Annotated in this window: 170 protein-coding genes and 4 pseudogenes (2 of these 174 running past the window's edge); 89 read left to right on the top strand and 85 right to left on the bottom strand. The window is 71.4% G+C overall.

Annotated features, from left to right (window positions below; translation table 11 throughout):
- From WMF27_RS04500 to WMF27_RS04475, 6 genes are all read left to right on the top strand, one after another.
- Nucleotides 1–969, top strand: the 3' portion of a protein-coding gene (locus WMF27_RS04500) for an SDR family oxidoreductase (RefSeq protein ID WP_437761489.1). The gene continues 174 nt to the left of window position 1, outside the view; 969 of the gene's 1143 nt are visible here — the last part of the coding sequence; the start codon falls outside the window, past its left edge; it ends in the stop codon at nucleotides 967–969.
- Entirely contained in the window at nucleotides 966–2390 is a 1425-nt protein-coding gene (locus WMF27_RS04495) for a GDSL-type esterase/lipase family protein (RefSeq protein WP_437761490.1), read from the top strand. The genes WMF27_RS04500 and WMF27_RS04495 overlap by 4 nt, the downstream gene beginning before the upstream one ends.
- Before the next feature lie 132 nt (nucleotides 2391–2522).
- Nucleotides 2523–3989, top strand: coding sequence for a protein kinase domain-containing protein (locus WMF27_RS04490; RefSeq protein ID WP_437761491.1), 1467 nt, complete (start codon nucleotides 2523–2525; stop codon nucleotides 3987–3989).
- The gene (locus WMF27_RS04485) at nucleotides 3989–4639 is read left to right on the top strand and encodes a tetratricopeptide repeat protein (protein ID WP_437943866.1); all 651 of its coding nucleotides are present in this window, start codon (nucleotides 3989–3991) and stop codon (nucleotides 4637–4639) included. The genes WMF27_RS04490 and WMF27_RS04485 overlap by 1 nt, the downstream gene beginning before the upstream one ends.
- A 373-nt stretch (nucleotides 4640–5012) precedes the next feature.
- The gene (locus WMF27_RS04480; RefSeq protein WP_437761493.1) at nucleotides 5013–9239 is read left to right on the top strand and encodes a protein kinase domain-containing protein; all 4227 of its coding nucleotides are present in this window, start codon (nucleotides 5013–5015) and stop codon (nucleotides 9237–9239) included.
- A gap of 5 nt (nucleotides 9240–9244) precedes the next feature.
- Nucleotides 9245–10291, top strand: coding sequence for a tetratricopeptide repeat protein (locus WMF27_RS04475; RefSeq protein WP_437761494.1), 1047 nt, complete (start codon nucleotides 9245–9247; stop codon nucleotides 10289–10291).
- Between the two features lie 127 nt (nucleotides 10292–10418).
- Here WMF27_RS04475 and rpsS read toward each other — a convergent pair whose 3' ends face one another.
- From rpsS to rpsL, 9 genes are all read right to left on the bottom strand, one after another.
- Nucleotides 10419–10718, bottom strand: a complete 300-nt coding sequence (rpsS, locus tag WMF27_RS04470) for a 30S ribosomal protein S19 (RefSeq protein WP_437761495.1) — start codon at nucleotides 10716–10718, stop codon at nucleotides 10419–10421.
- A 2-nt stretch (nucleotides 10719–10720) separates the two neighbouring features.
- On the bottom strand, nucleotides 10721–11551 hold the full coding sequence (rplB, locus tag WMF27_RS04465; RefSeq protein WP_437761496.1) for a 50S ribosomal protein L2: 831 nt from the start codon (nucleotides 11549–11551) through the stop codon (nucleotides 10721–10723).
- 2 nt (nucleotides 11552–11553) lie between these two features.
- On the bottom strand, nucleotides 11554–11850 hold the full coding sequence (locus WMF27_RS04460; RefSeq protein ID WP_012233478.1) for a 50S ribosomal protein L23: 297 nt from the start codon (nucleotides 11848–11850) through the stop codon (nucleotides 11554–11556).
- A gap of 15 nt (nucleotides 11851–11865) precedes the next feature.
- Complete coding sequence (rplD, locus tag WMF27_RS04455; protein WP_012233477.1) at nucleotides 11866–12489, bottom strand: 50S ribosomal protein L4; 624 nt, start codon at nucleotides 12487–12489, stop codon at nucleotides 11866–11868.
- A gap of 13 nt (nucleotides 12490–12502) precedes the next feature.
- Nucleotides 12503–12814 carry a 30S ribosomal protein S10 gene (rpsJ, locus tag WMF27_RS04450; protein ID WP_012233476.1) on the bottom strand — a complete coding sequence of 104 codons (312 nt, stop codon included), beginning with the start codon at nucleotides 12812–12814 and terminating at the stop codon, nucleotides 12503–12505.
- Nucleotides 12815–12824: 10 nt separating this feature from the next.
- Complete coding sequence (gene tuf, locus WMF27_RS04445) at nucleotides 12825–14015, bottom strand: elongation factor Tu (protein ID WP_012233037.1); 1191 nt, start codon at nucleotides 14013–14015, stop codon at nucleotides 12825–12827.
- A gap of 9 nt (nucleotides 14016–14024) precedes the next feature.
- Complete coding sequence (fusA, locus tag WMF27_RS04440; RefSeq protein ID WP_437761497.1) at nucleotides 14025–16139, bottom strand: elongation factor G; 2115 nt, start codon at nucleotides 16137–16139, stop codon at nucleotides 14025–14027.
- Nucleotides 16140–16444: 305 nt separating this feature from the next.
- On the bottom strand, nucleotides 16445–16915 hold the full coding sequence (gene rpsG / locus WMF27_RS04435; RefSeq protein ID WP_012233474.1) for a 30S ribosomal protein S7: 471 nt from the start codon (nucleotides 16913–16915) through the stop codon (nucleotides 16445–16447).
- Nucleotides 16916–16952: 37 nt separating this feature from the next.
- Nucleotides 16953–17351 carry a 30S ribosomal protein S12 gene (gene rpsL, locus WMF27_RS04430; RefSeq protein ID WP_012233473.1) on the bottom strand — a complete coding sequence of 133 codons (399 nt, stop codon included), beginning with the start codon at nucleotides 17349–17351 and terminating at the stop codon, nucleotides 16953–16955.
- Between the two features lie 1405 nt (nucleotides 17352–18756).
- On the opposite strand from rpsL, the gene WMF27_RS04425 reads away from it, so the two are divergent.
- The gene (locus WMF27_RS04425; protein WP_437761498.1) at nucleotides 18757–19485 is read left to right on the top strand and encodes a hypothetical protein; all 729 of its coding nucleotides are present in this window, start codon (nucleotides 18757–18759) and stop codon (nucleotides 19483–19485) included.
- Nucleotides 19486–19564: 79 nt separating this feature from the next.
- On the opposite strand, the gene ppk1 is transcribed toward WMF27_RS04425, so the two are convergent.
- Nucleotides 19565–21778 carry a polyphosphate kinase 1 gene (gene ppk1 / locus WMF27_RS04420; protein WP_437761499.1) on the bottom strand — a complete coding sequence of 738 codons (2214 nt, stop codon included), beginning with the start codon at nucleotides 21776–21778 and terminating at the stop codon, nucleotides 19565–19567.
- A gap of 193 nt (nucleotides 21779–21971) precedes the next feature.
- Between ppk1 and panC the strand changes: the two genes are divergently transcribed.
- Together panC and tmk are read left to right on the top strand one after the other, a co-directional pair.
- On the top strand, nucleotides 21972–22862 hold the full coding sequence (gene panC, locus WMF27_RS04415; protein WP_437761500.1) for a pantoate--beta-alanine ligase: 891 nt from the start codon (nucleotides 21972–21974) through the stop codon (nucleotides 22860–22862).
- On the top strand, nucleotides 22863–23561 hold the full coding sequence (tmk, locus tag WMF27_RS04410; protein WP_437761501.1) for a dTMP kinase: 699 nt from the start codon (nucleotides 22863–22865) through the stop codon (nucleotides 23559–23561). It begins immediately after the preceding gene.
- An 82-nt stretch (nucleotides 23562–23643) separates the two neighbouring features.
- On the opposite strand, the gene WMF27_RS04405 is transcribed toward tmk, so the two are convergent.
- The gene (locus tag WMF27_RS04405; protein WP_437943865.1) at nucleotides 23644–25200 is read right to left on the bottom strand and encodes a hypothetical protein; all 1557 of its coding nucleotides are present in this window, start codon (nucleotides 25198–25200) and stop codon (nucleotides 23644–23646) included.
- Nucleotides 25201–25611: 411 nt separating this feature from the next.
- On the opposite strand from WMF27_RS04405, the gene WMF27_RS04400 reads away from it, so the two are divergent.
- Nucleotides 25612–26745: a vWA domain-containing protein gene (locus WMF27_RS04400; RefSeq protein ID WP_437943864.1), complete on the top strand. Its 1134-nt coding sequence runs from the start codon at nucleotides 25612–25614 to the stop codon at nucleotides 26743–26745.
- A gap of 27 nt (nucleotides 26746–26772) precedes the next feature.
- Here the strand turns inward: WMF27_RS04400 and WMF27_RS04395 are convergent, their stop codons facing one another.
- On the bottom strand, nucleotides 26773–27945 hold the full coding sequence (locus WMF27_RS04395; RefSeq protein WP_437943863.1) for a tetratricopeptide repeat protein: 1173 nt from the start codon (nucleotides 27943–27945) through the stop codon (nucleotides 26773–26775).
- Between the two features lie 338 nt (nucleotides 27946–28283).
- On the opposite strand from WMF27_RS04395, the gene WMF27_RS04390 reads away from it, so the two are divergent.
- A complete protein-coding gene (locus tag WMF27_RS04390) occupies nucleotides 28284–28505 on the top strand; it encodes a DUF465 domain-containing protein (RefSeq protein ID WP_437761505.1) in 222 nt (73 codons plus the stop codon).
- Between the two features lie 267 nt (nucleotides 28506–28772).
- Here WMF27_RS04390 and WMF27_RS04385 read toward each other — a convergent pair whose 3' ends face one another.
- Together WMF27_RS04385 and WMF27_RS04380 are read right to left on the bottom strand one after the other, a co-directional pair.
- Complete coding sequence (locus WMF27_RS04385; RefSeq protein WP_437943862.1) at nucleotides 28773–29282, bottom strand: hypothetical protein; 510 nt, start codon at nucleotides 29280–29282, stop codon at nucleotides 28773–28775.
- A gap of 135 nt (nucleotides 29283–29417) precedes the next feature.
- Nucleotides 29418–30608: a serine/threonine-protein kinase gene (locus tag WMF27_RS04380; protein ID WP_437943861.1), complete on the bottom strand. Its 1191-nt coding sequence runs from the start codon at nucleotides 30606–30608 to the stop codon at nucleotides 29418–29420.
- Nucleotides 30609–31132: 524 nt separating this feature from the next.
- Between WMF27_RS04380 and WMF27_RS04375 the strand changes: the two genes are divergently transcribed.
- Both WMF27_RS04375 and WMF27_RS04370 read left to right on the top strand, forming a co-directional pair.
- Complete coding sequence (locus WMF27_RS04375) at nucleotides 31133–32083, top strand: hypothetical protein (RefSeq protein WP_437943860.1); 951 nt, start codon at nucleotides 31133–31135, stop codon at nucleotides 32081–32083.
- 26 nt (nucleotides 32084–32109) lie between these two features.
- A complete protein-coding gene (locus WMF27_RS04370) occupies nucleotides 32110–33126 on the top strand; it encodes a PEGA domain-containing protein (protein ID WP_437761508.1) in 1017 nt (338 codons plus the stop codon).
- A 323-nt stretch (nucleotides 33127–33449) separates the two neighbouring features.
- Here the strand turns inward: WMF27_RS04370 and WMF27_RS04365 are convergent, their stop codons facing one another.
- Entirely contained in the window at nucleotides 33450–33974 is a 525-nt protein-coding gene (locus WMF27_RS04365; RefSeq protein WP_437943859.1) for a GxxExxY protein, read from the bottom strand.
- Between the two features lie 339 nt (nucleotides 33975–34313).
- Here WMF27_RS04365 and WMF27_RS04360 point away from each other — a divergent pair, with 339 nt between their 5' ends.
- Nucleotides 34314–34589, top strand: a complete 276-nt coding sequence (locus WMF27_RS04360) for a hypothetical protein (protein WP_437761510.1) — start codon at nucleotides 34314–34316, stop codon at nucleotides 34587–34589.
- Between the two features lie 13 nt (nucleotides 34590–34602).
- On the opposite strand, the gene WMF27_RS04355 is transcribed toward WMF27_RS04360, so the two are convergent.
- Genes WMF27_RS04355 through WMF27_RS04345 form a run of 3 tightly spaced genes read right to left on the bottom strand, consistent with a single transcriptional unit; the run spans nucleotide 34603 to nucleotide 51070 of the window.
- On the bottom strand, nucleotides 34603–42435 hold the full coding sequence (locus tag WMF27_RS04355; RefSeq protein WP_437943858.1) for a beta-ketoacyl synthase N-terminal-like domain-containing protein: 7833 nt from the start codon (nucleotides 42433–42435) through the stop codon (nucleotides 34603–34605).
- An 11-nt stretch (nucleotides 42436–42446) separates the two neighbouring features.
- Nucleotides 42447–49394, bottom strand: coding sequence for an SDR family NAD(P)-dependent oxidoreductase (locus tag WMF27_RS04350; RefSeq protein ID WP_437943857.1), 6948 nt, complete (start codon nucleotides 49392–49394; stop codon nucleotides 42447–42449).
- 26 nt (nucleotides 49395–49420) lie between these two features.
- The gene (locus WMF27_RS04345; protein ID WP_437943856.1) at nucleotides 49421–51070 is read right to left on the bottom strand and encodes a PfaD family polyunsaturated fatty acid/polyketide biosynthesis protein; all 1650 of its coding nucleotides are present in this window, start codon (nucleotides 51068–51070) and stop codon (nucleotides 49421–49423) included.
- 480 nt (nucleotides 51071–51550) lie between these two features.
- Between WMF27_RS04345 and WMF27_RS04340 the strand changes: the two genes are divergently transcribed.
- A complete protein-coding gene (locus WMF27_RS04340) occupies nucleotides 51551–54130 on the top strand; it encodes an ATP-binding protein (protein WP_437943855.1) in 2580 nt (859 codons plus the stop codon).
- Nucleotides 54131–54161: 31 nt separating this feature from the next.
- Here WMF27_RS04340 and WMF27_RS04335 read toward each other — a convergent pair whose 3' ends face one another.
- On the bottom strand, nucleotides 54162–54911 hold the full coding sequence (locus WMF27_RS04335; RefSeq protein ID WP_437943854.1) for a hypothetical protein: 750 nt from the start codon (nucleotides 54909–54911) through the stop codon (nucleotides 54162–54164).
- A 304-nt stretch (nucleotides 54912–55215) separates the two neighbouring features.
- Here WMF27_RS04335 and WMF27_RS04330 point away from each other — a divergent pair, with 304 nt between their 5' ends.
- Nucleotides 55216–56403, top strand: coding sequence for a hypothetical protein (locus tag WMF27_RS04330; protein ID WP_437943853.1), 1188 nt, complete (start codon nucleotides 55216–55218; stop codon nucleotides 56401–56403).
- Nucleotides 56404–56710: 307 nt separating this feature from the next.
- On the opposite strand, the gene WMF27_RS04325 is transcribed toward WMF27_RS04330, so the two are convergent.
- On the bottom strand, nucleotides 56711–57520 hold the full coding sequence (locus WMF27_RS04325) for a transglutaminase-like domain-containing protein (RefSeq protein ID WP_437943852.1): 810 nt from the start codon (nucleotides 57518–57520) through the stop codon (nucleotides 56711–56713).
- A gap of 558 nt (nucleotides 57521–58078) precedes the next feature.
- Here WMF27_RS04325 and WMF27_RS04320 point away from each other — a divergent pair.
- The 6 genes and pseudogenes from WMF27_RS04320 to WMF27_RS04295 all read left to right on the top strand — a co-directional run.
- The gene (locus WMF27_RS04320; RefSeq protein WP_437943851.1) at nucleotides 58079–58852 is read left to right on the top strand and encodes an acyl-CoA desaturase; all 774 of its coding nucleotides are present in this window, start codon (nucleotides 58079–58081) and stop codon (nucleotides 58850–58852) included.
- A gap of 276 nt (nucleotides 58853–59128) precedes the next feature.
- Nucleotides 59129–59293 carry a hypothetical protein gene (locus WMF27_RS04315; protein ID WP_437943850.1) on the top strand — a complete coding sequence of 55 codons (165 nt, stop codon included), beginning with the start codon at nucleotides 59129–59131 and terminating at the stop codon, nucleotides 59291–59293.
- A gap of 97 nt (nucleotides 59294–59390) precedes the next feature.
- Nucleotides 59391–59747, top strand: a complete 357-nt coding sequence (locus WMF27_RS04310; protein ID WP_437943849.1) for a hypothetical protein — start codon at nucleotides 59391–59393, stop codon at nucleotides 59745–59747.
- Between the two features lie 427 nt (nucleotides 59748–60174).
- Complete coding sequence (locus WMF27_RS04305) at nucleotides 60175–60600, top strand: hypothetical protein (RefSeq protein ID WP_437943848.1); 426 nt, start codon at nucleotides 60175–60177, stop codon at nucleotides 60598–60600.
- 243 nt (nucleotides 60601–60843) lie between these two features.
- Nucleotides 60844–61578, top strand: a complete 735-nt coding sequence (locus tag WMF27_RS04300) for a hypothetical protein (RefSeq protein ID WP_437943847.1) — start codon at nucleotides 60844–60846, stop codon at nucleotides 61576–61578.
- Nucleotides 61579–61707: 129 nt separating this feature from the next.
- Nucleotides 61708–62550, top strand: a pseudogene (locus WMF27_RS04295) (carotenoid oxygenase family protein); the annotation flags it as partial.
- A gap of 434 nt (nucleotides 62551–62984) precedes the next feature.
- Here WMF27_RS04295 and WMF27_RS04290 read toward each other — a convergent pair.
- The 5 genes from WMF27_RS04290 to WMF27_RS04270 all read right to left on the bottom strand — a co-directional run bounded on the left by WMF27_RS04290 (nucleotide 62985) and on the right by WMF27_RS04270 (nucleotide 68789).
- Nucleotides 62985–63425 (bottom strand): hypothetical protein, encoded by a 441-nt coding sequence (locus WMF27_RS04290; RefSeq protein ID WP_437761523.1) that lies wholly within the window; start codon nucleotides 63423–63425, stop codon nucleotides 62985–62987.
- A gap of 348 nt (nucleotides 63426–63773) precedes the next feature.
- A complete protein-coding gene (locus WMF27_RS04285) occupies nucleotides 63774–64151 on the bottom strand; it encodes a response regulator (protein ID WP_437761524.1) in 378 nt (125 codons plus the stop codon).
- Nucleotides 64152–64187: 36 nt separating this feature from the next.
- Nucleotides 64188–64724 (bottom strand): chemotaxis protein CheX, encoded by a 537-nt coding sequence (locus tag WMF27_RS04280; RefSeq protein ID WP_437943846.1) that lies wholly within the window; start codon nucleotides 64722–64724, stop codon nucleotides 64188–64190.
- A gap of 48 nt (nucleotides 64725–64772) precedes the next feature.
- Nucleotides 64773–67559, bottom strand: coding sequence for a nitrate- and nitrite sensing domain-containing protein (locus tag WMF27_RS04275; RefSeq protein ID WP_437943845.1), 2787 nt, complete (start codon nucleotides 67557–67559; stop codon nucleotides 64773–64775).
- A gap of 720 nt (nucleotides 67560–68279) precedes the next feature.
- Complete coding sequence (locus WMF27_RS04270; RefSeq protein ID WP_437761527.1) at nucleotides 68280–68789, bottom strand: chemotaxis protein CheX; 510 nt, start codon at nucleotides 68787–68789, stop codon at nucleotides 68280–68282.
- Between the two features lie 478 nt (nucleotides 68790–69267).
- On the opposite strand from WMF27_RS04270, the gene WMF27_RS04265 reads away from it, so the two are divergent.
- The gene (locus tag WMF27_RS04265; protein WP_437761528.1) at nucleotides 69268–71439 is read left to right on the top strand and encodes an alkaline phosphatase D family protein; all 2172 of its coding nucleotides are present in this window, start codon (nucleotides 69268–69270) and stop codon (nucleotides 71437–71439) included.
- Between the two features lie 25 nt (nucleotides 71440–71464).
- Here WMF27_RS04265 and WMF27_RS04260 read toward each other — a convergent pair whose 3' ends face one another.
- The 3 genes from WMF27_RS04260 to WMF27_RS04250 all read right to left on the bottom strand — a co-directional run bounded on the left by WMF27_RS04260 (nucleotide 71465) and on the right by WMF27_RS04250 (nucleotide 76355).
- Complete coding sequence (locus WMF27_RS04260) at nucleotides 71465–72856, bottom strand: multicopper oxidase family protein (protein ID WP_437761529.1); 1392 nt, start codon at nucleotides 72854–72856, stop codon at nucleotides 71465–71467.
- A 191-nt stretch (nucleotides 72857–73047) separates the two neighbouring features.
- Nucleotides 73048–74568 carry a right-handed parallel beta-helix repeat-containing protein gene (locus tag WMF27_RS04255; RefSeq protein ID WP_437761530.1) on the bottom strand — a complete coding sequence of 507 codons (1521 nt, stop codon included), beginning with the start codon at nucleotides 74566–74568 and terminating at the stop codon, nucleotides 73048–73050.
- A gap of 143 nt (nucleotides 74569–74711) precedes the next feature.
- A complete protein-coding gene (locus WMF27_RS04250) occupies nucleotides 74712–76355 on the bottom strand; it encodes a GMC oxidoreductase (RefSeq protein ID WP_437761531.1) in 1644 nt (547 codons plus the stop codon).
- 57 nt (nucleotides 76356–76412) lie between these two features.
- Here WMF27_RS04250 and WMF27_RS04245 point away from each other — a divergent pair, with 57 nt between their 5' ends.
- Nucleotides 76413–76604, top strand: a complete 192-nt coding sequence (locus WMF27_RS04245) for a hypothetical protein (RefSeq protein WP_437943844.1) — start codon at nucleotides 76413–76415, stop codon at nucleotides 76602–76604.
- Between the two features lie 59 nt (nucleotides 76605–76663).
- Here WMF27_RS04245 and WMF27_RS04240 read toward each other — a convergent pair whose 3' ends face one another.
- The 4 genes from WMF27_RS04240 to trmB form a co-directional block, all read right to left on the bottom strand.
- Complete coding sequence (locus tag WMF27_RS04240) at nucleotides 76664–79654, bottom strand: DNRLRE domain-containing protein (protein WP_437761533.1); 2991 nt, start codon at nucleotides 79652–79654, stop codon at nucleotides 76664–76666.
- 1070 nt (nucleotides 79655–80724) lie between these two features.
- Nucleotides 80725–81528 carry an MXAN_6577-like cysteine-rich protein gene (locus WMF27_RS04235; RefSeq protein WP_437943843.1) on the bottom strand — a complete coding sequence of 268 codons (804 nt, stop codon included), beginning with the start codon at nucleotides 81526–81528 and terminating at the stop codon, nucleotides 80725–80727.
- Between the two features lie 485 nt (nucleotides 81529–82013).
- A complete protein-coding gene (locus WMF27_RS04230; RefSeq protein WP_437943842.1) occupies nucleotides 82014–82271 on the bottom strand; it encodes a hypothetical protein in 258 nt (85 codons plus the stop codon).
- Nucleotides 82272–82307: 36 nt separating this feature from the next.
- Complete coding sequence (gene trmB, locus WMF27_RS04225) at nucleotides 82308–82988, bottom strand: tRNA (guanine(46)-N(7))-methyltransferase TrmB (RefSeq protein WP_437943841.1); 681 nt, start codon at nucleotides 82986–82988, stop codon at nucleotides 82308–82310.
- A gap of 111 nt (nucleotides 82989–83099) precedes the next feature.
- Between trmB and WMF27_RS04220 the strand changes: the two genes are divergently transcribed.
- The 7 genes from WMF27_RS04220 to WMF27_RS04190 all read left to right on the top strand — a co-directional run bounded on the left by WMF27_RS04220 (nucleotide 83100) and on the right by WMF27_RS04190 (nucleotide 93762).
- Nucleotides 83100–85313: a hypothetical protein gene (locus WMF27_RS04220; RefSeq protein WP_437943840.1), complete on the top strand. Its 2214-nt coding sequence runs from the start codon at nucleotides 83100–83102 to the stop codon at nucleotides 85311–85313.
- A 390-nt stretch (nucleotides 85314–85703) separates the two neighbouring features.
- Nucleotides 85704–88043: a TonB-dependent receptor gene (locus tag WMF27_RS04215; protein ID WP_437943839.1), complete on the top strand. Its 2340-nt coding sequence runs from the start codon at nucleotides 85704–85706 to the stop codon at nucleotides 88041–88043.
- Nucleotides 88044–88228: 185 nt separating this feature from the next.
- A complete protein-coding gene (locus WMF27_RS04210) occupies nucleotides 88229–88729 on the top strand; it encodes a chemotaxis protein CheW (protein WP_437761539.1) in 501 nt (166 codons plus the stop codon).
- Nucleotides 88726–89238, top strand: coding sequence for a response regulator (locus WMF27_RS04205; RefSeq protein ID WP_437761540.1), 513 nt, complete (start codon nucleotides 88726–88728; stop codon nucleotides 89236–89238). Before WMF27_RS04210 ends, WMF27_RS04205 begins: the two co-directional genes overlap by 4 nt.
- 75 nt (nucleotides 89239–89313) lie before the next feature.
- Nucleotides 89314–89895 carry a YfiR family protein gene (locus WMF27_RS04200; RefSeq protein ID WP_437761541.1) on the top strand — a complete coding sequence of 194 codons (582 nt, stop codon included), beginning with the start codon at nucleotides 89314–89316 and terminating at the stop codon, nucleotides 89893–89895.
- Between the two features lie 137 nt (nucleotides 89896–90032).
- Complete coding sequence (locus WMF27_RS04195) at nucleotides 90033–91598, top strand: methyl-accepting chemotaxis protein (protein WP_437761542.1); 1566 nt, start codon at nucleotides 90033–90035, stop codon at nucleotides 91596–91598.
- Nucleotides 91582–93762, top strand: coding sequence for a hybrid sensor histidine kinase/response regulator (locus tag WMF27_RS04190; RefSeq protein WP_437761543.1), 2181 nt, complete (start codon nucleotides 91582–91584; stop codon nucleotides 93760–93762). The genes WMF27_RS04195 and WMF27_RS04190 overlap by 17 nt, the downstream gene beginning before the upstream one ends.
- A gap of 30 nt (nucleotides 93763–93792) precedes the next feature.
- On the opposite strand, the gene WMF27_RS04185 is transcribed toward WMF27_RS04190, so the two are convergent.
- Entirely contained in the window at nucleotides 93793–94584 is a 792-nt protein-coding gene (locus WMF27_RS04185) for an OmpA/MotB family protein (RefSeq protein WP_437761544.1), read from the bottom strand.
- A 188-nt stretch (nucleotides 94585–94772) separates the two neighbouring features.
- Between WMF27_RS04185 and WMF27_RS04180 the strand changes: the two genes are divergently transcribed.
- Entirely contained in the window at nucleotides 94773–95573 is an 801-nt protein-coding gene (locus tag WMF27_RS04180) for a DUF4339 domain-containing protein (RefSeq protein WP_437761545.1), read from the top strand.
- 609 nt (nucleotides 95574–96182) lie between these two features.
- The gene (locus tag WMF27_RS04175) at nucleotides 96183–97637 is read left to right on the top strand and encodes a glucose/sorbosone family PQQ-dependent dehydrogenase (protein ID WP_437761546.1); all 1455 of its coding nucleotides are present in this window, start codon (nucleotides 96183–96185) and stop codon (nucleotides 97635–97637) included.
- Between the two features lie 57 nt (nucleotides 97638–97694).
- Here the strand turns inward: WMF27_RS04175 and hcp are convergent, their stop codons facing one another.
- Nucleotides 97695–98996, bottom strand: a complete 1302-nt coding sequence (gene hcp, locus WMF27_RS04170) for a hydroxylamine reductase (protein ID WP_437769902.1) — start codon at nucleotides 98994–98996, stop codon at nucleotides 97695–97697.
- A gap of 331 nt (nucleotides 98997–99327) precedes the next feature.
- On the opposite strand from hcp, the gene WMF27_RS04165 reads away from it, so the two are divergent.
- The gene (locus tag WMF27_RS04165) at nucleotides 99328–101139 is read left to right on the top strand and encodes a CotH kinase family protein (RefSeq protein WP_437761547.1); all 1812 of its coding nucleotides are present in this window, start codon (nucleotides 99328–99330) and stop codon (nucleotides 101137–101139) included.
- 58 nt (nucleotides 101140–101197) lie between these two features.
- Here WMF27_RS04165 and WMF27_RS04160 read toward each other — a convergent pair whose 3' ends face one another.
- Nucleotides 101198–101620 (bottom strand): DoxX family protein, encoded by a 423-nt coding sequence (locus tag WMF27_RS04160; protein WP_437761548.1) that lies wholly within the window; start codon nucleotides 101618–101620, stop codon nucleotides 101198–101200.
- 97 nt (nucleotides 101621–101717) lie between these two features.
- A complete protein-coding gene (locus WMF27_RS04155) occupies nucleotides 101718–102620 on the bottom strand; it encodes a LysR family transcriptional regulator (RefSeq protein ID WP_437761549.1) in 903 nt (300 codons plus the stop codon).
- A gap of 415 nt (nucleotides 102621–103035) precedes the next feature.
- Between WMF27_RS04155 and WMF27_RS04150 the strand changes: the two genes are divergently transcribed.
- The 6 genes and pseudogenes from WMF27_RS04150 to WMF27_RS04125 all read left to right on the top strand — a co-directional run bounded on the left by WMF27_RS04150 (nucleotide 103036) and on the right by WMF27_RS04125 (nucleotide 107496).
- Nucleotides 103036–104406 carry a glycoside hydrolase family 15 protein gene (locus tag WMF27_RS04150; RefSeq protein WP_437761550.1) on the top strand — a complete coding sequence of 457 codons (1371 nt, stop codon included), beginning with the start codon at nucleotides 103036–103038 and terminating at the stop codon, nucleotides 104404–104406.
- Nucleotides 104407–104628: 222 nt separating this feature from the next.
- Nucleotides 104629–104934, top strand: a complete 306-nt coding sequence (locus WMF27_RS04145; protein WP_437761551.1) for an ArsR/SmtB family transcription factor — start codon at nucleotides 104629–104631, stop codon at nucleotides 104932–104934.
- Nucleotides 104935–104977: 43 nt separating this feature from the next.
- Nucleotides 104978–105469, top strand: a complete 492-nt coding sequence (locus WMF27_RS04140; RefSeq protein ID WP_437761552.1) for an ArsI/CadI family heavy metal resistance metalloenzyme — start codon at nucleotides 104978–104980, stop codon at nucleotides 105467–105469.
- Nucleotides 105456–105554 (top strand): annotated as a pseudogene (locus WMF27_RS04135) (aquaporin family protein); the annotation flags it as partial. The gene WMF27_RS04140 and the pseudogene WMF27_RS04135, both read left to right, overlap by 14 nt.
- A gap of 290 nt (nucleotides 105555–105844) precedes the next feature.
- A complete protein-coding gene (gene arsN2, locus WMF27_RS04130; RefSeq protein WP_437761553.1) occupies nucleotides 105845–106285 on the top strand; it encodes an arsenic resistance N-acetyltransferase ArsN2 in 441 nt (146 codons plus the stop codon).
- A gap of 215 nt (nucleotides 106286–106500) precedes the next feature.
- Entirely contained in the window at nucleotides 106501–107496 is a 996-nt protein-coding gene (locus tag WMF27_RS04125; RefSeq protein WP_437761554.1) for an STAS domain-containing protein, read from the top strand.
- Between the two features lie 12 nt (nucleotides 107497–107508).
- On the opposite strand, the gene WMF27_RS04120 is transcribed toward WMF27_RS04125, so the two are convergent.
- Nucleotides 107509–109758 carry a prolyl oligopeptidase family serine peptidase gene (locus WMF27_RS04120; RefSeq protein WP_437761555.1) on the bottom strand — a complete coding sequence of 750 codons (2250 nt, stop codon included), beginning with the start codon at nucleotides 109756–109758 and terminating at the stop codon, nucleotides 107509–107511.
- Nucleotides 109759–110140: 382 nt separating this feature from the next.
- Between WMF27_RS04120 and WMF27_RS04115 the strand changes: the two genes are divergently transcribed.
- A complete protein-coding gene (locus tag WMF27_RS04115; protein ID WP_437761556.1) occupies nucleotides 110141–110407 on the top strand; it encodes a hypothetical protein in 267 nt (88 codons plus the stop codon).
- 251 nt (nucleotides 110408–110658) lie between these two features.
- Here WMF27_RS04115 and WMF27_RS04110 read toward each other — a convergent pair whose 3' ends face one another.
- Nucleotides 110659–111294, bottom strand: a complete 636-nt coding sequence (locus WMF27_RS04110) for an HD domain-containing protein (RefSeq protein WP_437761557.1) — start codon at nucleotides 111292–111294, stop codon at nucleotides 110659–110661.
- Between the two features lie 311 nt (nucleotides 111295–111605).
- Here WMF27_RS04110 and WMF27_RS04105 point away from each other — a divergent pair, with 311 nt between their 5' ends.
- Both WMF27_RS04105 and WMF27_RS04100 read left to right on the top strand, forming a co-directional pair.
- Nucleotides 111606–112049, top strand: a complete 444-nt coding sequence (locus WMF27_RS04105; protein WP_437761558.1) for a helix-turn-helix transcriptional regulator — start codon at nucleotides 111606–111608, stop codon at nucleotides 112047–112049.
- A 53-nt stretch (nucleotides 112050–112102) separates the two neighbouring features.
- Nucleotides 112103–112489, top strand: coding sequence for a VOC family protein (locus WMF27_RS04100; protein WP_437761559.1), 387 nt, complete (start codon nucleotides 112103–112105; stop codon nucleotides 112487–112489).
- A 77-nt stretch (nucleotides 112490–112566) separates the two neighbouring features.
- Here WMF27_RS04100 and WMF27_RS04095 read toward each other — a convergent pair whose 3' ends face one another.
- From WMF27_RS04095 to WMF27_RS04085, 3 genes are all read right to left on the bottom strand, one after another.
- Nucleotides 112567–113694, bottom strand: a complete 1128-nt coding sequence (locus WMF27_RS04095; RefSeq protein WP_437761560.1) for a hypothetical protein — start codon at nucleotides 113692–113694, stop codon at nucleotides 112567–112569.
- Nucleotides 113695–113784: 90 nt separating this feature from the next.
- Nucleotides 113785–114624 carry a hypothetical protein gene (locus WMF27_RS04090; RefSeq protein WP_437761561.1) on the bottom strand — a complete coding sequence of 280 codons (840 nt, stop codon included), beginning with the start codon at nucleotides 114622–114624 and terminating at the stop codon, nucleotides 113785–113787.
- Complete coding sequence (locus WMF27_RS04085) at nucleotides 114621–115529, bottom strand: ABC transporter ATP-binding protein (RefSeq protein ID WP_437943838.1); 909 nt, start codon at nucleotides 115527–115529, stop codon at nucleotides 114621–114623. The genes WMF27_RS04090 and WMF27_RS04085 overlap by 4 nt, the downstream gene beginning before the upstream one ends.
- A gap of 694 nt (nucleotides 115530–116223) precedes the next feature.
- Between WMF27_RS04085 and WMF27_RS04080 the strand changes: the two genes are divergently transcribed.
- The gene (locus tag WMF27_RS04080) at nucleotides 116224–116817 is read left to right on the top strand and encodes a hypothetical protein (RefSeq protein ID WP_437761563.1); all 594 of its coding nucleotides are present in this window, start codon (nucleotides 116224–116226) and stop codon (nucleotides 116815–116817) included.
- Nucleotides 116818–116869: 52 nt separating this feature from the next.
- Here the strand turns inward: WMF27_RS04080 and WMF27_RS04075 are convergent, their stop codons facing one another.
- Together WMF27_RS04075 and WMF27_RS04070 are read right to left on the bottom strand one after the other, a co-directional pair.
- Nucleotides 116870–118228 (bottom strand): FAD-binding oxidoreductase, encoded by a 1359-nt coding sequence (locus WMF27_RS04075; RefSeq protein WP_437761564.1) that lies wholly within the window; start codon nucleotides 118226–118228, stop codon nucleotides 116870–116872.
- A complete protein-coding gene (locus tag WMF27_RS04070; protein ID WP_437761565.1) occupies nucleotides 118225–118530 on the bottom strand; it encodes a FadR/GntR family transcriptional regulator in 306 nt (101 codons plus the stop codon). Before WMF27_RS04070 ends, WMF27_RS04075 begins: the two co-directional genes overlap by 4 nt.
- A 317-nt stretch (nucleotides 118531–118847) precedes the next feature.
- On the opposite strand from WMF27_RS04070, the gene WMF27_RS04065 reads away from it, so the two are divergent.
- Entirely contained in the window at nucleotides 118848–119582 is a 735-nt protein-coding gene (locus tag WMF27_RS04065; RefSeq protein WP_437761566.1) for a hypothetical protein, read from the top strand.
- 258 nt (nucleotides 119583–119840) lie between these two features.
- Here WMF27_RS04065 and WMF27_RS04060 read toward each other — a convergent pair whose 3' ends face one another.
- Entirely contained in the window at nucleotides 119841–121145 is a 1305-nt protein-coding gene (locus WMF27_RS04060) for a hypothetical protein (RefSeq protein WP_437761567.1), read from the bottom strand.
- Between the two features lie 474 nt (nucleotides 121146–121619).
- Nucleotides 121620–121973 carry a hypothetical protein gene (locus WMF27_RS04055; protein ID WP_437761568.1) on the bottom strand — a complete coding sequence of 118 codons (354 nt, stop codon included), beginning with the start codon at nucleotides 121971–121973 and terminating at the stop codon, nucleotides 121620–121622.
- Here WMF27_RS04055 and WMF27_RS04050 point away from each other — a divergent pair.
- The gene (locus WMF27_RS04050) at nucleotides 121954–122658 is read left to right on the top strand and encodes a hypothetical protein (protein WP_437943837.1); all 705 of its coding nucleotides are present in this window, start codon (nucleotides 121954–121956) and stop codon (nucleotides 122656–122658) included. The genes WMF27_RS04055 and WMF27_RS04050 overlap by 20 nt on opposite strands.
- A gap of 498 nt (nucleotides 122659–123156) precedes the next feature.
- Here WMF27_RS04050 and WMF27_RS04045 read toward each other — a convergent pair whose 3' ends face one another.
- The 5 genes from WMF27_RS04045 to WMF27_RS04025 all read right to left on the bottom strand — a co-directional run bounded on the left by WMF27_RS04045 (nucleotide 123157) and on the right by WMF27_RS04025 (nucleotide 126406).
- Entirely contained in the window at nucleotides 123157–123912 is a 756-nt protein-coding gene (locus tag WMF27_RS04045) for a protein kinase domain-containing protein (RefSeq protein WP_437761570.1), read from the bottom strand.
- 69 nt (nucleotides 123913–123981) lie between these two features.
- Complete coding sequence (locus WMF27_RS04040) at nucleotides 123982–124998, bottom strand: hypothetical protein (protein ID WP_437761571.1); 1017 nt, start codon at nucleotides 124996–124998, stop codon at nucleotides 123982–123984.
- 175 nt (nucleotides 124999–125173) lie between these two features.
- A complete protein-coding gene (locus WMF27_RS04035; protein ID WP_437761572.1) occupies nucleotides 125174–125548 on the bottom strand; it encodes a VOC family protein in 375 nt (124 codons plus the stop codon).
- Between the two features lie 138 nt (nucleotides 125549–125686).
- A complete protein-coding gene (locus WMF27_RS04030; RefSeq protein WP_437761573.1) occupies nucleotides 125687–126028 on the bottom strand; it encodes an RNA polymerase sigma factor in 342 nt (113 codons plus the stop codon).
- Nucleotides 126029–126085: 57 nt separating this feature from the next.
- Nucleotides 126086–126406 carry a hypothetical protein gene (locus WMF27_RS04025; protein ID WP_437761574.1) on the bottom strand — a complete coding sequence of 107 codons (321 nt, stop codon included), beginning with the start codon at nucleotides 126404–126406 and terminating at the stop codon, nucleotides 126086–126088.
- Nucleotides 126407–127113: 707 nt separating this feature from the next.
- Between WMF27_RS04025 and WMF27_RS04020 the strand changes: the two genes are divergently transcribed.
- Both WMF27_RS04020 and WMF27_RS04015 read left to right on the top strand, forming a co-directional pair.
- Nucleotides 127114–128052, top strand: a complete 939-nt coding sequence (locus tag WMF27_RS04020; protein ID WP_437761575.1) for a hypothetical protein — start codon at nucleotides 127114–127116, stop codon at nucleotides 128050–128052.
- 293 nt (nucleotides 128053–128345) lie between these two features.
- Nucleotides 128346–129314, top strand: a complete 969-nt coding sequence (locus tag WMF27_RS04015; protein ID WP_437761576.1) for a sulfotransferase domain-containing protein — start codon at nucleotides 128346–128348, stop codon at nucleotides 129312–129314.
- Here the strand turns inward: WMF27_RS04015 and sat are convergent.
- Nucleotides 129302–130405, bottom strand: a complete 1104-nt coding sequence (sat, locus tag WMF27_RS04010) for a sulfate adenylyltransferase (protein ID WP_437761577.1) — start codon at nucleotides 130403–130405, stop codon at nucleotides 129302–129304. The two genes, WMF27_RS04015 and sat, sit on opposite strands and share 13 nt — an antisense overlap.
- A pseudogene (locus WMF27_RS04005) lies at nucleotides 130374–130511 on the bottom strand (adenylyl-sulfate kinase); the annotation flags it as partial. The pseudogene WMF27_RS04005 and the gene sat, both read right to left, overlap by 32 nt.
- 201 nt (nucleotides 130512–130712) lie before the next feature.
- On the opposite strand from WMF27_RS04005, the gene WMF27_RS04000 reads away from it, so the two are divergent.
- From WMF27_RS04000 to WMF27_RS03990, 3 genes and pseudogenes are all read left to right on the top strand, one after another.
- The gene (locus tag WMF27_RS04000; protein ID WP_437761578.1) at nucleotides 130713–131585 is read left to right on the top strand and encodes a sulfite exporter TauE/SafE family protein; all 873 of its coding nucleotides are present in this window, start codon (nucleotides 130713–130715) and stop codon (nucleotides 131583–131585) included.
- Between the two features lie 35 nt (nucleotides 131586–131620).
- A complete protein-coding gene (locus WMF27_RS03995) occupies nucleotides 131621–132496 on the top strand; it encodes a 3'(2'),5'-bisphosphate nucleotidase CysQ family protein (protein WP_437761579.1) in 876 nt (291 codons plus the stop codon).
- A gap of 50 nt (nucleotides 132497–132546) precedes the next feature.
- Nucleotides 132547–132975: pseudogene (locus WMF27_RS03990) on the top strand (TSUP family transporter); the annotation flags it as partial.
- A gap of 270 nt (nucleotides 132976–133245) precedes the next feature.
- Here WMF27_RS03990 and WMF27_RS03985 read toward each other — a convergent pair.
- The 3 genes from WMF27_RS03985 to WMF27_RS03975 all read right to left on the bottom strand — a co-directional run bounded on the left by WMF27_RS03985 (nucleotide 133246) and on the right by WMF27_RS03975 (nucleotide 137568).
- Nucleotides 133246–134535 carry a DUF1552 domain-containing protein gene (locus tag WMF27_RS03985; RefSeq protein WP_437761580.1) on the bottom strand — a complete coding sequence of 430 codons (1290 nt, stop codon included), beginning with the start codon at nucleotides 134533–134535 and terminating at the stop codon, nucleotides 133246–133248.
- Nucleotides 134536–134606: 71 nt separating this feature from the next.
- Nucleotides 134607–136352, bottom strand: a complete 1746-nt coding sequence (locus tag WMF27_RS03980) for a DUF1592 domain-containing protein (protein ID WP_437761581.1) — start codon at nucleotides 136350–136352, stop codon at nucleotides 134607–134609.
- Nucleotides 136353–136752: 400 nt separating this feature from the next.
- The gene (locus WMF27_RS03975; protein WP_437761582.1) at nucleotides 136753–137568 is read right to left on the bottom strand and encodes a hypothetical protein; all 816 of its coding nucleotides are present in this window, start codon (nucleotides 137566–137568) and stop codon (nucleotides 136753–136755) included.
- Between the two features lie 214 nt (nucleotides 137569–137782).
- Here WMF27_RS03975 and WMF27_RS03970 point away from each other — a divergent pair, with 214 nt between their 5' ends.
- Together WMF27_RS03970 and WMF27_RS03965 are read left to right on the top strand one after the other, a co-directional pair.
- Nucleotides 137783–138439 carry a hypothetical protein gene (locus WMF27_RS03970; protein WP_437761583.1) on the top strand — a complete coding sequence of 219 codons (657 nt, stop codon included), beginning with the start codon at nucleotides 137783–137785 and terminating at the stop codon, nucleotides 138437–138439.
- A gap of 267 nt (nucleotides 138440–138706) precedes the next feature.
- On the top strand, nucleotides 138707–139198 hold the full coding sequence (locus WMF27_RS03965) for a UPF0262 family protein (RefSeq protein WP_437761584.1): 492 nt from the start codon (nucleotides 138707–138709) through the stop codon (nucleotides 139196–139198).
- A gap of 167 nt (nucleotides 139199–139365) precedes the next feature.
- Here WMF27_RS03965 and WMF27_RS03960 read toward each other — a convergent pair whose 3' ends face one another.
- Nucleotides 139366–139872, bottom strand: a complete 507-nt coding sequence (locus WMF27_RS03960; RefSeq protein ID WP_437761585.1) for a DUF1993 domain-containing protein — start codon at nucleotides 139870–139872, stop codon at nucleotides 139366–139368.
- Between the two features lie 396 nt (nucleotides 139873–140268).
- Between WMF27_RS03960 and WMF27_RS03955 the strand changes: the two genes are divergently transcribed.
- Entirely contained in the window at nucleotides 140269–140826 is a 558-nt protein-coding gene (locus tag WMF27_RS03955; RefSeq protein ID WP_437761586.1) for a hypothetical protein, read from the top strand.
- 105 nt (nucleotides 140827–140931) lie between these two features.
- Here the strand turns inward: WMF27_RS03955 and WMF27_RS03950 are convergent, their stop codons facing one another.
- Nucleotides 140932–142842, bottom strand: a complete 1911-nt coding sequence (locus tag WMF27_RS03950; protein ID WP_437761587.1) for a response regulator — start codon at nucleotides 142840–142842, stop codon at nucleotides 140932–140934.
- Nucleotides 142843–143360: 518 nt separating this feature from the next.
- Between WMF27_RS03950 and WMF27_RS03945 the strand changes: the two genes are divergently transcribed.
- The 4 genes from WMF27_RS03945 to WMF27_RS03930 all read left to right on the top strand — a co-directional run bounded on the left by WMF27_RS03945 (nucleotide 143361) and on the right by WMF27_RS03930 (nucleotide 147346).
- Nucleotides 143361–143801: a hypothetical protein gene (locus WMF27_RS03945; protein WP_437761588.1), complete on the top strand. Its 441-nt coding sequence runs from the start codon at nucleotides 143361–143363 to the stop codon at nucleotides 143799–143801.
- 77 nt (nucleotides 143802–143878) lie between these two features.
- On the top strand, nucleotides 143879–145087 hold the full coding sequence (locus tag WMF27_RS03940) for an aminoglycoside phosphotransferase family protein (RefSeq protein ID WP_437761589.1): 1209 nt from the start codon (nucleotides 143879–143881) through the stop codon (nucleotides 145085–145087).
- Nucleotides 145088–145210: 123 nt separating this feature from the next.
- A complete protein-coding gene (locus WMF27_RS03935) occupies nucleotides 145211–145615 on the top strand; it encodes a cytochrome P450 (protein ID WP_437761590.1) in 405 nt (134 codons plus the stop codon).
- Between the two features lie 150 nt (nucleotides 145616–145765).
- Nucleotides 145766–147346 carry a hypothetical protein gene (locus WMF27_RS03930; protein ID WP_437761591.1) on the top strand — a complete coding sequence of 527 codons (1581 nt, stop codon included), beginning with the start codon at nucleotides 145766–145768 and terminating at the stop codon, nucleotides 147344–147346.
- A 122-nt stretch (nucleotides 147347–147468) separates the two neighbouring features.
- On the opposite strand, the gene WMF27_RS03925 is transcribed toward WMF27_RS03930, so the two are convergent.
- Entirely contained in the window at nucleotides 147469–147897 is a 429-nt protein-coding gene (locus WMF27_RS03925) for a hypothetical protein (RefSeq protein ID WP_437761592.1), read from the bottom strand.
- A gap of 301 nt (nucleotides 147898–148198) precedes the next feature.
- Here WMF27_RS03925 and WMF27_RS03920 point away from each other — a divergent pair, with 301 nt between their 5' ends.
- Nucleotides 148199–148675 (top strand): VOC family protein, encoded by a 477-nt coding sequence (locus tag WMF27_RS03920; protein ID WP_437761593.1) that lies wholly within the window; start codon nucleotides 148199–148201, stop codon nucleotides 148673–148675.
- Nucleotides 148676–148729: 54 nt separating this feature from the next.
- On the opposite strand, the gene WMF27_RS03915 is transcribed toward WMF27_RS03920, so the two are convergent.
- From WMF27_RS03915 to WMF27_RS03890, 6 genes are all read right to left on the bottom strand, one after another.
- Nucleotides 148730–150031 carry an aminotransferase class V-fold PLP-dependent enzyme gene (locus WMF27_RS03915; protein WP_437761594.1) on the bottom strand — a complete coding sequence of 434 codons (1302 nt, stop codon included), beginning with the start codon at nucleotides 150029–150031 and terminating at the stop codon, nucleotides 148730–148732.
- Between the two features lie 240 nt (nucleotides 150032–150271).
- The gene (locus WMF27_RS03910; RefSeq protein WP_437761595.1) at nucleotides 150272–154195 is read right to left on the bottom strand and encodes an ATP-binding protein; all 3924 of its coding nucleotides are present in this window, start codon (nucleotides 154193–154195) and stop codon (nucleotides 150272–150274) included.
- A gap of 147 nt (nucleotides 154196–154342) precedes the next feature.
- Nucleotides 154343–155362 carry a metalloregulator ArsR/SmtB family transcription factor gene (locus tag WMF27_RS03905; protein ID WP_437761596.1) on the bottom strand — a complete coding sequence of 340 codons (1020 nt, stop codon included), beginning with the start codon at nucleotides 155360–155362 and terminating at the stop codon, nucleotides 154343–154345.
- Between the two features lie 210 nt (nucleotides 155363–155572).
- Nucleotides 155573–156235: a glutathione S-transferase N-terminal domain-containing protein gene (locus WMF27_RS03900; RefSeq protein ID WP_437761597.1), complete on the bottom strand. Its 663-nt coding sequence runs from the start codon at nucleotides 156233–156235 to the stop codon at nucleotides 155573–155575.
- A 34-nt stretch (nucleotides 156236–156269) separates the two neighbouring features.
- Nucleotides 156270–157970 (bottom strand): right-handed parallel beta-helix repeat-containing protein, encoded by a 1701-nt coding sequence (locus WMF27_RS03895; protein ID WP_437761598.1) that lies wholly within the window; start codon nucleotides 157968–157970, stop codon nucleotides 156270–156272.
- 133 nt (nucleotides 157971–158103) lie between these two features.
- On the bottom strand, nucleotides 158104–159045 hold the full coding sequence (locus tag WMF27_RS03890) for a helix-turn-helix domain-containing protein (RefSeq protein ID WP_437761599.1): 942 nt from the start codon (nucleotides 159043–159045) through the stop codon (nucleotides 158104–158106).
- Between the two features lie 170 nt (nucleotides 159046–159215).
- Here WMF27_RS03890 and WMF27_RS03885 point away from each other — a divergent pair, with 170 nt between their 5' ends.
- From WMF27_RS03885 to WMF27_RS03870, 4 genes are all read left to right on the top strand, one after another.
- Entirely contained in the window at nucleotides 159216–159671 is a 456-nt protein-coding gene (locus WMF27_RS03885; RefSeq protein WP_437761600.1) for a nuclear transport factor 2 family protein, read from the top strand.
- Nucleotides 159668–160576: an NmrA family NAD(P)-binding protein gene (locus WMF27_RS03880; protein WP_437761601.1), complete on the top strand. Its 909-nt coding sequence runs from the start codon at nucleotides 159668–159670 to the stop codon at nucleotides 160574–160576. The genes WMF27_RS03885 and WMF27_RS03880 overlap by 4 nt, the downstream gene beginning before the upstream one ends.
- Nucleotides 160577–160812: 236 nt before the next feature.
- On the top strand, nucleotides 160813–161220 hold the full coding sequence (locus tag WMF27_RS03875) for a PAS domain S-box protein (protein WP_437761602.1): 408 nt from the start codon (nucleotides 160813–160815) through the stop codon (nucleotides 161218–161220).
- Entirely contained in the window at nucleotides 161174–161866 is a 693-nt protein-coding gene (locus WMF27_RS03870) for an STAS domain-containing protein (RefSeq protein WP_437761603.1), read from the top strand. Before WMF27_RS03875 ends, WMF27_RS03870 begins: the two co-directional genes overlap by 47 nt.
- A gap of 37 nt (nucleotides 161867–161903) precedes the next feature.
- On the opposite strand, the gene WMF27_RS03865 is transcribed toward WMF27_RS03870, so the two are convergent.
- Together WMF27_RS03865 and WMF27_RS03860 are read right to left on the bottom strand one after the other, a co-directional pair.
- The gene (locus tag WMF27_RS03865; protein ID WP_437761604.1) at nucleotides 161904–162536 is read right to left on the bottom strand and encodes a MarC family protein; all 633 of its coding nucleotides are present in this window, start codon (nucleotides 162534–162536) and stop codon (nucleotides 161904–161906) included.
- A 238-nt stretch (nucleotides 162537–162774) separates the two neighbouring features.
- Complete coding sequence (locus WMF27_RS03860; protein ID WP_437761605.1) at nucleotides 162775–164334, bottom strand: dipeptidase; 1560 nt, start codon at nucleotides 164332–164334, stop codon at nucleotides 162775–162777.
- 294 nt (nucleotides 164335–164628) lie between these two features.
- Between WMF27_RS03860 and WMF27_RS03855 the strand changes: the two genes are divergently transcribed.
- Nucleotides 164629–165075, top strand: a complete 447-nt coding sequence (locus tag WMF27_RS03855) for a hypothetical protein (protein WP_437761606.1) — start codon at nucleotides 164629–164631, stop codon at nucleotides 165073–165075.
- 95 nt (nucleotides 165076–165170) lie between these two features.
- Nucleotides 165171–167078, top strand: coding sequence for a DEAD/DEAH box helicase (locus tag WMF27_RS03850; protein WP_437761607.1), 1908 nt, complete (start codon nucleotides 165171–165173; stop codon nucleotides 167076–167078).
- Nucleotides 167079–167419: 341 nt separating this feature from the next.
- Here WMF27_RS03850 and WMF27_RS03845 read toward each other — a convergent pair whose 3' ends face one another.
- Both WMF27_RS03845 and WMF27_RS03840 read right to left on the bottom strand, forming a co-directional pair.
- On the bottom strand, nucleotides 167420–168052 hold the full coding sequence (locus WMF27_RS03845) for a HupE/UreJ family protein (RefSeq protein ID WP_437761608.1): 633 nt from the start codon (nucleotides 168050–168052) through the stop codon (nucleotides 167420–167422).
- Between the two features lie 16 nt (nucleotides 168053–168068).
- Nucleotides 168069–168524, bottom strand: a complete 456-nt coding sequence (locus WMF27_RS03840; RefSeq protein WP_437653220.1) for a DUF6640 family protein — start codon at nucleotides 168522–168524, stop codon at nucleotides 168069–168071.
- Between the two features lie 289 nt (nucleotides 168525–168813).
- Here WMF27_RS03840 and WMF27_RS03835 point away from each other — a divergent pair, with 289 nt between their 5' ends.
- From WMF27_RS03835 to WMF27_RS03825, 3 genes are all read left to right on the top strand, one after another.
- The gene (locus WMF27_RS03835; RefSeq protein ID WP_437761609.1) at nucleotides 168814–169719 is read left to right on the top strand and encodes a LysR substrate-binding domain-containing protein; all 906 of its coding nucleotides are present in this window, start codon (nucleotides 168814–168816) and stop codon (nucleotides 169717–169719) included.
- 277 nt (nucleotides 169720–169996) lie between these two features.
- Nucleotides 169997–171280, top strand: a complete 1284-nt coding sequence (bioA, locus tag WMF27_RS03830) for an adenosylmethionine--8-amino-7-oxononanoate transaminase (RefSeq protein WP_437761610.1) — start codon at nucleotides 169997–169999, stop codon at nucleotides 171278–171280.
- 139 nt (nucleotides 171281–171419) lie between these two features.
- Nucleotides 171420–172265, top strand: a complete 846-nt coding sequence (locus WMF27_RS03825) for a GFA family protein (RefSeq protein ID WP_437761611.1) — start codon at nucleotides 171420–171422, stop codon at nucleotides 172263–172265.
- A gap of 186 nt (nucleotides 172266–172451) precedes the next feature.
- On the opposite strand, the gene WMF27_RS03820 is transcribed toward WMF27_RS03825, so the two are convergent.
- The 4 genes from WMF27_RS03820 to WMF27_RS03805 form a co-directional block, all read right to left on the bottom strand.
- Complete coding sequence (locus tag WMF27_RS03820; protein WP_437761612.1) at nucleotides 172452–176507, bottom strand: serine/threonine-protein kinase; 4056 nt, start codon at nucleotides 176505–176507, stop codon at nucleotides 172452–172454.
- Nucleotides 176508–176894: 387 nt separating this feature from the next.
- Complete coding sequence (locus WMF27_RS03815; RefSeq protein ID WP_437761613.1) at nucleotides 176895–177320, bottom strand: STAS/SEC14 domain-containing protein; 426 nt, start codon at nucleotides 177318–177320, stop codon at nucleotides 176895–176897.
- Between the two features lie 10 nt (nucleotides 177321–177330).
- Complete coding sequence (locus tag WMF27_RS03810) at nucleotides 177331–178167, bottom strand: acyl-CoA desaturase (protein ID WP_437761614.1); 837 nt, start codon at nucleotides 178165–178167, stop codon at nucleotides 177331–177333.
- Between the two features lie 18 nt (nucleotides 178168–178185).
- The gene (locus WMF27_RS03805) at nucleotides 178186–179679 is read right to left on the bottom strand and encodes a B12-binding domain-containing radical SAM protein (RefSeq protein WP_437761615.1); all 1494 of its coding nucleotides are present in this window, start codon (nucleotides 179677–179679) and stop codon (nucleotides 178186–178188) included.
- A 532-nt stretch (nucleotides 179680–180211) separates the two neighbouring features.
- Here WMF27_RS03805 and WMF27_RS03800 point away from each other — a divergent pair.
- Nucleotides 180212–183649 carry a DNRLRE domain-containing protein gene (locus WMF27_RS03800; protein WP_437761616.1) on the top strand — a complete coding sequence of 1146 codons (3438 nt, stop codon included), beginning with the start codon at nucleotides 180212–180214 and terminating at the stop codon, nucleotides 183647–183649.
- 183 nt (nucleotides 183650–183832) lie between these two features.
- On the opposite strand, the gene WMF27_RS03795 is transcribed toward WMF27_RS03800, so the two are convergent.
- On the bottom strand, nucleotides 183833–184300 hold the full coding sequence (locus tag WMF27_RS03795; RefSeq protein ID WP_437761617.1) for a hypothetical protein: 468 nt from the start codon (nucleotides 184298–184300) through the stop codon (nucleotides 183833–183835).
- 156 nt (nucleotides 184301–184456) lie between these two features.
- Between WMF27_RS03795 and WMF27_RS03790 the strand changes: the two genes are divergently transcribed.
- The 3 genes from WMF27_RS03790 (at nucleotide 184457) to WMF27_RS03780 (ending at nucleotide 190360) form a co-directional block, all read left to right on the top strand.
- Entirely contained in the window at nucleotides 184457–188371 is a 3915-nt protein-coding gene (locus tag WMF27_RS03790; protein WP_437761618.1) for a protein kinase domain-containing protein, read from the top strand.
- Nucleotides 188372–188427: 56 nt separating this feature from the next.
- The gene (locus WMF27_RS03785; RefSeq protein ID WP_437761619.1) at nucleotides 188428–189891 is read left to right on the top strand and encodes a sigma 54-interacting transcriptional regulator; all 1464 of its coding nucleotides are present in this window, start codon (nucleotides 188428–188430) and stop codon (nucleotides 189889–189891) included.
- A 217-nt stretch (nucleotides 189892–190108) separates the two neighbouring features.
- Nucleotides 190109–190360, top strand: a complete 252-nt coding sequence (locus WMF27_RS03780; RefSeq protein WP_437761620.1) for a hypothetical protein — start codon at nucleotides 190109–190111, stop codon at nucleotides 190358–190360.
- A gap of 45 nt (nucleotides 190361–190405) precedes the next feature.
- Here the strand turns inward: WMF27_RS03780 and WMF27_RS03775 are convergent, their stop codons facing one another.
- Complete coding sequence (locus WMF27_RS03775) at nucleotides 190406–190705, bottom strand: hypothetical protein (protein WP_437761621.1); 300 nt, start codon at nucleotides 190703–190705, stop codon at nucleotides 190406–190408.
- Between the two features lie 595 nt (nucleotides 190706–191300).
- Here WMF27_RS03775 and WMF27_RS03770 point away from each other — a divergent pair.
- On the top strand, nucleotides 191301–192029 hold the full coding sequence (locus WMF27_RS03770) for a hypothetical protein (RefSeq protein ID WP_437761622.1): 729 nt from the start codon (nucleotides 191301–191303) through the stop codon (nucleotides 192027–192029).
- Nucleotides 192030–192144: 115 nt separating this feature from the next.
- The gene (locus tag WMF27_RS03765; protein ID WP_437761623.1) at nucleotides 192145–192807 is read left to right on the top strand and encodes a hypothetical protein; all 663 of its coding nucleotides are present in this window, start codon (nucleotides 192145–192147) and stop codon (nucleotides 192805–192807) included.
- Nucleotides 192808–192898: 91 nt separating this feature from the next.
- Here WMF27_RS03765 and WMF27_RS03760 read toward each other — a convergent pair whose 3' ends face one another.
- Together WMF27_RS03760 and WMF27_RS03755 are read right to left on the bottom strand one after the other, a co-directional pair.
- The gene (locus tag WMF27_RS03760; protein ID WP_437761624.1) at nucleotides 192899–195484 is read right to left on the bottom strand and encodes an SUMF1/EgtB/PvdO family nonheme iron enzyme; all 2586 of its coding nucleotides are present in this window, start codon (nucleotides 195482–195484) and stop codon (nucleotides 192899–192901) included.
- A gap of 124 nt (nucleotides 195485–195608) precedes the next feature.
- On the bottom strand, nucleotides 195609–197159 hold the full coding sequence (locus tag WMF27_RS03755) for a hypothetical protein (protein WP_437761625.1): 1551 nt from the start codon (nucleotides 197157–197159) through the stop codon (nucleotides 195609–195611).
- A 546-nt stretch (nucleotides 197160–197705) separates the two neighbouring features.
- Here WMF27_RS03755 and astD point away from each other — a divergent pair.
- The gene (astD, locus tag WMF27_RS03750) at nucleotides 197706–199175 is read left to right on the top strand and encodes a succinylglutamate-semialdehyde dehydrogenase (RefSeq protein WP_437761626.1); all 1470 of its coding nucleotides are present in this window, start codon (nucleotides 197706–197708) and stop codon (nucleotides 199173–199175) included.
- 268 nt (nucleotides 199176–199443) lie between these two features.
- Here the strand turns inward: astD and WMF27_RS03745 are convergent, their stop codons facing one another.
- The 4 genes from WMF27_RS03745 to WMF27_RS03730 form a co-directional block, all read right to left on the bottom strand.
- Nucleotides 199444–200733, bottom strand: coding sequence for a cytochrome P450 (locus WMF27_RS03745; protein WP_437761627.1), 1290 nt, complete (start codon nucleotides 200731–200733; stop codon nucleotides 199444–199446).
- A 275-nt stretch (nucleotides 200734–201008) separates the two neighbouring features.
- Nucleotides 201009–201701, bottom strand: coding sequence for an ROK family protein (locus WMF27_RS03740; protein ID WP_437761628.1), 693 nt, complete (start codon nucleotides 201699–201701; stop codon nucleotides 201009–201011).
- Between the two features lie 242 nt (nucleotides 201702–201943).
- A complete protein-coding gene (locus tag WMF27_RS03735) occupies nucleotides 201944–203041 on the bottom strand; it encodes a pectin acetylesterase-family hydrolase (RefSeq protein WP_437761629.1) in 1098 nt (365 codons plus the stop codon).
- A gap of 74 nt (nucleotides 203042–203115) precedes the next feature.
- Nucleotides 203116–203721: a hypothetical protein gene (locus tag WMF27_RS03730; RefSeq protein ID WP_437761630.1), complete on the bottom strand. Its 606-nt coding sequence runs from the start codon at nucleotides 203719–203721 to the stop codon at nucleotides 203116–203118.
- Nucleotides 203722–204078: 357 nt separating this feature from the next.
- Here WMF27_RS03730 and WMF27_RS03725 point away from each other — a divergent pair, with 357 nt between their 5' ends.
- The 6 genes from WMF27_RS03725 (at nucleotide 204079) to WMF27_RS03700 (ending at nucleotide 212147) form a co-directional block, all read left to right on the top strand.
- A complete protein-coding gene (locus tag WMF27_RS03725; RefSeq protein ID WP_437761631.1) occupies nucleotides 204079–205020 on the top strand; it encodes an aldo/keto reductase in 942 nt (313 codons plus the stop codon).
- A 5-nt stretch (nucleotides 205021–205025) separates the two neighbouring features.
- Complete coding sequence (locus WMF27_RS03720; protein ID WP_437761632.1) at nucleotides 205026–205859, top strand: 3'(2'),5'-bisphosphate nucleotidase CysQ family protein; 834 nt, start codon at nucleotides 205026–205028, stop codon at nucleotides 205857–205859.
- Nucleotides 205860–205865: 6 nt separating this feature from the next.
- Nucleotides 205866–207014 (top strand): NAD(P)/FAD-dependent oxidoreductase, encoded by a 1149-nt coding sequence (locus tag WMF27_RS03715; protein WP_437761633.1) that lies wholly within the window; start codon nucleotides 205866–205868, stop codon nucleotides 207012–207014.
- Between the two features lie 116 nt (nucleotides 207015–207130).
- Nucleotides 207131–207973 carry an SDR family oxidoreductase gene (locus WMF27_RS03710; protein ID WP_437761634.1) on the top strand — a complete coding sequence of 281 codons (843 nt, stop codon included), beginning with the start codon at nucleotides 207131–207133 and terminating at the stop codon, nucleotides 207971–207973.
- A 220-nt stretch (nucleotides 207974–208193) separates the two neighbouring features.
- On the top strand, nucleotides 208194–209948 hold the full coding sequence (locus WMF27_RS03705; RefSeq protein ID WP_437761635.1) for a hypothetical protein: 1755 nt from the start codon (nucleotides 208194–208196) through the stop codon (nucleotides 209946–209948).
- A gap of 252 nt (nucleotides 209949–210200) precedes the next feature.
- Nucleotides 210201–212147: a sigma 54-interacting transcriptional regulator gene (locus WMF27_RS03700; protein WP_437761636.1), complete on the top strand. Its 1947-nt coding sequence runs from the start codon at nucleotides 210201–210203 to the stop codon at nucleotides 212145–212147.
- Nucleotides 212148–212517: 370 nt separating this feature from the next.
- Here the strand turns inward: WMF27_RS03700 and rsgA are convergent, their stop codons facing one another.
- Nucleotides 212518–213510 carry a ribosome small subunit-dependent GTPase A gene (gene rsgA, locus WMF27_RS03695; RefSeq protein WP_437761637.1) on the bottom strand — a complete coding sequence of 331 codons (993 nt, stop codon included), beginning with the start codon at nucleotides 213508–213510 and terminating at the stop codon, nucleotides 212518–212520.
- A 668-nt stretch (nucleotides 213511–214178) separates the two neighbouring features.
- On the opposite strand from rsgA, the gene uvrB reads away from it, so the two are divergent.
- From uvrB to WMF27_RS03675, 4 genes are all read left to right on the top strand, one after another.
- Nucleotides 214179–216338: an excinuclease ABC subunit UvrB gene (gene uvrB, locus WMF27_RS03690; RefSeq protein WP_437943836.1), complete on the top strand. Its 2160-nt coding sequence runs from the start codon at nucleotides 214179–214181 to the stop codon at nucleotides 216336–216338.
- 408 nt (nucleotides 216339–216746) lie between these two features.
- A complete protein-coding gene (gene serB, locus WMF27_RS03685; RefSeq protein ID WP_437761639.1) occupies nucleotides 216747–217931 on the top strand; it encodes a phosphoserine phosphatase SerB in 1185 nt (394 codons plus the stop codon).
- A gap of 279 nt (nucleotides 217932–218210) precedes the next feature.
- Nucleotides 218211–219230 carry a LacI family DNA-binding transcriptional regulator gene (locus WMF27_RS03680; protein WP_437761640.1) on the top strand — a complete coding sequence of 340 codons (1020 nt, stop codon included), beginning with the start codon at nucleotides 218211–218213 and terminating at the stop codon, nucleotides 219228–219230.
- Nucleotides 219231–219398: 168 nt separating this feature from the next.
- Entirely contained in the window at nucleotides 219399–221336 is a 1938-nt protein-coding gene (locus WMF27_RS03675) for a glycoside hydrolase 5 family protein (protein ID WP_437761641.1), read from the top strand.
- A gap of 82 nt (nucleotides 221337–221418) precedes the next feature.
- Here WMF27_RS03675 and WMF27_RS03670 read toward each other — a convergent pair whose 3' ends face one another.
- Both WMF27_RS03670 and WMF27_RS03665 read right to left on the bottom strand, forming a co-directional pair.
- Nucleotides 221419–223608, bottom strand: a complete 2190-nt coding sequence (locus tag WMF27_RS03670; RefSeq protein WP_437761642.1) for an ABC transporter permease subunit/CPBP intramembrane protease — start codon at nucleotides 223606–223608, stop codon at nucleotides 221419–221421.
- 5 nt (nucleotides 223609–223613) lie between these two features.
- The gene (locus tag WMF27_RS03665) at nucleotides 223614–224399 is read right to left on the bottom strand and encodes an ABC transporter ATP-binding protein (protein ID WP_437761643.1); all 786 of its coding nucleotides are present in this window, start codon (nucleotides 224397–224399) and stop codon (nucleotides 223614–223616) included.
- A 181-nt stretch (nucleotides 224400–224580) separates the two neighbouring features.
- Between WMF27_RS03665 and WMF27_RS03660 the strand changes: the two genes are divergently transcribed.
- The 4 genes from WMF27_RS03660 (at nucleotide 224581) to WMF27_RS03645 (ending at nucleotide 229145) form a co-directional block, all read left to right on the top strand.
- A complete protein-coding gene (locus tag WMF27_RS03660; RefSeq protein WP_437761644.1) occupies nucleotides 224581–224826 on the top strand; it encodes a hypothetical protein in 246 nt (81 codons plus the stop codon).
- An 82-nt stretch (nucleotides 224827–224908) separates the two neighbouring features.
- On the top strand, nucleotides 224909–226105 hold the full coding sequence (locus WMF27_RS03655) for a hypothetical protein (protein WP_437761645.1): 1197 nt from the start codon (nucleotides 224909–224911) through the stop codon (nucleotides 226103–226105).
- A 255-nt stretch (nucleotides 226106–226360) separates the two neighbouring features.
- Nucleotides 226361–227188, top strand: coding sequence for a bifunctional hydroxymethylpyrimidine kinase/phosphomethylpyrimidine kinase (thiD, locus tag WMF27_RS03650; RefSeq protein WP_437761646.1), 828 nt, complete (start codon nucleotides 226361–226363; stop codon nucleotides 227186–227188).
- A 271-nt stretch (nucleotides 227189–227459) separates the two neighbouring features.
- Complete coding sequence (locus tag WMF27_RS03645) at nucleotides 227460–229145, top strand: protein kinase domain-containing protein (protein ID WP_437761647.1); 1686 nt, start codon at nucleotides 227460–227462, stop codon at nucleotides 229143–229145.
- 174 nt (nucleotides 229146–229319) lie between these two features.
- Here WMF27_RS03645 and WMF27_RS03640 read toward each other — a convergent pair whose 3' ends face one another.
- Complete coding sequence (locus WMF27_RS03640; protein WP_437943835.1) at nucleotides 229320–229898, bottom strand: hypothetical protein; 579 nt, start codon at nucleotides 229896–229898, stop codon at nucleotides 229320–229322.
- A gap of 398 nt (nucleotides 229899–230296) precedes the next feature.
- Nucleotides 230297–230686, bottom strand: partial view of a hypothetical protein gene (locus tag WMF27_RS03635; protein WP_437943834.1) — the 3' portion only. 183 nt of this gene lie beyond the right edge of the window; 390 of the gene's 573 nt are visible here — the last part of the coding sequence; the start codon falls outside the window, past its right edge; its stop codon occupies nucleotides 230297–230299.

Genomic DNA, 230686 nt, shown 5'->3' with positions numbered 1-230686 from the left:
GACCGCGAGCGCCTCGTGCTGCTCGAGGGGGACGTCGCGGCGATGGATCTCGGGCTGTCGGGCGCCGAGTTCCGGCAGCTGGCCCGCGAGGTCGACCGGATCCATCACCTCGCGCACGTGGGCCACGCCGGGGCCGACCAGAGCACCGCCCACGCCGTGAACGTCGTCGGGACGGCCGAGGTGATCGAGCTCGCCCGCGCTTGCACCTCGCTCCAGTGCCTCGTCCATCAATCGACCGCGTTCGTCGCAGGGGACCGGACGGGGACGGTGTACGAGGACGATCTCGAGGCGGGCCAGGCGTTCCGCAACCCCGTCGAGGAGACGCGGATGCGCGCGGAGGTGCTCGTGCGGCGGGCGATGCGCCACGTGCCGGCGGCGGTCGTCCGGCCGACCACGGTGGTGGGCGACGCGACGACCGGGGAGATCGACCGGCTCGACGGCCTGTACCTCCTGGTGCTGCTCATCATGGCGGCGCCGGCCGACATGGCGATCCCGATGCCCGGCCGCGGCGACGTGCCGCTCAACATCGTCCCGATCGATCACGTCGTCCGCGCGTCCCACGCGATCGGCCTGAACCGCCTCGCGCTGGGTCGCACGCTCCACATCGCCGACCCGCACCCGCTGTCGGCGCGGCGGGTCTTCGATCTCATCGCGCGGGCGAGCGGCCGCCGCGCCGCGCGCGGTCACATCCCGTCGAACCTCGCCAAGGCGCTGCTCCGTACGCCCGGGATCGAGCGCTTCGTCCGCAGCCCGCGCGCGTTCGTCGAGCAGCTGATGACCCCGGTGCGCTACGACGCCCGGAACGCGGATCTCGTGCTCACGGCCGCGGGGATCGCGTGCCCGCCCTTCGAGTCGTACGTCGACGTGCTCGTCGGCGCCGTCCAGGAGCGCGTCCGCGAGCGGCGCGAGCGCCAGGAGATCGAGATCAGCGCGGACGCCGAGCCCGACATCGAGGATCCGCTGTCGTGAGGGGCGCAGCCCGCCCCGCAGCCCGCGCGCAGATCCCGGAGCGCCGCGCGGCGCCCTGCCGCGCCCCGCGGCGGCGAGCGCCGGCGCGGCCCCTCTCCGCCGCGTCGCGGCGCGCCCTCGCGGCGCTGCTCGCGGCGCCGCTCGCGGCCGCGGCGCTCGGCTGCAGCGCGACGCGCGAGCACGTCGCGCCGCCCGCGCCCGAGGTGGGATCCGCGCCGCCCGCGCCTTCGACCCCGCCGCGCCTCGCGGAGGCCCCCGCCCCGGAAACAGCCGCGCCGAGCCCCGCGGAGGCCGCGCCGGCGCGCCCGCCCGAGCTGGATCTGCTGCGCCCCGAGGACGGGGCTTACGCCCACTTCTTCGCGGCGCTCCGCGCGCTCGAGCAGGGTCGCCGCCGGGATCACGTGCGCATCGCCTGGCTCGGCGACTCGCACGCGGCGGCGGACTTCTGGAGCGGCGCGGTCCGCGCCGCGCTGCAGCGGCGCTTCGGCGACGGCGGGCTCGGCTTCGTGCACCTCGGCTATGCCGCCTACCGCCACAACGGCGCGCGGCTCACGGCCGACGGCAAGTGGCGGACCCGCCCGAAGTCTCCGGGCGGCTCCACGCCGGCGGACGACGGCGTCTTCGGGCTCGGGGGCATCCTCTTCGGCGCGCAGACGGCCCCGGTGCGCGCGGAGATCTCGCTCACCTCGGCGGCGCCTTCCGCGCGGCTGCTCTGGGACGTGTGCTTCCGCCCGAGCGCGCCGACCGACGAGGTCGCGGTGACGATCGAGGGCGGCCCGAGCGAGGTGCTCCGCGCGGCCGCGGGCGAGGCGCCCGGCGCGCTGCAGCACACGCGGCTGGCGAGCGTGGGCGCGGTGAAGCTCGGCGTCGCGCCGTCGGGCGGGGCCGAGCTCTGCGGGCTGGTCGTCGAGCGCGATCCGGAGGCCGGGGCCGGGGTGGTGCTCGACACGCTCGGCATCAACGGCGCACGCCTGGCGACGCCGCTCCGGTGGAGCGAGCTCGCCTGGGCCGCCGAGCTCGCGCGGCGCTCGCCGGAGCTCGTCGTGATCGAGTACGGCACGAACGAGGCGGGCGACGTCACCACGGATCCCTCCCTCTACGCGAAGCAGCTCGCCGAGCTGCTCGCCCGCGCCCGCAGGGTGGAGCCCGACGTCGACTGCCTGGTGCTCGCGCCGACGGACCGGAGGGACGCGCCGGAGCGCACGCCCGTCGTCCGAGACGTCCTGCGCGACGCCGCGCGGGAGGGCGGCTGCGCGTTCTGGGACACGTACCAGGCGATGGGCGGAAGGGGCTCGATCGAGGCCTGGTACCGCGAGCGCCCGCCGCGCGCGTCGCGTGACGGCGTCCACCTGACCTTCCGCGGCTACCAGGAGCTCGGCGTGAAGCTCTCGAACGACCTCCTGGAGCGCTATCGCCCCTGACGAGCGTCGCCGCCGCCGGGGTCGGTTCGACGCCGACGGCGGGCGGCCGGCCCGGTGGCCTTGGTCGTGCTTTCCGCTGTCGTTGCTCGATCGGCGTGAAGGCTTCTCACGCGCGATGGGCGAAGGGGGCACATGCTTCATGCCGGGGACGTTGCAGGAGGTCGCTTCCGGCTGATCCGGCAGATCGGCGCGGGTGGGATGTCGAGCGTGTGGTGGGCGCGCCATGAGCTCATCGGCCGGGACGTGGCGCTCAAGCTGTCCCCGGCGCTCCGGGACGAGCAGGTCGTCGGGCGCTTCATCCGGGAGGCGAAGATCATCGGCAAGTTCCAGCACCGGAACATCGTCGGCGTCGTCGACGCCGGCGAGCTCCAGGACGAGGGTTACCTGTTCCTGGCCCTGGAGCTCCTGCGGGGCTCGCCGTTCGCTGACCGCCTCCAGCCGAACCGGCCGCTGCCGCCCGAGGAGGTGGTGCCCGTCCTCATCGAGGTGTGCTGCGGGCTCTCGGCCGCCCACGCCGAGGGCGTCGTACACCGCGACATCAAGCCGGAGAACATCATGATGGCGACGGTCCCCGGCGAGGGGATCGTGCCGAAGATCGTCGACTTCGGCATCAGCCAGCTCACGGGCGCGGGCGACGCCATCACCATCGACGGGCAGCTGCTCGGGACGCCCTCGTACATGAGCCCGGAGCAGGCGCTCGGCAGGCGCACCATCGACGCGCGCGCCGATCTCTGGGCGGTCGGCGTCATGCTCTACGAGGCGCTCAGCGGCGCGCAGCCGTTCACGGGAGGCAACCACCACGCGGTCCTCCGGCGCATCCTCGAGACCGAGCCCGCGCCGCTGCCGAGCGCGATCCCGCCGCGCCTCCGGAAGATCGCCGGCCGGTGTCTCGAGAAGGACCCGGCGCGGCGCTACCCGGACGCGGCCTCGCTGCGCGCGGATCTCCAGGCCGCGCTCGACGATCTCGGCGCGAGCGCGCCCGCGCCGATCGTGATCCTCTCGCCGCCGGCCGCAGGCTCGCGGCCCGGGGAGGTGACGCGAGCCCGCGGCGCGCTCGCCGCGCCCCCGAGGCTCGCCGTTCGCGCCCTCGAGCGGCTCTGGACCCGGGCGCCGCGGGCGCCTCGGTGGCGGGAGGCGACGACGATCGGGCGCACGCAGGGCGCCGCCGCCACGCAGGGCGCCGCCGCCACGCAGGGCGCTGCCGCCACGCAGGGCGCGGCGCGCCGCGCGAGGACGATCCTGGCGATCCGGCTCGCGGGCGCCGCGGCGCTCGCGGCGGCGCTCAGCTCGGCCGCGCTGCGGGAGCAGGCGGACGCGGGGCCCGGAAGCGCGACGCGCGAGAGCCTCCGCCCCGTGCTGGCCACGGCCTTCGCCGACAGCGGCGCCGCCTGGCGGCGCGGCGCCAGCGCGCCCGAGGCGACGAGCAGCGGCGCGCCGCCTCGGAGCGCGGCGGGCCGCGGCGGCGCGCCGGGCTCGCCCGAGCGCGCCTCGCGGGACCCGGGCAGCGACGACGTCTCGCCGGCCTCCGAGGACAAGCCCCCGCGCGGGCAAGCGCCGCGCGGGCCGTCTCGACCCCGCATCACGAGCCCCGGGTTCTGATGACCAGCGCCGCACCGATCACCGCTCCTCGCCGACGCCGCTGGCGGCGCGCCGCTGCGCCCGGGCTCGTTTGCTGGGCGCTGCTCTCGCCCTCCTGGCTGCATGCGCAGGACGACAGCGCGACGCGCGCGCTGAGGCTCCAGTTCGCGCAGGGGCTGACGCTCGAGATCGCGGGGCGCTGGGCCGACGCGCTGGACAGGTTCGAGGCGATCGCCCGCCGGCGGCCGACGGCGAACGTGACGTACCACATCGGCCTCTGTCACGAGCGGCTCGGCCGGCTGCGCACGGCCGAGCGGACGTACCACAACGCGCGCGCAATCGCGGACGCGGACGCGCGGAAGGCGTCGCCGGGGGTGCTCGCCGAGATCGACGCGCGCCTCGAGGACCTCGCGGGACGGATGCCGAGGATCGTGCTGAACCTCGCCGGCGCGACCGACGGCGTGACCCTGCTGCTCGACGGCGAGGTGACGCAGCCGTCGCGGGCAATCCGGGTCGATCCGGGCCCTCACGTGGCCGTGGCGCTCCGGCACGGGATCCCCGTCGCCGCGAGCGCCTTCTCGAGCCACGAGCGCCGAACCAGGTTCGTGACGCTGACCGTTCACCCCGTCGCGCTCCGCGTGTCCAGCGTGTCCAGCGTGTCCAGCCCCTGAGCTCGCCGAGCCCGCGCCCCGCACCGAGCTCCCCACACCCCGGCACCAGTGTGTGAGCGGAGGGGGCCCGCGCCCCTCGCTCCGGACATGAGCGCGCAGCGGTGGCGCGCCTTCGCGGAGCGCCCTCGCCGCGCGGCCCTGCGGCTCGTCGCGGGCGTGTGCCCGGCCGCACGCGCAGCGCCCACACGCCGGCGAGATCGCGCGAGCACGCGGCATTTCGCCGCACGCGCGGCGCTGGCCCGACCGTCCAGCGCACGCTTGGATCCCATGCGAGGCCCACCTGACAGGACGCTCCGGACAGGCCCAAACTCGCCGAGTCATCGGCCGTGAACGCTGGATCCAGCTTCTGACGTCCTGATAGCATGCGAATCCCATGGCGCTCGACAGGCCGCCCGGTGCGGGCTCTGCTTCGCGACTCGGCAACTATGAGCTGCTGAGAGAGCTCTCCGGCGGCGGCATCGGCTCCACGTGGCTGGCGCGGGCGTCCACCGACGAGGGCGAGGCGAAGAGCGCGCCGCCCGTCACGATCCTGCGCATCTACCGGCACCTCACGAAGAGGGCCGAGACCGCCGACAGCATCCTCCGCGAAGCCGGGATGGCGCAGCAGGTCCGCTTCCCCAACGTGCTCTCGGTGCTCGACGCCCGCATCGCGGACGGCGAGGTCTTCATCGTCTCGGAGTACGTGGAGGGCGAGCCGCTGGGCGCGCTGGTGTCGGCGGCCGGCGCCGAGGGGCTGCCGCCGCCGGTGTCCCTCCGGATCGCGATCGACGCGCTGCGCGCGCTCGCGTCCGCGCACACGGCGCAGCCGGCGCCGCTCGTTCACGGCGAGCTGAACCCGACCCACGTCTCCGTCGGCATCGACGGCGTCACCCGGGTCGGCGGGCTGGGCGTCGCGCGGGCCATCGCCGGGCTCGCGCCCATGGGGACGAGGAACCCCGATCGGCTGGCCTATGCCGCGCCCGAGCGGGTCAAGGCGATGGCAGCGCACGCGGAAGCCCCGCTCGATCCGCGCGCGGATCTCTTCTCGGTCGGCGTGGTGCTCTGGGAGCTGCTCGCGCGGCAGCGGCTGTTCTCGTCGAAGCTGGAGGCCGCGGTCATCCAGAAGGTGCAGTCGGCGCCGATCCCGCAGCTCGCGGGGCTCGCCGGGGGCGCCGTCCCGGCCGAGGTCGTCGAGGTCGTCCAGACGGCGCTCGAGCGCGATCCGACGCGCCGCTTCGAGAGCGCCTCGGCGATGCTCGCGGCGCTGGAGGCCGCGGGAGCAGGGCGGATCGCCGGGGATGAGGACGTGGCCGCGGCGGTGAGCAGGGTGGCCGGCAAAACGATCGAGCCGCGCAGGACGATGATCGCGGCGGCCATGGCGAGCCCCGCTCGCGCGGACGAGCCGCGGCCGCCGCCGCGCGCACGAGGGATGACGCTGGTGGGTGTGGCGGGCCCCGCGGCCGACGGCGCGCTCTCCCCCCGCGGCGACGGCCCGCGTCAGGCGATCACCGCGCCGTCGCCGCGCGCGCGCGCGGCGACGCCTGGCGCGCCGCCGGTGGCCGCGGGCGGCGCGCTCGCCGCGAGCCAGGCTCGCCCGACGAGCGGCGCGACGGCGACGAAGGACGCCGCCGCGCCGAAGAACGGCCTGGCGGCCAAGCCAGCGGTCGGCGCAGGCGCGTCGAACGGCGCGGGACCTGCGGGCACCGATGCGGCGCACGCCAGCGTCGACACCGGGTGGGGCTCGGCGGACGAGGTCCCCGCCCGCGACCTGCCCGGGCCGCGGCGTCCCGCACAGACCCTTCCGCGGATCGAGCCGTCGGGCCAGGGGACGGAGGACCGCGCCGCCGCCGGGGCGAGCACCGAGCGCGCCGCAGCGACGGGGGCGGCCACGGCGAAGGAGCAGCCGCCCGCGCGGCCCGCCGCGCCGCGCCCGGGCGATCTGGGCGCCCCCGTCGTGGCGACGCGGGCGACGCCGACACCGGCCGAAGGGACGGCGCCGAAGCCGCGGACGCCTGCCCCGGGAGGGCCATCCCCGAGGCCGCCTCGCCCGCCGCCGCCGGCTCGCGCGGCGTCGCCGGCGCAGCCCGAGACGCACGGCAAGGCCGCCGCTGCAGCGCCCGCCGTGCCAGCGCACACGCCGAGCCCTCCGACGCCTCGGGTCCCTGTGCCGCCGCCGGCCGCTGCGACGCGCCGCACGCCCGTGGTGCCCGCCGTGACGCCGGCGCCACGCGCGGCCGCCACGCCCGCGCCGCCGCTGGCGACGGCCACGAGCCGCGCGCCGGTGACACCGTCGGCGCCCCTCCCGCCCGCTGCGCCCGCGCCGGCCGCGTCTTCTCAGCCGCTGCCCCCCGTCGCGCCCGCGTCGGCCACCGCGCCTGCCATTCCTGTCGCAGCGAAGACCCCGCCGCCCCCGCCGGCGGCGGCCGCGCCTCCGGGCGGGGCGCCCGCGGTGGCTGCGACGCAGGAGGGCGCGCGCGGCAACGGTCCGGCATCGACCTCCAGCAGGACGGTCGCCACGCCGACCGGGATGCAGGGCCCGAACAAGCTCTGGGGTCGCGCGGCGTCGGCCGTGGACCAGCTGGGCCCGGGGAGCACCCTCGGCCGCTACGAGATCCTCATGCCGGTCGCCAAGGGCGGCATGGCGGCCGTCTGGGCCGCGCGCCTCCAGGGCACCCGCGGCTTCAAGAAGATCGTCGCCATCAAGACGATGCTGCCCGACGTCTCCGACGACCCCGACTTCGAGTCGATGTTCCTCGACGAGGCGCGGGTCGCGGCGCGGATCCGGCACCCCAACGTGGTCGAGATCCTCGACCTCGGCGAGGAGGACGACGTCCTCTACATCGTGATGGAGTGGGTCGACGGCGAGACGGCCGGCACGCTGCAGAAGGCCGCGAAGCGGCTCGGGGGCATCCCGCAGCGGATCGTGCTCCGCATCGCCTCGCAGATCTGCGCCGGGCTCCACAACGCGCACGAGCTCCGCGACGACAGCGGCGTGCTGCTCGACCTCGTCCACCGGGACATCTCGCCGGCGAACGTGCTCATCTCGACCGCCGGGTTCGTGAAGATCGTCGACTTCGGCGTGGCGAAGTCGAAGGGGCGCCTGCACGTCACGCGCGCTGGCGGCATCGTCAAGGGGAAGACGCCGTACCTCTCGCCGGAGCAGCTCGGCGGCCTCCCCATCGATCGCCGGAGCGACATCTTCTCGCTCGGCGCGCTGCTGTACGTGCTCACGACGGGGCTGCACCCCTTCCGCGCCGAGACCGAGCTCGCGACCATCGAGAACATCACCATCAAGAACCCGCTCCCCCCGCGCGACCTGAACGGAGCGATCCACCCCGAGCTCGACAGGATCATCCTCAAGGCGCTCGAGAAGGACCCCGAGAGCCGCTTCTCGACGTGCGCGGAGATGCAGCGGGCCATCGACCAGGTCGCGTCGACGCTCGGCGAACCCACGACCGACGAGGACGTGGCGGCCTTCGTGCGGCAGGCGATCGGCGAGATCCAGGAGAAGCGCGCACAGGAGCTCCGCGACGCGATCGCGGCCGTCGACGCAGGCGCGGCCGTGAACTCGGAGCGCCGGCCCGGGGCCTCTCTGGAGGGCCACGCTGCGCTGGCCGACCTCGGCGCGGGCTCGCGCGAGGGCGGTCCCGCCGCCGCCGCGGGCTCTCCCCCTGCGGCAGCGGCGCCAGCCGGCGCCGGCCAGGCGTCCAGCAGAGGGCCTGCATCACCGACCGCGGAGAAGGACGAGGAGCCGCCGGTCAGCCTGGAGCCGATCTCGTTCGAAGAGATCGCCGTGCCGGCGCAGCCTGCCGGCGTGCCGCCGCGGCTCATCATCGCGCCCGCCCTGCAGGCCGACGTCGCGCCCGGCGAGCCGGCCGAGCCGGTGAGCCCGCGGCCCGCCGCCCGGGAGGGCAAGCCGCTCGGCCCGTCCGCCAAGCGGATCCTCCCGGCGGCCGGCGTGCCCGCCACGAAGGTGCTCGCGGCGGCGGATCCGCCCGCGTCCCGGGCCGCAGCGCTCAGCGAACGCCTCGCGAGGGGCGGCTCGCGGAGCCTCGCCAACGACGCCGGCGAGGTCACGGCGGTCGACCGATCGTTCGAGACCGGGGAGCGGCGCAAGCGGCTCCAGCTGATCGTGGCCGGCGCGGCGATGTTCTGTGTGGCGCTCGGGGCCGTCGCGCTGGTCGTGCGCGGCGGCGACGAGCGCTCGCGTCCCGAGATCGGCAAGGCGCGCGTCGATGCGTTGCCCGCGGCCGTGGCGGCCGACACCACCGCCACCGCCGCTCCGGCGGAGGCCGTCCCGGCTGCGCCCATTCCGCCGGCGGAGCCTCAGGCGGCGGAGCCGGCGTCGCCGCCCGCTCCCGAGGCCTCGGCGACGCCTCCCGAGGCCTCGGCGACGCCTCCCGAGGCCTCGGCGACGCCTCCCGAGGCGGCGCCGGCGCCTTCCCAGGCGGCCAAGGCGCCCGCGGCAGCGACGGCGCAGCCCGTCGCCGCGCCGCAGGCGTCGCCCCCACCGTCGACCACGCGCCCCCGGACGACGGCCACGCCGGCGAAGCCTGCGCCCAAGCCAGCAACGACCGGCAAACCCACCCCCAAGAAGAAGTACAACCCATCGGGTATCTGAACACCGTGCGATCTCGACCCTGGCTCCGTGCGCTGCTCTTCGGTGCGGCATCTTGCCTGTGCTTGTGCACGCTCCCCGGGCCCGCAGCCGGCGCGGACGGCGCCGCGGCGACGCCCGCGCCGGACGCGGTGGAGAAGGCGCAGAACCACTTCAAGAAGGGCGCCGCCCTCTACGAGAGCAAGCGCTACGCGCTTGCGCTGGAGCAGTTCCGGGCCTCGTACGCCACCGTGCCGAGCCCGAACTCCCGCCTCTACATCGCGCGCTGCCTCGCGGATCTGGGCGATCACATCGAGGCGTACCTCGAGTTCGATCAGGTCGCGGCGGAGGCCGCGTCCCGGGCGAAGGACGAGCCGCGCTATGCCCAGACGGAGCAGACGGCGCAGCTGGAGCGCGACGAGCTCGCGCGCAAGATCGCCCTCGTCACGGTCACGGTCGCGCACCCGGACGCGGCGACCTCGCTCGCGGTGGCCGGCAAGGACGTCCCGCGCGAGCGGTGGGGCAAGCCGTTCCCGGTCAAGCCCGGCAAGACCGAGATCGTCCTGCGCACCAAGCTCACCTCGACGCCGCAGACCGTCGATCTCTCGGCGGGCGAAGCGAAGACCGTCGCGCTCGACGCCGAGCCGAGCGGCCCGACCGAGGCCGGCTCCGGCGCTCCGGCGCTCCTCGACGAGGGCCCGAGCCCGCCTTTCTCGGAAGCGCCCTCGCCGCGTGCGTACCTGCGGCCTTACGCCTACGCCGCTGGCGGCGTGGGGGTTGCGGGGCTCGCGATGTTCACCGTCGCCGGGCTGATGGCGAACAGCACCTACAGCGATCTCACCGAGACCTGCGGGGGCCCCTGCCCCGCCGATCGCCAGGACGACATCGACGCCGGCAAGACCCAGAAGACGGTCGCGAACATCGGCGTCGTGGTCGGCGCGCTCGGGCTCGTCACGGGCACGACCCTGCTCATCCTGAGCTTCACCGGAGGCGGCGCCGGCGGCTCGCAGAGCGCCACGGCTTCGACGCAGCTGCTCGTCGGCCCCGGTTTCACCGGTCTACGCAGCACCTTCTAGGCGCGCGGCGACGGAGACGCCCGTGCTGGCGGCGCTCAGGCCGTAGCTGCGCAAAAAGGAACGGGCAGGGCCGCTGCTGCGACCCTGCCCGCTTCATGTCGATGCGCTCGCGGTTGACGCGGAGCGATCAGCGACCGCCCGGGCCGCCCTTGCCGACCTTGGACTTCTTGTCCCCGGAGTGGCCGTGGAACGTGCGCGTCGGGGCGAACTCACCCAGCTTGTGGCCGACCATGTTCTCCGTCACGAACACGGGAACGAACTTCCTCCCGTTGTGCACGGCGAAGGTCAGGCCGACCGACTCCGGCAGGATCGTCGAGCGGCGCGACCACGTCTTGATCACCTTCTTGGCATTGGTCGCCTGGGCCGCCTGGATCTTCTCCAGCAGGTGACCGTCAATGAAGGGCCCTTTCTTGATGCTCCTCGGCATGACTAACCCTTGGTCCCGCGCCGCCGGACGATCATCCCGTCGGTGCGCTTGTTGTTCCGCGTCTTGAGGCCCTTCGAGAGCTGACCCCACGGCGAGCACGGATGGCGCCCGCCGCTCGTCCTGCCCTCACCGCCGCCCATCGGATGATCGACGGGGTTCATCGTGACACCGCGGTTGTGCGGCCGGCGCCCGAGCCAGCGCGAACGCCCCGCCTTGCCGAGGCTGATGTTCGCGTGCTCGGGGTTCGACACCTGCCCGATCGTGGCGCGGCAATCGAGGTGCACCTTGCGGATCTCACCGCTCGGGAGGCGGACCTGCGCATAGTCGCCGTCCTTCGCCATGAGCTGCGCAGCCACGCCGGCCGAGCGCACGAGCTGACCGCCCTTGCCCTTCTTGACCTCGACGTTGTGGATCGAGGTGCCGGGCGGGATGAAGCGGAGCGTCAGGCTGTTGCCAGGCTTGATGTCCGCGTTCCGGCTCGCGAGCAGCGTCGCCCCGACCGCGAGGCCGTCGGGCGCCAGGATGTAGCGCTTCTCGCCGTCCACGTAGTGCAGGAGCGCGATGCGCGCCGTCCGGTTCGGGTCGTACTCGATCGCGGCGACCTTCGCCGGGACCCCGATCTTGTCGCGCCGGAAATCGATGATCCGGTAGCGCTGCTTGTGACCACCGCCGCGGAACCGCGACGTGATCCGGCCGTTGTTGTTCCGGCCGCCGGTGGACGTCTGCTGCTCCAGCAGCGACCGCTCGGGCTCGACCTTCGTGATCTCCTTGAAGTCGCTGACCGAGTAGTAACGCCGCGCCGGCGAGGTCGGCTTGAAGGATCTGATTCCCATCGCTATTCCGCCTTCTCGTCGAAGAACTGGATCTCGTCACCCTCCTTGAGGGTGACGATCGCCTTCTTCCAATTGCGCAGCTTCGCGTAGCCGCGCCCCATGCGCTTGTCCTTGCCGCGCATGATCAGCGTGTTGACGTCCACGACACCCACCTTGAAGAGCGTCTGGATGGCGTCTTTGATCTGGATCTTGTTCGCCTCGCGGCGGACCTCAAAGATGACCTTGTTGCCTTGGTCGCGGAGCCGGCTCGACTTCTCCGTGAGGATGATTGGCCGGCGGATGATCTGCTCGGGCTGCATGTCGGACTCCCCTGACTAGCGAAGGCAACGCGCCTCGAGCGCCTTGGCGGCGTCCCTCGAGACGATGAGGTGGTCGTGCCTGAGGAGGTCGTAGACGTTGACCCCTTCCGGCGGCAGGTACTGGTGGTTCTCCAGGTTGCGGAGGCTCTTCACCAGCTTGTCGTTGCCGGCCGTGTCGACGACCAGCGACTTCCGATCCGCCTGCAGCGTCGTCAGCGTGGCAGCGATCGCCTTGGTCTTGATCTCGGAGACCTCGAGGCTGTCGAGCACGATGAGCCGGCCCTCCTTCGCGAAGAGCGAGAGCGCGCTCTTCAGGGCGCCGATCCGCACCTTGCGCGGCGGACGGTACGACCAGTCCTTCGGCTCCAGCGCGTGCGCCATGCCGCCGCCCGCGTGGTGCGGCGCGCGGATCGAGCCCTGGCGAGCGCGGCCGGTGCCCTTCTGGCGATAGAGCTTCTTCGTGGAGCCGGCGACCGCGCTCCGCTCCTTGGTGGCCTTGGTGCCCGAGCGGCGAGACGCGAGCTGCGCCTTCACGACCTCGTAGAAGAGGTGCTCCTTCACCTCGGTCCCGAAGACCTCGTCCGAGAGGTCGAGTTCGCCGACCTGCTCCCGCTTGAGGTTGTAAACGGTAACCTTCATGGTACCTGGACTCCTAGCTCTTGATCTCGACGTCGACGCCGGCCGAAAGGTCGAGCTTCATCAGCGCGTCGAGGGTCTGCTGAGTCGGCTCGATGATGTCGAGAAGCCGCTTGTGCGTCCGGATCTCGAACTGCTCGCGCGACTTCTTGTCGACGTGGGGCCCTCGAAGAACCGTGTAACGGCGGATCTCGGTGGGCAGCGGGATGGGCCCCGCGACGTGCGCCCCGGTCCGCTTCGCCGTCTCGACGATATCGCTCGTCGACTTGTCGAGCAGCTGGTGGTCGAAGGCCTTCAGGCGAATCCGGATCTTGGTTGTATCAGCCATGGTGCTCTTCCTACGCGAGGATCTTGGTGACGACGCCGGCGCCCACCGTCTTGCCGCCCTCGCGGATGGCGAAGCGCATCTGCTCCTCCAGCGCGACCGGGGCGATGAGCTCGATCGTCATCGTGATGTTGTCGCCCGGCATCACCATCTTCACCCCCTCGGGGAGGTTCACCGTGCCGGTCACGTCCGTCGTCCGGATGTAGAACTGCGGCCGGTAGTTGGTGAAGAACGGCGTGTGGCGCCCGCCCTCCTCCTTCTTGAGGACGTACACCTCACCGGTGAACTTCGTGTGCGGCGTGATCGACCCGGGCTTCGCCAGCACCTGGCCGCGCTCGATCTCTTCCTTCTCCACGCCGCGGAGCAGACACCCGACGTTGTCGCCCGCCTGCCCCTGATCGAGCAGCTTGCGGAACATCTCGACGCCGGTCACGACCGACTTCTTCGTGTCCTTGAAGCCGATGATCTGCACCTCGTCGCCGACCTTGATCACGCCGCGCTCGATGCGGCCCGTGGCCACCGTGCCGCGGCCCTTGATCGAGAACACGTCCTCGATCGCCATCAGGAACGGCTTGTCGATGTCGCGCACCGGCTCGGGGATGTAGCTGTCCAGCGCGCTGAGCAGCTGCTGGATCGTCTCCTCCCACTTCGGGTCGCCCTGAAGCGCGGGCAGCGACGCGCCACGGACCACCGGCGCGTTGTCCCCGTCGAACTTGTACTTCGACAGGAGCTCGCGGACCTCCATCTCGACCAGGTCGAGCATCTCCGGGTCGTCCACCGCGTCGCACTTGTTGAGGAACACGACGATGTGGTTCAGGCCGACCTGCCGGGCGAGCAGCACGTGCTCGCGCGTCTGCGGCATCACGCTGTCGAGCGACGACACGACGAGGATCGCCCCGTCCATCTGCGCCGCGCCGGTGATCATGTTCTTGATGTAGTCGGCGTGCCCGGGGCAGTCGACGTGCGCGTAGTGGCGGTTCGCCGACTCGTACTCGACGTGCGCCGCCGCGATGGTCACCGTCTTCGTCTCGTCACGGACCGTCCCGCCCTTCGCGATGTCGGCGTACGAGATCGCCTTCGCCAGGTTGCGCTTCGACTGCACCTTGACGAGCGCCGCCGTGAGCGTGGTCTTGCCGTGGTCGATGTGACCGATGGTGCCCACGTTCACGTGCGGCTTCGTACGAGTGAATTTCTCCTTGGCCATGGCGTCTCTTTAACCTCGCTGCTTGGCGACGATCTCTTCCTGGATCGCTGCTGGAACCGGTGCGTAATGAGAAAACTGCATCGAATGGGTCGCGCGGCCTTGCGTCTTGGAACGGACGTCGGTCGCGTAACCGAACATGGTGGCGAGCGGGACCTCCGCGCGGATCACCCGGGTGTTCGCGCGCTGGCCCATATCGAGGATGCGGCCGCGCCGCGAGTTGAGATCCCCGATGACGTCCCCGAGGTAGTTCTCGGGCGACACGACCTCGACGGCCATCATCGGCTCGAGGAGCACGAGCCCCGCCTTCTTGGCGCCGTCCTGGAAGGCCATGGACGCGGCGACCTCGAACGCGGGCCCGGACGAGTCGACCTCGTGGTAGCTGCCGAAGTGGAGCCGCACCTTGATGTCGACGACGGGGTAGCCGGCGAGCACGCCGCGGCCCATCGCGTCCCGGATGCCCTTCTCGATCGAGGGGATGAACTCCTTCGGGATGATGCCGCCGACGATGTCGTTCTCGAACACGAAGCCCGCGCCGCGCTCCGCCGGCTCGATGTCGATCCTCACGTGACCGAACTGGCCGTGCCCGCCCGACTGCCGGACGAAGCGCCCCTCCACGTCGGTCGCCTTCTTCGCGATGGTCTCGCGGTAGGCGACCTCGGGCTTGCCGACGTTGGCGTCGACCTTGAACTCGCGCTTCAGGCGGTCGACGATGATCTCGAGGTGGAGCTCGCCCATCCCGGCGATGATCGTCTGGCCCGTGTCCTCGTTCGTGAAGGTGCGGAACGAGGGGTCCTCGTAGGCGAGCTTCTGCAGGCTGAGCCCGAGCTTGTCGAGATCGGCCTTGGTCTTCGGCTCGATGGCGATCGAGATCACGGGGTCGGGGAACTCCATCCGCTCCAGCACGATCGGGTTCTTCTCCTCGCAGAGAGTGTCCCCGGTGCGGGTGTCGCGGAGCCCCACGGCAGCGTAGATGTTGCCCGCGTAGCAGACGTCGATCTCCTCGCGCTTGTTCGCGTGCATGCGGAGGATGCGCCCGAAGCGCTCCCGCTTGCCGCGCGTCGAGTTGAGCACGCTGACGCCGCTCTTCGTCGTGCCGGAGTAGACACGGAAGAAGGTGAGGTTGCCGAACTGGTCGTTCATGACCTTGAACGCCAGCGCCGCGAACGGCTCCTCGTCGCTCGCCTTGCGCGAGACGACCTTGTCCTTCTTGTCGGGCAGCGTCCCCTCGACGGCCGGGATGTCGACCGGCGACGGCAGGTAGTTCACAACGCTGTCGAGCAGGAGCTGGACCCCCTTGTTCTTGAACGCAGAGCCGCACAGGACCGGGACGATCTTGAAGCCGAGGGTGCCCGCGCGGATGGCCGCGTGGATCTCCTGCTCGGTGATCTGGTCGAGCTCACCGGCGATGAACTTCTCCATCACCTTGTCGCTCGCGTCGGCGCACGCCTCGATGAGCTTCTCGCGGAGCTCCTTGCACCGCGGCAGCAGGTCGCCCGGGATCTCCTGCCAGTCGTAGCGCTGGCCCTTCGTCTCCTCGTCGAACACGGCGGCCCGGAGGGTCACGAGGTCGATCACGCCGCGGAACGAGTCCTCCGCGCCGAGCGGGTAGTGGATCGCCACCGGGTTCGCGCCGAGGCGCTCGCGGATGGAGTCGACGCACATGTCGAAGTCGGCGCCGACCTTGTCCATCTTGTTGATGAACGCGATGCGCGGGACGCCGTACTTGTCCGCCTGCCGCCACACCGTCTCGCTCTGCGGCTCGACGCCGTTGCCGCCGTCGAACACCGCCACCGCGCCGTCGAGCACGCGGAGGCTCCGCTCGACCTCGATGGTGAAGTCGACGTGACCGGGCGTGTCGATGATGTTGATCCGGTGAGAGACGCCCTTCTCGGGGCCCTGCTCCGGCGCCCAGAAGCAGTTCGTCGCGGCGGACGTGATGGTGATGCCGCGCTCCTGCTCCTGGACCATCCAGTCCATCGTGGCTGCGCCCTCGTGGACCTCGCCGATCTTGTAGTTGACACCCGAGTAATAAAGGATGCGCTCGGTGACCGTGGTCTTGCCCGCATCGATGTGGGCCATGATCCCGATGTTGCGCGTCCGTTCCAGGCTGTACTCGCGTGCCACTTTTCCTTCTCCGTCGTGTGATGCGTGGGGTGAGGGTTTCGGACTCAGGATGCAAAACACCCTCTCCAGCCCGGCCCGCCTCCGTTGTGGCGGGCACTTGAAACCTGGAGAGGGTGTCGGGGTACAGCAGCAGCTTTTCTAGGTCCCGCGAGGGCGGGCGCTGTCGCGCTCCCTCGAGAGGACCGGCTCTGTAACCCGATCCTTATGTCAGCCGTGCCATCTCGCTCTACGCGTCTCCTCGCCTGGGGATGGGACCTGAAATGACGAACCAGCGCAGATCCGGGATCTGCGCTGGCATCGCTGACCTACCAGCGATAGTGGGCGAACGCCTTGTTGGCCTCCGCCATCTTGTGCGTGTCGTCGCGCTTCTTGACCGCGTTGCCGCGGTTCTGCGCCGCGTCGACGAGCTCGGCGGCGAGCCGCTCGCGCATCGTCTTCTCGCCGCGGCCGCGCGAGTAGGTCACGAGCCACCGCATCGCCAGCGCGACGCGACGCTCGGGGCGGACCTCGACGGGGACCTGGTAGGTCGCGCCGCCGACGCGCCGGCTCTTCACCTCGAGCTTCGGCTTCACGTTGTCGAGCGCCTTGCGGAAGACGTCGATCGGCTCCTCCTTGAAGCGGTCGCGCACGATGTCGAACGCGCCGTAGAGGATCCCCTCGGCGGTCGCCTTCTTGCCCGACTGCATCAGGGAGTTCGTGAACTTGGCGACGAGCTTGTCCTTGTACTTCGGGTCCGGAATGATCTTCCGCTTCGGGACTTCGCGACGACGGGGCATCTTCGTTCCTCTGCTCGGCTTTCGCGCGTTGAGGCTGTCAGGCCTTCGGGCGCTTCACGCCGTACTTCGAGCGCTTGCGGTTGCGGGTCGCTTTGTTGGTGGAGCTAGGCCCGGCAGCGCCGGACGCGTCGAGCGTGCCGCGGACGACGTGGTAGCGCACGCCCGGCAGGTCCTTAACACGGCCGCCGCGGATGAGGACGACCGAGTGCTCCTGCAGGTTGTGGCCTTCGCCCGGGATGTAGCTCGTCACTTCCATCTGATTGCTCAGCCTGACACGGCAGACCTTGCGGAGCGCTGAGTTGGGCTTCTTCGGCGTCGTGGTGTAAACACGTACGCACACGCCTCGCCGCTGCGGGCAGGACTTGAGCGCAGGAGAGGCCGTCTTGTAACGAGCGGCCTCGCGGCCTTGGCGGATGAGCTGGCTGATGGTCGGCATAGTGACGCGTATTTCCACCTGAGGGATGGGGACGCGCAGGATACCCAGGAGGCGACCCATGTCAAGCGGGACGACACCCGTTCGTGTTGGATACGCCAGCGCGCCGTTCGTTCGCGTCGATCCCGTGCGTCGCGTCGGTCGCGTCGCGTCGCTCGCGTCGGTCGCATCGCTCGCGTCCGTTGCGCCCGTTGCGTCCGTTGCGCTGGCCGAGGCGCGGCATCGTTCGTGTCGGGCGCGTCGGTCCCGCCGCGCCTGCGGAGGCCGTGTTCCGCGCGTCCCGGCCGCGCGCGAAGGGCTCGTGGGTCGCGGCGCGCGGCGGGGGCCGTCCGTGCGTCTCGTTCGACGGGGCGCTCGGCGTGCGACCGCGGCTCCCGGGACGGGCGGGAGCCTGCGCGCGCGGCACGAGTCGGACGCCGACACGCGCCGCGGGCCCTTGGCGGCCCGCCTGCTGTTCGGTACGGTCGCTGCGTGGCGAAGAAGCTTTCACGCTCCCAGCGCAAAGAAAGCCGGCGCAAGGCGCCGCAGAGCAGCGCAGCGTCGAGGCCTGCGTCCGGCGTGGACACGGGGGGCGCGGAGCGCTCGTCGCGCGGCGATCAGGGCGACGGCGCGACGGCGCGAGGCCCTGCGGTGGCGCGCGTCGATCCGACGGCGAGCCGAAGCGGCGACGACCCGCGCGGCGCGCGCACAAGCGGCGCCGCTGCGCCGAGCAGCGCGGCGCCCGCGCGGGCGCGCGACGCCGGCGATCGATCCCATCGGAGAGGCGGCGTCGAGGCGCAGCCCGCGCGAGCGCGCGGCGGAAGCGCACAGACGAAGCCGAAGCGAGATCGCGCGCTCCTTGTGTTCCTGGGCCTCGTGGCGCTCGCCGCGGTGATCGTGTTCGCCGCGCAGTCCCCCCGCGCCCCAGCGCGCGCTGACCCGGAGCCCGCGGGAGCCGCTCCGGCAAAGACACACGCCGCGGAGCCGTCCGCCGCGTCCCCCGCCGCGCCGACGGCGACCGACGAGCTGCCGGCACCACCTCCCGTCGACTCGTCGCCGCCGACGATCGTCACCGCCGAACCGCCCGCAGCGGAGAGGGCGCGCGCCGCAACCCCACAGCGTGCTGCAGCCGGCGCCCCGCCAGAGGGGACAGCTGCCAGCGCCTCTCCACCACCAGGAGCGGCCACCGGAGCAGCCGCAGCCGCCCCGCCGAAGAAGCGCACCAGCGCACCGAAGCCGGCCGCCGCCCCGCCCGTGGCGACGACGGCAGCGGGGGCGACGCCGACCGCGGGGGCGCCGACAGCAGAGGCGGCGCCCTCGCCGGAGCCGGCGCCCTCGCCGGAGCCGGCGCCCCCGCCGGAGCCGGCGCAAAAGCCTGCCGAGCTTCCACACGAGTGATCGCAACCGCCGTGATGAAAGGACGCCCGAGATGCTTCGCTTGAATGCTTCGCCCGACGCCGCTCGAACGCCGGGCCGTTCGCCGAGCGCCCGCGCGCTGGCGCTCGCCCTGCCGCTCGGCGTCGCGCTGTCCGGCCTCCTCGCCGCGGCGACGGCGGGCGCGCAGCCGGCGCCGCAACCCGCGCCGCCCGCTGCCTCCGCGCCGCCCGCTGCCCCCGCGCCACCGTACCCGGCGGCCCCCTACCCAGCGCCTCCGCAGGAAGTCCCGCAGGCTCCGCCAGGGGCCTCGCCGGGCTATCCGCCGCCTGGTCCCCCGGGCGGCTACGCTCCGTACGGCGGCGCCTACCCTTCGCTCCCGCCGGGCTACCCGGTGACACCGGCCGAGATCCCGCCTGCTCCGCCCCCGGTTCCCCTGCGCCGGAAGAGCCCGAGCCTCATGCTGGGCGGCATCGCGCTCACCGCCGGCGGCACGATCGCGTTCTTCACCGGGACGGGCCTGCTCGCGTCGGCGAGCAACCGATACGAGATCTACTGCGATTTCGGGGGCTTCACGGGCATCTGCGAGACGCGCTCCGACGGGCGCCGCCAGCTCGCCGGCGCGCTCGTCTCCGTGGCGGGCGGCATCATGATCGCCGTGGGCATCCCGCTCTGGGTCATCGGCGGGAAGAAAGTGCCGGTCAGCGACGCGACGCCCAAGGCGTCGGCCCAGACCACGCTCTCGCTCGGCCCCGGCTCCGCCGCGTTGCAGACGCAGTTCTGACGGGCTCCCGTCGCCCGATCCCGCTCCTGCCCGCGCGCAAGGCCGCGGGGACTCATCTGCTGCTCCTGCGCGTCGTCGCTCAGGGCAGCCCCTTCTTCTTCTTGGCGCCCTTGCGGTGGCGCGGCCCGCCGTCGTCCGTGCCCGCGGGCATGCGGAGGATGTGGAAGCGCCCGCCGCCGCGCGCCAGCGGATCGCCGAGCTTCACCCGCTCGCGCGCGAGCTCGATGAAGCGCTGCTGCGACCGCAGCTGGGGGGCGCCGGCGGGCTGCTGGAGCTTGTGGTAGCTGCCGTCGCTCGCGAGCTCCCAGGTCTTCGCCGTGTCGGACATCACGGTGTTCAGCAGGTCCTCCACGCGCGCGCGGGTGGCGGGCTCGATGATCGGGATCATCAGCTCGACGCGGCGATGGAAGTTGCGCGGCATCCAGTCGGCGCTCGACATGTAGATCTCCGCGCTGCCGCCGTTCGCGAACCGGAACAGGCGCTTGTGCTCGAGGAAACGATCGATGATCGCGCGCACCTGGATCCGCTCCGACAGGCCCGGGATCCCCGGCCGGAGGCAGCAGATGCCGCGCACGGCGAGCTTGATGTCGACCCCGGCCTGCGACGCCGAGTAGAGCGCGTCGATGACGTCGACGTCCACGAGCGCGTTCATCTGCGCCACGATCTCCGCCTTGCGCCCGGCCCGCGCGTGGGCCTCCTCGCGCGCGATGAGGCCCAGCACCGCCTCGTGCAGGCCGAGCGGCGCCACGAGGAGGCGGTTCCACTTGGGCGGCGCGCTGTAGCCGGTCAGCAGGTTGAAGAGCGACGTCATGTCCTCGCCGATCTCCCGGTTCGCCGTGAACAGGCCGATGTCGGTGTAGAGCCGCGCGGTCTGCGGGTTGTAGTTGCCCGTCGACAGGTGCACGTAGCGGCGCAGCTTGTCCTTCTCGCGCCGCACCACGAGCAGCGCCTTCGCGTGCGTCTTCAGCCCGAGCAGGCCGTAGATCACCTGCACGCCGCTCTGCTCGAGCGTCCTCGCCCACTGGATGTTGCTCGCCTCGTCGAACCGCGCCTTCAGCTCGACGATGGCCGTCACCTGCTTGCCGCTCTCGGCCGCGCGCGCGAGCGCCTTCAGGATCGGCGAGTCGCCGCCGGTCCGGTAGAGCGTCTGCTTGATCGCGAGCACGTTCGGGTCGTCGGCGGCGCGGGAGACGAACTCGGCGATCGGATCGAACGACTCGTACGGGTGGTGCAGGAGCACGTCCTGCTCCCGGATGACGGCGAAGACGTCCTCGACGTCCCGGAAGAGCGGCGGGACCTGCGGCGCGAACGGCTCGTCCCGGTACTCGCGGCGCTCGTCGTCCGCGACGATGCCCATGAGGTCGGCGATGTGGAGCGGCCCAGGCACCCGGTAGACGGCGTGCGACGCGTCGACCTTGAGCGCGCGGCAGAGCCGCTGGACCGAGGTGCCGGCGCCCTCACCGAAGCCGATCTCCAGGCGCACGGCGTTGCCGCGATCGCGCCGGCGGAGCTCGGCCTGGATCGTCTCGAGCAGGTCCTCGCCCTCCTCCTCGTCGATCTCGAGGTCCCAGTTCCGGGTGACGCGGAAGGGGTACGTGCCGCGCAGCCTGCCCGAGGGGAAGAAATCCTTCACGTGCCGGGCGATCACGTCCTCGAGCAGGACGAACGCGCGCGTCGCGCCCTCCACGCGGACCCGCATCAGCCGGCTCAGCCCCGGGGGCACCTGGATGACCGCGAAGCCGGGCTCCTGCGCTTCATGCTCCCGGGAGAACATGATCCCGAGGTTGATCATCTTGTTGCGCAGGTGCGGGAACGGGTGCCCGGGATCGATCGCGATCGGCGTGAGGATCGGGAAGATGTCCGTGCGGAACCGCTCGTCGAGCGCGCCGAGCTCGGTCGCGCCGAGCTCGTCGGGCCGAACGATCACGATGCCGGCGCGCTGGAGCGCCGGGATCAGATCCGAGTGCCACAGCTGGTAGGCGTCGTCGACGAGCGCGTGGACCCGCGCGCTGATCGCCACGAGCTGCTCGTGGGGCGTGAGCCCGTCCGGCGGGACCTCCGCGATCGTGCGCTGCGTCTGCGCCTGGAGGCCGGCGACGCGCACCATGAAGAACTCGTCGAGGTTGGAGAAGAAGATGCTCAGGAACTTGAGGCGCTCGAACAGCGGCACCTCGTGCGACCTGGCCTCCGACAGCACCCGCGCGTTGAACTCGAGCCACGAGAGCTCGCGGTTCAGGTAGTGCGCCGGGTCCCCCTCGATCGGGAGCGCCCCCGGGGCGGCCGAGATCGACACCGGGCCGCTCGATGGAGCGGAGCTCCCCCCGGGCCGAGCGCTGGACGCGCCGCCCGGGCGCGATCCAGACGCGGCGGCCTGGGCTGAGTCGATGTCGTCCTCGGAGTCGGGAGCGAGTGAGCTATCTGGGGTGGACGGCGGGTCAACCATGATCGAAGCTCCGATTTTGTCGTACGTCTGGTAGGGTTCAATCATGGAGTTTTGGCGACATCCTGGCGACCTCAGGGTGGCGTGCGACCGGGCTCGTGCGGGAGGGAGCCGCGTCGGCCTCGTCCCGACGATGGGCGCGCTCCACGCAGGCCACCTCGCCTTGATCACGGAGGCGCGGCGGAGGACGGACTTCGTGGCCGTGACCATCTTCGTCAACCCGACCCAGTTCGGCGCGGGCGAGGACCTGGCGCGCTACCCGCGGACGCTCGAGCGCGACCTCGCCGCCTGCGCGGAGGCCGGCGCCGACGGCGTGTTCGCGCCGGACGTCGCGGCGATGTACCCGCCCGGCGAGGAGACGCGCGTGCGCGTCGGCGCGACAGCGGGCCCGCTCTGCGGCGTCCATCGGCCCGTGCACTTCGAGGGCGTCGCCACCGTGGTGACGAAGCTGCTCTCGCTCGCCGGGCCGTGCGTGGCCGTCTTCGGCCGGAAGGACTACCAGCAGCTCCAGGTCATCCGGCGGCTCGTCGCCGACCTGTTCCTGCCCGTCGACGTCGTCGGGGCCACGACGGTGCGCGAGCCGGACGGCCTCGCCATGTCGTCGCGGAACGCCTACCTCTCGCCCGAGCAGCGGAGCGCGGCGCGCGCCATCCCGCTCGCCCTCGCCGGCGCGTGCCGCGCCTTCGCCCGCGGCGAGCGGCGCGCCGCGGCGCTCCTCGAGCCCGCGCGCGCGCGCCTCGCGGCCGCCGCGACGCGCATCGATTACGTGGACCTCGCCGATCCCGAGTCCCTGGCGATCTGGAGCGACGCGGCGGCGATCGGCGATCGGGCGCTGCTGGCGGTCGCCGTCCGCGTCGGGACGACGCGGCTCATCGACAACGTCGTGCTCGGGGAGGACGCGCCGCCCGTCGCGGAGTCGAGCGAGGAGGCGAGCTAGATGTCGAGGACGAGAGGCGAGCAAGAGAGCCCCGCGTCGCGCCCGGCGGGGGAGGCCGGCCGTGGCGTCTTCGTGGTGTTCGAGGGCATCGACGGCGCCGGCACGAGCACGCAGGCCGAGCGCTACGCGGCGCACCTCAGGGCGGCGCGGCGCATGGTGCACGTCACCCGAGAGCCGAGCGCCGGGCCGGTGGGCGCGCTGGTCCGGCAGATCCTGACCCACCGGATCTCGCTCCCCGGCGCCCGCCAGGCGGAGGTCATGGCGCTCCTCTTCTCGGCCGACCGCCTCGATCACCTCGGCGTCGAGATCGAGCCGCTCCTCCGTGACGGGTACGTCGTGATCTCGGATCGCTACGACCTGTCGAGCCTGGCCTACCAGTCCACGACGGCGGGCGAGGACGGGGCGGGCTCCGGGGCGATCGTCGAATGGATACGTGAGCTCAACCGCCACGCCCTGAGGCCCGACGTCACGGTGGTGATCGACGTGGCGCCCGAGATCGCCGAGAAGCGCCGCCGCGGCCGCGGGGGGCCGGAGGAGCTGTTCGAGAAGACCGAGCTGCAGGCGCGGCTCGCGCAGGCATACCGCCGGGCGGAGGAGCTCGTCCCGGGGGACAGGGTCATCCATATCGACGGGGATGGCGCGGTGGACGAGGTCTCCCGGGCGATCACGGCGGCGCTCTCGGCCGTCGTGGATCGGTGAGCCGGGGTCCCCGCTCGAGCATCGGAGTCGAGCTGCCGAGGGCGCAAGGTCCCTGAGCCTCCCCGCGCCGCTGTCGCGCGCTCTACGGGCAAGCTGCGTTCGTGATCTCCACATCGTCGATGTTCCAGCTCGACACGGTGTCAACGAAGGCTTCCCGCCCGATCGCGTAGCCGAAGCGGACCCGCAGGCTGGCGTTCTTGTAGGGCGTCAGGTCATGGACGACCTTCGTCCAGGCCGAGTCGCGGACGCCGGGGTACGCCCCCGACTCGAAGAGCACCTTCCAGCGGACGCCGTCATAGACCTCGACACGGTTCGTCATGTGAGGCGTCTCATCGCTGTTCAGGAGACGCCAGAACGTCAGGTACACGCCGCCCGCGACATCGACGTTGACGACCGGGCTCGTCAGGTAGAAGTATGGGTGGACCCCGAGGGGCGCGTTCCCTCCGATGACCACGCCGGCCACCCCGTTGTCCGACGTCGCCGTGTGATCGAGCGCCGGATCGGGGTGCCCATAGGTCTGCCCGGTTGACGCCTTCGCCGCGCCGATCTGCCAGGTCGGACCGAGCTCCCACCCGGCCCCGTCGCTCTCGAACGTATCCCGGAAATAGACCACCGGCGCCGCCGCGGCGGCGCCGCCCTGACAGACGCCAGCCAGGCAGGACTCCCCCACGGTGCACGAGTCGCTGTCGACGCAGACCCCGCCGTCGGGAACCGGGCGCGCCGTGCACACCCCGGCCTCGCTGCAGACGCCGCGCGTGCAACCGACCGCCTGCGAGAGGCACGACTCCCCGGGGGTGGGGATGGAAATACAGGCGCCGCTCTCGTCACAGACGCCACGATTGCACTCGTCGGTCCCAGAGAGGCAGGCGCCGCCCGGTCCGATCGGCTCAGCATAGCAATTGCCAGAGCCCGGATCACAGGCGCCATCGTTGCACCCGACGCTCAGCGCGCTGCAGTCCTTCGGGACGCCCCCCTCGCAGCGGCCGCTCTGGCAGGTCTTGCCGACCATGCAGAGATCGCCGGAGTCCGCGCACGGCGCCCCCTCGTTCCCCGGAACCGCCTCGCACGCACCGGTGGCCGGGTCGCACGCACCAACATGACAGGAGTCCGGCAGGTGGAAGAAGAAGCAGTCCCGCGGCGTCCCGACGCAAGCGCCGTCCAGGCACGCCGCGTCGAGGATACAGCGGTCTTCCGTCGCGCACGGGGCCCCGTTCGCCCTCGGCTCCACCCCGCAGCGCGGCGCGCCGCCCGCGTCGACGCACGTGACCACGTGACAGGCGTCCGGCGCGAGGCCGCAGTCCTCCTGGGCCCCGCCCTGACAGACACCCTCCTCGCACGTCTCGCCGACCGTGCAGGCGTCCCTGTCGTCACAGGGCTCCCCGCCCGCGCTGGGGACGAGCTCGCAATCGCGCGTCGCCTCGTTGCACACGGCCACGACGCATTGCGAGGTCGGAACGAGCGAGCAGTCGATCCGGCACGGCGCGCCGTCCCCGCCCGCGCCGCCCCCTCCGCTCGAGACAGCCGCCCCAGCGGCGCCGCCGGCCCCCGTCGGGCCCGAGCTGCCCGCGGATGTCGCAGTCGAACAGCCGAGATCCGTCAGGGCGACAGCGGAAAGTACCCATGGAATCCACCTAGTCATGTTCGCCTCTTTCCAGCAAGCGTGACGCACCTCGTGGGAATTACGCGTCCTTCGCGGCTGCGCAAGGAAACATGATGTTCCGGCGCGCGAGCACCCGGAACGGTCGGCGTGCTCAGCAACGAGCAAAGACGCCGAGCCCCGCCGCGCCGGCGCGCGCACGAGACCGCGAGAGCGACGAGAGCCGCGACAAGCGACGAGAGCCGCGACAAGCGACGAAAGAAGAGAGAGCAACGACAGCGCGACACGAGCGGGGCTTACAAACCGGAGAGCCCCTATCGCGCCTCGATCGAGAGCTGCATACACTGACGAGATCGTCTCGGAGCTCGGCCATCCCTCGATAGACAGACCACTTCGCGCGTGGAGCCCCGCGGCAGCGAGCCACGTCGCACCCATTTTCAGAGGAGCGCAGAGATGTCCTTCCGACGCCATTTCGTGTTTGCCCCTTTCCTCGTCGCCGGCGGGATCGCGGCGCAGTCGGGCGGCTGCGCGGCCACCGAGGACGAGAAGCCCGCGAGGATCCCCCGGCCGGATGACGCCGCGAGCGACGGCGGCTCCTTCGGCGTGAGCAGCGCGAGCGGAGACACGTCGCTCGGCGAGGGGGGAGGGCTCGGCGGCGCCGGCGCGGGCGGCCTCGGGGAGGGGTCCTCCTGCGCCCAGGCGAGCGCGGAGGCCACGCTCCTGCCGCTCGATATGCTCGTCCTGCTCGACCGATCCGGCAGCATGCTCGGCTCGAAATGGGTCGGCGTCACAAACGCGCTCTCGGCGTTCGTGACCGACGCCGCCTCGGCCGGGATGAACGTGGGGTTGACCTACTTCCCGCGGAGCAGCAATGGGCAGAGCGACTGCGACCACACGAGCTACGACGAGCTCGCGGTCGCCATCGGCGAGCTGCCGGTGAACACGCCGGAGCTCACCGCCTCCATCCAGAGCACCTCGCCGGGCGGCGGGACGCCCATGCGCCCGGCGCTCCAGGGGGTGCTCGCGAACGCGACCGCCTACAAGGACGCGAACCCTTCCCACAAGGTGATCGTCGTGCTCGCGACCGACGGCGATCCCTCGGGCTGCTCCGGAAACACCGTCGCGAGCACCGCGGAGATGGCGCAGAGGGCCCTCCGCTACAACGGCGTCCAGACCTACGTCGTCGCGGTGCAAGGCTCGACGCTCACCAACCTGGACCAGATCGCCGCCGCCGGCGGGACGACCCGCGCGTTCGACGTCACGGCGGACATCACGGCGTTCTCGGCGAAGATGGCCGAGATCCGCGCGTCGGCGCTCCCGTGCGAGCTCCTCATCCCCGCGCCGCCCGCGGGCGCGGTCCTCGACACGAGCCGGGTCGCGGTCAGGTTCGCGCCCGAGGGCGCGAGCCCGCTGGAGGTCCCGAAGGCGGACGACGCGGCGGACTGCGGCGCGGGGCCGGGGTGGTATTACGACGACGAGGTGCTCCCGAAGAAGATCATCCTCTGCCCGGCGTCCTGCACGACGGTGCAACACGAGGTGCGCGCGGAGCTCGACGTGCTCTTCGGGTGCGCGCCGACGCTGAACTGAGCCCCACCCCCGCCGCCCGCGCGGGGCTCACGGCCGCTTCGGCGCCGCCGTCTTCAGGGCGTCGAGCGCCGCGAGGAGCTCGGCCTCGGTGAACGGGAGCCTCGCGAGGGCCGCCTGCTCGTCGGCGAGCGCGAGCGCTATCTCGCGCTGCGCGTCGCGGGCGCGCAGGACCCACGCCGACGACTCCCCGGTGCGGTCGCCGAGGCGCACGGTGCCGGCGAGCATCTTCTGCCCCTTCTCCAGGAGCACGCGGTAGCGCAGGCGCATCGCCCCCTCGAACAGCTGCCTCTCCCTCGGGGTGTCGGCGCCCCGCGGCGGCGGGACCTGCATCACGTCGCGGTGGAGCTCCTTGTAGAGCTGCCCGATGCGGTAACCCGCCATCGCCGACCAGTGGGCGTCGAGGCTGCGCATCGCCTCAGTGTAGGCGCTCTGCGCGTCGAGCAGCCCCTGGCAGCGGCGCTCGAGCGCCTCGGCGAAGCTCGCCGGCACCGGCACGAAGGTGATCGCCTCGCTCCGGCGCCGCCGCACCTCGCCGAGCGCGAAGCTCACCTGCGCGAGCTCGATCGGCGGCTTGCCGGACTCGCCCAGCCGGTGCTCCTCGATGAGATCACGCGCGAGCGCGACCTGACGCGCCGCCTCCTCCACGAGATCCTGCTCGACCAGGCCGAGCGCGAGCGCGCCGCGCGCCTCGATCGCCTCCAGCACGCTCAGATCGCCGAGGCGGAGCAGGCCGCGCGACACCTCGACGAGCTCGGGCCACCGCTCGAGGGCGGCCGCCGCGCGCGAGAGCCGGAAGAGCGCGCCGCGCGCGACCGCGTGGTCCGGGAAGCGCTGCGCGACCTCGCGGTAGCGCTCGGCCGCGAGCGCGCGGTCGCCGAGCGCCTCGTGCGCGAGCCCGGCGTTGAACAGGCTCGGGGGCGCGACCTCGCCGCCCGGCGCGAGGCGGGCGAGCCGCTCGAACAGGGGCGCCGCCTCACGCGCCTTGTCGGCCAGGAGCAGCGCGCGCGCCCGCTCGAACTCCGCCGCGAGCTCGGCGTCCGAGTAAGGCGACACGACGACCGGCGCGAGCTCGACCGGCGCGCGCGCCGGGGCCGGCCGCGGCGATCGCGCCGGCGCCGGCACGTTGGCCTCCGAAGTGCATCCGCCCAGGACGACCGCAAGGGCCAGAAGGGCGACCGAGGTGGCGCTGGAACTCGACATTGCCGGGGAAGAATAGCCCCACGCTCGAGGTTGTTCCGCAACGTGCATGGACGGAGAGTCCGGCCCGGCCGTCCGGGACACCGGTGGATTGCTGTACGCCGTAGGGCAATCCCTGACTACAACGGCTGCTCTGTGAAATTGCAGAATGGCCTCGCCCGACAAAAAGCCTGCATGGATCCGCCATGTTGCGGTAATCTCGCATTCGTTCATCAGGCCGCTGTCTCGGCGTGTAGCTCGGTCGGCGGCGTTCTCCTCTCCAGCGACGATCGGAACGAGGGCCTCTGTTGTGGGCCCTCGAAGGCATCACGGCCCCGTTGTGGGGCCTTGGAGGTGGGCACATGAAGCATCAGATCATCTCTCCTCGCGCGGTGATTGGAATCGGCCCCGAGCAGCGGCTGAGCATGGCGGAAGCGCGTCATCGCGAGCTCGACTCACGCCTCAGGCAGCTGGGTCGACGGGCGTTCCTGACACCGGGGGAGAGAATGGAAGCTGCCCAGCTCAAGAAGCGTAAGCTCGCCGCGAAGGACGAGATCGAATCCCTGCGCCGGCGGTTGTCGTAGCGAGCGACCCCTCGCCGACCCTCGATCCTGCGCCACACACGGCGCACCCCCCGCCCCTTTCCGTTCTATTCCAGACATCCCGCTCGCCCACGCAATGGGCCGCTCGCACGCTGCGCGCGTCGCACGGATCTGCGCGCGCTGCTGGGACGCGCCCATGCCCGATCGCCGCGGTGGACGTGCCCGCAGGGACGCGCGCACGCAATGCGGTGCTCGCACCCGAGTCGACGCCCGCGAGGCGCGACGAGCGGGGACGTCAGCGCGCGGCGGTCAGAGCGTGGGCGCCGACGGCTCCGACGCCGGCGGCGGCTCCTCGGGCGACGCGGGAGCGTCGGTCTGCGGCGCGGCGCCCCCCTCCGGCAGCGCCTCGGCGCCGCCGTACACGTCGCGGTTGAGGTCCGCGAGGGTCTCGGTCAGGCGGTTCTTCTGCTCGCTGGTGATGCCGCCGGGGGCCTGCTTCTCGGTCGCCGCGGCGAGCCCGAGCCAGTGGCGCGCGTTGTCGCGGTAGCCCTTGCGCGGATCGGCGACGCCGGTGCCCTGCGGCGCGAGGTCGGCCAGGCGGTAGTCCGTCATGCCCCGGAGGTAGGCGTACTGCGCCCGCTCCGGGACCGAGAACGAGTCCTGATCGTGCTCGAGCACCCGGAACAGCGCCAGCGCCTGCTCGAACCGGTTCGCCTCGTAGTGGCTGCGGGCGCGATCGAGATCCTGCGTGTAGGTCGCGCAACCCGACGCAAGGGCGAAGGACGAGAGAAGGAGGACGCACGGGACCAGGCGGCGCATGCGCGCAGGGTATCTCCCGCGTCGCCAGGCGATCAAGCACGAAGGCAGCGCGCCACACACCACGCGCCACGCCGGCCGCTGACGCACCCCGGCACCGTCGCACGCCCGCGGCGCTCCGCATCCAGCGGAGCGCCGTCAGCGCAGGAGCGTCGCGGCGAGGACGCCGCTCACCGCGAGCAGCGCGACCGCCAGCAGGACGACCGCCCAGACGAGGCCGCGCGCGGGCGCAACAGGGCGCGCGGCCGCGACCGCGCCCGGCCCCGTCGCCGACGACAGGGGGGCGACCGGGGGCCGCGGCGCAGCCGGGGGCTGCGGCGCAGCGACGACCGGCGCAGCGGCGACCGGCGCCTGCCCGTCGCCCGAGGGCAAGGCCACCGTGTCGGCCGTCTCCCACACCCCGGCAGGGGGGCGCACGGCCGAGGGCGGCTTGCCGTCGGGGAGGCCCGCGGAGGAGCCGCGATCCATCGAGTCGGCGACGCCCGACGCCACCATGAACGCCTCGGAGAGCTCCCGGGCCGAGGCGAAGCGCGCGTCCGGCTCGACGGCGAGCGCCTTCCGCATCCAGGCCTCGACCTCCACCGGGATGCCAGCGCCCGGCGCCGCCGCGGTCAGCGCGGGCGGGGGCGTCCCCAGGATCTTGGCGATGAGCGGCCCGAGCGCCGGGGCGGTGAAGGGACGTTCCCCCGTGAGGCACTCGTAGACCACGACGCCCAGGGACCAGAGATCGGACCGGTGATCGACGCTCTTCAGGCCTTTCGCCTGCTCCGGGCTCATGTAGTAGGGCGTCCCGAGGAGCGCCCCCGTGCGCGTGGGATCCATGCCGGTGACGGCGAGCGCGTCTGTCACCTTCGCCACGCCGAAGTCGAGGATCTTGACGATCTCCCCATCATCCTCGCGCGCGATAAAGATGTTCTCCGGCTTGATGTCGCGATGGACGAGCCCGGCCTCGTGGGCGCGCGAGAGGGCGCGGCAGACGTGAGAGACGATCTTCGCCGCCTCCGCCGCCGTCAGGCGCCGGCGCGCGGAGAGGCGATCGCGCAGGCTCTCGCCTGCCAGACACTCCATCGCGATGTACGGTAATCCATCGTCGGTGAGGCCATGGTCGAGCACCTTGACCACATGGGCGCTGCGGAGCCGCGCCGCGATCTGCGCCTCACGGTCGAAGCGCGCCCGGGCGGTCGCGTTCTTCGCGGCCTCGACGTCGATGAGCTTGATGGCCACCGGCGTGCGCAGCGACAGGTGCTCTGCCAGCCACACCGAGCCCATCCCGCCCCTGCCGAGGAGCCGGGCAAGACGGTACTTCCCGGCGATACGTTGACCTTCCATGGCGCGGGAGCAGGGTAACGCGGGGCGCGCTCGCCGTTAGTACGGGAGATGGAGGGGTCTGCCAGGAGCTGCGCGGCGACCGGCGCGTCGGTGTCCACGACGACGAGGAGCTGCGTTCGCTCTCCCTGGCCGCAGGCGCCGGAGAGCCCCGCCGCAGCGAGCACGACGAGGATCGAGAGCGCGCGTGTCGGTTCGACCACCTGCCGCCTTTCGCCTTTCTCGTTGCCGCCCGACGGGGCCCAGGGGTAGTCTCCTCGCTATCATCGAGGAGGGGCGAGGCCTAGAATACCGACGACGATGAGGCCCGGAGAATTTTCACAGGGAGGCAAGGAGTCGGGGAGGAAGAAAAAAAAATGGATCTCTCGCTCTTGCCGCCTCTCGCTCCCCGTCTCCCCGCCTCCCTGTGAAATTCCTGCTTTCTCTCGTGGTTTCAATCCGTTTGTCGCTCTAGAGGGTTCTTTCGCTGCTTCATCCGAATCACCCGAATCACCCGAACATCGCTCTGCCGCTCGCGAGGAGATTGTATGTCGTGGGTCACCCGGCCAGTGCTCGCCGCGCTCTCCGTAGCCATCGCGGCGGCGCTCTCTCCGGCGTGCGACGGCGATTCCCCATCCGGCGATCCGGGAGCGGCGGCGAGCACGGGATCGGGCGCCGGCAACGGCGGTGGCGGCGGTGAGGCCACGTACGGCGCGAGCGCGTGCGGCACGTGCGTGGAGCAGACAGCGTGCTTGTCCCAGGTGAACGCGTGCGCGGCCGACCCGGGCTGCGCCGCCTACCTCGACTGCCTCGACGCTTGTCCGCTGGGCCCAGGTGGGGACGCGGACATCGCGTGCGAGCAGGCGTGCCCGCCCGTCACCGGCTCTCTTGGCCAGAGCGCGAAACAGGCCTTCATCGACTGCCGCCTCGCCGGCCCGGGCGCGGCGTGCGCCGGTTGCGGTCAGATCCCCGCCCCGACAGACCCGGATTTCAACCAGACGTGCTCGCCGTCGGCGGATCCGAACACCTGCTACAAGTGCGAGGACGAGCGCTGCTGCGAGACCTACCAGGCTTGCAGAGACGACCAAGATTGCCAGGACCTTGTCACGTGCGTCAAGGCGTGCGCCGAGGACCCGGATGAGGCGGCCTTCTCGCCCTGCGAGAGCGCGTGTTACCAGGCGCACACCGCCGGCTACGTCGCCTACAGCCACCGGATGGCGTGTATGCAGTACTTCTGCTTCGACGACGACGCTTGCGGCAGCGAGCCGCTGGACCCCTGCGTCAAGTGCCAGAACCTGCACTGCGCCGATGAGATGGCGGCTTGCCAGCATGAGCTCGAGTGTGCGTTGCTGGACAACTGCAAGGTCCCGTGCGACGTCGCGGACCAGGCCTGTCTCCTGGAGTGTGACGCCATGTTCCCGGACGCGGTGGCCACCCACAAGGCCGGGCTCGATTGCGCGCTCGCCCACTGCGAGATCGCTTGCGGCGGAACGGACTGAGGGGGCGGCCAGGGACGAGGGGTACGATGCGGACACGATGGATCCTGGGTGGCCTGGTCGTGGCGGCGCTCGATCTCTCGACGGCCGGGCGCGCGCGCGCCGAGACGCCGGCAGAGGCGCCGGCGGTCGATGAGCGCACCGCGCGTGGCAGGGCGGCGTTCCTGCTCGGCGTGCAGCGCTCGAAGGACGCGCAGTGGGGCGAGGCGCTCGCCGCCTTCGAGGAGGCGGCGGCGGCGCGGGACGCGCCCATCGTCCAGTACAACATCGGCTTCTGCGAGCGCGCCCTGGGCCGCTACGCCGCCGCGCGCCGCACCTTCCGCCGCGTGCTCGCGGGCACCGAGGGCCTGGCGCCCGCGCAGATCGACGACGCGAGGGCGTTCGTCGCCGAGCTGGATCTGCTCGTGGTCCGGGTGGCGGTCACGCTGGATCCCCCGGGCACCCCGCTGACCGTCGACGGGCGCGCGCTCCGGCTGGCCACCGACGATGGGACCCGGGTCTTCGTGACGCTCCCCGGGTCCGCCGAGCGCGCGGCGGCGCCGGTGGACAAGAGCTTCACCGTGGAGCTCGATCCCGGGGTCCACCTCTTCCGCGCGGCGCGGCCAGGGCGCCAGGACGCCTTCGTCCAGAAGACCTACCGGCCGGGGGAGAAGGCCACGCTCGATCTGCACCTCGATATCCTCCCCGCGCGGGTGGCGGTGCGCGCGGAGCCGGCGCAGGCGCTCGTGCGCGTGGACGGCCGCGAGGCCGGGCTCGCGCCCATCGACCTCGAGCGGCCGCCGGGGAAGTACAGGATCGAGGTGGTGCGGGACGGGTTCGAGACGTACGCGGCGACGCTCGATCTGCACGCGGGGCAGCGGGCGGATCTGACGGCCAAGCTGATCCCGGTGCGGCCGTCGCTGTGGACGCGGTGGTGGTTCTGGACGGGCGCGGCGGCGGTGGTGACGGGAGGCGTGGTGCTGACGTACGCGCTGACGCGGCCGGAGCCGGACTACAACGGGGGGAGCCTGAACTGGGTCGCGGAGCCGGCGGCGATCAGGTGGTGAGGGGCGTCGGGCGCGCGAGGCGCCCTGATGCCAGGGCCGCCGTGCTGCGCGCGAGGCAACCGAGCGGCGCGCGTACGGTGGTGGGGCAGCTAGAAAGGCCCGGCAACGGTGCCCGCACCGTGTCGCTGCGCGAGGTCGACGCGGTTCTCGAGACCACGGCCAGCGAGGCCGCCGAATGACCGGAAGGCGGCTCTATCTACGCGCAGGACGCTATGCGGAAGGTCCGAGTGACTACGACTTTCTCTTGCCGCTCCTCGTTGGGCGGAGAGGAAGAAGGAAAAATTCACAGGGAGGCGGGGAGGCGGGGAGGCGAGAGATAGGGATCAGTCGTTCGAGCCATCAGGCTCGGCGCCGACTGCTTCGGGCGGCATCGATGCGGGGCGGCCGGTGGTGCTGGGGTGGCCGTCTTCGGTGCGACATCGGGAGAACCGGACAGCCTCCGCATCGCGGCGTACCAGGCGTCGGATCCCGCGGCGGAGCACCGGCGTGTTGAAGTTGACGAGTAACCCGACGTCCATGTGCGTCAGCTTCAGGTATGTGAGCACCTGAGCTTCATAGACGGGCAGCATGTGCTCGACGGCCTTGAGCTCCAGGATGAGCTTCTCCTCGACGACAACGTCGAGTCGATAACCACACTCGAGCGTCGCCCCCTTGTAGGTCACTGGAAGTGGCCTTTGCCTCGCGAAGCCCAAGTCCATGAGCGACAGTTCACGACACAAGCACTCTTCGTAGGCAGACTCCAGGAGCCCGGGACCGAGGTGGCGGTGCACCTCGATGCACGCTCCGATGACTCGCTCGGACAGATCCCACAATCTTCTCGTTTCCCTGTCACCCCGTGATGAGTCCATGCTCATGCCTATATATCGACGCAAAATCAGCTCTGGTTGCGCGAATTGACGTCACGGGGAACCGCCCTGCAAACGAGCGACCTGAAAGCAGTCAACCCCCAAGCGAGCAGCCTCGAAAATGGCCCACCTCTCGCCTCTCCACCTTGGTCTATATATATCTCTCTCCTCCCCGTCTCCACGTCTCCCTGTGTAATCTCTCTTTCTCTGTCTCCCTCCCAACAAGCCGCTGCTGCCGACCGCGCTTCGCGCGGCGGCACACCGGCAAGACGATCGACTGCTGTCCTCGCTCGCGTTGTCGCTATATTTCCCGGCGCCTGCGATGTCGAGACCGAGGCGCGGATGCTGGTCGATGCCGAGGTCTTCCGGCCCTGGCTCGGCAGCGGCGCGCAATCAGCTCTCCCCGCCGAGCCAGAACGCGAGGCCGATCCCAAGCTGGCGCTGGGGCGAATCTTGAAAGAAGGAGGGATGAGACGAAAGCCGGAGCGGCTCTACCGCTTGTTCGCCGAAGAGGTCAGCCTCGAGGCGCTGCGAGCACTGCCGGCTTTCCAGCGCTTCGAAGCGGAGCTCGCCGAAGCAATCCGCGCTGTCGCGCGCTCGCAGGGATGGCCCCGATGAGCTCCACCTCGGCTCACCCCCCGAGCCGCCTCCCGAGGAGCCGCGCGGCGAGCTTCCGCAGCCAGTCCGCCCGCCGCGCGTCGGGCGGGACGAGCCGCCCCGTGCGCGCGGCCTCCAGGATCGCCGCCGTCTCCGGCGTCGGGTCGGCGCACGCCTGCAGCACCCGGAAGACCGTCGCGTCCTCGTGCGCGACGCCCGCCTCCTCCACCCAGGCGTCCACCGACGCCGCGAACGCAGGATCCCCGGGGAACGGCTGCTCCTCCGCGTTGCTCGGGCCGAGCCCGTTGATGCCGCTGATCACGAGGTCCTTGCGATCCTTGTAGGTCAGCCCCGCGAGCTCCTCGGGCAGCAGCGGGCGGCCGATCCAGATGTCCTGCACGCCCATGCCGAGCGGGAACTCGAGCCGCCGCTCGAGCGGCTCCGGCGACAGCGCGCCGGAGAAGCGCACCGGCACCACCGGGACGCCCACCGCGAGCGCCATGTCGATGAACGAGCCGCTCATCTTGCGCACCGGCGTGCGGCAATCGAGCGACCGCGTGCCCTCGACGTGCACCATCACGCCCTTGCCGGCCCCCTGCATCTCGGCCCCGAGCTCCGCGATGATGCTCCCGAGCGACGCCTTGTCCTCGCGATCGAAGTACGTGATCACCTTCGGATCGCGCGCGCCAGGGTACGCGAAGCAGTGCGCGAGCATCGTGCCGAGCCACGTCGTCCGGTGCTCGGCCTTCGCCAGCGTGACCGTCGAGACCTCCGTCAGGCCGGACACGGCGATGCCGAACAGCAGCGACTCCACGCCGACCTGGTGGTTGCCGAGGTAGAGCAGGCTCCGGCCCTTCACGGCGCGGAACGCCGCGGGATCGACGACGTGCACCCGGCGGATGAACCGCTCGATGAGGCCGAAGTACAGGTCCTCCGCCGGCCACCGGCCGATGCCCATGGCCGCGCCCCAGTAGCGGCGGACAGGCGCGATGTCGATCACGGGCGCGCCCGCGTCGCGGACCACGACCTCGGAGCCCTCGCGCGCCACGGCGAACGGCCAGCGCGTGAGCGGCTGCGCCGAGGAGACGCCGTCGAGGGACACGGTCGACGGGTGCACGCCCGCGCGCCGCGCGACGTGATCCTTCACCGCCGCCGCCTCGACGAGGTCGCCCGACGCGGCGTAGAGCTGCGCCACGGTGCCGGGCATCCAGTCCATCGTGCGCACGTCGGCGGGGCTGCAGCGCGCCTCGCCCGACGCCGCGTCGACCCGCGAGACGCCGAGGTCGACCGGCGCGCGATCGCGCAGGAACGCCCGGCGGATCCCGGGAGGCGCGCCGCCGATCGGCCCCTGCGGGAGCAGCACCTCGACCAGCCGGAGCTCCAGCCAGACGCGCTCTCCCGCCGCGGCCCCAGCCTGCGCGATGGCCTGCACCCGGAACGAGACGAAGCGATCGTCACGGCCCTCGTAACGCACCTCCACGCGCACCGGCGACCCGGGCGCCGGCCCGTACAGGCGGAGCGACGGGATGCGCGACGGGAACGCGATCTGGGCGGGCGGGCACTCCGGATCCCACAGCGACAGCCGGTCGTGCGGGATGGTGTGGGTCAGCGCGTCGAGCATGCCCTGGTGCAGCGTGCCGGGGGGAACCGAGCCCCTCCGGGGGTCCAGCACCGCCGATGACCCGCGCGCGCCGAGGCGGAGGGCGGTCAGGTACTGGAACGCAGGGCCGTGGAACAGCGTCCCCGCGGCGTACGGATCGTCCGCCTCCGGCGCGTCGAGCGCCGGCTCCGGCGCCGGGGCGGGCGGGTAGTCACGGGCCACCCGCACGCGGCCGGTGCACACGGGCTCGAACCGCGAGAGCGCCGGGTTCGATGCCTCGCGCCACGCGAGCAGCCGGACGTCGAGGACGTCGCCCGATCCGGTCGCCTCGGCCTTGACGCGCACCGGCCCCGGCACGGGCAGCCAGCGCTGCACCACCACGTCCTCCACGGCCACGACCACGCTCCCCGGGCGCGCCCGCAACGCGGCGCCGGCCAGCCGGTCGACCATGCTCATCCCGGGGAGCGCCGGGACCGTCCACGTGGGGCGGTGGTCCGCAACCCACCCGTCCGGGTCCAGCACCTCCTCGACGTCGTCGAGCGCCGGCGCCGGCGCGGCCTTCGCCGCGGGCTGCTCCTGCGGGCGCAGGCGCGGGCTCCCGCCCACGGCGCCCGGGAGCGAGGCGAGGCTGCGCGCGCTCGCGCGCGGGTCGAAGCCGACGTCGCGCCGCGTCCGCGGCGAGGCGCCGTCGACGATCCGCACGCCGAGCGTCGCGCCGTAGATGCGCAGGCCGTCCACCCAGAGGTAGGACTCGGCGATGACGTAGGGCCCGCGGTCGTCGCGGCCGATCTCGAGGATGTCGGTGTCGACCGTCACGCGCCGGCTGGCCGGCAGCACCTGGCCCCGGTACCGCCAGGAGTGCTCGTGCCCCGTCATCACGGGCTCGAACCGCGGGTCGCGGAGGCCCGCGTGGAGGTCCTGGTGCAGCATCCAGAACTGGATCGTCTGCAGCATCGCCTCGATGCCGAGCGAGCCTGGCTGCACGGGATCGCCCAGGAAATGGGCCTTGAAGAACCACTCCGACGCGTGCACGTCCCGCCGCGCGCGGAGCCGGCCGAGCCCCTTCCGGCCGCCGGCCTGCCACAGGCCGTCGATCCGGTCGATCATCAGCAGCGACGGCCGCGCGAGCCCGAGCTTGCCGCCGCAGTACCGCGCGGGGCGCTCGCGGAGATCGACCTCGAAATCGGACGGCTCATCGAGCGCGGCGACCTCCTCGGGCCTCGGCGGGATCCCGATCTGCGTCGCGAGCGCGGCCTTCGGGAAGAAGCCGAACACCGTGTCGAGGTCGTACACCCGCGCGCCGCCGAGGCTGCACTCGACCCGGAACGAGAGGATGATCATGCCGCCCGACCGGGACATGTTCGTGAGCCGCGATCGGGTGCGCAGCGCGCTCACTGCCGGCGCCGGCGCCGGCAGGACCTCGGCGTGCAGCGTGCCCTTGCCGTCGAGGTTGCGGAAGTACAGCGCGCCGTCGGTCGAGAGCGCGCAGCCGGCGTAGCTCGCGAGCCAGCCGCACGTCTGGAGCGCGGCCTCGAGCACCACCGCGAACGGCATCGTGAGGCTCGCGTTCTCGTCGAAGTACCACGCGTCCTCCGGGACGTCGTACTCGACCTCGACCTCGGCGCCGGCCTTCATGGACGCCATGGGGCGCGAGACCGACAGGACCCGGCTCATGAAGTGGTACGGCGGCCCCGGCAGCCGGGCGACGTGCTGGCCCCCGTCGAACCTGCGGTAGAGCGGGCCGAACGCGTCCGACGGCCGGCCCCAGGCGCACGAGAGCAGGCTCCGGTAATCGAACGGGAAGCCGCCGGCGTCCGCGTGTCCCGCCGAGGCGGCGCCGTCCGGCGGCGGCGCGCCCGTCTCGGACCAGGGCACGCGCGCGACCGGCACCGGCTCGACGTGGCCGTCGAGCAGCTCGGGGACGCTCGCCAGCGGCCAGTCGGGGCTGAGGCGCAGGCCCACGCGGCGGGCGTGGAACGCCTTGAGGCCGTCGACCGTGCACAGGAAGTCGGCGAACACCGTCGGACACGGGCCGTCGTGGACCTCCTCGACGAACACCTCGTACGTGAGCACCCGGCTCGCCGGGACCACCTGGCCCCTGCAGCGGAGCAGGTACGGGATCTCCGGCACGGGCTCGAAGCGGAAGCCGTCCGCGTCCACCGTGAAGCCCATGGCCGCCATGTAGAACGCGAGCGCCTGCAGGCAGCCCTCGAACATGAGCGTCCCCGGCATGCAGGGGTCGTCCTTGAAGTGGCCCTCGAAGTACCAGCCGTCCTTCGTGATCGGCAGCGTGGCCCGGAGATAGCCGCGCTTCCACGGGCCGCCCGCCGGGTCGAACACGTCGACGCGCTCGAAGAACAGCATGGGCGGGGCGCTGATCCGCGGCGTCCTGACGTGGGTGCTCAGACGATCGAAGCCGGGGCCGAACGCCGCCGCGCCGTCGCCGGCCGCGAACGCGAGGAGGTCGGCCCGGTCGAACGCGGGCTTCTGGCACGCGATCCGGGGCGGATCGAGGCGGGCGGTCGTCGCGTGCTCGGCGGTGTCCGCGTCCCAGAGGACGCCGCCGGAGCTCGCGAGCTCCTCGTCGGTGAAGAAGCCGGCCTGGCCCTTGCGCGTCTTGAGGCGCAGCTCGCCGCCGATCCGGCAGTCGTAGTGGAAGAAGAACAGGCGCACGTCGCCGTGCTTCGCGTGCCCGTCGACGTGGATGTCGTAGACGAGCGTGTCGCCCGGGCGCGGCAGGCCGCCGTAGAAGGTGAGCTCGCAGCCGAGCAGGCGGTAGACGCGCTCGCCCTTGTTCTCGAAGTCGGCGCCGAGCCAGCTGATGAGCAGCAGGTCGGCCTGGCCGCTCTCGATCATGACGCCGGCCGGCATCGCGCCGTCGTGCAGGTACCAGGAATCCCACCGCACGTCGGTCTCGGTCCACATCGTGCCGAGCTTCATCGAGCCGGGCTCGGCGTCGATCCCGGTGACCCGATCGGCGAGCAGGAGCGGCGGCATGGGCATGCGCACCTGGCGGCGATAGGCGTCCTGCCGGGCGAAGAGCGGGCCGAACACCTCGGAGATCCGGCCCGAGGCGAGGTGCTCGAGCTGCTCGCGGCTGAACCGGGGGCCGCGGGGCGCGACGGAAGGCGCCGCGGCGAGCACCGGCTGGGCGGAGGGGCGCGGCGGCTCGACGACGCGCGGCTCGAACGAGCGCGGCGCCTCGGCGCGTGCGGGATGCGGTGGCTCGACGCGGACGGGACGCGGCGCCTCGATCAGCTGCGGCGCAGCGGCGGGGCGCGGCGCCTCGATGCGCGCGAGAGGCGGCGCATCGATCGGCCGCGGCGCAGCGGCGGGGCGCGGCGCCTCGACCAGGCGCGGGGCCTCGGTACGGACCGGCGCGGCGTGAGGCACCTGCGCCGAGGGGGTCTCGACCACCACCGCGGCCGCGCCCGACGACGCCTGCACGAGCGAGTCCAGCGCGCGCTGCCGCATCCGAAGGAACCGACGGTGGACCTGGGCCTGCTGCTCCGCCCACTCCTTGTGGATCTGCGCGAGCTGCACGGTGAACGCCGCGGCGCCGGCGATCACGTCGCCCGGAATGTCCACGGCAGCGGCCGCGACGACGGCCGGTCCGACCGGCGGCGGCTCCTCCGCGAGGCTCGCGGCGACGGCCGTGACGACGGCCGGCCCGACCGGCGGCGGCTCGTCCCAGGACGGCGCCCGATCCGCGTCGGCGGCAGAGAACCCCGTGGGCCCGGGGTACAGCGGCGGCAGGTCGTCGAGGGCGGACGGCAGAGGCGGCGCAGGTTCCATGGAGTCTCCGGGGGATGAACAGGAGGCCGCGCCGGGCACGACGATCGCCGGCGGGTGGGCGGGGAGCGTGAGCGTCGGCCCCTCCGCCGATCGCGGCGGCGGGAGCGGCGCGGCGGGGCCGCCGGCCCCGATGCGGACCGACAGCGAGCCGCCGCCGAGGCCGGCGCAGCGGACCTCGGCGACCCGGATCTCGTCGGGCCACGGCGCCCCGTCGGGCTTGCGGCCGTGACGGCAGGCGAGCACCGCGGCGGCCACGTGCAGCAGGCCCGAGGCGGCGTGCGCGTGGCCGAACCGCGGCGCGAGATCCGTGGACGACAGCACGAGACCAGGGTCGGCCGGCTCGTCCACGACCACCGCCAGGACCGGGTGCCGCTCCCGGACGGCGTCGTCGAGGCGCTCGAGCACGAGCACCACGGCGGCGTCGCCGGGGGGCAGGCGGACGCCGAGCGCCTCGAGCGCGGCCGCGTGGGCGGGCTCGCACGAGAGATCCACCGCGCCGACGATCGCCGCGTCCACCGCGCCGGCGCGCAGGGCGCGGGACGCCACGCGCAGCGCCCAGGGGCCGGACAGCTCCTCGGCCGCGATCGTGAACGACGGGCCACCGACGTCGAGGTGGCTGTTCAGCCGGTTCGCCGGGATGTTGGGCATGTTCCCGACGACGCCCGCCGCCTGCAGCGCGGGGATGATCGCGTCCTTTAGCGCGCCGACGTCGACCGACGGACCGAGCCGCGCCGGCGCCGTCTCGGCGAGCCGCCAGCGCGCCATGTACCGGCACACCTCGGTGTCGGCGCCCATGCCGATCAGCACGGCGGTGCGATCGCGCGGCAGCGCGAGCCCCTCGGTGGCCTCGATCACCGCCTCGAGCAGCAGCGTCTGCTGGGCGAGCGCCTGCTGCAGATCGCGCGGCGGGAACCGGAGCCGATCCGCGGGCAGCGCGACCGCCGCCCGGCGGGGCGAAGCGCCGCGGCCCGAGAGGAGCGGCTCCGCGAAGGCCCGGACGCCGCCGAGCTCACCGACGCACAGGCCCATGGCCACCACGGCCAGGGGGCCTGCCGGCGCGGGGCGCCCGGCATCGACAGGGCGCGAGGCCGCAGCGGCGGCCTGCGGCGCGGCGTGGGCCGCGCGGCCCCTCGGCGAGGACGGCTCGTACGCCTCCACGAGGAGGTGGGCGTTGTTCCCGCCGAACCCGAACGCCGACAGGCCCGCGAGCCGCCGCCCCTCCCACGGCTCGGCGCGCTGCAGCACCCGGAAGGGGCTCGAGGCCACCGCCTCGCTCAGCGGATCGGCGTGCAGCGTCGGCGGGCGGACGCCGGCGGCCATGGCGCCGAGCAGCTTGAGGAGCCCGGCCGCGCCGGCCGTCGTGACGAGGTGACCGAGGTTCGACTTGAGCGAGCCGAGCGGGACCTCGCGGGAGCCGAACACCTCCTTGAGGGTCGCGATCTCGGTCGCGTCGCCGAGGGGCGTGCCCGTCGCGTGGCACTCGAGCAGCGACACCTCGCGGGGATCGAGGCCCGCCGTGGCGTACGCGGCCCGCATCGCGCGCAGCTGGCCCTCGACGGAGGGCGCCAGGAGGCCGCGGCCGCGGCCGTCGTTCGACAGGCCGATCCCCCGGATCACGCCGAGGATCGGCCTGCCCGCGGCCTCCGCGTCCGACAGGCGCTCCAGGACCACGAACGCCGCGCCCTCCGCCGGGACCAAGCCGTCGGCCTCCGACGAGAACGGGCGGCTCTGCCCGGTGCGGCTCATGGCCGACAGCGCGCAGAACCCGATGTGCATGAAGAGGTCGTCCGAGCGGCACACCGCGCCTGCGAGCATCCGGTCGGCCTCGCGGTCCTGCAGCCGCTCGCAGGCGAGCGCGATCGCGTACAGCGACGACGCGCACGCGGCGTCGAGCGCGAACGCCCCGGCCCCGAGGCCGAGCACGTCGGCCAGCAGGTGGGCGGGCAGCCCCGACATGAACCGGTTGCGCGGATCGGGCCGCGGGACGCCGGCGAGATCGCCGAGCCACGTCGACTCGACCCACGCCGACATCGCCGACGACGGGAACGAGAGGTTCCCGAGCACCGCGCCCGCGCGGTCGGACCGGCCCTCGTGCCCCGCCTCGCGCAGCGCCTCGCGGCCCGCGTGCAGCACCCACTGGAAGAGCGGGTCGAGCGCGAGCAGGGACTCGGGCGGCCCGCCCCGCCGCGGGAACGGGTCCCTGGCGAGCACGCGGCGGAAGTGCTCGTCGAACCCGGTGACGTAGCCGCCGCGGTCGCTCCACGCGCGGTCCTTCGCGTCGCGCACGTCGCGCGCGCCGCGCGCGGGAAGCCCCCCCTGCGCGAGGGCGCGCTCGCGCGAGAGGCGCCAGCGGCCGTCGGGCGCGGCGGACACGAGGTCCCTGCCGGCGAGCACGTTGTCCAAGAGGGCCGCGGGGTGGAGCGCGCCCGGGAGGACGCACCCGCGGCCGACGATCGCGATGGGCTCGAACACGCTGGCCTCGATCACGCCTGGCCGCGCGCCGTGTCGGGGCGCAGGACGTACTGCACGTCGCGCAGCTCCGCGACGAGCGAGCCGCGGTCGTCGACGAACGAGATGTCGGCCTTCGTGCGATCGCGGGCCACGATCTGCCCGCGCACCACCGCGCGCAGCGGGCCGTCGGACGGCCCCTCGGCGAAGGTGTGCAGCGCGCCCACGGACATCGGGAGCGCCGCGCCGCCGAGCACGTGCTGCGTCCACAGCGTCGCGAGCTGCAGCCCGCCGTCGAGCGCCGCCGGATCGGTCTTCCACGGCTGGGCCACCCAGCCGGCCTCGCGGAGGCCCACGACCGTCCCCGCGATCCCGTCGCGGCTCACGCCGTCGAGCCGCCGGATCACCTGGAAGTCGCGGCCGTGGAAGAGCGTGCGGCCGTCGTACAGCTCGCCGCCGGCGGTCCACGGACCGAGCTCCGGCGCGGCCGGGCCCTTCGGGGCCACGCGCCCTTCGGGCTGCTGCATCTGGATGGTCGCCGCGTAGTGCAGCGCCCCCTGCGGCCCGCGCAGCTCCGCCGCGAGCACCGCGCCGTGGCCGTTGCTCACCTCGCGGCAGTCGACGCGGAACACCTCGCCGCCGGACTCGTACGCCGCGAGCTTGATCCCGCGCAGGACCCGCACGTCGCGGAGCTCGGTCACGACGAGATCCGGCCGGCACGCGCGCGCGGCGCGGGCGAACCACTCGAGCGCGATCACCACCGGCACCACGGGCACGCCGTTGATGGCGTGATCGCCGAGGTAGGGGTGCGTCGCGCGGTCCGCGCGGACGGCCAGCGCGACCCGGCCGCCGTTGCCCTGGGCCGCGAGCGCCTTCGGCTCCGCGCCGAGCACGAGCTCGACCGCGCCGGGCGGGGCGCCGCCTTGCCCGCGATCGCCCGACGCGTCGCACAGCTCGTCGAGGAGCATCTTCGCGCCCGCGGCGAGCGGGATGAGCGGCACGCCGAGCTGCGCGAAGTGGGCCTCGAGCGCCGCGTTCACCATGCCGCCTTGCCAGGGGCCCCAGCCGAGCGACTTCACCCGGCAGCCCGGGCGGCGGGCTGCCTCGGCGGCCGCGACCTTGTTCAGGACCTCGTTCGCCATCGCGTAGTCGCACTGCCCCTTGTTGCCGCCGCGCGCGGCGACCGAGCTGAAGAGGACGATCGCCTTGAGCGGGTCGCCCGCGGTCGCGCCGAGCAGGGCCCGGAGGCCGTCGACCTTCGTGCTGAACACGCGCTCGAACTGCTCGACCGTCTTCTCGGCGACGAGCTTGTCGGCGAGCACGCCCGCGCCGTGGACGATCGCCGTGACGGGGCCGAGGGCGCCGCGCACGCCGTCGAGCGCCGCGGCCACCGCCCGCGCGTCGTTCACGTCGACAGGGACGTAGAGGGCCTCGCCGCCGGCGGCGCGGATCGCGTCGAGCGTCGCGCGGACCTCGCGGTTCGCGAGGATCTTCGCGACGCCCCGGCCGATCTCCGCCGGGGTCACCCGCTGGCCCGCCGAGGTCGCCGCCTTGACGAGCGCCGCCTTGAGCGCGGCCTCGCCGTCGATGCCGCGGCAGGCGGCCGGCTCGTCCTCGAGCGCGGTGCGGCCGAGCAGCGCGAACCGCGCGTGGCTGGCCCTGGCGAGCGCGATCAGCGTCGCCGCGGTGACGCCGCGGGCGCCGCCGCTCGCCACGACCACGTCGGACGGCCCGAGGGGGAGCGGCCCGGGCTGCGCGTCCTGCCGGACGCTGCGCGGGGTGGTGCGCCGGCCGTCCGCGCGCAGGCCGATCTCGAGCTCGACGCCGCCGGACAGGAGCTCCGAGGCGATGGCCTCCGCGAGCTCGCCGTCGGAGCGGCCGGCGCGCTCGAGGTCGATCGCGCGGCAGGACGCCTCGGGCCACTCCAGCGCCGCCGTCTTCACGAGGCCCGGCAGCCCGCCGACCCAGGCCCGGTCCGAGCCCGCGAGGCCGAAGTCGCCGCCGGTGTCCTGGACCGAGACGAAGAGGGCCGGCTTCGCCGCGATCGCCTGGGCAGCGAGGAACGCCTCGCGGTGGACGGCGAGCGCCTCGTCGGCCGTGGCCAGCTCGCGCAGGCCGCCGAGGAACACGGCGCCGCGCGCGCCGCGGGGCACGGCGGGGGCGTACTCGGCGGCGATCCCGCGCGCCGCGAGGGCCGCGACGAGCGCGGGGCCGATCGCGTCGTGGCCGGTGACCACGAGGGTGCCTGCGTCGAAGAGGCCGGGCATCGTGAGGCCGGCGGCGGGCGCCGGCTCCTCGACGAGCGTCCACCGGCCGAGGGGCGCGGAGGCCGGCTCCTCGGCGGGCTCCGCCGGGGCAGCGCCGGCGGTGGCAGCGGCGGGGCCGAGGCTCGCGCGGAGGTGGTCGACGACCTGCCCCAGCGTGCGCAGCTGCGCCAGCGCCGAGGCGTCGACCTCCGCCAGCCCAGGCGTCCGGTCGCGGACCGCCGACAGGATCTCCACCCGCTTGATGCTGTCGATGCCGAGATCGCTCTCCAGCTCCATCTGCAGCCCCAGCATCTCCGCCGGGTAGCCCGTCGTCTCCGCGACGACCGCCATCACCACCCGCTCCACATCGGCCGCGCCGGGCGCCGCGCCGGACGCGACGGCAGGCGCGGCGATAGCAGGCACGGTGGCGGCGGTGGGCGTGACGACTTCCGAGCTCGCGCTGGCAGCAGGCAGCGAGGCGCGGAGGTGGTCGACGACCTGCCCCAGCGTGCGCAGCTGCGCCAGCGCCGAGGCGTCGACCTCCGCCAGCCCAGGCGTCCGGTCGCGGACCGCCGACAGGATCTCCACCCGCTTGATGCTGTCGATGCCGAGGTCGCTCTCCAGCTCCATCTGCAGCCCCAGCATCTCCGCTGGGTAGCCCGTCGTCTCCGCGACGACCGCCATCACCACCCGCTCCACATCGGCCGCGCCAGGCGCCGCGGTGGACGTGACCGCAGGCGCCGCGACGGCAGACGCCTTCGCGGCGGGCGCGGCGACAGCCGGACTGGCGCTGGCGGCCGGCCCGGCGGCCGGCAGTGAGGCGCGGAGGTGATCGACGACCTGTCCCAGCGTGCGCAGCTGCGCCAGCGCCGAGGCGTCGACCTCCGCCAGCCCAGGCGTCCGGTCACGGACCGAGGACAGGATCTCCACCCGCTTGATGCTGTCGATGCCGAGATCGCTCTCCAGCTCCATCTGCAGCCCCAGCATGGAGACGGGGTATCCCGTCTTGTCCGCGACCACGTCGAGGACCAGCCGCTCGATATCGACACGCGGCGCAGCGGCGACCACCGCCTGCGTCGCCACGGCGGCCACGGGCGCGGTGACGGCCGTAGACACTGCCGGCGCCGCGGCTGCGGCCTTCACAGCCGCAGCAGGCGCCGCGGTGGCCGCTTTTGCTGTCACGGCGGGCGCTGCAACGGCCGCCTTCGCTGTCACGGCAGGCGCCGCCTGCGCCGGCAGCGCGACAGCCATAGAGAGCTCCCCGCCTGCGCCGTTCAGGCCGTCCAGGGCCACGTTGCTCCTGCCCTCGCTGGAGCGCGCGGTCGGCGCTGCTGCAGGCCGTACGGACGCCTCCGAGACAGGCCCCACATGCACCGGAGCGAGGAGAACCGGCGCAGGCCGTACCTCGGACACCGTCGTCGGAGCGACCGGGTACGGAGCGCCGGTCGCCAGCGCGGCAAGCCCTGAGAAGGACGCCTCGGCGGCCTGGAGGAAGGCGATATGGCTCTCGGCCATCGTGCGCTGGTACACGCCGTGGGCTTCCGCCGTGGCGCGCTGCGCTTCCTGGTACGCGGCCAGCCACGACGCGCCAGCCGCCGGCCGCGACGCGCTCACCACAGGCGTCGACGCGCTCACTGTCGGCCGCGGCGTACTCGCCACAGGCGCCGACGCGCTCACTCCCGGCTGCGACGCGCTCACCACCGCCCGCGGCGCGCTCACTACCGCCCGCGGCGCGCTCACTGCCGGCGCCGACGCGCTCACTACCGGCCGCGGCGCGCTCACTGTCGGCGCCGACGCGCTCACTCCCGGCTGCGACGCGCTCACTACCGGCCGCGGCGCGCTCACCACCGCCCGCGCCGCCTCCGGCGCCGGCTTCTGCGCCGCCCGCGGCGGGCTCGCCGCCGGCAGCGCCTTCGCGCCCCCCTGCGGCGGGTACGGCTTCCCGTAGTTGCTGCCGTTGATCTGCAGCGCCAGCTTCGGCTTCGGCAGCGCCCGCGGATCGCTCGGCGCCGCGAAGCCTTCCCACAGGACCCGCGTGTCCAGCGGCACCCCGGCCACGGCGAGCCGCGCCACCGCCTCGAACAGGCTCGTCACGCCGTGCTTGCCCTTGCGGTCGAGCGCCACCGCCCGGTGCGGCCGGCCGCTCAGGATGTCGCCGACCAGGTTCGTCAGCACCGAGCCCGGCCCGACCTCGACGAACGTGCGCACGCCGTCCGCGTACATCCGCTCGATCTCCTCCACGAACCGCACCGGCTCCGCGAGCTGCCGCGCCAGCCGGTCGCGCGCCGCGTCGCCGCCGCCCGCGTACGGCTCGATCTCCGCGTTGCTGTACACGGGCGCCGCCGGCGCCTCGACCGCGATGCCCGCCAGGAACTCGCGGAGCGGCGCGCTCGCCTCCGCCACGAGCGGCGAGTGGAACGCCGCGGCCACGTCGAGGCGCCGCGCCTGGATCCCGGCGCCCTTCAGCCGCTCCTCCGCCGCCTCGATCGCCGCGACCGAGCCCGACAGCACCACCTGCTTCGGGCCGTTGTGGTTCGCGATCACCACGCCGCCGAGGCCGAGCGCCCGCACCTCGTCGATCCCCCGCGGGACCGCGATCATCGCGCCCCGCTCCGACGACGCCGCGCCCATCAGCTCGCCGCGCCGCCGCGCCACGCGCAAGAGGTCCGCCGCGGACAGCGCGCCGGCCGCGTGCAGCGCCGTGATCTCGCCGAAGCTGTGGCCCGCGAACGCCTCCGCCCGCACCCCGAGCGCCGCGAGCAGCGCGAGGTGCGCGAGGCTCGTCGCGCCGATCGCCGGCTGCGCCCACCGCGTCTCGCGGAGCCGCGCCTCCTGCGCCGCCCGGTCCTCGTCCGAGAACACCGGCCGCGGGAACACCACCTCGTGCAGCGACGCGTCCGCGATCGCCACGCCCGCCGCCGCGTCCCAGGCCGCGCGCGCCGGGTCGAACGTCATGAGCGCGTCCGCGCCCATCCCGGCGTACTGGCTCCCCTGCCCCGGGAACAGGAACGCCACCCGCCCCGGCGCCTCCCCGCTCGCGCAGTGCACGAGCGGCGCCGAGAGCGCCTGCTCCGGCCTCGCCTCCAGGTGCGCCGCGACCTGCTCGAGCTTCTTCCTGAGATCCGCCTCGTCCGTCGCGCACAGCCCGAGCCGCGCCGGCCTCGACGCGTCGAACGAGAGCACCGACTCCCGCGCCAGGAACCGCAGGATCTCGGGCACCTCCGCCTCCTTCGCCAGCGCCCGCGCGCGATCCGCGAGCGCCGCCGGCGTGTCCGCCGACAGGAGGAACAGCTCCGCCGGCAAGGCCCGCACCCGCCACGCCTTCGGCGCCGGGCCCGTGTACTCCTCCAGCGCCACGTGGAAGTTCGAGCCGCCGAAGCCGAACGAGCTCACCGACGCCCGCCGCGGGTGGTCCCCCGGCCGGATCCACGGCCGCGCCTGCGTGTTCAGATAGAAAGCAGTCTTTTCTATGTCGAGCTTGGGGTTCGGCCTGTCGACCTTGATGGTCGGCGGGAGCACCTTGTGGTGCAGCGCCATGATCGCCTTGAACAGGCCGGCCGCGCCGGCCGCCGCCTTGGTGTGGCCGATCTGCGACTTCACGCTGCCGAGCGCGCACCACTGGCGGTCTTCGCGCCCCGACTCGTCGAACATCGCCCGCAGGCCCTCGAACTCGGCCGCGTCGCCGGCCTTCGTCCCGGTGCCGTGCGCCTCCATCAGCTCCACGGTCTCGGGGCCGTACCCGGCGGCGGCGTACGTCCGGCGGAGCGCCTTCGCCTGCCCTTCCGGCACCGGCGCGTACACGCTCTTGCTCCGCCCGTCCGAGGACGAGCCGATCCCGCGGATCACCGCGTAGACCCGGTCCCCGTCGCGCTCGGCGTCCTCGAGCCGCTTGAGCGCCACCATCCCGATGCCCTCGCCGAGCAGCGTGCCGTCGGCCTTGTCGGAGAACGGCCTGCAGTCGCCCGACTTGGACAGCGCGGGCGTCTTGCTGAAGCACATGTACATGAACGCGTCGTTCATCGTGTCGCAGCCGCCCGCGATCACGAGATCCGACTGGCCGAGCGCCAGCTCGTTGATGGCCATCGACATCGCCGACAGCGACGACGCGCACGCCGCGTCGGTCACGCAGTTCGTCCCGCCGAGGTCGAGCCGGTTCGCGATGCGCCCGGCCACCACGTTCCCGAGCAGGCCCGGAAAGCTCGACTCCTGCCATGGCACGTAGTTGCCAGCGATCTTGTCGCAGGCGCGCTTCACCTCGTCCTCCGGATACCCGAGATCCCGGAGCGCCTTCGCCCACACCGGCCGCTGGATCCGGCTCACCATCGAGGCGAGCAGCTCCTGCGCGGAGGTGACGCCGAGGATCACGCTCATCCGCTCGCGGCTCATCGACTCGAACTGCCCCTGCGCCGCGTCCTCCAGGACCCGCTTCGCCACGATCAGCGCGAGCAGCTGCGTCGTGTCCGTCGCCGGCACGATCGACGGCGGGACGCCCCACTCGAGCGGATCGAACGGCACGTCCTTGAGGAAGGCGCCGCGCTTCGCATACGTCTTGTCCGGGGCGGACGGGTCGGGATCGTAGTAGTCCTCGACCAGCCAGTGGGTGCTCGGGACATCCGTGATGAGGTCTGTCCCGGACAGGATATCGCGCCAGAAGCCGTGCGCATCGAGCGAGCCGGGGAAGATGGCGCTCACGCCGACGACGGCGATGTGCGGGATACGCGAAGACGAAGGATGCATGAGGACCTCGGCAGGTGGTCAGGCGCTCAGGCGAGCGGGCGAGGAGTGAAGTGGAATGCGGCGCTCGGCACGGGGACGCCGTACGTCCGGAGCTGCTGGGCGCGCGTGACGACGGCCGCGCCCTCGAGCAGGTTGCGCGCGACCTGGACCGCCGTGCGGCGCGCCGGGTCCTCGAGGAACGACCCCTTGACCCAGCGGTTGAACGCGCCCATGGCCGGGCCGCACCAGATCTGGTAATCGGCGCGGCGCTTCGGGTCCCCGGCGATCGCCCACTTGCTGGACATGCCGAGATACCAGCGGAAGATCAGCGCCATCTTGTGCTTCGGGTCGCGCGCGGCGCGCTCGAGCTCGGCCGGGTCGCGCTCCGTGAAGAACCGCTCGCAGCCCGCCCACACCTCGTCGCACGACATCTGGAACAGCTCCCTCTCGATGCGCGCGCGCACGTCCGCGGGCAGCGACTCGATGGATCCGTGGGCGACGTAGAGGTCGTAGAGCCGCTGCGCGCGGACGCCGAACATCGTGCCGCGCTTGAGCACCTGGACCTGCACGCCGAGCTCGAACATGTCGGCGGCCGGCGTCATCACCACGTCCGGGAGATCGGCCTGGGCCAGCATCTTCTTGCCCTCGTCGGACAGGCCCGACTCGACGCACGACTGGTTGACCGAGCCCGTGAGCACGTACGCCGCCCCGAGCGCGAACGCGGCGGCGACCGACTCCGGCGTGGAGAGGCCGCCGGCGGCGCCGACGCGGATCGGCCGGTGATACCCGTACTTCGCCGCGAGCTCGTCGCGGACGCCGAGGATCACCGGGAACAGCGCGACGAGCGGCTGGTTGTCGGTGTGACCGCCGGAGTCCGCTTCCACGGTGATGTCCTCGGCCACCGGGAGGCTCCGCGCGAGCTCCGCCTCGTCGCGGGTGAGCCACCCGTTGCGAACGCAGGTGTCGAGGATCTCGGCCGGCGCGGGCGACAGGAAACGCGCGGCGACCTCCGGGCGCGAGATCTTCGCGAACAGGTGGTTCTTCCGGTCGACGCGGCCGTCGGGCAAGCGCTTGACGCCGCTGTAGGCGAACCGCACGACCATCGGGTTCAGGCCCATGTAGGCGGCCGCCTCGGCCCGCCGGACTCCCCTCTTCAGGTAGAGCTCCACCGTGTCGCTCTCCAGCCTGGGCTGGTTCGGAGCGTGGATGAGGTTGCAGCCCCAGGTGGGGCCGTCCGTCCCGAGCGCCGCCGAGATCTCGTCGATCGCCTGCTCGATCCGGTGCAGCCCGAGCCCGGCGGCGCCGAAGAACCCCATCATGCCTGCGTTGGCCATCGCGATCGTGAGCCGCGTGGTGTGGATGCCGTTCGCCATCGCGCCGGCCACGTAGGGGAAGCGCAGGCCGTGGACCTCGACGAAGGAGCGGTCTCCGAGCCACTCCGGGTACAGGGCGGGCAGCGTTCCGAGGAGCGGGAACGTGGGGACCCCGTTGACCTGATCCTCGCGGAGGACAGCGCCGCCCCGGGACACGCCGACGCGCCCATCCGGCGTCTCACGCACCACGTGCACCGGCTCTCGCACGCAGGAGACGGCCTCCCGCAAGTCGGTCGATGTGAACGCGGGGAGCCAGGGCCCGCTGCGCCAGATGCCGATCGGCTGGAGGCCGGCGCTGCGGATGACCTGTGGATCCTCAATCATGCTGAGCTGCCTCCTAATGACAAGCACGGGCCTCTATAACACCCGTCGTGAGCGGCCCGCGGTAATGGTTCGGTCACGGCGCAACGGCGGGACGGACGCCTTCACCAGCCAATGAAAGCGCTTTCCCTCGGCTCCTCTGCGCCTGACGCGCCCTCGTGACGCACCGCGCCTTTGTTTCGTGACTGTCACGCGCGCCGCAGCGCGGCGCTCACCGCGCAGGCGCCGGTGCAGAGCGGGTGGCGTTCAGGGCCAGTGGTACGGGGCCAGCGGGCGCGCAGGCCAGCGGCGCCGGGAGGGCTCGACGGGACCGACACCGGGCGCTACCACAGCGCCCCTGCGACGCGGCGAGCGGCGGACTCGGACGCGCCAGCCTGCTCGCGCGTCATTTTTCGCGACCGCACGCGCTCGACCGCGGCGTCCCGGTGCTGCGCAGGTTTGATGTCGCCCGCGCTCGTCTTATGCTCCTGTGACGATACGACGATGAGACGTCTCTACCGCCTCTCTGCCAAGATCAGCAGGCTCCTCACGGCCCGTCGGACGCGCGAAGCACGCGCGCAGACGCCCCGTGTGGCGCCGCCGGACGAGGCCCCGACTGGCACCGCCGCCCAGGAATGGACGCCGGCGCCCCTCGACCAGCAGCAGGCGGTGCTCAAGTACGTCATCGCCAACGTCCCCCACGCCATCTTCTGGAAAGACCGTCATGGACGGTTTCTCGGGGGAAATCAGAACTTCCTCAACGACACCAACACGAAGGTGCTGGAGAACCTCGTCGGCAAGACCGATTTCGACGTGTGGGGCAGCAAGAACGCGGAGAGCTTCGTGCGCATCGACCGGGAGGTCATGGAGGGCGGCACCCCGATCCTCGACGTCGAGGAGCCGCTGCTCCGCCCGGACGGCGAGCAGCGGTTCCTGCTCACCAGCAAGGTGCCCATCCGCGACGAACGGGGCAATGTGACGGGGATCCTCGGGATCTACGCGGACATCACCGAGCGCAAACGGATGGAGATCGAGCTCCAGAAGGCCAAGGAGGCGGCGGACGCCGCGGCCTGCGCCAAGGGAGAGTTCCTCACGATGATGAGCCACGAGCTCCGGACGCCGCTCTCCCTCATCCTCGGACCGCTCGAGTCGCTCCTGTCCAACCGGGACGAACCGCTCTCGCCGCGGGTACGGGCGGACCTCGAGCTCATCCAGCGCAGCGGGCGGCGGCTCCGCCGGCTGGTCGACGATGTCCTCGATCACCAGAAGATCGAGGCCGGCAAGATGCAGATCGACTGGGAGGCCGTCGACGTCGGAGAGCTCGTCTCGGACATGGTGGAGGAGGCTCGCCCGGCGGCGGCGCGCGGCGGGCTCGATCTCTCGATTCACGTGGATCCCGAGCTGCGGAGGGTCCCCGCCGATCGGCGCAAGCTCGAGAAGATCGCGCTCAACCTGCTGGGCAACGCGCTGAAGTTTACCCCTCCTGGCGGGCGGGTCACCGTCGGCCTGCGGGCGCTCGATGGTCTGTTCGAGCTCTCGGTCGAGGACACCGGCCCTGGCATCCCGGCGGACAGGAGACACCTGCTCTTTCAACGGTTTCAGCAGATCGACGCCTCGGCGACGCGAAAGCACGAGGGGACGGGGATCGGGCTGTCGCTGGCCAAGGAGCTCACGGAGCTCATGGGCGGCACGGTCGGCGTGGAGAGCGAGCCGGGGGTCGGCTCTCGCTTCTTCGTGCGGCTCCCGCGCGCCGCGGATTTCCTGGCAGCGCGGCGGGCGACCGCCGCGCCCGAGCCGCCGAGATCGCTCGGCGGCGCGGGCACCTGCGAGCCTCCCCCGTCGTCGGTCAACCTCCGCGGCTTCGAGGTGCCTCCGCAGCCCGCCGCAGGCGCGCCCTGCGCCGGCGGCGGCGCGGCGGGGCCGCGCGTGCTCGTGGTGGAAGACAACCCGGACATGAGATCGTACCTGGCGGACATCCTGTCGGCCGGACACGAGCTCGTCCTGGCGACGAACGGCCGGGAAGCGCTCGAGTCGATCATGGCGAAGCGGCCCGATGTCATCGTCTCGGACGTGATGATGCCGGAGATGGACGGATTCGAGCTGGTCAGGCGGCTCAAGGGGGATGCCGCGCTCCGGGACATCCCTGTCCTCCTCTTGACGGCCAGGGCGAGCGGCGCGGAGGCCGTGGGGGGGCTCGACGTCGGCGCCGACGAGTACATGAGCAAGCCGTTCGACCCCCTGGAGCTCAGGGCGCGAGTCCGCGCCGCCGAGCGGCTGCACCGCGCCTATCTGGAGCTCGCGGCGAAGAACGGCGAGCTCGCAGCGGCGCTGGAGCGGCTCTCGGAGACGCAGCAAGAGCTCCTCCACGCGGGCAAGATGGCGGCGATAGGGACGCTGGTGGCGGGGCTGTCGCACGAGATGAACAACCCGGTGTCGGCCATCCTGATGAACGCCCAGCTGCTGCTCAGGCGGCACCGGAAGGGGCACGGCCTGCCCGACGAGGCCTCGCTCCTGAAGGCGCTCAGCACCATCGAGCGGCAGGCGATCCGGTGCTCGGACCTCGTGACGGCGCTGCTCGAGTACGCGCGCGGCAAGCCGATCGGCCGGGAGCCGTGCGACGTGCGCGCGGCGCTCCGCCGCGCGGTCGACCTGTCCGCGCCGCGGGCGCGCGAGCGCAGGGTCCACCTCGAGACGGACGGCACCTCCTCGGCGCTGCCCGAGGTGCTCGTCAACGCATCGCAGCTCGAGTCGGCCTTGCTCAACGTGATAGGCAATGCGCTCGACGCGAGCCCGCACGGCAGCGCCGTGGTGGTCGAGGCCCGCCCGCTGCCGCGCGGGGACATCCACGGCGTGGAGATCGACGTGCACGACCGCGGCTGCGGCATCCGCGCCGAGGACCTGAGCCGCATCTTCGAGCCGTTCTTCACGACGAAGCCGCCCGGGCAAGGGACCGGGCTCGGGCTGTCGCTGACGCACCGGTTCATCGAGGAGCACCAGGGCAGCATCCGTATCGAGAGCGCGCTGGGCGAGGGCACGACGGTGCGCATGTGGCTGCCCGCGCGGCAATCGGAAGGGGCGGAGTGAGGCGAGGGAGCGACCATGCCGGCCACGCCCGTCAGCTCGCCGGTGAGGCGCGGAGCTCCGCGGCGAGCGCCGCGCCCAGGGCGAAGAACGCCGGCCGGGCGGGTTCCGGGCCGCCGCCCAGCCGGCGCTCGAGCCGCGCCGGATCCCAGCCGCAGGCGTCGTAGGTCTCCAGCGCGTGCCGGTCGCGCCTGGACAGCCGGGCCCTCGCGCCGTGGAGCGCTGCGGTCATGGCCGGCAGCACCGCGGAGAGCGCGCGGCCGGTCTCCCCCCAGTCGTCGAGCGACGATGGGCTCTCCAGCACATCGACGACGAGGCCCGTGAAGAACAGGCCGACGACGGCCTCGCAGAGGCGATCCAGCGCGCCGCGCACGGCGTCGTCGCTCATCGTCCAGAGCGCCGGGTCCGGGTTGAAGTAGCCCAGGAACGCTTGCAGCATGAGCATCGGCGTCTCGGGCATCAAGAAGCGACGCTCGCCCCGCTCGCGCGACCGCCTGCGGAGCACCCGCATCATCGAGATCATGATCTCGCCGACCGCGAACCCCTGCTGCGCCTGCTCGGCGAGATCGTCGCCCATGTCCACCTCGACGCGGACCGCGGGGGCGAGCCGGGCGACGAACGTGATCCCGAGCGGGTGCACGAACAGCGTCCTCGTGGCGAGCATCTCGACGTCACGGAGGACATCCGCGGGCAGAACCGCCGCATAGGCGACCAGCGCGCGCTGGACCGCGCCGGTGAGGAGCGGCTCCTCGGGGACGTCGTCGACCAGGTCGCCCAGGCTCATGATCGACTCCGCATGATCGCGGAATAGCACAGCTGGGCGAGGAGCGGCGCCCGCTTCGCGCCGGACGCCCTCGATGCCGCCGGCGGCGGCGCGACATCGGATCTGTCATTTATTTGCGGCGAGCGATCTGTCATTTATTTGTGACGGGAGATCTCGTCATTTATTGATCACGAAGAGGGAAGGAGGCCACGGCGCGCCGCGACCCCCCTCGGGCCGACAGCGCACCGCATCAAGCTCGCCCTCGAGCCGGAGCTCGAGCTGCGGCGCGCGCCGTACGGGCGCCCCTGTGTGGTAGCTTCGGCGCATGACCAGCGCGGGCGCGACGCTGCCAGTCCCGGTCGCGGCGCCGCGTCGAGCCGCGCTGCGCGCCCACCTCGCCGAGTTCCTGCTCGTCGGGGGCGCGACGCTCGTGCTCTTCCCGCTCGCGTGGCTCGCCCGCAGGGCCGTCGGGCTCGACGCGGCGGAGCTCGCGATCGGCTTCCTGACGTTCCACGCCGCGTCCGTGATCAACGATCCTCACTTCGCGGTGACGTACCTGCTGTTCTACAAGGACGCGAGGCGCCGCGCGTTCGGCGGCGCGTTCGCCCCGGCGCAGCGCGCCCGCTACATCCTGGCCGGCCTCCTGGTCCCGGCCGCGCTGCTCGCGTGGGCGATCGGGGCGCTCTCGACCGGCTCCGCGCGGTCCATGGGCTTCATGATCCAGCTCATGTTCCTCCTGGTGGGCTGGCACTACGTGAAGCAGGGCTTCGGCGTGCTGACGGTGCTCTCGGCGCGGCGTGGGTTCCGGTTCGGCCCCCTGGAGCGCAAGGTGATCCTCGCGCACTGCTTCGCGGCCTGGGCGTACGCGTGGGCGAGCCCGGCGGATCCAGGCAGGGAGGTCGAGGAGAAAGGCGTGGTCTACACGTCGCTCGCGCACCCGCCGGCGCTCGAGCCCGTCACCGGGCTCGCGTTCGGGCTCAGCGCGCTCGCGCTGCTCTGGGTGCTCGCGCGCAGGTGGCGAACGGAGCGGCGCCTGCCGCCGCTCGCGCCGCTGGCCGGTTTCCTCGTCACGGTCTGGCTCTGGACGGTCTACTCGAGCCTCGACCGGCTCATGGTGTACGTGATCCCGGCGCTCCACTCCGTTCAGTATCTGTATTTCGTCTGGCTCATGAAGCGGAACGAGGCGCGCGACGCCGAGGGCCCGCCGCTGTTCGGGCGGCCGGCCGGCCTGCGCCTCGCGATCCTGGCGGCGACCGCCGTCGGCCTCGGGTGGGTCGTGTTCCGCGGCGCCCCCGCGCTCTTCGACGGCGCGCACGGCGCGCACGGCGCGCTGGTGCTGGGCTCGAGCGACGGCGAAGCGATGTCCGACCTGGGCCCGACGCCGTACTTCGCGGCCGTCTTCGTGTTCGTGAACATCCACCACTATTTCATGGACAACGTGATCTGGCGCCGGGACAACCCCGAGACAGCGTATCTGCTGCGACAGGACGACCGAGGCAGCGCGGCCGGCTGAGCGAGCGGCCCGGCGCGGCGGCGCTCCCGCCCCCGGCCCTGCGAAGCGCGGAGCGCCCGCCGGCGCGACCAGGCGGCGCAAGGAGGAGCCCCCTCACCACCCCGATGAGCGCGGCCACCGCGCGAGGCTGCCCCGGGCGGAGCTAGAACACCAATCATGTTGAAACCCGGAGAATTTCACAGGGAGGCGAGGAGGCGGGGAGGAAGAAAAAAAAAGACTCTCTCCTTCTCGCCGTCTCTCGCTCCCCTTCTCCTCGCCTCCCTGTGAAATTCCTGCTTTTTCTCGGGGTTTCAACCCGTTTGTCGCTCTAGCCCACGATCTCATCCGTCCAGACGCGGAAGCTCCGCAGCGTGTTCTCGCCGAAGGTCGTGGTGATTGCCACGTCGGCGGCGTCGCGCCCGCGGGCGATCAGCACGCGCCCGATACGAGGCACGTTGTTGCGCGCGTCGAACGTATGCCACTCGCCACCGAGATAGGCCTCGAACCAGCCGGAGAAGTCCATCGTCCCGTGGGGAGGAGGTACGCCGATGTCGCCCAGGTAGCCGGTGCAGTAACGAGCCGGGATGTTCAGGCAACGGCAGAGCGCGATCGCGAGATGCGCATAATCTCTGCAGACGCCTCTCCGATCGTTGAACACCTCCTCCGCCGTCTTGGTAGGGCTCGCGAACTCGTAGCCGAAGGCGATGTGCCGATGAACGAAGTCGCAGACGGCCTGCACGCGACCCCAGCCGGTGGGCGACTGGCCGAACAGGTCCCATGCCGCCTCTGACAGGCGATCCGTCTCGCAGTACCGGCTGCCCAGCAAGAACACCAGCGTCTCCTCTGGCAGCGCATCGACGGGGTGTTGCTCGGCCGATGTCACGACGCGGTCCGGCGCGCCCGTGTCGTTCACCACCGCGTCGGCGGAGATCTTCAGCTGCCCCGCCGGCGCGACGATACGGCTACACCAGTTGCCGAAGGCATCCCGGTAAGCTCGGACCGGGATCGACGGGCTGGTGAGCATGTGATCGGGCCGCACCAGATCCGATGCGCGCGAGTAGTGGACGCTCAGCGTCAGGATCACCGGCGTCGGTCGTGGGAATTCGTAGAGCAGCTCGTATCCTACGCGGATCTGCATGCGTGCACCTCGATGTGATCGCGCAGCTCCAGTCACGGGCAGGACGCAGCGAGGCCCCCTGTTCTTGCGGCGCACGAACCGCCGCGCGACGGCCGGCCGCGCCGGCTCCCCGCCGCGACGGAGCGCTCGGACGAGCCATCCCACGTCAAGCTCGATGAGCCCGCACCGCGCGACGCCGCTGCGAGCCCCTGGACCCCGAGCGCGACGAACTCTTCGGCGCACGCTCGAAAGGCTTACTGAAACAGTCTGTACGCAGCGCCCATGTATGTCAAGAACGATCCACCGCCGCTGACGGTCTCAACGTTCAGCTCGTCGTGATAAGGCGGCGCGCGACGTCGCTTGCGCGTCGCCGTGATGCGCTATACCTGCAGGAGCGACGCGGCGCCTGGCAGCACAGCATTGTTTCCGGTCGATGAACTCGCCCGTTGCGGACTCGCCTCCACGGACGAAATCGCGCGGCAAAAGAACGCGCTCGCACGAGCGACGCGGCGACGGACCTCGCGAATCGTGACCGTGAGCTGACCGCATGTGGGCCCAACCTGGGTGTACAAGCGAGCCATGGAATTCGTCGCCATCCTGATCGCCCATTCGACGCTATCGGTCTTTTTCCAGACCTTCTTCCTGCACCGGTACGCCTCACATCGGATGTTCACGATGTCGAAGCGCTGGGAACGGATCTTCCATCTCCTCACCTACGTCACGCAGGGCTCCTCGTACCTTGTGCCCCGGGCGTATGCGATCCTGCACCGCATGCACCACGCGTACAGCGACACCCCGAAGGACCCGCACTCGCCGCGCTACTACGCGGAGCCGGTCTCCATGATGCTGTCGACCGCGAAGCGCTACGACGCCATCTGCGACGGCACGGCGGAGGTGGAGCCGCGCTTTCTGGGCGGCTACCCCGAGTGGCGCGCGCTCGACCGCATCGGCAACTCGTGGGCCAGCCGCCTCGCGTGGGGGACGGGTTACGCGCTCTTCTACATCGCCTTCGCCACGCAATGGTGGCAATTCCTGTTTGTCCCGCTCCACTGGACGATGGGCCCGCTCCACGGCGCCATCGTGAACTGGTGCGGCCACCGCTACGGTTACCGCAACTTCAACAGCGACGACGACTCGCGCAACACGCTCGCCCTCGACCTCGTGACGCTCGGCGAGCTCTTCCAGAACAACCACCACAAGTACCCGCAGAGCCCGAGCTTCGCGGTGCGCTGGTTCGAGATCGACCCGGCCTACCAGGTCATCCGCGTGATCGCCTGGATGGGCATCCTCCAGATGCCCGGCAGGCGCCAGATCGCCCGGTTGGACACCGGCACCACGGGGGCCGGGGGTTGAGCTCCCCTCCTTGAGAGACATCTCTCATGAGGCCCGGGGCGCCGCGCCGCGAAAAAGCATCGTGCCGGTGAAATCGTGTGTGCTCCGCCGATAAACGTGGTGCCGCGGCCGTCCCTTCTGCTATAGGTTGTTTGCGCACACGCAGCGAAGTTGTCGGTGATGCCGTCTGGGCCCCGTCGAGAGCTATAGGCCATGAAAGCGTCGTTGTCGCGGGTCGTGGACGGTGTGGAGCAAAGGCTCTGCTGGCGTTTCCATGTGCATGGGAGGAGCGACGTCATGTACGAGCCGGCGAGCGGACAGCGCGGTCCATTCGATCGCGACAGGCAGCGGCACCTCAAGGCGGGCGAGACGTTCAAGCGGCTCGACCGCTCGGGCTCTCCCCGGAGGTACGACGGGCTCTCCTGGCAGCCGGCGAGCGCGCTCGCCGGCGCAGGCCCGTGATCGCCGGCTCCGCGAGAGCTCGGCCGCCGGGCAGCGCCGGAACGACACGTCGCACGGGAACTTGCAAGGTCCATCAACGGAGCTGTTCATCACCGCCATGTCCATCCCTCAGAAGCCAGTCGCCTCCTCCCTGTTGCTCGCCACCGCTGCCCACCTCCACTTCCGCGCCACGGCGCGCGACCGGAGCGGCTCGACGCTCGGCGTGCTCATCGACACGTCGGGCGCTCGGCAGCACCTCGTGATCGAATCGGGCGGCGCGGAGGGCACCTGGACGCTGTCCAGCGCGGCGCCCGCCGGTCACGCCTCCTTCCTTCTGTACGAGAGCGCCGCCAACGTGTTGCGCGGCGGAGACCTGAGTGAGGACGGGAGCATCTCCTACCAGGGAGCGTTGTACACCATCGAATCGTCGCTCGACGGGAATACCCGTACAGCGAAGGTGAGCGGCAGCGTGTGAGCGGTGCCATCGCCGGTCCTCGGCGGACGCGCCGCGACAGCGCGGTGATCCGGCCGCCTGGCAGGCGAACGAGTGCGAAGGAGCGCGCGGGTCCGGCTGTCCGGCGTGGTGCTCGTCACGGGCCAGCCGCGGGTGGCAGGCCTCAGGAGCCGCTTCCGCCGCGACGCATGGACGTGTCGCCATCTCGGCCGCCGAGGCCATGCGATCGAGCGCGCTCGCTCGATGCAACCCCATAAATGAAGAACCGGTTGCGAGCGGGGCTGGTCGTCGGACGCCGGCGCCACCGTGGGAGAGAACCCCGGGCTGCTCGGCATCTCCCTCGACGCGATGGTCTTCGATCCCGTCCCCTGGAATCGCCGCGACGTCACCGCGGACGCCGCGGCGTAAGGGCAAGCCTCACGCACTCACCGAGACGGGCACCTACCGGTTGCACCTCCTCCACCGGGTCAGCAAGCTCGCCGCGGGCGCGGCGCTCACGCTCTACCCGGCAGACCACGTGAGCAAGTGGCACGACACCCTGTTCGATGAGGGCCTGCGGACGGAGTTCCTGGCCAACTACGGCCTCGGCGCGGCGGGCGCCGTCGCGCTCTCTTCCGCCGAGGTGACGAGCCTGTTTCCGGACGCGGGGCGGGGCGCGCTCACCGAGGACTGGTACAACACCCACCTCCTCGATCTCGCCAAGAGCGCCGGCGTCGCTTACGCGCTGACGTGGCAGACCTACTACGACGGCAGCGATTTCGACGACAAGGCCGTCTACTACGATGTTCCCTTCCCGGGCCACCCGGAGGCGGACAGCTTCCGTCGCTTCGCGGACGATCCGGCGGTCTGCTTCGGCGCGACAGCCTGCCAGTAGCCCGGCGAGGAGGCGAGGAGCGGAACGCGGACATCCGCTCTAGACGTGAAAGCTGCGTCGAGCCCCGGGCCTCGCGGTCAGGTGACGAGGTTCAGGCGGCCCCAGGCGGCGCAGGGCCGCCGGAGGGAGGGAGCTCGGGCGGCTCTTTCACTGTCCCTGTCGCCGCGGCCGAGCGCTCCCTCGCCGGCGCGCGCTGGCCTCGACGACGGCGCTGGAGTAAGGGGAGATCGTTCAGGAGGCACCATGGGCATCTCCATCGCGTACTCGGGCAAGCTCCGCGACCCGATCGTCGTCCCCGAGCTCGTCGCGGATCTCGCCGCCAAGGCCGCGGCCGCCGGCTGGCCCAGCAAGACCATGAAGGAGCTCGTCGCCGATCGGCGCGTGACGTGCTCGGGTCTCGAGGGGATCACGCTCTATCCCCACCGCGAATGCGAGCCTCTCCACTTTCACTTCGACGGTGAAGGCACCTTCATCAACCACACGTACCACGCGCTGCTCAGCGACTCGAAGATGGCGGACATGATGCGGGAGGCGCTGGCGGAGTCCGCGGCCATCACCCGCAACCTCACCCGCGCAGCGCAGGAGAAGGCGGGGCGCGGCGGAGGGCCGCACGTCAGCGTCAGCGTCCCCAGCCTGCCGGAGGCGCCGGGGGTCGAGTTCTTCAAGGAGGGGAGCCGCTACAACTGGACGAAGACGCAGTTCGCCGGCCCCAAGGTCCACGTCGCCGTGTGCGCCATCCTGCGGTACGTGAAGCAGCGCTATGCGCCCGAGCTCGACGTCAAGGACGACAGCGGGTACTTCGTCGACGGGGACTACGAGAAGCTCGAGGGCCAGCTCGCCTACGTCGAGCGCCTCACCTCGCTCGCCTCGCAGGCCATCGAGGCCGCCGCCGCCGCGAGCAACGGCCCGATGACCCTCGACGCGTTCGTGGACCGGATCAACGAGGAGCTCGCCGAGGCCAAGGACAAGCTGCACTGACGAGCGCCGGCGCCGACGCCGGCGGGGCGGCGCGCTGGGTCCCACCTTCTCGGCCCACCCGCACCGGGTCGCTGCCCGAAAGACGAGCTACAACTTCGGCGTCCGCTACGGGCGCAGGACCAGCTCGACCTCTACGCGGTGGACGACGACGGGCGCGCGCGCTCGCTCGGCGCGGTGCCGCTCTCGGCGCCGGTGATGCTCCACGACTTCTGCGCCACCCGCCGGCACCTCGTGTTCTTCGTCTCGCCCGCGATGATCCGGGTGGCGCGCGCGATGCTCCAGTGGGGAGGCTTCGAGTCCTGGGTGCGCTTCGAGCCCGGCCGGGGCACGGAGGTGATCGTCGTCGATATCGACGACGTCTCCCGCGTGCGCCGCTTCGGCGTCGACGCGTTCTTCCAGTGGCATTTCGCGAACGCCTACGACGACGGCGAGGACCTCGTCGTCGACCTCGTCCGCCACCGCGCGCTCGCCACGCTCGGCGCGATCGGCAAGGACCCGGCTCGGCCCGAGCTCGCCGCCGTCGAGGGCGGCGTCCTCGTGCGCCACCGCGTGCGACCGAGCCGCGAGCAGCTCGTCGTGGAGGACCTCGGCGGCGTCGTCGGCGAGTTCCCGCGCGCCGACCCGCGGGTGGAGGGGGAGCGGCACGGCGTCGTCTTCCTCGCCACGAAGGGGCGGGCCGACGATCCGAACGGAAACGGCATCGCCCGCGTCGACGTCGACACGGGCGCGATCACCCTGGCGCGCGTCGCACACCACGAGCGCCCGTCGGAGCCGGTCTTCGTGCCGCGCACTCCCGGCGCCCCGGAGGGCGACGGCCACGTGCTCGCCGTTGTCACCGATGCGAAGGCCGGGAAGAGCGCCATCCACATCTGGGACGCCGCGCACCTGGACGATGGGCCAGCGGCGCGGGTCCATCTGCCCCACGCCTCGCCCCAGACCTTCCACGGGGCGTTCCTGCCCCGCGCGGATTGAAAGCCGCTGCTTCCGCCCCGGCTGGCGCATCACCGTCAGGCAGGGAGAGGAGGTGGCGCCGCGCCGAGCGAGAGGCTCGTCGGGCGTCGAGACCGCGGGGAGACGCGGAGCTAGAGCGACAAGCGAGTTGAAACCACGAGAGAAAGCAGGAATTTCACAGGGAGGCGAGGAGGCGGGGAGGGAGAGGCTGCAAGAGGGAGAATTTCATCTTCTTCTTCCTCCTCGCCTCCCTGTGAAAATTCTCCGCGCGGCGGAGCCGCTCGCGTCGGTGTCGGGGCGCTCGACGTAGCTCGCGCCGAGGAACTCCGACGCTCGCGCGTGTGCCCCTCCGATGAGCACGGCGTCGATGAAGCTCAGCACGTGCGCGCGGTTCGGTCCCGTGAGCGCCTGGTCCTCGACGTCCTTCGGGCCGTCCGTCGCCCTCTCGCCGGTTGCTATCGCCTACATAGAACTGCGTTCAACCTGTCGAAGAGCTCGTCGGGGGCGATCTCGGCAGCCAACAAGATGACGAGCGCCTGATGCCACGGGCGCTCTGCATTACCGCGTGCGACGAACAGCGTTTCTCTGATGGCATCACCGAACAGGCCCATTTCGCGGTATGCGATCGCAAGGTCGGCATGCGTCGCCTCGTCTTCAATGTCAATGAGGTCTGCGACCGCGTTGGCAGGCAGGCTCAGCTCAGCGGCTTCTAGTCCCCAGATCTCCGCAATTCGCCCGGGAGGCCCCGCCCGAAGAAGATCGCGCAGCGCTCCGCAACAGGACGGGCACAGTCGTCCAAGGTCGTTTCGCCAGTGCGCAGGCTCCTCCAACAGGGTGTCACAGATCGAGCAGGTCGACGCTGGCCACCATGGATCGAGAGCAAGGCGTGTACTCATCGGGTTATCCTGGAAAGACGCCTCAGCGAATCCGTTCAGCCGGCCCCCGCCTCGGGGCGCTCGGCTGCAACGGCTTGTTCGGCATCGTCCTCGTCCACTGTTGAGTAGTCGACTGGCCAACCGACGCCCGTGGCCCAGGTCTGCCCATTCGGGCGCCTTCGGTGACCTCCCGCACATAGGATCACACGGATCGGCGCTGCCCCGCAACCACCGAGCGCCGTCCAGCGCCGCAGGATAGATCCGTGGAGCACCTGCGGCAGCCGCCAATTTTCCGTAGTACCGGGGAGCGACGCCCCTCGGTCGAGCCGATGTCGCGGAGAGATGGCCGCGGCTCGCGCGGCCGCAGCCTCACGGCTCGCCGGCGAGCTTCTTCACCGCCGCGAGCAGCAGATCCGGCTTGAACGGCTTGATGATCCACCCCTTCGCCCCGGCCTTCCGGGCCTTCTCGATGAGCTCCGGCTGCCCCTCGGTGGTGAGCATCAGGATCGGAACGCCCGGCGCGAGCCCCTTGTCCCGCAGGCTCTGGATCATCTCGATGCCGTTCATCACCGGCATGTTCACGTCCGCGATGATCATCGCCAGCCCGTCCTTGTGGGCGGCGACCGCGGCGACCGCATCTCGGCCGTTGTCCGCTTCCAGCGTGCCATAACCCGCCCCCGACAGGAGAATGCCGACCTGCTGGCGGACCGTACTCGAATCCTCGACGAGAAGAATCTTCTTGGCCATGTGACGTATCTCCTCTTGCGTGTACGGCCATCCGGCTCAGAACAGCAGCACTTCCCCCTCGGGCTGCGGATCGGGCATGTTCACTTCCTCGAGCTCCAGCGCGCCGTCGGGCGCGAGCGCGTCGAAGAGCACGACGAGCCGGTCCGGCCCCGCGGCGAACAGGAGCCGCCGGAAGCCCTCGCTCTGCTCCTCCCTCGCGCGCAGGTGCTCGCCGATCGCGGCGCTCGGCGTCGAGAGCACGATGACCAGCCCGAAGTGACGCAGGCGGTTCTTCACCCGCCCGAGGAGCTGGTTGGCGAGCTCGCTCGCCCAGTCGCACACCATGTCTTCGTCGATCTCGCGCTGCTCTCGCAGCGGGTGGCTGCGCGTGATGAGCGCCACGGGGGCGACGACGGTCAGGCTCCCGCGAAGGTGGTCGCCCGTGAAGCCGATGAAGGAGACCACCGCGTTGCCCGGCGTCGCCTCCGACGTCCCGTCGTCCAGCCGCCGGAGCTCGACGCCGTTGTCACGAAACAGGTGGACGCACGACGAAGCGAGCTCCTCATGGATGCGGTCCCAGCTCTCCGAGTTCATTCCCCTCTCCTCGATATCTCGCTCTGCATTGTCGATGTGCTCACCGTGTCACGCGCTCCCCGAGGCCATGCCCGGGCTCGATCCGCCCCGCGAAGGAGGAGGTACCAGCGAGCCCCGCCCGCTCGGAGGCGGCAGCGAGGCAGGGAGCGACACCCCCGCGGCGTCGCTCGGCTCCCGGGGGAACCGGAAGCGGAAGGTCGTCCCCTGGCCGCGCTCGGTGTCGAGCTCTATCCGGCCCGCGAGCCGCCGGCACTCGTGGAGCGCCACGCCGAGACCGACGCCGCGGCCGGAGACGTCCGTGACCTGCTCGGCCGTGCTGAAGCCGGGCGCGAACAGCGCGGCCTCGAGATCTCGGCGCGTCGCGCCCGGCAGCCCGACGGCCACGGCCTTCTCGCGCACACGCTCCCAGTCGATGCCCGCCCCGTCGTCGCCGATCTCGATGACGATCTCGTCCGCCGTCACCCGCGAGACGAGCGTGAGCGTGCCCCTCGACGGCTTGCCCGCCGCCTCGCGCGCCTCCGGCCGCTCGATCCCGTGGTCCATCACGTTGCGCACCACGTGGCCCAGCGCCTGCCACATCCCGGCGAACCGCGACGCGGGCAGCCGGACGCCCCCGGCGTCGATGCGCACCTCGGGCTTCGGCTTGCCGAGCTTCCGGGCCAGCGTCTCGGCCTGGTCCCTCATCCGGCTGAACCGCACCTCGGTCCGCTCGTCGCGGAGGGCCGCGACGGCCCGCTCGATCTCGGCGGGGTCGCGGCGGTGGCGCACCATGGCGAGCAAGGCCTCGACCTCTTCATGGCCGACGTCGGCGCGCGAGGACTGCGCCGTCGACGCGAGCAGGACGCTCACGCGCCCCACGAACGCGAGCCACACGTCCCTCAGCGCGTCGATCTGCTCGTCGGACGGCAGCGCGCGCTCCTCGACGACGAAGCTCTCGATCTCGTGCGCCACCCTCGCCACGCTCGTCACGTCCCAGAGCCCGGCGTTCCCCTTGATCGTGTGCACGAGGCGCATCACCTCGTCCACCTCGCCGCTGGACCGCGCGCTCACCGCGTCGACGAGCTTCGTCGTGTCGTTGACGAAGCCGACGAGGCCGAGCCGGTCCTTCACGGCCCGCTCGAACACCTGGATATACTCGTGCTGCTGCTCGGCCTCGCGCACGGAGGCGATCGTGGACGTGACGTCCGTGATCACCATCAGCGCCCCGTTGAACTGGCCCTCTCCCGACAGGATCGGCTTGAAGCCGAGCGCGAGGTAGCGGCCCTCGCGGCGCAAGGTCTTCGGGAGCTGGTCGAGGACGACCTCGAGCGGGAGGAAGTCGTCGCAGGCCGCCTCCCACCCCATCCTGAGGAACGCGCTGGCCCGCGGATCGTGGCCGGCGATGCGATCGGCGAAGTGCTCGTCGCGCGCCGGTACGCCGAAGAGGCGCTCGAAGGCGGCGGAGTGCACGGGCTCCATCGTGCCGTCCCGGTGGAGGGTCACGAGGGCCTGATCGACGTTGTCGAGGACGAGGCGCATCTCCCGGTTGCGCTTCTCGAGCTCCGAGGTCCGCTCCGCGACCGTGGCCTCGAGGTTCTGCCGGTGGCCCTCGAGGACCTCGTCGCGCGCCTGGATGCCCGCCAGCATCTCGTTGAAGGCGTCCGTGAGCGCCCCGAACTCGTCGTCGGCGGTCTTGCGGGCGCGCGTCGTGTAGTCGCGCGTCCGCCGGACGTGGGCCGCGGCCTCGCCGAGGACCTCGAGCGATCGGGAGATCCCCCGCACGAGGACCAGCGCCAGCGCGGCCGACACGAGGAGCACGAACGCCGAGACCGCGACGCCGTCGCGCACCGTCCTCCGCGTGTCCGCCACCCTGGCCGCCGCGGCGCGCCTCATCCCGGAGATCGCCTCCTCCTCGATCGCGGCGAGCCCGTCGACGCGCCCCTGCTGCGCCTCGAACCACGCGTCGTGATCGATCGCCAGCGCCTCGTCGGTCGACGCGATCGCGGCGGCGCGCAGCTCGTCGGCGCGCCGCACGCGCGGGTCGGAGCGGGCGGCGTCGTAGAGCGCCCGCGCCGGCTCCGACGCGTTGGCGATGAACTCCTCGTGGTAGAGCTGCTCCTCCGTCATCAGCGTCACGAGCGTCTTGAAGGCGCCCGGCTCGAACTGCGTGGACGCGAAGGCGTGCGCGAGCAGCGCGTGCTGGCGGCTGGCGCGCTCGGCGAACTCGTGGACGGCGACGATCGACTGGATGCCGCGCAGGAGCTCGCCTTCGTCGCTCAGCTCGGCGAGGCCGGCGTTGGCCCGGATGAGGCTCACGTTGATGCCGCCGAAGACCCTCAGCACGCTGTCGAGCGACACCGTCTTCGCGTCGGCCTGGCCCCGGAACGCGCCGAGCTCGCCGACCTTGGCGCGCCCCTCCGCCAGATCGCGGGCGAGCCGGCGCGGCAGCCCGGAGAGGTCGCGCGCGGCCAGGAACGCGTCGAGCTGGGCGAGGCTCTCGTCGGTCGCCGCCCGCGCGTCCCGGAGCTGGCCGCCGGCGCGCAGGAGCTCCGCCGCGCGATTGAGCGGCGGCGCGGCGTGCGGCTCGCCCTCGACGTCGGTCGCCTCCGGCGGACGGGCCTCCAGCCCCTCGACCAGCGCGGTCCACGCCCGCTCCTTCTGGAGGGCGTGCAGCGGCTGCGCCATGATCGAGGAGAGCTGCGCGAGGTCCTCGATCGAGCCTATCCCCGCCGCCCTCGCCGCCTGCTGCCGCGCGTCGCCGACGATCATCGCCGCCAGCAGCAGGGCCCCCGCGACGGGGACGCCGGCGAGCGACCACAGCTTCAGTCGAATCGAAGCGCTACGCAATGTCGGCATGCCCCCGTCCCCCCGGCGTGGCCCGCGCGGCGCGGCGCCCGCGCGCGTCTCGTGTGCTTCGTGACGAGGGCTCTCGCGCGAACGCCTGTCTCCCCGCGCGGCGCACTCAGCGCGAGCACCGGGCGAGCTGAGCCCCGCGCGCGGCGCGGATGATGCTGATGAGGCTGATGATGCCGATGATGCAAACGACAATCAACACGCGCCCACGTGGAGTCATCATCGACGTTCGCCCGCACACCATGTACGCTCCCCTGATCCACGTTCTTTTCTGTTGAGATGTCTGACCTGGCCGTGGTGCACCGGAGCGTCACGGAGCGCGTCGAGTTCCTCGACGCCCTCGTCGCTGTGTATGCTACGCGTGAAGGTCGCGAGTCCGCAAGAGCGCGTGCGACGTCGGCCGGAGCCGCAACGAAGGCTCCGCGAGCGGGAAGAAATCAATGATGATGGGCCGGAGTTCACTGCGGCGAGCGCGGACAGGTCGCCTCGCGCGCGCTTCGAGCGCGGCCATCGGAGCCGTGCTCTTCACGGCATCTCTCGCGCACGCGCAGAGCCCTGGCGCCGGCGTCGCCCCGGCGCCCGCCGCGACCGGGGCGCCCGCCGCCGCGCCTGCCGCGACCGGAGCAGCCGCCGCGCCTGCCGCGACCGGCGCGGCCGCGGAGACACGTGAACCCCACCGCAGCAGAGCTTGACCGCGCGGCGCGGGCGCCGCGCAAGAGCGGCTCAGAACAGGATCACCTTGCCATCGAGCGGAAGCGGGGACGAGTTCGAGAACACCAGCGAGCTCTCGTCGAAGTCGCCGCCCAGCGTGACGACCACCTCGCCCTTCAACGTCCGGAAAGCATAGAAGAACTGCTGTTTGCTGCCCCGGTACCGCCGCGCCACGTCGCTCGCGCGGCGCAGCTGCGGCAGCTCGGCGTGAAGCGCTATCTGGAACCGCGCGAGGCGGCTCTTCACCTTTCCCATGAGCTGATTGACGACCTCGCGCATCCAGTCGTCGACGCTGTCGAGCGCGGGCGGCAGCCCCGTCATCGCGCGAAACACGCCAGGGTGCGCCGACAAGGCCAGCAGGCCGGAGAAGCCGGGCGCAGAGAACTCGACCGTGCTCGCCGGGTCGCCGTGAACGAGCGCCTCGTCGCGGCTCTCCCCGATGTCCGCAGGCGCTATGGCGACGCCGTAAAAGTGGAAGAGCTCCACGGTCGCGCCCTGAACGAGGACGTCGATGGTCCGCACCTTGCGCGATGAAGCAGACCTTGGAGCAGGCGACGGCTCGCTGGACGGGCCGGAGCGCTCAGGCCCGGAGGATGGCTGCCCGAACCGGGGCGGGGGGAGCGAGTCGCGACGCTCGGCGCCGGGGCGGTCAGGGATGCTGTGCCCCGACCTCATGTCGGACTCACCCTCCGGTGTCGTGCTCCGCCGTCGCATGACAAACGCTCAACTTAGCTCATCTGCCCCTCGAGGACCAATGCGGTCCTCGGACAGGACGCACGAGCACGCAACGGCTTGTCTATCACGCTTGATCACGCTTGACCACGCTTAGCCACACTGGACCACGCACCTCAACGCTCGGAAACGTGTGGGCACACACACTTGTCCGGATCACCGGACGCCGTGCCTTGCGCTTTACAGGCGTGGCCGGCAGCGCGCGAAGCGCGCGGGGTCCACGAGGAGATTGACATCAGCGAAAGTTCCAGGATTCCCTGATCGCCCGATGCTGAAGCGCAGAGATTTCCTTCGAGCCACGCTCGTCACCGCCGGCGCGCTGGTCGTCCCGGCCTGCGGCGATGACCCCGAACCGATCAACCCGCTCGACGACGAGCGCGAGCTCGCGGACGGCTCCGAGTACTTCCCCCAGTCGGTCGCCTCCGGCGATCCGCGCCCCGGCAGCGTCGTCCTCTGGACCCGCGTGCAGGACGGCGCAGCGGATCTCGATCTCGAGGTCGAGGTCGCGACCGACGCCGGGTTCGCGCGGCGGGTGGCGCTCGACGCCGGACAGGCGAAGGTGAAGGCGCTCGCGAGGCACGATCACTGCGTGAAGGTGAAGGTCCGCGGCCTCGCGGCGGGCACGGTCTACTACTACCGCTTCATCTACGTGAAGGGCGACACGAGCTACGCGTCTCGCGTGGGGCGCACCAAGACCGCCCCGGCCGAGGAGGCGGACGTCAAGGTCCGCTTCGCCTACGTGTCGTGCCAGGATTACGTGGGGCGTTACTACAACACCCACCTGGCGCTCGCCCAGGAGGAGCTCGATTTCTTCGTCCACCTCGGCGATTACATCTACGAGACGGACGGCGATCCGAGCTTCCAGAGCGCGACCGGGCGCCGCGTCGTCTTCACCGACGTGGCCGGCAGCATCTCCCTCGGTGACGGCGACGGCGCCTACCACGCGGCGAGATCGCTCGATAACTACCGGGAGCTCTACAGGACATACCGCTCCGACGCGAACCTCCAGAAGGTCCACGAGAGCTTCCCGATGATCGCCACGTGGGACGACCACGAGTTCTCGAACGACTGCTTCGGCGCCACGGCCACCTACTTCGACGGCCGGCAGGACGAGACGGACGCGGACCGGCGCAAGGCCGCGAACCAGGCCTGGTTCGAGTACCAGCCCGTCGATTACGGCGACGACGTCGAGCTCGACCCGGACGCCTCGCTCCCGGACGAATTCCACATCTACCGCGACTTCGTGTTCGGCCGGCACGTCCACCTGGTGATGACCGATCTGCGCAGCTACCGGCCGGATCACCTCATCCCCGAGGACGCTTTCCCCGGCAGGGTCGCGCTCGATCAGCCGAAGCTCGTGGCCGAGCTCGGGGAGGTCCCCGCGGCCGCCCTGCCCTACGTGGACGTGGAGACCTACGGCGGCGGCATCTATGCGCCGGTCCTCCTCGGGGCCGCGGAGGCCGCGGGCTACGACCCCGCCGAGGTGACGGGGAAGATCAGCGTCGCCTTCATCAACGAGATCGTCGCCGCCGCCAACGAGGGCCTGCCGGCGGACATGCAGATCCCCCTCATCGACGCCGCGGAAGAGGGCCTGGAGCGGGGCATCGCCTACGTGGATTTCGGCAAGATCAACGCGTACGGCATGATCGGCACCCGCTACTTCATCGCCAAGGACCCCTTCGATATCTACGCTGCCATCCGCTACAAGGAGACGCAGGGCGCGAGCGAGGACGTGATGGGCGCCGAGCAAGAGGCCTGGTTCCTCGACACGATGGAAGGCTCGAAGGCGACCTGGAAGGTCTGGGGCAACGAGTACTGCCTCGTCCAGATCGCCGTCGATCTCAGCCCCTATTCCCTCCCCGCCCAGTTCAAGCGCAGCTTCTACACGACCACCGACGCCTGGGACGGCTTCCGCAACAAGCGGGACGAGCTGCTCGGGAGGCTCGTCGGGCTGGGGGGCGTCGTGGCGATCACCGGCGACGTCCACGCCTTCTACGCCGGCACGCCCGGGCCGAGCGGCGATCCCACGAAGAAGATCGTCGAGCTCGTGGGCGGCGCCGTCTCCTCGGCGTCCTTCCGCGAGATCCTGACGGGCCAGGTCTCGAGCGATCCGACGCTGCGCGGGCTCCCGGGCGCCGCGGCGCTCGCCCTCAGCATCGACACGCTGCTCACGTCGCCCGAGACGAAGATCAACCCGCACCTCGCCCACGCCAACAGCAGCGCCCACGGCTATGTGGTGGTCGAGGCGAGCGGGCAAGAGCTCGTCGCCGACATGCGGAGCATCAAGGCCTCCGAAGCGCAGACCGACTACTCGGGGAGGATCGGCGAGCTGAAGATCAGCAGCAAGCGCTTCCGCACCCTCCCCGGGGAGAGCGAGCTCTACCTGGACGACGCCGGCGCCTGGAAGCGCTGGGATCCCACGACGCAGGCGTGGGTCTGACGCCCGGCAGCCCTCGATAGACCGCTCACGGCATCAGGTGGAGCATCGCCATCATCCCCAGATCCGCGTGGTCGAGGATGTGGCAGTGGAACATCCACATGCCGGCGCGGTCGTCGAACGGGATGGCGATCCGCACGGCCTTTCCAGGCACGAGGTTGACGGTATCGCGCCATGCGCGCACGGGCGGCTCGGCGCCGTCGATGTCGAGCACCTGAAAGAAGAACCCGTGCAGGTGGAACGGGTGATCGTAGTGGGTGGTGTTCGTCAGCGTCCAGATCTCGACCGTGTTCGTCTTCGCAGAGAGCATGAGAGAGCCGTCCGTCTGGCCGTTGATCCCGAGCACCGCTCCGTCGGCATCGCCCTGCTCCATGAACTCCACCGCCTGTCGTTGCGCGCCCGTGGTGTCGATCGAGGCGATCTCGGCCAGACGCTCGGGAAGCGGCGGTGCGCCGCTCCCCGGAGGCTCGTCGGCCAGCTCGAGACGCATGAGGTCCATGGGATCAACCTCGTTCGGCAGGTGGAATCGATTCGCGTCGAGGAGCGGGATCACCACCGACTCGCCCTCGACGGGCAGCATATAGAGCTCCGCGCGCTCCCCCGGGGCGAGCCTCACCTCGTCCACGGGGAGCGGGCTCTCCGAAAGGCCCGCGTCTCCGCCGATGAGCACGAGCGGCTGGCCCGGCACGGCGAAGCGGAAGTAGCGGCTGCGCGCGGCGTTGACCACCCGCCAGCGCTGCGGAACCCCCTCCCGCGCCGCGACCGTCGGCAGGATCTTCCCGTTGACCAGGACCGTCCCGCCCTCGCGCCCGAAGTAATCGCCGAACCATCCGCTCTCGTCGGCGGGGGTGAGCGAGCCGTCTTCCTCGACGCCGATGTCGCTCATCACGAGCAGCAGCTCGTCGCCGAGCGGCGCCTCCTCCGCGGCCTCCTCGACCACGAACGCGCCGTAGAGGCCCGCGCCGACCTGGGCGCTCGAGCGAAGGTGGGGATGGTACCAGAACGTGCCGGCGTCCGGCACGGTGAAGGAGTACTCGAAGCCCTCGCCCGGCTCGATGGGCTTCTGCACGTGCTGCGTCCCATCCATGGCCGCCGGCACGCGCAGACCATGCCAGTGGACCGTCGTCGCCTCGGGAAGGTGGTTCTCGAGCTTCACCACCACGCGGTCGCCCTTCTTCGCGCGGATCGTCGGACCGGGGAGCATCCCGTTGTAGGTCCAGACCTCGGTCGTGAGCCCTGGGACCACCTCGATCGCGGCCACCCTGGCCTCGAGGTGCACCTCGACCACGTCGGGCGCGGGGTCGTGATCCTCGGCGTCCGGCAGCCGCAGCGCGTCGTCCCAGCCCGTCGGCTGCCGGAGGTCCGGCGGCGGCTCTTCCGCGCCGCACCCCGCGAGCAGGCTCACGAGCGACAGGATCACCGCAACCTCTCCGGCAAAGCGTGCCGAGGACACGCATCCTTTGCGCCTTGCGCGGGGCAAGGCGCATCCGATCCAGCGCATGCGCCGCCCTCCTGCAAGGCGCGATCCTTCACGGGGGAGCCGACCTGGGTTGTGTGGGGTGACCCCGCGGGCCGTGGCGTGAGCCTCGCCGCGGGGCTGCGCGGCGCGGGCTACCGCCCGAACGCGCCGATCGTGAGGGTCGCGCCGTCGTTGCGCGCCCTGGCCTGCTGGTGCGGCGTGTACTGGTGCTCGACCGGCGGGAGGCCGTCGAGCGAGGCGCCAGCGCCGATGAGCGGCGCGCTCGCGGCCGGCATGAAATCGTGGTCTGCCGCGGACGCGAACGCCGGATCGACGCCGAAGATCGAGTCGTCAAGGCCGTCCACCTGCCCGACCACCTTCACCACCTCCCGGACGGGATCGAACGGCAGCCACCCGTTCGTCACCCAGTTCCCGGACAGGGTGAGGGCCCCGGCGGCCACGCCGTCGCGGTCCCCGAGGAAGGTGACCGCGCGGAGCTCCGTCGGCTCCAGGCTGCTGGCGAACACGTTGTTGCGGGCGTCGATCTGCTCGTCGTTGGTCGAGGCCTCGAACATCGCAGAGCGATCGTAGTCGTCGTAGTTGTCGTTCCTGACGAAGACGGTGTTGGAGAAGAAGTGGAGCGTGCCCTTCCTGTAGTACTCGGTCTCCCCGCTGTCCCCGCCGTAGTGGATCATGGACGCGCCGTAGCCGTTGCGCAGGAGCACGTTGCCGTAAATGAACGTCTCGTGGAACGAGGGCAACGCGACCGAGTCGGTCGCCTCCTGCGCGTCGACGAGGTCGATCAGGTGGGCGCCGTCCTCGATCCAGTTGTACCGGATGACGACGCCGGCCGAGCGCTCCTTGATGTTGTTGCCGTGGCCGCCGCGCGTGGGGCCGAAGCGGTTGAACTGGTAGATGACGTTCGAGGCCTCGTTGTAGACGTTGTGCTCGTTGTAATCATCCATGCCGTTGTCGTGGATGTAGTTGGATTCGATGAGCACGTTCGTGGTCAGGATATCGCCGCCGGCCGTGCCGATGAAGAGGCCATTGGCGTTCTCGTGCACCTCGCAGGCGCGGATGGTCACGTGATCGCCGCGCTCCACGAAGACGCCGGCCGCGTTGCCCGCGTAGCCCACCCCTGACCCCGCCTTGTCGGTGAAGCCGTGGGGGGGCGCTGCGTTCTTGATCTCGAGCCCCTCGATCGTGATGTGGGTGGGCCCGAGCTCCCACGGGTCGTCGTGCTTGTGCCCGACGATGATGAGCCCCCGCACCTGGTGGCCGTCGAAGGGGAAATCGAGCTCGGGCCGGGTGGTCGCGTCCTGACCGTCGATCACCGGCAGCTCGCCGTTCGGCCCCGGGACGCCGCAGAGCCGGATGGGTTGCTCGGCCGTCCCCTGGCCCCCGAGCATGATCTTCTCGTGGTACCCCTCGGCACGCCAGAAGACGCGCACCGTGTCGCCGGCGACGAGCGATTCAAGCGGGACGTCGCCGATCGCCTCGAATTCCTTACCAGGACCGACCTGGTAATCCGTGCCGCTTCCGATGTGGCTGCAATCGACGTGAATCGGCGGAATGTTCACGACGGGCGGAGGGAGCGGCGCCGGACCGCCGCCGCCGTACGTCGTTCCGCCAAGCTCGCCGGTGCAACCGGCTGCCAGGAGAAATCCTGTCACGCAGGCTCGAACTCTCACAGAGGCTCCTCCTCAAATCTGCTTTTGCAAGCGATGCTGGATTTTTACAGCAGAGCGCACAAACGCCCCGCAGTGGACCAAGATGACACGTCGGCGCTCGTTGTCATCGGCCCAGAGGCCCTTCGTCATCGCGGATTCCGTGCGTCGGTGGGAGGATGTGTCCCGGCGCTCCCGGACGTTCCGGCGAAGAGGGCGTTATCGCACCTCGGGGGCAGCTTGCTCATCGCCCGCTCCGCCATGGCGGTGATGGTGAGCGACGGGTTCACGCCCAGGTTGGACGGCACCATCGAGCCGTCGACCACGTAGAGGCCCTCGTGGCCGAACACCTGGTTGCGCTCATCGATCACCCCGCGCTCGGGGCTCTCGGCGATCGCGCAGCCGCCGAGGAGATGCGCCGTGGTCGGCACGTTGAGCACCGCCTCGTTGATGGCGTTGCGCGGGGTGCCGTCCATCAGCACGGCCAGCCGCCTGCCGACCTCGTTGGCGACGGGGATGTACGCCGGCGGCTTCGGCTGGTCGGGCGGCCTGTGGGTGGTCATGCCGCCGCGCTTCCAGACGAGCTGCATGTAATTGTCCAGCGTCTGCATCACGAGGAGGATCGTGGAGCGCCTGGCGAATTTGAACGGCAGGAGCCCTGAGAGCAGGTCGATCGGGTGGAGCAGCCGCCGCCCCAGCCAGCGCAGCCAGCGCGGCATGCCCGGCGCGTCGTCGGTGAGCACCGTGCCCAGCGCGCCCATCACGTCCGAGCCGGCGGGGTAACGCACCGGCTCGATGTGCGTGCGCGCGTCGGGGTAGATGCCGCTCGTGATCGCGATGCCGCGGGAGTAATCGACCCGATCGTCGCTGGCCGTCACCCCGAGGATGACCTCGCTGTTGGTGCGCACGTAATGGCCGAGCTGCGGAGAGAGATGGGGTAACCGGCCCTCGGCCCTCGCCTTCAGCAGGAGCTTCACCGTGCCGAGCACGCCGGCGCTGAGCACCACCGCGCGCGCCCGGAGCACGCGGCGGCGCTTCCTGAGCAGCGCGGTCGAGCGCTCCAGGGTGAGCTCGTAGCCGCCGCCCGGGAGCGCGTCGATGGCGGTGACCATCGTCTCGGGCTGGATGGTACAGCCCTTCTTCTCGGCCAGATAAAGGTAGTTGAGGTCGAGCGTGTTCTTGGCGCCGAAGCGGCAGCCCACCATGCATCCGCCGCAGTGGACGCACGTGGTGCGGTCGGGCCCCTCGCCGCTGAAGAACGGGTCCGGCACGCGCTGCCCTTCCTGCTCGCCCTCCCTCGCGAAGAGGACGCCCACGCTGGCGACGTGGAACGTGTCCCCTCGGCCCATCTCGTCGGCGATCTGCCGGAGCTGCCGGTCGGCCGGCCAGAGCTTCGGGTTCGCGGTCACGCCGAGCATGCGCTTCGCGAGCTCGTAGAAGGGCATCAGCTCGTCGCGCCAGCTGGCGCCGGCCGGCCAGCCGGGGCTGGCGAAGGCCTCGGGCGGGGGCACCAGCAAGGTGTTCGCGTAGACCAGCGAGCCGCCGCCCACGCCCGCGCCCGAGAGGATGAGCGTGTCCCTGAGCAGCGTCAGCCGCTGGATGCCGTGACAGAGCAGCCTGGGCGCCCAGAGGAACTTCCGTACATTCCAGTTGGTCTTCGGGAAATCCTCCTTGCGCCAGCGCTTGCCGCACTCGAGCACGGTGACGCTGTAGCCCTTCTCGGTGAGGCGCAGCGCGGAGACGCTGCCGCCGAAGCCCGAACCCACGATGGCGAAGTCGACGTCGAAATCCATGCCACTCGCTTCTCGGGACGGAGTATGGCCCAGCCGGTCTCCGGAGCCCACCCGCGGATGCGGCCCGGCCGAGCGCGGGTGCAGGTCGGCTGCTCGCTGCGCAGCAGCGTCGCGCGCTTGCCCGGTGGACAGGTGTTCGGCAGCACCGGGGAGCGCGATGAGGCCGCGCGCGCCGCCCTGCGCCGCGCCCCCAACCTGCGCGCGCCGGGCGGCAGCGTCCTCGGCGCGGGCGCCGCGGCCGGGGGATAGGCGACTGGCTGCACATCAAGGTGGTGGGATCCGGGAGGACCTGTCTCGACTGCGCGGCGCTACTGGAAGGTCACCGAGAGCGTCGGACGCCTCGCGGCATTGGCCACCTCGCTCGAGCAGATGCGCAGATCCTTGCCGGTCGCGGAGTTGGCGAGCACGAGGCCTTGATTGGCGGCGCTGCTCCGGACCCACCTCTGCACGCTGCCGGCGTCGAGCGCGATCGATCTGCGCTGATAGCCGCTGGCGTCGATGTTCAGGAACTGAAAGGTCGGTCCCTGCACGTCGCCCGAGCCGATGCCCGGCGCGGTCCAGTTGCTGCCCGCGCCCCCGCTGGTGAAGCCCAGCGTCGCGGAGCTGTAGCTCCACGGCGTCTTCATGAAGTTGCCGTTCAGGGTTTGCGGCCCAACCCAGCTCTCGAAGGTCACGTCGAGCCTGGCGGCCGTCACCGTGGCGGTGGTGGGGATCTGCGATACGTCGAAACGGATGAGCGCCTTGGTGGTGTAGCGGCGCGTGTCGGCGAGGAGCACGTCGTTGGTCCTGTAGACCGTGCCGACAGGGTTGCTGGACGAGTAATTCAGGCTGGAGATGCTCAGATCCTGCACGCCGGTGTAGCCATTGACGCCCTGAGTGAAGGTCAGCGTCTGCGCTGTACCGCTGGGCGCCGGCGGCGTCGGCTCTGTGGGGGTCGGCGGCGTCGGCGGCGCCGGCTCGGTAGGCGGCGACGGTGGGGTCGGCGTCGACGTCGGAGGCGTCGAGGAGCCCGCCGTGACAGCGCCGGTGGCGCTGACCTTGAAGCTCAAGGTCTTGCTGGGGCCCGACACCTGCAGCGCGCCGCCCGCGCTCACGCGGATGCGCCATTTTCCGCCGGAGGCGACGGCCGTGACCGCATATCCGGAGCTCGAGGGCGCAACGTCGACCAGCACGTGCTCGGCTGCCGTTTGCGAGACCAGGTACTCCGCGCTCGACACGGCGCCGGTCGCGGCCTGATCGGCCGAGAAGAGCACGACCTGATTCTGCGGCGCCGAGAGCTCGACGCCCACCAGGTTGCCGGCGATGACGTTGCCATCCGCCGACGACAGTCGCGTTTGCTCGCCGGGCGTCGCGCCCGCCGAGACGACGGTCAGCCACTGCTGCGCCGCCGCACGCACCGGAGCGTGCACCTCGAGCCGCGCCATCGAAGCCGGCAGCGTCGTCGTCGTCGTGCTCGCGCTCTTCGGCAGCAGCGCGCGCACGCTTCCGACCAGCGTGGTACCCACCACGACGTCGAAGCGCCTCTGTGTCGCATCGGCGGTGGTCACCTGACGCGGCGCCACGGGAATGTGAAAGCTCATCCACTGGTCCGCGCTGGCCTTCGCCACCGTCGTGCGGTCGAACAGCACGAAGCTGCCTGGACGGAAGAACACCACGTCGCGCGTGAACTGCGAGACCGGCTTGACCGTGGGGCTGCCGTACTGGTCTTCGAGGCCCGTCGCGCGCGCTCGCACGAAGGCGCCGCGGTCCTCGTACCGCTCTACATGGGCCTTCGAATCGACCGGTGAGAGCGAATTTTGTCCGGGGTTGTACCGGTTCGTGGCGTCGTCGACGAAGAACGTATTGTGCAGCCGGCGCTGGCTCGTGCCGTAGCTGTCGTCGTTCACCAGGTTCTCGCAGGCGTTGCCGCAGTTCTGGGGCAGCCAGCCGGTGGCGTTCATCAGCACCGGCTGATCGCCGACCACCACGCTCAGACCGCCGGCGTTGAACATCTGCTCACCGGAGTAGGCGGCGTTGATGTACGCGCCGCCAGACAGCGCCCCCCACACGGCCGTCCTGTCCCAAGACGAGCGCATGCCGACGTGGCCAGGGCCGGCCGCGAAGTGCGACAAGCCGGTCGACTGGTACCCGCTCTTGGCGGCGCCCGTATCGCCATACAAGAACCTGGACCACGGCGCCGAGTCGTCGCCTGCTGCCGCGATCACGTCGGCGGCGAAGCCGCGCGCGACGGCGGCCGAGGTGTCGCCCTGCTGCTCGAGCATGGTCGCCAGACCGAGGAACAGCGCCGCAGAAGGACGCATGTTGATGCCCGCACGAATCGTGCCCTGGTCGTCCATGTGCTTGAGTGAAGGCCACGTGAAGTACCGAGCATAGGTCGCCTCCTCGCGGGCCAGCGGCAGCTCCTTCCACCAGTCGAGGCCGGTCGCCGTCCTGGTCGCCCACAGCGCCTCGACCATGTACAGGACGGCCCTGCCGCCGTAGCCCCAGCCCTCCGGCCAGCCTCCGCCGCCCATCATGCTCGTGAACTTCGGCTTCACGAGCTGTCCCCACATGCGCGTCACGACGTCGTTCCAGTACACGCTGGCCTTGGCGTTCTCGCCCTCGGTCGCCAGCGCCGCCGCGGTCTTGGCCAGGTAGTAGCCGGCGAAGTAGTTACCGATCGGGTCGTTCTTGATCAACCCGCTCTCGTCGTACCAATCGATCCACGCGTTCATCGAAGCGACCAGGCGCGTCTTGGTCGCAGCCGGCAGCGCCGGGTAGAGCCAGTCGTAGCCGAACGCCATACCGACCACGTAGTTTCGGATGCCGTAACCCAGGTCCGTCGACGGCTTCTGCCCCCCGGACGCGACCGGGGTGCTCATGGCCTCCAGCAGGCGAACGCCGGCCTCGCCGTAGCGAGCCTGCGCGGCCGTGTCGGTCGTCACGCGATAGCAGATGCCCAGCGCGCGCACGACCGGCGGATACTCGTCACCTTGATAGCCTTGCCCGACGTTCGGGTAGCTCGGGTAGGTACTGCCGTTCGGCGGGTGCATCGTGCCGGTCGTGTAATCGTCGCAGCGCTTCTTCAACGCCGTCCAAGCGGCGTCGCCAGCCGCGGCGCGCGCCTTCAGGCGCGCGATGACGGAGTCGGTCAAGATGAGCCGCGCGGCGGGGCGCGTTACCAGCATTTCCTCGCTCGCGCCCACGTCTTCCTCGGCCAGTTCAGCCGGCTCGTCCGAATCGGGGACGCCCAGGCAGCCGAGCAGGCCGGAGATCCCGGCCAAGAAGGTCAAGGGAAGGAAGCGGCTGATTCTACGCATTGAGTCTCCTTTGAGGGCACACACGTGCCCCGTCGCAGACTTGCTTCGTCTGCCGGTTACCCGTTCAGCGACTGACTTCGAATCGGGGCCTGGGCGGCCCCTCCGCGGTCACGTCCTTATCGAGCGGCGCTCGACGATCGACATCGCCACGAGCGAGGCGATGCGCTTCCCGGCGGCAAACGACCGCGGGCCAAAGCCTTGAGAAATCGAATGCATGGCTTTTCTCCCCCGGCGTCGTCGAACCGCTGTGGTGGACAGGACCGCGACGGGCGAAGGCACCAGGGGGCAGAAGAGGAGCCTCCCGCTGCATGCCTTCGCGCCGCGAGCCATCGGTGCAGACCATCCAGCACCAGAGGGTGCGGATACCGGCGCTCTCGTGAAACGACTTTATTCCCGGATCGATACGTCCGGTCAAGACGAAACACTTTCGAAGATCAAACGACCGCCCGATTAGGTCGCACACTTCGGCCGTTCTTCACGTCAAGGTCACAAATTTTCGATGAAGAACTTAAGCGCTCAGCCCGCCCGCCGGTGTGAAGTAAGGTATAGAGAAGCGGTCGTTCGCTCGCTTGAATGTATGAATGCAGACGAAATCCACAGAAGTGTTGGCGAACACCAGGCGCGACCAGGTTATCCAGGCCAGCCAACGACCTTTACTTACCTGCCCCCGCGCTGGCTGGCTCGGCGGCGGCTCCCGCGACGCGACGGAGGTCGCGCGCTTCGTCGGCGACACCGCGACTCCGCGCGCAAGAGGCCGCTCGCAGTCCTGATCGAGCGCTGCGCCGGTCAGCTACCCGGGTCGCGGCTGGCCAGCGCCGCTGGAGCGCCGCTCGCCGCCCGCGTCGACTCGCTGCCGAAGCCTTGCCGCTCGCCAGCGCCTGGCGCGCTTCCTCTGCGTCGACCTCGATCTGGTCGAGGAAACCACCGCACGTCTGCAGTTGGCGCGGGGTCGCCTCGACGATCTCGATCACGACGCCGCCCGGTGTGGTGAACCGCTCCCCCCGCAGCCGGGATCCGCCCCGCGAGTTCCAGGCACAGCCCGGATCTGGCGGGATCTCTGACACGCGGAACTAGCGACAGATACCCGTGACGCAGTTCTGTCCGTCGGTGCAGACGGCGCCGCACGCTCCGCAATTGCTCTCATCGTTGCTGAGATTCACGCATCGGTCGCCGCAGTACGCCAGCCCCGCATTGCACGTGCACTCCCCAGCGGTGCAGAACGAGCCGCCGCCGCATGTGTTGCCGCACGCCCCGCAGTTGAACTGATCGAGGTTCGTGTTGACGCAAAGCGAATCACAGTAGGTCTGCCCTGCCAGCGGGCATGTGCAGGCGCCGGCCTGGCAGGTCGAGCCCGCCGTGCACGTGGTGCCGCACGCCCCACAGTTCGTGCTGTCCGTCTGCGTATCCACGCACGAGGCGTCACAGAACGTCTGGGTCGGGGGACACGGAGGTTCGCTGGCCCCACCCTGTCCCCCCGAGCCGTCGAGGCCACCTTGCCCCCCCGCGCCGCCGCTGCCACCCGCCCCGCCGTCACCGCTCCCGCCTTGCCCACCGGCCCCCCCGAGCCCACCCGCGCCGCCGGCGCCACCCGCGCCGCCGGCGCCACCCGCGCCGCCGGCGCCACCCGCGCCTCCATCACCGCTCCCGCCTTGCCCTCCGGCGCCCCCGAGCCCGCCCGTGCCCCCCTGCACGTCTCCACCGCTCCCCCCGTCCCCGCCAGTAGCGCTACCCGTGCTCGTGGTGGTGGAGCCTGACGTGGCGCTCGTCTCCTCCTGGGCGCTCTCGCCGCCGCTACATCCGACCATCGTTACCGAACAGACGGCCACGCCCGCCAGCGAACCCAGGATCCACATGTTCACGCGCGCAAGATGCATGTCGTCCTCCAGATGTAAGAGGTAAGTGGAGTCGTGCCAACATCATGGCTTGCTCTGGGCAGCCTCGACGACTCCCATGGACCCGCTGTCGCTGCAAACGGCGCGTGCGGCTCAGCTTTTTCTCATCAGGGGTCCGAAAAAGCGACAGCCTCTGTTCGGGGAACCACGGAGAGCCCAGGACGGCACCTTCTCTCGCGCCTCGCGCCCCCATGAAAGATGCGCCCCTATTTCAGCAGGGCACACCTGAGCCACAATACCGGGCGAGCGGGCCCGCCGTCGACAAGGAGGCGCTCAACTCCCACTGTTGCGTCACCACGGCGGTGTCGGCCCACGACGAGGGTCGGCGGCGCACATGCGGAGATGGGCTCTGCTCTGCGCGCCGACCAGGCTCCCTCTCCCGATCCGGCAGCACTGTGGCGGCCACCGTGCGTGCCCGGGCGGAGATCTTCAGAGCTCGAGCATCGCCCGCCGAGCAACGGAGGACGCTACTCCTCGTCGTCACTCTCCATCTCGGTGTTCGGCGTCGGCCGCGAGACATCGTCTTCCTGCCGCAGCCCCGAATGCACAATGAAGGGTCCCGCGACCGGCAATAGCCATATCAGCGCGCTTTGCAGGAGCTTCTGGTCGCGCGAGCACAGCTCGCTCCGCCACAGGCGCACGGGGATGAACGCCTGAGCGAGGATCGCCGCGGCGACGGTTGTCCACGTGAGGATCGAACGCACGATGTGCAGCGCAGCCGCCATCCGCCTCACGCGCCTCGTCGAGCGCGTCCAGCGGGCTCAGCCGGCGTCTTGGCCGGGATCCAGCGGCGCGCCGCCGGCCGGGCGCGGCCGCCTCCGGTAGAGCAGCCGGCTCACCGGCAGCCCGTCGGCGATCGCGTGGTGCTCGCGGGGGCTCCTCGCGCCGTAGGGGTTCTCGGCGAGGTGCGGCGAGCCGGGCGCGTCGCCCGCCGGCTCGAAGGCGGGGTGCGCGCCGATCTGCTCGGCGTAGAGCACGCCGCGCTCCTCGACGTCGGTCTGCACGAAGAGCTCGCCGCCGTCCACGAGCAGGCGCGCCAGGCTGTCGAGCAGCGCCGGGCCCATCACGAGGCGCTTCGTGTGGCGCTTCTTCCACCACGGATCCGGGAAGTGCAGGAAGAACCGCGCGATCGACGCGTCGGGGCGGAGCCGCGCGAGCGCCTCGCGCGCGTCGGCGTTGAGCGCCCGCACGCGACCGCCGAGGCCGCCCTTCCTCAGGCGCCCATCGACGATCGCCGCCCACTTCAGGCGGATCTCCAGCCCGAGCAGCCGCGCCTCGGGGCTCGCCGCCGCGCGCTCGAACAGGAAGCCGCCGCGGCCGGGGCCGATCTCGATCTCGACGGGGCCGGCGCCCGGGATCAAGGCGTCGATGGAGACATCGTCGCCGTCTGGGAAGCGAGGCGCGTCGGCGTAGGGGTGGTTCGGGCGCGGCTGGAAGACCATGGAGCCCCGGCGCTCTACCAAATGCCGGCCGCCCCCGCGCGGGAAATCCGCCGGCCACCCGGCGCGGGAAATCGCTGTCCCCGGGCGGCACGGTGGTATGCGTCGGGCCCCATGGCGGCACCTCCGGCCCCCTCCCGGCTGCGCGCCCTCGCCGCGCGCGCCCTCCCCTATGCGCCCGCCCTGGCCGTGAGCGGCGCCCTCGGCGCGCTCTGCGTCAGGGCGATCCTTGCGCAGGCCGGGCGCCCGGCCCTGCCGCTCGACGACGCGTTCATCCACATGCAATACGCCCGGCGGCTCGCCGAGGGCGGCTTCTTCAGCTTCGTCGCCGGCGACGGCTACTCGAGCGGCGCCACCAGCCTGCTCTGGCCCGTGCTGCTCGCCCCCTTCCACGCGCTCGGCCTGCGCGATCTCTCGCTCGTCTATGCGGTCTGGGCGCTCGGGCTCGTGTTCCACGCCGCGCTCGCCGTCGAGACCGCGCGCCTCGCGCGCCCCCTCGCCGGCCCCGCGGCCGCCGCCGGCGCGGGCGCGATGTGCGCCGGGTTCGCGGCGTTCGCGTGGTTCGCCTGGAGCGGGATGGAGACGGTCGCCTTCGCCTGGATCCTCACCCGCACCGCCCGCCTTGCAGCGGCGCTCTGCGAGCCAGCACCGCCAGATCCCGCCTCGGACAGCGCCGCGCCCGCGCAGCCGCCCGGCGCGCCCGCGCAGCCGCCCAACGCCTCGATCGCCCGCTCCCTCGCCGTCTGCGGCTTCGTCGCGCCCCTGCTCCGCCCGGAGGGCGCGCTCGCCTCCCTGCTCGCCGCGATCGCGCTCGCCCTCTCGGCGTCACGCGCCGTGCCTCCAGCGCTCCTCCCGGCGCCGCCCCTCTCCGCTCCATCCCCCTCCCGCAGCGGCGCTCTCTGGCCCTCCGCGCGCTCCGCCGGGCGCCTGCTCGCCCTCGCGCCGCTGCTCGGCCCGCTCGTCGTCCCGGCCTTGAACCTGCTGCTGGCGGGCCACCCGACCTCGTCGACGACGTCCGTCAAGTGGCTGATCGGCAACCCCAACTACGACGGACCGACGCTCAGGGCCGCGCTCCTCGACAACGTCCGGCTGCTCGTGACCGACGTGATCGACGGCGGCCAGTGGACGGCCGTCTTCCTCCCCGAGGGCTCCGCCGCCGTCATCGCCCTCGGCGCCGTCGCGCTCGCCGTGGCGGCGCACCGGAGGGGCCGCCCGGCGCACGCCGCGATCGTGGGCGCCCTCGCGCTCGGCGCGCTGCTGCCCTGCACGTACCTCAGCTTCCTCTGGAACCGCGTGCGGTACGTCTGGCCCTTCGCGCCGGCCTGGATCGTCATGGCCGCCTGCCTCGCGCGCGAGCTCGGCGACGCCGCCCAGCGGCTCCGGCCCTCGCTCCACTACGTGACGCCCCTCCTCGCCGGCGCGTTCGCCGGCGCCCTGGCCGCGCGGCTGCCGTGGGCCATCGGCGACCTCGCCAACTCCGCCCGCGCCATCGATCGGCAGCAGGTCTGGCTCGGCCGCTGGGCCGCGCAGCACCTGCCGGAGGACGCCAGGATCGGCGTCAACGACACGGGCGCGCTCGCCTACTTCAGCGGCCGCAGGACCTTCGACGTCGTGGGACTGACCACCGAGGGCGAGGCGCGCTACTGGGTGGCCGGCGCCGGCTCCAGGTTCGAGCACTACGAGAAGCTGCCCCCGGAGCGCCGGGCGACCCACTTCATCGTCTACCCGCACTGGATGGCGTGCCCGCCGGTGCTGGGCCGCGCGCTGGTCGACGCCACCGTCGAGGACCAGTCCATCCTCGGCGGCACCACGATGATCGCCTACGAGGCGCGCTGGGACCTCCTCGGCTCAGGGGCGCTGCCGGTGCGGTCCGTGCCCGGCGAGCGGATCCTCGACGAGCTCGACGTCTCGGACCTCGAGTCCGAGGCGGCGCACGCCTACGCGCTCGAGCCGCTCGCGGACCAGCGCAACATGGCGATCGCGCTCGCCGCGCCCGAGAGCAGCGCGCCAGGGGAGCTCGACCTCGCGCGCCCGGAGCTCGCGGACGGCGGCCGCTACCACCGGACCGCCGATCGCTTCGTCGCCCACCTCGCGGCGCTCCCCGCCGAGGCGCGCCTCGTGCTCCGGGTGGCCTCGGACGACGGCGCCGAGCTCGCCGCCTCCGTGGCAGGCGAGGAGATCGGCACCGTCGACGTGCCGCGTGGACCGTGGGTGGAGCGGGCGCTGCCCCTCCCCGCCGCGCGCCTCCCGACGCCGACCCCGATCGCGATCACCCTGCGCCGCGGCGCTGGGTTCCACGCCTTCCATTACTGGATCACCGGGCGCTGACGCCGGCCCCCTCACCGGGGAACACCACACCTTCTTACATCGACCTTACATCGACTCCCATCGAGTCGCGCATCGTGGGAGCGACTCCCGCTCCCACGATGCGCTCTCGAGGGCGCGCCGGCGGGCTCGCGGCGCTCCACGTGGAGCGTTCAGGACAGCCGTTGACGCACCCGGGCATTCGTGTAACATCGAGATGTTCGCGCAATACAGCAAGCCAGCGAACAGATCCGTTGCAGACTCGTGGGGGAGACCGGGCAGCGCGCGCCCGCTGGCGCCGCCGCGCACAGCCATGGCCGGCGGTCCAGGCGTGCTCCAGACCTCGGGCCACCGGCACGCCGGCTCGCCCCGAATCCCGTGCGCCCTGCCCGGCGCTCGGACGTGGGGGAATCGATGCGCAAGTCGGCTTTGCTCCTCTGCTCGCTGCTATGCCCTCTCGGGGCGGCGGGCTCCTCCTGGGCGCAGGCCCCGGGGAGCGAGGCGCTGGCCAGCGGCGATGACGGCGGTCAGGGGCAGTTCCTCTCGCTCGATCTCGAGGAGCTGCTCAACGTGAAGGTCTCGTCGACTGGCTTCTTCGAGACCGAGAGCAAGACGTCGACCGGTCAGGCGCGCCTCTATGACGCGCGGACGCTGAAGCTCTACGCCGTCCGCTCGCTCGACGACCTCTTGCAAGCCCACCAGCCCGGCGTCGTGATCGGCGAGCACGAGCGCACCTCGCGCCTCATCGGCGTGCGCGGCGTGCTCATCGACAACAACGCCAAGACGCTCGTCATGGTCGACGGCGTGAACACGAACATGCGCGCCCATTTCGGCGCCATCGGGAGCACGCTGGCCGTGCCCCTCACCGGAGACATCGAGCGGGTCGAGGTGATCCTCGGCCCCGGCGCCATCGTGCACGGCTCCGGCGCGATCAGCGGCTTCGTCAACGTCCTCAGGCCCACGGGGATCACCCGCCCCGGGCTCTGGGGCAAGGCGTCGTATGCCTCCGGCGACACGCGCACCCTGGAGGTCAGCTACGGCGGCCTGCTCAGCGAGAAGCACAACGCCGATTGCTTCCTCTACTTCGGCCACGCCGACAACGAAGGAGAGCTGCCCCAGGCGCCCCGGCCGAACACCGCGGAGCTGTATGGCAAGGGCTACGCAGGCGTCACGACGTCTCCCTTCCTGCGCCACACGCGCGTCAACGCCCTCGGCGAGCCGAGCTACAAGGGCTTCGGCCGCTTCCGCTACGGCTCCGAGCGCAGCCCCGTCAGCGTCGACCTGCGGCTCGACTACGCGCAGACGTCGATGATGGGCAACGCCCCGAACAGGGCCATGACCCGCGAGCAGCTCGCGGGCCAGTGGTCCGACAGCAACACCGGCCATGTGCGGCAGAGGACGTTCGCCGTCACGCCGGAGATCCACGTCCACCTGTCCAAGCAGCACAGGGTCGAGCTGGTCCCGACCTTCTCGGCCTTCGAGACGGCCCTCGTCCCGGCCGACTGGGTCGCAGACGAGATGGCGAAGGCGTCCAATGCGGTCCCGGGCGCGGCGGTCCTGCCGGTCGGGGGCCTCGGCGAGGAGCACCGGGACATCAAGGCGGTCTACAAGACGACGGCGCTGCCGAACAGCCAGATCGCGATCGGCGCGTCGGCGAGCCACAAGCGCTTCAGCGGCCAGAGGTCCCGCTGGGGGCGGCTCTACGGGACCGCCTTCGAGTCTCCGGAGAGCTTCTCGTGGACCGAGCTCGCCGCCTTCGGCGAGAGCACGGTCACCTTCCGCGATCTCACCGTCTCCGCGGGCCTGCGCTTCGATCACACCGGGTTTGGAGAGCTGAACCTCCGCGGGGGCCTCTCGCGCGCGCCCGAGCCGGTGAACAGCCCCTCCTACCGCGTCGCGGCCGCTTACGCGATCAGCGACACGCAGAACGTCAAGCTGTCCTACCAGAAGGGCTTCCGCTTTCCGGACGCCGCCTACTTCAACTGGCTCGAGCAATTCAACGCCGCCTTCGAGGACGAGCCCATCGCGCCGCTGCCCTCGCTCGTTCCGGAGTCCTCCCACCTCGTGGAGCTCGACTATGTCGTGGGCCTGCTCGACGAGCGCCTCGCCCTCGACGTCGCGGTCTTCTATGAGCGCTACAAGAAACCCCTCGGCTGGGTGTCGTGGGATCAGGTGCGGCCCGAGGACTTCGAGCACCACGTGGCCCACAACCCCAGGCACCCGTCCGCGGGCGGCTGGTGGGGCAGCTTCTCGAACAGCACCGCGGACGTCGACGCCCTCGGCGGCGAGATCGGCGCGATCGGCGACCTCGGCGGCGGGTTCGCGGGGGACCTCTGGTACAGCGTGTCGAAGCCGTTCGGCGCCGAGAGCGACCTCAACATCCTGACCAACTGGGACGGCGAGACCTGGGCCAACTACCCCATCCACCTCGTCAAAGGCCACCTGAGCTACAGCGCCAGCCGGTTCACCGCCGGGCTCGCCGCGACCTTCCGGACGGGCATGAACAGCCACGGCTCCAGGGACGCGCCCGCCCACGACACGGACGAGCTGCCGCCCAGAGATCGGCTGGCGGCGCGATCGGCGTTCAACCTCGACGCCGCTGTGTCTTTCTCGCCGATCGAGCGCGTCTGGGTCTCCGTGTTCGGCAAGAACCTCACCTTCAACAAGGTCCCTCCACCGTCCTACGCCTCGCACCGGCTGATCATCACCACCGGTCGCCCCTACGTGGGCGCCTCGGTCGAGGCGTCTTACTGACGCCGCCGGCCTGCGCGGGAAGGCGGCCCGCGCGGGAAGGCGGCTCGCGCGGGAAGGCGGCTCGCGCGGGAAGGCAGCACGCACGGCAGCGACAGCAGAACCGACGTCAGAAATCTCCCGACACCGCGCGGCCCGATACGAATGCACCTCCCCGGCGTCTGCCCTTGTGATAAATCGAGGACACCTTGTCCGAAGCAATCAGCCAGGTTCACGATCTGCGCGACGACACCCCGGACAAGGGCCCGCGCGAGAGGGCCGTTGTCGATTTGCTGCTCTTCGACATGGGCTCGGTGACTTTCGCGCTGAGGGCGCAGCAGGTGGAAGAGGTGATCGCGTGGCGCGCCCCCTTGCCGCTGCCGCGCACCGACCCCCGGGTGATGGGCATCCTCCAGGACCGGGGGAGGATCATCGTGATCGCGTCGCCCGTCCTCGCGGAGCCGGAGGCCACCCCGCTCCGCATCGTCGTCTGCCGCGCTGCGCGCGGCTACCTGGGATTGCCCGCCGGCAAGACGCGGTGTGTCGCCGCGGTCGAGGTGTTCGGGGAGCCCGCGCCGAACGCTCTCGTCGACACCAGCGAGGGAGCAGTGACCTTCCTCGACGCAATCCACCTGGTCGACGCCTCCGACGCTGCGCCTCGGCCCTTCGCGGCGACGCGCGAAGCTCAGGGCGTCTGGTCGAATCCATGAGTGTTCCGAGCTCCCGATCACCTGCGTCCAGGGCCAGACCGCCGCTCGATTCGGCCGAGGAGGCGCCCCCGGCGAGCGCGGCCCCGCTGTCGCGGTCGCCGGCGAGCGCGCCGGCGAGCACGGTGACAAGCGCGCCGGCGAACCCGCCGGTGCTGGTGATCGACGACAGCGAGATCGCCCGAGAAGAGGTGTCTCGCGTGCTGGGCTCTGCCGGTTTTCAGGTGCTCGCGCTCCCCTCCCCCATCGGGGCGACGCAGGCCATCGTGCGGCACCAGGTGCGCGTCGTCGTCCTCGACGTCTTCATGCCCACCATCCGTGGGGACCGGCTGCTCACCCTGTTCCGGAAGAACCAGCGGCTCGGGCAGCTCAGCGTCATCCTGATGTCCGGACACTCCGAGCGGGAGCTCGATCAGCTGAAGCTGGAGGTCCAGGCGGACGCGGTCCTCTCGAAGCGCCACCTCGATCGTCTGCCGGCCCTGGTCAAGCGGCTCGCCGGCAAGGAACGCTGACGTGGGGACCGCGGTCGCCTGATGCCACGCCCGTCGAGGATCCGTCCGCGATCGTACAGAGCTCGCCAGCGGAACATGGTGTCTCCGATCTCGTCGATTCGAATGCTGATGGCCGCGGCGCTCCTCACGACCGTGAGCACCGAGAGCCGCTCTGCCCCCTCCGTCCCCTACGAGCTGCGGGGCGCCATCCTCCTGCGGTCGATCGGCTACGAGAGCGGGTTCGCGAGCCGCGCGGGCCCGGCCGTGCTCGCGGTCGTCGGGGCGGAGTCGGGCGCGAGCGCGGAGGACGCGAGCGCGATGGCGGCCGTGCTCTCCAGGCTGGCCGCGAAGACGACCGTGGCCAAGCGGCCGGCGTCCGTCCTGCGCGTGACGTACAGCGGGAGGGCCAAGCTGCAGGAGGCGCTGCGCGCCGCCGGCGCCGAGGTGGTCTATGTGGCGCGCGGGCTCGCCGCGGCCATCCCGGACATCCCGTCGCGCGAGGGAGCGGTCGCCCGCATCGTCGTGTGCGGCGACGGCGACGACACGAAGCGCGGCTGCGCCGTCGCCGTGGGGCTCTCGGGCGCCAAGCCCGAGCTCCTGCTGAACGTGAAGCACGCCAACGCCATCGGCCTCCGCTTCGACCCGCAGCTCCTCCGGCTCGCCCGCATCGTCGACTGAGGCCCTCGCGACGTCCGTCACCGGACGCCGCGCGTCGCCGCCCGCAGGTTCACGGCTCACGGTTCACGACTCGCGATCTCCCGTCGCCCATCCAGCGCCCCTCGTTCAGCGTCCGCCATCGCCGCCCCTCACCCGCTATGCTCAACTTTCGCTCCATCCGCTGGAAGATCGCCGCCCTCGTCGCGTCGGTGGCCATCGTGCTGTCGGCGCTCGATCTGTGGCTGATCCCCGAGCACGCCGCGCGGGCGAGCGAGGCCGAGCTGCGCGAGCGCGCCGGCATCCTCGCGACCATGCTGAAGGAGCCCATCGGCGTGGCCATGGACCTCGAGCAGCCGCCGGAGACCTTCCCGGACACCCTGCGCACCGCGATGACCGATCCCCTGGTGAGCTGGGTGTCGGTCCACGACGCGAGGGGGCAGCGCATCGCCGCGATCGGCGCGGCGCAGGCGCCCGAGGGCGCGCGGGGCCGGGGCGACGCCGGCGTCGTCGTCAGCGAGGCCCCGATCCGGTCGCGGAACGGCGATCGCCAGCTCGGGACGCTGGCCGTCGGGCTGCGCAGCGACCGGATCGCCGAGCGCCGCGCCGACGCGCGCAGGACCATCGCCCTGCAATCGGCGGGGATCGCGCTGCTCGGCCTGGGCCTCGCCTGGGTCATCTCGGCGCGCATGACGCGCTCGATGGCGCACATCAAGGAGGCGGCGGACCGGATCGCCCGCGGCGACGTCTCGGCCCGGCTGTCCCTCAGGATCTCGGACGACGAGCTCGGGGACATGGCCAGCGCGTTCGAGCGGATGAACACCCAGCTGCGCGAGCTCCAGGAGACGGCCGCGCGGGTCGCGGGCGGCGATTTCACGTGCAAGATCACCGGCGACGGGGAGCTGTTCGCCGCGTTCCGCTCCATGGTGACGAGCCTCCAGGAGCTCGCCTCGCGGATCGGCAACACCTCGGCGGAGGTCGCGTCGGCCGCCGCCGGCATGTTCTCGTCGGTGCGCGAGCAGGAGACGAGCGCGAGCCAGCAGAACGCGGCGCTCGAGGAGATCCGGCGGACCGTCGAGGCCCTGACCGCCAGCGCGGATCACATCGCGAAGGACGCGGCCACCGTGCACGAGACGGCGCAGCGGAGCCTCGTCAGCGTCCAGCACACGGCGGAGCAGACGCGCCTCGTCAGCTCCCACTCGGACCGCATCGGCGAGATCCTGTCCTTGATCCAGAGCATCGCCGACAAGTCGGACCTGCTCGCGCTCAACGCCGCGCTCGAGGGCACGAAGGCCGGCGAGGTGGGGCGCGGGTTCTCGCTCGTGGCCGCCGAGATGCGCCGCCTGTCCGAGCACGTCATGGACTCGGTGCGCGACATCCGGAAGCTCGTGGCGAACATGCACGCGGCCTCCCACGCGTCCGTGCTCGCGACCGAGGACGGGATCAAGCTGGCCCGCGACACGGCCGCGGCCGCCGCGCAGATCTCGGACGCGGTGGACCACCAGCGCGAGGGGACGGCGCGGGTCAAGACGGCGATCGTCAACATCGTCGGGGCGGTGAACGACACGCTGACGAGCAGCGTGGCCGCGACGCGCTCGGCCGAGTCGCTGCTCCAGCTGTCGCACGTGCTCAAGACGACGGCGAAGGCCTTCCGGGTCAAGCCGCTTGGAGCGAGGGCCGGCAAGCCCGAAGGCGCGGAGGCGGACGCGGATGAGGAGCCGGGCTGATCTCGTCGCCGCGTTCCACCGGACCATGCCGGACCGCGTGGCCCAGGCGACGGACCTGTGGCTCGGCTACGAGCAGGGCCTGAGCGGCAACCTGCAGGTGCTGCGCCGGCTCCTGCACACGCTGAAGGGCGAGGCGCACATGCTGGAGCTCGCCGCGTGCGGCGACCTGGCCGAGCTGGCGGAGGACGTCATCGACGCGGTGCGGGGCGGCGCGCGCCCCACGCAGCTCACCGGCGACAGCCTCCTCGGGGCGCTGGAGGGGCTCGGGCTCCTGTCGGCGAGCCCCGACGCCGAGGCCGCGCCCGAGCTCGAGATCGTGAAGGAGACGCTCCGCGCTGCGCGCGCAGAGCTCGGCGGCAGCGGCCCGCCCGCCGGCGAGCTCGCGCCGCCGCTCGCGCCGCCGTGTGATTCGGTGCACGAGAGCGCCCTGCCGCCGCGGCTGGACCAGCCCGACGCGCCGCCCGACCTCGCCCAGCCGACCGCCCGCGCGGCCCTCGACGCCGAGGCCGTCGGGACGCTCTTGCGGGAGCTCCAGCGGCTCCACGACGAGCGGGAGGTCATCCAGCGGCGGCTCCGCGAGTCCCAGCGCATGCTCCGCGCGCTGCTCGTCGAGATCGACCCCCGCCGCGCGGACGTGGATCGATTCGCGGAGCGCATCGCGAAGACGCTCGGCTACGGCGCGGAGATCGAGCGCCTCCTGAGCGCCGTCCGGGCGGACTGGTCCAGCAACGACTTCGCGGCGGGGCGCGCGCTCGGCGAGCTCGACGAGGTGGTCCGGAGGGCGTCGGTCGTGCGCACCGAGCGCCTGCTGAACCAGGTGTCGCTCGCCGCCCGGAGCGCGGCGCGCATGCTGGGCAAGGACGTCGAGGCGCGGGTCGAGGGGACGGGGCTGCTCGACGCGGCCGTGGAGCGCCGCCTCGAGCCGGCGCTCCTGCACCTCGTGCGCAACGCCATCGACCACGGGATCGAGCCGGCGGACGTCCGGGCGCGCCGGGGGAAGCCCGCGCGCGGGACGGTGGCGGTGACCGTGGTCCAGACCGACGCCGCCGTGCGGGTCGAGGTGAAGGACGACGGCGGCGGGGTCGACTTCGCCCGCCTGCGCGAGGTGCTCGCGCCGTCGGTCCCGGGCGCCTCGACCCTCGACGACGCCGAGCTCATCCCGTACCTGTTCGCGCACGGGCTCACGACGAGCCGCAGCGTCGGCGCGATCTCGGGCCGCGGCGTCGGGCTCGACATCGTGGCGCGCGAGATCGGCGCGCTGGGCGGGCAGGTGCGGGTCGACTCGAAGCCCGGGCTCGGCACGACGATCCTGCTCGTGGTGCCGAAGAACCTGCACGGCGAGGAGGTGGTCCCCATCTCCAGCGGGCGCTTCCGGTGCGCGGTGCCGACGCACGCCGTGCACTCGGTCGTGCTGCTGGAGGACGAGGAGCTCCTGCGCGCCCCCGACGGGCCGCGCGTGCGCCTGACAGGCGGCGCCGGCGCCGAGCTCGCGCCGCTGTACGCGCTCGGGGCGGTGCTCGGCGACGGAGGCCCGCCCGAGCCCGGGGACGCGGCGCTCGTGCTGCACCACGCCGCGGGCCTGTTCGCGGTGAGCGTGGACGGCTACGAGAACCCTCGGCTGGTCGCGCTCGTGCGCTCGGAGGAGATGCCCCTCACCTCGCCGCTCGTGCGCGGGGTGGCGCCGACGGCGGACGGCGAGGCGATGCTGCTCCTCGACGTGGAGCGGCTGTTCGCGTACGCCCGGCAGGCGCCGCGGGACGCGCCCTTCACCGCCGCCGCCGAGCAGAAGCGGGAGCCGCTCGCGCTGGTCGTGGAGGACGCGCCCGTCGCGCGGGAGCTGCTCTGCGGCATCCTGCGGTCGATGGGGCTGCGCGTGGAGGAGGCGTGCGACGGGCGGGATGGGCTCGCGCGGGCGCGGGCGGCGCCGCCCGACGTGGTGCTCACCGACCTGGAGATGCCCTACTTGAGCGGCCTGGAGATGGTGGCGGAGCTCAGGCGCTCGCCCGGGCTCGCCCGGGTGCCGGTCGTGGTGCTGACGACGGCGGCGCAGGAGCAGAGCGAGGCCGCGCTGCGCGGGCTCGGCGTGCGGGCGGTGCTGTCGAAGCAGCGGTTCGTCGAGGAGGAGCTGCGCCGGATCATCGCGGCCAGCCTGGGGGGCGCGTGACGGCGCGCACGTCGAGCGCCCGCGCGACCGTCACTTCTCCGCGGAGGCCGCCGGCAGCGCGACGGAGATCTCGACGCGCCCCGGCGCCAGCTTGGTCTCCCCGAGCGCGGCGGCCGCGGGGTCGTGCTCGGCGTACCCGACCGCCGACAGCCGGGCCCCTGCCACCGCGCACTTGTCCTGGAGCGTCTGCGTGACGGTCGCCGCGCGGACCGCGGAGAGCTCCCACGGCGTCGGATAGGCGGCCTGCAAGGGGGCCGGCACCGAGGCCGGAGGACCGCTGACAGCGCCGACGCGCAGCGGCGCCTGGCCGCCGCCGCTCGCGGACAGCGCGCCCGAGACCTGGCACAGGAGGGCTTGCCCCTGCGGGCTCACGTCGACCGTGTTGGGGAGGAACACCGCGCCCTCTGAGAGCGCGACGAACGCCTGCCCCTCCGCGACCGCGACCGCCGCGACCCCTTTCTTGACGTGCTTGTCGAGCTTCCCCGCGAGCTCCGCCTTGATCTGCGCGACCCGCTCGACGCCCGACTTCTTCGCGGCCTCGGTCTGCTGCCGCTCCGCCTCGCCCTTCTCGATCTGCGCCGTCTTCGCCTCGAGCTCCCCGCGCACCTGGCCCAGCGTCTGTTCGAGCTCTTTGGCCTTCTGGTTCGACTTCCGCTGCTCCTCCAGCAAGAGCACGTGAGCGCGGTGAAGCGGGACGTAATATGCCGCCACGAACGCGGCGGCCGCGACGAGGAGGAGCGCCGGCATCACGCGCATCCAGCGTCGGAAGCTGGACGATCCAGCGCTGTTGCCGGCCGCGATCGCCTCATCCGCGATGTTCATGACTGCCTCCATGCTCCGCCGCCATCGCCGGCGAGAATACCGGCATGGCGAGGATCCCGCCAGCGCCACGGGTCACACCTCACTCATTGCAAAAATCCGCACCGTCTCGAAAGCACGCGGGGCCTCATGTCGTTGTGTACGGTGCGCTCGCGCCGTGGCATCCTCGCGGGCGCAAGGGAGGACTTTGTATGAAACCGCCGCCCCTTCCGGCCAGGCGCCCGGCGCCGCCCGTCCCGGCAACCGATGATCGCGAGAGCCTCTGGCACGTCGCGATCGCGCCTGACGACATCAAGGTACTCACGTTGGACAAGCTCGACGATCTGTTCCGTCTCGACGTGATCGACGAGACGACGAAGATCTGGCGCCCCGGGATGGCCGCCTGGCAGCCGCTCGGCGTCGTGGCGGGAATCGAGCCGACGCCGCCCGAGCCGGCGCAGGTCCAGGGGCCTCCGCCGAGCACGGCGCGCGGGGGCCCGCCTCCGCCGCCCCCGCGCGCCCCCGCGCGGCGGAACATGGACTCCGACCATCCGACGCCGGTGGCGTCGCCCATGTCGTCCACGATGCCGCTCGGCGCCCCGATGTCGCTCGGCGACACGATGCCGCTCCGAGCGCTGGACGACAGCTCGCCTCACCTCGTGACGCGGACCGAGGTGCAGGCGCCGCCCGCGGCGATGCTCGCGGCGTCTCGGCCCACCTCACCGCCGTGGATGCCGGAGGCGCGGGAGCCGGAGTTGTTCAACGAGTCGCCCTACGCGGCGCCCCGCGCGCGCGAAACGGGCCGGGCGCAGCGCCTGACGCTCGCGCTGTCGGTCGTCGCGGGGCTGGTCGTGACGCTCTACCGCAATGACGTCCTCCTCGACGCCGCGCGCTCCTCCGGGCATCAGGACGTGTATCTGAAGGTCGAGACCGCGCTCGGCGGGCCCGGCTTCGGGACCCCGCGCTCGATCGAGAAGCTCGACGTGTCGGCAGAGCCGGCGCCGGCGAAGTAACCCCACCGAGATCCAGCGCTCCTTCGAGCGCCGTGCGGCACGCGACATCGCGAGCGCTGCGGCGCTGCGGCGCTCGGCCGTCCTGACACAGCGACCCGGACACGAAGGCCGCCGAGGCGCAAGCGACGCCGCGAGCTCGATTAGGGCGCGCCCCTCGGCGTCCCGGCGGCTCGCCTTCGTCTCGTAAGAGCACCTCCGCCGCGCCACGCGCCGCCAGCGGTGGCTCGCCCCGCCGCTCGCCGCAACGCGCGGTGGCGCCTCGCGCTGGGCTTCGAGCCGACCGGAGCAGCCATGTCCGCGCCAGGAACGACACAGCGGCTCGTTCACGCACAATGTCGTCCACCGACATCACCAATCGACGTTGTCAGTGCGAGCGAGCGAGCGCCCCATTTGCTATAGTAAAGACCTTACTCTAATCGGGGAGGGCTCTACCGGATGTCACGCAATCCCCGGTTGCATGCCGAGATTTTCCCAGCGCGCCCGCCACGCCATGGCGCGGCGGGATCTGGTTAGCACCGACACACGAAAGTCCCTTGAACGAGACAGGGAGGTAGTCCTATGTCGCCCTTTATCTCACGCAACCTGGCTGTTGTTCTGGCTCAAGTTGGTTTGCTTGCCACGGCTTCGTGGAGCCTCACCGGATGTGGCCAGGCGGGTCCCCCGGACGAGCCGCTCGAGTCCGATGCTCAGGCCATCGTCACCGGGGATCCCGGTGATGCCGAGGAGTGCTCCGGCGAGGAGCCGACCTTCACCTCGCGCGAGATCGTACGGGATCTCTCGTTTCCGATGCGGATCGTCTGGGGGCCGGATGGCTACCTGTGGCTCACCGAGCGCACCGGGAAGCGGGTCGTGCGCGTGAGGCCGGAGGACGGCCTGCAGAAGACCGCCATCACCGTCTCGGAAGCGTTCCAGTCGGGAGGTCAGGACGGGCTGCTGGCCCTGGCGTTGCACCCGGATCTGCTCAAGCACAAAGGGAAGGACTACGTGTACGTGTCCTTCACCTACAACGTCGCGGCGGATCCAGCGGTGGACCGCAGGACGAAGATCCGCCGCTACACGTACAACCGGGTGACCGAGACGCTCGGAAACCCTGTCGACGTCATCACGGGCCTGCCGGGGAGCGACGATCACAACTCCGCGCGGCTCCTGTTCGGCCCCGATGGGAAGCTCTATTACACCATCGGGGATCAGGGGAACAACCAGTTCGCCAGGATGTGCAACCCGAACCGCGCGCAGGAGCTGCCGACGGCGGCCGAGGTCGCGGCGCACGACTGGTCGAAATACGTCGGCAAGATCCTGCGCTTGAACGTCGATGGCTCGATCCCGAAGGACAACCCGAAGATCGACGGGGTCCGCAGCCATATCTACTCGTACGGCCATCGCAACGCGCAGGGCCTCACGTTCGGCCGGGGCGACAAGCTCTACGCGAACGAGCACGGGCCGAAGAGCGACGACGAGCTGAACCTCATCCAGGCCGGCAAGAACTATGGCTGGCCGTACGTCGCCGGCTACCGGGACGACCAGGCGTACACGTACGACAACTGGTCGGCCTCGAGCCCGACGCCGTGCAACGAGCTCTCCTGGAGCGACTTCGCGCCTCCCGAGTCCGTGCCGCGGCAGCTGGAGAGCGCCTTCAGCCATCCGGACTTCAAGGAGCCGCTCCTCACCTTCTACACCGTCCCCGACGACTACGTCTTCTTCGACTGGGCGTGCGGCTTCAACCAGTACATCTGCTGGCCGACGATCGCGCCCTCCTCGCTCCACTACTACCCGGCCGGGCACGGCATCCGCGGGTGGGATCACTCTCTCCTGATGACCTCCCTCAAGAAGGGCGCCGTGTACCAGGTGAAGCTGAGCCCGAACGGCAAGACCGTGGAGGGCGAGCCCGTCGTCCTCTTCCAGACCACGAACCGGTACCGCGATCTCGCGATGAGCCCGGACCGCAAGACCTTCTACGTCATCACGGACACCGCGGGGAACACGAGCGGACCGACCGGCGGCGTCACGACGGTCCTGGACAACCCGGGGGCGATCCTCGAGTTCAAGGACACGACATCGCACTGAGCCAGCACCGGAGTCGCAGGGCCTGCGTCGTACCGGCGCAGGCCCGCGCACAGGCGCTCAGGCGCTCGCGGGCGCCCGGTGGAGCTGCAGCAGGTCCACCGACGGCGCCCTGGCGGTCAGCCGGAGATCGTAGCGCTGCTGCAGCAGCCGCAGCACGTTCGGCGAGAGGAACGCCGGCAGGCGCGGCCCGAGCACGATGCCCTTCACGCCCAGGCTGAGCAGGGTCAGGAGCACCGCCACGGCCTTCTGCTCGAGCCACGAGATCACCAGCGTGAGGGGCAGCTGGTTCACCCCGCAGCGGAGCGCCTGGGCGAGCGCGCCGGCCACGCGGAGGGCGCCGTAGGCGTCGTTGCACTGCCCCATGTCGAGCAGCCGCGGCAGGCCGAGGAGGGTGCCGTGGTCCTGGTTGCGAATACGGTACTTGCCGCAACCGAGCGTGAGAATGAACGAATCCCGGGGCGCCTGCGCGGCGTAGTCCGTGAAGTAGCTGCGCGCCGCCTCGGGGCCGTCGCAGCCGCCGACCAGGAAGAACCGGCTGATCTTCCCGGCCTTCACCGCCTCCACGATGGCCCCCGCGTGCGCGAGGATCGCCTCGTGGTGGTAGCCGACCTCGGTCTCGCGGACGAAGCGGTCGGGCAGCGGCGGGCTCGCGAGGGCCGCCTGGATGACCTCGGAGAAGTCGCCGCCGCGCACGCGCCGGCCGCCGGGCACCGCGGTGACGCCGGTGGTGAACAGGCGATCACGGTAGGCCTCCTTCGGGAGGAGCACGCAGTTCGAGGTCATCAGGATCGGCCCCGAGAACGCCAGGAACTCGGCCTTCTGGTGCTGCCACGCGGAGCCGTAATGGCCGACGAGGCTCGGGTGGCCCGCGAGCTCCGGATACGCGTGCGCCGGCAGCATCTCGCCGTGGGTGTACACCCTCACGCCCGTCCCCTCGCACTGCCGGAGCAGCTCGGCGAGGTCCGAGAGATCGTGCCCCGAGACGAGGATCCCCGGCCCCGCCACGGTGCCTTCCCGGACCATCGCCGGCTGCGGCTCGCCGAAGCGCAGGCGGTGGCCCTCGTCGAGCATCCTCATCACGAGGAGGTTCACCTGGCCGCACTCCATGCAGAGCTCGAGGAGCGCCTCGGGGTCGAAGCTCACGTTGGTCAGCGTGGAGAAGAGCGCCTCCTCGAGGAAGCCGTTCACCCGCTCGTCGCGCATGCCGAGCTTTCGCGCGTGGTGCGCGTAGGCGGCGACGCCCTTCACGCCGTAGATCAGGAGCTCCTGGAGCGACTGCACGTCCTCGTCCTTGCCGCAGACGCCGGCCGTGGTGCACCCGGTCCCGTGGGATGCTTGCTCGCACTGGTTGCAGAACATGGTCATGACGGATCTCGAGGGTTGTGGGCCCACGCGCGCTGCGCGGGCGCCGGCCGGAGAGCGCGCGTGGCCGCAGCGCAGCCGCGCAGGGCGTGTCCTCGGCGGCCACGAGGCCAATCAACGTTCGTGCCGCCGGTTCGCCCCGGATCCGGAGAGGCCAGAAGGGGACGAGGCCGGGCTCTCCGGCGCTGCCCCGCGCCGGCCGCGGCGCAATCACGGCGCAGGGGTGCAAACCGTGCGCGCACCTGAAACGGATAGCGCGGCAGCCCTGTGTGTCAGTAGAATGGAGGATCCTTGAACTCTGAATGAGGTCGCAGTGGAAAATCATACCATGGTCAAACGAGGGCGCTTTGCCCGGTTTCACCGTTCCATCTCGCTCGCCCTGCTCTCTCTGAGCATTGCTTGCGGCCAGGCACCGGCTGGCAACGGCAACGGCAACGGCGGCAACGGCGGCAACGGCAACGGCAACGGCAACGGCAACGGCGGCGACGGCAACGGCAACGGCAACGGCAACGGCGGCGGCAACGGCGACGGCGGCGGCAACGGCGACGGCAATGGCACCGCGGCGCCGCCCCCCTCCCTGATCGGGGATGTGTCGTTCTCCACGCCCAGCCAGACGTTCAGGGATCAGATCCAGGTGGGGATGTCCACCCCCATCGAGGGGGCCGAGATCCGCTACACGCTGGACGGGCTGCTGCCGACAGCGTCCTCCACGTTGTACACGGGCGAGCCCGTGACCCTCACCGTCACGACGCAGGTCCGCGCGCAGGCGTTCGTGGGAGGCGCCGCGAGCGGCGCGGTGAGCACCGGCCTCTACATCGCGCGCACCTTCGACGCGACCTCCGATCTTCCCATCGTGATCATGGACGGTTACGGCATGGGCAAGCCGACGGACAAGGAGGTCTACTTCGACGCGGCGGTGATGATCTGGGAGCCGGTCAACGGCGTCGCGTCGATCGCGTCGCTGCCCACGCTGGCGATGCGCGGCGGGTACCACGTGCGCGGTCAGTCGTCGCGGAACTTCCCGCAAACACCGTACAAGCTCGAGCTGTGGGACAACGACGACAAGGACCTCGACTACCCGGTGCTGGGCATGCCCGCCGACTCGGACTGGGCGTTGATCCCTCCCTACTACGACCGCACGTTGATCCGCAATCCGTTCACCTACACCCTCGGCCGCGACATGGGCCTCCAGGCGCCACGCGTCGAGCTGGCCGAGGTCTACCTGAACTACGACGCGCGCGTCATCGGCGAAGCGGATTACCAGGGCATCTACTGGCTCTCGGAGACCATCAAGAACAACAAGGTCCGCACCGATCTCAAGGAGCTCGAGGAGACGGACCGGGCACTGCCGGACATCAGCGGCGGCTACATCTTCAAGTTCGACCAGGCGGCCGCCGAGGAGCCGAAGCTCGCCTGCACCGGGTCGGATCCCCTCCCGTCGTTCAGCTTCGGCGGCGGCGGTCCCCGTCCCGACGAGGGCGGCACGTGCTGGATCGATCTCGAGGTCGTGGACCCCGATCCCCTGAACGACGAGCAGGCGACCTGGCTGACGCAGTACATCCAGCAGTTCCACGACAGCATCCACCAGACGCCGATCGGCGATTACGCGTCGTACATCGACGTGCCGTCGTTCATCGATTATCTGATCATCAGCGAGCTGACGCTCAACGTGGACGCGTACGTGCGGAGCGCCTATTATTTCAAGGATCGCGATCAGAAGCTCAAGGCCGGGCCGCTGTGGGATTACAACTTCGCGCTCGGCGGGGTGGGCGCCCAGAGCGCGACGCCGCAATCGGAGAGCGACACCGGCTGGCGCTTCAGCGGCACGCGGAACGTCAACAACTGGTATCAGAAGCTCACCGCGGATCCGAGCTTCATGGCGCAGGTGAAGGCGCGCTACACGGCGCTTCGCCAGACGCACCTGTCCGAGGCCTCGATCGAGGAGCGCATGAACAGGCTGAGCGCGCCGCTCTCGCAGGCCGTGGTCCGCGACTTCGCCAAGTGGCCGGTGTCGAGCATCATCGAGTCGAGCGAGGGCTTCCTCGGCGGCCCCACCGCGCCGACGTGGGAGGGGCAGCTGCAGGTCATGCGCGACTTCCTGCGGGCCCGGCTCGCCTGGATGGACGCCAACTTGCCGTGACGCGGCGCGGGCCGCCGCGCAGATCGCGCGGCCCTTCTCGACCGTGCGCGGCGAGCTGCTAGCCGCGCTGCAGCCGGCTCACGGCGAGCGCGCCGTCGCCGAGGAGGGCCTGCGCGCCGAGCGCGATCATCAGGAAGGCGACGTACTCCCAGCCTCCCCCCTGACCTGCGAACATCCAGCCGTTCGGCAGGTGCACGAGCAGCGCGCCGATCATCACCGGAAGGAGCAGGAGCGAGATCAGGCGCGTCCTGAGCCCGGCGAGGAGCGCCGCGCCGCCGAGCAGCTCGGCGAGAAACACGGGATACGCCGTCCAGCCCGGGAAGCCGCTCGCCGCGAAGAACGCGGCGGTGCCCGGCAACGTGTACACGAGCGGCTTGGCGAGCGCGTGCGCCAGGAACACGGCGCCCAGCCCGAGGCGCAACATCAGCGCGGCCAGCTCGGCCGAGCGGGGAACGGAGAGGATCGTCTCGACACGGTTCATGGGTGATGCCTCCATGACCCGAGGAGTAAGCCCCGGCGCCGCGCCACGGTAGAGCGCGCCCGGGAACGAATTGTTCTCCGGGGAGAACGATCTCTCGCTACGCCCACGAGATCCCGCGGAACGCGGCCGCCAGGTGCTCGATGAGCCGCCGCACCCGCGCGGGCGGGCGCCGGCCGGCCGCGTGCACCGCGTAGATGCCCATGGGCCGGGGCGCGAACGCGTCGAGCAGCGTGACCAGGCGCCCGGCCGCGAGATCCTCGTCGACCATGAAGCGCGGCAGCACCGCGAGGCCGATCCCGGACACGGCCGCCTCGCGGAGCGCCGTCCCGTTGCTCGCCGTCAGCGGGCCGGAGACGGGGACGGAGATGCGCCCGCCGGCCCCGTAGAAGCGCCACTCGTCCTCGACGCGCAGGTGGAGGTAGCGCAGGCAGTCGTGGCGCAGGAGATCCCCCGGCTGCTCGGGCCGCCCCCGCCGCTCGAGGTAGCCCGGCGCGCCGACCACGTGCAGCGCCGTCGTGGCGAGCTGGCGCGCGACAAGGCTCGAGTCCTTGAGCTTCGTGATCCGGATGGCCAGGTCGACGCGCTCCTCCACGAGGTCGACGAGGCGGTCGTTCAGCATGAGCTCGACGTGCGCGCCCGGGCTCGCCCGGAGGAACCGCGCGAGCGGCTCCGCCAGGTACATCTGCGCGAAGCTGACCGGCGCGTTGAGCCGGATGCGGCCCCGGTCGGCGTCGGACGCGCCCCGCACCGCGGCGGCGGCCTCCTCGAGCACGCGCGCGCAGCGCGCATAGAGGTTCATGCCGGCGTCCGTGACCGTGAGCTTGCGCGTGGTGCGCACGAGCAGGCGCTCGCCGAGCCGCTCCTCCAGGCGCGCGACCCGGGTGCTCACCATCGACTTCGACACCCCGAGCTCCGCCGCGGCCGCGGTGAACGAGCGGCGCTCCACGACGCGCGCGAAGCACAGCAGGGCGGGCAGATCGTCGAAGAGCGGGTCGACCATGCGCCCACTGTGCGCGGCGGGGCGGATTGTTCGCAACGGAGAACATCCCGGGATCGGCGTCGCCCACGGCGGCCCGTCGAACGCGGCGCCGCGCGGCGGGCGGCCGGGGCCCCTTCGCGGAGCGCGACGTTCAGAGGAGACGAGGCGACAACGCCGCGACGCTCCGCTGGCCGCGTGACGCGGCGCGCGACCGCCGTACGCCTCCTCTCGACGCGCCGGCGCCGCCGGTCGTGGCGTCGCTCCGCGCGCGGGATCCCTGCACGACAGGGGCAAGCCCCGTGCCCGGGCGTGCGACCGGATGGCAACAAGAAGGTGTTCGAGCAGGGCCTCCCACACCACGTCGCCGCGATCGCGCGTAGCGCACGGATCGGCGCCCCGCTATATAAGGAACCAACCACGAGAGAGAGGGGGTCCCATGGCCAGTTCATTCGGTTACCTGAGCACGAGCGTCGACGTCTCGTCCGTGTCGTTCGACGCGATCAGCAAGTACATGCAAGTGCTCCTCCTGCGGAACATCGCGACGGGGACCTGGGTCTTCAGCAAGGGCGCGATGCAGTCCGTCAAGGGGTGCGTGCTCGCGTCCCCGTCCCTGCCGGACGACAGGGGTCAGACCGACCAGGACTATGTGCACCACTGGATCCGGGACGCGGCCATCTGCATTCCGGAGGCGCTCGACAACCCGGTCTTCATGGCGCGGACCATCTGCGAGGATTACACGATGTTCTCGGCGCTGTGCCAGGAGAACGCCGAGCGCGCGAGCAGGTTCGCGCTGGCGTGCTTCAACATCGACGGCACCGTGCGCGACAACTGGACATCGCAGACGGACGGCCCGGCGCACCGCATCCTGTCCCTCCTCGCCATCGAAGATCGGCTCTCGCTGCAGGCGCTCGCCACGGCCAGGTCCATCATCGAGAAGGACACCCGGTACCTCCTCTCGGCCTACAAGGAGCAGACGCACAACCTCTGGGAGGAGACGGCCGGGTTCAGCTTCTATGCGCGCTCCGTGCAGCGAAAGGCGTTCCTCTCGCTGATCAGCCGCGCCGACGAGCACGGGCTCTCTCCGTACATCAACGACATGTGGGCGGCCGCAGAGTGGCTGGGCAGCCAGATGGCGACGCACCAGGGCACGTACGACGGGCAGCCGTACTACGCGTCCATCACGGGGCCGAACGGCAGGCCCACCGAAGGCAGGGGAGCGACGCTCAACGTGGATGTCGTCATGTCGGCCGTCTACGGCTCCACGAACTGCGCGGACCCGGTGCTGCTCTCGACGGCCGCGCTGGTGCGCGACGCGTTCACCGAGGGCGACCGGCGGTACCGCATCAACGACGCCGATCGGGCGCTGCCTCGGAGCAGGGGGCCGATGATCGGGCGGTACCCCGAGGATACGTACGACGGCAACCTGTCCGATCATGGTCCGGACGCCGGTCACCCGTGGGCGCTCACGACGTGCAACTTCGCGGAGCTCTATTTCATGCTCGCGGCGAAGATCAAGAGCTCCCCCGCCGCCGCGCTCGTGAACGCCACGACGCAGAGGTTCTTCGCGCAGGTGGGCGTGAGCGATCCCGCCGATCCAGACATCGCGGCGAAGCTGATCGACGCGGGCGACAGGATGCTCGAGGCGGTGATCTACCACTCCGATCGCCTCCAGCTGAGCGAGCAGTTCGATCGCGACAACGGGTACGAGTGCAGCGTGAGCGATCTGAGCTGGAGTTACGCCACCTTCCGGAGCGCGGTCAGGGCGCGCGAGGCCGCCGTGGGGGACTTTCCGAGCCGCCACGGGTAGCCCGAGCGCGGAGGTGCCCCGTCGCGAGGCTCGTTGAGCGCGGCGAGATCGCGCAGGACGTTGCCGCTGATGAACCAGAGCCCGCGCATGTCGAACACCCCGAACTTCGATCGATCCGGACGAACACCGCGCAGGGCGGGGTCCGAGCAGCCGCTTCGACAGCTTCGATTTTTTTGGAAGAACCCCCTTGCGCCAGTACTTCTAGATCCGTAGAAGTAGTGCGTGCCCTCGACACTGGAGCGTCACGCGGAACAACTGGCCGCGCTCGGTCACCCCGTCCGCCTCGCGATTCTGCGCTTCGTTGTGCAAGCCGGCGCCGACGGCGCATCCGCAGGCGAGATCCAGGCGCACGTGCACATGCCTGCATCCACGCTGAGCCATCACCTGAAGCGGCTCGTCGACGCCGGCGTTCTAAGGACGCGCGGAGAAGGAACGTTCCACTACTACAGCGCCGACTACGCGGCGCTTCGCGGCCTCACGGACTACATCTGGGAGGACTGCTGCAAGCGTGGGAAGGGTTGCTGCTAATTTTTTCTCCACTATTTCTAAAAAATTGGAAGGAGTACCCGAGATGAACGTCCTCAAGCCTCACGTTTCGCTGAACATCTCCAACATCGATGCCTCGGTCGCGTTCTACGAGAAGGCATTCGGTGTGCGCGCCGCGAAGCGTCGACCTGGCTACGCCAAGTTCGACCTTGCGTCGCCTGCCCTCAACCTGACGATGCAAGAGGCGCCGCGCACGGGCGTGAACGCGAGCCATTTCGGCATCCAGGTCGCGAGCACCGACGACGTGCTCGAGGCCAAGCGCGCCTTCGAGGCGGCCGAGCTCAAGACCTTCACGGAGGAGAACACCGCGTGTTGCTATGCGGTGCAGGACAAGGTCTGGATCGAGGACCCCGACGGCAACTCGTGGGAGGTGTTCGTGGTGAAGGGCGACGCGGACGTGATGGGAAGCCAGCCTGCGAAGAGCGAGCCTGCGAAGAGCGAGCCTGCGAAGAGCGAGGCGGCGTGCTGCGCGCCCGGCTGCTGCGCCCCCGCGAAGCTCGGCGATGCAGCGCGCTGATCTCACCCGAAGGGCCGTCGCCGAAGCGCTCGGGACGGCCCTCCTTCTCGCGACGGTGGTCGGGTCGGGGATCATGGGGGCGGCCCCCGCAGTGGTTCAGCGAGTTTGTCGCGACTTTCGGTCTGCTTGCGGTGATGTGGGGATCAGGATCGATCTGTCCGAGTCGACGCCGCAGAAGCTCACGCACGCGCTCGCAGCGGACGCGTACATGCTGATCACGATGGGCTGTGGCGAAGCCTGTCCGACCGTCCCAGGCGTGCGACGCGACGACTGGCCCTTGGAGGATCCGAAGGGAAAGCCGCTGGAGCGCGTCCGTGCCATTCGCGACGAGGTGAAGGCGCGCGTCGAGGCGCTCATCGCGGCTGAGGGGTGGAGTTGAGCGACGCGAAGATCGAGCCGGCTGCGTCGGGCGATCTCGACGTGGTTCGGGGGCTCCTTGTCCGCGCGGAGCTGCCGACGGCCGGCCTGCTCGACCAGTTCCCCGCCGCGTACGTGGTCATGCGGCGCAGCCTGGAGCTCGTCGGCGTAGCTGGGCTCGAGACGTACGGGCGAGTTGGCCTGCTACGCTCCGTGGCCGTGGTGCGGACGCTTCACGGGCAAGGGCTCGGCCGGGCTCTCGTCGCCAACCGCGTCGATGCGGCGCGGGTGGGGTCGCTCGAGGCCGTCTACCTGCTGACCACGACCGCTGCGGACTATTTCCGGGCGCTCGGCTTCGCCTCGACGCCGCGCGAGGCGGTTCCAGCCGACCTCGCCGCCTCCCCGGAGTTCGCCGGCGCCTGCCCGGCCTCGGCGGCCTGCCTGGTGCTCCGCGTGTGAGGCCAGGAAGCCGCGCAGCTTGGCGAAATCCTCCTTGGTGTGATCGATGACAGCGTCTGCCCCCAGCGACTGCGCGACGTTCGCCTGCTCGCCCGCTCGCCCGGTGCGGCGCTGGACAGCCAGGCGCCGCTCGGGGAACACTCGGGCATATGGGATACGAGGGGGACGACGATAGCGCTCAGCTGGCTCGCCGCCTGGAGGCGATGGAGCAGGAGATGGAATCGTGGCGGGCGGACGCGCGCAGATGGCGCGCGCTGATGGCGGCGCGCTGCTTCAGCGTGTCGATCCACCGCCCCGTCGGCAGGACCCACGCCGTCAATGCCGGCTGGGAAGCGCTCTGGCGGGCCCCAGCCGAGGCGTTCTTGCAAGTGAACTACAACATGCTGGAGGACCCGCAGCTCGCCGAGAACGGGATCATGCCGCACGTCGAGCGGTTCTTTCGCGGCGAGGAGGTCGCGATCCCGCCGATCAGCTACGACACCGACGCTGTCGAGGAGCTCACGGGCAAGGCGGGCGGAGCGGTGTGGGTCTGCTCCTTCGGCGTGCCGGTGCGAGACGCCGGGGACGGCTTCGAGGGCGTGCTGCTCCAGTTCGCCGTCCCGGAGGCTGCCGAGATCCAGCACGAGTACGAGGCCCTGATCGAGGAGCAGCGGGCGCTCCAGGCGTCGCTGGAGGCGCGGAACCGGGAGCTCGAAGAGACGGTGCGGGTGATCGCGGCGCAGCGGGACGCGATCCAGGCGATGAGCGTCCCGGTGATCCGCGTCGCGGACGGCGTGCTCTGCCTCCCCATCGTGGGCATGATCGACGACGCGCGGGCCAGCGCGCTCCTGGAGCGCCTGCTCGAGGCGATCGCCGCGCAGCAGGCGGCGCAGGTGCTGCTCGACATCACCGGCGTGCCGGCGCTCGACGCCCGGGCCGCCGCGCAGCTCGTCGGGGCGGCGTCCGCAGCGCGGCTGCTCGGCGCGTCCTGCACGCTGGTGGGCGTCTCGCCCGCGCTGGCGCAGACGCTGGTCGAGCTCGGCGTCGACCTCGGCGGCCTCGACACCGCGGCGACGCTGGCCGAGGGGCTGACCCGGGCCCTCGCCGCGCGCCGCGGGGCGGCGCAGCGGAGCGCGGCGGTCGCGGCGCGCGCGCCCCAGCGAGGCGAACGGGGAGAGGCGCATCGGCCGGCGGCGCTGCCCCGTGGAGAGGCTCCGTCCCGCAAGCGGTGAGCGCTCGGCCGGCTACGGCGCCGCGTCGTCCTTGGCGGGCGGGGCGCCGAGCCCGAGCTCCTTGAAGAGGAACGCGAACACGTCGGCTTGCTCCTCGATCTCCTCGGAGAGCGGCGTCCCGGCCCCGTGGCCCGTCGAGCCGCTCGCCCGGAGCAGGATGGGCGCCGAGCCCGGCGAGGCCGCTTGCATCCGCGCCGCCATCTTCCGCGAGTGCCATGGATCGACCCGCGGGTCGTTGGCGCCGGTCAGGAACAGGGTCGCCGGATAGGCGGTCCCATCCTTGACGTGGTGATACGGCGAGTAGGCGTAAAGGGCGCTGAACTGCTCGGGGTCCTTCACCGTGCCGAACTCGGTCACGTTGAACGCCCCGTTCGGCGTGAGCTCCACCCGCAGCATGTCGTAGATACCGACGTGCGACACGACCGCCTTGGCCATCTCCGGGTGCTGCGTGAGCTGCGCTCCCATCAGCAGACCGCCGTTCGAGCCGCCGCGGATGGCGAGCCGCGCCGGGCTCGTGACGCGCCCGTCGACGAGGTGCTGCGCGCACGCCGCGAAGTCGTCGAAGACGTTCTGCTTCTTCGTCAGGTTGCCGCCGCGGTGCCACGCCTCCCCGAACTCGCCGCCGCCGCGCAGGTTGGCGATCGCGACCACCCCTCCCTGGTCGAACCACAGCCGCCAGAGCGGGTTGAACCCGGGAGCCATGCTCGTCCCGTAGCCGCCGTATCCCGTGAGCAGCGCCGGCGCGGTCCCGTCGAGGGGTGTGCCCTTCCGGCGCAGGATGTTGATAGGAACCTTGGTCCCGTCCTTCGAGGTGCACGCCTCCCGGGCGACCTCCACGTCGGCATAGGAGACAGGGGCCGTCATCGCGAGCGGCGTCTTCGTCACCTTGCCGTCCCTGGCCGAGTACGCGAACCAGGCCGCCGGCTCGGTGTAGCTCACGCCGCGAAAGAGCATGTCGTCGCCTTGCGTGCGCACGACCTGCCGCACCGAGGAGACCTGCGGGATCGGCACCGTCCCGAGCGCCTTGCCCTTCAGATCGAAGACGCGGACCTGCGACGGGCCGCCGAGCAGATCGCGGACGTAGAGCCGCCCTGTCGTGGGCAAGAAGCCCTGGATCACCGCCTCGCTCTCGGGCACGACGAGCTCCGCCCTGGCGAGGTCCAGCTTGCCCGGCGAGAGGCGCAGCACCTTGCCGCGCGGCGCGTCCTTGCGCGACAGGAGGTAGAGCCGGTCGTCGGCGCCGAACACGACCCGGATGACCTTGTCGGGCAGCTCGGCGAAGCGCGCCCACTTGCCCGAAGCGTCGAGGAGATAGTGCCAGTACTCGCCTCCATCGCCGTTCTGCACGCTGGCGAGCACGAGCTTGCCGCTCTCGCTCGTCGTGAGCTCGACCTCGGCGATGCGGGGGAATTCCCTGCCGAGCGCGTATTTGTCGTCCTTGTCCGGCGTACCGAGCTTGTGGAAGTAGATCTGCTGGAAGAAGCCCATGTCCTCTCGCGGGCGCTCCCCGGGCCGGGGGTGCCGGGTGTAGTAGAACCCCTTGCCGTCGCCGGTCCACGCCAGGCTGCCGCCCGCGGTGCCGCTGTTCGCGTAAGGCACGGTGTCGCCCGTCTCCTTGCCCGTCGCCACGTCGTAGACGCGCACGGTCCCGCTCTCGGTGCCGCCTTCGGACAGGGAGACAGCCACCTTCTTGCCGTCGCGCGACGGGACGAACCAGTCGATGGTCGTGTGCCCTTTCGGGTCGATGACCTCCGGATCGACGAGGGTCCGCGCGGAGGCGGGGTCGTTCACGGACCTCAGGACGACGAGGAAAGGCTGCTGCTTCGGCGGCTGGTCCTTGAGCGCGAAGATCTGCCCGCCGGCCTCGTCGAGCGCGTAGTGGTTCGCGGAGGTCGCCGACAGGATCTCCTGCACGCGCGCCCGGATCGCGCCGCGCGCCGGCACGGCGTCGAGGGTGCCGCGCGAGAGCTGGTTCTGTTCGGCGACCCAGCGCTCCACCTCGGGGGAGCTCCCGTCCTCCAGCCACTGGTAGTCGTCGACGACCCGGGCGCCATGGTACTCGCTCGCCACGGGCCGCTTCGCGGTCGCCGGGTAAGGAAGCCGCCCCGGTCCGGGGGGCGCTGCCGGCGCGGCGTGCGGCGGCGGGGTCGCGGCGGCCGGGGACGCGGCCGGCTTGTCCAGCGGCCTCGACGCGGGGGCGCTGCACGCCGCGAGCAGCGGCAGCGCCAGGGTGACGGCGGGGGTCGTACGCAGGCGGTTCATGTCCCCGACGCTAGCCGGCAAGACGGCGGTCACGGAAGTGGGCGAGCGCCGTCGCGATCCTGCAACCGTGCAAGCCGGATCCTCGCAGAATCGAAACCCGCCCGATCGGCGCCCGAGACATAAGTAGGGGATTTTCCGAAGGGTGTACCTGGTACGGAGAATGCTTAGCCTTGAGCCAGCTCCGCCGGCGGCCTCCGCCTAATCCCCCGAGGCGCCCGGCGGCGCTGCTATTTTGTCCTCTTGATTTCGGGCGGCCGCTCTGGTCACGGCGCCTCGATGGTCGAGGCCGCGGGGCGCCGGCGTCCCTGCGTCGATTGTGGAGGTCGCCTGGGCACCCGCGCAGCGCGCGAGGCGCGGCGCCCTTCGTGCTACCGTGCGCCGCATGTCCACTTACGGGAACGAAGGGGCGGCTGCGAAGGGCGAGGTCCGCGAGGTCGACGAGAGCGTCCTGAAAGATCTCGAGTCGAGGTACGCCGACGTGGCTTGCCCGGTGCACGGTGAGCCGCCGAGCTTCGAGCTCGCGCCCGACGGCTCCGTGGTCGAGCGCATCTGCTGTCCGGCCCTCCTCTCGATCGTCCGCGAGCTCCAGGTCGCCGCGGGCGAGCGCCCTCCGCCTCCAAGAGACGAGGACGAGGAGGTCAGAGGCTAGTTCCACCCACCAGGAGTCCAGCCAGGGCTCCGGAGAGAGATTTCAACGCAAAGGCGCAAAGGCGCAATAATGAACAAATGCCTTTTTGCGTCTTTGCGTCTTTGCGCCTTTGCGTTGAATCTCTCTCCGCTCGCGAGGCAGGGCCCCGGCAGGATTTCCGACCCGCGGCATTGACTCCGCGTCACCTCAGCTCCTCCCCGGTGGCGTGGGAGGGCCTCTTCGGGCTGGAGAGCTCCGAGCTCCTGATAGCGCTACTCGTCGAACGCCGCGCCCGCGATGACGTCGCAGAAGTGGACGGGTCGAAACCCGTCGAGCCTGCGCTCGCCGACGTCGGCCACGACCGGCGAGGTGGCCGCGGCCGCCTCGTTTCGGCGGAGCAGCCCGCAGAACGCGGAGGTCATCGCCTCCTTGAAGCCGAGCCGCGGGTAGCGCCCGAGCGCCTCCTCGACGAGCCGCTCGGGCAGGAGCGTCCGGGGCGCGTAGCCGACGTCGATGGCCGCGCCCATCTGGCAAAGGGCGATCTCGGGGCGCTTGCGCTGGGGTATCACCACGGTGGTATGCAGGGCGATCGCGTCCCAGACGATGTCCTGCTCGCGCGCGCCGACCCCGCGCGCGGCCAGGAAAGCCCTGGCCGCGTCGGCCCCCTCGACCTCGAAGCGCGTCTCGACGGGGGCCGAGTCGGCGAGGCCCAGGTCGTGGAACACACACGCCAGATAGAGCAGCTCGCGGTCGTACGACAGGCCCCTGTGCCGCCCCAGCGCGTCGCCGAAGACGTACGTGCGCGCCACATGGTTGAAGAGGAACGGGGCGCTGACCGCCCTGGTGTGCTCGGTCGCCTCGACACAAAGGGCGCTGTCCGGAATCTCGGGTAGCTCGATCGCGTTCATTGACTCCTCCCGGGTTTGCTTGGGCCTGGCTCGGGACGTCACGAAGCGCCGTCACCGCGGCGCAGCGCCCGAGCGCGCGGACGGCCCGCGGCCGCGCCGCCGGCGCCTCGCCAGTGGGTACCAGACGGCGCGTCTGTCCCGAAAGACAATGAAGCTGCAATTTCGGCCACGGCGGGCGCTCGCTCTGCGGCGCGCGCGGCCCGTTCCCTCGCTTTTCCCGACCCGAGCTGCTCGTCTGAGCGGCCTCTCGCGCGCCCCTCCGGTGGGTCGCTTGAGCCAGCCGCCGCCACGCTCTATCCTGGTCGCCGGCGATGCTGCTCGGACACGACGCGCTCAGGAACCTCTGCCGGGCGCGGGACCTGCTCTCCGAGGTGCGCGAGTCGAGGTTGTCGATCGAGGACGTGGCGCGGGAGGTGGCGATCTCGCCCTACCACTTCATCCGGCAGTTCGAGGCGGTGTTCGGCGTGACCCCTCACCAGTACCGCATCCGGCGGCGCCTGGATCTGGCCAAGCAGCTCCTGGCGGCCGGGCACCACTCGGTGACCGACGTGTGCATGGAGATCGGGTTCTCCAGCCTCGGCAGCTTCAGCGCGCTGTTCGCGCAGCGGATCGGCGTGCCGCCGTCGGCGTACCGGCGCCGCGTGCGCGCGATGGTCCAGGTGCCGGGGAGGCTCCCGTGGGAGCTCGCCCCCGGCTGTCTCACCCTGATGGGCCGGCTGCCGCCGGGCGCGTTTCGCAGTTTTCGAGAAGCGTGAGCCGGGCGGCCCTGGCAGAGTCGGCCCGAACCGTCAGCTCAGCGAGGCGATCGATGAGGATCAAGCTCAACAGCATCATGGTCGAGGACCAGACACGCGCGCTCAAGTTCTACACGGAGGTGCTCGGCTTCAAGAAGAAGAGCGATTTCCCTGTCGGCGAGTACCGGTGGATCACCGTGGTCTCGCCGGAGGGCCCCGACGACGTCGAGCTCGTGCTCGAGCCGAACGCCAACCCGGCGGCGAAGACGTTCCAGCAGGCGATGTTCACGCAGGGCATCCCGCTCACCGCGTTCGAGGTGTCGGACCTCAAGGCCGAGTTCGCTCGCCTCAAGGAGCACCAGGTCGCGTTCACGCAGGAGCCCACCCCGATGGGCCCGGTCATGATCGCGGTGTTCTCGGACACCTGCGGGAACCTGATCCAGCTGTATCAGCCGCTCTGATACCGCGTCGCCAGGGCCGTCCCCGGCCCTGGTAGGGTGTCGCGCAGGGACGAGCGGCTCGCGAGGCATTGCGCGCGTCATCGCGGCGGCGCTGGCGCTGGCTCGGCCTTGATGTCGCCGTCCGGATCGCGCCGGTCTCGACGACACGGGCCGAGGTTCCTCAGCAGCTCGACGGGCAGCGCCACGTCGACCGAGAAGCGCTGCTCCTCCGGCTTGCTCGCCCAGGGAGGGCGCCGCGCCTGCGTCTCCACCCGCGCGTGGTCGAGCAGCTCGGCGAGCTCGTCATTGTCTTCGCGCTTCGCGTTGAGCCGCCCCATGGAGAGCGCGGCGCCGAACAGCTTCGACAGGTCCTCCATCTCCTGGCCGGCGGGGCCGGCGACCTCGGCGACGACGGCGACATCCTCCGAGGCGTCGATGTGGATCTCCACCCGCTGGACGGTCTCTCGGATCCGCTCGGCGAGCTGGTCCTGGTCCGACGGCAGCATCTTCGAGAGATCGTCGGGCGAGAGCACTCCATAGACGTCGCTGTAGGCCTGGTATTCCTGAAGGATGGATCCCTGCGCGGGATCGGTCGATTCGAGCCGATCGATCGCGTCCTCGACGAGATCGGGCTCGGCGCGCGGGTTCAAGATCAGGACGTCAGGCCCCCACGTCGCGACGCCCCTGCCCGTGTCCTTTTCCTCGTAGAGGATGCCTCTCTCCCCGTACGTCCGCGTGGACCATCGCTCCCGCTCGAACCTCGCGCCCTCGAACGATCCCTGGAGCACCATGAGCCCCGTGCTCGACGTGGCGATGCGCTCCACGTCCTCCAGCACGTCGATCCCGTATCGGTCCTTCAAGCGCGCCAGGCCGGCGCGCTCGTCGCCTCGCGACAGCATGCAATCGAGCCATATCTGCATGATCGGCGACTCCTTGAGCGCCTCGATCTCGAACACCATGGCCGAGCGCTTCGGATCGGCGGGCAGGGCGGCGAGCACCGGGTCGCGCTTCCATTGCGGCGCTTCGACGCCGGGCGGCGGCGCAGACAGCGGCGGCAGCGTGCGCCGACGGCTGGCGCGCTCCACCTCGGCCGGCTTCGGATGGCGCGGAAACTCGATCTTCCGGGGCCGGACCGTGGGCTTCTCCTTGTCGCCGCGCGACATCAGCCACGCGGCGAGCGCGAGCAGGACCATCGCCGCCGCGAGCCACACGCCCCGCTTCTTCATCGGTCTCATCGGGTCGTCACCCCCGCCCAGGCGCCGCGGAGCCGCCGATTCCGAGCGCTCACCGCCTCGTCCGAGCATCGCCGCTTCACCCTAGAAATCCTTCTCTTCGAACACGTGGATGCCCACCGCGAGCGCGGCCAGGCCGAAGAGGAGCAGCCCCGCCACCTGGCTGGCGAGCACATCCCCCTTGATCGCCGTCGCCACCGCGAACTCCGCCGACGCGTCGGCGAGCGCCGACACCCGCGGCAGCACGAGCGTCGCCGCGCGGAAGGCCCCGCGGGCCACGCCAGGCTCGAAGAACGAGTCGAGCTGCTCGCGGTACCCCGCGACGATGCCGAGGATGAACAGCGCGATCCCCACCGCCGCGGACAGCGCGGCGCTCCGCACCATCACCGCGGTCGTGAGCATCGCCCCGTAGATGCCGGCGAACGTCACGCTCGCGAGGAGCGCCGCCACGATCGGGCTCGCCATCCACACGCCCGCCCTCAGCCCGAAGATGACCGTGATCCCGAGGGCGCCGTACAGCGTGCTGAGGAGCGAGAGCGCGAGCACGCCGAGGAACGTGCCGAGCAGGAGCTCGAACCGCCGCACGGGCAGCGAGAGCAGGTGCTCGATGCGCCCCGGCGCCAGCAGGCTCGGGCCGAAATCGGCGCAGGAGACGATCCCGAACGCGAGCCCCCCGTAAAACAGCACGTACGAAAGCGCGCGGCCGACGTAGCGGAGCGCTACGTCGACCGAGCGGATGTCGCCGCGGCCGACCTCCTTGCCGAAGAGCCGCGTCGCCGCGAGCGCGCCGTCCACCACCTCGAGCTGCAGCGCGCCCCCGATCACCACGAGCGCCATCGTGACGCCGATCCCGAGGGCCAGGAACCACCGCCGCGACGAGGCCTCGCGCAGGAGGTCGCCCGCGACGCTCAGCGCCGCCCTCACGCCACGCCTCCGCGGGCGCCGCCCGCGCCCAGCGCCTCCGCCAGCACGTCCTCCAGGTCGCGCAGGTCCCGCGACAGCTCGACGAGCAGGGCGCCCGCGCGCCGCGCCTCGTCGAGCGCCTCGTTGAGCGCCGCGGGGCTCTCGGCCTCCAGGCGCCACCCGCCTTCCCCGTCGATCGCGCGGAACCCGAGCGCGGCGAGCCTCGCCGCGTCGACGCCGTCCGCGAACCGCACGCGGTACGCCGTCTCGCTGCCGCACAGCGCGACGAGCGCGCCCTCGCGCACGAGCCGCCCGCCCGCGAGGATGCCGATGCGGTCGCAGATGCGCTCGGTCTCCGACAGGAGGTGCGAGTTCAGGAACAAGGTCGCCCCCCGCGCGCGCTCTTCGCCCAGGATCCTGCGGATCTCGGCGCGGCCGAGCGGGTCGACGCCGTCGGTGGGCTCGTCGAGCACGAGCAGCTCGGGCTGCCCGAGCAAGGCCGCGGCGAGCCCGAGGCGCTGCCGCATCCCCTTCGAGAACCCGCCGATCTTGCGGTCCGAGTCGGCCCCGAGCCCTACCCTCTCGGTCAGCGCGCGCAGCGCGCCCTCGCCCGGCGAGAGGCCCTTCATGCGGGCCACGCTCGCGAGGAACTGCCGCGGCGTGAACGCGCTGGGCAAGAAGAGCCGCTCCGGCAGGTACCCGATCCTGGCGCGCACGCCCGGGTCCTCCGGCTCGCCGCCGAGCACGCGCACGGCGCCGCTCGTGGGGCGCACGACGCCGAGCAGCGTCTTGATGAACGTCGTCTTGCCCGCGCCGTTGAGGCCGATGAGCCCGAACGCGGCGCCGCGCTGGATGGCGAGGTCGAGGCCCGCGAGCGCCGTCTGCCCGCCGCTCCGGCGGAAGAAGCCGCGGTAGACCTTCCTCACGGAGGACGCTTCGATGGCGAGCACGGCGGCGTAGTCTGGCCGGCCGACCGCCGCACGCAAGCGGAATGCCCGCGGCGAGGGAGAGCGGAGCAGGAATCCTCCAGTCGCGACGGCGTGACCAGCAGTTGCGACGGCGTGACCAGGCGCGTGCCGAGTCGACCTCGAAACACAGGTCCAGAGCAAGACACATCGAGAGAGAGCGGGAAGTCCAGACGCTCCGGAGGCGTTCCGGCCCCATCCTTCGCCCGCGGGCAGCGTCAAGCGCCAAGGAGCACGTGGTTATGACAGACCATGTCCGACCGGGTCCACGCCTCGATCACGCCCCGTCCTCTGCAGTTCTCCACAGGGGTTCTCCACAGGAGATCCCCTGGAGAACAGCTGGATTCTGTCGATTACCTCTGCCGCCCGCGCCTCCTCTCGTCATGGCCACTCGCGCGGCCAGGAGGAGCCCCGCGCCGCCGGGTGGGCCGCGCCCGGGCACCCACATAACCATTCGTAATTACAACACATTTTCGACACGCGGCGCATCCGTCCGCCCTCGACAGGTTGGGACAATGTCCGTCCGACCGATCCCTTTCCCGACGGGTCGAAGATGACTATCCATGGTAGACACCAAGGACGCGGCGCGACGGCGTGTCTCTCGTACGACGCGTGTCGATGGCGCGCCGGAATGCTTCGTTTTGCAGGAGACTTCATGGAAAAGATCTCGCTGACGTACTTTGTCGACTTCGTTCTCAAGGCCGGGACGCCCAAGCTGACCGGCGTCAGGGAGTTCAAGGAACGGAAGGACGAGCTCTACACCGACTTTTACAGGCAGGTGCGAGAGGCGATCGTCGACATGCACAGGAGCGGAAAGCCCACCAGCGTGCTCGACGGCTTCCTCGCCGCGCAGCACGACGAGCGGCGCCGCCGCATCTACCCGTCGGTGGTGAATGGATATCGCAAGTTCCTCGCCTCGACGAAGATGACGTGGTTCGAGCCGCCGGTGTCGACGTACCGCCTGGGCGATCTCGAGATCAACGTCAATCCGGAGCTCGGGCTCGTCATCGATGGGACGCCCCACGTCATCAAGATGTATTTCCGCGGGGAGCCGCTGTCGTCCAAGCGCGTCTCGGTCGTGCTGAACCTGCTCATGAACGGCCTCGCGGAGAGCACGCCGGGCGGCGCCTTCGCGGTGCTCGACGTGCGGAACGCCAAGATTCACACCTTCAAGGTGCCGAACCCGCGTCTCAGCCTGCTGCTCCGCGGCGAGGCGGCCTCCTTCGCCACCATCTACACCGGGCTCTGATCGCGGCGGCGCCGCGCGAGGCGGCGCCGCGCAGCGCGGACATCACGCCGCGTCAGCCGTCGATCACCTTGCCGGGGTTGAGGACGCCGCCCGGGTCGAAGGCGTGCTTGATGCGGCGGTGCAGCGCGAGCGACGCCGCGCCGAGCTGGCGGGCAAGGAGGCCGCGCTTGAGCGTGCCGACGCCGTGCTCGCCGGTGATCGTGCCGCCGAGGTCGAGCGCCTGCGACATCACCTGGTTGAAGGCCGCGACCGCGCGCGCCTCGGCCGCGGCGTCGTTTCCATCGAACACGACAAGAGGGTGAAGGTTGCCGTCGCCCGCGTGCGCCACCGTCGCGATGGTGGTCTGCGTCGCGGCGGCGATCGCCTCGATTCGACGGAACATCTCCGGCAGCTGCGGCAGCGGCACGGCGACGTCGTCGACGAGCACCGTGCCGAGCTGCTCGACCGCCGTGAGCGCGAGGCGGCGCGCGGTGAGCATCATCTGCCCCTCGCTCTCGTCCTCGGTGGTGGCGATCACCGTCCCGCCGGCGGCCTCGCAGGCCGCCTGCATGCAGGAGAGCTCGGCGGACCCGGGCGCGTCGCTCTGCGCGATCAGCATCGCGGCAGCCTCGGTGTCGAGGCCGAGCGGGCGAAAGCGCTCGACGGCGCGGAGGGCCGTGCGGTCCATGATCTCGAGCATCGACGCATCGACCGACCGGACGATCGCCGCGACGGCCCGCCCCGAGGCCTCGAGCGACGCGAACGTCGCGACGAGCGTGGTCGCCGGCGGGGGCCGCCGCCGCAGGCGCAGGGTGATCTCGGTGATCAGCGCGAGCGTGCCCTCGGAGCCGACCAGGAGCCGCGTCAGATCGTAGCCGGCGACGTCCTTGCGGCTCCTGCCGCCTGTGCGGAGCACCGTCCCGTCGGCGAGGACCGCCTCGAGGCCGAGCACATAATCGGAGGTGACACCGTATTTCACGCAGCACAGGCCGCCGGCGTTGGTGGCGACGTTGCCGCCGATGGTCGAGATGGCGTAGCTCGACGGGTCGGGCGGATACCACAGCCCCCGTTCGTGCGCGGCGGCCTTGAGCTCGCCGTTGAGCACCCCCGGCTGGACGACGGCGAGCATCGCCGCCTCGTCGATCGCGAGGATCCGGTTCATGCGCTCGAAGCTCAGCACCACGCAGCCGTCGCTGGCGGTCGCCCCGCCCGCCACCCCGGTCCCGGCGCCGCGCGGCACCAGCGCGGTGCGGTGCCGGGTCGCCCACTGCGCCAGCGCCTGCACCTGGGAGGTCGAGGCAGGCCGCGCCACCGCGACGGGCCAGCCGCCAGGCGCCCAGAGGGCCTGATCGCGGCGATAGCCCTCCAGGATGTCCCGATCCGTCACCAGGCCGTCGCCCAGGACAAGGGCGAGCTCGTCGAGCGGGTTCATGTGCCGTAGAACTCCGAGAGGTGCGCCCTGAGGAGCGTCGCGGCCGACCTCGCGTTACCGCGCTCGATCGCGCGCAGGAGCGCCCGGTGCCCCTCGACCACCCGCGGGCGGATCGCCGCGAACGAGCGCGCCCGCAGCGCCTCTTCGAGGTGGAGCCGGAAGCTGTCCTTGACCGCGTCCATCACGAGGGCGAGCACCTGGTTACCAGAGGCCGCGACCAGCGCAACATGGAATGCGATATCGACGTCGTGGAACTCGGTGGGGAGATCTGCGGCCGCCCCATCTCCGCGAGCGCGGCGCACGCCTCGTCGAGGTGAGCGGCGACCGGCGCGGCCGCAGAGCGGGTCATCGCGGCGGTCTCGATCGCGACGCGCAGCTCGATGAGGTCCGGGAGCGACACATTCCGGAGCTGGACAATCGCGCTCCCGCTCGTCCGTGCATATGCAATTTTTCTACAACCATTACCATGGCGGATGACACGGCAATATGTTATTCACACCACGAAGATAAATCACTTCTGTGCGCCAGCCGCACGTCGGTCTTCACGGGGAGAACACCTTTCATGAAATTTGCTACCAGACAGCGTGGTGCTGCTTGCTCGAGGCTCCTTGCGGCCTCGGTGATCCTTGGCTTATTCGCGGCATCCGGATGCACCGCCGAGCTCGAGGCGCCCCCCGCGTCGTCCGAGGACGAAGGGGCCTTCATCGCGGCCGAGCCGGAGGAGGATGCCCTGGGCACGTCCGAAGGGGCGCTCGCCAGCGGAACCGTATCGGCGTTCGGCGGCTGTCCCGGCGCTTATCCGTCGTGCACCACGTGCGGCCCCTACGCGTGCGGCCAGACGTGCTGCGCCACGGAGCGGGAGCCTGGCTTCGAGTTCTCGTACCCGGATGACTGCTCGAGCTGGACCCGCCCGGCGTGGCAGCCGACGAGCGATCCGCCGCTCGTGTGCCACATCGATCCGGACAGGCACTGGGATGGCGTCGAGATCGAGATCTACGCGGCGAAGCGCTATCAAGACACGAGCTGCGCGCCGCAACCGAGCCGGTGGCAAAAGGACAAGGTCGCGGAGGTCGATTGCAGCTGGTGGACCGCCCTCACGGACGGGAGCACCTGCGGGCGGCGCGTGTTGAACAAGGTGACCGAGCTCGCGGCCGCGGGATACGCGCCGTTCCTCCCGAACCCGGAGGGCGACAACTGCCCCACCGGCTCCGCGCCGCCGCCGCCGCTGCTGCCGCCCCCGCCTCCGCCTCCGCCTCCGCCCCCCAACGACGATCCGTGCAGCAACTGCCGCGGGGGGACCTCGTGCTTCTGTGGCGACGACGTGTGCCGCCCGAGGACCACGGCCTGCCCCTGATCCGATCGACGAGGGCACGGGCCGGTTGAGCGCGTCAGCCCGCGGAGGCTGCCGCCCTGCCGTCCTTGCTGTGGAGATGCTGCCCCCTTATTGCCGCGCACTCTCGTTGATGCCAAAGCTCCTCTTATCGAGCATGCTTCTTAGATGCCGGCGCGGGGTTAGTGTCACCTCCCCCGGTGCTGCCTGAGAAGGATTCGAGCGAGGTGAGGCTGAATTCCGACTGCTCGGCTCGCCACCAGGCGTGCTCGCCGCGGCCGCTCAGGCGGCGACGAGCATCCGTTCCCCGTCGCGCCGCGCCGCCGCCCATGTCTCGTCCCAGGCGGCGTCGGCCTCCGCGCGCTGGAGCCGACCGAAGGCCTGCACCTCCTTCCGCTCGCCCTCGACCTCGGCGTCGTCCGCCGGCGGCGCCGGCGCCGGCCCCGTCATCGCGTCGCCGACCGCCTCGCGCACCTCGCGCCCGCCCTCGGCCAGGCAGTAGGCGAGCACGCGCCACCCGAGCTCGGCGTGCAGCGCCTCGTCGCGCGCGATCTCGCCGAGCGCCACGCGCGCGCCCTCGTCCCTCGCCCCCGCGAGCGACCGGCGCGCCCGGGCCGCCGCCGCTCCCTCGCCGAGACACCCGTCGTGCCACGCCTCGAGCGCCATCCGCACGAGCGCCGCCTGCCGGTCGGCGTCGCGCGCCGCAGGAGGCGGGAGAAGCGCGGGCCTGAGGCGCCACCCCGCGAGCGCGCTCGCGAGCTCGCTGCAGCGCGCCGTGTGGCGCACCTCGTCGCCGAGCGCGGCGAGCGCCCGCGCCACGAGCGACGCGGGCGCGCCGACCGCCGCGAGGTCCCGCGCGAGGGCGAGGAACGCCGGGATCGAGCCGCACTCGGCCCGCGCGCTGTCCAGCCACGCAGACGCGAGCGCCGCCCGGGTCGCGCGATCGAGCCGCGCCGGGCGCGACGCAGCGGGGCCCAGCCCGAGCACCGGCGGGAGCACGACGCCATCGGCCGTGCGCAGCGGCCGGCCGTCGATGCCATGGGACCGCTCTCCGAAGATCGGAGCGGCGTGGACGCCCACGCCCAACATCTGCTCGGGGGCGAACGGTTCGCCCGACAGTGGAATGGCCGCGCCCGTCGAGAAATCGATGACCGCCGGGTCGAGCAGGCTGGCCATCACACCGACGTGGAGACCATGCTGCCCCGGGAGCAGGTCGCGGTAGGGGGTGCGGTACATCCAGCCGAGCTCGCCGTCGATGCTGGCGTCGCGCGACAGATCGCCGCCGCCGTGGGTGCCGATCGCGAAGCGGCCCGCAGAGAAGTTGAGCCACGTCGCCTGCGCGAACGGACCGAATCCCATGTGCCCCGAGTCGAACGCTCCGGCGAAGCTGCCCTCCATGAGGAACGTCGCGCGGAGGTCGGCGCCCAGACCGAAGGCGACGAGCTTCGGACCGAAGGAGACCGACAGGGAGACCCCGACCGACATGGCAAAAGGCTCGTCGGCGCGCGCCTGGCCGGGCAGCGAGACGAGGGCGGCGACACCGAGGGCGGCGAGCATGGGCGGGAGCGCGCGGGAACAAGAGGACATGGAACCTCCGCAAGCCACAAGGGGTAAAGGATCGAGCTCGGCTCCAAATTTACCAGAGGACGCGAACCGGCACGACCGCGGTGGACGACGGAAAGCGGCTCTGGAGGGCGCGAGCACGCGCCGCGCGCGGTCCGTTGGGAGCGCCATGTTGCCGCTCGACCGACGGCGAGCGAGCTCGCGGCGGAGAAGGCGCCACGCGCAACAGAGCGCGACCTTCCGGGCGGAACATCACACCCAGGAGCCCGCGAAAAAAGATTGACCCTCGACCCCGCGGCGTCGCCACATATCCATCTGGGTGTTGCAAAAAGTTTGCCGAATTGAGAAATTCCCCTCGCCAGGCGAATGGGACACCAGCACCCTCGGCTGGGTCGTGGGCACCCTGTCTCTCGCCTGCTCGACCTCTGGGGTGCGGCCGGCAGCAACGCTCCTGCTTAACACGAGAAAGGAAACGGAGACCATGACACGCACTTATCGTCACTTGCTGCTGCCTCTGACCCTCGCGCTCTTCTCGCACGTGGTCGGCTGCTCCGGATCAGACTCGGAGGCGGACGCCTCGAGCGACGGCTCGACCAGCGCCTCATCCACCTCCGGCGGCACCACCTCATCTACGTCAGGCGGCGGCACCACCTCGTCCACCTCCGGCGGCGGCAGCACCTCATCCACCTCAGGCGGCGGCAGCACCTCATCCACCTCGAGCGGCGACACCACCTCATCCACCTCGAGCGGCGATACCACCTCATCCACCTCGAGCGGCGACACCACCTCGTCCACCTCAGGCGGCGGGACGACCGAGAAATTCAGCTTCTTCGTGACCAGCCTCGCCGCCATGCGGGAGGTGTCGGGCTCCCAGGACGGCTTCGGGGGTGACCTCCGCTTCGGGGAGACAGGGCCGGGCGCCGGCCTCCGCGGCGCGGACAAGATCTGCGCGACGATCGCCGAGAAGAGCCTCCCGGGCGCAGGAAGCAAGACGTGGCGCGCGTTCCTGAGCGCCACGGCAGGCGAGGACGGGAAGCAGGTCAACGCGATCGACCGGATCGGCGAGGGGCCCTGGTACGATCGGCTCGGCCGGCTGGTCGCGAACGAGAAGGCGGAGCTGCTCAACACGCGCCCCAGCAAGGCCGACGCGGCGATCATGAACGATCTGCCGAACGAGGACGGCGTCCCCAACCACCAGCCCGACCCGGCCCAACCCGAGGTCGACAACCACGACACCCTGACGGGCTCCAACCCCCAGGGGCAGCTCCAGGGCGCCAACGCGACGTGCAAGGACTGGACGGCCAAGACGGGAGACAGGTCCGAGGGGACACCGCAGGTTGGACACTCGTGGCCAAGGGGAACCGGCGGCGGACCCGGCGGGGGCCTGAACTTTGCCCACTGGATAACGACCCACAATGCACCGGGGTGCGCGCCGGGGGTCAATCTCGTGGACTCGGGAGGCCCGGCGCCGGGCTCGAACACCGTCGGCGGCGGCGGCGGCTACGGCGGGATCTACTGCTTCGCCCTGACGCCCTGACGCGGGCAACCCGGCGCGCGCCGCCGCGGCGCTCAGCGCGACCTCGCTCGCGTCGAACCCGGCGATCGCCGCCTCCAGGTGCGCGCGCGCGAGCGCCGCGTCGCCGCGCGTCCAGGCGACGGCGGCCAGCGTGAGCCACGCCTGGGCGCTCGCCCAGCCCACCCGCTCCCGCAGAAGCGCGCCGGCCACGCGCTCGGCGAAGCGCAGCAGCGGTGCACCGCTCGCGGAAGATGCGCTCTGCCTCCTCTGCGTGCATCACCGTCTCTCGAAACGACGTCTCGTTAGCGGCGATCGCCCGCTGGATCCGGAGGACGCCCTCGACGCGCGCGTCGCCGGAGCGCTGGTCGCGCTCCTTGAACCCGAAGCCGCGCAGGGCGAGCCGCGTCCGGTGGACGAGCGCCGCGGCGAGAGCGCGGCGCTTCGTCTCGGGGTAACGCAGGCCCGTCTCGGAGAGCACCTCCCGGAGCACCGCGACGCCCTCTTCCGTGTGACCGCTCGTCAGGAGCTGCTCGGCCGCGAGGCGCTTGCAGTCGAGGACGACAGAGGGCGCCGCGGCGTCTCGCGCGGCGTCCGCCGCGCCGAGGTAGGCGCGGGCGGCGTCGGCGCCGCGGCCCGCGTTCGCGAGCGCATGGCCGAGCTGCACGAGGAGCCCGCGCCGGCGGTCGCGAGCGCCGTCCTGCGAGCGCCGGTGTCGCGGGCGATGCCGAAGTCCAGCACGACCACGCGTCCGCTCTGGTCCACGAGCACGTTCGAGGGCTTGAGATCCAGGTGCAGCTTGCCCGCGCCGTGCAGCGCCTCGACGGCGTGCACCAGCTGCTCGAGCGCCTGGTAGAGGCGCGCGACGTCGACCTTTGGCTGTGACGCCGGCTCGCCGCTGGAGGCCGTCGGCGCCGCGTCGCCGGCGCGGGGCGAGGGCGCGCGGCCGTGGAGGTTCGCCTGAGAGGTCGTGACCGCCGCGGGGGAAGCCCGCTCCGGGACATGCGCCGGCGAGCCCGGGGCGGCGAGCTCGCGGACGTACCTGGTGAAGCTCACGCCGGAGACGAGCTCCATCGTGAAGAACCAGCGCCCCTGCGCGGAGATGAGCTCGTAAAGCGTCACCAGGTTCGGATGGGCGATGTCCGCGATGGCGCGGAACTCGCTCTTGAGACGGAGGATGTCGGCGGCCTCCATCCGGAGCAGCGTCTTGAGCGCCACATCGGCGCAGCGAAGCCGATCGTGAGCGTGATAAGAGACCTCGAGCGCGGGGATGCGCATGCGCCCTGCGCATCCTACGCCGAAAGCAGGGTTGCCTCCAGCCCGCGTCGTGGGGAGTTGGCTCCGCGCTCAGTCACACGGCCCGAGGTCGGCCCACTCGGCCGGGCACCAGAAGGTCGGGTTACTGGGCGGGCAGCTCGGGTGCGACCACCAGATCTGCTGGGTCGCCGACCAGAGGTGGCCGCCGTCGGTGACCAGCGTGGAGGGAGTATACACCTGCGCCGACGCCCATGCGGGCACGCTGCTGCAGTCGTTCGCGGGCGACGTGCAGGCCTCCCACGTCGACGGCGACGCCGTGAGGTTCTTGTTCTGATAGATGTAGGGCGCGGCGTCGTGGAACGACCAGGTGCTCGCGCCCGACATGTCCTGCCAGACACCCGAGGTCGTCTTCAGCTGCTGGCGAAGCATCTTGATGGGCGCCTCGCAGGAGACCTGCGGCTCGGGGTACTCCGGGCCCACGTCGGCGAAATGCTCGATGTCGTGCGCGTACATCTCGACGGTGCTGCGCGCGTCCTGGGCGAGGAACTGCCAGCCGGCGCCGTCCTTCATGTCGACATAGAGGCAGAGCTCGGAGCCGGTCACGCTCGCGACGCGCTGGGGCGTGCACCACTCGTACTTGAAGACGACCTGCTGCCCGGGCTGCAGGTCGCCGAGCGAGCCGCCGCAGGTGCCCCCCGAGCCCCACTGGGTGTTGCAGCTCGAATGATTCCCCGTAACCCCGTCGTCATCTCCGAAGTAGTAGACGAACCACCCGTCGGGGCTGTGGTAGATGCCGGACTCGAGGTTGTAGTACCACTGGCCTACCGCGGTCCAGGCCGTGGACTCGTTCAGGAGCTCGGGGACTTGCCACTCGATGAGCCAGCCGCGGGTGTCCCCGACGGTGCCCGTGTAGCTGCTCGTCAGATCGTAAGTTCCGCGCTGGCTCGCCACCCCGAGGCTCTCCTCTTCGTCCGCGCTGGCACCCGAGGTGCATGCGGCGGCGCCGAGGGCTCCGAGGAGCAACAGCGCCGCGCCGATTCGCGGCAGGGCAGCGCGCGACGGACGACGAAAATGGGTATGCATCGACAGGGTGCTCTTCTCAATCATAAGAATTCTCCTGAGAGCTAGGTTTTTCCCCCCGCAGCGCTGAATAGCGCAGCCGCTGGCCGCTCACAATGAAGTCGTGTTAAGGCGAACGACGTGATTCCGGGATCGGGCGCCGAGCGCGCGGGGCGCCGTTTGCGGGGGAGGTCGATGCTCTGGCGGCGATGCGGACGGCAGCTCAGCCCGCGCCTGCGTCGATGATCTCGATGCGGTTTCCGAACGGATCGTCGGTGTGGAACCGCCGCACGCCGGGCAGCTCGTCGCTCCAGCGCACCGCGTGGCCCGCGGCGAGGAGCGCGGCCGCGATCTCGTCGATGCCCCTCACGGCGAAGCCGGGGTGCGCCTTGCGCGCCGGCTGGAAGTCGCGCTCGACGCCCAGGTGCACCGTCACGCCGCCCGCGCGGAACCAGGCGCCGCCGCGGGACGCGAGCGGCTCGGGCTTGGGGACCTGCTCCATCCCGAGCACGTCCCGGTAGAACGCCACGGCGCGCGGCTCCTGCCCGGGCGGCATGGCCAGCTGCACGTGATCGATGCACAGGAAGGTGAAGGGCATGCTCCACCCAGGATACATCGACGCGACGCGGCCCGCGAGCGGCGACCCGTCATCGTGCGGAGCGCGTGCGTCGCGCCGCTCGGCAACCGCGATGGTCGAGATCTGTTCGTTGAAGAGCGCGAAGGCAGGCTCCGTCGGCTAACCTCCCCAGCCGCCCGTGCCCGTCACTCCGCTCGTGCCCGGCGCCGAGCCGCCTCCGCTCGATACCGTGGTGTCCCAGCCGCCCGTGCCCGTCACTCCGCTCGTTTGGAGATAGTTCCGCGAGGCCGAGCGATTCGAGCCTGCTGCGGTATGCCGACCCGGAAAGCTCGCGAGGCGCTGGTAGACGATCACGAAGGCCTCCTGGCAGACGTCCTCCGCGTCGGCATCGTGGACACCGAGCCGTCGCCGCAGCGCGCGCCGCACGAAGGACGGGACCGGGCCTCCCTGCGCGGAGATCGCGCGCGACGGGCCTTCGCACGCCATGGCGAGCAGGGACATGCGCTGGGGTGAGTGGACGCCCGGCGGGCGCCTTTTGAGACAATCGACGCGGCCCGGTCACCGCAGTTCGAGGCCGAGGCCGAGGTCGAGGATCGCCGACACCGGCGATGCATGGAAGACGCCGTGCCGCTCCCCCGCCTCGTCGGTGTAAAAATACATATCGCGCACGAGCGGCACCGCGATCCCGAGCGCGACGGCCCCGAACAGCGGGCCCACGAAGCGCCGCCGCACGCGCGTGTCGAGGCTCAGATCGAACGCGAGCCGCTCGTTTCGGAACCTGCTCGGCACCTCCGATCCCTCGACGCGCAGCGATCCGACCATCGCGCCGGCGCAACCAGAGAGCGCCGTCCCGCCGCGCGCGACCTCGACGGGGCACACGGACAGCCTCCCGTATGCGAGCGAAACACCCGGATGGTCGCCCGCCAGGCGCCGGCCTCCTGCGAGCGCTCGCTCCGCCCCTCGATGGCCACCTCGCCGCGGGTGGGCGGCACGAACACGCCGCGCCCGAGCCGCCGCTCCACAGCCAGCGCGAGCGTCCGCGCGTCGATGCACGCCTCGGCCCCGGACATCCTCACCACGCGAGCGACGAGGTGCGCCGGGCCGCGCCGGCGGGACGATCGAAGGTGCCCAGCGCGACCCCGATCCACCGCGGACGCGCCGCCGTGAGGGCACTTCCGCCGATCCCCGTCGAGGCGAATCGAAGACACCGCCCCGACCGAGCGCGCCACTGTCCGAAGCGTCCCGCGACCGCGGCCGCGACGGAAGGCCGGATCGGCGACGAGCCCGAGCCGGAAGACCTGCCGACGATGCCGGCCCAACGCTTCACCTTGGGAACCGCCGGCGCTTGGTCGCTCTCGCGAGCCGCCTTTCCCTCCAGGGAGAGCGCGGCATGGAGCGCCGGCAGAACGCGCCGCGCGCTCCCCGCGGCGAGTCCTCCGGCATCTTCACTCCAGACCTCTCGTGAGCGACCTGCTCGTCACTCGGGAGCCCAAGCCCGCGATCGGCGTGTGGTGCCCGCCCATCGAGGCGGGAGAGAGGAACTGGATATGTTCGGAAAGCTCGCTCGAATTCGAGGTCTCATCTCGTTGGCTGCGGCATCGGCCGCGACGACGTCGGCGCTTGCCGACGCGAACGCCACCTATGTGTACGATCCCAACGACTTCGCGGTCGCCGTCGTCAGCTCCACCAGCCTGCCGGCGACCAGCCTTTACAACGACCCCGCCGCGGTCCTGGGTCGACCCGCGCTCAAGTTCAACAACGGGACGATCGCCAATCCACAGTTCCGGCGCGTGAAGGTGATCGAGCCCGCATACAACACCGGCACCGCCAACGAGCGCCTGATCACGACGCTCAACGCAGGCCAGTCGATCACGGTCCGCATGGGCCGGCTCGTCTATGACGACCCCAACAACCCCTACGGCATCGATCTCAACGTCTTCGGGAACGCCTTCTTCTCGGCCGGCACCTTCACCTCGGACGCCACCAACCTCAACACCACCACCCTCGGCGGCGTCTTCTCGGAGAACGTTCGTGTGTCGGTCAGCCCGGACAACGTCCAGTGGTATACGTATACGGGTCGAACAGGCGACGGCCTGTTCCCGACCAACTCGTACCGCTGGGATCGCGCCACCGCGTCATGGACCAACGACGAGCTCGATCCGACGAAGCCCGTCGACCCCTCCCTGACCGCGTCCGACTTCGCGGGCATCTCCGCGGCCGACGCTCTCGACCTCTACGACGGTGCGGCCGGCGGCGCTGGGTTCGATCTCGCCCCCACCGGCTTCGCCTACATCGAGTACGTGCGGATCGAGGGCGTGACCGGGTTCTCCGGAGGCGAGATCGACGCGATCGCCGCCGTGAACCCGGTCACGCCGCTGGCGGCCGTCCCCTTCCGCGGTGCCGAGTGGCTCTTCGCCGAGGCGCGCCCCTCCGAGCCGGACGCGCTCTTCGGAGCGCCCGCCGCGCACGCGATCTCCGGGGCGGGCTCCCTCGCCATCCTGCTCGCGGGCCGCGGCGATACGTAGGGTTTCCCGCGAGCCGCTCGTCGGCGCTGACTCGGGTCTTGCTTCGCCGCGCGCCCGGGTAGCACGACTGCGTCAGAGCGAGCGCCGGATCCGGTCGAGGAAGGGCGCTCGCTCTCTTCTCGGGAGAGCGGCATCCCGCAGAGAGGCCTGCCGGACGCGCCGGGATTGGTCCGGTTCTTGAACGCCACTTCGATCGTGATATCGAAACGGAGCACCTGGCTGACGGCCACTCGGTGGGGGCGAGCCCGTCGTCCGGACATCCTGCTCGGAGCAGCGACAAAGGAGGGTGACAAATGGTCATGAACGACAGATTGATCCTGCCGACGCGAGTCGTCAGGGACTACCTTAACAGTTCCCTTGTCTGGAACGACTTCCTGACGCAGGGCGGCTTCGTCTCCGGCGACATCGTCGTGGCGGACCCGTTCAAGGCGGGGACCACGTGGACCCAGCGCATTATCCAGCAGATCCTCGACAACGGAGAAGAGCGGAGAGACGCTCTCTCGGACACGTCGCCCTGGCTGGACTCCAGCTTCGGCGACCACGCCGCGATGCTGGCGATGCTGAAGGCGCAGCGTGAGGCCGGCGAGCGTCGTGTGCTGAAGTCGCATTTGCCCGCGGACGCCGTGCCCATCGCCGCGCAGGCCCGCTACATCTTCGTCGGCCGGAACGGCAAGGATCTCGGCATCAGCTTCCACAACTACTTGAGTCAGTTCTCCGCCGAGACCATGGACAAGATCAACCGCATCCACGCGAAATGGTCCAACGATCCAACGCGGCTCGTTATTCCGGAGGGCGCGCAGGCGTTCTTCGACAAGTGGCTGGACACCGACGGGTACGGCTGCTGCGATCTGTTCGACGTCGTGCGATCGTGGTGGAAGCTCCGGGGCGAGCCGAACGTGCTCCTCGTGCACTACCGGCGGCTCAAGGAGGACCTGCGCGGTCAGATCGTGCGCATCGCCGAGTTCATCGACGTCGATCCGACCAGGCTGCGGTTGGATGTGATCCTGGAGCACTGCTCCTTCGGCTACATGCGTGCGCGAGCCGAGCAGATGGCCCCGTTCGCCGGGACACACATGCGGGACCCCAAGGCGTTCTTCCACAAGGGGCCGGCCCGCGACTACCGCGCCGAGATCACCCCCGAGCAGAGCGCGCGCTTCGATCGGCTGGCGCTCGAGAAGCTGGGAACCGACTGCGCCCACTGGCTGGAGACCGGCGAGGAGCGCCCCGGAGCGTCGGCCGGCGGGCGCCGTCAGGCTGCCTGATCGTGCCCTCGCCCCTGCGTCGCTGAGAGGAGGATCTGCGCGACCTCCGGGCGGCTGAACTCGGGAGGAGGCAGCTTCCCGGCGCGCAGCAGCTCGCGCACCTGGGTCCCCGAGAGCGTGATGCGCGTCTCCGGCCCTCCAGGCGCGGTCTTGTCGGTCGCCATCCCGCCGACGACCGTGGACCAGAAGGCCTCCTCGAATTTGAGCGGCTCGATGCCGAGCTCGCTCGGGAGGAAGTCGTCGAACGCACGCTGCGCGTCGTACGTCCCATAGAAGCGCCCGACGCCAGCGTGGTCGCGCCCGACGATGAAGTGCGAGCAGCCGTAGTTCTTGCGCACGAGCGCGTGGAAGATGGCCTCGCGCGGCCCCGCGTAGCGCATGGCGGCCAGATACAGCCCGAGGACGACCCGGTCTGCGGGGTAATACTTCTCCAGCAAGAGCTCGTAGCAACGCATCCGCACGTCCGCCCGGACGTCGCCGGCCTTGGTCGCGCCCACGAGCGGGTGGAGCAGGAGCCCGTCCGTGATCTCGAGTGCACACTTGGTGATGTGCTCGTGCGCGCGATGAATCGGATTGCGCGTCTGGAATCCCACGACGCGCCGCCAGCCGCGCGCCTCGAAGGCTGCCCGCGTCGCCGCCGGATCCCGGGGATACTCCGGGAACTGCGGTGAGAGCGGCCGCTCGATCAACCAGACCTCGCCGCCGAGGTACACGTCGCCCGACGACCGCAGGTAGGCGACGCCCGGGTGGCCTTCGTCCGTTGCGCCATAAACGTTGCGCGCCTCGACCTCCTTGTCCGGCGTCCAGCGGTCGACGAGCTCGAGCACACCGACGACGCGCCCGTCCGGCGACGCCAGCGCCACCTCGCTGCCGAGGGAGAGACGAGCGGCGTCCTCGTCGGGGACCGCGAGCGTGATCGGGATCGACCAGACGAGGCCGCTCTCCAGCCGCCGCTCGCGGACCACGCGCAGGTAATCCCGCGACGTCATGAACCCCTTGAGCGGGGAATAGGCGCCATTGCCGATGAGCTCCAGATCGCTCGCCCCGCGCTCAGTGTGTGCGGACGACGTCTCCGTCGAGCGACTCGACATGCACGCCCCGCCTCGGCAGCTCGGCAGCCAGCATGGCGGCCAAGGTCGACTTGCCGGACCCCGACAACCCGGTAAACCACACGACGAAGCCCTCGCCCGAAGCCATTGTGTGCCTCCTTTCGACGTATCCGTACGCCACCGCTTTGGGCACGCAGTATGCCACTCTGCATGGGCGCGCTGGCCCACTCGCGCGCCCGTGCGCCCGTACACGACCGTCGTCTGCGGTACGCGGGTGCGGGCGACCTCCGCGGCTCGAGCGGGCTCCGCTCGCCCCCCGGGGCGCGGCGACGTGGCGCGACGCAGCGGTATGACGATGTACCTGATAGCGGCGCTCGGTCTGATCATCGGGATCGTATCGGCCATCCTCGGGGCCGGCCCGTCGATCCTCACCGTGCTGCTCTTGACAAGTGTCGCCGGGCTCGAGCTCCACCGCGCGGTCGCCACCTCGCTCGTGGCCGTCATGCTGATGAGCCTCGTCGCGGTCGTCCCGTACGCCATGGAGAACGCCGTCGTCTGGCGGTACGCTTTCACCTTCGGTCTCGCCTCGATGACGGGAGCGTACCTCTCCGGACACATCGCGGGTGTGATCCCGGAGCACATCCTTCGGGTGATCTTCTTCATGGCCACCGTGGTCGCGTCCGTCGCGATGCTCTGGGATCGCCCCCCGCTTCCGCTGGACCAAGGCAGAAAACGATCGAGCTGGCGGCCTATGGCCGTGCTCGCGGCAGGGGGGATCCTGGTCGGTTGCTTGACCGGCCTGGTCGGTCTCGGCGGCGGGTTTGCTATCGTCCCCCTGCTCGTCATGTTCACGGGGACCCCCGTGCACGCCGCGATAGGCACCTCCATCCTCGTCATCGCGATGAACACGATGGCTGGTCTCGCCGGCCATCTCCCCCACCCGCCGATCGATTGGCCGCTCGCCGTTTCGCTGAGCATCACCGAGTGCGCAGGCAGCCTGGCCGGCGCCAGGCTCGCCAGGCACATCAGCGCGGCCGTGCGGCGTTGGGCGTTCGCTGGCCTCATGCTGGCGGCGTCGGCCTTGACGCTCGGACAAGCCATGCATGGATATCATCCCTCGCACGTGCTGAACGGGCGAGGCCGCGGCTGCGCCAATCCCCGCCACGTCCCCAATCCCACGGTGGCCGACTGTGCACCATTGGGACATGTGGGCGCGCCCTAGCGATCCGCTGCGCCCGGTATTAATCATAGGGTAAGATGAAGACGGATCCGGAGCTCGACGAGGTACTCCGTATTGCGCGCGCCGCTGAGCGTCGCGTGCGCGCCATCTACGCCACGGCCTTCACGGTCGAGCTCAAGGGACCGGGGGATCCAGTGACGCGCGCCGACCGAGAGGCGAGCGACATCGTCTGCGAATCCCTGGCCTCATCCTTCCCAGGCGACGCCATCCTCTCCGAGGAAGGTGTGCCCGAGGATCCCGCGGAGGTGGCCCGCCTCGTCACCTCGCCCCGGGTGTGGTTCGTCGATCCTCTCGACGGCACGCGCGAGTTCACCGAGCACATCGGCGAGTTCGCGGTGATGATCGGCCTCGCCGTCGCCGGCCGCGCCGTGCTCGGCGTGGTGGTGATGCCGGCTGACGGCGAGGGGATCGCCGGCCGAGCGGGCGGCGCCGCGTTTGCCGAGGACGCTCACGGCGCGCGGCGCCCTCTCTCGGTGAGCGCGGTGAGCGATCCGCGCGAGGCCACGATCGTGATCTCCCGCTCCCACCGCCCTCCGCTGCTCGACCCGTTGCTCGCTCGCCTCGGCACCGAACGCATCGTCCCCTGCGGATCGGTCGGCGTGAAGGTGGCGCGCCTCGTGCTGGGGCAGGCCGATCTCTACGTGCACGACGGCGGAGGCGCCAAGCGCTGGGATACCTGCGCCCCCGAGGCTGTGCTGACCGCCGCAGGCGGGCGCATGTCTGATCTCGACGGCGCGCCCATCGACTACCGAAGTGACGACCTCGTCCTGCGGCGCGGCATCGTCGCTACCAACGGCGCGCTGCACGAGGCGGTGCTCTCCGCGGTGGTGGCGAGCAAGGTGCGCGCGGCTGCGGCTCGAAACGACGACAGGGCCGTGACCAAGGGTTCCTGAGACAGACATGTCGGCGGGGGCCGACGAGAGGTGCGCATTCCGGGAGGGGTATGGCGCGCGATATCCTGATCGCCGTCGTGATCACCGCAGCCATCCAGTCCGTCTTCGGGGTCGGGGTGCTGCTGTTCGGCACGCCCATCCTCCTCCTGCTGGGGTACTCCTTCACCACGACGCTGACGGTGCTCTTGCCGATATCCATCTCCATCAACCTGCTTCAGATCGCCCAGCACTGGCGCCAGATCGACTGGACCCTGTTCCGAAGGATCCTTCTGTACACGATCCCCTTCGTCGTGGCTTGCCTGGCGTTCGTCACCCGCGTCAAGATCAACGTCGGCTTCATCATCGGTCCGTTCCTCGTGTTCGTCGCCCTCAAGGACTTCTCCCAGCGGATCGGCGCAGCGGTCGAGTCCCTGATACGCTACGAGCGCACCTACCTCGTCACGATGGGGGTCGTGCACGGCCTTACGAACCTGGGCGGCTCGCTCCTCACCGCCCTGGTGCACGCCAAGAAGTACGACAAGGACGCGACTCGAGTCACCACCGCCATCCGCGCGGCGGGAGAGCCGACGATCTCAGCGTCAGCGCCACGGACGACGACCGACCGATCGAAACAAGGCTGGATGATCGACATGCCACCCAGTGAAGCACCCGTTGAGAGAGCGCTCACCTGGAAAAACGTACGGAGCGCGCCCGCTGGCGGGGCGCCGCATGCGCTGCGTTCCGCGCCGCCGGCGAGAGGCGGCGCCTGCTCAGGTGAGCGGCAGGGCGCCCCCGGTGTTCAAGACGCCCTCGCCGAAGCTCTTGACGTCCTCGAAGCCCATGTAGTGGAAGCAGCTCACGAGCATGTCGGCGAAGGAGCGATCGCCGCGGAAATCCACCAGCCGCCCGCGCCGGAAGTAGTCGTGCGCCTTGCCCGCGAAGACGACGAGGCTGTCCTCGATGCTGTGGCTGTCGCCCTGCCCGAGCTCGTTCCAGTGCACGACGAGCGTGTGATCCCAGAGCGTGCCGTCACCGTCGCTCGTGTTCTTCAAGATATCGTAGAGCTTCGTGTTCTGCTCCCAGAGGTGCCTGTGGATCTTGCGCACCTTGGCGAACGAGTCGTCGTCGCTGTTGTGCGAGATGTCGTGGTGCCCGTCGCTGAGGCCCAGGTTCGCGTAGACGCGGTTGCTGGTGTTGCCGCTCCAGTTGAAGTGCACAACGCGCGTCAGATCGCAGGCGAACGCGAGGGCGCTGATCTTGAAGAACAGCTCGCCCATGATCGCGTGGTTCTCGTCGGCGTAGGGGTTGAGCCGCTCGCCGAGCGGGGTCTTCACGCACGCGGCCGCGCCGTTGCCGGCCTGGAGCGCGCGCTCGACGTCGCGCATCGCGTCGAGGTGCTGCTGGATCTTGGCGCGGTCCTCGGCGCCGACCCGGGTGAGGAGGGAGTTGCCCTCTTCGCGCACCAGATCGATGGCCGACTGCTTCTTCGCCAGCCGCCTCAGCACCTCTTGCTGCGCGCCCCCGTCGTCGGGCATGGAGGCGAAGATCCGGGCGTAGGCCTCGTACGGGTCGGTCTCCGGCGGGATCGGGCTCTGCTCGCCCGCGGGCCCCGCGTGGGAGTGGGTGTTCCAGATGTCGTTCCACTTGTCCCCGACGCGGTACACGAGGTGCCGGTGCGCGATGCTCTCGTTCGCTTCCAGCACGCGACCGCCGATCGCATAGTCGGCGCTCGGCCCCTCCACGTAACCGATGGTGCTCTCGGTGCCGCCGATGGGGAACGACCCGGTGCCGGACTTCCACGGAGCGAGCGAGCTGCCGCCCTGCTGGTGGTTGTCGGCCCGCTCGGACTCCGGCAGATCGTAGAAGCGCTTGTGCAGGTTGTTGAGAAAGAGGAGATCCTCGCGGTAGGGCTCGAGCGGGGCGAGGAACTCGCCGAGCTGAAAGCTCGTCTCACCGCGGGCGTCGAAGCGCCGATCCGTCTCGTCGCCGTTCGCCTGGAACACGAACATGATGCGGCGCGGGGACGGCGTCGTCTGGGCTCGCGCGCGGCTCGAACGCATCGCATCGAGGAACGGGAGCGCGAGCGCAACTCCGGATGCGCCACGCAGGAAGGTACGGCGGCTCAGAGGTTTCATTGTTTCTCCGGGACGATGACGGGGCGGTAGCGGAAGGCGTCGGTCTGCGTGAGCGCGACCAGGAGCTCGGACAGGCTGTAACCGCTGTCCTTGAACGCGAGCGAGAGCGACGCCATCGAGCAGCGATCGGCGTCGGTCTTGTCGCGACCGTAGAAGAAGCGGAAGTTTTGCAGCACGTAGCAGGCGCGCGCCTCCTCGCTCTGCGCGAGGCGCTGGCCCAGCTCGGCGGCGTTCGCCACAGGGCCGTTGACGTCGCGCGTGCTCGAGATGGCGCTCGAGGTGTCGATCGGCCTGCCGGCCTCGTCCGTGGCGCGGGGGCGGCCCACGGCGTCGAACGACTCGAACACCACGCCGATGGGATCCATCAGCGCGTGGCACCCCGCGCAGCTCGGCTCGGTGCGGTGGAGCTCGAGGCGCTCGCGCTGCGAGAGCCCCTCTCCCAGGCCCTCGAGATCGAGCTTCACGTCGTTGGGCGGCGCGGGCACGATCTGGCACAGGACATCGGTGCGCACCTTGAGGCCGCGGCGGACGATCGAGGTGCGCGTCGCCTTGTCGCGCGTGAGCATCATGCCCTGGGTCAGCACCCCCGAGCGGCCAGGCATGTCGACCTTGACGAAATCGTCGCCGCTCACCCCGCTCACGCCGTAGTGCTGCGCGAGCGCGCCGTTCACGAAGCTGTAGTCGGCGGCGAAGAGGTCGTCGAGCGAGCCGCTCGGGCTCGCGAACAGGTCCTTCACGAACGTGCGCGTCTCCGCCCGCAGCAAGGCGGGCAGGTCGCGCGGGAGGCCCGGATACACCGCCGGATCGCGGTTCATGCTGCTCAGGATGTCGGTGTCGAGCCACTGGTCGAAGTACTCGAGCAAGCGCTCGGCCCTGGGATCGGCCAGCATGCGCCGCACCTGGGCCTCGAGCTGCTCTGGCGTGCCGAGCTCGTCCGCCTCCGCCGCCCGCGTGAGCTCCTCGTCCGGCTGCGACTGCCAGACCAGGTACGAGAGCCGCGAGGCCATCTCGTACGGCGTGGGCTCGGTGACGTCACCCGTGCTCGCCTGGCCGAGCTCGACGCGATAGAGCACGTTCGGCGACTGCAGCATGCTGAAGACGACCCACTCGATGCCGTCGTCGAAGGTGTACCCGTCCGCTCCCGCGGTGAAGCGCTCCTCGTAACTCTGGACCTCGGCCTCCGTGAGCGGCCGGCGGTACGCCCTGGCGCCGAAGGTGCGGATGAAGTCGCGCGCGCACTCGAGCTCACCGATCTCCTCCGGATCGCAGGAGACGAGGCCCGAGGCGTGGGCCGCGACAGCGGCGACCTGCTCCGCGGCGTCGAGGAACTTCTGCGCGACGAGCGAGCCGACGTTCAAGAAGCTCGCGTTGTTGCGGAAGCCGAGCGACTCGGACTCGTTCGGAAATGTGGCGACCACCTTGTCGACCGCGGAGGCCACGCCCGGGACGCCGGAGAAGAGATCCTTCACCGTGTTGGCGTACTCGTAATTGCTGAGACGGCGGAGCGGCGCCGTACCGGGCCTCGGCGTCTGGCAGAACGCCGAATCCAGCACGTCTTCCGGGGGCTGGACGATCCCAGGTTCGTCCCCGCCGGGGCCCGTGCCAGACCCCGTGGACTGGCCGGGCCCGCCGATCTGGCCGTTGCAAGCCGCGACGAGCGCGAGCAAGAGCGGCGCAGCGTACCTGAGGTGTGAGCCGAAGAGCTCGAGAGGCCAGCGATGCGTGTGTTGCTCGGGGTTCACCGTGTTCTCCACGCCGCGCCCGAAGGAAGGCACGAGTTGGTGCGAGCGCCGACCACATGGATCGGCGCCTGCACGGGTTCCCGACGCTGCGACTCAACAGCGCCGATTTGATATTATGTACCAGAACCTGTCCCGTCCGGCTCACGGCAGAGGTCGATCGCGGACATTTTTGTGCCCCAACGACCCACCAGCTCACCCATTTTATCTACTGTCGTCGCCTTTTTTGAACCTCGACGGTAGCTGCGCGCGGCGACTCACCGCAATCACTACCGAGAGCAGATAGTTCAACTATCAACGATTTTGACGCCTGGACGACGACGTGGTCCGGGATCACCTCGACGCGTCTCGCTGAGCGCCCGCGATCCCAGCGTCACGCCGCCGAGAGGCCCCCATCAGGCGATCACCTGTAGAAGCCGACGTCGTCGATATAGACGTCGAAATCCTGCCCTTCCGTGAACCCGAACTCGATCGCGAAGAGCCCTGTGAGGTCGATGGCCTCGCCGGTTGGCTCGGCGTCCCCGCCGCCGCGCGCGAGCTCCTCGAAGGGGATCACGACCGGGGCCCACGCCGTGCCGAGGCGCGCGATGAATGACCAGTCGTCGAAGCACGGATTGGCCACGTCCTCTCCCGATTCATCGCAGATCCCGCCCGCGGGATCCGAGGTCTTGTCCGGGATGTTGACCTTCATCGTCGTCGCCGCGCCCGCGTCGCCGAGCTTGGCCCAGAACACGATACCGCTGTACGCCGACGCGTCGTAGGCGAGCAGGCCCCCGTCGGGGCCGTTCAGCGCGAAGCCGAACCCGGCGCCCCACTCCGTGAAGCCGGATCCGAACGTGTGCATCGCCATCGTGCTCTCGCCGCGCGGCTCCGCGAGCGCCTCCGGGACGAACCCGACGGGATTCTCGTCCGAGTAGACCGGGGGAGTCTGCGTGCCCGTCCCATCATTGAAGCTGTACCAGTAACCGACCCTGCCGCCCGCCTCATCGATGGCGCTGTCGCCGTCTTCCATGTCGTCGATCAGCGCGACGTCGGTGGGGACGACCACCTCGCCCCCGCCCGCGCCAGTGCCGGCCTCGCCCCCCGCGCCTGCGCCGGCCTCGCCGCCCGTCGCGCCGCCCACGAGGTGGTAGCTGTCGTCCAGCCCCACGAGCGTGGTGCATCCCCCGGCTGTGAGCGTCCACGCCGCGCACATCCATGCTGCACGCCTCTTCGCCATATCTTCTCCTACCATCACCGCGTGGGCACGGTCCACCGCGGCCCCACTGCGCCCACGGCACCCGGGAGAGGCAGCGACGACCGCCGGCGTTGGACGGATCTGCCCTGCGGCGCTGGGCGACACCCGGGACTTGCGGCGCAGCGCCGATCCGTGAGACCTTCTGTGCGTGAGTTCACCCAGAGCGCCTGAATCGACAGATCTGGTCGTCGAAGACGTGACACGCGCCCTGGACGCCGCCCGCGAGGAGCTGTCGGCTGCAGCAGCCGCTGCGCTCTCCGGAAAACGCGGAGACGGGGGATGGGCCCGTTACCAAACTGCGCACGACAAGTGCATCTCGCTCGAGCGAGATCTCGCCCGCGCGACCGGGGAGGAGTGTGCCGTCGAGATCCCCTGGCAACACCCTTGGAATGTCGGCGCCCCACTCCCGCATGTTTTCGCCACGAGCTCTCGGACTCTCGTCGTCTACAACATGCGCGAACCTGACCCCACGTGGGATGGCTCGTATGCGACCGTGGTCGATCCCACCAGCGCCGACCTGCGCCTGATCGCCATCGTCGAATTCGAGCTATGCCTCGCCCACAAGTTCGGTCCACCGAATGACGAGGTCCTCCACGGACATCCCCTGCACGGTCGCGGGCTGGTCGGGTATGCCGCGCACGTCGTCGAGAGGTCTCGATGGATCGCCGAGCTGATGAAGATCAACTCGGTTCACAGCCAGTACGATCCAAGTCAGTGGAAGCAGTATCGACACTACTTGCTCGCCTTCCACGACGAGACGTTCGAGTGCATCGCCCGGGGTCATTCTCTGAAACAGACCATGTCGTCATTCCCCGAAGCGCTCGATTTGTGCACCAAGCGCATCCTGGCATGACGTCGCCGCCCACCTGGTTTCGAAGACGGCTCGACTGTCCCGTGGGGCGCGTGGTGCACCGAGCGTTGTGCGCATCCCGGCGGTCGTTCGGCGTGACGAGGCAGAGGTTGCTGCGGAATTCTATCCAGGGCGTTCGGGGTCCCCGGCGGCGATCCCGCATCGGACCCAATGCGGACAACACGTATACCATGGAGTTTTGTCGATTTCTTGACCGACCATAGGCCGTTACAACCGTGAGGTGTGAGCGCTAGACTGAGCTCAGCCCCTATGCCCGTCCATGCCATCCGAATCGAAGAGCGCCTCTGGTCGAGCGCGTCGCCGCTCCGCAGGCAGGAGTGGCGCACGATCACGACCGATATCGTCTCCGGCGAGCCGCCCTGGCCCTCGCGCGAGCCCTGCACCCTCGTCGCCGGTTGCGACGACAGAGACCTCCACCTCGTCTTCACCGGGAGCTCCCTCTCGGCTGACACCCTCGCCCTCGCGCGGGCGGAGGTCGCGCCGCTCGTGGGCGAGTACGTGGACCTCATCCGAAGGCTCTCCGGGGGCGACCTCTACCCCGCCCACATCGAGCCCATCGATATGGCCAAGCGCGTCCTCCACGACGCCGGCGCAAGGCGGATAGGCGCCCTCCTCCCCGACCTGAGCCCGAGCTTCGAGACGCGCCGCCGCTTCTTCTCGCTCGTCGTCTCGCTCCTCGTCGACACGACGCGGCTCGGCCCGCTCCCAGCGCACCAGCATGACCCGAGGCGCGCGCGGTAGCCGGGCGTCAGGTAGAAACGACGACGAGCGGCGGTCACCCGCACAGGAGACGGGCCCAGATCGGCGTTTTCGGCGCACAGGCGTGCTCCAGCACGCCGAGCACCGAAAACGTCGAGGTGGGCCCGTATCCGCAGCGGGTGCCCGCCGCTCGCCGCTCGCCGCTCGGATCAGCGGGCGCCTAGGAAGTCTAGCTTGCCGATCTCGAGCCCGTTGTGGCGCAAGATCGCGTAGGCGGTCGTCACGTGGAAATAGAAGTTGGGCAGCACGAAGTTCAGCAGGAAAACCAGGCCCTTGAATTGCAGCGGCTGATCGCGCGTCGGGACGGTGATATCGCGGTCCTCGGAGCCGTCGATCTGCTCGGGCCGCAGGCTGTTCAGGAACGCGACGGTCTTGGTGATGCGGGCCTGTAGCTCCTGGAAGCTGGCCTCGTTGTCCTCGTACTTCGGCAGGTCGGCGGCCGCCAGCCGCGCCCCACAGCCCTTGGCGATGTCGGTGGCGATCTGCACCTGGCGCGTGAACGAGAGCATGTCCGGGGCGAGGCGCGCGTCGAGCAAGACGCGAGGCTCGATCTTCTTCGCCTCGGCGTACGCGGCGGCCTTGGTGAGGATCGTCGAGAGGTTGCCGAGCATCTTGACGAGGACCGGGACCGAGGCCTGATACATCGAGATCGTCATCTTCTCATCTCCTTGCTATCGCACGGTTCAGGCAGCGCGTTCCCCGCGCGGCGCACGCGGCGCCGACGCACCCCCTGGCGGGGACGCGAGCAGGCGCGAACATAGGGCATCCTGCTCGCCAGGCAAGCACGCCCTCTCACGCAGGGGCCGCCCGCGCCCCCCGGGCGCCCGAGCACGGCGCTCGTTCGCCGGGATCCACGGACTCCAGCGCTGAGGACGCGCCCGCCGGGCGCTCTGCGTCATGACGCGCTCGTGAAGTAATGTAAAGAGCATTGACGAACAAGCTTTGATGACGGGGTGCCGCGGCGCGAGGCTCCGTGCCGGGGAGGCAGCGCGACGGAGCGCGCCGTGATGGCCCTCGACGGCCGCACGGGCGGCGCGCTATAGGGGGCGCCGATGCGAAACCTCCTTTTCGTCTGCTTGTTCACGGCTGCGCTCGCGACCGCTTGCGGCTCCGCGACGACCGACCCGGAGCCGACCGGGAGCGGCGGGTCGGCCGCCAGCTCGACGAGCGAGAGCTCGGCGAGCGCCAGTTCGACGGCCTCCAGCTCCGCGACGGGCGCAACCTGCACTCCTGGCGAGACCACGTCCTGCACCTGTCACGCCGTCAGCGAGCCGGGCGTCGCGACGTGCCTCGCCGACGGCAGCGGCTACGGGCCGTGCATGGAACAAGGCGGCGGCGCCTGCCGCTGTCCCCTCGGGCGCAGCGACGGCTGCTGCCCCGGCGACGGGATCTGCTGTGCGTGCGTGCAAGGCTGCGATCCGAACACGGATCCGCTGCAAGATCCCGAGACGGACGCGCTCATCGCCTGCGTCTGCGCGGCGGGCGTGTGCGCCGGCGAGTGCGAGAGGGAGTGCGCTGGCCAGGGCATCGCGGCGGACTGCAGGGCGTGCGTGCAGCAGGCGGGCGCAGACGCGTGCAAGGCGGAGTACGAGGCCTGCGGCGGGACGTGAGCCCGCGCCGCGCGTCGCGCGGCCGATGGCGCGCCGGGGGGCGGGGCCCGATTCCCCCCTTCCCGGCCGGCCCCGATTCCCACCTTCCCGACCCCGGGCTCGCCGCTACATCCTCTCGGGCTCTGCCGCTCTCGCCTCCAGCAGCGCATCGATCCGCCGGAGCAGCTCCGCCGGGTCGATCGGCTTCGGCAGCACGCGTCCCTCGTGGGCCGAGAGGAACCGCCTGCTCACCTCGCTCGTGCCCCCTCCGGTCATGAACAGCACCCGGTCGACGAGCGCCGGCAGCTCCGCCTGGAGCCACTCGTGGAGCTCTATCCCCGTGCCCTCCTGCATCACGATATCGCAGAGCACGACGTCGAAGTCCGCGTCCAGCCGGAGCGTCCTCTGGGCCTCTCTGCCCGAGCGCGCGCAAACGACCTCGTGCGACGCCTCGAGGAGCCCGCGCAGCGCGCGCAGGAGGAGGGGCTCGTCGTCCACGAGGAGGATCCGGGCGCGCCGCGCCGGCTCCTCCCGCCGCGCGGGCGCAGGCGGCGCGCGGCGAGGGGTGAGCTCGGCGCTCGACCAGGCGGGCAGCCGGACGCGGACGCAGGTGCCGACGCCGGCCTCGCTGCTGACGCCGATGGTGCCGCCGCACGACTCCACGATGTTGCGGCAGATCGCGAGTCCGAGCCCCGTCCCCTCCCCCGCGCGCTTCGTGGTGAAGAACGGCTCGAACAGCCTGTGCATGTGCTCCTCGGGCACGCCGCAGCCGGAGTCCACGATCTCCGCGACGACCTCCCGGCCCTGATCGCGGGTCCGCACCTCGACGACGTTGTCGGCGACGCGCCCCTCCCGGATCGACTGCGCCGCGTTGATGAGCAGGTTGACGAACACCTGCGTCAGGCGCCCCTCCGCGCCGCTCACGGGCGCGACCGAGGCGAGCTCGCGCACGACCCGCGCGCGGTGCTTCATCTGGGAATGCACGATGTTGAGCGCGCTCTCGATCACCGCGTTGACGTCGGTCGGCCCGATCGCCTCGTTCGCCTCCGCGCGCGCGAACACCCCGAGATCCCCGACGATGTCCATCACCCGCGCAGCGCCGTGGCGGGCGTCCGCGAGCGGCTGGGCGAGGTGCTCGGTGGCGACGCCCCTGTCGGCCAGCCGCCGCACCTCGCGGGCGAGCAGCTCGAGGTTGGCCACCACGTACGCGAGAGGATTGTTGATCTCGTGGGCCACGCCCGCCGCGAGCTGGCCGACCGCGGCGAGCCGCTCGCTGCGCTCGAGCCGTGACCGCAGCTCCTCGGCCCGGCGCCGCCCGGTCACGTCGCGCAGGAGCGCCATGCGCGAGGGGCGCCCCTGCCAGTCCACGTCGACCCAGCGGACGTCGATGACGACCTGCTGCCCTCCGACCTCCAGGCTCGTCTCGCCGGCGCAGAGCGCCGCCGGGCAGCCCCGCCCTGCGACGGGGCGCCCGTCGCCCAGCAGCGACTCCGCAGCGGGGTTCGCGAAGAGCACCGTCCCGGAGGGATCCAGCACGATCACTCCATCGGCGCTCCGGGCGATGAGCTGGTGCAGGTTGGCCTCGTTCTCGCGGGCTTCGGCCATCGCCCGCGCGAGCTGTGTCAGCAGCTGCTGGCGGCTGACCGCATAGCGGATGGCTCGCCACAGCGTGTCCGCGCCGAGGCCCCGCTTCACGAGGTAATCCTGCACCGACGCGCCGAGCGCGCGCTCCGCGAGGCGGACGTCGTCGTGGCCCGTCAGCACCACGATGGGCACATGGGGGTCCACCGCCCGCACCCGCTCGACCACCTCGATGCCTTCCCCATCGGGCAAGGAGAGGTCGAGGAGGACGACATCCCACCCCTCGTTCACGCGCGCGAGCCCGGCGGCGAGCGTCTCCGCGTGCGCGAGCTCGGCGCGCTGCCACGGCACGGCGTCGAGGTGGCTTTGCACGACCGAGGCGGCGATGGCGCTGTCCTCGATCAGCAGGAGGCGAAAGCAAGGCGCAGGCGGCGCCCGGCTGGGTTCTGCGGACATGGTGACCCCCTGATGGCTAAGGAACGCCAACGCTTTCCCGGAATCAAGCGCCTCGCGCGCTCGCCGCGCTCGCCGCGCTCGTCGCGCCGGCGGCTCGCAGCGCGGGCGGAGCGGGGATTGCCGCGCTCCTCCGCCGCGGACGACGCAACGCGCCATTCGGCGCACCATTCAGCGCACCATTCAGCGCACCATTCAGCGCACCATTCAGCGCACCATTCAGCGCATCATTGCGGCTTCCGCGGACCGGCCGCGCCATCGGCGCTATCGTCGCCGGAAATGGAGTTCCTCCCCTTCCCGAAGATGCCGTGCCTCGGCGCGAGCGACGCTCCGACCTGGGTCGCGCTCGAGAAGATCCACGGCGCGCAGCTCGTGATCGGCGTCGACGCGGCCGGCGTCCATTTCGGCAAGCGCAAGGAGTGGCTTCGCGACGAGGACCCCTTCTTCGGCTGGCAGCTGCTCCGCGCGTCGCTCCGGGACGCCGCCCGCGCGGCGCACGCGGCAAGGCGGAGATCGCCGCCGTGCCCGAGCGCTTTCCGTCGCGCGTCGCGTCCGCCCTGGGGCTGCCGCCCCTCGGCCCGGAGAACCTCGCGAAGGGCCTGGTGGCCAAGCCCGACGTCCGCATGCCGGCCGGGGCCTACATGGCCTTGAAGCGCAAGATCGCCGAGATGCGCGAGGACCGCTTCGACGAGAGCGCGCCGTGGGACCCGGAGCGCCCGGTCGACCTCGCCACGCTGATCCGCTGGGGGGAGCGGCTCGTGAACGGCCCGCGCCTCGCGTCCGCCGCGTCGAAGGTGGGACGCCACGATCGGGCGGCCCTCGACGAGGAGGCGGCCCTCGACGTGCTCGTGGACCTCGAGGCGGCGTTCCCAGGCGCGATGCGCGCCCTCTCGCCCGAGGACAGCGAGGCGCTGGAGCGCGCCGTCAGGGCCGCCGTCGCGGCGGAGCGGCTCTCGACGTGAGCGGCGCGCGGACGTCTTTCGTACGGCGGCCGAGCATCCGCGCGCGAGCGACGCCGCCCCTTCGCTATCATCGCGCGATGCTGCCCCACCCGCCGCGCGTCGTTCGGCTCGTCCTCCTCACCGCGAGCGGCGGGCTCGTGGGCGCGCTGCCGCCCTATCCGGTCGCGACGCCGTGGTGGCAGGATGCGCACGCGGTCGTCCAGGGTGCCCGCGAGCGCTTCGGCCTCCAGGTGACGGTCCTCCGGATGCTCGCCGCCGAGCTCCCGGCCCCCCAAGGCGGGGCGGTCACCTACCTCGCGGAGGCGGAGCTCGACGCGCCGCCGCCCGGGGTCGAGCCCTGGCGCGGGGCGCTCGACGACCACCCGCTCCGGCAGCCGTGGGCGCGGCCGGGCGGGCCTGCCGACGACCTCGCCTGGGCGGACGCCGTCCTGCGCGATCGGGGCCTCGCGCGGACGGCGCCCGCCGAGCAGATGCGGTCGTGGAACCTGTCGAGCCTGTGGCGGCTCCGGGTTCGCGACGAGATTGTCTGGCTGAAGCATGTCCCTCCGTTCTTCGGCCACGAGGGGGCTGTGATCGCGCGGCTCGCGGGGGGACCTGTACCGGCGCTCCTCGGCCACGACGGCCGGCGGATCCTGATGCGGGAGATCCCGGGCGAGGACCTCTACGAGGCCGAGCTGCCGGTCCGGGAGAGGTTGGTCTCGCTGCTGGTCGGGCTGCAGCGCGACGCGAGCCGACAGGTCGGTGAGCTCCTTTCGCTCGGGCTGCCGGACTGGCGCGCGCCGGCCCTGATCCGGCTCATTGCTGACGTGATGGCTCGGACGCCCGAGCTGTCCGCCGGCGATCGGGCGACCCTCGACAGCTTCGTCGATGGCCTGCCCGAGCGCTTCGCTCGCCTCGCCGAGGCCGGGCTGCCCGACACGCTGGTTCACGGCGACTTCCACGTCGGCAATGCCCGCGGCGACGCGACGTCGGCCGTCCTGCTGGACTGGGGCGACAGCGGCGTCGGGCATCCGCTGCTCGATCAGCCAGCGTTCCTCGACGGGGCCCCGCCCGGCGTGGTCGAGCCGCTCCAGAGCTCCTGGAGCCGCGCGTGGCGCGCCGCGATCCCGGGCTCCGACCCCGAGCGCGCCGCCGAGCTGCTCGCGCCCGTCGCCGCGGCCCGCCAGGCGATCATCTACCGCAAGTTCCTCGACAACATCGAGCCGTCGGAGCACCCCTACCACGCGAGAGATCCCGTGGCGTGGCTCGCGAGGACAGCCGCGGTGGTGCGCTCTCGATCCTGCTAGCTGGGTGAGCACCGCCGCCACCGAGCTCTCGGACGGTCGACGACGCGCGCCCTCCCCGCGACGCGCCTTCCTCGCGAACAGGTACAGCAGGAGGCGGCCACGGACCCGAGCGGTCAGCTCGACATGCCGAAGGCCGTCAGTGATGCGACCGCGTTCGTGTTCGCGGGCCACAAGACCACAACGGACCTGCTCGGCAACGCCGTGCATCTCTTGCTCCTGCACCCTGACACGCTCGCGGCGCTCGTGCGCGATCCGTCCCTCGCCGCCGCCGTCGTGGAGGAGACCCTCCGCCGGGACTGCCCCGTCCCCGGGACGACCCGTGTCGCCAATGTCGACGTGACGATCGGAGACGTCACGATCCCCAAGGGGGCGCGGGTCTTCGTTCTCCTGGGCTCTGCCAACCACGATGAGGCCGTCGTTGAAGCCCCCGCGAGGTTCGAGCCCGGGCTCCGGCAAGTCACCATGTTCCGAGGCCCCGTGTCCCTCGATGTCGCCTGGGACGCCAAGGGTCAGGGGTCGAGCGCATGAGGAACGCGCGGGAACGCAGGTGATCTCGTGGGCGCGCTGCTGCCCTGTCCTGCCGCGGTCGCGGAGAGGTTGAATGTGTCCCGCCAAGCCGGGAGAGGTCGCGCGGTCGGGGATTGACATCTCCGAGGCCTTCGGATCTCATCCTCGCGCATGATGCGCGAAAAATCCGGGCACGGCGGGGGAGCGGGCGCCAGGCGCGAGCTGGGTCTCATTCTGGGGCTCGTCCTCGTCGCGGCCTGCGGACAGAAGGTGCGAACGTTCGAGTCGTCGTCGAGCTCCAGCGACGTGGGCAACGGCGGAGGCGGCGGTCATGCGGGCAGCGTCGGCAGCGCGACAGGCGGCGACGAGACCGGAGGCGACGGAGCGGGTGGCGGCGCGGCAGGCGGCGATGGATCGGGTGGCGGCGCGGCAGGCGGCGACGGGACCGGGGGAGAAGCCCCCCCGCCTCACTGGGATACGTTCGAGCGCATCGGTCATGACGATCTGGCCAATCAGATCTCGAATTTCCTTCCGCAGGTCGCGGTCTCGGCCAACGGCGACGCGCTGCTCGTGTTTTATGATCAGGACACCGTCTGGGCGCGCCGCTATGTCAAGAAGAGCGACAGCTGGGACCCGCTGCTGCAGGTCAACGACGCGGCCACGAGAGGCGTGAACGCCAGGGTTGCCATCGACGCCGAGGGCAACGGGGTGGTCGTCTGGTATTCGTCCTCGGTGGGCGGCGCCGTGTTCGGCAAGCGGTTCACGGCATCGCTCGGTTGGCCCGCCGGGTGGGGCACGGTCGAGACGATCGCCGAGGGCACCTCGGGGGTCTCGAAACATTCGACGACGGTCGCGATGACCCCCGCCGGCCATATCGCCGTGGGGATCGACGTGAACACCGTCGACACCTCGGCGCGTGAGGGATACCTGGCCATTTACGAGGGCGGGCAGGGCTGGCAAGCCCCGGTGAAGGTGTCGGGGAGCACGACCAGCTGCAACGGCACGGCTGTCGGCGTCTCCACCGTGGGCACGACGCTGCGCGCGGTGGCCGCGTGGTACCAGTCGGACGGCGGGCGTCTCAACGTGCTGGGCAACGTGGTCACCTACGATCTGACGACGCACAAGGGCAGCGCGGCAGGCCCGAAGCCGCTGGAAGCGGATGACACGCTCGACCACTTGAGCCCACGCGTCGTGATGGACGACAACGGGAACGCGATGGTCGTCTTCCTCCAGCGCGACTCGACCTCCTCGGTGTCGCACGTGATCGCCAATTTCTATTCAGGGGGCGTGTGGGCCGGAGCGACCGGCGTGGATACCGCGGGCCAAAGAGCGACGGACTACGCCGTCGCGATGAACGCGGAGGGTGACGGGGGCGTGGTGTTCCGTCAGTGCGGCGCCGGCTGCGCGATCTGGGCGCGGCGCTTCTCGGGGACGACGTTCCAACCGGCCGACAAGCTCTCGGTCGATGAAGATAGCGTGAGCGGTCCCGAGATCGCCGTGGATGGGGCCGGGCGAGGGCTCGCGGTGTGGACCCAGAAAGCCGCCGCCCTCCGGTCGATCTTTGCCAGCGAGCTCTCGCCCGCGCAGGGATGGACGGAGGCCCACGCGCTGGAGGACGACAACGCCGCGGAACACTGGGAGCCGACGGTGGGCTTCGGCCCGAACGGGACCGGGATCGCCGCGTGGGTGCGCGAGACGACGACGAACGACATCATGCGTCGCTCGATCTTCGCCGATGTTTACAGACACTGAGGACGGCGCTGGGCGCCTGCCCCGCGAACATCCGAGTCCAGGCGTCCACGGTCCTGGTGGGCCTTCAGCCGGGCTCCAAGAGCCTTTACGCGCTCATCCGCGGGCGGTGCACGCAGAGAGGCTCAGCGCGGGGACACGTTGATCAGGCGGGCCGCGCACCGGCCGCCCTGGCAGAGGCAGCCGCCGCCGCAATCCATCGTTCCGGGCCGACACTCCTGCGTGCACATCAGGCCTCGATCACACGTCGGCGCGGTGGCCTTCGCGATGCACGCGGCCGCGTGGCACCCGCACACGGGCACACAGTCTGCGTCGCTCTTGCACGGATCGCTGCCCACGACGATCCGCTCGCCCATCGGGGCGGCTGCCGGCGGCGCGGCGGGCTCTTCCGCCGGTGGCGCGTCCGCACCGGGAAGCGCGTCCGCGCCGGGAAGCGCGTTCGCGCCGGGAGGCGTGTTCGTGCCGGGAGGCTCATGCGCGGACGCCCTGCACCCGGCGCCGCAGAGCCCCGCGGCCAGGATGACCCCCATCGACCCATCGAGGATGTGTCTCATGCGCGTGCTCTCTCACGGATCGCCACGACGTTCCACCCGGCCCGCGAGCTCGACATCGCCCAGGGCCGCCCCCGGCGCGGCGGCCGGCGGACCACGGCGGCCGCCCGGCGGGCTGCCGCCCCGCCCCCCCTCGGCCAGCCCGGCGACCCGGGACCCGGCCGCCCCGGCGGGCCGAAAAAAAAATCGTCGGCCCCATGTCGAGCAGGCCCACCGTGCTCCGACATCCAGGCAAAGCGCGGTCGCGGTGACCGCGCCGCCCTCACCTCACCGCCGGGCCCGACCCCGGCCAGGAGCCCCGATCATGACCACCACGCAGAAGATCAAGACGTGCCTCTGGTTCAGCAACAACGCCGAGGAGGCGGTGCAGTACTACCTGTCCATCTTCAAGGGCTCACGGATCGTCTCCGAGCTCCGCTCGGGAGACGCGGGTCCGGGGCCCAAGGGCTCGCTCGTGATGGTCGAGTTCGAGCTGAACGGCCAGCGGCTCATGGCCCTGAACGGCACCCACCAGAAGTTCAACGAGACGTTCTCGCTCGTCGTCACCTGCGAGACGCAGGAGGAGGTCGACGAGCTCTGGAGCAAGCTCACGGCCGACGGCGGCGCCGAGAACCAGTGCGGGTGGCTCACGGACAGGTTCGGCGTGTGCTGGCAGATCGTCCCGTCCGCCTTGATCCGGCTCATCCAGCACCCGGAGCCGGCCAAGGCGGGGCGGGTCATGCAGGCGATGATGCAGATGAAGAAGATCGACATCGCGCGAATCGAGGAGGCCGCCCGATAGGCGCCCTCGTCCCGCCCGCCCGAGGTCCGGCGAGGGCTCGCCGGACCGCGCTCCTCACGCGAGCGCGCGGATCGCGCGCAGCACCGCGTCGACGTCCGCCTCGGAGTTGAGCAGGCTCGGCGCGACGCGGACATACGAGGTCGCGTACGGCGATGTCGACGCGATGATCTTCCTCTCGCGGAGTCTCCCCACGACGGCCTCCGGCGTCATCCCCGCCACCTCGAAGCACACGATCCCCGCGGAGAGCGCGTCGTCGAGCGGCGTGTGGAGGGTGACGTGGCCCATCCCCTTGAGCCCTTCCTTGCACTGCCGGTTCAAGGCGTGGATCCGGGCCGCGACCCTGGCCTTGCCCATGCCCCGGTGGAACGCGAACGCCGCGGGCAGCGCCCACCGGTGCTCGAAGGAGTGGAACCCTCCGGGAGACATCATGTCCGCGGTCGTGGGCGGCGGCGGCTGCTCCCGGAGCCAGGCTTCGTATGCAGCCTTTCCGAAGGACGGGATGCTGGGGCGCAGCATCGGCCAGAGCTCCCGCTTGCCCCAGAGCACGCCGGTGCCCCGCGGCCCGAACATCCATTTGTGACAGCCCGCGGCGAAGAAGTCGCAGGCGAGATCGGCCATCGTGGCGTCCTCGACCCCGAGGCCGTGCACGCCGTCCACGCAGCAGACGACGCGCTTCGCCGGCGCCCGGCCCTGGTTCGCCCTGGCGACGACCTCGGCGATGGCGCGCACCGGCGTCTTCACGCCCGAGCTCGAGTGCACCCACGTGATCGCCACGACCCGCGTGGCCGGGGTGAGCGCTCTTTCGATCGCCCCCGCCATCTCCGTCGCCGTCGCGGCGCTGCCCCTCGCATAGAGCGCGATCTTCCGCACCACCGCGCCGGTCCGCTCCGCGGCGAGCCGGAGCGACTCGTGCGTGGAATAGTGATCGTGCTCCGTCGTGAGCACCTCGTCGCCGGCCTCGAGCGGCAGGCCGAGGTACAGCGACGCGAGCCCCATCGTGGTGCTGTCCGTGAGCGCGATCTCCTCGGCCGCGGCGCCCATGTACGCCGCGGCCGCCTCCCGCACCGGCGCCAGATCCCCGTGCGCGTGGAGCGCGTCCACCGGGTTCTCGTCGAGCTCCCTCCGCAGCCGCTCGATCGCCTCGCGGACGGGCCGCGGGTGCGAGGCGAGCAGGAAGGCCGTCATGTGGATCCACGCCGGCGACAGATCGAACTCGTCCCGAACGCCCTGCCACGGATCGGCCGGCGCCTTCCGGCGAGCGCTCGCGGTCGTCATCGCCCCCGAGCCCGCACAGCCCGCGGCGCCCATCACCAGCAGGCCTGCGAGCACGCTCCGCCTGGGTAGCTTCGTCGTCATCTGATCCCCCTCCGTGCCGGCGCGGCGGCTGCCCGCCGGCGCCGCAGCATCGCTCGCCCGGGAGCGCCGCGCTCCCGCGAACAGAGAGGTCGGACCGCGCCGCCCCGGGCGATGGATCAGGGCATTCCCAAGCAGTAGCGAGGCCCCGTCGGAAGCTGCCTCGGTCTCGCCGCGGCGCGCGTCGCCACAGCGCTCCGGGCGCGGTCACGTCGTGTCGTCGTCGAGGATCTCTGACGTGGATCACTCGGGCCTGCGGGCCGGTGGCTCCTCGAGGAGCGACGTCAATCGATCGATCTGGATGGGCTTGACGAGGTGCGTCTCGAAGCCTGCCCCCTCGGAGCGCCGGAAATCCGCCTCCTGCCCGTAACCGGTGATCGCGATCAGGCGAACCCGCTCACCCGCCGGCTGCTCGCGGAGGCGCCGCGCGAGCTCATAGCCGTCCATCACCGGCAGCCCGATGTCGAGCAGCGCGACGTCGGGCGCGAACTCTTCCGCGATCCGGAGCGCGGACGGGCCGTCGGAGGCGACGCGCGTCGTGTACCCCATCGCGCCCAGCGACTCGGCCAGGAGCTCGACCGCATCGAGGTTGTCGTCCACGAGCAGGATGCGGCGCCGGTCGACGAGCGATCGAGTCCCCCGCGCCCCGGACATCCTGCGCGCCGGCGCGGCCTCGGGCGAGCGCACGTTCGCCGCGGCCGGCAGCCGGATGGTGAACTCGCTCCCGCGCCCGCGGCCCTCGCTGTGCGCGCTCACGCGGCCGCCGTGCATCGCGATGAGGCTGTGGACGATGGCGAGGCCCAGGCCCAGGCCGCCCTGGGAGCGGTCGAGCGCCTGGCGCTCCTGCACGAAGCGCTCGAAGACGCTCGGCAGCATCTCGGGGGCGATGCCGATGCCGTTGTCGCGCACGGAGAGGACGACCTCGCCCTCCATGCACCCGGCCCGGACGGCGATCTCGCCGCCGCTCTCGGTGTACTTCGCGGCGTTCGTGAGCAGGTTCGAGACCACCTGGGCGAGCCTCGTGACGTCGCCCTCCACGGCGAGGCCGCTCGAGGGGACCGCGACCGTGAGGTGGTGCCGGCGCTGATCGAGCAGCGGGCTCGCCAGCTCGACCGCCTTGGCCACGACCTCCGCGATCTCGATCCGCTGCTTCTTCAGCTCGACCTTGCCCCGCGTGATGCGGGAGACGTCGAGCAGGTCTTCGACGAGCGCCGTCAGGTGCTTGATCTGGCGCTCGATGACGAGCCGCTCGCGCTCGGCGTGCCCTCCGGCGCGGAGGCGCATCAGGTGGAGCGCCGTGACGATCGGCGCGAGCGGGTTCCGCAGCTCGTGGCCGAGCATCGCCAGGAACTCGTCCTTCGCGCGGTTCGCCCGCTCCGCGTCGCGCCGCGCGTCCTCCGCGCGGCGCAGCAGCTCCTCGCGCTCCCGCGCCGCCGCCTCGAGCTTCTTTCGCGCCCGCACGTACTCGGTGACGTCGAGCGCAACGACCAGGATCCGGGCGAGGGCAGCGCCCGGGTCACGCATCGGGTGCATGTTGAAGCTCCAGTACGCTTCTTCCCGCACGCCGTCCCCGCGATCGAGGTCGAACCGGTAGTCGTGCGTGACGAACGGCTCGCCGCTCGCGAATACCCGGGAAAAGACCTCGAGGAGCGGCGAGCCGACGATCTCCGGGAAGGCTTGCGCCAGCGTGCTTCCGATCACGTCGCGATGGCCCACCATGGCCACCAGGCGTGGGTTCGCCATCTCGATGACGTGCTCGGGGCCACGGTAGACGGCGATCCCGACAGGCGCCTGCTCGAACAGCGCAAACATCTTCCCGCGCTCCCGCTCCGCGGCCCGCCGGTGCTCGCCGAGCTGGAGGTGCGTCGCGACGCGCGCGATGAGCTCGCGCGCCGAGAACGGCTTCACGAGGTAATCGTCGGCGCCGGCCGCCAGCCCCTCGACGCGAGACTCCTCGCCCGCGCGCGCCGAGAGCATGATCACCGGCACGCACCGCGTCGCCGGATCGGCGCGCAGCGCCCGGAGCAAGCCAAAGCCGTCGAGGCCCGGCATCATCACGTCGGCGATGACGAGATCCGGCGGTGACCGCCGGGCGACATCGAGCGCGGCCGCGCCGTCGCTCACGGCCTCGACGGTCCACCGCGTATCGAGGATGCGCCGCACGTACATGCGCATGTCGGCGTTGTCATCGGCGAGGAGGATGCGCGCGCTCGGGTCGAGCGGCACCGAGAGGTGATCGGACTCGACACGATCGGCCGAAGCGAGCGCCAGGGCGGGCGCCTCCGCGGCGAGCTGCCACCGCAGCGCCTCCTCGACGTAGGGCGCGGCGCCGGTCGCCGTCGACGAGAGCGTCTTCTCGGCGTGGATACGCTCTGCCGGCAGGTGCGCGGACCCGCGCGGGATCGCGATCGTGAACGCCGTCCCCTCGCCCAGGCGGCTCTCCGCCCGGATGCTGCCGCCGTGCAGCCGCACCAGCTCGTGCACAAGCGCGAGCCCGATCCCGGAGCCCTCATGCGTGCGCGCGCGTGCCCCCTGGACGCGGTGGAAGCGCTCGAAGAGGTGCGGCAGCTCGTGCTCGGGTATGCCGGTGCCCGTATCGCGCACCACGAGCTCGACCTGGTCCCCGCGCGCGCGGAGCAACAGGAGGATCTCGCCGTCGAACGTGAACTTCAGGGCGTTGGACAGCAGATTCAGCACGATCTTCTCCCACATGTCCCGGTCGACGAAGACCGGCTCCGGGAGCTTCGGGCAGTCCACCTTGAACGCGAGCCCGGCTCGCTCGATCGCGGAGCGGAACGCGCTCGCGAGATCGACGGTGAGGCCAGCGAGGTCCGTTGGATCGTAGGACGCCTGCGCACGGCCCATCTCGAGGCGCGAGAAGTCGAGCAGCGCGTTGACCAGCTTGAGCAGGCGCAGCGCGTTGCGGTGGGCGAGCGAAAGGTGCTCGCCGCAGAGCGCGCGCTCCGGCGACGCGAGCGCGTCCTCCATGGGGCCGAGCATCAGCGTCAGCGGCGTCCGGAACTCGTGGCTCACGTTGCTGAAGAACAGCGTCTTCGCGCTGTCGATCGCGGCGAGCTCCTCGGCGCGCCTGCGCTCTTCCTCGTAGGCCCGCGCGTTCGCGATGGCGGTCACCACCTGATCGGTGATCAGCCGAAACAGCCCGCGATACGGCTCATCGAGCAGGCGATGCGGGCTGACGCCGCCGACGAGGAAGCCATACGGACGAGGTTGGCCCGGCCGCGAGAGGGGCAGGACGATCGCCTGCTCCGGCGCGCTGCCCCAGCGGCCGACGGGCAAGGCGCCGAAGCGGGCCGCGAGATCGCAAACGAGGAGCTCGCCAGCGGCGCGCGCCGCCTCCGCGAGCGGCCAGGCCGAGGCCTCGTCGCCTCGATCCTGGAGGGAGACGCGCGCCGGCTTCGCCGCTCCCTCGTATCCGTCGAGCCCGCTCGCGCCGACGAGGCGCGCGTCGCCCGGGTCGCCGTCCAGGAGGTAGAGCAGCGAAAACGGCAGGTCGGCGTCGTTCGCCGCGAAGATCTCTGCGGCTGTGCAGCACGCCTCCTCGGCAGACTTCGCCTGGGCGGAGCGCGTCGCGAGATCGCGCAGCATGCGGAGCTGGCGCGCGTCGAGCACTTGCTCCGTGGTCTCCTTCACCGTGATGAGGACGCCGACGACCGGCTCGGCGTCGCCGGGTATCGGGCTGAAGGAGAGCGTGAAGTACGTCTCCTCGACGAAGCCTCGCCTCTGCACCGGGAGCAGGAGGTGCTCGCTCCACGTCGCGGGCCCCCCGTCGAGCACGCCCTGCGCCATCGGGCCGACGACGTCCCAGACCTCGGCCCAGACCTCGGCCGCCGGGGCGCCCACCGACGCAGGGTGCTTCATTCCCAGGATGGGTCGATAGGCATCGTTGTAGATCTGCAGAAGCTCCGGCCCGACCAACATGATCATGGGAAACCGATTGCCGAGCACGAGGCCGACCACGGTCTTGAGGCTTATCGGCCATGTCGCGACAGGGCCGAGCTTCGTCTTCGCCCAGTCGATCGAGCGCATCAGGGCGCCCATCTCGCCGCCCCCGGCGAGGCACGCCTCGGCGCTCGCGTCCAGGGCACCACCATCGAGCGAAGGCTCGGCGACATCTGAAGATTTCTTCCATATGCCGGCTGGCCGCATGCACCGCCATGGTGGATGAAATCCACGGCTTTTGCCACCGGGATACGAGCGCGGCCCAGGCGCCGCCGGCCTTGAGCCGCCCCTGCGGTCATACGGGCGAACGCGGCGGCCTCGGGGGACGGCGCCCTCTCGCGCCGCGACGTCGCCTCACTCGCGGAGCCGCGTATCCGTGTTGTAGCCGCGCGGCGCGAGGGGCGAGAGCCTCTCCAGCCAGATCTGCTCGAGCAGGGTGAGCTCATCCGCCACGGAGAACCCGGGCTCGTCCTTCTGCTGCACGACCTCGAGCACCTCGAATGTGAAGGCGTCGGCGCCGTGCTGCTGCCAGTCCCGCTGGAGAGCCTGGTTCTGGTGCCCGCCGATGGACAGCATGAAACGGTGCTTGTTGAGCGGCCCATGGAGGTTCGTGCTGCTGCCGAGCAGGACCTTGCCGTTCACCGTGTTCTTGACCTGGAAGATGCCCGCCTGTTTCGGGGTCTCGAGGTACTTCCGCTTCATCTCCTTGCGCGTTTCCATCGTGCTCGCTCTCGCCTTCTTCGTCCCTGACCCGGGCGTCGTGTCCTTCGCCTCGGGTGTCCTGGTCTGTTCCGCGATCAGCTCGTAGTGCAGGCCGTCGCGCGTCATGTATCCCTCGTCGACGAGCATGCGCCGGATCGTGCAATGGTCGGGATACATGGTCTGGATGATCTCGTTCACCTCCTGCTCGCGATAGCGCCGGCCCGCCTGGAACTTGCCCAGGAACTGCTCGAGCACGATGCGCCGCTTGCGCCATTGCTTCGGCATCTGGACGAGCACGCCCCCGCGGAAGAAGGCGCGCATCACCTGGCTCCGGGCTCGCTCCGCGCGCCGCCGCGCAGCGCCGCCGGCGGCGGAGGGCAGCGAGACGAGCTCCTTCAGCGTGAGGCGGAGCAGATCGTCGCGCAGCGCATAGACCAGGTAATACTGGGTCTTGCGCTTGGTCACCAGCCCGGCCTCGTCGAGCTTCCGGAGGTGGAAGGAGACCGTGGAAGGCGCGCGACCCAGCCGCTCGGCCAGCTCCTCGGCGCAGTGCGGCCGCTCGATCAGGGCGTTCACCACCTGGAGCCGCGACGCGTCGGCGAGCGCCTTGAGCACGCCGAGGCGCGCCTCGACGCCCAGCTCGCGCGCCGGGGGATCTGGTTCGATGGTCATCAAAGTGAATCTAGGCGGCGCGGGGGCGCCGTCAATCTGTTTCGACAGTAATCGAAACGGAAGCGCGCGGGACGGCCGCCGCTCATTCAAGCGCAAGCGTCACCGTCGAGCCACGGCCGGGCTCGGGCGGGGGCGGGATGCGGGCGGGAGATGACGAGCGTCGACCCCGCAGGGGCGGCGCGCGCCGCCTGGGGGCCTCACTTCAGGAGATCACGGCGAGCGGTGCTGCGTGGCGGTCATGGACGGGCGCTGGCCGACGACGTCGAACCAGCGCGAAAGGCCGCTCCGGCCGCTTCGCCACGCCCGATCCGGCCAGCGGAAGTCGAGGTAGCCGAGCGCGCAGGCGACCGAGATCGCGCCGATGTCCGCGAGCGCTCCCGACAGCGTACCGGCGTCGCGCTCCAGCCTGTCGAGGCCGGCCTCGATGGCAGCCGCCTGGCGCTGCATGACGCTGCTCGATCGCTCGTCGGATGGGCGATGCTCGTCGGCGAAGAGGCGCCCGGCAGCAGCGCTGACACCATCCGCGATGCCCTGCCGGAGCAAGGCGCTCCACCGCGCCTCTCCCGGCGCTGGATACAGGCCGCCGGCCGCGAGGTGATCCAGGTATTCGCAGAGGAGCGCCGACTCGAAGAGCACCTGCCCGTCCTCCAGCACCAGCGTCGGGACCTTGGCCAGCGGGTTCAGCGACCGCAGCGCCGCGTCCGACCAGGGATTGACCAGCACAAGATCGATCCGGTCTCCCAGCTGCAGCTCGTGGGCGGCGACCCGCACCTTGCGGGCAAAGGGGGATGTGGGAGCGTAGAAGAGCTTCATGGCGAACAGCCCCTGAGAAATCCACTCATCTATTGGTATCTCAGCAAAGAAACATTGCACAGGGAGGCGGGGAGACGGGGAGATTGTTGGGCTTTCAAGGCGGCGGCCAGCGGACGCCGAGCCCCTGATGCGGCGAGTCGGCGCTCAAACGGACGTCGTCCGCAGGGGCCGGCAGCGCGCGCCACACGTCGGGGTGCTGATCGGGCTGCTTGCCCTGGCTCTCCGCGAGCGCCTCGTAGAGCGCGCCCCGGTGGAGGACGTAGGCTCCCTTGGGGTACGTCACGGCGCGCTCGTCCGGGCTGAGCGTCGCGCGGTCGGTCCACCACTCCAGGCGCCGGTAGTCCTCGTCGAGGCCGCCCCCCATGAAGTCTCGGAAGCGGACCCGCTCCACCGCGACCGTCGGATTGTCCTCGGCCTGCACGCTGTCGAAGAGCCACTTGATGAACGGATAGGGCCCGTCCACCCGGTTGCCCTTCAGGATGTGCGGGTTCGGCGCGTTGCTGCCCACCGCGAAGACCTGCACCGGCTCGTCCGCGTCGGGGTACACCTCGCCATAGTTGAAATGGAAGCCGAGGAAGACGTTGCGCTCGAAGCGTATCGTGGCGCCGGTGTCCACCGCGTGCGTGTACACCCCGCTCAGCGACGTGTCGGCGAAGTAGTTGTCCGTGAACGAGACCGTGTCCGAGGGCGAGCGCGGATCGCCGTCCACGCGCGTCGGGAACAGCTCGACGAAGAGGTCGCCCGTCCCGATCACGAGGTTGTGGTGGAAGCTCGAGCTGCCGTAGCGCTGGCCGAGCTGCACGTTGCCATCCTGGTAATGGTCGAACGCCGACCGCCACCGGACCGCGCCCGGCCCGATGACGTTGTGGTGGATCTCGCAATCCGAGCCGAGCTGCCCGACCTGCAGCGCCTCGGTGCCGGTGCGCAGGAACCGGTTATCGTACACCTCGAGGCGCTCGAACGCGTGCTGCGGCTGCGCCTGGGTGCTGCCGAAGTAGATCCCCTCCGAGCCGACGTCGTGCACGTAGAGGTCGTGGATCTTCACGTTGCGCATCGTGGCCTGCCCGTCGTCGTCGGTCTTGGCGATGATGCCGGCGAACTCGGCGCGCGCGACCTCGAGGGTGTCCAGCTCGAACTCCGACGCTCCTCCGCCGATGGCCAGCCCCGAGAGGCCCTCTTTGCTGAACGCGTCGTCGATGAAGATGCCGTACGTCCCCTGGCCATGGGCGAACGCGCCCTCGGCGTGCCCCCGGAACCCCTCGTCTCCGGTCTTCGAGACAGGGTCGTGGCGGCCCGTCAGGATCCAGCCCTTTCCGCCCTTGATCACGAACACGTAGTTGGCGGCGTCGCCCCCGACCTTGACCTGTCCGCCGAGGTTCGTGATCACGAGCGGGCGCTCCGCGCTCCGCTCGGGCAGGCCGCCGAGCAGGATGCTCCGGTAGCGGCCAGCCGGAATGTAGAGCCGATCGAGCGCGCTCCAGTCGACCTCCGGGAACGACCCGGCGAGATCGGGATAGGCGATCTCGGGGAGCTCACCCTCCCTCGGGGCCGGCTCCGGCAGCGTGAAGGTGGTCGAGGGCTGGCCGAAACGACCGTAGGCCGGGACGCCCGGCGTGGAGCCCCCCGCGCCAGGCGAGGAGCCACCGGCGGCGCCCGCGCCCGACGTGGAGCCTCCGGCGCCGCTCGCGCCCGGCGTGGCGCCTCCGGCGCCAGCGGTGGACTCCGCATCATCGCCGTCGCCGCCGCACGCCGCCATCGCGACGAGCAGGACACCTATCCTCGCGCCTTGCCGCATCCGCAGGAGGATACGCCATCAGCTGGGCACGCTGCGCCGAAAGCCACGCACCGCGCGACGGCGCGTGGGCGCTGGTGCTCAGATCCGGGTGGACGTGATACCGGCTGCGCCGCAGAGCAGCGCTTCCCTCCCGTCAACCTACGCGTCTGACGGTGTGCGCACCGTCGTGCTCTCGCCGCCTCGCCTGCCGGTAGCCGAGGGGGCTCACGCCGTGGGCGCGCGCGAAGGCGCGCCCGAACGCGGGCTCGCTGTCGTAGCCGACGCGGGCGGCGACGAGCTTCACCGGGAGCGTCGTCTCGCCGAGCAGGACCGCGGCGCGCTCGAGGCGCAGCCGGCGCACGTGATGGCCGAGCGGCTCGCCGAGGAGCGCCGTCGCGCGCGCCGCGAACGCGGATCGCGAGAGCCCGGCCGCTCGCGCGAGGTCCCCGAGCTCCCACGCGCGCTCGGGCGAGGCGCGCACCCGCGCGAGCGCGGCCGCGATCGGCTCGTCCCGGAGCGCGTCCCGCCGCGGCAGCGACGCCGCGGGGTCGCGCAGCGCGCTCGCGAAGAGCGCGTGCGCCCACGCCTCGCCGACCGAGCGGCGCAGCGCCGCCGACAGGGCCGGCGGGCCGGCGAGCAGCGCGAGCGTGTCGTTGAGCCAGCGCGCGAGCCCCGGCGTCGCGCCCGCGACGTGCACCGCCGGCGGCAGCAGGGCGACCCACGGGGCGCCCGCCGCGTCGACGTGCAGGTCGACGACGACGAGGCGCGTCTCCGGCGGGGCCTCCGTGGCCAGGGCGTCGTCGGCCACGGCGCGCATCCCGCGGCAGAGGGCCTCCGGGTGCGCGAGCGAGGTCGTCGGCCGATCGCGGATGGCGTGCTCCTCGGCGCGCGGCAGGAACACGAGCTCTCCCGCGCCGAGCGCGAGCCGCCGGCGCGCGACGTCGATCCACCCGCCGCCGCCGAGCGCCGCATACACCCGGGCGGAGGCGCGCTGCGCCGGCTGCCGCTTGCCCCAGCGCTCGCCGAGCGCGAAGCGCCTCACCTCGGCCTCGCGGAGCACGACGCTCCGGGCCAGCTCGTCGAAGGCGGCGGACATGGCGCGATCGACTCTACAACACCCGGCGGGCCGCGCCACGCCGGCGCGCGCGACCCGCCGCGCGGGCGGCGCCGGCCGCGGGCCGTGGACGCGCGGATCGTGGAGCTGGACGCGCGGCAATCGCGGCGCCCCTACGCTGGCCTCGTCGACACGAAAGGAAAGGACATCCCATGACGCACCCCCTGCCGCATTCCCGTCCGCTCGACGCCGCGCAGGCGCTCGACGCGCTCCTCGATCTCATCGGTCGTGACATGAATCGCTGGCTCGACCTCTTCGCCGACGACGCCACCGTCGAGTTCCCGTACGCGCCGGCGCTCGGCGCGCCGGCGCGCCTCGAGGGCAAGGCGGCCATCCGGCGCCATTTCGAGGGCATCCTCCAGAGCTTCCACGGGCTCGAGCTCCGGGACGTGCGGCGGTATCCGACGACCGATCCCGACGTCGCGCTCGCCGAGGTGCACGGCTCGGCGACCATCGGGCCCGCGCGCAAACGCTACGAGCAGGACTATGTGATGATCGTCGCGACGAGGAACGGTCGAGTCGTGCGCTACCGCGAGTACTGGAATCCAGCGCCCGTCCTCGAGGCCTTCGGCGGCGAGCTCGACGCCCATCGCGAGGAGGCGTCATGAGAACGCGCGCAGGGAGCGATGGGCCGCTCGTCCTGATCACCGGCGGGACGGGCACCACCGGGCGAGCCGTCGCCGCGCGGCTCGCGGCCGCCGGCGCGCGCGTCCGCACCGCGAGCCGCGCGGCGCCCGCCGCTCGCGACGGCGTGGAGCACGCCCGCTTCGACTGGGCCGACGCCGCGACGCACGAGGGCGCGCTCCGCGGCGCCGATTGCGTGTACCTCGTGGCGCCCGCGATGGTCGAGGATCCCTCGGCGCTCATGCTGCCCTTCGTCGAGCGCGCGCTCGCGAGCGGGGCTCGCCGCCTCGTCCTGCTCAGCGCGTCGCCCGTGGCGGAGGGGAGCCCCGGGCTCGGCCTCGTCCACCGCGCGCTCCGCGAGCGCGCTCCGGAGTGGACCGTCCTCCGACCGTCGTGGTTCATGCAGAACTTCATCGACCCGCGCCACCCGCACGCGGCGGCGATCGCCGGGCGAGGCGAGCTCACGACCGCGACGGGCGGCGGCCGCGTCGGCTTCGTCGACGCCGGCGATATCGCGGAGGTCGCCGCGCGCGCGCTCCTCGACGGCGCGCCGCACAACACATGTCACGTCATCACCGGCCCGGAGGCGCTCAGCTACGATGACGTGGCGGCCATCGTGTCCCGCATCGCCGGCCGGGCGATACGCCACGTCCGCGCCGGCGAGGAGGACGCTCGGGCGTACCTCGTCCGGGCGGGTATCCCATCGCCCTACGCCGCGTTCCTTGTGAGCCTCGATCTCGCCATCCGCGACGGGGCCGAGGACCGCGTCACCGACGTCGTTCAGCGCGTGACAGGCCGCGCGCCCCGCGCCTTCGGCGACCTCGCGCGCGCCCACGCGCACGTCTTCCGTGGAGAGCCCAGCGCGCGCCGCGGCGGCCCGGCCGCGTAGCGACGTCGAGCCGCCGAGCCCGCCGCGTCCAGCCGACAAGCGAGCTCCACGACGACTCGCCATTCACGCTCTCCCGATGTGCTCGACCCCACCACGGCGACAACACCCCTCGTCCAGCTCCCCGTTCTCCTGTAACCTGAACAGCTGCGGGCAGGCAGCGCCTTCGCGGACACCGCACCTCAGGCGTCGTCGGGCCGGACAAGTCAAGGTCGAAGCATGACCGGGGGAGATTGGCGATGGGGACGAAGGACCGCGTGGAAGACTGGCATGACGTCCTGGACAACGCTTCGCTGGGCGTCCACCTGGTGGACGCGAACGGCAAGATCCTGTGGGCGAACAAGCTCGAGCTCGAGCTCCTCGGTTATACGCGCGAGAAGTACATCGATCGACACGTCACCGACTTCCACATCGACAAGGACGTGATAGACCAGATCCTCTGCTCGCTCGCGGGCACCGGCGAGCTGGCCTCCTACCCGGCCCGCCTCCGCGCCAAGGACGGCAGCATGAAGCACGTGCGGATCAACTCCAACGTCTTCAAGCGGGACGGCCAGTTCGTCCGCACGCGCTGCTTCACGAGCTGGTTCTCGGAGACCGTCTATGAGCAGCTCAAGCGCGAGATGCTCCGGGGGCGTCGTGCCGGGTGAGCGGGCGCAGGCGATCCTACGTTACATCGAGCAGCTCAAGGAGGGAGACGCGGACGCAGCGCTCGCCGAGGGATCGGACCCTGGCGACGATCTCGGCGTGATCGCGGAGGCGCTGGGGGAGCTCGGGGATGCGCTGAGGGAGCGGGAGGAGCTCGTCCAGATCGCCCAGGCGGTCGCGGCGAGCAACCTGAGGCGGCTCGACGACCTCGCCCAGGAGCTCTCGCGCACGAGGGCCCTCAACGCGGAGCAGCAGGCGACGATCCGCGCGCTGTCGACGCCGATCATCCAGGTCTGGGAGGGCGTGCTGATGATGCCGGTGCTCGGCGCGGTCGATCGGTGCCGGGCGGATCAGATGATGCAGGGGCTCCTCGGCGCGGTGTCGAACACCCATTGCAGGGTGGTGCTCATCGATCTGACCGGCGTCGACTCCATCGACGCCTCGCTCGGGAACATCCTTCTGTCGCTGGTCCGCGCGGTGGAGCTCCTCGGGGCGAAAGGGATCATCGTGGGCATGCGGCCCGACGTGGCGCGCGGCCTCCTCGTGGACGGCGTGGACATGTCGGGGGTATCCACCTTCGCGCGGCTCCGCGACGCGCTCGTCCTCTGCATGAAGCAGGCGCCGCAGCGGGCGGGCCAGCTCAACTGACGCGCCGGGCGACGCGCCGGGCGACGCCGGACGCGCGTCACCCGTGCCAGAGCTCCTTCACCCCGTCGGCCATGAACTGCACGGCGATGGCGGCCAGGATGAGGCCCATGACGCGCTCGAGCACGGCCATGCCGGACGCCTTGAGCGCCCGCTGTACGAGCCCCGCGCCGCGCAGCACGAAGTAGGAGGCCACGAAGGTGATGGCGACGCCGGCGAGCACAAGCCCCATGGCCACGGGGTCGTTGCCCTCGCGCGCCATCAGCACCATCACCGTGGCGAGGGCGCCCGGCCCGGCGAGGAGCGGCATGGCCAGGGGCACGAGGGCCACGTCCTCCTTCGCGATGCCCTCCTGCTCCTCGGACGGGGTGGTGCGCGTCGCCGAGGAGCGGGCGCGCAGCATGTCGAGCGCCGTGACGAGCAAGAGCAGCCCGCCCGCGACGCGGAACGCGGCCAGCGAGACGCCGAAGACCTTGAAGACGACGCCGCCGAAGAGGGCGAAGAACAGCATGAGCCCGCCGGCGACGGCGCAGGCCCGCTGCGCCGTGCGCCGCACCTTCTCCGGCGGGTCGCCCGCGGTCATCGTCAGGAACAGCGGCACGATGCCGAGCGGATCCACGACGAAGAAGATCGCCGACAGCGAGACGAGGAAGACCGAGACGTAATGGGCCATGCTCATCGGATGCGTCGCGGCCCCCGCGGGCCAGGCCCATCTCCCACATCCCGGGCGGCCGCGCCAGAAATGCCAATAGCGAGGGATTTGTCAGCGTCTTCTCCTGATCTCCGCGCAGCTCAGTCGAGCGGCACAGACGAGGACGCCGAGGCGACCAGGTAATCGTGCGCGAAGGCCCCGCGCTCCTTCGCGAGGGCGAGCGGGAAACCCGGCGCGACCGCCTGTCGACGGCGAGAGGCTACCGCGTCAGCCGGAGCTCCGAATACGGAGACTCCGGCGCTCCGGCCTTCGAGGGCTGCGCTACCGGTCGTTGCGGCGACGGCGAGGGCGGCGGGACAACCCCCCGCGACATCGACCCCCACGACGGCGGGGGCGCCGGCGGCGGGGGCGCCGGCAGCAGGGGCTGCCCCGCCGGATCACCCAGCTCGGCCGCGCTGAGCTGCTGCGTGCTGCCATCCCCGGACAGCGTCGTCTCCGTCGCGGCCGCGTAGGCCTCGGCTTGCTCGAGGACCCGCACGAAGTTCCCGCCCAGCAGGCGGAGGATGTCCGCATCCGAGTAGCCGCGACGGATGAGCTCCAGCGTGATGTTCGGGGCCCCGGCGCTGCCCGCGAGCCCCTCCTTGAGCGCCTCGCTCCCCTCGAAGACGGAGCCGAGGGCGACATGCTCGATCCCTGCGATCTTCACCACGTGGTCGATATGGTCGATGATCCGCCACAGCGGCGGCGTCTTCTCCCCTTCCCGGGTCCGGAGCTTCTCGATCTCCGCGCTGAGCGCCTTCGTGTCGCCCGGGTACCTCTCGCCGAGCTCCTTGAGGTGCGCCCCGTACTTCTGCGCGAAGCGCGCCGACTGCTCGGCATACGCCTCGTCCAGGAAGAGCGCCCAGGAGTTCACCATGACGAGGCCGCCGTTCTCCGCGATCCCGCGCAGCATGTAATCGTCGAGGTTGCGGCGGCGGTGGCCGGCGGCGGGCATCGTGGAAGAGGTGATGATCGGCGCCCTGGCCACCTTCATGACGCCCTGGAACGTGCTGTCCGATGCATGCGAGACGTCGACGAGCATGCCGATCCGTTGCATCTCGCGGACCACGGCCTCGCCGAAGGGGGAGAGGCCGCGGTCGCGGACGTACCCGGGATCGAGCGCTCCTCCCGCGGAGCCCGCCCAGTCGTTCGTGGTCATGTGCGTGAGCGCCATGGTGCGGACGCCGAGGCGGTAGAACGAGCGCAGCGCGGGCAGGGAGTTCTCGATGGCGTGCCCGCCCTCGATGCCCATGAGCACGGCGATCCTGCCTTCGCGCTCGGCGCGGCGCATGTCTTTCGCGTCGCGCACGAGCAACAGCGTCTCGCGGTGGCGCTCGATCTGCCGGTGGGTCGCCTCGATGAGATCGAGCGCGCGGCGCGCGGCGCTGCCGCCGAGCCGCGCGGACGAAGGCGGCGCGGGCGCGCCGACGTGGATCGGGAAGAACGCGCCGGTGACGCCGGCCGCCTTGATCCTGGCGACCTCCTCGGCCATCAGCTCGTCGTCCGAGCTCACCTGAGCGAACGAGCCGCCGAGGAGCAGCGAGGGCACGCCGCTGTGGCCATCCACGAGGATCGCCCTGGCTTGCAGCCGCGCGGCCCGCTGCTCCGGCGCCTCGATCCCCGGGGGGATCGCCGTGAGATCGGGCGCCGACGTGTACCAGGGCCCGACGTCGGCGGCGGACGGCGCGAAGGCATCGGGCGCCGCCGCGGGCGCAGGGGAACGAACGCAGGCCGCGAGCGACGCGGCGGCGAGCAGCGCGAGCATTGGCGAGGTGCGCATGACCGGATCGTACCATGCGAGCTCGGCGGGAAAGCCAGCCATGAAGGCGGCAGGATCGTGCGCCGGAGAGGCGAGGCAGCGCCGCCGCTGGGCGCCGACATATCGGCACAGGTGGTGGCCCGTAGGCCTCGATGGCCCCCGTCGTGAGCCACCGTGGCGCAGGGCTGGCACCGCCGGCGCGCGCCGCGGAGCCGCGATAAGAGAGTGTTCTGTTCTTGGCGTCCTTGGCGCCTCGGCGGCTCATTTCTCGCTCGATCGACGTGCTCGGCGCTCTAGACTCGAACGAAAGACCCGATGTCGCTCAGACAGCGCGATTACATCCTCCGCATGATCGAGCAGCTCGCCGAGGCCGTCGGCCGGATCGCCGGGCTCCGGCGCGCCGGCGAGCTCGACGAGGCGGAGCTGCTCGTCCGCACCACCGCCGACGGGCTCTTCGGGCCGATGCGGGACATGCTCGACCGGCTCGACGCCGCGGGCGCGGCCACCCTGCTCGGCGACCACGAGAAGATCGGCGCGTACGCGGCGCTCTGCGCCGAGCAGGCCGAGATCCTCGAGCTCCGGGGCCGGGCCGCGCCGGCGCTCGCGGAGCGCAGGCGCGCGCTCGAGCTCTACCTCGAGGCGGTGAGCCGCGCGCCCGAGGGCAGCCCCCGCGCGCAGGAGGCCGCGCGCGCGCTCCTCGGCCGGCTGGACGCCGCGCGCCTGCCGGAGCGGTACCGCGCCCTCGCCGCGAAGCTCGGCTGAGCGGGGCAGCGGGGCTCGCCTGCCGCGCGCGCCGCGCCCCGCACCGATGCCGGTTGCAACGGCGCCGGTGCGCGACCATGAGATGGGGAACCCCTGTGGAGACGACCCCCTCGTCCGCCAGCTTCGCCGCGCTCGGCATCGCACCTGCTCTCCTCGCCGTGCTCGCCGAGCTCGGTTACGAGGAGCCCACGCCGATCCAGCGCGAGGCGATCCCGCACCTCCTGACCGGGCGCGACCTGCTGGGGCAGGCCGCCACCGGGACCGGGAAGACGGCCGCGTTCGCGCTGCCGCTGCTCCAGCGCCTCCAGATCGGCGGCGAGCCGCCCGGCCCCCCCCAGGCGCTCGTCCTCGTGCCGACCCGCGAGCTGGCCATGCAGGTGGCCGAGGCGATGCACCGCTACGGCCGCCGGCTCGGCGTGCAGGTGCTGTCCGTGTACGGCGGCCAGCCCTTCGGCCAGCAGCTGCGCGCGCTCCGCCGCGGGGTCCACGTCGTCGTGGCCACGCCGGGCCGGACGCTCGACCACATCGGGCGCGGCACGCTCGCGCTCGACGGCATCCGCACCGTCGTGCTCGACGAGGCCGACGAGATGCTCGACATGGGCTTCGCCGAGGCGCTGGAGGAGATCCTCTCGGCCACGCCGGCCGCGCGGCAGACCGTGCTCTTCTCCGCGACGCTGCCCCCGCGGATCGCCGCGATCGCCGGCCGGCACCTGCGCGAGCCGGTGCGGGTCAAGATCGCGGGCGAGAAGGCGGCCCCCGGCGAGCTCCCCCGCGTCCGCCAGACGGCGTACATCGTGCCGCGGGCGCACAAGTCCGCCGCGCTGACCCGGGTGCTCGACATGGAGGACCCGTCGTCGGCCATCCTCTTCTGCCGCACCCGCAACGAGGTCGACGAGCTGACCGAGGCGCTGCGCGCCCGCGGCTACGATGCCCAGGCGCTCCACGGCGGGTTCTCGCAGGAGCACCGCGATCGCGTGATGGCCCGCTTCCGCGCCGGCACGGCCGAGCTGCTCGTCGCCACCGACGTGGCGGCGCGGGGGCTCGACATCGAGCATGTCTCGCACGTCATCAACTACGACGTCCCCTGCTCCCCCGAGGTGTACGTCCACCGCATCGGCCGCACGGGGCGCGCCGGCCGCGAGGGCGCGGCGATCACGCTCGTCGAGCCGCGCGAGCACTACCTGATCCGCAACGTCGAGCGGCTCACCGGGCAGCGCATCGAGGCCGCCACCCTCCCGACCGTGGCCGACCTGCGCGCGCGGCGCCTGGAGCTGACGCGCGCCTCGCTGCGGGAGGCGCTGATCGAGGGCGGCGCCGAGCGGTTCCGGGTCGTGGTCGAGGGGCTCGCCGACGAGTTCGACGTGATGGACATCGCGGCGGCGGCGGTGAAGCTCGCCCACGACGCGACGGAGGGGGACCGGGAGGAGGACGAGGCGGAGATCCCGTCGATCCGGCCGCCTCCGCGCGGGCCGGACCGCGCCCGCGACGACCGCGCGCCGCGCGGGCCCGCGGGGCCGCGGGGGCGCCCGGGCGAGGCGCAGGCGCGGCCGCGGCGCGAGGGGCGGGAAGCGCGCGAGACCGACGGCAACGTCGCCCGGCTGTACGTCAGCGCGGGGCGCAACGCGGGCATCCGGCCGGCCGATCTGGTCGGCGCCATCGCGAACGAGGCGTCGCTGAGCTCCCGCGACATCGGCGCCATCGAGATCGCCGACGGCTTCTCCACGGTGGAGGTCCCGGCCGACGCGGCCGACGCCGTCATCGAGGCGCTGCGCGCCACGCGGCTGAAGGGCCGCAAGGTCCAGGTCCGCCGGGACGACGCGGGGTCCCGCGAGGCGCGGGGCGGGGCGGCCGAGGCCCGCGGCGGCGTGCCTGGGGCCCGAGGCGGCGTGGCTGAGGCTCGCGGCGACGGCGAGGCGGCCGAGGCCGCGCCGCGCGCCGGCTCGGCCGAGACCCGGAACGGCGCGGCGGGCATGGCGCCCCCGCGGCGTCGCCCTCGGGCCTGAGCTCCACGGAGGCGTCGGCCACGATCCCTGTGGGATCCCCCCACACGCACGCTCGGCGTGCCGTGGGAACCGCCAGGGACAGGCCAAGGCGCGCCGGGGTGCCCCTCGGCCTTCCCCTCGTGTCCTTGGAGGCGGCCTCGGCGTCCCTGAGGAGACGACCCCTGTCCCTGTCATCTGGCGCCGTGTCCCTGGCGCCAATTCCGCAGTCGCCCTCGATGATTTCAAGAGCACCTCCGGGCTCTGCTCCGTCCAGGGAGAGAAGGAGCTCGACGCCTTGCTCGGAGAGACGTCGGCGACGCGGAATAGCGCGCCGTCAATCCGTCGCGGCGAGCCGCTTCCAGTCAGATGCCGGCCCCGCGCACCAGAAGGACCATCCCCGTCCCCATCACGGCGGCGCCGGCATAGCGCAGCCCCCGCGACAGGGACTCTCGACCGGCGGCGAGCTCGCCGAGGACGAGACCGCAGAGATGAAGCACGGTCGTGCTCAGCAGAAAGCCCATGGCATACAGCGCCGGGCTGACCGCATGAGGCATCTCCAGGCCGTGGGCATGTCCGTGAAAGACACCGAACATCGCCACGCATCCGGAGAGCAGGAACGGTGAGGAGCCGCGGGTCGTGGTGACGATGCCGAGGCCGAGCGCCGCGACCGACGCCGCGAGGCAAAGCTCGCCCAGGGGCATGGGCCATTGCGCCATTCCCAGGAGGCCGCCGACCAGCATCGCGGCGACGAACGCTGCGGGGATCCGGAGGAGGTGCTTTCCGCCGAGCTGCGAGCTGACGACACCGACGCTCACCATCGCGAGCAGGTGGTCCGCGCCGAACACCGGATGGAAGAGGCCCTTCAGAAATCCCGCATCGGCGCCGCCCGGGTGCGCCCAGCTCACGGAGGGCCACGAGACGAGCGTGGCGACGAGCAGGGCGCGCGCGCCGGGACATGAAGCCCATCCCATCGTCTTTTGGATCGTGGATTTCATGAGGCGCCTCTCCTCGTCAGGCGTTCGCCACGCGCGCTGCCGTCGATGCAGGATCGCTGTGGAAGAGCTTGTAGGCGAGCGCCGCGAGCAAGAGCTCGGTACCTGCGATGAGCACGTTCGGGTAGAGCGGGACGCCCGCGACGACCGGGAGCGGCACGTCGGGTCCCGCGAGCAGGCTGGTCCCCGGGATGAGCCACGTGATGTAGAAGAAGGGCGTCCAGATGATGACGACGATCCAGGCCGCCACGTTGAACCCGACCTGCGGCTCCATGGACCGCCGCCACATCATCCACAATCCGACGATCGTCACGCCACACAGGATGAGCAGCATGAGGGCGTCATGAAAGCGCGCATGCTCATGCCATGCAGGATTGAACAGGTGGGTTTTATTCCAGTCCACGCCGACAGCGACGATGGCGCCGCTCGCCAGAACGAACGTGAGAACGACTCTTCCCAGGGTACTTCGGTTCATGGTGATAGGCTCCTGACTCTCGCTGGTTGAATAGCCCGCTTCCCTCATCAGCGCGGCCACCTTGCGCTGAAATTCATAGCAGCGGTGGGACGTGGCCGCGGCGCTGGCCGGGACAGTATCGAGAATTGCTGCGCCAGGCTCTCCCGCGGGGCCCGTGTCGTCTCGTCGACGTAGACGAGACGCAGATGAGACGTAGATGAGACATAGCCGCTCATTCACAAAAATAAAAATATATTGATCCAATCGATCGATTGGATCTGCTGATTGATCCATGGTACGGTCAAATGTCGTGGACCTACGACACCTTCGCTATTTCCTGGCCGTCGCCGAGGAACGCCATTTTGGCCGCGCCGCGCAGCGACTGCACATCGTTCAGCCGGCGCTGAGCATGCAGATTCGGGCGCTCGAAAACGAGATCGGCGGCGCGCTGTTCGTGCGGACGAGTCGGCGCGTGGAGCTGACCGAAGCCGGCGCATTGCTGGTCGTCGAGGCGCAGCGGGCGGTCGCGCAGGCGGAGCGGGCCAAGGCGATCGTCCAGCAATCGCTGCGCGGCGACATCGGCAAAGTTCGCATCGGTTACGCGGGCAACGCGATTCTCACTGGCAAGATGACGGACCACCTGCGAGCGTTCCGCAAAGCCCATCCTGCCGCGGAGATCGAGCTGCGCGAGATGCCACCTTCGAGGCAGGCGGAAGCCGTGTTGACCGGCGAGGTTGACGTCGGCTACTGCCCGGCGTTCGCTCTCAAGGTAGATCCGCGGTTGAGCGTCCAACCGATCGGCGCTTGGCCGCTGGTGGTCGCGATGGCAGAGGAGCACGCGCTCGCGGCGCACAGGCGCGTGACGCCGAAGATGCTCGCCGGAGAGCCGCTCATCATGTTCCCATCGGAAGAGGCCGGTGGCGACGAGCTGAAGAGATTGATTCTCGTGCTAGGACGCGAGCCGCGCCGGGTCCACCGCGCCGACACCACCTTGAGCATGCTGTCGTTGGCCGGCGCAGGCCTGGGCGTGGCGCTGGCTCCAAGACCGCTGATTCAGGTGAAGGTTCCCCGCATCGTCTATCGTCCGTTCGTCGCGCCGAAGAACGTCTTCGCCGAGCTGCTCCTGATCGGCCGCGCGGACGAGACCGCCGGCGCTGTACGCGCCTTCGTGAAGCTAGCATCCGGCTGCTCGGATCGGGCCACCTCACGGTCGTAAGCTCCCTTTCGTCGATGTCGTCATGCACGCACAAAATGGATTCGATATCCAGCATATCCCGCGAGCGATGGGCCGCCGCCAATCTACGGCGACGGCGCGCACCTCGCGAGGATGGGGTCTACCGTACGGATACGAATCGTCCGGAGGGGGCCGGGGCCGCGTCCCGCCGGTGGGACGGCGCGGGGCGCGGAGGCGCGGCGACCGCCAGCGCGCCCGGCGGGCCTGGTGGCGATGGGCGTTCTGGGCTAGACGCGTCGCCATGCCATCGGAGAGCGCCATGCCTGGCGGAGACGATCTCGTCGCGCGCGACCGCCGCTGCGTGATGCACCCTTACGCCGCGCCCATCTCGAGCGCGCCGCTCTTCGCGGTCGAGCGCGCGGAGGGCGTTCGCCTCACCCTGACCGACGGCCGCGAGCTCATCGACGGCATGTCGTCCTGGTGGGCCGCCATCCACGGCTACGCGCACCCGGCGCTGACGGCGGCGATCAGCGCCCAGCTCGGGCGGATGAGCCACGTGATGTTCGGGGGGCTCACCCACGCGCCCGCGGTCGAGCTGTGCGAGGCGCTGGTGGCGCTCACGCCCGAGCCGCTGACGCGCGTCTTCCTCGCCGACTCCGGATCCGTGTCGGTCGAGGTGGCCATCAAGCTCGCTCTCCAGTTCTTCATTGCGCAGGGACAGCCCGAGAAGCGCCGCCTGATCAGCGCGCTCGCCGGCTACCATGGCGACACGTTCGGCGCGATGGCGGTCACCGATCCCGTCAATGGCATGCACCACCTCTTCCGCGGCGCGCTCGCGCAGCACCTGTTCGCGGAAGCGCCCGGGCCCGCGTTCGACGCGCCCTGGTCGCCGGACGCCCTGAGCAGCATGGCCGCGCTGCTCGAGCGGCACGCGCACGAGGTGGCCGCCGTGATCCTCGAGCCGATCGCGCAGAACGCCGGCGGGATGCGCTTCTACCACCCGCAGTACCTGCGCGAGCTGCGCGCGCTCTGCGACCGCCACGGCGTGCTGCTCATCTTCGACGAGATCGCGACCAACTTCGGCCGCACCGGGGAGCTGTTCGCGTGCCACCATGCGGGCGTCGCGCCGGACATCATGTGCCTCGGCAAGGCCCTCACCGGCGGCACGATGACCCTGGCCGCCGCGCTCTGCACGGAGCGCGTGGCCGCGACGATCGCCGGCAACGAGCCGCGCGTGTTCATGCACGGCCCGACGTACATGGGCAATCCGCTCGCCTGCAGCGCCGCGCTGGCCAGCATCCGGCTCCTGCTCGGCTCGCCGTGGCGCGCGCGCGTCTCGGCCATCGAGGCGCAGCTCCGCCGCGAGCTCGCCCCTTGCCGCGCGCTCGGCGCGGTGGCCGACGTGCGCGTGCTCGGCGCCATCGGCGTGGTCGAGCTCAAGCAGCCCGTCGACACGGCGCGCGTGCAGCCGGCGTTCGTGGAGCGCGGCGTCTGGTTACGGCCTTTCGGGAAGCTGGTCTATACCATGCCTCCTTACGTCATCGAGCCAGCCGACCTATCGCGTGTCAGCGAGGCGATCGTGGGTGTGCTGTCGGGGGTCTGAGCCGCTGGACGCGCCGTGGGTGAATGGCGCCCTTGAATCGAATCTCGACGCGCGCCTGGACACCCCGCCGTGCTAGCGTGCACGCCCAGGTCATCGCTCCGGCGCACACGGAGCGCGCACGACCACGGGAGATACGAACATGACCAAGGGCGCATGTCTTTGCGGAACGGTCCGCTTCGAGATCGACGGTCCGTTCCAGACCATGCTGAACTGTCACTGCTCGATGTGCCGCAAGTTCAACGGCACGGCGTTCACCACCGCCGTTGTCGCGCCGCTGCCCGGCTTTCGCTGGCTCGCCGGCGAGGACGCCATCCGCCCCTCCTGCGCGAGCGACCGTCGCTCCTTCTGCCGCACCTGCGGCTCGGCCACGCCGATGCTCCTCCCCGAGAGGCAGCTCGCCGTGCTCCATGCCGGCAACCTGGAGGGCGATCTCGGGATCGAGCCGAGCTTCCACCAGTTCGTCGGCTCCAAGGCGCCCTGGTACACGATCACGGATTCCCTGCCGCAGTTCGAGGAATGGCGGCCCGAGATGCAGGCGCCGGTCGTCTCGCGCCCCGTGGTCCCGCCGAAAGAGGGCGTCACCCAGGGGAGCTGCCTGTGCGGCAGCGTGGCCTTCGAGTTCGACGGCACGCCCCTCCGCATGGTGAGCTGCCACTGCAAGCGCTGTCGCCTCGGGCGCAGTTCCGCGCACGCGACCAACGTCTTCGTCGCCCTGGACAGCTTCCGCTGGATCCACGGTGACGCGCAGATCGCGAGTTACAAGGTGCCCGACGCGCGGTTCTTCACCGTCGCGTTCTGCAAGCGCTGCGGCGGCGCGGCCCCGCGCCAGTCACCCGAGCGCGGCTTCGCCGTGGTGCCCGCGGGCACGCTCGACACCGATCCCGGCATCCGCCCCGCGGCCCACATCTTCGTCGACTCCAAGGCGAGCTGGTTCCCGATCACCGACGACCTGCCGCGGTTCGCCGAGTACCCGCCCCAGGCCTGAGGCCGCGATCACGCGATCTGCCACGGCACCGTCACCGTACCGGCTGTCATGGACCGGCCCTGCGCTCGCGGTGCGGTCACGAGGAGAGCAGCGCAAAGCACTGTACCCAGCGCTGAGAGGAACCCCCTCACCGAGGGAAGACACGCGATTTCGCAACCACGCGAGCCGCTGCGCCGATCCGGGGGATCACCGGCCTGCCACGCCCCACACCTCCGCAAGCTCGAGGATGCGGGCATGCTCCGGCACCGCCTCGAGGAAACTGCGGCGCAGGTCGGGAGACTCGATGGCGTCCGCCTCGGCATGCAGCTGATCGCGGGCAGCGACGAGCGCTGCCCGGGCCGCGTCGACGTCACCGCAGGCGTGGAGCGTCTCGGCCCAGGCGAGGCGCACGAGCGCGTCGTCTTCATCGAGACCTCCGAGGCGCTCGACAAGCTCGATCGCCTCGCGTGCCGCGGCAAGCGCTTCCACGGCGCGCCCGGCTCGGAGCAGGGTTTGGGCGAGCGTGGCGTGCGCGATGGCCTGCAGAGCGGGATACGCCTGCGTCTCGCCGATCGCGGTGGTCGCCTGCGCGCACGCCTGTGCAAGATCGCCTAGAGCGAGCAGCGCTTGCGCGAGCAGCACCCTGGCCTGGGCCATCTGCCTGCCATTGGCGAACGCTCGCGCCTCCTCGATGACTGCGGCCGCCAGCATCATGACATCGGCTCTCTGGCCCCGTGCCATGCCGATGTGCCCTAGATAGATGCTGGCCGCGTTCGCCGCATAAGGCAGGTCGAGCTGAGCCGCAACCCTCTTTGCCTCGTGGAGCGTCGATTCTGCCAGTCCGTAAGCGCCAAGTCGCCTTTGCGTCACGCCCAAATTCACGCACATCAGGCACGCGTCCCGCAGCGCGCCGCCGCGCTCGTAGGCCTGAAAAGCAGCCTGGGTGAGGTGCAGCGAGAGCTCGAGTCGACGGGGCTTGAAGCACGCCACAATGCTCCTCGTGGCGTAGATATGCCCCGCTAGGCCGGGCTCCAGATGTTCCGGCTGCACCCCGTCCATGACCCGCTCGAGGCCCTCGGCCGCGGCGTGACGGCCGAGCTCTCGCAACCATATGGCGGCACTGGACCAGGCGAGCACGAGATCCCGGTCGTGCACCGCATCCATGCGGTCTAGCGGCAGCGACGACGCCACCGCCTCGAGCTGCTCCGCGTTCCCGAGCGCCCCGCTCGCCCAGGCGAGCATCGCCAGCGCGGCATACGCCACCCTGCTCCCCGCGGGCGTCAGGCCCACCGCCGCCCGGGCTGCGCGCTCCGCGTCCACGAACGCGCCGCGCCAGTTGTGCGCGGTCGCCGCGAGCGCGTGCAGCCGTCCAGCGGCACCGTCCCCCGGCGCGCAGGCCAGCGCCCGGCCGACCCGAGCGAGCGCGCCTTCGAGGTCGCTCGCCTCCAGCGCCTGCTCCGCCGCCCGCTCGTAGCACCGCGCCGCCGCCTCGATCGCCTCACCCTGCTCAAAGTGCTCTGCCAGCACCAGCGCGTCGCGCTCGCCGACCTCCTCCAGCCACACGCCGGCGAGGCGGTGGCCGAGCCGCCGGTCCACGTCGGTCAGCATGCTGTAGGCCGCCTCGCGCACGAGCCCGTGCCGGAAGGCGAACTCCGCCTCGCCGGCGAACCGTGGCTCGGGCTGCCGCACGATCCACTCACGCCGCTCCAGATCCGCGAGCCGTGCGTCGAGCGCCGCGCTTCCCTCCTGTCGAAGCCCCAGGAGGCGCGCCGCCGCGCCGCGCCAGAACACCTCGCCGAGCACGCTCCCAGCGCGCAGCAGCCGCCGCGCCTCGGCGTCGAGGTCCTGGAGCCGCGCCTGCACCATCGCCAGCACCGTCTCCGGCGCCTCGCGCGCGTCCCGCCCCTCGGCCGAGGCGCGCACGAGCTCCTCCACGAAGAACGGGTTGCCCGCGGCGCGCCGCACGATCTCCGCCACGTGCTCCGCGTCGGAGCGATCGCCCAGGGCGGCCTGCACCATCCGTTCGCAGGCCCGGCGGGGCAGCTCGCCGAGCCCGATCTCCATCGTGCCCCGCCCGGCCCAGAGCGCAGGGAACGTCGCCCGCACCTCCGGCCGTGCCAGGGCGAGCACCATGAGCGGCTGTTCCTCCAGGAGGCGCAGCGCCGCGTCCATGCACTCCACGGTCGGGAGGTCGCCCCAGTGCAGATCCTCCAGCACGAGCAGCACCGGGCGCTCCCGGCACTCGGCGCCGACGAAATCGACCCACGCCCGGCGGAGCTGGTCGCCCATGAGCAGCGGATCGCGCCGGGCCGCGCGCAGTTGCACGCGCCCTTCGCCCGAGAACGGGGCGCCGACCATTTCTCCCAGGAACTCGGTCACCCGCTCCCGGAGCGCCGGGTCCACGTGCCGGGCCACGCGGGCCGCGAGCTGCTCCCGGCGGCGCTCGAGGGGCTCGCCGTCGACCAGGTGAACGGCGCGGCGCACCACCTGCCCGAGGAGGTCGAGGGGCGCCCCCGCGCGCGCGGGATCCGCCTGCGCGATCCATATCTCGGGCGGCTCGGCCCGCGCCCTGAGCCGCCGCACGAGCTCCAGGCGCAGGCGTGACTTGCCCATCCCCGCCACCGCGATCACGAGCCCCGCCCGCGCGCAGGGCTCGCCTGAACACTCGTCGAACAGGTCCTCCAGGGCGCGCAGCTCGCGGTCGCGCCCAACGAACGGGGTGGGCCTGCCGAGCAGCGTGCGCGCCTCATCGAACGGATCACGCTCGCCGACGACCGCTTGCGCCCGGGGCCCATTCGCGATCTCGAAGCCCGGCCCGAGGAGGCTGGCCGTGATCGCGTCGACGAGCACCGGGGCCTGAGCTTCCGATGCGCCGTCGCCCGGCGTCCTGGCGTCGCCGCCGACGAGCAGCGCGGAGGCGCGGTCGATGACCGGGCCGATGGGTTGCCCGACGCCGAGCGCGTCCCAGCCGGTCGCGACCGCCAGCCGGGCGCCGGGCAGGAGCTTCCGCAGCGCGAGGCCGCACCGCACGGCGCGCGCGGCCAGGTCGATCGGCGTCGCCGCGCCTGTGAGGACCGCGGCGACCCCGCCGTCCTGCAGCGGCTCGAGGCGGCCGCCGTGCTCGGCCGCCGCGCGGCGCAGGTCCACCAGGGACGGCCCCGTCCTTGGCGGCGCCGTGACCTTCCCTCGCGCATCGATCGTGGAGGCCTCCGCGCACGGCGCCGTGGCGGCGTCCGCATGCGGCGCCGTCGCGGCCTCGCCGCGCGGCCCCGTGGTGGAGGAGGCCTCGCTGCCCATCCGCGTGGCCTCCTTGGCCCGCAGCACGGTGTGCGTGGCCGGGAGGAAAGGCACGCCCACCCTGGCCAGGATCACGCTGACGAGCCCCCGCTCGCGGCGCGTCAGCGCCGGCGCAGACAGCTCCTCGGCCGCATGCTTTGCCGAGCGCGCAGCGAGCGCGCTGGCCGCCGCGGCCGCGTCCTCGGGCCGGCCTTCGCGGTCCTTCGCCATGAGCCGCACCGTGAGCAGGTCGACGGCCTCGGGCACCTCGCCCCGCAGCGCGCTCGGCCTCGGCGCGTCCTCGAAGAGCACCTTCACGAACACCGCGAACGCGTGCTCGCCCCAGTAAGGCGGCTGGCCGGTGAGGCACTCGAACAGGATGCACCCGAGCGCGTACACGTCCGCGCGTGCGTCGATGTCCAGCTCGCCGCGGATCTGCTCCGGGGCCATGTAGGCGGGCGTTCCAATGGGCACGCCCGGCTCGGTCAGCCCGCCGGTCGCTGCCGCGTCGCGCGCAATCCCGAAATCGAGGAGCTTGACCCGATCCAGCTGACCGCCCTGCAGGAACAGGTTTGCCGGCTTGAGATCGCGGTGGATCACGCCGCGGCCGTGCACGAGCGACAGCGCCTCGGCCACGCGCTGGACCAGGGTGAGCCCCTCCTCGACGCCGAGCGGCCCGCGGGCGAGCCGCGACGCGAGGTCCTCGCCCTCGAGCCACTCCATGGCGAGGTAGTGCTGTCCCTGGTCAGAGACCCCCTGGGCGACGAGGCGTGCGATCGCCGGATGCCGGAGCTCAGCCAGGAGCCGCGCCTCCCGCTGAAACCGCGCGACGAGCTGCGCGTCCGAGCTTCTCAGGAGCTTGAGCGCGACCGGCTCACCATCCTGCCGATCGCGCGCGCGATAGACGTCGCCCATGCCTCCGGTGCCGGCGACGCGCTCGAGCTCGAACCGACCGGCAAGGATCTTCGGCGACTCCCCCCTGTGCATACCCTGATGATACCGCCCCAGTCGTCCGGTACGCGTGATGAGAATCGAAGGCACCTGGCGATTACGACACGACACATTCCTGGAAGGACAGAATGTGCTGCTCGGACGGGGCATGTGAAGAAGCCAGGGTCACTGTACGTGTCGTCGCAGGGAACGGCCGGGCTCTGGTCGGAAGGACGGATGTCGTCCTGGGCCACGAAGTACAGATGATAGGGAGCGCTCCCAGGAGCGCAGCTGGGTCCAAGGCGAGCTGGTTCCCGATCACGGACGACCTGCCGCGGTTCGCCGAGTACCCGCCCCAGGCCTGACGACAGCATCACGCGATCTGCCACGGCACCGTCACCGAACGGGCTGCCCTGGAGCGCGCCCGTGCGCACGCGCGGTCACTCAGGTACCCGGGCGCCGCACGGCCCGCAACGCGTCTCGCCGAGCGAGCAGCCACGCGCGCGCCTCGCCCTCCGTGTCGAAGAACTGCTGCGGGTAGTGCCGTCCCGTGAGCATCTGCACGCCCTTCGCGAGGAGGGTCATGACGACGCGCAGGGAATAGCTCGCTCCGATGATCGCGACAGCATCGATGCGCGCTGCCCGCACTTCTTCCGTCACCACCTTGCGCGCCGCCGCCGAGAGGGGACCCGTGTGGCGCGTGTCGGCGAGCACCAGGACGTCGCAGCCGCTCTCCGCCACGCGCCGGACCGCGCCGAGGACAGCGCGCGCTCGGTCTTCCGTGACCTCGCCGTGGATCGCCACCCGCAGGATGCCGTCGGGCTCGTCACGAACGTCGGGGCTCGCGTCGTTGAGGCCGAGATCGCTCATGCCGACCATGCTAGCGCCCCGACGGCGCGGCGGGGTGCGTACTCTCACGGCCCGCCGGACTCGGCTGGATGTCCGAAGCGAGCCCGACCGCCGCGAGCGCGCGGATGAACAGGAAGGCGAGGTCGTGCTGCCCGGGCGCCATCGCTTGCCGGGCGGCGCGCGGGAAGGCGTGGTGGTTGTTGTGCCAGCCCTCGCCGAAGGTCAGGACCGCCACCCAGCCCACGTTGCGGCTCCCGTCGCGGGTATCGAACGCGCGGCTGCCGAAGCGGGCCGCGTGGCAGACGGAGTTCACCAGGTAGGTCGCGTGCATCCAGCACACGAACGGCAGGAAGAACACGAAGGGCACCGCGGCCCAGCCGAGGGCGAGCCCCGCGAGCAGCAACGCCGCGATCTGCGGGGCGAAGCGCCAGCGGAGCAGCCACCGGTAGTAGGGATCGCCGACCAGATCGCGGCAGTATTTCTCCGGATCGCGGGGATCGGTGGAGGCATCGTCGAGGATCCACCCGAGATGGGCGTACCAGAGGCCGCGGCGCGGCGAGTGGACGTCGCCTTCGCGATCGGTGTGGGCGTGGTGCCGCCGGTGGGTCGCCACCCACGCGATGGGGCTGCCCTGGCCGCTGATCATCGCCACCGACACGAGCGCGTATTCGACCCATTTCGGGCAGCGGAACGCGCGGTGCGAGAGCAGCCGGTGCAGGCCGACCACGGTGGAGAGCTGGAGCGACGCGTACAGCGCCGCGGCGAGGGCGATGAAGCTCGCCCGGATCGGCAGGAACAGCCCGAGGACGGCGGCGGCGTGCACCAGGGCGAAGTAGGCGATCGCGACGAGGCGTGTGCGGCCCTTCATGGTGGATCTCCCGTGGCCTCACGCGGCCGCGCTGGAGCGGCCCGCCCGGCGGGGCCGGATCCGCGCGAGGCCGCGCGGATCGGCTCTGCAGGACGACGCCTCGATGCGCTGCGGCTCGAGGCCGAGCTCCCGCATCTTCTCCGTGTCCCAGGCCTCGATCGGATCGCGCCCCGCGATATAGCTGCGTGATCGGTTGGCGAGCGGCGCGCGCAGGCTCATCACCTCGGGCGCCGACATGACGACGCACGCCTTGTAACGGGGCAGATCGCTCGTCATCAGCCGATTCCACACGTGGCGGCCCACGTTGTGGAGGCTCCCCAGCGCGCGGCTCAGGCGCTGGAAATGGTCGATCACCTCCGAGGGGTGCAGCCGTGGCGGGCGGTGGCAGAGGGTGTATCCATCGAGGTCCCGGCTGATCACCCCGGGAAGGAGCCGGCCCTCGGCCGCCACCTGCGCGAAGAAGGGCGTCTCCGGGTACGGACAGACGATGCCCAGGAAGGTGGGGCAGTGATCGCCGAGATCATGCAGGTACTCGGGCACCCGCTCGAGGTAGTCGCTGGTGTCCCCGTCCGCGCCCACGAGCAGCCCGAAGGAGAGGACGATGCCGCTCGCGAACGCCCGCTGGATGACCTCCCGGACCTCGCTCAGCTTGTTCTGGCCCTTGTTCATCGAGCTGATCGACTCGGGGTTCAGCGACTCGAGCCCGGTGTAGACGTAGCGGCACCCTGCCCGCCCCATGAGGCGGACGAGCTCCGGGTCGCGCAGCACGTTGAACGTGAGCGCGCAGCCCCAGATCTTCTTGAGGGGCATCAGCGCCTCGCAGAGCTCGCGCAGGTAGCGGGGCGAGCCCCCCAGGTTGTTGTCGAGGAAGCTGAACACGTTGTTGGTCACCCCGGGAATGCGCTGGTTGAAGATCATCCGGTCGCGGATGTCCCGGATCACGTGGTCGATGGGGCGATAGCGATACTGTTCGTGCCCGGTCAGAACGCAGAAGTTGCAGGAGAAGGGGCAGCCGCGCGACGCCTCGATGCCCGGCAGTCGGACGAGGTTGTTCCGGTAATCGACAAGGTCATAGCGGTAGGTGGGGATCTGCTCCGGAGGCACCGGCGGGAGCGCATAGACGGGCTGGAGCTCGCCCCGCTGGAAGTCGGCGATGAGGGCCGGGAGGTTGGCCTCCGGGTCCTCCGCGACCACGGCGTCGAAATACTGCAGCGCGTCCGCGCGGAAATGGCTCGCGTGCCGCCCGCCGGCCACGGTGGTCATGCCTTGCCGCCGGAACAGCGTGGAGAGGACCTTGGTGTGCTCGTAATAGGCGTGCAGGTACGAGAAGAACACCAGGTCCCAGTGGCGATCGAGCGGGATGTCCGTTTCCTTCTCGTTGTAGAGCTCGATCTCGGCGTCGGGCGGGCACAGGGCCGCGAGCAGCTCGGGCACGGACGATTGCATGATCGAGCGCTCCTTGCGGAGCAGACGGCTCGGGTGCGTATAGGTCGAGATGATCGCGATGCGCATTCAGGACACTCCTGTTCAGTTCAGGACGTATCACACCCTCGCGGCAAGCAGGACGGAGACAGACGAGGGGGCGCGCTGGAGCACAACGAATGCGCCATGGGGTGGGCAGGGGTCAGCTCAGGGAGCACTCCACGCGACACGAGGACACAGGAGCCACCTCGGCCGGGTCGACGGCGCTACCCCCGCCGTCCCAACCTCGGCGAACGCGACGGCGAACCGCGCGAGGACGTGTCGTCTCTGTTGCGATTCCCCGACAAACTTATCCTCGAATCGAAACATCTCCTCGCGCAGCATCCCGGGCTCCGGGGGTCGGCCAGACTGGCCAGTTGCGATTTCATGGAGACGTGACATTCACAATGCGCGTTCCGGCGTAGCGTGAAAGGGGCCGCTGCTGTCTGCTTCGGCCATTCCTTGCAATCGTCATCGAAGGCCAACAGGTGTCATCGTGCTAAAGTCATCCTTGTTCCCGCGCGCCCTCTCGCGCGCGGGGTATTCTCTCCTTCGGCGTGACCGCGTTCGATGGACGGCGGCCATGGCGCTCGCGACCGTCTGGGGCTGCGGCGGCTCGCCGGAGCCCGCTGAGCTCGGGACCGCCGAGCTCGCCGCCTCCCTCCCGAGCGGGCGCGTGGTCATCAGCCAGGTGTACGGCGGCGGGGGCAACGCGGGGGCCGTCTACACGCACGACTTCGTCGAGCTGTTCAATCGGTCGAACAGCCCGGTGTCGCTCGCGGGGTGGTCCATCCAGTACGCGAGCGCCAGCGGCACGGGCGCCCTCGGGGCCACGACGGCGCAGCTCACGGAGCTGCCCGCGATCACCCTGCAGCCCGGCCAGTACTTCCTCGTGCAGGAGGCCGGGGGCTCGGGCAGCGGCGCGCCGCTCCCCGCGGCCGACCTCGTCGATGCGACCCCCATCAACATGAGCGGCACGGCCGGCAAGGTCGTCCTCGTCCGGCAGGCCACGGGCCTCGGCTGCAACGGCGGCACCGCGCCCTGCTCGGCGGCCCAGGAAGCGCTGATCGAGGATCTGGTCGGCTTCGGCGGGGCGAGCTACTTCGAGGGCGCCGCGCCGGCGCCGGCGACCGCCAACGCGACGGCGTCGCTCCGGCAGGGCGCTGGCTGCCAGGACACGGGCAGCAACATCGACGACCTCTCGACCGGGACCCCTACCCCCCGCAACACCTCGACCGCCGCGCTCGAATGCGGCGGCGACACCCCGCCGGTGGTGACCTCGACGGCGCCCAGAGACGGCGCGACGGGCGCCGACCCGACCGCGCGCCTGAGCGTGACGTTCAGCGAGGCGGTGGCCGTCGCGGAGGCCTTCGAGCTCTCCTGCGAGGGCGGCGCGCGCCCGATCGCGGTCAGCGGCGGCCCCCTCGCCTTCACGCTCACGCCGGCCGAGCCGCTCCCCCCGAGCGCCGCGTGCCTCCTCGTCGTGCGGGCGAGCGGCGTGCAGGAGCAGGACCCGGGGAGCAACGGGACGATCGACCCCCTGCCCGCCGACGTGTCGGTCTCGTTCACCACGGCGCAGGCGGCGCAGGCGCTCGCGATCCACGACATCCAGGGGCGCGCGCACCTGTCGCCCCATTCGGGCGCGGTCGTGAAGACGACAGGCCTCGTGGCGACCCTGCGCAGCAACGGCTTCACCGTGGAGTCGCCGGCGCCGGACGGCGATCCGGCCACCTCCGAGGGGCTGCTCGTCTTCACCAGCGCCGCGCCGTCGGTGAGGGTCGGCGACCTTGTCGAGCTCACCGGCGAGGTCACGGAGTACCGCGCCGGCTGCGCGGACCCGTGCACGCCCTCCCGCGGCAGCGCGTACCACAACCTGACGGTCACCGAGCTCGCCCGCCCGCAGATCGCCGTCCTCTCGAGCGGCCATGCGCTGCCGGCCCCTGTCTCGATCGGCTTCGCGCCCGGCGCGCGCCGCCCCCCGACGCAGATCATCGAGGACGACGCCGGCGGCAGCGTCGAGGCCGCGAACGGCTTCGACCCCGAGGCCGACGGCATCGATTTCTGGGAGAGCCTCGAGGGCATGCGGGTGAGCGTCAACGCCCCGGCCGTCGTGGGCCCCACCCGCGAGTTCCCGAGCTCCGGGACCGCGGAGATCGCGCTGGTCCCGGGCGACCGCGACGCGGCCACGGGCGACGCGGCCGGCCTGCGCAGCGCGCGCGGGGCCGTCGTCATCAGCCCCGGCGACTTCAACCCGGAGCGGATCCTGCTCCAGGTCCCGCTGCGCGCCTCGGCGCCCGCGCTGGATGTCGGCGCCACGTTCGCCGGGCCCATCGTGGGCACGGTCGACTACAACTTCGCCAACTACAAGCTCCTGCCGGTCGACGAGGCGCTCCCCGCGGCGACCTCGACGCTCTCGCGCGAGGTCACGTCGCTCGGACCGCGGACCGCCGACGACCTCGACGTGGCCGCGTTCAACGTCGAGAACCTCGATCCGGGCGACCCGCAGGACAAGTTCGATCGCCTCGCGCGGATCCTCGTCGAGAACCTCGGCAGCCCCGACCTCGTCGCGCTCGAAGAGGTCCAGGACAACAGCGGCCCGACCAACAATGGAGTGGTGGACGCCTCGACCACGTTCGCGCGGCTCATCGCCGCGATCGCGGCCGTGCCGGGCGGGCCCAGCACCTATCAATTCCGCAGCATCGATCCGACCGACGGCACGGACGGCGGGGAGCCCGGCGGCAACATCCGCGTGGGCTTCCTGTTCCGGACCGACCGCGGGCTCGAGTTCGTCGATCGCCCGGGCGCCGGCGCCCTGACGCCGAACGAGGTGCTCGGCGGCGCGGGCGGCGTGTCGCTGCGCTACAGCCCCGGCCGCATCGACCCGGGCAATCCGGCCTTCGCCAGCAGCCGCAAGCCGCTGGCAGGCGAGCTCCGCTGGAACGGTCAGCCGCTGTTCGTGGTGGCCAACCACTGGAACTCCAAGGGCGGCGACGCGCCGCTCTACGGGCGCTTCCAGCCCCCGACCCTCTCGAGCGAGGCCCAGCGGCGGCAGCAGGCCACCGTGGTGGCCGGCTTCGTGCGGCAGATCCTCGACAGCGATCCTTCCGCCAACGTCGTGGTCCTGGGCGACCTGAACGACTTCCAGTTCTCGGCGCCGCTCGGGATCCTCAAGGACGCCGGGCTGACGACGCTCATCGAGACGCTCCCGCCGGAGGAGCGCTACACGTACGTGTTCGACGGCAATGGCCAGTCGCTCGACCACGTGCTGGTCAGCGCCAACCTGGCCGGGCCGAAGCTCGTGGGATTCGACGTCGTCCATGTCAATGCGGAGTTCGCCGACCAGGCCAGCGACCACGACCCCGGCGTCGCGCGCTTCCGCGTCGCGCCCGCGCCGGACATGGATGGCGACGGCGTCCCCGACGCGAGCGACAACTGCCCGGCCGAGCCCAACGCCGCTCAAGGCGACTCGGACGGCGACGGCCTCGGCAACGCCTGCGACCTCGAGTGCGTCAGCGTGCGGCGCGGCGCGTTCGGCGCCGTGCAGGACTCCTTCGTCGAGGGCCCCACGACGGGCTGGGCGTACGGCGCGTATCCCTACCTCATCACCAGCGCGAGCGCGGTCCAGCCGGCGACGGCGGTCCTCGCCTACGATCTGTCGTTCATCCCGGCAGGCTCCAGCGTGATCTCGGCGACGCTATCGCTGTCCTATGCCTGGAAGCCCGCGGGCAGCGTCGTGACCGTGCACCGCGTGAGCGGCGCCTGGGAGGAATCGACGCTCCATGGGGGCGGGTTCAGCGGAACCAGCCCGGCCGTCGAGGCCTCCCTCACCACGCTGGCGCAGACCGACGCGTTCGTCACCGCCGATCTGACGTCCCTCGTGCAGGGCTGGGTCGACGGCGCGCAGCCGAACCACGGTGTCGCGCTGGTCGACGCGAACAACAGGACGGACTTCCGCGCGAGCGAGTATCCCGACATCGCGCGCAGGCCCAAGCTCGACGTCTGCTATCACGCGGCCGAGTGATCCGCCGGATCGACAGCGCGCGCCGCGATCGACGCCTGCGCGCCCACCGCCGGCGCGACGCGCGCGCACACGGCCGGGTCCGGCGGATCGCAGCCGGGCGATCCGGCGAAGGCGGCGCGCGCGGGACATTCCCACGCTGAATCAGAGCGCTTCAGGCTGGCGCCCTCGCCTCGGGCCAGGGCGTCACTTCGCGCCGGCGCGCCGCAGGACCTCGGCGCGCTCGGCGTCGGTCGGCTCGCGCTGGCAGTCCTTGCCGGCGCTCTGCAGGACATCGAGCTGGCGGACGAGATCCTGGGGATCCACGCTCAGGCATCCTTCCTCGAACTCGGAGCACTCGGCGACCGAGAGCGCGGTCCCCGCGACATAGCGGCAATCGGGATCCCCGGGTGGGTACCTCAGGAAGGTGGAGGCGTTCGTGAGGAGACACGCCGCGTCCGACGGCGTGCCGGCCTTCTTGCAGCGGGCGGCGGCGATGCGCGCCATCCGGTCCAGCTCGGCCGCTGGATACATCGGAATCCGAGGGCGCGCCGGCTCGGCGCTCGCGGCGCCGGCGGCGCGAGGGCCCGCGGCGGGCTGCGGCGCTCCGGAGCACGCGCTCGCGAGGAGCCCGCACGCGCCGGCAAGGACGAGCAACAACCCCCGAGGCACCATCACGCGAGACGTACCATACCGGCCTCATTGCCCACAATCCAGCCAACCCGGACCGGAGGCTCGCTCGCCCGACCTGGGTCGGGTCGCAGCCACGCCAACGTGGGTCGGGTCGCAGCCCTTGCGGCGGCGGCGAGCGAGGAGGCAAGCTCCTCCTCGATGCTCCCGGACAGCGTGATCGACGGCCGCTTCGAGGTGAATGCGCTCGCCGGCGCCGGAGGGATGGGGACGGTCTACCGCGCCCACGACCGGGCGAGCGGCGCGACGGTGGCCCTCAAGCTGCTGCGCGAGGCCGACGCGCATTCGGCGGCGCGCTTCGTCCACGAGGCGCACGTGCTCTCGGGGCTCGAGCATCCGCACATCGTGCGCTACGTGACCCACGGAACGGCGCCGTCGGGGCAGCCGTACCTCGTGATGGAGTGGCTCGCGGGGGAGACGCTCTCGGAGCGCCTGTCGCGCGGCGCCCTGCGCCTCGAGGAGGCGCTCGCCGTCATGCACGCGGCGGCCGAGGCGCTCGGGACGGCGCACGCGCGCGGGATCGTCCACCGCGACGTCAAGCCGAGCAATCTGTTCCTCGTGGACGGCTCGATCGAGCGCGTGAAGGTGCTCGATTTTGGGATCGCGCGCCTGCACGTCGCGGCGACGCGGCTGACGCAGACGGGCACGGTGCTCGGCACGCCCGGGTACATGGCGCCCGAGCAGGCGCGGGGGGACCACGCGCGGCTCGACGCGCGCGCCGACGTCTTCTCGCTCGGCTGCGTGCTGTTCGAGTGCCTGACCGGGCTGCCGGCGTTCTACGGGCAGCACGCGATGGCGCTGCTCGCCAAGCTGCTGATGGAGGAGCCGCCGCGCCTGCGGGAGCTGCGGCCCGAGATGCCCGCGGAGCTCGACCACCTGATGGCGCGGATGCTGGCCAAGGAGCCGGCGGCGCGGCCGGCCGACGGCGCGGCGGTGGCGCAGCTCCTCGACGGGATCAGGGAGGCGAGGGGCGACGCGGCCTCGGCGGATCGGAGCGTCGCGCCGATCACCGGCGACGAGAAGCGCCTGATCTCGATCGTGGCGGTCCAGCCGGCCCGCGAGCGGCCGAGCCCCTTGCAGGAGACCGTGCCGCTCGGCGCGGTGTCCCTCGACGCGCTCGCCCAGGTGCGGCACGTCGTGGCCCCGCTGGGCGCGCGGGTGGAGCAGCTCTGCGACGGGACGGTGGTGGCGACGGTGACCGGTGCGGGCAGCGCGACCGACGTCGCCTCGCTCGCCGCCCGCTGCGCGCTGCGGATCCGCGGGACCCTGCCGTCGGGAACGTGGAACGTCGCGCTCGTGACGGGCCGGGCCGAGGACACAGGGCGTATCCCGCTCGGCGAGGTGCTGGAGCGGGCGGCTTCGATGCTCGAGGAGCGCCCGCCCGCCGGCCGCGCGCACGAGCGCGAGGAGCGCCGCGAGGGCGTCCAGATCGATGCGGTCACGCTGGCGTTGCTCGACGTGCGCTTCGATGTGCTGGAGCAAGGAGGCGCGCTCTGGCTGCTGGCGGAGCGCGAGGTCGGCGAGGAGGCGCGCAAGCTGCTCGGCAAGCCGAGCCCTTACGTGGGCCGCGACCGCGAGCTGCGCGGCCTCCTCCAGATCGTCGAGGGGAGCTTCGAGGATCGGCAGGCCGCGGCGGCGCTGGTGACGGCGGCGGCGGGGATGGGCAAATCGCGCCTGCGCCACGAGCTCCTGGAGGCGCTGAAGCGGCGCTACCCCGCCATGGACCTCGGCGTGAGCCGCGGCGACTCCATCGGCGCAGGCTCGGCGTTCGCGATGCTGGCCGGGGCGCTGCGCAACGCGCTCGGGATCGCGGCGGGCGAGGCCGCCCCGGCGCGCCGCGAGAAGCTCGAGCGAGCCGCGGGCCGCCTCCTCGCCGAGGCCGATCGCCCGCGGGTGGCGGCGTTCCTCGGAGAGCTGATCGGCGCGCCCTTCCCGGACGAGGACCGGCCGCTCGTGCGGGCGGCGCGGCAGAGCCCGGCGCTGATGGCGGAGCGCATCGAGCAGGCGTACATCGATCATGCGCGCGCTGTGACCGACGCGCAGCCCATGCTGGTGGTGCTGGAGGATCTGCACTGGGGGGACGCGCCGTCGGTGCGGATCTTCGATCGGGCGCTGCGCGAGCTGAGCGATCGGCCGTTCGTGGTCATCGCCTTCGCGCGGCCCGAGGTCCATGACCTCTTCCCCCGGCTCTGGATGGATCGGGGGCGCACGGAGATCCAGCTGCGCCCGCTGCTCGCCCGGGCCGCCGAGCTCCTCGTGCGGAGCGCGCTCGGCGAGGGGATCGACGCGCAGACCGTCGCCGCCATCGTGGCGCAGGCCGACGGGAACGCGTTCTACCTCGAGGAGCTGATCCGCGCGGTCGCCGAGGGGCGGGCCGGCGCGCTGCCGGAGACCGTGCTGGGGATGGTGGAGGCGCGGCTCGCGGCGCTGGGATCGGAGGAGCGGCGATTGCTCCGGGCCGCGAGCGTCTTCGGCGAGGTGTGCTGGGTCGGGGGCGTGCGCGCGCTCTCGGGCACCCCGGCGCCCGGCGCGCGGGAGATGGATGCCTGGGCCGAGCTCTTCGAGCGCGAGATCCTCGAGCGCCGTCCGACGCCATGCTTCGTGGGCCAGGAGGAGATCGCGTTCCGGCACGCGCTCCTGCGGGAGAGCGCCTACGCCATGCTCACCGACCGCGACAGGCGCCTCGGGCACAGGCTCGCTGGGGAATGGCTGCTCCAGGCCGGCGAGCAGGATCCCATCGTGCTGGCCGAGCATTTCGAGCGCGGCGGAGAGACGGCGCGGGCGGCGGAGTTCTACCTGCAGGCGGCCGAGAAGGCGCGGCTCGCGGCCGATATGCCGGCGGTGCTCGCGCGCGCCCGGCGGGGAGTCGCGTGCGAGCCCACAGGGGAGGTGCTGGCCGAGCTCCATAACATGCTGTCGGAGCAGCTCTTCCACCTGGACGACCTGGGGCAGTCCTCTACGCACGCGCTCGCGGCACTGGAGAGCTCGTCGCCCGGCAGCGAGCAGCACGGAAGAGCCATGATGTTCGCGCTCTTGGTCGCGACCCATGCGGAGGACCGGCAGGTCGCCCGCGACCTGGTCCAGCGCATGCCCCCCGCAGTTCTCCCCCTCGATCCCCGGCTGGTGGTGGCGACCTTCACCCCCCTCGCCTTCTACGCCCTGCTCCGGGAGGGGATGCCCGACCTGGCCCGGCGATACCTGCAGAGGATCGAGCAGGACGTGGCGCCGCTCATCGGGGACGATCACTCTGCCGGGGCCGCGGTCGCCATGGTGCGGGCGTGGTGGTGCGCCCACGCCGAGCGAGATGAGTGGGCAGCGCGCCAGCAGTACCGCGCCGCGACGGATCACGTCGAGGCCCTCGGCGATCGCACCGGCATGAAGATGACGCGAATGTATGCGGCCCTGGACCAGCTGATGCTCGGCGCTTTCGAGCTCGCCGGGCAGAGTGTCGACGCGTTGCTCGCGGAGCAGAACGTGCCGACCTACGTCGTGCTGTCGGTGCTCTCGTTCCGGATCATGGGGCTGCTGGAGCAGCGGCGGGTCACGGAGGCGCAGGAGCAAGCCGAATCGATGCTCCGGAGGGCCTCGGCCTCCAACGGTTTCGCGCACATGGCGCAGGCGCGCCTGCTCCTCTCGGAATGCCGCCTCGAGCGAGGGGATCTCGCCGGGGCGGAGGAGGAGGTGCGCGCCGTCGGGGATGCCGCCAGACTGGTGCCCTTCTTTCAGTCCGTGCGCCTCTCGCTGCTCGCCGAGATCCGGCTACGGCAGGGGCGGGCGGCGGAGGCCGTCGCGCTGGCCCGCGAGGCGCTCGCCCTGGAGCGGTCGACCGCGTGTCTCTTCGCGCTCCGGCAGGAGCTGGTCCCCGTGCTGCTGGCCGAGGCGCTCCACGAGAGCGGCGAGGGCGAGGCGGCCCGTGAGCTCCTCCGCGAGGCGCGCGCCGAGCTGCTCGCCCGCGCCGACAAGATCGTGGACCCCGCCTACAGGAGGAGCTTCCTGGAGAACATCAACGCGCACGTACGGACGCTGGCGCTGGCGCGCGCGTGGCTCGAGACGTGAGCAGACGGGAGCGGCGCGACGAGGTAGAACCAGCCGAAGTGAGCAGGGAGAGAGACGTGGCCGCCGCGAAGTCCACCCGGAACGATGTGCAGGGCGCCCTGGAGCTCGCGGTGTTCGCCGGGGGCCGCGTGACGCGGCACCCGCTGCCGGCCGAGGGCCGGGTGTCGCTCGGCCGGTCGCCGGAGAACGACGTCCCGATCGACGACAGCTCCGTCTCGCGCCGGCACGCGATCATCCACCTCGGCCCGCCCATCGCGATCGAGGACCTCGGGAGCGCGAACGGGACCCGCCTCCGCCGCGAGCGCACCGCCGGGCCGACGACCAAGCTGCTCGAGCTCCAGCCCGACCAGGGCAAGACGATGGAGCTCTCGGTCGGGGACGCGGTGAACCTCGGCTCGACGCTGATCGTGATCCTGCCGCGCGAGGGCGCCGCGAGCGCGGCGCCGGGCCAGGGGCAGGGCCAGCCCATCGTGCTCGACCCGGCCATGGAGCGGCTCTACGCGCTGGCCGAGCGCGTGGCCGGCGCGCCGATCACCGTGCTCCTGCTCGGCGAGACGGGCGCCGGCAAGGAGGTGCTGGCCGAGCACATCCACCGGCGCTCGCCGCGCGCGCAGGGGCCCTTCGTGCGGCTCAACTGCGCGGCGCTCTCCGAATCGCTCCTCGAGAGCGAGCTGTTCGGCCACGAGCGGGGCGCGTTCACGAGCGCGGTCCAGGCGAAGCCGGGCCTCCTGGAGACGGCCGAGAAGGGCACGGTGCTGCTCGACGAGGTGGGCGAGCTGCCGCCCAGCATCCAGGTGAAGCTCCTGCGCGTGCTCGAGGAGCGGAAGGTGATGCGCGTCGGGGGGCTGAGCCCGCGGCCCATCGACGTGCGCTTCCTCTCGGCGACGAACCGCGATCTGGCCGCCGAGGTGAAGCGGGGCGCTTTCCGGGAGGATCTGTTCTTCCGGCTGAACGGCATCGCGCTGACGATCCCGCCGCTCCGGGCGCGCATCGCCGAGATCGCGCCGCTCGCGCGCGCGATCGCCGACCGGACCGCGAGCGCCGTCGGGCGCCCGGCGCCGGCGTTCGCCCCCGAGACGCTCGCCGCGCTGGAGGCGCACCGCTGGCCCGGCAACATCCGCGAGCTGCGCAACGTCATCGAGCGCGCGGTCGTGCTCTCCGGCGGGGACACGCTGCTCCCGGAGCACCTCCTGCTCGACGCCGCCGCTGCGCTACCGCACCCTGCGGCGGCGCCCGCCGAGACGCGCCCCGCGGCGGCGCCTGCCGAGACGCGCCCCGCGGCGGCGCCTGCCGAGGCAGCTGCGCCGCCCGCCGGCGCGGTCCCCCCGGCCGAGGGCGCGGGCGGCCTTCGGGGCGAGCTCGACGCGATCGAGCGGCGGCGGATCGTCGACGCGCTGGAGCAGTGCGCCGGGAACCAGACGCAGGCCGCGGCGCTCCTCGGCATGCCCCGCCGCACCTTCGTGGCCCGGCTGAGCGCCTACGGCATCCCGCGGCCGCGCAAGGGCAAGGCCACGCGCTGACGCGGCGGCTGTTGTCGGCCAGAGCGCTCCGACGTCCAGGCCGGTTGGGCGGCGACCACGCGAATTGAGCGAGCTTCGCTCAAGTGGCGCCAAGAGGGCCCGACTGACCTCGGATATCCCGCGCGATTGCCTGTGGTTCCGGTGGCACGCGCGCTGCTGTGTGGGCCGACGAGAGCCGGGCTCGATGTCCCGGCGTCAAGAACGAAAGGATATTGCCATGAAGAACCTTCTTCTCGCGCTCACCGTCTCCCTCTTCGCGTCGTTCACCGCCGCATGCGTCGCGACATCGACAGAGGATGCCGAGGTCGAGCCGGATCAGGAGACGATCGTGGAGAGCTCTCAGGAGCTCGTCGTATGCCCCGGGGCCGGCACGTGCGAGAGGGCCGACAGGTATTGTCAGGATCCCCAGAGCACCCCCAACTGGTGCGATATCCTGACGCGTTGCCTCGAGTGCGGCTCCGACCCCTGATCGAGCGCGAGGCGGCGCGCCCCTAGCGCTCTGCTGGACAGCGCCTCACTTCGCGCCGAGGAGCTTCAGAAGCTCTGCCCGCTCGAGGTCGGTCGGCTCGCGATTGCAGTCCTTGCCGGCGTTCTGCAGGGCCGCGATCTGGTGGTCGAGATCCTTCGCGTCGACGGTCTGGCAGCCCTCCTCGAAATCGGAGCACTCGGCGACGGACAGCGCGGTCCCCGACACGTAACGGCAATCCGGGTCCTCGGGCCGATATTTGAGGAATGGTGTGGCCTCGGTGAGGAGGCACGTCGAGTCCGAGGGCGCATTTACCTTCTTGCAGCGCGCGGACGCGACGCGAGCCACCCTGCGCAGCTCTTCTACAGGATAGCGACGGCTTCGGGGACCGGCAGGGCTCGCCGCGGCGGCTCCGCCAGCCGGGGCCGCGGGCTCAGCGACGGCCACCCCTGAGGCACCACCCCCCCGACTCTCCGGCGTCGAAGGCGAAGGCGGCGAAGAGGAAGCGCACCCACAGGCGAGAAGCGCAGCAACTGTGATGAGATGAGTTCCCCCAACCTTCATGGGCTACCTGTATCACACCTCGTCTCGCCCCGGCAATGCAGAGCTCACCCGCCGAGCGCCATTCCAGCACGTCGAACATTCCAGCAAAATTGAATATTTTCAGCAAGAACGCCCCATCCAGGGACGGGGGCGGTCGGTGCTCCGGGGCTGTCGCGTGCGCGCCCGCGCGACGCTCGCGCAAGCGCCGCTCGCGCAGGTCTTGCTCAAGTCGAGCGAGGGTGACCCGACCTGCGGCGCCGGAACGCGAGGGCTCCTCGGATCCTGCGCGGATCCCCGTGTCCTCGCGGTGGCATGACGCCTGCTAAAAGGCCAATCGCCGCGCGCAGCGCCGCTATCTCGGCAGGAGAGCGCGCAGGCAACCCCCGAAGGGAGCTCTATCATGATGCGTGCATTGTTCGCCGCGTTGTCCGTCTCGTTGCTCGCTGGTTGCGCGGCGTCGTCCGATGGAGAGTCATCCGCGGAAGACCTCGTCCCCGAGGACATGGTCGCGCACTCAGACCAGGCGACGCTGAGCTCAGCGCGGTTCGAATGTCCTCCGGAGAAATGTGACAAGGCCATTCCCTCCGAGGAACCCTGGTGGGCCATCAAGCGCCGTCCCGTTCAGGACCATCGTTATCTGGCGGCGCCCGGCGCGGGCATCGACGACGCCGCAGAAGTGACGGACAGCGACGCGATCGCCCTCTCCTCGGCGGTGACGTTTCACTCGGAGACGCCGTTCTACGTCCCGCCGCGCGTCGGCGGCGACGCCGACTTCGGCGGGCACGGGCCGCGCACCACGCTGGAAGTGGAGCTCCACGTCTTCTATGGCAACGAGGTCTGGGCGTCCGTCCATATCGACGCCATCGAGACGAAGAGCGACTGGACGCGCGCCGAGGGGACGGGCTGGTTCCACCTCTACACCGCGCCCAGCAACATCGCCGAGATCCTCAGCCCCACGTACTTCGAGCACGAGTACCTCGACACGAACCACGCCCACGACCTCTTCTCGTTCTCCACCGGCAGCCTGGTCTCGCTGCTCGACTATGTCGGCGACACGAAGGGCAACGAGGCGGGGACCAGGACCGGCGTCCAGGTCTTCTTCCAGCCCATCACCGTGGGTCTCCTGTGAACCCCGGCGCGGGCGCGCGTCCGGCGAGGTCCGCCCCTCCGGACGTCGCGCTCGCGCCGGACAAGTCGGCCAACATTCCAAGGTTCCACACACGAGACGAGGAGTTCATCAAGCCATGAGCATTGGATTGAGCACGGGCGAGCTGGGTGTCACGAGGGGAGACATCTTGCCCAAAGGGACGGATCCGCCGTACAAAACGCAGATTCCCATCGACTCGAAGCTCCGCTTCTTCGAGACGATCACCGGGGACTCGCTCCTCCAAGTGGCCGTGGCGGGCTTGACGCCCCCAGGCGGGTACACCGCGAAGACCGAGTACTGGTCGAGGCTCGCCCCCTTCAAGTCGACGGCGATCACCCTGGTCTCGTCCGGGTTCACGAGCGACCGGGGGACGTCGAAGTACGCCGAGGAGTTCCGGGAGTGGCTCGCCGGGGGCAGCGTCCTCTCGACGAGCCAGGAGGCGTCGGAGCAGCAGTGGACTCAGGGCACCTACCAGCCGGCCTCTCCGGCCAGCGCGCTCTACTGGGCCGTCGATCCGGACGAGCCGATCGGGCGCCGGATCGGCCTCCTCGTGGAGCTCGGCAGCACCGGCGAGCTGCGCAACGCGATCTGGTACAAGATGGATGAGCCGCCCCAGGACGGCCTCATCTTCCAGAACCGCCCGAGCAAGCTGAAGTTCAAGCAGGTGTTCGCGGAGGACGGTACGCCTTCGGACAACCCGCACGACATCGCCCCTCAGCACACCTGGTACTACTACCATGGCGTGATGAGGCCCGCGTGAGCGGCCAGCGCGCTTGACGCCTCGCCCGGGGGCGCCGCCCCAGGCGCGCGCGGGCAGGCCTCCAGCGCAGGACGGCCGAGCGCCGAGCCGCTCACCCCGGCGCCGGGCGCGCCAGCCGGAACCCGATCCCCCCGAAGCGATCCCCGGGCTTGCCCGCGAAGCGCCCCGCCGCGCGGCAGAGGTTCGGCGACGTCGACCACGCGCCGCCCCGCGCCGCGCGGAAATCCGCGTCGCCGTCGTCGGCGGGATCGAGCAGCACGATGCCCGCTTCGGTCCGCGTCCCCTCGCGCTTCCACGCGTTGATGCACCAGTCGCGCACGTTGCCCGCCGCGCCGCGCAGGCCATAAGGGCTCTCGTCCTGCGGGAAGTCGTCGACGGGCCGCCGGCCGGCGACGCCCTCGTGGCTGCCCAGCATGCAACCCCAGGTCGGCTCCAGGAAATCACCCCAGGGCATGCACCGGCCGTCGACGCCCCGCGCCGCCTTCTCCCATTCGAGCTCGTTCAGGAGGCGCCACGGCGCGCCCGTCCCGGCGGCGTACCACGCCGCATAACGCATCGCCGCCCGCCAGTGGACGAACGCGACGGGCATCCTCGGCTCCTCCTGGACGTCGGTCTGGATGCACCCGAGCCGGAAGCGGCCGTCGTCTCCCCGCTCGAACCGGAGCGAGTCCGGGCTCGATCCCGAGGCGGCGCGGCCGAGCGAGAGGCGCGGGCAGCACTCGAGGGCCTCGGCCTCCCGCCCGCTCGCGACGAGCGCGTTGAGGAAGGTGAGGTACTCGGCGTTCGTGACCGGGTGCCTCCGGACGATGAAACCGTCGCACCAGAGCCGCGTCCGCGGGAGGCTGTCCCCCGCGTCCGGATCGCCGCCGGCGAGGAACCAGCCGGCCGGCACGTAGAGATCGTCCTCGCCGAGCTCGCCGAGGCGAAGCAGGCGCACCGGGTGGGCCCCTTCCCCGCCTGGCCGGACGCCGTCCCAGCGCCGCCCGCGCTCGATGAGCACGGGATACCACGCGTCGTGGTACCCCGGCGCGCGCAGCGTGAGGAGGTAGCTGCCGCGCGGGAGCGCCACCTCGAGCAGGGGCGTCGGGCCGAGCTCGCGCGCGAGCTCGGGCACGAGCCTCCGGTCGCGCTCGACGTAGCGGTGGAGGGAGACCTGCGCCCCCGCGGGCGCGGTCGCCAGCGTGAGCGCCCCGTCGCCGGCGAGCAGCACCGCGTGGCGCCCGCGGTCGTGCTGCCGGAGGAGCGCCTCGGCGCGCGCCGCGCCCCGCGGATCCCGCGCTTCTTCGGCCTGGACGAGCTCCTCGGCGTAGTGGTCGGCCAGCGCCTCGTGCGCCTCGCGGAGATCCGGCGCCTCGTTCAGCGCCGAGCGGAGGACCTGCATCCACTCGACCTGGCCGAGCGACGCCTCCCGCTCCAGGCGCTCCGCCTCGTCCTCGAGCCGCCACCCGCGCGCCTTCTGCTCGGCCGGATCGAACGAGCTCAGGCCGTCGAGGATCGCCCGCGCCTCGTCGCGCAGCGCCCGGGCGCGCGCCCGCGTCGCCTCGATCTCCGGCCGGATCGCGCGGGCATGGTCCACGATCGCGAGCGCGCGCTCGCGCCGCCGCGCGCCGTCGAGCCAGCTCCGGAGGTCTTCGGCGAGCGCGCCCGCGTCCGGGGTGCGAGCCTCCGGGGCGAGCGCCATCGCGCGGGCGCAGATCGCCGCGAGCTCCGCGGGCACCTCGTGGGGGGCGCTCGCGTCGACCGGCCTGAGCCCGCCGGTGAGGAGCGCGCCCCAGACCGCCGCGGGCTGGCCGCCGTAAGGGTGATGCCCGGCGAGGATCTCGTAGAGCACGACGCCGAGCGCGTAGACGTCGCTCGCCGCGCCGAGGCGATCGCCCTCGCCTCGCGCCTGCTCCGGGGCCATGTAGAGCAGCGTGCCCAGCACCTCGCCGGGCTGCGTGAGCGGTGCCGCCTCGATCACGTCCGCCGCGCCCGCGGCCCCGGGCGAGGCGCGCAGCGGCGCGGAGGGCCGCGCGAGGCCCCAGTCCATCACCAGGACCTCGCCGAACTCGCCGATCATCACGTTGGCGGGCTTGAGGTCGCGGTGCATCACGCCGCGGCTGTGCGCGTACGCCACGGCCTCGCAGACGCGGAGGAACGTGTCGACCGCCCGCCGCAGCGCGACGGGCGAGAGGCTCCCGCCGCCGGCCGCGTACGCCTCGGCGATCACCTCGCCGAACGTGCGCCCGCGGACCTCCTTCATCGTGAACCACAGCCGCCCGTCGGCGAGCTCGCCGCACTCGTGCACCGGCACGATCCCCGGGTGCTGGAGCGCCGCGGTCAGGCGCGCCTCGGCGAGGAAGCGGGCGCGATCGGGCGTCGCGTCGCGCGTCTCGGACGACTGGATCTTCATCGCGAGCACGCGCCCCAGGATGCGATCGCGCACGCGGCGCACCTCGCCCATGCCCCCGCGCCCGATGCAGCCGAGGTCCTCGTAGCGCTCCTCCGCGGACAGGCGCTCGGGGGCCGTGACGGAGATCGGCGGCGGCTCGGAGGCCGTGGCGCCCGGGGCCTCGCGCAGCCTGAACGTGACGTCCGACGCCGCGCCGGCCGGCGGCGCGCTTCCCGACGCGGTCGAGGCGGGCGCGCCGCCTGCGGGCTGCGTCAGCGCCATCCGCTCGCGCTCGCTGAGGCTCATGCGTCGTCCACTCCGCGGATCGCGCCGGGAAGCTCCCCAGGGCCGAGGTCCGCGCAGACTCTATCGTCGGGGCGCGCTGGGCTCAACCCGACAGGCGCTGTACGACCCGATGAGCGCCGGCAGCCTAGCTGCGCAGCGCGGCCGTCGCCTGGGGCCGGAGCGCGGGGCGCGGACGCAGCGCCGGGCGTGGGCGCTTGGCCACCTCGGCCTTCCTCGGCACGGACGGCCTCGCGTCGGCTCTCCAGGGCTGGAACCGCTCGTCCTTCCACATCACGAGGCCGCCCGACAGGGGCGCCTCGGGCCCCGCGTCGTCCTCGGACCGCAACCAGACGAGCGGGCGCGCCTCGAAGACGGGCTGCGTGCACGCGATGTCCTCGAACGCCGCGGACCAGGAGCCGGTGTTCCCGAAGAACACCCCGCCTTCCCAGCTCCCCTCCGGGTTGTGGGTGTGCCCGAAGATCACGGCCTTGGCGCCGTGCGCCCTGGCCACGGACCGCGCCGCCCGGTTCACGCCCTGCCAGACCGCGTCGAGCGTGGGCTTCGGCACGGCGCACTCGTACGCGACGAGGAGCGTCGGCGCGAGCAACGCCGCCGCCGCGAGCCCCCCCGGCATCCAGCACAGGCACGCGAGCGCCGCGAGGATCCCGAGCGCCGCGAGCCCGAGGCGATCCAGCCAGAGCTCGCGCGCCACGCGGCCGAGGCAGTCCTCGGCCGGCCGCGCGAACAGCCGCGCGTGCTTGACCACGGCGGGGAAAGGCGCGCCCGTCTCGCGGGCGGCCGCGGCGAGGTCCGCACGCCGGAGCGCCCGGCGGCTCGGGTCGCGCCGGCGCACGAGCTCGATCATCGTGCGCAGCGCGCCCACGCCGAAGGCGAACACGAGGGAGCGGCCAGAGAACAGGTAGTACCGCGTCCAGTGAGAGAGATAACCGAAGCCGGAGAGCATGAACGACGAGTCGACGTGCGGGTTGAAGTACCCCATGCGCGACACGAGCAGGCGGCTCACGAGCGAGCCCATCGTCGGCTGGATCTCCCCCGGATTCCGGCCGAACGGCGCCATCGGGTAGCGATAACAGCAGTACGAGTCGTACTGATTGCCGTGCTCGACGATGACGCCGTCGTGCGTGCGGTGGAACCAGGCGCGGAAGGCCACCCGCGCCGCGAGCGCCGCGCGGAGCTCCTCGGTCGAGCCCGCCGGAGGGCCGCCGCCCCGGGTGGCGAGCTCGTGCATGGCCGCGTCCACGACGCTCCGCTGCACCGCCTCGCGCACCTCGGGCAGCGTGAGCTGGATGTCGTGGTTGCCGGCCACGAAGACCGCGGTGTGCCCGTCCGCGACGATCCGGCCGACAGCCGCGACGAACACCGGGTGATCGCGCAGGATGGCCTCCATCGCCGGCACGGCGTGCTCGGCGGTGCGCGGCAGGTCGTGGACCACGCTCTCGTTGCCGATCACCCGAGGCGCATCCAGGTCGAAGATGTCGCCGTTCAGGACCAGCGTCAGCGCGTCGCGCTCCGCGCCGAGCCCCCCGGAGCCGCCCGCCCCCTTCCGGACCTCTCCCCGGAGCGCGTCGAGCATCGCCGCGATCTCCCCGTCCGGGGAGTACGGCGCCTGCCGATAGCGCATCCAGAGACCGTCGGTCGGCTCGAGCTCACATAGATGGATGTCTGAGATAGCCACCGTGTGGTGCATCGGCGGGAAAACTGACATGAGCACGTCTCCACGCCAGCCACAGGACCGTCAAGACTTGGTGTCACCGGGCGTCGAGAGCGCCCTGCTGCAGTGCGCCCGGAGCGTGATCCGACGCGCAATCACGCTCAGCACACCTGTTCGCCACGGTGCATCCCCGTGACTGTCGCGCGCCCGCCACGAGCGAACTCGGAACGATCGAGCACGAAGCGCATTGAGATCTCGGCTCCTGGATTCTCACCAAGAGAGCAACTGACCGAGCGGACCCCTCTGGTTGGGGCTCGGTCGCCCCGGACCACATGATGTTGTGGCCGCCCCGGACGCGGCGAAGCCCTGGCGAGCGCGACGAGCGGCCCCATCTTTCCTGGGCGGTCGCCGGCGCGATGTTCCGTCCGGGGGCGCGCGAGCCCTGGGGGGCGCCGGCCTCTGGTACGATGCACACTGGCGGAGCGAGGTGGACGCAAACCATACTGGGTGGACGGCCTGTTGAGCCCGTGTGGCGTTCCGCGGGGGGAGCTCCGCGACAGAGAGGTGACCATGTCGACCCATTTCATCGACGGCAGCTGGGTGATCGGCGCGGGCGAGCCGTTCGCGAGCCGGAACCCCGTGACGCAGGCGGTCGTCTTCGAGGGACGCGCCGCGAGCGAGGAGCAGGTCGACGCGGCCGTGACGGCGGCGCGCGGCGCGTTCGCTGCGTGGCGCGATCGCGGCCTGGAGGGGCGGGCAGCGCTGGTGAAGCGGTTCGCCGGCCTCCTGGGCGAGCACAAGGCGCGGCTCGCGGACGTGATCGGGCTGGAGACGGGCAAGCCGCGCTGGGAGGCGCTCACCGAGGTCCAGACGATGATCGGCAAGATCGACGTGTCGCTGATGGCCTGGCGCGAGCGGACGGGCGAGCGTCAGGCCGAGGCGGGCGACGCGATGGCCGTGGTGCGCCACCGGCCGCACGGCGTGGTCGCTGTGCTCGGGCCCTACAACTTCCCGGGCCACCTGCCGAACGGTCACATCGTCCCGGCCCTGATCGCGGGCAATTGCGTGGTGTTCAAGCCCTCGGAGCTCACGCCGAGGGTCGCGGAGGAGACCGCGCGGCTCTGGCAGGAGGCGGGCATCCCGGCCGGGGTGCTCAGCCTGGTCCAGGGGGGGAGGCGCACAGGCGCCGCGCTCGCCGGTCACCCGGGCATCGACGGCCTCTTCTTTACAGGCAGCTCCGGCACGGGCAACGCGCTGCACCGGCAGCTGGCGGGCCAGCCGGAGAAGATCCTCGCCCTGGAGATGGGCGGCAACAACCCGCTCGTCGTCCAGGACGTCGCGAACACCGAGGCGGCGAACCACCATATCCTTCAGTCGTCCTTCATCTCGGCGGGCCAGCGGTGTACATGCGCGCGGCGGCTGCTCGTGCCGGCGACGCCGGAGGGCGACGCGCTGGTGGCGCGCCTCGTCGACGCGGCGTCCCGGCTCAAGGTGGGCAGGTACGACGACGCAGAGCAGCCGTTCATGGGCGCGGTGATCTCGCTCGCGGCGGCGGATCGGCTGCTCGCGGCGCAGGCACGGCTGGTCTCGCTCGGCGGCGAGGTGCTGCTGGAGATGCGCCGGCTCGAGGAGGGGACCGCGCTGCTCTCGCCCGGCATCCTCGATGTGTCGGCGATCAAGGAGCTACCGGACGAGGAGCATTTCGGGCCGCTCCTGCAGGTGCAGCGGTATGGGAGCTTCGATGAGGCGCTCTCGCTGGCCAACCGCACGCGTTATGGGCTCGCGGCCGGGTTGATCTCGGATCGCAGGGAGCTCTATGAGCGGTTCTGGCGGGAATCCCGGGCGGGGATCGTCAACTGGAACAAACCGCTCACGGGGGCGTCGAGCGCCGCGCCGTTCGGTGGGGTCGGGAGCAGCGGGAACCACCGGCCAAGCGCGTATTACGCGGCGGACTACTGCGCGTATCCGGTCGCGGGGCTGGAGGCGGCGGCGGTGGCGCTGCCTGGGCAGCTGGCGCCGGGGATGCGGCTCAACAGCTAGAACCAGGACCAGGCGCAACGGCCGCCGGGGAGAGGGGAGGGGGCGCGCGGGGGCGAGGGGGGCCCTTCCCGCGGACTCGCGCCTTGTGGTGGCTATGGCCGGCTGTGCGGGAGAGGAAGATCTGGGGGGACTGGCTGCGGAGCGGGCCGGCGCTCGGATCCGCGGGGCCCTTCCCCCTCGCCCCCGCGCGCCCCCTCCCCTCTCCCCGGCGGCTCCATATTGGAACCGGTGGGTGGGGGGACGAGGGTTCGGAGTTGGACAGGAGGGGTCAGGAGGCGGAGCTCTGCGGGCCTAGCTCTATCGGGATGGCGGTGAGGCCGCGCATGCCGGGGTTCATGCGCCAGGTCAGCGGCCCAGGGGAGAGCTCGGCGTCGGGGAAACGGCGCAGGAACGTGGAGATGGCAGCCTGGGCCTCCACCCGGGCGAGCGCGGAGCCGGCACAGTAATGGACGCCCAGGCCGAGCGAGATGTGACGGATGTCCGTGCGGCGGAAGTCGAGCTTGTCGGGGTCGGGGAACTGCGCGGGATCGCGGTTCGCCGCGCCGAGCACCAGGAAGGCGCGATCGCCCTTCGGGATCCGCACGCCGTCGAGCTCGATGTCGTCGAGCGCGACGCGGCTCATCCACTGCACCGGAGAGTCGTATCGGAGCAGCTCCTCCACCGCCGGGCCGATCAGCGACGGGGTGCCGCGCAGCGCTTCGCGCTCGGAACGGTGGAGGAGGAGCGCGAGCAGGCCATTGCCGATGAGGTTCTTCGTCGTCTCGTGGCCGCCGAAGAGCAGCATGCAGCACGTCGAGAGCAGCTCCTGCTCGCCGAGGATCGCGCCCTGCTCCTCCGCGAGGATGAGCTGGCTGAGCAGGTCGTTGCCGGGGCTCTGCCGCCGGGCCGCGATCACGCCGCGGAAATAGTCCTCCAGCTCGGCCACGGCGCTCAGCGCGCCCCCCGCGATCTCCAGCGTCGGCCGGCCGGCGCCGAGGAAGCCGCCGAGCGCGTTGGACCAGCCCTTCAGCCGGTGCCGGTCCTCGACGGGTACACCGAGCACCTCGCCGATCACGAGCAGCGGCAAGAGGTCGCCGAGATCGCGGAGGACGTCCATCCGGCCCGCCGGGGCGACCGCGTCGAGCAGCTCGTTGACCAGCGTCTCCACCCGGGAACGCAACCCCTCGACGAGCCGCGGCACGAACGCCTTGTTGATCAGCGAGCGGATGCGCGTGTGCTCCGGCGGATCGAGCAGCAAGGCCCACGACGCCAGGTTGCGGCGCAAGGGCTCCAGCCGCTGCCGCACCTCGTCAGGCAGCTTCGTCACGAAGGCGCTGGAGCGCTTCGCCGACAGGCGCGGGTCACGAAAGCCCGCCGCGACCTGGTCGTAGCGGGTGATGAGCCAGCCGTTGTAAGCCGCGCTGAAGTACACGGGCGCTTCCTGGCGCAACCTGGCGTACACGGGGTACGGGTTCGCGAGCGTCTCCGGCGACTGGAGGCGAAACGGATCGAGATCAGCGTCCGCCGCTGGATTGGCCGCGGGCGGTGCGTCGGGCTTCGGTGCGTCGGGCGAGTTCATCGAAGCAGGGTACGACGGCCACGCCCGCTTGGGAACCGGCGCGACCCACGCCCGCGCAGGCCCGCCCCAGGCCGGCCTCCCCGCCAGCGCACGGGCGCGCGGCCGCCCTTGGCGACAACGGCTTCCGCCCACCTCTGCACCATGCCGATCAGAGCGGCGGTCTCCCGCACAGGAGACGGGCCCAGATCGGCGTTTTCGGCGCGCAAGCGCACTCCGGTGCGCTGAGCACCGAAAACGTCGAGGTGGGCCCGTATCCGAAGCGGGTGACCGTCGCTCTAGGCCCAGAGCTTGATTCCGCCGAGCAGGCCAGCGACGTTGTCCACCACGACGACGTTCTCGGGCAGCCGCGAGGCGTCGAGCAGTCGCGCGTTGCCGCCGCCGAGGTAGAGCTTGCGGTAATTGAAGATCGGCTCGACCTGCTCGATCATCTTGCGCACGCGCTTGTTCCAGCGCCTCGGGCCGATGCGCTTGCACTCGGCGTCGAACACGCGGTCCTCGTACTTCAGGTCCCTCTTTCCGTACGGATGGTGCCCGAGCTCGAGGTTCGGCACGTAGCGGCCGTCGATGTACAGCGCGCAGCCGAGCCCCGTGCCGAAGGTGAGCACCATCTCGAGCCCCTTGCCCTCGATGACGGCGAGCCCCTGGATGCCCGCGTCGTTGGCGACGCGGACAGGCTTGCCGAGGCGGCGCTCGACGGCCTCGCCGAGCGGGTAGCCCTTCCACTTCTCGTTGTCGAGGTGCGGCGCCGTCTTGGTCACGTTCTCCATCACCACCCCGGGGAAGCCGATCGAGACGCGGTCGAACTCCCCCTGCGCCCGGGCGATCTCCTCGATGAGGTCGAGGATGGGGTCCGGCGAGGCCGGCTGGGGCGTCGACACGCGCACGGGATCCGTCATCGGAGTCCCCTGCTCGTCGAGGATGGTGGCCTTGATCCCCGTTCCGCCGATATCGATACAAAGCGTGCGCATGGATCCCTCTGTACTCCCCCCGGAGCTCTTCCTCCGGGGCCGCCGCGGATGCACCCACGCGCCCGCGTTCGCGGCGGACATAATCTAGAGCTCTGGCTGCGCGTCAACCGGCGCCGCAACAGCGCACGCCTGAGCGGGCGACCACGCCCCCTGCGCCCGCCCTCCCGCGCACGCTCCGCCCGGCGCCGACCAGCGCGCCCCCCGGTGCCCCGGCCCCCGCGCCGCCCGCCCCCGGGCGACGCTCAAGGCGAGCCGCAAGCGTCGCACGCGACGCTCGGCGGCGGCGCACCGTTTGCGAGCCCGTCGAGCCATTGCACGAGGCGCGCTCCGCGCGACTCGAGGGTGTAAAATTCCGGCCGCCAGAGGATGCAGTGCGCGGAGCCGGCGGCAAGGAACGACCTGAAGTTCGGCGTCGACGCCTCGATTTCGGCGATCTCCGCCCTCATGGCGTCTGACCACGCCTGGGCGTCGCCGCCGCCCATCGCGTTGAAGAAGAAGACCTGGTCCTCATCATAGGCGGTGTTGTACTGCGACAGGCGCATGTCGGGGTAATGGGCGCCGATCTTCTCGTAGAGCACCGACAGCCGCGCGAGCTGGGCCGGGTCGAGGCCAGGTATCCATGTGGGATAAGCGCCCTCGGGCTTCCAGGAAGGAAGGCTGTCCCTGAAGAACGTCTCCGTGATGATCCCTGCCCCGCTGTCGGCGAACTCGATGACCGACGCGCTCTTGTAGTGCTCTCGTAGGTGCGCGGACCAGAGGATGGCGCCGTACGCGCCCGCGCTGCAGCCCGTCACGAAGATCTTCTCCGGCGCGGGGACGTTCTCGTAGACCCAGCCGAGCGCCGCGCGGACGTTGACGGCGCCCTTGTGCTGGATGGTGACGGCCTGGCTCCCCTCCCCATACGTGGCCACGTTGTCGCCCCAGTGGACGTCCCCGGTGCAATAGGGGATGTACACATGGTGCCAGTCCTTGAAGGGGTTGTCCGGGTTCTCATGATCGTAGATCCCGGTCGCCAGGGCGTCCTCGCCGACCGTCTCCTGGAAGAGCGCTCCCGCGAACGAGCACGTGGTTGCGTCCCAGCACGCGCCGCCGCCCCGGAACTCGACGATGAGGCGATTGACGGTGCCCGGACGGACGAAGTACTTGAAAGGATCACCGCGCGAGCACGTCGTCTCGCCGCCCGGCGCGATGGAGCTCCAGCCGGACGGCAGGCTCAGGATCCCGCCCCGCGGCTCGCTGCTCGGGTCTTCGTGCTCGGCGGACGCGCCGTCACAGCCGAGGACGGCGAGCGGGCAGAGCAGGAGTTGAACCGCGAGGGGCGGAACGATCTTGAATCGCATGGAGGGCGGAGAATACCACTCCATGACGCGCGGGCATCACCGCCGGTGACGGCCCGCCCGGCGGTGCCGTCGCGTCATGGCACAGGGGCGTGCTCTGCCCACAGCTGCGCCGCGGCCTCGCCGACCGCGCGGCGGATCGACCCCTCGTCGAGGCGGGCGCGGTCGCGCGGCGCGAGGGCGGCGCAGACGCCGAGCGCGACGAGGTAGAGGGCGCCGAGGAGGCCGATCCAGCGCAGGCCGGACGCACCCAGGCGTGAGATGATCTCGATGGGCACGATCTGCGCGCGGATCTGGACGGCCCCGATCACGATCACGGCGCGGTCTCCTTCCTGGAGCTCGATGTCGGCCGGGCCCGTCAACAGGCGCGCGAGCCCGTCGGCCCCATGGAGGCGCGCCCGCGTCCGCCGCGGGACGTGCAGCACGTAGCGGGCGCCGATCACCTCCGCGATGACCGGGGCCGCTCTATCGAGCTCCGCCGACGGCACGCGCACGATGGACGCGGGCGTGTCTCCGATGTGCGCGCGCCCCTCCGCGAGCACATGGCGGACGCCGAGCACGTCTTTGCCTCGGACGGCGACGAGCTCCAGCGCGCGCCGCGCAGAGGCGCTCGCCGCGGGCGGCCGCGACCTCCGGTCGCTGACAGGTTCGGCCGCCGCTGCCTCATTAGGCCCTTTCGCCATACTCTCCAGCCCCCTTCGTCGGCCACCGGCAGGGCTCGACTCGACATGTCACCTGAAGACCCTGCCCCCGGCGGTGCCGCCCCGCGCGCTTCCGCATCAATCCCCTTCCCTGGCTCCTGGCACGGAGCGTTCCGTGGCAGAGCGCGCAGGTACGTGGCGGCCCGACGGCCCGCGCCGGCGCGTGAGGCCCCGGAGGACGCGCCCCGCGACCGCGCGCCGAGGCGCGACGGGGACGCCCGCCCCGGGGGCAACGCCGCCGCTCCGGGCACGGCGCGCGGCGCGCGACGCGGCGCGCCGTGCCCGGAGCTCCGCCCCTATTTCGTGGCGCCCTCCCGGCGCTGGTGTAGATCGCCGCCCGTGAGGAAGCGCCCCCTCGGCAAGACGACCCTTCAGGTCTCGGAGCTCGCCCTAGGCACCTGGGGACTCTCCGGCGACGGCTACGGTCCCATCGCCGACGTCGAGATCGATCGCGTCATCGATCGCGCGCTCGCGGTCGGCATCGACCTCTTCGACACCGCCGACGTCTACTGCCGCGGCGAGATGGAGCGCTGCCTCGGCAGGCGGCTCAAGGACGCCGGCACGACGTTCGTCGTCACGAAGATCGGCACCGTTCGCGACGGCGATCCTCCGACGAAGCGGTTCGACCCGGCCCACCTCCGCACCGCGTTCGAGCGGTCGCAGGAGCGCCTCGCCCGCGAGGTGGTCGACGTCGTCCTGCTCCACAACCCCACCGTGGCCGCGATGCAATCGAAGGAGGCCCTCGCCTTCCTGAAGGACCTCAAGCAGGCCGGGAAGATCCGCGCCTACGGCGTGAGCGCCGGCTCCGCGGACGTCGCCCGCTCCGCGCTGCGCGACGAGGTCGACGTCATCGAGATCGCCTACAACGCCTTCTTCCCCGGCGACCTCCACGACGTCGCCGGCGACGTCTCCGAGTCCGGCGCGGGCGTCCTCGCCCGATCGGTGCTCGCGCACGGGCTGCTCGCCGGCCAGTGGAGCACCGATCGCGAGTTCTACCTCGACGATCACCGCCACCAGCGGTGGACCCGCGACGAGCTCAGGACCCGCATCCGCCAGCTCGACGCGCTCCGGCCGCTGGTCACGGGCGCCGTCACGTCGCTCCGCTCGGCGGCCCTGCGCTTCGTCCTCGCGAACCGCGTCGTCTCGTCCGCCGTGCTCGGCCCCCGCTCGGTCGCCCAGCTCGACCAGCTCGTCCGCGAGGCCGGCATGCCGCCCTACCTCCAGGACACGGCGCTCACGGAGCTCTCCGCGCGCCTCAGGCAGGCCGGGATCGAGGTGTGAGCAGGATGGACCAGAACGACAGGGAGCTCGACGAGATCGTCCGCATCGCGCGCGCCGCGGCGGCGATCGTGATGGACGTGTACGCGACGCCGTTCGCCGTCGAGATGAAGGGCCCCGGCGACCCGGTGACCCGCGCCGACCGCGAGGCGAACGCGCTCATCTGCAGCGCGCTCGAGGCCGCCTTCCCCGGCGAGGCGATCCTCGCCGAGGAGAGCGTCCCGAGCGGCGACGAGCTCGCCTCGCGCCTGGGGAAGGAGCGGGTGTTCTTCGTCGACCCGCTCGACGGCACGCGGGAGTTCGCGGACAGGAACGGCGAGTTCGCCGTGATGATCGGGCTCGCGGACCGCGGCCGCGCGGCGCTGGGCGTCGTGGTGATGCCCACGACGGGCGAGGCGCTGGCCGGCCGCGCCGGCGAGGGCGGCGCCGCCTTCCTCGAGGCGAGGGACGGCAGCCGCAGGCCGCTCCGGGTCTCGGCGGTGAGCGCTCCGGCCGACGCGACGCTCATCGTCTCGCGCTCGCACCGGCCGAAGGAGATCGAGCCGCTCCTCGCGCGGCTCGGCATCTCGAAGGTCGTCCCCTGCGGCTCGGTCGGCGTGAAGATCGCCCGGATCGCGACCGGCGAGGTCGACCTCTACGTGCACGGCGGCGGCGGCGCCAAGCTCTGGGACAGCTGCGCGCCCGAAGCCGTGCTCCTCGGGGCGGGCGGCAGCTTCACCGACCTCTCGGGCGCGCCCATCGACTACAACGGCCCAGGGCTCAAGCTCGGCCGCGGCATCATCGCCTCGAACGGCGCCCTCCAGGCCGCCGTCGTCGCCGCGGCGAGGTCGGAGCTCGGCTGAGGCGCGATGCGGGGGCAGGCCGAGATCGTCATCATCGGCGCGGGGATCATGGGCCTCGCGATCGCGTACAACCTCGCGCGGCACCACGGCATCACCGACATCGTCGTCGTCGACCGGAGCTACCTCTGCGGCGGCGCCAGCGGGCGCAACGGCGGCGGGGTCCGGGCGCAGTTCTCGAGCGAGGGCAACATCCGGCTCATGCAGGAGAGCATCCGCATCTGCCGGGATTTCGCCCGCGAGATGAAGATCAACATCTGGTTCCGGCAGGGCGGCTACCTCTTCCTCGTGCGCAGCGAGGCCGGCCGCCGGACGCTCGAGAAGAGCGTCGCCGTGCAGAACGCGTGCGGCCTCGGGACGCGGATGCTCACCGCCAACGAGGCGCGCGCGATCGTGCCGCAGCTCTCGACCGACGGCGTCGTGGCGGCGAGCTACAACCCCGACGACGGCGTCGTGTTCCCCTGGCCGTTCGTCTGGGGCTACGCCGAGCGCGCGCAGAAGCTCGGCGTCGACATCGCCACCTTCACGAACGTCCTCGGCTTCCGCACGCAGGGCGCGCGGATCGACGCCGTGGTCACCGATCGCGGCGAGATCCGGACGAGCAAGGTCGTCAACGCGGCCGGCGCGTGGAGCCCCGAGGTCGCGCGCATGCTCGGCGTGGAGCTGCCGAACCACCCGCACCGCCACGAGATCTGCTCGACCGAGCCGCTCAAGCCCTGGCTCGGCCCGCTCGTCGCGGATCTCTCGAACGGCCTCTATTTTTCCCAGTCGATGCGCGGCGAGATCGTGGGCGGCATCTCCAACGAGGACGTCCCTGACGGCCTCGACATGGGGTCGAGCCACAAGTTCCTCTCCCTGTACGCGCGGGCGCTCGTCACCGCGTGCCCCCTCCTCGGCAGCGTGAAGGTGCTGCGGCAGTGGGCCGGCTGTTACGATCTCACCCCGGATCAGAACCCGATCGTGGGCGGGGTCGACGAGGTCGAGCACTTCTACCAGGCTTCCGGGTTCATGGGGCACGGCTTCATGATCGCGCCCGTCATGGGCAAGCTCCTCGCGCAGCACATCGCCGAGGGCGCCTCTCTCCCCCTGTTCGACCGCTGGAACCTGCGGCGCTTCAGGGAGGGCCGGCTCCTCAGCGAGGCGATGATCATCGGCTGAGCGCCCGCCCCGGCGGCGCGGCGGCGGCGTTTCGACGCGGCGCGCGCGCCGCACATGCCGCGCGCCCCGCGCTCCCCCGCCGTCCTGCGCTTCGCCTATACTCGCGCCCCTTCGCCATGGGTCACCTCGTCCTCGTCACCGGCTCCTCGAGCGGCATCGGCCTCGCGACCGCGGTCGCGTGCGCGGCCGCGGGCCACCGGGTCATCGCCACGATGCGCCGCCCCGAGAAGGCCGGCGCGCTCCTCGCCGCCGCCGGCGCGCGGGGCGTCACGCTCGAGATCGAGCAGCTCGACGTCGCCGCGGCGAGCGCGCCCGACAGGGTCCGGGAGATCCTCCAGAAGCACGGCCCCGCCTACGCCCTCGTCAACAACGCCGGCATCGCGGTCGGCGGCGCCTTCGAGGAGCAGGCGGACGGCGACGTCCGGGCGCAGTTCGAGACCAACGTCTTCGGGCTGATGGCCGTGACGCGCGCGGTGCTCCCGGCGATGCGCGGCGCGGGGCGCGGCCGCATCGTCAACGTCTCGAGCCTCTCCGGGCTCGTCGGTCTCCCCGGCGTGAGCGCCTACGCGGCCACGAAGCACGCCGTCGAGGGCTTCAGCGAGGCGCTGCGCTGGGAGGTCGCCCCGTTCGGCGTCCACGTCTGCCTCGTCGAGCCCGGGACCTTCAAGACCGAAATTTTCTACGAGAACCAGCGGCGCGGGGCCCACGTCTCGCTCGACGGCCCTTACGGCGCGATGACCAGGGCGATCGAGCAGATCGTCCTGAAGGACGCCGCCAAGGCGCCGCCGCCCGCCCCGGTCGCGGCCGCGATCCTCCGCCTCATCGACGACGCATCACCGCCTTTCAGGACCCTCGTCGGCCGGGACGCACGGGCGCTCGTCGCGCTGCGCCGTGTCATCCCCGACCGGCTCTTCGCCACGGGGATCCGTCGGCTCGTCTCGGCGCCGCGCTCGCGTTGACACGTTCTCTGACGGCGAATAGCGTCGGCTTCGCCGTTTCCATGGCGGAGCGGCGCCACGTCGTGGCCGAAGGGGGGCCGCGCCCCCTGCCGCGCGCTGTTTTTGTCCGCTTTCGTCCCCTCAGGCTAACGAAGGCTAGCCGCTGACCGCCTCTCCTGAAGCGCACCGTGCGACGGCGAGGTCAGGCCGGCAGCATCACCGAGGTCCCGGAGGAAACACCATGTCCCGCTCAGCACGCAGCATCCTGCCGCTCCTTCGCTCGCTCCTCCTGGGGGCCGCCACCGCGTCGTCGATGGCGCTCTCCGCGGGGGTCATCGTCGGATGCGGCGACGAGAACGACCCCGAGACGCACGTCAAGCGGCTCGACGACCCGGCCACGCTCACCGCCTCCGTCAACCGGCTCGTCCAGTTCTTCGAAGACGCGATGACGCGTGACAACAAGGACCGGAACGGCCCGACCGTGAAGCCGCTCCTCGACAAGATCATCGAGCCGATGACGCAGAAGTGCGTGGCCGGCGATCTCGACGAGCGCACGAACTCGAAGCTCATCAAGTTCATCTCCGACACGAGGGACCCGCGCGGCGAGGCCTGCCTCATCAAGGCGCTCAAGGACTACAAGCCCGAGTCCACCGAGGAGGACGTCCGCTGGGCCGTGCGCGGCCTCGGCGCGATGAAGTCGGAGAAGGCCGCCGAGCCGCTCATGGCCGTCTTCTCGAAGCTCCAGCACGGCAAGCCCAAGGGCTCGACGATCTCGCGCGACGTGCACGACGCGATGGTCGACATCAACAGCAAGGCCTGGGAAGACGGGCTCATCACGATGATCGGGCGCCCGATCAACGACCCGAAGGACGTCGGCACGATGCGGAACGAGCTGTTCTGGCAGATCACCGCCGCGGAGCTGCTCGGGTGGCAGCGCAGCGAGAAGGCGGTCGTGCCGCTGCTCAAGGTGGTGCTGTCGCCGTTCAAGGCGGACGCGGCCACGACGGCCATCCTGGCGCTCACGAAGATCGGCAAGCCCGCGATCCAGCCGACGATCGCGCTGCTCCAGGGCGACCAGAAGGAGCTCGTCGAGTACTCGAAGGTCGAGAACCTGAAGGGCGCCGGCGACAAGGCGAGCGCGGAGCAGAAGAAGGCCGCGGAGACCGCCCACGTCGCGGCGGCCGCGCTCGTCCTGGCGACGATCGGCCGGCAGGAGTCGGCGCAGCCGCTGCTCGCCGCGCTCGGGAAGGCCGAGGACGTGCCGCGCGCCATCATCGCGCGCGAGCTGACCAAGGTGCCCAGGACGCCGGAGACCCTCGCGGCCTTCCAGGCGGCCTACGAGAAGACGCCCGCGGGGCTCGAGATGCCGCCGGCCGGCATCAACGCGCGGGTGATGCTCGCCGAGGCGGCGAGCAACTTCTTCGACGCGAGCCTCGTGCCGTGGCTCGTGAAGACCGGCCTCGAGGCGCGCGGCGAGGAGGACGACGTCGCGCAGATCCGCGACGTCTCGCTGCAGACGGCGCTCAAGCTGATGAAGCCCGACCAGATCGCCGACGTCGACCGGCTCGCGGGCACCCGCACGAGCGGCGGCGGCACGGTCGGCAAGTCGATGGAGAAGGAGATCAAGATCGCGAAGGAGCTGCTCGGGGCCTGCGGTACCAAGCTCGAGTGTTACGTCGGCAAGCTCGGCGAGCCGGCGTCGCAGGCGAAGGAGACGCAGTTCCAGGGGATCAAGTCCGCCTACATGGTGGGCGTGCTCGGCACCCCCGAGGTCCGGCAGCAGATCATCGACGCGATGCCGAAGGTCTCGAACGCGGCCGTCCGCTTCGTCTCGGTCTCGGTCATCGACGCCCTCTCGCCGAAGGGCGACGCCGAGGTCGCGACCAAGCTGCAGAAGATCGTCGACGACGGCGAGGCCTCGAAGGATCCCGAGAAGATCGCCGGCAACGCGCCCTTCAAGACGGTCATCTACCGCCTCACCGCCCGCGCGCAGTGATCGCCGCAGCGCCGTGCGCCCCGTCCGCGGTCGGGGCGCACGGGGCGCACGAAGCGCGCAGGCGGGCACATCACCTGGCTCCAGATTTTCCTTGATTGGCGCCACCCGGGCGCGATGCTTGCCTAAAGCTCGCATGACGCTCGCACCACGCTTCACGGACGCGCCCGGCGCCTGATTTTCCCTGGCGTCTCCGCCGTCTTGACGGTTTACTCCGGCCCTTGTCACGGGGTCTTCCCCGCTGAAGAACGAACCATGATCGTGCTCGAGGTAACCCAGGGTCTCGCTGCCGGGCGCACCTTCGAGCTCCAGGGCGAGCTGATCACGCTCGGGCGCTCGTCGGACAACCGCGTCGTCCTCGACGATCGCCACGTCTCCGGGGCGCACGCGCGCATCGTGAGCGGCGCCGACGGGGTGATCCTCGAGGATCTGCGCTCGACGAACGGCACGAGCGTGACGCGGCGGGGCGAGCGGCTGGAGCTCGGCGCGGGGCGCAGCGCGCTCGCCCTCCAGACGGGGGACGTCATCGAGCTCGGCTCCGGGGACGCGGTCACCCGGATGGTGGTGAAGATCCCGGAGGAGGCCGACGACGCGCGGGTCGTCTCGATCCGCCGCCTCGACGAGATCGAGCCTGCCGAGGCGAAGATCGAGCGCGACCCGAGCGCGCTGTCGGCGATGTACGCGGCGCAGAAGCGCATCGGCGCGGCGACCGATCTCGACGAGGTGCTCGCCGAGATCGCCGACGCGGTGCTCGCGCTGGTGCCGAGCTCGACCCACGTCACGGTGGTGCTGCGCGACGACGACCAGGAGCCGGGCGCGGCGCCGGCGGCGTTCGTGCCGGTGCTGACGCGGGTCCGGTCCGCGTCGGGCAAAGGGGGGCCGCCTGCAGGGCCGGTCCCGATCACGCGCAGCGTGTACCGGAAGGTGATCAAGGAGCGGGCGGCCGTGCTGGCCGCCGACGCGCCGATCGAGGTCGGGCAGTCCGAGTCGCTGATGGGCGCGTCGATCCGCAGCACGCTCGCCGTCCCGCTCTGGAAGGGCGAGGAGATCATCGGCGTGCTCCAGGCCGACAACCGGAGCGTGCCCGGGATGCTGAACGCCGGCGACCTGGAGACGCTCCTCGTGCTGGCCGCCAACGCCTCGCTCGCGGTGGCGAACGCCCGGCTCATCAAGCGGCTCGTGCTCGCGGAGGAGCGGCTCCAGAAGGAGAACAGCTTCCTCAAGGGGCGCGAGGAGCGCCGCCGGGGCGGCGGCGGGGGCGCGGTCGACATCATCGGCAACAGCGACGCGATGCGCAAGGTGATCGGGCAGCTCGACAAGGTGGTCGACACGCGCGTCACGGTGCTGATCGAGGGCGAGACGGGCACGGGCAAGGAGCTCATCGCCGCCGCCGTCCACTACCGCTCCCGCCGCCGCGACAAGCTGTTCGTCGCGCAGAACTGCGCGGCGCTGGCCGAGAGCCTCCTGGAGAGCGAGCTGTTCGGGCACAAGAAGGGGTCGTTCACGGGCGCCACCGAGGAGAAGAAGGGGCTGTTCGAGATCGCCGACGGGGGCACGCTCTTCCTCGACGAGATCACCGAGACGCCGCTGTCGCTGCAATCGAAGCTCCTCCGGGCGCTCCAGGAGGGCGAGATCCGCCCCGTGGGCGCGACGAGCCCGAAGCACGTCAACGTGCGCATCGTCGCCGCGACGAACCGGAACCTCGAGGACGAGGTGGCCAAGGGGCGGTTCCGCGAGGACCTCTACTACCGCCTCAAGGTCTTCCCGATCCGCCTGCCGCCGCTGCGAGAGCGGCGCGACGACATCTCGCTGCTCGCGACGCACTTCCTGGAGCGCTACGCGGACGAGATCGGCAAGCCCTGCGGCGGGTTCAGCCAGCAGGCGATGGAGCTCATGGTCGCGTACGACTGGCCGGGCAACGTCCGGGAGCTCCAGAACGAGGTGCAGCGGATCGTCATCCAGCTGGAGCCGGGGGCGTTCGGGACGCCGGAGCTGCTCTCGCCGAGGATCCGGCAGGTCGAGGGGCTCATCGCGCGGGCGGGGACGCCGAAGGGGTCGCTCAAGGAGATGATGGACGCGGTCGAGAAGTTCTTCCTCCTGGAAGCGCTGCGCGGGCACAACAACAACAAGACCAACGCGGCCAAGTCGCTCGGGATCACGCGCGAGGGGCTCCACAAGAAGCTCCGGCAATACGGGATCTGACGGGACACGGGACGGAGAGGGCTCTTCAGGAGGCGGGGGAGCCCTCGGGAGGGGGTGTCGCGCGCGGGGCCGGCGGGGGGCCCTTCCCACGAACTCGCGCCTTGTGGTGGCTATGGCCGGCTGAACGGGAGAGGGAGAACCAGGGGCGAGTGGCTTCGATGCGGGCCGGCGCTCGGGTTCGTGGGGCCCTTCCCCCGCCAGCCCCGCGCGCGACACCCCCTCCCGAGGGCTCTCTCCAAGGGATGGGAAGAGCGGTTTCGAGGGGGCGCGCGGGCGGGCGGGGGGAGGAGGCGGGGGATTTGCTGGGGGTGTCTACGCGGCCTGGCCGGGACGCTGGGGTCTGGCCGCGGGGGCGGGAGGGCGGCTCTGCTTATCGCTTCGGATTGGCGCGCATCTGCTTCGAGATCTGCTTCCAGCGCCGCTTCTCCTCGATCCTCGCGCGCACGTCCTGCTGCCCGGCGAGGTGGCGTCGCTCGGCAGCCAGCTTGAGGTAGCCGCCGAGGCGCTCGGGATCGAGGTCGCCGCTCTTGATGGCACGGAGCACGGCGCAACCGGGCTCGCCGTCGTGCGCGCAGTCCCGGAAGCGGCAGGCCGCGGCGTGGGCCTCGACGTCGTCGAAGCCGGCCGGGGCGCTGCCGCCAGCGGACCAGAGGCCGAGCTCCCGTATGCCCGGCGTGTCGATGAGGAGACCACCGCCAGGGATCAGGAACAGCTCCCGGTGAGCCGTCGTGTGACGGCCGCGCTCGTCCGACGCCCGGATCGCGCCCTCGAGCTGGACCTCCGCGCCGAGCAGGCGATTGCTGAGCGCGGACTTCCCCACGCCGGACGAGCCGACGAGGGCGATGGTCTCCCCTGCCCCGATCTCGGCGCGGAGCGCGTCGAGGCCGGCGCCGGAGAGCGCGCTGACGAGCGCGATCGGCGCGGCAGGGGCAACGTCCCGCGCCGCGTCGATGTACCGCGCCGGATCCGGGCAGACATCGGCCTTGTTGAGCACGAGGACCGGACGAGCACCGCTGTCGAGGACGGCATCGATGTAGCGCTCGAGGCGGCGCAGGTTGAAGTCGGCGTTCAGCGACGTGACGATGAACACCTTGTCGATGTTGGCCGCGAGCACCTGGGCCTCCACCGTGGGCCCAGCGGCCTTGCGGCGCAGGCACGTGCTCCGCGCGAACGTGTGCACGATGTACGAAGGCCCGGCGCCGTCGCCAGGCCTGAGCCCCACCCAGTCACCGACGGTGGGGAGCGCCGCGCGATCCGCGGCCTCGTGCGCGAGGCGACCGCTGACCACCGCGAGGCGCGGGCCATCCGCGGTCTGAACGTGGTGCCTGGACGCAGAGGCGAGGACGACGCGCGCAGGCTGCACGGCGTCCTTGAGACAGGCGAGCTGGCTCGCGAAGAAGGGAGTCCATCCAAGCCCGACCAGATCAGGCTGCGTTTCGTGCTGCGAAGACGGATCAACGAGAGAATCGAGGTGAGTTTGCATGACGGACGAGCGCTCCATGGCGTTCGGCCGCGCCCGAGCTCGGCGCGCGGCGATCGACGGACAGGGCGCGGCGGCGCACAAGCGCGCACGCGCCGGCCATTCCACGCGCGGGGCCGCCGCGGAGCGGAGCTCGTCGATCGATCAGGACGTCACGCCGGAAGGCACGCCCGGCCAGGGCAGATCCCTGCGAGGGGCACGCGCTCAGGGCACACACGCGCCCCTCAGGGCACGCGGGCGACGTCGCGGAGACGTGGAGACGAGCTCAGCCGGCCGCGGCGGAAACGACGGCGGCGGCGCAATGGGTGTGCGATGTGTTGGCACTCATGACCTGACCTCCGCGTTCGGCTCACGTCACCACGACGCGACAGCACCCAGAATCCTATGGCCCCGCGCCGACGTCAAGCGCTCTCGGCTCGGCCCGGCCGACAGCGAGCACAGCGCGCGCGCACCGAGCGCGCTTCATGCCACGAGCGCGCGGAGCCCGCTCCGGGGGTTGACGGCCGCGGAGGTTGCGAGGAGCGCCTCGCCGCACTAGGGTCCTCCGCTCCATGCCCACACACTTCGAGCTCGTCTCCGAATTCAAGCCGTGCGGTGACCAGCCTCGCGCGCTCCAGGAGATCTGCTCCGCTTTCGAGCAGGGCGAGGCCTTCCAGGTCCTCCTCGGCGTCACGGGCAGCGGGAAGACGTTCACCGCCGCCAAGGTGATCGAAAAGCTGCAAAAGCCGACCCTCATCATGGCGCCGAACAAGACGCTGGCGGCCCAGCTCTACGGCGAGATGCGGGAGCTCTTCCCCAACAACGCCGTCCACTACTTCGTCAGCTACTACGACTACTACCAGCCCGAAGCCTACGTCCCGACGAGCGACACGTACATCGAGAAGGACGCGATCATCAACGACGCGATCGACCGCATGCGCCACGCGGCGACGCACGCGCTGCTCTCGCGGCCGGACGTGATCATCGTCGCCTCCGTGAGCTGCATCTACGGCATCGGCTCGGCCGAGAGCTACCACGGGCTCCTGATCAAGCTCGAGCGCGGCACCGAGATCCGCCGCGACGAGCTCCTGCGGCGGCTCGTCGACATCCAGTACACGCGGAACGACGTCGATTTCCACCGCGGGACGTTCCGCGTCCGCGGCGATGTCGTCGAGATCTTCCCGGCCTACGAGGAGGCGCTCGCGATCCGGGTCGAGTTCTTCGGCGACGAGATCGAGGCCATCAAGGAGGTCGACCCGGTCCGCGGCAAGGTGGTGGGCCAGCTCGATCGCTACGCGGTCTTCCCCGGCTCCCACTACGTCACCGAGCAGCAGCAGCTCAGGCTCGCGATCCACGCGATCCGCGAGGAGCTGCGCGAGCGCATCGACTTCTACGACAGGGCCGTGCGCTTCCTCGAGAAGCAGCGTATCGAGCAGCGCACGATGTACGATCTCGAGATGCTGGAGCAGATGGGGTTCTGCAACGGCATCGAGAACTACTCGCGCCACCTCTCGGGCCGGAAGGCCGGCGAGCCCCCGCCGACGCTGATCGACTATTTCCCGAAGGACTTCCTCCTCATCATCGACGAGTCGCACCAGACCGTCCCGCAGGTCGGGGCGATGTTCCGGGGCGACCGGGCGCGGAAGGAGACGCTCGTCGAGTACGGGTTCCGGCTCCCCAGCGCGCTCGACAACCGGCCGCTCAAGTTCGAGGAGTTCGAGCAACACTACGCGCAGGTCCTCTTCGTGAGCGCGACGCCCGGCGACTACGAGCTGCAGAAGTCGGCCGGCTCGGTCGTGGAGCAGATCATCCGGCCGACCGGGCTCATCGATCCGCAGATCCGCATCCGCCCGGTGTCCGGTCAAGTCGACGACCTGCTCGCGCGCATCCGGGAGCGGGTCGGCCGCGGCGATCGCGTGCTCGTCACGACGCTGACCAAGCGGATGGCCGAGGATCTGACCGAGTACTACACGGAGCTCGGCATCCGGGTCCGCTACCTCCACTCGGACGTCGACACGCTCCAGCGCGTGGAGATCCTCCGCGATCTCCGGCGCGGCGAGTTCGACGTGCTGGTCGGCATCAACCTGCTGCGCGAGGGGCTCGATCTGCCCGAGGTGTCGCTGGTCGCCATCCTCGACGCCGACAAGGAGGGCTTCCTCCGGAGCCCGCGCTCGCTCATCCAGACGATCGGCCGCGCCGCCCGCAACGTGAACGGCGAGGTCGTGATGTACGCCGATCGCATCACCGAAGCGATGAAGCGCGCCATGGACGAGACGGACCGGCGGCGCGCGATCCAGGAGGCGTACAACAAGGAGCACGGCATCACGCCGGCCACGGTGAAGAAGGCGATCCTCGACCTGTCGCCCACCTCGGGCACGCGCGACTACTACGCCGTCCCGAAGGGCCCGGCGAAGCCCGCGGCCGAGGCGGCGCGCGCCGAGATGGATCTGGTCGACCAGATCGACGCGCTCCGGCAGGAGATGTTCGCGGCGGCGGAGAACCTCGAGTTCGAGAAGGCGGCGCGGCTGCGCGATCAGCTCCGGCAGCTCAAGGCACAGCAGGGGGACGGGGACGCCGGCGCGGCGCGCGAGGCGGCCGAGGAGAAGCCGGCGCGGGCCGGGCGGCCGGCGAGCCGGCGCGGCGCAGGCGGCAAGGGGGGCGGGCGGCCGGCGGCGGGCGGCAAGGGGGGCGGGCGGCCGGCGGCGGGGCGAGGGGGCGGGCGCTACCGATAGCTGCGGAGCCCGCGGGGGAGGAGGCTGCGCGTGCGGGGGGGCGGTGGGCCCTCCCACGAACTCGGGCCTTTTGGGGGGCTGGTGCCGGCTGGACGGGTGGGGGAGACCGCGCGGATGTGGCTGCGCTGCGGGCCGGCCCTCGGGTTCGTGGGGCCCGCCCACCGCCCCCCCGCACGCGCAGCCTCCTCCCCCGCGGGCTCTTTGTGGGGGATGGGGGGATGGGGGGATGGGAGGCTGCAGGCGCGCAGGCGCGGCGGGCCATGCGGAGAAGGAGGTCGCTGGGGCTTGGAGCGCGAAGGGGGGGAGAGGTGGGGCGGCAAACGCTCTTCCGGGGAAGCATCGTTTTGCTTTGTGCAGGGAGCTATCGGCGTCGACCGCGCCGCGCGGCGCTGTTAAGGGGGCTCCGGCATGGCAGTCTCGCCCGATTCGATACTCGTCACCGTCACCGGCAAGGACCACCCTGGCATCACCGCTCGGCTCACGGGCATCCTCAGCGATATCGGCGCCACGCTGCTCGACATCGAGCAGGTGGTGGTCCACGGAAACCTGAACCTCGCGCTCCTCGCGCTCTTCCCCGAGACACGCAACGGACTCAAGGAGCTGCTGTTCGCCGCGAAAGAGCTCGGCGTGACGCTCGACTTCAAGCCGCTCGACGGCGGCGCGCCGCGGCGCGCGCCCGGGAGCCGCTACGTGGTGACAGCCATCGGCCGCGAGCTCGGCGCGAAGCCGCTGCACGACGTGGCCTCCACGCTCGCAGCCCACGGCGCGAACATCGAGAAGATCGCGCGGCTGTCGGTCGAACGCCTCTCGTCGGTGGAGATCCAGGTGCTGCTCCAGCGCGAAGAGGAGGCCGACGCCCTCAAGCAGGCCCTCCTCGCGCTCGCGACGCAGAACAGCTTCGATCTCGCGCTGCAACGCGAGGGCCTCTTCCGCCGGAGCAAGCGGCTCGTCGTGATGGACATGGACTCGACGCTCATCCGGATCGAGGTGATCGACGAGCTGGCGCGCGCCAAGGGCGTCGCGGAGCAGGTGGCGAAGATCACCGAGCGCGCGATGCAAGGGGAGATGGATTATGACGAGTCGCTCCGCCAGCGGCTCTCGCTGCTCCGCGGCCTCGACGTCGGCGTGCTGCGGAAGCTCGCCGCAGAGCTCCCCATCACCGAGGGCGCAGAGACGCTCATCCGGGTGCTGAAGCGGCTCGGCTACCGGACGGCGGTGATCTCCGGCGGCTTCTCGATCGCAGCGGAGGCGCTGAAAGCGCGGCTCGGGATCGACTACGCCTACTCGAACGCGCTCGAGGTCGTGAACGGACAGCTGACCGGCCGGGTCACAGGGCCGATCGTCAACGCGCAACGCAAGGCCGAGCTGCTCGAGACCATCGCCCAGGCAGAAGGCGTGTTGCTCGATCAAACCATCGCCGTGGGCGACGGCGCCAACGACCTCCTGATGCTGCAAAGGGCCGGCCTCGGCGTCGCGTTCCGCGCAAAGCCCAAGCTGCGAGAGGCCGCCGACACGTCCCTCTCCGCAAGCGGCCTCGACGCCATCCTCTTCCTGCTCGGCATCACCGAACGCGAGCTCCTCGAGGTGGCGTGAGCCGCGCGACACGGCCCGTCCGCCCAGCAGCGGAGTCCCACGGGACGCAGCGCCGCGCTTGACAGCGGCGCGCTGACCGGACCCCCGCGGCCGTCCGGCGCGGCGCCTCGCCCGCCTCGCCTGGCCAGGCGACGGTGTGGGAGGGGCTGCGCCGGGCTCGGCGCTCGGCCCTGCGCGGCGTTCGGCTCGCCAGCGGGCCGCCGTGCTATCCACCGGGGCCATGCGGCGGAGCGGGTTCACACGGCAGGCGCGCTCCGTCGCCTGGAGCGGAGGTGATGCGTGAAGCGTCCGACGATCACGGACATCGCGTGGCGGGCGGGGGTATCCAAAGGAGCGGTGTCGTATGCGCTGAACGGCAGGCCCGGCGTGTCGGAGCCGACGCGCGAGCGGATCCTGGCCATCGCGGCGGAGCTGGGCTGGCAGCCGAGCAACGCGGCGCGGGCGCTCTCCGACGGCCGCGCCGGCGCCGTCGGTCTGGTCATCGATCGGCCCGCGCACATGCTCGGCATCGAGCCGTTCTTCATGCAGCTCATCTCCGGCATCGAGGCGGAGCTGTCCGAGAAGGCCGAGGCGCTGCTGCTCAAGGTCACGGAGGATCGCGTGACCGAGGTGGAGACCTACCGCCGCTGGTGGGCCGAGCGGCGGGTCGACGGGGTGATCCTCGTCGACCTCTGCGACGACGATCCGCGCGTGAAGCTGATCGAGGAGCTGAAGCTCCCGGCGGTGGTGATCGGCGGGCCGGCGGGCAAGGGGCAGCTGCCCGCGGTGTGGAGCGACGACGCGAGCGCCATGCGGGCCGTCGTCGACTACCTGGCCGCGCTGGGCCACCGGTCGATCGCGCGGGTCGCCGGCCCGGCCGAGTTCGTGCACACCGCGGTCCGGACCAAGGCGTTCACCGCGGCCGCGCGCCAGCGGCGCCTGGATCGGGCGCAGACGGTCCACGCCGACTACACGGGCGAGGCAGGCGGCCAGGCGACACGGCGGCTGCTGGCCGAGGCCTCGCCGCCGACGGCCATCGTGTTCGACAACGACGTGATGGCCGTGGCCGCGCTCGCGGTCGCCCACGAGATGCGCGTCCCCGTGCCGGAGCGCCTCTCGATCGTGGCCTGGGACGACTCGGCGCTGTGCCAGCTCGTCCACCCCGCCCTGACCGCGGTGCGCCGCAACATCGCCGAGCACGGCTCCCGCGCCGCCGCGCTGCTCCTCCGCCTCGTCGCCGGAGAGCCGGTCACCGACGACGAGTGCAGCGCGCCGACGCTCGCGACGCGAGGCAGCACCGCCCCGCCCCCCCGCGCATGAGCCGGCCCGGCCCGAGCGAGGGCGCGGCCGTCCGCTCGGACGCGTAGACTGAACCGATTAAGTGAACTAAACTGAACCGATTAAGTTTCCTGCCCGCCGTTCGCGCCGCGAGCAGGGGGACGGACGGTGTTCGAGAGCGCCGCTCTGCATGACCAGGACGTGAGGACTATGCACCGCAATTTCGCCAAAGTCGCAGTTCGTCAACAGGCGGTCGCCTGGCTGGGGGCCAATTTCTGGTCGCGGCGCGGCGGTCCGCTCATGTGGCAGAGCTATGATCCACTCGTCGTCCGCGAGGAGCTCCGGGTGCTCGCCGATCACGGCCTGACCATGACCCGGTCGTTCTTCTACTGGCCGCACTTCATGCCGGAGCCGGACCGGATCGACGAGGACTGCGTCGCGCGTTATGCCGATTTCCTCGAGGCGCACGTCGAGGCGGGCCTCACGACGATCCCGACCCTCCTCGTCGGCCACATGTCCGGCGAGAACTGGGACCCGGCATGGCGGCGCGGGCGGGACCTCTACGGCGACGTGTGGATGGTGGCCCGGCAGGCCTGGTTCGCCGAGCAGATGGCGCGGCGCTTCGCGGGGCACCGGGCCGTGACGGGCTGGCTCGTCTCCAACGAGATGCCGATCTACGGCGAGCGCGAGCGCTCGATCCGCGAGAACGTCACGAGCTGGGCGAGCCTGGTCGTGCAGGCGCTGCGGGCCGGCGGGGCGAGCCAGCCGATCTCGATCGGCGACGGCGCGTGGGGCATCGAGGTCACGGGGAACGACAATGGGTTCTCCGTCCGCGATCTCGGCGCGCTCGTCGACTTCCTCGGCCCGCACGTGTACCGGATGGAGAACGACCTGACGCGCCAGCACTACGGCGCGGCGTTCGTCTGCGAGCTCACGGGCTTCCTCGGCAAGCCCGTCGTGCTGGAGGAGTTCGGCGTGTCGTCGGCCTTCGCGTCCGACGAGAGCGCCGCGCACTACTACCGGCAGGTCCTCCACAACACGCTGCTCGCCGGCGCCACCGGGTGGATCGGCTGGAACAACACCGATTTCGATCTCATCCACCAGGATCCCTACAGGCACCACCCCTTCGAGCTCCACTTCGGGCTGACGACCGTCGAGGGCCGCCCCAAGCCGCAGCTCGAGGAGATGGCCCGCTTCGCCAAGGTGCTCTCCGACATCGACGTCCTCGGCTGTGAGCGCGAGCCGGCCGAGGCGGCGATCATCGTCCCATCGTACCTGGAAGGCGCGTTCCCGTTCACGGAGGCCGAGGACCGCAGCTACCTGTTCACGATGCTGCGGCAGGCCTACATCGCGGCGAAGGAGGCGGACCTGCCGGTCGGGCTGACGCGGGAGCGGGACGGGATCGCCGAGGACTGCCGGCTTTACCTGCTGCCGTCGGCCAAGCAGCTGACCGCGCCCACATGGCACCTCCTGGAGCGGCTTTCGTCCGCCGGCGCGGTCGTCTACGCGTCGTACTGCCACGGCACGCACGGGTCGCAGCGCGGGCCGTGGTACGCGCACCTCAACGCGATGTTCGGCGTCGAGCACCAGCTGCGCTACGGGATGATCGATCCGATCGAGGACGATCGCGCGAAGCTCACCTTCGAATGCCAGTTCGGCACGATCGCGGCGGGCACGACGCTCACGTTCCCGGTCTCCGGCACCGAGCACAGCCGCGCTTACCTCCCCGTGCGCCCGAGGGGCGCGGAGGTCGTCGCGGTCGACCAGCGCGGCCGGCCGGCGCTGCTGCGGCGCAAGATCGGGAGCGGCAGCGTCGTGCTCTGCACGTATCCGATCGAGCACTTCGCCGCGGCGACCCCGCGGATCAACCCGGAGCCGACCTACACGATCTACGACGCGCTCGCCGAGCTCGCCGGCGTGAAGCGACCGGTGACGGTGGACGACCCGCGCGTCGCGGCCGACACGCTGCGCCACCGCGATGGCCGCCGCTTCGTGTTCCTTGTCAGCCAGGCGGATCAGCCGCTCTCGGTGAAGCCCGCCGCGGCCTCGGGGCACCTGACCGAGCTGGGCGGCAAGTCCCCGGTCCACGCCGTGGAGCTCGCGCCGTACGACGCGCGGCTCCTCGAGCTGCGGCCGGGGCCGCGGTAAGCGCAGGCGGAGCTCCCCAGGGTGTTGGTGCGCGATTCCCCTCCTCGCGCACTCGCACCCACCACCACCACATTCGCCAGCTTCAGTCCTGTCCCCCACCGCCTCCGGAAGCGTCGGCGTCGTGGCGATCGCGCGCTTCCATCGTCGCCTTCTCGTCCGGTTCCGGCGCGCTCGGCGCCGAGGACCGGAGCAGGAGCAGCCCGGCCAGCGAGACGACCATCCCCGCGAACGTCACGCTCCAGGGCAGGATCTCTCCTTCGAGGAGGCCTTGCGCCCATGACGGCTTGAAATAGAGGAGCGACACCGCGAGCCCGTTGTTCAGGGCGTGAAGCAGCGCTCCGGGCAAAACGGAGCCGGTGCGGTGGCGCGCGTAGCCGAGCGCCAGCCCGAGCGAGAAGGTCGGCAAGAGCCGGTACACCGACCCGTGCGCGAGCCCGAAGAGGAGCGCCGATACGCCGATCGCCACCGCGGGCCCGGCGCGGCGCAGGCCTGCGTAGACGAGGCCGCGGAACAGGAGCTCCTCGCAGACGGCCGGCGTGACGGCGACGAGCAGCAGGACGACCGGGTACGGCTGCCCGCCGAGCAGCACGAGCTCGCCCAGCTCACGGGCGAAGGGCTCCGGCGCGGGGAACCACCGGAGGACGGTGCCGCCGATCGCGGCCCACGCCGCGACCCCGAGGAGCAGCGCCCCGGCGAGGCCCCGGACCGAGGCCGGCCTGAGGCCGAGCGTCGCCCGCGGCGAGTAGCCGAAGCCGGCGACCAGCGCGAGGGTCGGGACCAGGAAGAAGCCGACCTGCGAGACCGCGAGCTGGACCGCCACGCTGGTGCGGGCGATGAGCAGGCTGCCATAGAAGAAGAGCACCTGGACGCCCGCGAACGCCGCCAGCGAGAAGCCCGCCGAGGGCGCCCCGCCGGCCCGGCGCCCCAGGCCGAGCACGGCGCGCGCCGACTCGTGCCCCCCGAGGAGTACGCTCTCGCGCTCGAAGACGCGCGCGGCGAAGAGGAGCGCGAGGCAGGCATAGAGCGCCGAGGAAACGAGCGCCGTGAAGAGGAGATCGGCCGGCGCCTCTCCGACGAACAGCGCCTTGATCAGCACCGCGATGTTGAGGACCGGGGCGTAGGCCGTCCACGGGTTGAGCTCGACCACCGGCAGGGCCGTGATGCCGGCGAGCAGCGAGAGCGGCAGGTACGCCGGCATGAGCGCGTTCTGACCGTCCTTGAAGTCCTTCGCGAACACGGCGAGCGCCAGGAACAGCGCCGAGAACAGGAGCGTGACCGGCACGAGGAGCACGAACGTCAGCGCGAAGGTGCCGGGGCCGACGACCATCGCGTCGGGCAGCAACCGGCTCACCGTGAGCGACATGCTCACCACGTTGCCGAGCGCCGTGAGCAGCGAGATGACCCACACGGCCAGGAACTTGCCCGAGATGATCTCGATGGGCCGCACGGGCGCGCACAGCAGCGTCTGCATCGTGCCGCGCTCCTTCTCGCCCGCCGTCAGATCGATCGCCGGGAGGAAGCTGCCGAGGAGCGACATCAGGATCAGCAGCATCGGCATCATCGCGCCGAGGATCTGGCCGACCTTGCGGCTGTCCGCCGCGACGTCGCGCGGCACGACGTCGAACGCGCGCGAGAACCCCTCGGGCAGGCCGCGCTCCGCCTCTCGATCCGCGACGATGGCCGTGCGGGCGCGCTGCAGCGCGCCCTCGAGGCGCGCCTCTGCCGTGGCCGAGTCGGCGCGGACCGAGTCGAAGTAGATCGCGACGGCGCCCTTCCCGCCGCGCCCGAGCTCGGCCCCCATCGATGGCCACGGGACGAGCACCGCGTCGACCTTGCGCTCGCTCACCGCGGCGCGCGCCGCGGCGAGCACCGGGTTCTCCGGCTCGATCCACCTCGCCGGCTCGGCCTCGGCCTCGGGGGGCGCCGCCTCGCCGTCGCCCGGCGCGGGCTCTGGCCCCGCCGGCGGCGCGAGCGCCCCGGAGAGGAGCCCCTCGCGCACGTCGGGGGGCGCGCCGGCCCACGGCGCGAGCTCGATCTTGCCCGCCGCGGAGAGCCTCGCCTGCAGGCCCTCGGCGAGCTCCCCCCAGACCGCGATCCTGGACGGGCGCGCCTCGCGCGCGGCCGCCTCGAAGCCGACGAGCTTGCTCATCGCGAGCGCGAAGAGCGGATAGAGGAGGAGCGGGACCACGACGAGGCGCACGAGCGTGCGCCGATCCCGGAGCGACTCGACGAGCTCCTTGCGGAGGATCGTCCAGACGATGGCGAGCCTCACGGGCCTCAGCCTCCTTGCGCGGGCGCGCCGGCGCGCTCGGGCGTGTCGCGCGCCGCGCTCGAGCGGCTCCGCTCCACGTGGTGGAGGAAGGCGTCGGTCAGGTTCGTGGTGCCGGACCGCTCGAGGAGCTCGGGCAGGGCGCCCGCGTCGACGACGCGCCCCTCGTGCATGAGGGCGATGCGGTCGCAGAGGTACTCGGCCTCGCTCATGATGTGCGTCGAGAAGAGGATCGCCCTGCCCGCGGCGCGCTCCCGCCGGATCGACGCGACGATGAAGCGGCCGCTGAGGATGTCGAGCGCGGTCGTCGGCTCGTCGAGGATGAGCACCTCCGGCTCGTGGAGGAACGCGCGCGCGATGTTGGCGCGCTGCTTCTGCCCCGTGGAGAGCGTGCCGCACGGCCGCGAGGCGAACGCGTCCATCTCCAGGTCGGCCACGAGCGCGTCGATGCGGCGCGAGAGCGCCGCCTCTTCCATGCCGTACAGCCGACCGAAGTAGCGGAGCACCTCGCGGGGCGTGAGCCGCTGGTAGAGCTGCGTGTCCCCGGAGAGGAAGCCGAGGCGCTGCTTCGCCTCGAGCGGCCTCGCGGCCAGGTCGACGCCGCCGACCAGGATCTGCCCCTGGTCCGGCGACAGGATGCCGGCGAGCATTCGCAAGGTCGTCGTCTTGCCCGCGCCGTTCGGCCCGAGCAGCCCGACGACCTCCCCGGCGTACACGGCGAGATCGACCCCGTCCACGGCCGTGACGCCGCCGTACCGCTTCACCAGACGCTCGGCGTACAGGGCGGGGCGCATGGAAGCGTCTCCTAGTTCGGCCCGCGGCGCGGCGCAAAGCGCCCGTCGGACGGACCGCACGCAGCGCATGCCGCGGCGCGCCGCCCCTCTGCTCGCGCCGCCCGATCGCCTCCGTCCAGGCGGCGTGGCGGCGCCGCCCCCTCGACGTCGGCCTCGGGTCCCTTAGACTATGCCGACATCCATGCCAACGAGCACGTCATCGATGCCCTACCGCGACCGTACGACGCCCGAGCCGGTCCAGTGCCCCTGCGGCCACGGTCGCGATCATTACATGGTGAGCGCCGAGGCGGAGTACCGCGTCTTCGGGTACGTCCAGCTCGCGTTCGGGATCTCGGCCCGACCGACGAAGGTGAAGTACAGGTGCCGGCGCTGCGACACGGTCTTCGCGACGACGAAGGATCCCGCGGTCCTCGACAAGCATTACTGACGCCGAGGCCTCCAGCGCGATCTGGCACCTCCCCCTGCCGTGGTCGCCTCGCTCGGCGCGCCCTGTGGCATACTCGTCGCTGATGCGGCAACGGCTCTTCACGATATCGCTCGTGATGCTCGGCGCGGCGGCCCTCCCGGCCGGCTTCCTGGCAGTCGCCTGCTCACCGGCGGAGCGCTCGTTCGGCAACAGCGGCGGCGGCGGGACCGGCGGCGCGTCGCCGATCGGCAGCGGCGGCACGTCGCCGACCGGCAGCGGCGGCGCGTCGCCGGTCGGCAGCGGGGCCGGCGGCGGCGTGAGCGCCGGCGAAGGCGGGGGAGGAGGAACGGGCGCAGCTGGCGGAGGGGACACGCAACCATTGCCCCCGGAGGTCGTCGCCACGGGCCTTGACGACCCGTACTCGATCGCGGTCGACGACCAGAGCGTCTTCATCCTCTCCACCTCCACGCTGCTGCGTTGCCCCCTGGCAGGCTGCCCGGCTCCGGTGGTCCTCGCCGAGGGGCTCGGGCCTCCGACGACCACCGTCATCGCCACGCCGTACCTCATCGGGGTGGATCCGAACTTTGTTCATTGGCTGAGCTCCCCCAGCAATGGAGGGTCGCGCCGCTACTACCGGTGCCCGGCGGCCGGCTGCGTCTTCAAGTCGCCGGTGGAAGTGTGGGAGTCCATCGCGAGCAACCTGAATCAGATCCACGTGAGCGATGACGGCGTGGCGCGCATCTCGGACAAGTTCGATGTCCTGGAGTGCGATGACGGCCAATGCGAGCGGATCCGCTGCGTGAACGCGGACGGTATCCGCTCGTTCGTCATGGATGGGACGACCGTGTACTGGGCCCACCCCACCGATCCCGGAGGCGTCTATTTCTGCGATCCCGGCAATGCCGACGGCGCGATCCAGCTCCACGCCGAGCACGGCGTCGTCATGGCAATCCACGACGGGATTCATTACGTGATGAACGCGGCCAAGAGCACCATTTTCGCGTGCAAGAAGACCGGGTGCGGCGGCAGCCCGACGACCTTCGTCGAGGGCGAGCCGTCATTGACCAGCATGGCTGTCGGCCCCACAGGCGTGTACTGGACCGCTCTCGGCACGGGCATGAGCGCAGACGGCGTCGTCAAGATGTGTCCGCTGGCCGGCTGCGGCGGCGGCCCTCGGGTCATCGCCTCGAACCAGGCGCGGCCGACGAGCGTCCGCCTCCGGAACGGCTTCGTCTACTGGTCCAACCGCGGCTTGCCCGGGAGCCCGATGTCGGGTGAGATCGTGCGCGCTGGCCTCTGACGCGTGGCCGGCATCGCGGCGCGGGCGCCTGCGCTCGCGGCGGCGAGCAGCGCGCTCGACCTGCCCCCGACCTCCCTGGCCGGCGGCCCGCGGTCCTCGCGCGCCGCCAGCAAGAACCCCTCGCCACTCGCGGCATTTCAGGACACCCTGCGCGCTCGCCATGCGCGCCTCTCGCAGCTCGCTCCTCGCTCTCCCAGCGCACCTGCCGCGCGGAGGCCGACCGGCCTCCGCAACCGCCCGCCGCCGGAGCGCGCCATGAAAGGGCGCGTCCTCATCGTCGCCGGCTCCGACTCGGGCGGCGGCGCCGGAATCCAGGCCGATCTCAAGGCGGTCACCGCGCTCGACGCGTTCGGCGCGACGGCGATCACCGCGCTCACCGCCCAGAACACCCGCGGCGTCGACGCCGTGTTCCCGGTGCCACCCGGCTTCATCGGCCGCCAGATGGAGGTCGTGCTCGACGACATCGGCGCGGACGCCATCAAGACCGGGATGCTCCACTCGGCCGAGGTCATCGACGAGGTCGCGCGCGTCTACGAGCGCCTCGGCCGCGGCGCGCCGCTCGTGGTGGACCCGGTGATGGTCGCCAAGGGCGGCGCCCGGCTGCTGAAGTCCGACGCCGAGGGCGCCCTGCGCGCCCGGCTCCTGCCGCTCGCGGCGCTGCTCACGCCGAACATCCCCGAGGCCGAGGCGCTGACCGGCGTGGTCATCGACAGCGTGGACGCGATGCGCAGCGCCGCCGCGCAGCTGCTCGCCATGGGTCCGCGCGCCGTGCTGCTGAAGGGGGGCCACCTCCCGGGCGCGACGGTCGTCGACGTCCTCCGGGTCGCGCCGGGGCCCGGCGCCTCCGGGCTTCCGGAGGGCGAGCAGCTGTTCGAGGACGCGCGCATCGAGACGCGCGCGACCCACGGCACGGGCTGCACGCTCGCCTCGGCCATCGCCGCTGGTCTCGCCCAGGGCCTCGCCCTCGTCCCGGCGATCGGGCGCGCGCGGCGCTACCTCCGCGAGGCGATGCGCTCCGCGCCGGGGCTCGGCCAGGGCCACGGGCCGCTGAACCACGCCCACACGGCGCGGCCGTTCCCCTGAACAGCGCGGCGCGCCGCGCGCGCCTATGGACGGCCGCGACGACCACGGCGGCCCCGCGGCGCGGGCCCCGCGCCGCGGCCCGGCGGCTCTTCGAAGGCGCGGCGGGGCGGCCCGGTGCGCCGCCGAACGGGCCGCGTGCAGCGCTTGTGCAACGACTCGTTGCGCCCGGCGCTCGAATGGACGACCCTGCGCGCAGTCCGTATCGGCGTCCCGGCGCGTCTCCTTCGGCGCCGTCGCGGAGCTCTTCCTCACCCTTCGTGCGCCCGTGGCCGTGACCAAAGATCCCCTCCCTCCCATCGACGTCGGAACGGTCATCAACGACCGCTACGAGGTCCTGAAGAGCATCGGCAAAGGCGGCATGGGCGAGGTGTTCTTGGCCTTCGACCGCCTGACCCAGCAACAGGTGGCGCTCAAGGTGGTGCCCGAGGCCTCCGCCATGCCCGGCGACGACGAGGCCCTGCGGCAGGAGGTGATCCTCGCGCAGAAGGCCCGCCACCCGAACGTCTGCCGCGTGCACGACCTCGCCCCGAGCCCGTGGGGGCCCATCCTCGTGATGGAGTACATCCCCGGGCAGACGCTCCACAACCACATCCGCAAGCGCAAGACGTCGGGCGGGTTCAGCGCCGACGAGTTCCGAAAGATCTCGACCGACGTTTGCGCGGGGCTCGCCGCGATCCACCAGCAGGGGCTCGTGCACGGCGATCTGAAGCCCGGCAACGTGATGGTCGCCGACGATCGGGCGGTCATCCTCGACTTCGGCTTCGCGAAGGAGCGCGCCCGCGCCGCCGTGCGCAAGCCGGGGGCGCCTCCGGACGGCGGCACGCCTCACTACATGTCGCCGGAGCGGCTGCGCAGCGGCGGCGCGAGCCCGGAGGACGACGTCTACGCGGCGGCGCTGACGCTCTGGGAGATGTGGACCTGCCGCGTCCCCGAGCCCGGCTACAAGCCGCGGCTCAAGACGATGAAGCAGCAGATCACGTTCGACGTGCCCGCCGCGCTGACGAACGACGAGATCAGGCAGATCTTCCGCGCGCTGAACCCGGATCCGCAGATGCGCCCGCAGGCGCGGCACATGCGGTTCTTCAACCCGACGCAGACCGCGACCGCGCCGATCCAGCTGCCGCGCGAGCGCATCGATCCCGGCCCCGCGCCTGGGCGGGCCATCAAGACGCAGTTCACGCCGGGCGCGCAGTCGCTGCTCATCACGTACGCCACGAACGCGCCCGACAGCGTCGCCACCCTGTTCCCGCTGCAGAAGCCGGTGCTCTCCATCGGCCGCCGCAGCGATCAGGACCTCGTCCTCGCCGAGGCGACCGTCTCCGGGTCACACGCGCTCCTCCGCTGGCAGACGGGCTCCTGGCTGGTCGAGGATCTCAACAGCACGAACGGCACGTACGCGGACTTCCCCTTCGAGCGCAAAGCGCAGGTCTCGCTGCTCCATGGGGCCGAGGTGCAGCTCGGCGAGTGCCGCCTCATGGTGGTCACGTTCGGGCCCGACTCGCCGCACCACGACAAGGCGAAGCGTTACCTCGCCCGGCGCGACGGCCTCACGGGGCTGCTCGTGCGCGAGCACCTGATGAAGGCGATCGACGAGGACGGCTTCTTCGCCGAGTGGAGCGAGGTGCCGATGCAGATCGCGCGTTTCGAGCTCCGCGGCCAGAACGGCCTCGTGAGCTTGCGACCGACGATCCTCGAGATGCTCGCGCTGCGCAAGGCCGCGCTTCAGGTCGTCGATTTGACCCAGACGCTGCTGCTCAGCCTGACGCCGGCCGCGGCCGGGCGCACCGGCCCGCTCACGTTCGTCGTCTCCATCGTGGGTCCCAACCTGGACGAGGCCCAGCACGTGGTCGAGCAGGTCGTCGCGCAGGTGCAGGGCACGCTCCCCGAGACGCTCGAGCTGACCGCCACGCTCGTGAAGTGCGAGCCTGGCCGCCCCGCGCGCACGCTGATCGACTGAGGCAGACCGCCGGGTCGTCGCTCGACCGCCGCTCAACCGCCGGGTGGTGGAGCGAGCGCGTGTTCCGTCACGAAGCCACGGAGCCCATCACCAGGCGCACCGCGCCGGCAGCACCTGCACCCCTGCGAGCGCTCCTGCGCAACGGGGCCGCTCCCGGGCCGGAGCAGCGAGCCGCTACTGGACGGCGAGCGGATGCTGGGCGGTGAGCGGATGCTGGGGCCCGCTGCAGGCCTCGCCCGGAGCGGCGACGCGATCGAGCACCACCTCGCCGGCCGACTTCCGGACGTCGATCTCGCCCTGCCAGATGAGCTCTGCGCTGCCCTGAGCGTCGACGACGTCGCGCAGCAGCCGCACGTAGACCTTGCGCTGGGCGACCTCGGGGATCGCCACCGCGAAGTCGAACGCGCAGACCGAATCACACCTCGGATTCGCCGCGTCGGGCTCGTCCCGCTCGGTGATCTCGTAGATGCTGTCGATCCTGTCGACGTGCATCGCGCGCTGGCCGCAACAGTTCAGCAAGAGCCGGCTGTCCGCGATCTTCAGGGCGCCGCTCGACGGGTCGTAGCGCCAGCGCAGGACCTCGGCCCCGCAGTAGCTCTCCTCCCCCTCGGAGGCGAGCCGCCGCTCCGGCTCCACGAACCCGCCGGCCTCGCTCACGAGCCCCACGTGCGCGGGCTCCGCCTCCAGGCACGCGCTCAGAGCAAGCAGCGACCCCACCGTTGCAAGCGCTCCACAGACCCCCAGGTACTTCATGCCCCGATTTCCTTGGCTGTCCCGCGACACTGTCAAAATACGCCCAAAAGGCAAAGAAACAGGGCCTCTAGAAACGCGCTTCACGTATCCGCTACTTGCGCCTAGGGATTCAGCTGCAAGCCAACGTACATAAGGTGCGCACATGCACCGCACCCCGGAGCAGCTGCACGCACATTCGAGTGTGATCTACGGGTTTCTGGAAACCTTGTCCAGGTGAAAGTGGCAGAGTTAGCCCGATTCTCTGACCATGAACGTCATGGTCGACTAAACTCCTCCACCATCCCACCCCATGACGCGCTGCCATGCGCTGCCATACGCGGAGGAACATTCACGATCTCCCCCTGCCGACCGCAGACGCGAGGTGCTGCGGAGCGATCCGGGGGCGTGTGCTCAGCGCCTCATCGCGCGGCGACTGTCTTGCTGCGCTGGCGCGGGGAGCCCTTCGCCTGACAGCCGGCTTCCGCGGGGGCTTCGTCGAGGACGACCGCGCCGGCAGAGACCCCCAGATCCAGGGAGCCGCTCCAGATCACGGCCGGGCCGCCCTGCTGATCGACGACGTCGCGCAGCAGCTTCACGTAGACCTCGCCCCGCGGGACGTCGCGCACGCCGACGGACAGATCGAAGGCGCACTGCTCGCTGCAACGACCTCCGACGCCGTCCGGCGCGTCCCGCTCGGTGACCTCGAAGAGGCTGTCGATCCTCTCGACGTGGATCGCGCGCTTCCCGCAGCAGTCGAGCATCAAACGGGCATCGGCAAGGCGGAGCGTCGCCGCCGGCTCATCGTACTG

Source organism: Sorangium sp. So ce281, from assembly GCF_051527395.1.
Taxonomy (GTDB): Bacteria; Myxococcota_A; Polyangia; order Polyangiales; family Polyangiaceae; genus Sorangium; species Sorangium cellulosum_B.
The sequence above is the reverse complement of the archived record's forward strand: the minus strand, read 5'-3'. Positions and strand labels throughout refer to the sequence as shown.

Excerpts from the sequence above, each read along its gene's own strand:
- WMF27_RS03710 (WP_437761634.1), top strand. The coding sequence starts at position 207,131 with ATGGGTCACCTCGTCCTCGTCACCGGCTCCTCGAGCGGCATCGGCCTC.
- WMF27_RS04000 (WP_437761578.1), top strand. The coding sequence starts at position 130,713 with ATGACGATGTACCTGATAGCGGCGCTCGGTCTGATCATCGGGATCGTA.
- WMF27_RS03910 (WP_437761595.1), bottom strand. The coding sequence starts at position 154,195 with ATGCGGCCAGCCGGCATATGGAAGAAATCTTCAGATGTCGCCGAGCCT.
- rplD (WP_012233477.1), bottom strand. The coding sequence starts at position 12,489 with ATGAAGGTTACCGTTTACAACCTCAAGCGGGAGCAGGTCGGCGAACTC.
- WMF27_RS04280 (WP_437943846.1), bottom strand. The coding sequence starts at position 64,724 with ATGAACTCGGAGAGCTGGGACCGCATCCATGAGGAGCTCGCTTCGTCG.
- WMF27_RS03800 (WP_437761616.1), top strand. The coding sequence starts at position 180,212 with ATGGCGCTCGCGACCGTCTGGGGCTGCGGCGGCTCGCCGGAGCCCGCT.
- WMF27_RS03780 (WP_437761620.1), top strand. The coding sequence starts at position 190,109 with ATGAAGAACCTTCTTCTCGCGCTCACCGTCTCCCTCTTCGCGTCGTTC.
- WMF27_RS04345 (WP_437943856.1), bottom strand. The coding sequence starts at position 51,070 with ATGATTGAGGATCCACAGGTCATCCGCAGCGCCGGCCTCCAGCCGATC.
- hcp (WP_437769902.1), bottom strand. The coding sequence starts at position 98,996 with ATGTTCTGCAACCAGTGCGAGCAAGCATCCCACGGGACCGGGTGCACC.
- WMF27_RS04290 (WP_437761523.1), bottom strand. The coding sequence starts at position 63,425 with ATGAGTACACGCCTTGCTCTCGATCCATGGTGGCCAGCGTCGACCTGC.
- WMF27_RS04105 (WP_437761558.1), top strand. The coding sequence starts at position 111,606 with ATGCTGCTCGGACACGACGCGCTCAGGAACCTCTGCCGGGCGCGGGAC.
- WMF27_RS04275 (WP_437943845.1), bottom strand. The coding sequence starts at position 67,559 with ATGCCGACATTGCGTAGCGCTTCGATTCGACTGAAGCTGTGGTCGCTC.
- WMF27_RS04395 (WP_437943863.1), bottom strand. The coding sequence starts at position 27,945 with ATGTCGAGTTCCAGCGCCACCTCGGTCGCCCTTCTGGCCCTTGCGGTC.
- thiD (WP_437761646.1), top strand. The coding sequence starts at position 226,361 with ATGAAAGGGCGCGTCCTCATCGTCGCCGGCTCCGACTCGGGCGGCGGC.
- WMF27_RS04490 (WP_437761491.1), top strand. The coding sequence starts at position 2,523 with ATGCTTCATGCCGGGGACGTTGCAGGAGGTCGCTTCCGGCTGATCCGG.
- WMF27_RS04265 (WP_437761528.1), top strand. The coding sequence starts at position 69,268 with ATGCTGAAGCGCAGAGATTTCCTTCGAGCCACGCTCGTCACCGCCGGC.
- WMF27_RS03715 (WP_437761633.1), top strand. The coding sequence starts at position 205,866 with ATGCGGGGGCAGGCCGAGATCGTCATCATCGGCGCGGGGATCATGGGC.
- WMF27_RS03965 (WP_437761584.1), top strand. The coding sequence starts at position 138,707 with ATGCCCGTCCATGCCATCCGAATCGAAGAGCGCCTCTGGTCGAGCGCG.
- WMF27_RS04340 (WP_437943855.1), top strand. The coding sequence starts at position 51,551 with ATGAGACGTCTCTACCGCCTCTCTGCCAAGATCAGCAGGCTCCTCACG.
- WMF27_RS04205 (WP_437761540.1), top strand. The coding sequence starts at position 88,726 with ATGAGTGTTCCGAGCTCCCGATCACCTGCGTCCAGGGCCAGACCGCCG.
- WMF27_RS04035 (WP_437761572.1), bottom strand. The coding sequence starts at position 125,548 with ATGCCCTTCACCTTCCTGTGCATCGATCACGTGCAGCTGGCCATGCCG.
- WMF27_RS03950 (WP_437761587.1), bottom strand. The coding sequence starts at position 142,842 with ATGTCCGCAGAACCCAGCCGGGCGCCGCCTGCGCCTTGCTTTCGCCTC.
- tmk (WP_437761501.1), top strand. The coding sequence starts at position 22,863 with ATGTCGAGGACGAGAGGCGAGCAAGAGAGCCCCGCGTCGCGCCCGGCG.
- WMF27_RS03895 (WP_437761598.1), bottom strand. The coding sequence starts at position 157,970 with ATGCGGCAAGGCGCGAGGATAGGTGTCCTGCTCGTCGCGATGGCGGCG.
- WMF27_RS03995 (WP_437761579.1), top strand. The coding sequence starts at position 131,621 with ATGAAGACGGATCCGGAGCTCGACGAGGTACTCCGTATTGCGCGCGCC.
- WMF27_RS04285 (WP_437761524.1), bottom strand. The coding sequence starts at position 64,151 with ATGGCCAAGAAGATTCTTCTCGTCGAGGATTCGAGTACGGTCCGCCAG.
- WMF27_RS03885 (WP_437761600.1), top strand. The coding sequence starts at position 159,216 with ATGACGCACCCCCTGCCGCATTCCCGTCCGCTCGACGCCGCGCAGGCG.
- WMF27_RS04385 (WP_437943862.1), bottom strand. The coding sequence starts at position 29,282 with ATGCGCCGCCTGGTCCCGTGCGTCCTCCTTCTCTCGTCCTTCGCCCTT.
- WMF27_RS04215 (WP_437943839.1), top strand. The coding sequence starts at position 85,704 with ATGCGCAAGTCGGCTTTGCTCCTCTGCTCGCTGCTATGCCCTCTCGGG.
- rpsJ (WP_012233476.1), bottom strand. The coding sequence starts at position 12,814 with ATGGCTGATACAACCAAGATCCGGATTCGCCTGAAGGCCTTCGACCAC.
- WMF27_RS04150 (WP_437761550.1), top strand. The coding sequence starts at position 103,036 with ATGGCCAGTTCATTCGGTTACCTGAGCACGAGCGTCGACGTCTCGTCC.
- WMF27_RS04075 (WP_437761564.1), bottom strand. The coding sequence starts at position 118,228 with ATGAACCCGCTCGACGAGCTCGCCCTTGTCCTGGGCGACGGCCTGGTG.
- WMF27_RS03655 (WP_437761645.1), top strand. The coding sequence starts at position 224,909 with ATGCGGCAACGGCTCTTCACGATATCGCTCGTGATGCTCGGCGCGGCG.
- WMF27_RS04315 (WP_437943850.1), top strand. The coding sequence starts at position 59,129 with ATGTACGAGCCGGCGAGCGGACAGCGCGGTCCATTCGATCGCGACAGG.
- WMF27_RS04310 (WP_437943849.1), top strand. The coding sequence starts at position 59,391 with ATGTCCATCCCTCAGAAGCCAGTCGCCTCCTCCCTGTTGCTCGCCACC.
- WMF27_RS03740 (WP_437761628.1), bottom strand. The coding sequence starts at position 201,701 with ATGCGCACGCTTTGTATCGATATCGGCGGAACGGGGATCAAGGCCACC.
- WMF27_RS03890 (WP_437761599.1), bottom strand. The coding sequence starts at position 159,045 with ATGTCCGCCGCCTTCGACGAGCTGGCCCGGAGCGTCGTGCTCCGCGAG.
- rpsG (WP_012233474.1), bottom strand. The coding sequence starts at position 16,915 with ATGCCCCGTCGTCGCGAAGTCCCGAAGCGGAAGATCATTCCGGACCCG.
- WMF27_RS03805 (WP_437761615.1), bottom strand. The coding sequence starts at position 179,679 with ATGCGCATCGCGATCATCTCGACCTATACGCACCCGAGCCGTCTGCTC.
- WMF27_RS04250 (WP_437761531.1), bottom strand. The coding sequence starts at position 76,355 with ATGGATTTCGACGTCGACTTCGCCATCGTGGGTTCGGGCTTCGGCGGC.
- WMF27_RS03795 (WP_437761617.1), bottom strand. The coding sequence starts at position 184,300 with ATGGTGCCTCGGGGGTTGTTGCTCGTCCTTGCCGGCGCGTGCGGGCTC.
- WMF27_RS04140 (WP_437761552.1), top strand. The coding sequence starts at position 104,978 with ATGAACGTCCTCAAGCCTCACGTTTCGCTGAACATCTCCAACATCGAT.
- WMF27_RS04325 (WP_437943852.1), bottom strand. The coding sequence starts at position 57,520 with ATGCAGATCCGCGTAGGATACGAGCTGCTCTACGAATTCCCACGACCG.
- WMF27_RS04155 (WP_437761549.1), bottom strand. The coding sequence starts at position 102,620 with ATGGTCGACCCGCTCTTCGACGATCTGCCCGCCCTGCTGTGCTTCGCG.
- WMF27_RS04165 (WP_437761547.1), top strand. The coding sequence starts at position 99,328 with ATGGTCAAACGAGGGCGCTTTGCCCGGTTTCACCGTTCCATCTCGCTC.
- WMF27_RS04095 (WP_437761560.1), bottom strand. The coding sequence starts at position 113,694 with ATGAAGAAGCGGGGCGTGTGGCTCGCGGCGGCGATGGTCCTGCTCGCG.
- WMF27_RS03915 (WP_437761594.1), bottom strand. The coding sequence starts at position 150,031 with ATGACGACGAAGCTACCCAGGCGGAGCGTGCTCGCAGGCCTGCTGGTG.
- WMF27_RS04160 (WP_437761548.1), bottom strand. The coding sequence starts at position 101,620 with ATGAACCGTGTCGAGACGATCCTCTCCGTTCCCCGCTCGGCCGAGCTG.
- panC (WP_437761500.1), top strand. The coding sequence starts at position 21,972 with ATGGAGTTTTGGCGACATCCTGGCGACCTCAGGGTGGCGTGCGACCGG.
- WMF27_RS04350 (WP_437943857.1), bottom strand. The coding sequence starts at position 49,394 with ATGCATCCTTCGTCTTCGCGTATCCCGCACATCGCCGTCGTCGGCGTG.
- WMF27_RS03790 (WP_437761618.1), top strand. The coding sequence starts at position 184,457 with ATGCTCCCGGACAGCGTGATCGACGGCCGCTTCGAGGTGAATGCGCTC.
- sat (WP_437761577.1), bottom strand. The coding sequence starts at position 130,405 with ATGTCGAGTCGCTCGACGGAGACGTCGTCCGCACACACTGAGCGCGGG.
- WMF27_RS04195 (WP_437761542.1), top strand. The coding sequence starts at position 90,033 with ATGCTCAACTTTCGCTCCATCCGCTGGAAGATCGCCGCCCTCGTCGCG.
- WMF27_RS04320 (WP_437943851.1), top strand. The coding sequence starts at position 58,079 with ATGGAATTCGTCGCCATCCTGATCGCCCATTCGACGCTATCGGTCTTT.
- WMF27_RS04240 (WP_437761533.1), bottom strand. The coding sequence starts at position 79,654 with ATGCGTAGAATCAGCCGCTTCCTTCCCTTGACCTTCTTGGCCGGGATC.
- WMF27_RS04375 (WP_437943860.1), top strand. The coding sequence starts at position 31,133 with ATGTCGTGGGTCACCCGGCCAGTGCTCGCCGCGCTCTCCGTAGCCATC.
- WMF27_RS03855 (WP_437761606.1), top strand. The coding sequence starts at position 164,629 with ATGTCGCTCAGACAGCGCGATTACATCCTCCGCATGATCGAGCAGCTC.
- WMF27_RS03920 (WP_437761593.1), top strand. The coding sequence starts at position 148,199 with ATGACCACCACGCAGAAGATCAAGACGTGCCTCTGGTTCAGCAACAAC.
- WMF27_RS04045 (WP_437761570.1), bottom strand. The coding sequence starts at position 123,912 with ATGCGCATCCCCGCGCTCGAGGTCTCTTATCACGCTCACGATCGGCTT.
- WMF27_RS03675 (WP_437761641.1), top strand. The coding sequence starts at position 219,399 with ATGCACCGCAATTTCGCCAAAGTCGCAGTTCGTCAACAGGCGGTCGCC.
- WMF27_RS03875 (WP_437761602.1), top strand. The coding sequence starts at position 160,813 with ATGGGGACGAAGGACCGCGTGGAAGACTGGCATGACGTCCTGGACAAC.
- WMF27_RS03985 (WP_437761580.1), bottom strand. The coding sequence starts at position 134,535 with ATGCGTTCGAGCCGCGCGCGAGCCCAGACGACGCCGTCCCCGCGCCGC.
- WMF27_RS04180 (WP_437761545.1), top strand. The coding sequence starts at position 94,773 with ATGAAACCGCCGCCCCTTCCGGCCAGGCGCCCGGCGCCGCCCGTCCCG.
- WMF27_RS03925 (WP_437761592.1), bottom strand. The coding sequence starts at position 147,897 with ATGAGACACATCCTCGATGGGTCGATGGGGGTCATCCTGGCCGCGGGG.
- WMF27_RS03700 (WP_437761636.1), top strand. The coding sequence starts at position 210,201 with ATGATCGTGCTCGAGGTAACCCAGGGTCTCGCTGCCGGGCGCACCTTC.
- WMF27_RS03640 (WP_437943835.1), bottom strand. The coding sequence starts at position 229,898 with ATGAAGTACCTGGGGGTCTGTGGAGCGCTTGCAACGGTGGGGTCGCTG.
- WMF27_RS04360 (WP_437761510.1), top strand. The coding sequence starts at position 34,314 with ATGCTGGTCGATGCCGAGGTCTTCCGGCCCTGGCTCGGCAGCGGCGCG.
- WMF27_RS03770 (WP_437761622.1), top strand. The coding sequence starts at position 191,301 with ATGATGCGTGCATTGTTCGCCGCGTTGTCCGTCTCGTTGCTCGCTGGT.
- WMF27_RS03870 (WP_437761603.1), top strand. The coding sequence starts at position 161,174 with ATGAGCAGCTCAAGCGCGAGATGCTCCGGGGGCGTCGTGCCGGGTGAG.
- WMF27_RS03705 (WP_437761635.1), top strand. The coding sequence starts at position 208,194 with ATGTCCCGCTCAGCACGCAGCATCCTGCCGCTCCTTCGCTCGCTCCTC.
- WMF27_RS04380 (WP_437943861.1), bottom strand. The coding sequence starts at position 30,608 with ATGGAAGGTCAACGTATCGCCGGGAAGTACCGTCTTGCCCGGCTCCTC.
- WMF27_RS04300 (WP_437943847.1), top strand. The coding sequence starts at position 60,844 with ATGGGCATCTCCATCGCGTACTCGGGCAAGCTCCGCGACCCGATCGTC.
- WMF27_RS03825 (WP_437761611.1), top strand. The coding sequence starts at position 171,420 with ATGACCAAGGGCGCATGTCTTTGCGGAACGGTCCGCTTCGAGATCGAC.
- WMF27_RS04425 (WP_437761498.1), top strand. The coding sequence starts at position 18,757 with ATGCTTCGCTTGAATGCTTCGCCCGACGCCGCTCGAACGCCGGGCCGT.
- WMF27_RS03905 (WP_437761596.1), bottom strand. The coding sequence starts at position 155,362 with ATGACCATCGAACCAGATCCCCCGGCGCGCGAGCTGGGCGTCGAGGCG.
- WMF27_RS04230 (WP_437943842.1), bottom strand. The coding sequence starts at position 82,271 with ATGGCGGCTGCGCTGCACATCGTGCGTTCGATCCTCACGTGGACAACC.
- WMF27_RS04370 (WP_437761508.1), top strand. The coding sequence starts at position 32,110 with ATGCGGACACGATGGATCCTGGGTGGCCTGGTCGTGGCGGCGCTCGAT.
- WMF27_RS04110 (WP_437761557.1), bottom strand. The coding sequence starts at position 111,294 with ATGAACGCGATCGAGCTACCCGAGATTCCGGACAGCGCCCTTTGTGTC.
- WMF27_RS03735 (WP_437761629.1), bottom strand. The coding sequence starts at position 203,041 with ATGCGATTCAAGATCGTTCCGCCCCTCGCGGTTCAACTCCTGCTCTGC.
- WMF27_RS04365 (WP_437943859.1), bottom strand. The coding sequence starts at position 33,974 with ATGGACTCATCACGGGGTGACAGGGAAACGAGAAGATTGTGGGATCTG.
- WMF27_RS03720 (WP_437761632.1), top strand. The coding sequence starts at position 205,026 with ATGGACCAGAACGACAGGGAGCTCGACGAGATCGTCCGCATCGCGCGC.
- WMF27_RS04220 (WP_437943840.1), top strand. The coding sequence starts at position 83,100 with ATGGCGGCACCTCCGGCCCCCTCCCGGCTGCGCGCCCTCGCCGCGCGC.
- WMF27_RS04400 (WP_437943864.1), top strand. The coding sequence starts at position 25,612 with ATGTCCTTCCGACGCCATTTCGTGTTTGCCCCTTTCCTCGTCGCCGGC.
- WMF27_RS04120 (WP_437761555.1), bottom strand. The coding sequence starts at position 109,758 with ATGAACCGCCTGCGTACGACCCCCGCCGTCACCCTGGCGCTGCCGCTG.
- WMF27_RS04055 (WP_437761568.1), bottom strand. The coding sequence starts at position 121,973 with ATGGCGGCGAGGCTGGTCACGAAGAAGCTGAATTTCTCGGTCGTCCCG.
- WMF27_RS03840 (WP_437653220.1), bottom strand. The coding sequence starts at position 168,524 with ATGAACCGAAGTACCCTGGGAAGAGTCGTTCTCACGTTCGTTCTGGCG.
- WMF27_RS03930 (WP_437761591.1), top strand. The coding sequence starts at position 145,766 with ATGATGCGCGAAAAATCCGGGCACGGCGGGGGAGCGGGCGCCAGGCGC.
- WMF27_RS03955 (WP_437761586.1), top strand. The coding sequence starts at position 140,269 with ATGCGAAACCTCCTTTTCGTCTGCTTGTTCACGGCTGCGCTCGCGACC.
- WMF27_RS03660 (WP_437761644.1), top strand. The coding sequence starts at position 224,581 with ATGCCAACGAGCACGTCATCGATGCCCTACCGCGACCGTACGACGCCC.
- WMF27_RS04405 (WP_437943865.1), bottom strand. The coding sequence starts at position 25,200 with ATGACTAGGTGGATTCCATGGGTACTTTCCGCTGTCGCCCTGACGGAT.
- uvrB (WP_437943836.1), top strand. The coding sequence starts at position 214,179 with ATGCCCACACACTTCGAGCTCGTCTCCGAATTCAAGCCGTGCGGTGAC.
- rpsL (WP_012233473.1), bottom strand. The coding sequence starts at position 17,351 with ATGCCGACCATCAGCCAGCTCATCCGCCAAGGCCGCGAGGCCGCTCGT.
- WMF27_RS03975 (WP_437761582.1), bottom strand. The coding sequence starts at position 137,568 with ATGGCGAAGAGGCGTGCAGCATGGATGTGCGCGGCGTGGACGCTCACA.
- WMF27_RS03760 (WP_437761624.1), bottom strand. The coding sequence starts at position 195,484 with ATGAGCCTCAGCGAGCGCGAGCGGATGGCGCTGACGCAGCCCGCAGGC.
- WMF27_RS04080 (WP_437761563.1), top strand. The coding sequence starts at position 116,224 with ATGGAAAAGATCTCGCTGACGTACTTTGTCGACTTCGTTCTCAAGGCC.
- WMF27_RS03845 (WP_437761608.1), bottom strand. The coding sequence starts at position 168,052 with ATGAAATCCACGATCCAAAAGACGATGGGATGGGCTTCATGTCCCGGC.
- WMF27_RS03820 (WP_437761612.1), bottom strand. The coding sequence starts at position 176,507 with ATGCACAGGGGGGAGTCGCCGAAGATCCTTGCCGGTCGGTTCGAGCTC.
- WMF27_RS04060 (WP_437761567.1), bottom strand. The coding sequence starts at position 121,145 with ATGTCCTCTTGTTCCCGCGCGCTCCCGCCCATGCTCGCCGCCCTCGGT.
- WMF27_RS03765 (WP_437761623.1), top strand. The coding sequence starts at position 192,145 with ATGAGCATTGGATTGAGCACGGGCGAGCTGGGTGTCACGAGGGGAGAC.
- WMF27_RS04030 (WP_437761573.1), bottom strand. The coding sequence starts at position 126,028 with ATGTCCCTGCTCGCCATGGCGTGCGAAGGCCCGTCGCGCGCGATCTCC.
- WMF27_RS04245 (WP_437943844.1), top strand. The coding sequence starts at position 76,413 with ATGCGGCCCGGCCGAGCGCGGGTGCAGGTCGGCTGCTCGCTGCGCAGC.
- rpsS (WP_437761495.1), bottom strand. The coding sequence starts at position 10,718 with ATGCCGAGGAGCATCAAGAAAGGGCCCTTCATTGACGGTCACCTGCTG.
- trmB (WP_437943841.1), bottom strand. The coding sequence starts at position 82,988 with ATGGTCTTCCAGCCGCGCCCGAACCACCCCTACGCCGACGCGCCTCGC.
- WMF27_RS04390 (WP_437761505.1), top strand. The coding sequence starts at position 28,284 with ATGAAGCATCAGATCATCTCTCCTCGCGCGGTGATTGGAATCGGCCCC.
- WMF27_RS03815 (WP_437761613.1), bottom strand. The coding sequence starts at position 177,320 with ATGAGCGATCTCGGCCTCAACGACGCGAGCCCCGACGTTCGTGACGAG.
- WMF27_RS04335 (WP_437943854.1), bottom strand. The coding sequence starts at position 54,911 with ATGAGCCTGGGCGACCTGGTCGACGACGTCCCCGAGGAGCCGCTCCTC.
- astD (WP_437761626.1), top strand. The coding sequence starts at position 197,706 with ATGTCGACCCATTTCATCGACGGCAGCTGGGTGATCGGCGCGGGCGAG.
- WMF27_RS03860 (WP_437761605.1), bottom strand. The coding sequence starts at position 164,334 with ATGCGCACCTCGCCAATGCTCGCGCTGCTCGCCGCCGCGTCGCTCGCG.
- WMF27_RS04330 (WP_437943853.1), top strand. The coding sequence starts at position 55,216 with ATGACCAGCGCGGGCGCGACGCTGCCAGTCCCGGTCGCGGCGCCGCGT.
- WMF27_RS03960 (WP_437761585.1), bottom strand. The coding sequence starts at position 139,872 with ATGACGATCTCGATGTATCAGGCCTCGGTCCCGGTCCTCGTCAAGATG.
- WMF27_RS04115 (WP_437761556.1), top strand. The coding sequence starts at position 110,141 with ATGTCCACTTACGGGAACGAAGGGGCGGCTGCGAAGGGCGAGGTCCGC.
- WMF27_RS04200 (WP_437761541.1), top strand. The coding sequence starts at position 89,314 with ATGGTGTCTCCGATCTCGTCGATTCGAATGCTGATGGCCGCGGCGCTC.
- WMF27_RS04100 (WP_437761559.1), top strand. The coding sequence starts at position 112,103 with ATGAGGATCAAGCTCAACAGCATCATGGTCGAGGACCAGACACGCGCG.
- WMF27_RS04460 (WP_012233478.1), bottom strand. The coding sequence starts at position 11,850 with ATGCAGCCCGAGCAGATCATCCGCCGGCCAATCATCCTCACGGAGAAG.
- WMF27_RS04485 (WP_437943866.1), top strand. The coding sequence starts at position 3,989 with ATGACCAGCGCCGCACCGATCACCGCTCCTCGCCGACGCCGCTGGCGG.
- WMF27_RS03810 (WP_437761614.1), bottom strand. The coding sequence starts at position 178,167 with ATGAAGGGCCGCACACGCCTCGTCGCGATCGCCTACTTCGCCCTGGTG.
- WMF27_RS03935 (WP_437761590.1), top strand. The coding sequence starts at position 145,211 with ATGCCGAAGGCCGTCAGTGATGCGACCGCGTTCGTGTTCGCGGGCCAC.
- WMF27_RS03730 (WP_437761630.1), bottom strand. The coding sequence starts at position 203,721 with ATGGCGAAAGGGCCTAATGAGGCAGCGGCGGCCGAACCTGTCAGCGAC.
- serB (WP_437761639.1), top strand. The coding sequence starts at position 216,747 with ATGGCAGTCTCGCCCGATTCGATACTCGTCACCGTCACCGGCAAGGAC.
- WMF27_RS03665 (WP_437761643.1), bottom strand. The coding sequence starts at position 224,399 with ATGCGCCCCGCCCTGTACGCCGAGCGTCTGGTGAAGCGGTACGGCGGC.
- WMF27_RS03745 (WP_437761627.1), bottom strand. The coding sequence starts at position 200,733 with ATGAACTCGCCCGACGCACCGAAGCCCGACGCACCGCCCGCGGCCAAT.
- WMF27_RS04125 (WP_437761554.1), top strand. The coding sequence starts at position 106,501 with ATGGAATCGTGGCGGGCGGACGCGCGCAGATGGCGCGCGCTGATGGCG.
- WMF27_RS04015 (WP_437761576.1), top strand. The coding sequence starts at position 128,346 with ATGGTCATGAACGACAGATTGATCCTGCCGACGCGAGTCGTCAGGGAC.
- WMF27_RS03865 (WP_437761604.1), bottom strand. The coding sequence starts at position 162,536 with ATGGCCCATTACGTCTCGGTCTTCCTCGTCTCGCTGTCGGCGATCTTC.
- rplB (WP_437761496.1), bottom strand. The coding sequence starts at position 11,551 with ATGGGAATCAGATCCTTCAAGCCGACCTCGCCGGCGCGGCGTTACTAC.
- WMF27_RS03940 (WP_437761589.1), top strand. The coding sequence starts at position 143,879 with ATGCTGCCCCACCCGCCGCGCGTCGTTCGGCTCGTCCTCCTCACCGCG.
- tuf (WP_012233037.1), bottom strand. The coding sequence starts at position 14,015 with ATGGCCAAGGAGAAATTCACTCGTACGAAGCCGCACGTGAACGTGGGC.
- WMF27_RS04480 (WP_437761493.1), top strand. The coding sequence starts at position 5,013 with ATGGCGCTCGACAGGCCGCCCGGTGCGGGCTCTGCTTCGCGACTCGGC.
- WMF27_RS04235 (WP_437943843.1), bottom strand. The coding sequence starts at position 81,528 with ATGCATCTTGCGCGCGTGAACATGTGGATCCTGGGTTCGCTGGCGGGC.
- bioA (WP_437761610.1), top strand. The coding sequence starts at position 169,997 with ATGCCTGGCGGAGACGATCTCGTCGCGCGCGACCGCCGCTGCGTGATG.
- WMF27_RS04040 (WP_437761571.1), bottom strand. The coding sequence starts at position 124,998 with ATGATTGAGAAGAGCACCCTGTCGATGCATACCCATTTTCGTCGTCCG.
- WMF27_RS04185 (WP_437761544.1), bottom strand. The coding sequence starts at position 94,584 with ATGAACATCGCGGATGAGGCGATCGCGGCCGGCAACAGCGCTGGATCG.
- WMF27_RS04190 (WP_437761543.1), top strand. The coding sequence starts at position 91,582 with ATGAGGAGCCGGGCTGATCTCGTCGCCGCGTTCCACCGGACCATGCCG.
- WMF27_RS03880 (WP_437761601.1), top strand. The coding sequence starts at position 159,668 with ATGAGAACGCGCGCAGGGAGCGATGGGCCGCTCGTCCTGATCACCGGC.